Consider the following 230686-nt stretch of genomic DNA (forward strand, 5'->3'; position numbering starts at 1 on the left):
CCTCGGGTGCAAACTCGAACTCGGTCGGTGGCACGGCCAGCGGTAACAACGCGAACACCGTGAACGGTACGGCCTCGGGCGCGAACTCGAACTCGATCGATGGTACGGCGAGCGGTAACAACGCGAGGACCACGAACGGTACGGCGTCGGGTGCGAACTCGAACTCGATCGATGGCACCGCGAGCGGCAACAACGCGAAGACGACGGACGGTACGGCCTCGGGTGCAAACTCGAACTCGGTCGGTGGCACGGCCAGCGGTAACAACGCGAACACCGTGAACGGTACGGCCTCGGGCGCGAACTCGAACTCGATCGATGGTACGGCGAGCGGTAACAACGCGAAGACCACGAACGGTACGGCGTCGGGCGCAAACTCGAATTCGATCGATGGTACGGCGAGCGGTAACAACGCGAAGACCACGAACGGCACGGCGTCGGGTGCAAACTCGAACTCGGTCGGTGGCACGGCCAGCGGTAACAACGCGAACACCGTGAACGGCACGGCGTCGGGCGCAAACACGAACTCGGTCGGTGGCACCGCGAGCGGTGACAACGCGAGGACCACGAACGGTACGGCGTCGGGTGCGAACTCGAACTCGATCGATGGCACCGCGAGCGGCAACAACGCGAAGACGACGGACGGTACGGCCTCGGGTGCAAACTCGAACTCGGTCGGTGGCACGGCCAGCGGTAACAACGCGAACACCGTGAACGGTACGGCCTCGGGCGCGAACTCGCATTCGATCGACGGCACCGCCAGCGGCAACCAGTCGTCCACCGTCAACGGTTCTGCCACAGGCAGCCACGCGAAATCTGTCGATGGCGGCGCGGAAGGCAACAATGCGTCGACCAACAATGGTTTTGCTGGCGGCGCCAATGCAAAGTCGGTGGACGGTGCTGCATCAGGCAAAGGTGCGACAACGGTCGACGGCGGTGCAAGCGGTGCGAATTCGAGGTCGATCTTCGGTTATGCCGGCGGTACAAATTCGCTTACACAAAACGGTGCGGCGATCGGCTTCAACGCCCAGTCCGTCGATGGCGGTGCAGCGGGCAACGGTGCGGTGACTCGCAACGGCGGCGCGAGCGGAGCAGGCGCGAGATCGACGGATGGTTTCGCGGGCGGTCACCTGTCGTCGACGCAGACCGGAGGAGCGGTCGGGGATCACGCAAGTTCGACCACCGGTTTTGCAGGCGGCGACCACGCGGCTACGCGTGACGGCGTTGCGGTCGGCGACCATGCGAGCGCGCTGCCCAGGAACTCGACCGCTGTGGGTAAGAACTCGAGGGCAGAGGCGGAAGATTCGGTCGCACTGGGGGCAAATTCTGTGGCGACTGAGTCGCACACCGTTTCGCTCGGCACGCCGGGTCACGAGCAGAGAATCACCAATCTTGCCCCTGGTATCGCGGGTACGGATGCGGTGAACGTCAATCAGCTCAACTCCGTTCGGCGCGATGCTGAGAGCGCGGCGGCAGCGGCTATTGCCGTCGCCGGGCTTCCGCAGGCGTACGTACCGGGACGAAGCATGCTGGCCGCGGCCGGTGGTACGTATCAAGGAGAGACGGCGGTGGCGCTTGGCCTGTCGACTATCTCCGAGAACGGACATTGGATCTACAAGGGCGCTTTCACCACGAACAATCGCGGCAAGTACGGCGCGACGCTGGGTGTCGGCTACCAATGGTGATGCATTAGTTCCTCCGGCTACCTCAGCCGCGGTCACGTAGCGCTCTCGCGGGCTACGTGACTCGACCTTTTAACCTCTTGCCGTCAAGTCCCGGGCGCTGTATCTATTCTTCGATCGCGCACCGGGAAGGGCGGCCAAATTACCGGAACCTGGCGGGGCGAGCGCCATATCAATGGGCACCGGGCGAGAGCATTCCAATGAATGATCGGCATACTGAACCCATGCAAATGGGCGCTGGCCTGCAAACCTATCTTGAAGAGCGGGCTCAGAACACCTACCCTGGCAGTCGCCTGGCGGACCTTGGTCGTCATGTTGCACAGATGCCGCGCAAGGAGCAGATCCTTGTGTGGATTCTGCGTGATCTGATGCGCGGGCGCGACATCGACTCGCTGGACGCACTATCGAAGGATATCGTAGCCGAGGGCTTGCCCGACGACCCGGATCTGCTTTTCGTACTGGCGCGAGCCTACGAACAGCTTGAGCGCTTCGAGGATGGGTTGGTCTGCCTCGACAAGGCCATTGCCGCGCGTCCCGACGATGCGACATATCACAACAACGCCGGCGTGTTTTACGACAGATTGTTCCGGCCGTCCGAAGCGAAAACAGCCTTTGCACACGCGATGAAGCTCGATCCGGAGTGCACCGTCTATGCGATCAACTACGGCAACATCTGCGCGAATGCATTCGATGACATGAAGGAGGCTCAGCGCGCCTATCACCTCGCGTTTGCCATCAACCCCGAACAACCGGAACCGCTGATGCGATCGTCTCTCGCGCTGCTTCGTTCAGGAGAGCGGGACAAGGCAATCGACAAGCTCAAGCTTCTCCTCCGTGTTCATCCGGAAAACGTGGAGGCGATCTTCGCCAAGCCTGTGTTCACGCTTTCCGATTCGTACGAATCGACGGATGCGATGCTGCGTCAACGGGAATCGCTGGTACGCGAACTCGATACCGTTCATGAAGAAGTATCGAAGGTGATTGCCAATCCGCAATACCCGGAGCAGGGAAGGCCGGACGACGGTTGGCGCACGCTGTTCCTGCTCGCGTATCAAGGCCAGAACGACAAGGCCATCATGCAGCGTTACAGCCACGAAATGTCTCGTGTGTTACAGATCTTCTTCAGCAAGGAGATCGGTCGGAGCCCTGTCGACGTTGCTCGTCCGACGGCCGGACGCAAGATCCGTATCGGATTCTGCACGGCATTCTTCTACCATCATTCTGTCTGGAAGATTCCGTTGCATGGAATCTATACGCATATCGACAGAAGCCGCTTCGAGGTCCACTCGTTTCACATGGGCGGCACCGTCGACAGTCGGACGGAGGAGATCAAGGAATTGTCGGATTCCTACGTGCGATGCACGACGCTCTCGTCGATGGTCGAGCGCCTCAACAACGCCGAGCTGGATGTTCTCATTTTCCCCGAGCTTGGCATGGACAATGAAACGTTCCTGCTCTCCCAGATGCGCTTCTGTGCGGTTCAGTGCCAGATGCTCGGGCATCCCACCACGTCGGGGTCGCGAAACGTCGATTTTGTCCTGTCGTCGGATCTGATGGAGCCGCAGGACGGGCAGGAGCACTACACGGAAAAGCTCGTGAGACTGCCGGGCCTCGGTGTGACGTATACCTACTCATATGAAAAGGTCACGGCCAGCAAAAGTGAGTTCGGTCTCGCAGAAGACGACGTCGTGTTTTTCTCGCCTCAATCCGTGTTCAAGTACCTTCCGGAGAACGATGACCTGTTCGCCAGAATCGCGCTGAAGGTCGACAAGGCGAAATTTGTTTTCATTTCATCGAATGACAAAGGTAGTACGCCGCACAGGATCTTCAGGAAGCGACTCGTAGACTCGTTTGCGCAGCACGGACTCGACGCCGACGATCATCTGGTCTTTCTCGGCCCGCAGAACAAGGACGGATTCATGAAGGCCAGCAACATGGCCGATCTGTTCATCGACAACCCATCCTGGTCCGGCCACAACACGACTCTCGATGCCCTGCACAGTCATACCCGGGTCGTGACGTTGCGCGGCGACATGATGCGCAAGAATCACAGCGCGGCCATTCTGGATCATCTGGGGTTGACCGGATACATCGCGGAATCGAAAGACGCATTCATCGAGAAATGCATTCAGGTTGTGGGTGACCGTGAAGACAAGGCCCGCTTCGAAAGCGTGATCGAAGAAAGATTGGCGCGATTTAGCGATGTCTCTCCGGTGCGGGCGATGGAAGAATGCCTAGTCGATCTCACGGCGTCATAAAACACGAGCATTGTCACGCCAGACAGGTATGGCGTGGCGACATCTCACCCGGGGCTGGCTCCGATGCAACTCCCAACGCTAGCCCGACACCCTTTCGATCAACGCCATCGCCGCAGCCGGATTGCTCGCCTTGTAGCCGCTGATCACATACAGGCAGACGTCGCGCGCGGTTTCCTTCGCGGGCGTCTTGCCGAACGTTTCGAGGCCATCCGGCGTCCCGCCCGCGGCCCACGTGCGTGCGCGCCCGGCCCAGCGGTCGAGTGCGGCTTCGTCATAGCCCAGCGGCTGCATTTCCTCGATGGTGCCCATGATCCGCGCATAGACGAACGGCGCGGTGACATCGGCGATCTGCGGATATTTCGAGTCGCCGGCCGTCACGATCGCGATGCCGTACTTGCGCGCGAGCACAACGAACGCGTCGCATTGAAAGCTCTCGTGCCGCACTTCCACTGCGTGACGCAGCGTCAGTCCGTCGGCGTGTTTCGGTAGCAGGTCCAGAAAAGCTTCGAAGTCTTCCTCATCGAACTGCTTGGTCGGTGCGAACTGCCAGTTCACCGCGCCGAGCCGGTCGCGCAGTTCGAGCACGCCGCTCGAAAAGAAACGCTCGACCGATTCGCCCGCTTCGGCGAGCACCCGCCGATGCGTCGCGAAGCGCGGCGCTTTCAGCGAGAACACGAAGCCGTCCGGCGTTTCGTCGCGCCATTTCGCGAACGTCTCCGGTTTCTGCGAGCCGTAGAACGTGCCGTTGATCTCGATCGACGTGAGCTTGCGGCTCGCGTATTCGAGTTCGCGTTTCTGCACGAGCCCTTCCGGGTAGAACGTGCCGCCGCGCCACGGCTCGAACGTCCAGCCGCCGATGCCCGTCAGGATCCGGGCCTTTTTCGTTGCCATGAATGCCGCCTCCTTGTCCTCGATGCCGGACAAGTGTAGCGAATGCGGCGCGTGCCAGGGCGGTCGCGTCGCGTAGCCGCTATTCCGCCTGACCCCGTTCGCGCAGCAGATCGGCAAGGCTACGCGGTGCCGGCACCAGCGGCGAACGATGTCGTGTCCAGCCCATCTGCCGCGATGGCGTAAGCCCGCGCAGCCGCGTCGCGGCCCAGCGGAACAGCCGGTACACGCGCGGATGCGCAAACGCGCCGCTCCAGAAACGCCAGACGATGTGTTCGCGCCGACTGAAGTTCGCGCCCTGGCCGCGCAGCGGATGAGCGACCGTTTCGTCGGGCGAGCGGTTCGCTTCGGTGCGCAGCCGGATCAGCAGTTGCGGAATCGGAATGCGCACCGGACACACCTCACCGCACGCGCCGCACAGGCTCGATGCGGTTGGCAGATCGGCGGTCGCGTCGAGGCCGAGCAGATGCGGTGAAATAATCTTGCCGATCGGGCCGGGGTAGGTCGTGCCGTACGCGTGGCCGCCGATCCGCGTGTAGACCGGGCAGTGATTCATGCAGGCGCCGCAGCGGATGCATTGCAGCGTCGCGCGCAACTGTTCGTCCGCGTAGGCCTGCGTGCGGCCGTTGTCGAGCAGCACGACGTGCATCTCGCGCGGACCGTCGAGTTCGCCTGGGCGGCGCGGTCCCGAGATCAGGTTGAAGTACGTGGTGATCGCCTGGCCGGTCGCCGAGCGCGTGAGCAGGCTCGACAACGGCACGATGTGTTCGAGCTTCGCGACCACTTTCTCCATGCCCATGATCGCGATGTGCACGTCGGGCACGGTGGTCGACAGGCGACCGTTGCCTTCGTTCTCGACGAGCCATAGCGTGCCGGTGTCGGCGGCTGCGAAGTTCACACCGGACAGCCCGATGTCCGCATCGACGAACGCATGGCGCAGCGCGCGCCGGCCGGTCTGGATCAGCTCGTCGACATCCTCCGTGTACGGCGTGTCGGGGATGTGCTGTTCGAACAGCGTCGCGATGTCGCCGCGCGTTTTGTGGATCGCGGGCATCACGATGTGCGACGGCTTTTCGCCGGCCAGCTGCACGATGTACTCGCCCATGTCCGACTCGACGCAGTCGATGCCGCGTTCGCCGAGGTAATGATTGAGCTCGATCTCCTCGCTCGCCATCGACTTGCCCTTGATCACGCGTCGCGCGCCACGTTCCTGCGCGATCCGGTGGATGATCGCGTTCGCGTCGTCGGCGGTTTCAGCCCAGTGGATGTGCGCGCCGGCTGCGGTCAGCGACGCCTCGAGCTGCACGAGCAGATCGGGCAACCGCGCGAGCGCGTGCTGGCGAATGGCTTCGCCGAGATCGCGAAGCGCGTCGAGTTCGGCATCGTCGGGAAACTGGACGGCACGCTTCTGTTGAAGGAAGTCCATCGCGCCGCGAAAGCTGTTGCGCAGTTTGGGATCGTCGAGCGCGGCGCGGGCACGTTCCCTGAAGTCCGCCTGTGGGACGAAGTGCAGCGGTTGGGCGCTCATCGGGCGGCTCCTTCATTCGTCGTTTTGTCTGCATCCGGGTCGGCATCCGCGGCGCCGGTCACGATCACGACCCACACTTTGCGCGGACCGTGCGCGCCGTACGCGAGCGTCTGCTGGATATCGGAGGTCTTCGACGGTCCGGAGACCAGCACGAGATTGGTCGGCATGCCGTCGCGCCAGCGTTCCGCGCGCGCGGCTGCATGCAGGTCCGCGTGCAGCGTGTGCGCGTGCACGAGCGCGACGTGCAACGGCGGCGCGAGCGACACGGTGCGCGGCGTGCCCGCATCGGGCGCGAGGATCAGCGTGCCCGTCGACGCGATGCCCGAGCGCGCGACCGTGAAGCCGGCGTCGATCGTGTCGAAGAGTTCAGCTTTCCAGCGTTCGATCGGCTGCGCGTACGTGCGCGCATCGACGTCGGGCGGCAGCGCGGCGGCGAGCGCGGCGCCTTCGGGCGTCGCGGTATCGAGCAGCAGACGACGCACGCCGTCCGCCGCGAGACGCGCGGCCAGTTGCGCGGGCCACGACGCAATGTCGGCGCACCATACATCCGCATGCGCGGCAGTCAGCGCGGTTTGCAGCGCTTCGATTCGCTGTTGCATCGATTGTGGTTGCATGGCGTAGTGGCCGGCGTAATGCGCGTCGATGCGGCGGTCGAGTTCGTCGATCGATACGTCGGCGGCCGAGGGCGCGGCGGAACGTAGGCGTCCGAGTATCCGTTCGCGTGCGTTCATGCGGCTTCTCCTGATTCACTAACAGCACCGCCCGTGCGCCGCCACAGAAACGTCGCGAGATGCTCGACAGGCAACGGCGCGTGCCCATGCGCGGCCGCGTGTCCGATGTTCAGCAGACAGCCGCAGTCCGCGGACACGAGCCGGTTGCAGCCCGTCGCGCACGCGGATGCGATCTTGTCCTGCACCATCGCGCCGGAAATGTCCGGATGCTTCAGCGAGAACGTGCCGCCGAAGCCGCAGCACTCGGACTCGCGCACGTGCTCGACGCGCGTGACACCCGGCAGCGCATCGACGATCTCGACGCCGTGCACGCGCGTACCCATCTCGCGTCGCGCGGCGCACGACGTGTGCAGCACGACGGTCTCTGGAGCCAGCGCGGTATCGGTGGGAGTATCGAAGCGCAGGTTCAGCACGCGCAGCAGGAATTCGCCGAGTTCGTACACGCGCGCGGCGAGTGCCTCGGCTTTTGGCAGCGCGTCGGCGTCGTTTTCGAAGAGCATTGGCCAGTGGTGACGCATCATCCCGGCGCACGAACCGGACGGCACGACGATTGGCCACGGCTCGCGAAACAGATCGAACTGAGCGCGGGCGACCGCGCGTGCCTGCTCGGGGTTGCCGCTGCTGTATGCGGGCTGTCCGCAGCAGCTTTGCGCGCGCGGAAAATGCACGGTCAGCCCTTCGCGTTCGAGCAGCTTCACTGCATCGAGGCCGGCCTGCGGCACGAACATGTCGACGAGACAGGTCGCGAACAGATAGACGTGACGCGGCCGCGTCGCCGGATAGGACCGTTCGTGCATGACGTGTCTCCGTGGCTGGCCGGTACGCTTCGAGGCGCGTCCGGCGTTGGACCTCGAGGCGAGGTCGATGGCGCATAATTCCCGCTTCCCGCGCGCGGTTCAAATTGGTTGGACCAGTGGCGATCGGACCTTTGTTGAGACCAGCGGAAAATTCAGTGATGGAGACGAAGCGATGAAAGACGACGGCACGTCCGTGCGCGGCCGGGTCGAAGCGGTGATGCGCCAGCTCGAGACCGCGCTGCTCGACGGCACGTGGCGTGCGGGCACCCGTCTGCCCGCGGAGCGCGTGCTTGCCGCGGAATACGGCGTCGCGCGCAACACGGTGCGCGAGGCGATCCAGCGGCTCGCGGCGCGCGGGCTGTTGCAGAGTCGGCGTGGTGCGGGTGTGTTCGTCACCGACCAGTTGCGCACCGGCATCGCGTCGCCGTGGGGGCAACTGGTCGCGGATCATCCGGCGCTGCGCGACGACATCCTCGAATTTCGCCGCGTGCTCGAAGGAGCGACCGCCTACTTCGCGGCGCAGCGCGCCGATGCGGCGGATCTGCGGCGGATCGGCGCGGAGATGCGCGAACTGGAGCGTGCGCGTCGTCGCGACGACAAGGCTGCCGAAGCCACCGCCGATGCGCGGCTGCACGAGGCGATCGCGCAGGCGTCGCACAACACGATGTTCCTGCATCTGCATACGAGCGTGATCGGCATGCTGCGCGAACACATCGGGACCACCGGCACGGGACTGCGCGAGCGCGACGACGACGCGTCCGCGCTGCTGCTGATGCAGCACCGCACGCTGTGCGACGCGATTCGCACGCGGCGTCCGGAAGAAGCGCGCACCGCGATGCAGACGCACATCGACTACGTGCGCAGCCGGGCCGGCGACGACGACTGAAGTGAGTGCGTCGACCTAAGCCTTCAGCGTAGCCGCCGCCGCATTCTCACTCGACTGCAACTGCAGCACCGCATCGCGCTTGTCCAGCAGATGCTGGCGCAGGATCGTCGCGAGCCGCTTGCCGTCGCGCGCTTCGAGCGCCTTCAGCATCTCGTCGTGATCGTGGATCGCGCGGTCCCACTTTGGCACCTGGAAGTTCGAACGAAAGCGCAGCGCCTGCAGCCGCCGGTTCACCGCGATGTAGGTTTGCCGCAGCGCGCCGTTGCGCGCCGCTTCGTTGATCTTTTCGTGGATCGCCTGGTTGCGGCTGTAGTAGCCGGGCAGATCGTTCTGCGCGCGGCACGCGAGCATCGCGTAGTGCAGCGCCTTGATCTCCGCGAGTTCGGCGGCGGTGATCCGTTCGCACGCGAGTTCGCCGGAAAACGCTTCGAGGCCGCTCATCAGCTCGAAGGTTTCGCGCAGCTCCGCTTCCGACATCTTCGATACCGACGCACCGCGGTTCGGCTCGATCTCGATCAGCCCTTCGGCGGCCAGCACTTTCAACGCTTCGCGCAGCGGCGTGCGCGAAATGCCGAGCGTTTCGCACAGCTCGCGCTCGTTCAGCTTCTTGCCCGACTCCAGCACGCCCTCGACGATGAAGCGCCGGATATGTTCGACGACCGTGTCGTGCAGCCGCTGGCGTTCCACCTTGGGCAGCAGCGGAGCGGACGGGAAATCCGTGTCGAGGTCTGAATTTTGCATACAAAAATTCCCAAAACTGGTTTACGGCCATTTTATCGAAAGATGAAGGCCCCGCAAGGGTGGGCGTATACCCTGGCCATTCTGACCTTGGGTTAGCGGCGGTTCATTTGTTATAGTTTTTTGCATGCAAAATTCAATTCATGGAGATCGCATGCTGAAACTGGACTTCCATCCTGCCGGCCGTCACTTCCTGCAGATTCCGGGGCCGAGCCCGGTGCCCGACCGCATTCTGCGGGCGATGAGCTACCCGACCATCGATCATCGCGGACCGGAGTTCGGCGAGCTGGGGTTGAAGGTGCTCGACGGCATCAAACAGATTTTCAAGACGAAGCAGCCGGTCGTGATCTACCCGGCGTCCGGCACCGGCGCGTGGGAGGCGGCGCTGGCGAACACGCTGAGCCCCGGCGACACCGTGCTGATGTTCGAGACCGGCCACTTCGCGACGCTGTGGAAGAAGATGGCGGAGAGCCTCGGACTCAAGCCCGAATTCCTCGGACTGCCGGGCATCGAAGGCTGGCGACGCGGCGTGCAGCCGCAGATGATCGAAGCGCGTTTGCGCGAAGACACCGGCCACGCGATCAAGGCCGTCTGCGTCGTGCACAACGAAACGTCGACGGGCGTCACGTCGGACATCGCGGCTGTCCGTCGCGCGATCGATGCGGCGGGCCACCCGGCGCTGCTGCTGGTCGACACGATCTCGGGCCTCGCGTGTGCCGACTACCGGCACGACGAATGGGGCGTCGACGTCACGGTATCGGGCTCGCAGAAGGGGTTGATGCTGCCGCCCGGCATCAGCTTCAACGCGATCTCGCCGAAGGCACTCGAGGCGAGCCGGCACGCGAAGCTGCCGCGCAGCTTCTGGGACTGGACCGAGATCGTCGAGATGAACAAGAGCGGCTACTGGCCGTACACGCCGAACACGAATCTGCTGTATGGGCTTTCCGAAGCGCTCGACATGATCCTCGATGAAGGGCTCGACAACGTGTTCGCGCGTCATGCGCGGCTCGCCGAAGCGTGCCGTCGCGCGGTGCGCGCGTGGGGGCTCGAGATCCAGTGCGCGGACCCGGACGTGTACAGCCCCGTGCTGACCGGCGTGATGATGCCCGACGGCATCGATGCGGACGCCGTACGCAAGCTGATCTACGAACGCTTCGACATGTCGCTTGGTACGGGGCTCGGCAAGATGAAAGGCCGCATGTTCCGTATCGGCCATCTCGGCGACTGCAACGACCTCACGCTGCTCGCGACGCTCGCCGGTTGCGAGATGGGGCTGCAACTGGCTGGCGTGCCGCTCGCCACGAGCGGTCTGCCCGCAGCGATGGCCTGGTTGAGGGAGCAGTCGCACGCGACGCGCCTGAAGGCGGCCGCATGACGACGCGCAAGCCGGCTACTGGCGCTGGCTTCCCCCAGGGGTTCGTTCATTGAAAAGCGACTGAAAAAAACAGGGCGAGCGCGTGTTTCGTCACGCGCCCGCCTCTCTCGAACCGCGCCGGTAGAGCGCGGCGATCCGCGACATGCGATGCGTTTAACCGCGTCCCTGAAAGCGCGGCGATTCTTGATATGCAGGGGTTCGACCGCCCTCGAGTGCGCGGCGGACAGCGGCGAAGCACGCCATTCCGGCGCGCCGCCGACCAGCAACGGAGACTGACGATGAAGCGGTTTCGTGTGAACAGTGCGACCAGTATCGTTCTAGTGATGCTCTGCATCATGTACTTCATCACCTACCTCGACCGCGTGAACGTCAGCACCGCGGCGGCCGGGTTCGGCAAGGAATTCAGTCTCTCCCATACCGAAGTCGGGCTCGTGTTTTCCGCATTCGCGTATCCGTATCTCGTTTTCCAGATCATCGGCGGATGGGTGAGCGATCGCTTCGGCGCGAAGCGCACGCTGATTGCGTGCGGTGCGATCTGGGCACTGGCGACGTTGCTGACCGGCTTCGCCGGCGGTCTCGTGTCGCTGCTCGCGGCGCGTCTGCTGCTCGGTTTCGGCGAAGGCGCGACGTTTCCGGCGGCGACCGCCGCAATGTCGCGCTGGGTCGCGAAAGAGCGGCGCGGCTTTGCGCAGGGCATCACGCATGCAGCCGCGCGGATCGGCAACGCGATCGCGCCGGGCGCGATCGTGCTCGTCATGGCGACGTGGGGCTGGCGCGAATCGTTCTATATCTGCGGTGCGGTGAGCCTGCTGTGGGTGATCGTGTGGGCGGTCACGTTCACCGAATATCCGAAGGACCATCCGCGCATCACCACCGAGGAACTCGACGTGCTGCCCGCGCCGAAGCCGAAAGCCGCCGACGTGCCGTGGCGCCGTCTGTTCCGCCGGATGGCGCCGGTGACCGTCGTCTACTTCTGCTACGGCTGGACGCTGTGGCTCTTTCTCAGCTGGATTCCGCAGTACTTCCTGCACAGCTATCACCTCGATCTGAAGAAGTCGGCGGTGTTCGCGTCCGCGGTGTTCTTCGCGGGCGTGCTCGGCGATACGCTCGGCGGCATCGTCACCGATCGCATCTTCGAACGCACCCGCAACCTGCGGCGCGCGCGCAGCTGGATGGTGGCCATCTGCATGCTGCTCACGCTCGCATCGCTCGTGCCGCTGATGTTCGCGCACAACCTGTACGTATCGATGGTGTGTCTGTCGGCTGGCTTTTTCTTCGCCGAGATGACGATCGGCCCGATGTGGGCGATCCCGATGGACATCGCACCCGAGTATTCGGGCACCGCGAGCGGCATGATGAACACCGGCTCGGCGCTCGCCGCGATTATCTCGCCGGTGTTCTCGGGCTTCCTGATCGACAGGTTCGGCAGCTGGGAATTGCCGTTCGCGGGCAGCATGCTGCTGATGGCGGTCGGCGTCGTGCTCGCGTTCCGCATGCAGCCCGACAGCCGCTTTGAAACGGGCGAGGCACCGGGCGCCCATCCGGCCGGAGCATGAACGCGATGGCACATCCATTGACCCTGGCGCTCGCCGATGCGCGCCGCACGCACACCCGCATTGCCGTGCTCGCACCAAACGAAATTCCCGCGGATGCGCAGACCGCCTACGCGATCCAGCACGAACTGCTGCAACTCACCGATGCGCGGATCGGCGGCTGGAAGATCGGCGCGAAGTCGGAGAGTGGACCGGTGCAGGGCGCACCGTTGCTTGCTGGCGGCCTATATGCGAGCGGTGCGCGCGTCGCTCGCGATACGTCGCTGCCGTGCGGCATCGAACTGGAAATCGCGTTCCGCTTCGGGCGTACGTTCGAGCCGCGCGCGGAAGCGTACGACGAAGCCGACGTGCTGGCCGGTATCGGCGAGATGACGGCTGCGGTCGAGATCGTCGCGAGCCGTTTCGCGGGCTGGCCCGACGTCGACCGCTTCGCGCAGCTCGCGGATCTGCAGAATCACGGTGCGCTGATTGTCGGCGAGGCCGCGCCGTATCGCGCGGATTTTCCGTTCGCTGCGCCGTCGGCGCATCTGCGCTTCGATGGCCGCGACGTTTTTGACGGCACGCCCGCGAACCCGGCAGGAGATCCGCGCCGGTTGCTCACGTGGCTCGTCAATCACTGCACGCAGCAACGTGGCCTTGCGGTGACGCCCGACTGGATCGTCACGACCGGTTCGTACACCGGCATGTTCTTCGCGCCGGCTGGCGGCGTGGTGACCGCGCAGATCGATGGCCTCGCGCCGCTGCAACTGACGCTTGCGTAAGCGCGCGCCGCGCTACTTCTTTCGAAGGCCACGCCATGACGCATTCCACTTCTTCGCTGCTCGTCAAGCCGATCCATCTCGTTCCGGCGGGCTCGCGTGCGCCGACGCCGCTCGCGAGCCGTCTGCGCAGCGCACTGCGCGGCGACGTGCTGTTCGATGCGGCGAGTCGCGGCCGTTATGCAACCGACGCGTCGATCTATCAGATCACGCCGATCGGCGTCGTTGTGCCGCGCGACCAGAACGACCTGCGCATCGCGCTCGACGTCGCGCGCAGCGAGAAGGCGGCGGTGCTCGCGCGCGGCGCGGGCACGAGCCAGTGCGGGCAGACGGTCGGCGAAGCGCTCGTGATCGACACGAGCAAATGGCTGAACAACATCGTCGCGTTCGATGCGGAGGCGCTCACCGTCACCGTCGAACCCGGCGTCGTGCTCGATCATCTGAACGCGTGGCTGAAGCCGCACGGTCTGTGGTTTCCGGTCGATGTATCGACGGCCGCGCAATGCACGATCGGCGGGATGGCGGGCAACAACTCGTGCGGCTCGCGCTCGATCGAATACGGCAACATGGTGCACAACGTCGATGCGATCGACGCAGTGCTCGCCGACGGCACCGAAGCCCGTTTCGGGTCGCTGCACACGAGACCCGACTATGCGCGGATGCGGCAGATTGTCGATGGGGTAAAGCGCATTGCGCTGCGCGAACGCGATGAGATCGTCGAGCGCATACCGAAAGTGCTGCGCCGCGTGGGTGGCTACAACATCGACCTGTTCGACTGCCAGAATCCGCGGGCCTATACCGATGACGGCAGCGCGAATCTCGCGCATCTGCTGGTCGGTTCGGAAGGGACGCTCGCGTTCAGCCGGCAACTGACGTTGAAGCTCGTGCCGCTGCCCGCGCACAAGGCACTCGGTGTCGTGAATTTTCCGACCTTCCGGCAGGCGATGGAACTCACACAGCACATCGTCACGCTGCATCCGGTCGCGGTCGAGCTGGTCGACCGCACGATGATCGATCTCGCGATGAGCAACCCGGCGTTTCGTCCGGTGATCGAGCAGGCGCTGGTCGGCGAGCCTGAGGCGATCCTGCTCGTCGAATTTGCCGGCGACACGCTCGACCCACAACTGGCGGCGCTCGGGCGGCTCGCGGAACTGATGGGCGATCTGGGCTTGCCGGGCTCGGTCGTGCGGATGCCCGACGCGAATGCGCAGAAGGCGCTGTGGGAAGTGCGCAAGGCCGGCCTGAATATCATGATGAGCATGAAGGGCGACGGCAAGCCGGTGTCGTTCATCGAAGACTGCGCCGTGCCGCTCGACCATCTCGCCGACTACACGAGCCGCCTGACCGAGGTGTTCCACCGCCACGGCACCGAAGGCACGTGGTATGCGCACGCGAGCGTCGGCACGCTGCACGTGCGGCCGATTCTCGACATGCGTCGCGACGGCGCGAAGAAAATGCGAGCGATCGCCGACGAGGCGGCTGCGCTCGTGCGCGAGTACAAGGGCGCGTATTCGGGCGAGCACGGCGACGGGCTGTGCCGCGGCGAGTGGATCGCGTGGCAGTACGGGCCTCGACTGAACCGCGCGTTCGGCGAGATCAAGCAACTGCTCGATCCGGAGAATCGCTTCAATCCGGACAAGATCGTGCGGCCGCCCGCGATGGACGATGCGCGTAATTTTCGCTTCGCGCCCGGCTATCGCGAACGACCGTTGACGCCTGCGCTCGACTGGTCCGCGTGGAATGTCGAGCGCGATCCGTTGACGGGTGCGCAGACCGCGCCCGGCACCGGTGGCGACCTGACCGGCGGTCTCGCGAAGGCCGTCGAGATGTGCAACAACAACGGTCATTGCCGCAAGTTCGACGCGGGCACGATGTGCCCGAGCTATCGCGTGACGAAGGACGAGCAGCACGTCACACGCGGTCGTGCGAACACGCTGCGGCTCGCGCTGTCGGGGCAACTCGGCGACGCGGGACAAGGGGGGCTCGCGAGCGTCGAGGTGAAGAACGCGCTCGATCTGTGCGTATCGTGCAAGGGCTGCAAGCGCGATTGTCCGACCGGCGTCGACATGGCGAAGCTCAAGATCGAAGCGCGCGCGGCGTGGGCATCGCGGCATGGTGTCGGGTTGCGCGAGAAGCTGGTCGCTTATCTGCCGCGCTATGCGCCGTTCGCGAGCAGGATGCCTGGGCTCGTTGCGTTCGCGAACAACGTGCCGCTCGTGTCCGCATGGGCGAGGCGCGCGCTCGGCTTCGCGCCGCAGCGCACGCTGCCGCGCTTCACGTCGTCGTTTCTCGCGACGGCTGTACCGCAAGTTGCTACACCGCGTGCCGACGACACGGTCGCACAGAAGGAAGTGCTGCTATTCGTCGATACGTTCAACGATCACTTCGAGCCCGCCAACGCGCGCGCTGCGCAGCGTGTGCTCGAAGCGGCGGGCTACACGGTGCATTTCAATACGACACCGGGCGACCGGCCGTTATGCTGTGGCCGCACGTTTCTCGCGGCAGGTCTTGTTAAAGAAGCGAAGCATGAGGCGCGTCGTTTGCTCGATACGCTCGAGCCGTTTATCGCGCGCGGCGTGCCCGTGGTCGGACTCGAACCGTCGTGCCTGCTGTCACTACGCGACGAGTTCCTGCACTACGGCTTCGGTGAACGCGCGGCCCGGTTGTCGAAGCACGCGTTCCTGTTCGAGGAATTTCTCGTGCGCGAACATGACGCGGGACGTCTGCGTCTCGATCTGCAGCCGCTCGTGGACACTACGCAGGCGCTCGTGCATGGCCATTGCCATCAGAAGGCGTTTGCCGCGTTCACGCCGGTGCAGACGGTGCTCGGGTGGATTCCGCAACTGAAGGTATCGACGATCGAATCGTCGTGCTGCGGGATGGCCGGCAGCTTCGGCTACGAGGCGGAGCATTACGCAGCGTCGCAGGCGATGGCGGAGCTGTCGCTGCTGCCGGCGGTACGCAACGCCGATGCCGGCACACTGACAGTCGCGGACGGCACGAGCTGTCGTCATCAGATCCAGGACGGCGCGGGCGTCGCCGCGCTGCACGTCGCTCAGGTGCTGGAGCGGGCGCTCCGATAGCGGTTCGCCGCACGCACTGATCAGAAAAATCAATTGCCGTGCGCTTGACCAAGTGAGTATGCACAGATATCGTTCGTTCCAGTGTCGGCGGTGTGCCGATCGCCTTCGTGAGTGAGTATGCACTCTGAGAGCCGATTCGCACCGTCTTTCCGACTTCGACGAAGTCCATCGAACGGGCTGGGCGTGCATCGCGACGATACGTACCGGCCTGTGATTCTGGAGAAACAACATGCAGATCAAAGGTAGAACCGCGCTCGTCACGGGTGCCAATCGCGGGCTCGGCCTGCATTTCGCGAAAGCACTGCTCGAAGCGGGCGCGGCCAAGGTGTATGCGGCCGCTCGCAATCCGGCGAGCGTCGATATTCCCGGCGTCGTGCCGATCCAGCTCGACGTTACCGATCCGGCCAGTATTGCAGCCGCTGCGGCGCGTGCGTCGGATGTCGATCTGCTGATCAATAACGCCGGTGCGGCGGACCGCGGTCTGCTGCTCGATCCGCAAGCGGTCGACCGCCTGCGCGGCCTGATCGAGACAAACGGCATCAGCCTCCTGACCGTCACGCAGGCATTCGCGCCGGTGCTCAAGCGCAACGGCGGCGGCGCGGTGGTCAACGTGCTGTCGGTGCTGAGCTGGTTCACGGCGCCGGGTCTCGCGACGTACAGCGGTTCGAAGGCGCTGGGCTGGCAGCTGACCAACGGCCTGCGCCAGGAACTGCACGGCCAGCAGACACGCGTGATCGCCGTGCATCCGGCCTATATCGACACCGACATGACGAAGGGCGTCACCGGACCGAAGAGCCGTCCCGAAGATGTCGTGCGGATCGTACTGGAAGGCGTCGAACAGAACCTCGAGGAAATTCTCGTCGACGAGATAGGTCGTCAGGTGAAGCAGTCGCTGTCGTCGGCGACGCCTGCGTATCTGGCGACTTCGGTCTGAATGCAGGGAGCGTCTCGCCGGCTTCTTTAGCCGGCGTTCAACACACTCGCCGCGACGTCCGGGTCCTTCACCGCGGATCGATTCGGTGACGACGCTTGTCGCGCGTCACCGTGTCAGCGCGCCGCGGGGAAGGTCGCAAGAGATGCGGCCAGAAACTCCGACGTCCGCGCGAGCCCCGCTTCGAGCACCTCACGGCTGTTCGTGTAGCCGATGCGCACGTAGCCTTCCATGTCGAGCGCGCTGCCCGGCGTGAACATCACGCCGGTCTTTTCGAGCAGCGCGACGCAGAAGTCGCGCGACGACACCGGCAGATCGACGCGTACCAGCGCGGTCGTGCCGGACTTCGGCTTGACGTACGACAGCAGCGGTTCTTTCGCGATCCATGCGTCGAGCAACGCGAGGTTCGTGCGCAGGATGCCGTGATTGCGCCCGAGCAGCGCGGCGCGGTTTTCGAGCGCGATCGATGCGAACAGATCGTTGAGCATGCCGACGCTGATCGTGTTGTAGTCGCGATGAATCTGCACGCGATGGATCAGCTCGACCGGCGCGACGATCCAGCCAACCCGCAGCCCCGCGAGCGACCACGTCTTCGACATGCTGCCGGTGCCGATGCCTTTTTCGTAGAGGTCGGCGATCGACGCGGTGAAACCGTCGCCGTGCTGATCGGTGCCGCGATAGACCTCGTCGCACAGGATCCAGGCGCCGCAGCTGCGCGCGATCTCGACGAGCGCTTCGAGAAACGGCTGCTCCATCAGCGAGCCGGTGGGATTGTTCGGATTGTTGATCGAGATCATCCGCGTGTGCGGCTTGATCATCCGGCGCAGCGCGTCGAGGTCGGGCAGGAAGCCGTCGTCGGGGCGCAGATGCAGGATCTCCACCTGCGCGCCGTAGCTCTCCGGAATCGAATAGTGCTGCTGGTAGGTGGGCAGTACGGAGATCACGTGATCGCCAGGCTCGACGAGCGTTTCGTAGACCAGCGCGTTCGCGCCGATCGCGCCGTGCGTGATCAGCACGTTCGGCACGGCCTGTCTGTCGTACAGCGACGCGACGTTCGAGCGCAGGCGTTCGGTGCCGTCGATCGCGCCGTAGGTCAGCTTCATCGGCAGGATGTCGGCGAGGATCGCGTCCTTCTTGCCGGCGAGATCGAGCAGTTCTTCCACCGTCAGCGACTCGACGCAGGTCTCGGCGAGATTCAGCTCGCAGTGGTTTTCGTACTGGTCCATCCAGCGCTCGACGCCGAATTCCCTGATCTTCATGAGCTCTGTCTCTCTGGTTGGGTACGCGCTTACCTGGGGCGTGCCAGGATGGGTATAGACTAAAAGTCTCGAATGGACGAGTTGTGGTAAATCGTGACGAAGTGGTGGACGGCAGTCTGGCCAGAGGAATCAGGGCCGCTCGACGCGGCTCGTCGTTCGAAGTCCGTTGTCGAGCGACTCACTCGGGGTGTCAAGTTCCGAACTCCGGGCACGCTCCTGCTCGTCGTCGCGGATTCAGTACAAACACGCTTTTGGTAAGATCGATGCCGATCAAGACAATGTCCACAGAACTCCCTTTACACACCGCGCACATGTCTTTGCCAACCCCAACACTGCATACCGCTCGCCTGCTATTGCGCGCTTTCACGAAAGCCGATACGGACGCCGTCTTTGCGCTGCAGAGCAACCCGCGCGTGTTGCGCTACTGGGACGCATCACCCTGGAAGACGCGGGCGCAAGCAGAGCGCTTTATCGAGAGTTGCAGGCAGATTGAACAGGAAGGCAGCGGCGCGCGGCTAGCCATCGAGCGTGCCGCCGACGGTGTGTTCATCGGTTGGTGCAGTTTGGGCCGGTGGGATTCGAACTATCGTAGCGCGAAAATGGGCTACTGCCTGGATGAAGTGGCATGGCACCAAGGCTTCGCTACTGAAGCCGCAGGCGCTGTGTTGCAGTGGGCCTTCGACACGCTGGACCTGAATCGTGTTCAGGCCGAGACGGACACGCGCAACACGGGATCGAGCCGCGTGCTGGAGAAACTCGGGTTTGTCCGCGAAGGTACGCTTCGAGAAGATTGCATCGTGGATGGCGAGATATCGGATTCCTGGGTATACGGGCTTCTCAGGCGGGAATGGAAGCCGTTGCAGTCAGGATCGGCAGTAGACTGAACCGGGTGCACCTCAGCGACCGCTCCGGGTTGCGGATTCAACCGGACGACATTACCGTGTAGATCGTCGACAATCTGTGCTTGGTAGACTCTCGAAAATAATCCCCTTCGCGCCTGACACAATGACTACCTCTTCCGATATCGCCTCTCTTGTGGTTCAGGAGTTTTGGCGTCTTATGGCCACAAACAATTTTCAAGCGGTCGCGGCGGTCCTGGCACAAGACTTTGTCCTTGAGTGGCCTCAATCGAACGAGCGCATTCGGGGTGCCGCCAATTTCACGCAGCTCAATACGGAATATCCAGCGCAAGGTCCCTGGGTTTTCACGATCAATCGTATCGTCGGGAATGGAGAGGCGGCTGTGTCGGATGTGTCCGTCACCGATGGCGTTCAGCGTGCAAGAGCGATTTCGTTTTTTACGGTCGAAGACGGCAAAATCTCTAGCATGGTCGAATTCTGGCCAGAGCCGTATGAGGCTCCGTTTGATCGCACAAAATTTGTCGAGCGAATTGAGTGAGCGAGGGACGGCTATTGGAGCAGGCAAGCGGCTGAATCGGGAATCCATATGCACATTTTGAGCGACGCGCATGCCTTCAATGAGAAATTGGATCGATTGCTCGAGCGTGAAGGGAGGGTTGACCGCGATACGTGGGCCTCATTCATCGACGCATACGGATACGATGCAGCGACGACCATCAGTTGGCTGCAAGCGAAGCTCAATATTCTCAAACGACGGCTGGAAGATGGGGGATCAATCTATCTGTGGGATGCAGCGAATAGCAGACAGATCGATTGCGTTACGGTCCAGCAGTTCAATGATTGGGTGAGCGTGCATTTTCCCTCGATCAGCCTGTAGACAAGCGAACTGAATCAGAGAAGATGGGCCCCAGGCATCGTGACTGGAGTGTTTCAGTCCAGTGCGTTGCACCTCAAGCCGCCTCAATCTCCCGCACAGCCTGACGAAATCCCGCCGGCGCCGCCCCAAACGCCTCCCGAAACCGATGACTGAAATGGCTAGCGTTCGCATAGCCGCATTGCACGGCGACTTGAGCGAGCGGCAGCCCGGTAGTGCGTAACAACATACGCGCACGGTCGAGCCGTTGCCGTGCGATCCACGCATGCGGCGGCGCGCCGAACGACACGCGAAACATCCGCGCGAGATGGTATTCCGACAGGCACGCGACGTCAGCGAGATCGCCGAGCGTGATCGACTGTGTCAGATGACTGTCGATGTAGTCGTGCAACCGGCGGCGCGTCGCCGACGACAAACCGCCTTTCAGCGGAGCCCCTGCACGACTCACGCCCTGGGCCTGCAACAGCAGACTCAATACTTCATGCGCGGTCTCGTTCGTCCGCAGACGTCCATCCGGATCGTCCCAACGCTCGAACATCAGCGACTGGCACAGGTTCGCAATCCGCTGATCCTCGAAATACGTGCGGTCCGCGAGCGTCAGTTCGCGCGGTTCGCGATCCAGTTCCTGCACCGCGCGCCGCGTGAAGTGCTCGGGCAGGAAATACAGATGCATGAAGTGCATCTCGCCTCGCACCCACCAGCGCGATTCGTGATCGCCGGGCAGCGCGCATAGCCGGCTCGGCGCGCCGAAACGGCCCGGCAGCTTCTGACGCTCGGTGCGGTAGCCACCGTTCAGATAGCACGACAGCGTGTGGTGACCCGGCTGCTCGTAGACCGTTTCCGCCTCGTCGGTGATGCGGGTCCATTCGGCGATCGCGAGATGGTCGCCGAGCCACGCGAAGCGTTCGAGCGTCGCGTTAGCATCGCTCAGCGTATGGCAAACCGATTGCAGGCCGAACGGGGTGTCGGCGGCATCGGGTTGCGGAACGGGCGCGGGATCGGCTGGGCGGCGGGACATGATGTTTCGCAGTATACGGTGTGATAACCGGAGCCGGACGCCCCCGCGAAAATCTGCGCAATCCTGGACAAGGCGCTGGCCTGCACGGCGCGCATAGTCGGTCCCCTTAGCCGTTTCCGGTTTTCGTCTTACCGCACGCATCCCATCATGAACCTGTCGCTCTACGCGCTCACCGTCCTCATCTGGGGCACCACCTGGATTGCCATCAAGTGGCAGCTCGGCGTCGTTGCGCCGCCCGTGTCGATCGCGTGGCGCTTCTGGATCGCCGCGGCTGTGCTGTTCGCGCTGCTGCGTATCATGCGCCGCCCGATGCGGCCGCCGCGCGCCGCGTGGCGCTTTCTCGTCGCGCAGGGGCTCGCACTGTTCTGCGTGAATTTTCTGTGCTTCTACTACGCTGAGCAGGTCGTGCCGAGCGGTCTCGTGGCTGTGGTGTTCTCCACCGCGCCGCTGCTGAACTCGATCAACGGCCGGCTGTTCATGGGGCGTCCGCTGCAACCGGCCGCGATTTTCGGTGCGCTGCTGGGGCTCGTCGGTATCGTGTGCCTGTTCGTGCAGCAGATGGCCGGCCACGTCGGCGATCACGCGACGTGGCTTGGTCTCGGCATCGCGTTCCTCGGCACGCTGTGCTTTTCGGCGGGCAATCTGCTGTCGAGCCGGATGCAGTCGATGGGTCTGCATCCGCTCGTCACCAACAGCTGGGCAATGCTGATCGGCGCGACGGTGCTGACGGTCGGCAGCGCGCTCGCCGGCCTGTCGTTCACCATCGAGCCGACCGTGCGCTACGTCGGCGCGCTCGCGTACCTCGCGGTGCCGGGTTCGGTGATTGGCTTCACCGCGTATCTGATGCTCGTCGGCCGGATCGGCCCGGAGCGCGCCGCGTATTGCACGGTGCTGTTCCCGATCGTCGCGCTGGCGGTATCGACGGTGTTCGAAGGCTACCAATGGTCCGCGCTCGCAGTGATCGGACTCGTGCTCGTCGTGGCCGGCAACCTGGTCGCGTTCGATCTGACGCGGCGATTGTTCGTGCGACCGGCGGTGTCGCGCTAGTGTCGCGTTGAGCGTCCCTAGACCATAGGTGAGAGTTTTCGGGAGCCGCACGCAGACGGTTCAAGCGGCTTCGATCACAACCACCCGTTGCCCCGCACGCACCGGCGAACCGGGCGCGACGTGCACCTCACCGATCGTGCCGGCGCACGGCGCGATCACCGAAATTTCCATCTTCATCGACTCGATCACGAGCAGCACGTCGCCGGCTGCGACCGTCTCACCGGGATTCACGCGCACCTGCCACAGGTTGCCGGCGATCTCGCTGTCGACGGCGACCTGACCGTCGCGCAGCGGCGCATCACCCATCGGTGCAGCCAGCGACGCAACCGCCTCAGGCGCGTCGCCGCTCGTGTCCGCTTCATGCCAGCGCTGCCGTTCGGCTTCGAACGCGGCCCGCTGCCGCGAGCGAAAGCGGTCGATGCCATCAGCCTCGCGCGCAATGAACGCGGTGTAGTCGGCAAGCGATAGTTCGGTTTCCTCGATCTTCAGCGGATAGCGGCCGAGCGGAAAGTCCGCGCGGATGCGCAGCAGTTCGTCGGCGGAGACCTCATGGAACCGGATCTGGTCGAAAAAGCGCAGCAGGTAAGGGCGCCCCGCGAAGTCCGCGATCTCGCGATAGCGATTCCACATCTGCAGCGTGCGGCCGACGAACTGATAGCCGCCAGGTCCCTCCATCCCGTACACGCACAGATACGCACCGCCGATCCCCACCGAGTTCTCCGCGGTCCACGTCCGGGCCGGGTTGTACTTGGTCGTGACGAGACGATGCCGTGGATCGAGCGGCGTCGCGACCGGCGCGCCGAGGTACACGTCGCCGAGCCCCATCACCAGATAGCTCGCGTCGAAGACAATCTGCTTCACCGCGTCGATCGAATCGAGATCGTTGATGCGGCGGATGAACTCGAGATTGCTCGGACACCACGGCGCGTCGGGTCGCACCGTCGTCATGTACTTGTCGATCGCGAGACGGCACGCGGGGTCGTCCCACGACAGCGGCAGATGCACGATCCGCGACGGCACGCGCAGATCGTCGTGCAGCAGCACGTCGCGCCAGAGGGCTTCGACGGCGGTGAGCAGCGTCGCGAGCGGCAGTTGCTCGGGCCGGTAGTGAATCTGCAGCGAGCGGATGCCGGGCGTCAGGTCGATCACGCCGGGCAGCGCGCTCGCTTCGAGCGCCTGCATCAGCGCGTGGCCACGAAAGCGCAGCGCGAGATCGAGTTCGGCCGGGCCGATTTCGAGCAGCAGATGCGTGTCGCCCGACAGGCGCGCGACGAGTCGTTCGTCTGCGTGGCCGATGTCGAGCACGATGGGCGACGTGAGCGTAAGCGGTGCCGATGCCGCGACCTCGGAATCGAGCGGTGCCGCACACGGGTCCGCTGCAAGGCTCGCGATTTCCGCTTCACGACCCAGCGCCGCCGCGCGCGCAGTCGCGACATCGACCGGCACGAAGCGCACTTTGTCTCCCGCCTTCAACTGACCGATCTGCCACAGGTCCGCTTCGATAATCGTCACCGGACACACGAAGCCACCGAGACTCGGACCATCAGGGCCGAGAATCACCGGCATGTCGCCGGTGAAATCGATCGCGCCGACCGCATACGGATTGTCGTGAATGTTCGACGGATGCAGCCCCGCTTCGCCACCATCCGCGCGCGTCCAATCGGGCTTCGGTCCGATCAGCCGGACGCCGGTGCGGCTCGAATTGAAGTGGATCTCCCATTCGGTGTCGAGAAACCGTTCGATATACGGTGCGCTGAAGTACTCGGGTGCGCCGTGCGGTCCGTAGATCACGCGCAGTACGCGCACGTCATCGAGCATCGGTGTGAGCGTGGCGGGCAACGCGGTGCCCACCGTACGATCGGCGAGCGATGAGAGCGGCAGGAGATGCAGCACATCGCCAGTCCGCAGCGCGCGGCCGCCATGCCCGCCGAACTGCCCAAGCGTAAACGTGCTGCGGCTGCCCAGATAACGCGCGACATCCAGGCCGCCGCACACGCACAGGTACGCCCGCGCGCCCGCGCCGCGGATCGCTCCCAGCGAAATCGTCGAGCCGGCCGCGACGAGCAGCACCGTGTGCATCGGCTGGGCGATGTTGTCGACCATCACGTCGAGCGTCGCGCCGGTGACGGCCACGACCGCGTCGGTGTTGAAACGCAGCGTCGGTCCGCTCATCGTGATTTCGAGCGCGGCGGCGTCGGCGTCGTTGCCGAGCAGCCGGTTGCCGAGCCGCAGCGACCGGTCGTCCATCGGACCCGACGGCGGGATGCCGACTGCCCAGTAGCCGAGCCGGCCCGGGTAGTCCTGCACCGTCGTCTGCGTGCCGCCGCCTAACACTTCGACGGTCGTCGCGCGATAGCGCAGTCCTTCGAGACAGCGGGTCCACGGCGCGCCGCTCGCAAACGGCGTGTCGGCGAGAATCTGCCGCAGATAGTCGCGATTCGTTTCGACGCCATAGAGCCGCGTCGCGGCCAGCGCTGCGTCAATCGACCTGCGCGCCGCTTCGCGCGAAGGCGCCCACGCGATCACCTTCGCGAGCATCGGATCGAACCACGGTGGCACTTCGCAGCCCGCTTCGATCCAGGTGTCGATCCGCAGCGCGCGACCATCGGCGGCGGGAAACGACACGTCGGTCAAAAGACCAGGGCACGGCTTGAAATCGCGGCCCGGATCTTCCGCGTACAACCGCGCCTGGATCGCATGGCCCGACGGATGCAACGACTGTGCGAGTACGTCGAGCGGCGCGAGCGTACCCGCGGCGAGTTCGATCATCCAGCGCACGAGATCGACGCCCCACACCTGTTCGGTGACGCCGTGCTCGACCTGCAGACGCGTGTTCACTTCGAGAAAATAGAAGCGCGCGGCGTCGCTGTCGTAGACGAATTCGACGGTGCCCGCCGAGCGGTAATCGACTGCCTGCGCGAGCCGGATCGCCGCGTCGCACAGCGCGTCGGCGACACCGTCGGGCAGGTTCGGCGCGGGCGTTTCCTCGAGCACTTTCTGGTTGCGCCGCTGCACCGAGCAGTCACGCACGCCGAGCGCGAGCGCCGCGCCGCGGCCATCGCCGAAGATCTGCACTTCGAGGTGACGCGCCTTCGCGATGTACTTCTCGATGAAGACGCCGGCATCGCTGAAGTTGTTCTGGCCGAGCCGCTTCACGACGTCGAACTGCGTGGCGAGTTCTTCCGCCGAGCGGCACACGCGCATGCCGATGCCGCCGCCGCCGGCCGTGCTTTTCAGCATCACCGGGTAGCCGATGCGCGCGCCGGCTTCGAGCGCGGCGTCGACGTCGTCGAGCAGGCCGGTGCCTTCGAGCAACGGAAGCTGCTGTTCGGCGGCGATCGCGCGCGCGGTGTGCTTCAAACCGAACGCGCGCAACTGGTCGGGCGTCGGTCCGACGAACGCGATGCCGGCCGCTTCGCAGGCTTCGGCGAACGCGGCGTTCTCGGACAGAAAGCCGTAGCCTGGATGGATCGCCTGCACGTGTTCGGCGCGTGCGATCTGCAGAAGCCGTTCGACGTCGAGATAGGTGACGGCGGCCGCGCCGTCGCCGAGACTGTGCGCGGCATCGGCGAGGCTCACGTGACGGCTCGCGCGATCGGCTTCGCTATAGACGGCGACGCCCTTGACGTCGAGTTCGCGCAGCGTGCGCAGGATCCGGCACGCGATGGCGCCACGGTTGGCGATGAGAACGGAATCGAACATGAGTGGACATTCAATGCGTGGGCGGGTCGTCCCGCCACGTGAGCATGCGTGCCGCGGTCGTCCGCGGCCGGGTGCTAAACGTGCGCGGCAGCGCCGCGCACGTCGGTGAGCATCAACGCAGCGGACGTTGCCCGTCGCGTGCGTGCCGGCTATGCGTCGTTGCGCGTCGCGTGCCGTGCAGCGGATGCGCAGCCGCATCGCGGCGTGTCGGCGCATAGCGTTCTGCGCGCACGCGCAGCATGTCGAACAGCCAGTCGCGCAAGGTCTTCAGTTCCATATGAGTAGCTCCGCGGGGGTGGGGTTGTACGCGTTGCACGGGTTGTTCAGCTGCGGGCAGTTCGAGATCAGCACGATCACGTCCTGCTCCGCGCGCAGTTCGACGTACTTGCCGGGCGCCGACACACCGTCTTCGAACGTGAGGCCGCCGGCCGCGGTGACCGGCACGTTCATGAAGAAGTTGATGTTCGCCGCGAGGTCCTGCTTCGCGAGGCGGCCGTCGTGTGCGCACGCGCGCAGGTAGTTGTCGCGGCAGCTGTGCATGTAGCGCTTTTCGAGCGCGTAGCGCACGGTGTTGCTCTCCTGCGCGCAGGCGCCGCCGAGCGTGTCGTGGCGTCCGCAGGTGTCCGCGACGATCGTCAGCAGCGGGTTGCCGAGATTCGAATAGAGCACGGTGCCGGTCGTCAGATAGAGGCTGCGCTGGCGGCGTAGCGTGCGCTGCGCGTCGTAGCGCTCGCGCGGATCGGTGGCGCTGTAGAACAGCGTATCGACCGCCTGGTTGCCTTCGAGATCGTGAATGCGCAGCGTCTGGCCCGCCTTCAGTTCTTTCAGCCAGGGCTCGCCGGCGGCGAGGACTTCGCGGGACACGGCATCGGCGGGATCGCGCGGGCTTGGGGTGAAGGAAAGAGATGTCGTCATCGCGTGTCCCGCTCAGAGAAAGAACCGTTCGGTATTGAGAAAGCCGCGGACGTTTTCGTCGCACGACGTGCGGCAGATGTCCGCGACCTGCGGGTCCGCCGCGGACAGCGTGAGCTTCACGGGCTTCGGCGCGTACTCGGGATGCGGATCGAGCGGGTGCTGGATCGCGGTCAGCACGACGAGCGTGTTCATCGGCGCATACAGGTCGACGGTGTCGCCGGCCTGCGAGTTGCCGGGCACGAAATCGAGCGCACCGGCCTCGGTGACGTCGACGCGGCTGAACAGGTTAACGGTCATCAGCAGGTCCGCGAGGCCGAGGCCCCACTTGCCGAGTTCGACGAGCAGGTTGTCTGTGCCGTTGCGATAGAACGCGTTGCGCAGTTCCTGATAGCGGCCCGCGCCGTAGTGCTCGCGCACCTCCTCGGCATTCGAGACGCCGCCGATCGCATCGTGCCAGCCGCAGGTATCGGCGACGATCGCCGCGAGCACGCGGCCCATGTCCGAATACAGGCAGTGGCCCTTCGTGAGTTTCGCGGTGTGCTGGCACTTGAGCGTGTCGGGCAGGTTCAGCCGTTCGCTCTTTTCGGCGGCGTTGAACAGCAGCAGCGCGACGTTGGCGCCGCCGCGCAGATCGGCGATGCGCAGCAACTGCCCGCGCTTGACGATCAGCGATGCATGGCCGCCGCCGGGCACGGTTTCTTCAAACAAAACGGGAGAGCTCATAACGTTCATACCGGATTCCAGAAACGGGGCATCAGAGCGCAAGGGCATGCGGCGTCGCGGCGTGCTGCACATCGCCGTTGCGTTCGAGCGGAATGTTGTAGGTGATGCGCGCGCCATAGGCGCCGGGCGCCTGCGGATCGACGCGCACCTTGTCGAAGACGAGCATCCGGCTGCCGAGCGTGAAGCCTTCTTTCAGGTCGTGTGTGACCATGAAGATCGTCAGGCCGGTTTCGCGCCACAGGCCGAGCAGCAGCTCGTGCATGTCGCGACGGATGCCGGGATCGAGCGCACCGAACGGCTCGTCGAGCAGCAGCACGCGCGGCTTCATCACCAGCGCCTGCGCGAGCGCGAGCCGCTGCTGCATGCCGCCCGACAACTGATGCGGATACTTGTCGAGCGCATCGGTGAGACCGACGCGTCCGAGCATCGCGACGGCTTCGTCGCGTGCGGCGAGCCGGCGCGAACCGAACAGTCGTCCGGTGAGACGCGCGCGCGGTAGTTCGAGGCCGAGCAGCACGTTGTGCAGTGCGCTCAGATGCGGGAACACTGAGTAGCGCTGGAACACGACGCCGCGATGCGCGTCGGGCTCGGCGGGCAGCGGTGCGCCGTCGAGCAGGATTTCGCCGCGCGTTGGACGCTCCTGGCCGAGCAGCAGTCGCAGGAACGTCGACTTGCCGCAACCCGATGCGCCGACCATCGAGCAGAACTCGCCGTCCTCGATACGCAGGTTCACGCGTTCGAGCACGACCTGATCGTCGTACTGCTTCCAGACGTTGCGTACTTCGATCATGAGCGGCCCCCGCCATACCAGGGGAACGCCCATTGCGTGAGACGTCGCAGCGCTTCGTCGATCAGCCACGCGAGCAACGTGATCCACGCGACGTAAGGCAGGATCACGTCCATCGCGAGATAGCGGCGCACGAGGAAGATGCGGTAGCCGAGGCCGTCGGTGGACGCGATCGCTTCGGCGGCGATCAGGAACAGCCACGCCGAACAGAGCGCGAGCCGCAACGCGACGAGCAACCGCGGCAGCAACTGCGGCACGATCACGCGCAGGATCAGCGTCCAGCTGGTCGCGCCGAGCGTCTGCGCCTTCACCCACAGTTCCTCGGGAATATCGCGCGTGCGCTGTTGAAGATCGCGGATCATCATCGGCGTGATACCGACGACGATCAGCACGACCTTCGACAGTTCATCGAGACCAAACACGATGAACAGAATCGGCAGCACCGCGAGCGGCGGAATCATCGACACGACGGTGACGAACGGCGACAGCGTCGCACCCACGAGCGGCAGGCTGCCGGTCGCGATGCCGAACAGAAGCGCAAGCGCCGCGCTGACCGCGAGGCCAATCGCGAGCCGCCTGATGCTCGACACGGTGTCCTGCCACAACAGATGCTCGCCGGTGCGTTTGTCTTCGGTGAACGCGAACTGATGGATCGCGTCGCCCATCTGGGTGGCACTCGGCAGCAGCTTGTCGTCGGGGTTCGCGTGCAGCCGGATCGACGAGCCGGTGAAGTACACCGCGATCAGCAGCACGAACGGCAACAGCAGCAGCATCAGTGCGCCGGTACGGCCAGGATGTCGGTTGATGAGCCGCATGGGACTCTCCTTGAAGCGGATCGGCCGGCGGTCAGAGCTTGCCTTCGGCGGCCATGCGGACGTACGTCGGATCGAAACGCAGCTTCACGTTACCCTTGCTGCCGATCACGACGCCCTTGTCGAACGCCATGCCGACCGCGCCGGCGTCCGGTGCGCCCTGGCCGAGCAGACCGTGATCGAACGAGAACTGCGCGACGCGCGTCATGATCTTCGGCAGGTTCGGGCTGGTCGCGAATTCGAGCGCCTGTTGCGGCGTGTAGAACAGCGCGGTGGTCGAGAGCTGTGCCTTGTAGCCGGCGAGATCGGTGCCCGATGCTTTCGCCATCGACGTCAACGCTGCGCGGCTGTCGGCGCTGTCGCCGTGCATCAGCTGCATCATCTCGAACCAGGCGCCGGTCAACGCCTTGCCGAGTGCGGGGTTGTCCTGCAGCGTCTTCGTGTTGACGGCCATCATGTCCATGATCTCGCCGGGAACGCGGCTCGAATCGAACACTTCGGTGACGTTCGGGCCGGCCTTCAACTGCGCGAGCATTGGGTTCCACGTCACGGCGTTGTGCACCGATGGCGTCGCGAACGCGGCGGAGATATCCGCATCGGACGTATTGACGACCTTGATGTCGCGTTCGCTCATCCCGACCGTTTCGAGGCCGCGCGCAAGCAGATAGTGCGACACCGACAGCTCGACGAGATTGATCGACTGGCCTTTCAGATCGGTGAGCTTCTTGCCGTTGCCCTTGATGAGCACGCCATCGTTGCCGTTCGAATAGTCGCTGACGATCAGCGCGGTCGTGTCGACGCCGCCGGTGGCCGGGATGGTCAGCGCGTCCATGTTGGTCATCGCACAGCCGTCGAACTTGCCGGCGGTGTACTGGTTGATCGATTCGATGTAGTCGTTCAGCTGCACGACGTCGATGGAGATGCCGTACTTCTTCGCCCACTTCGACACGATGCCCTGGGTCTTCGCGTAGCCCCATGGCATCCAGCCGGCGTAGATGGTCCAGCAGACCTTGAAGTCCTTGCGCCCGGCGGCGAACGAGGGAGTGGAAACGGACAGCGACAGAACGGAGAGAACGACGGCAGCGGCGAACAGGCGGAGCTTGCGCATGAGGTTGACCTCGCAGGGGCGGTTATCGACGGCAGGAGCGGCGCGACGCATCGCGTTCTCTCCCGGGCTTTTATCCCGCCGTGTAACCTCGCCTGAGGTCGACAACTCTCGGACCAGCACCCACGCTGCACGATCGCGATGATCGCTGCGCGGGCCGGAACCCTAGTCATCCATTGCCAGATTGTGACTACTCAAACCGGATGCTGCTACCGGCTCCTGGGGGTTCCTTAAGCGATAAGCGTGCCACTCGGGCGTGAGCCTTGTGGCCAGGTCGTCGTGCTGTAGTCGCGGTGCTTGCGATGCACGCGGATGAGGCGCGTGCCGCGTTCGCATGGCGCGCGCGTGCACGCCAGGAGTGCATCGCGGTGTGGCTTCAGTGCGCGGTGTGTGTGGTGTCGCCGCGCCTAGTCACCCCAGTCACCGCATACGCGGCCACCGCTGTCGCGATCGCATAGGTCGCGAAGCCGACCGCACCGACCACCCACAACGCGTTCGACAGATGCGGCGCGAGGATCGTCGCCGCGCCCGCGATCGCGACGCCGAACAGACTGCCGGACTGGCGCAGCGCGTTCAGCAGCCCCGACGCGACGCCAGCGAGTTCGCCGGGCACCTGCTCGAGCACGGTCGAGATCATGGGCGCGACGGACACCGACGTGCCGGCGCCGAACGCGGCCATCGCCGCATAGACGAAGAGCCAGGGCGCGCGCAGTTGGAGCAGCGCGGCGATCGCGGGGACGGCCAGTGCGGCGACGCCGAGGCCGGTCGTGATCAGTTGGGTCGGGGTGAAGCGGCCGTGCAGTTTGCCCGACAGCACATTGCCGAGCGACAGGCTGACCGCGAGCGGCAGCAGTGCGAGGCCAGTCTGCCGCGCGTCGAGCCCGATCTCGCCATGCAGATAAAGACTCAGCACGAACAGCAACCCAAAGTAGCCGATGTAGACGAGCGTGCCCGTCAGGTTCATCGCGACGAACACGCGGTTGCGGAACCAGTGGACCGGCACCATCGGATCGTGTGCACGTCGTTCGAAGGCGACGAGCGCGAACGTCGCGAGCGCGGCGACGAGTGCGGCCACCCACACTTCGTGTGCCGCGAAGCCGCGGGTCGGCAGTTCGATTGCCGCGTAGCACAGCGCGCCGAGCGCGACTGCGCTCGCGATCTGACCGCCCCAGTCGAAGCGTCGTGCGCGGCTGCGTGTGCTGTGGCGCACGACGAGCCACGCGCCCGCGAGCGCCGCGATGCCAGTCGGCACGTTGACGAGAAACGCGCTGCGCCAGCCGAAGCCGTCCACCAGCATGCCGCCCAGCACCGGCCCGATCGCCGCCGCGACCGATGCGATCCCTGCCCACACGGAGATCGCGCGGGCGCGTTCGGCGGGGTCGTCGAACGTGCTGCGGACGATCGCGAGCGACGCCGGCAGGAACAGCGCCGCGCCCATGCCCTGCACGAAGCGCGCAACCACCAGCATGCCGACCGACGGCGCGAGTCCACAGGCAGCCGATGCGCCGACGAACAGCGCGAGCCCCGACAGATAGACCGCCTTCGCACCGAAGCGGTCGGACACGACACCGCCCGCGAGGATCAGCGCGGCGAAGCTCAGCGTGTACGCATCGACGATCCACGCGAGTCCCGCAACCGTCGCGTGCAGACTCGTGCGCAATGCGGGCAGCGCGACGTTAACGATGGTCGTATCGAGCACCGCCATGAACATCCCGCTCGCGACCAGGCCGAGCGTGAGTCGGCGACGGGCGGCGAGGCGACGCGCGTCGGGATCGTTGGGTGCGAGCGTGGGGGAGGCGTCGAGCGTGCAGTCGGTCATGGTGGATTCCTCGTTCATGGTCGACAGTCTATAAACTTGAGGTGCTGCAATAAAGCAGCGATTTCGCATCAAGCTGATGCAGATCTGCATCAGCCGGTTCGCGCGAGAATGGCGGCGAGCGGGTAGGCATAGACGAAGCACGGAGAACAGCGCAATGAAATCGCCGATGAGTTCGATGCTCAACTGGGACAACGCCCGCTACTTTCTCGCGGTCGCGCGCGCGGGCACGCTGCGCGGGGCGGCTACGCGCCTGAAAGTCGATCAGGCGACGGTCGGCCGGCGCATCGCGGCGCTCGAAGCGGCGCTCGCGGCGCGGCTTTTCCTGCGCACGCCGGCGCTCTTCGTGCTGACGCCGGCCGGCGAGGCGCTGCTCGGACCGGCCGAGGCGATGGAGCAGGCGGCGCTACAGATCGAGCGCAGCGTCGCGGGTCTCGACGAGCAACTGAGCGGCACGATTCGCGTCGCGACTACCGATTCGCTTGCGAAGCGCTTCGTGATCCCCGCGATCGCGCGTGTACGGCTCGCGCATCCGGGCATCGATATCGTCTGCGTGACGTCGCCGCAGATCGCCAACTTGACGCGGCGCGAGGCGGATCTCGCGGTTCGCACACTGCGGCCCGATTCGCCCGATCTCATCGCGCGCCGCCTCGCGCCGCTGGAGGCGGGCATCTACGCGTCGCGCGCGTACGTGGCGGCGCGCGGCGAACCGCGCGAGGGCGACGCGTTCGAGGGCCACGACCTTGTGATGTATCAGCAGCCGGTCGTGCCGTCGATGTGGGACTCGCTGTGCGGCGAGCGGACGACGCGCGGGCGCGTGGTCTTCCAGACGGCATCGACGATGATCCTGTTCGAAGCCGCGCTCGCGGGTATCGGGTTGGCGGAACTGCCGTGCTTTCGTGCCGATCTCGAACCGGAACTGGTGCGGGTGATGCCGCAGCGCGTCGAACGCTTCGATGCGTGGCTCGTTGCGCACGCGGATTTGTACAAGACCGCGCGGATGCAGGCGCTGATCGCGGCGATCGCCGACGAGTTTGCTGTGCTTGCGCATTGAGGGCGGGGCATTGGAGACAGATCCCCCGCTTCCAGAAACCGATTGTCCGAACCTGCCGGACGCACGTTCTGGACGCGCCCTCAACTCGTCCCCGGCGTGACGCCTGCCCCACGTCCGTCACCCCGATCCCATGGGGGCGCCCCGCCGAACGCATCGACCAGGAAATCGACCATCACGCGTACTCGGGCACTCAGGTGTCGACGGCTCGGGTACATCGCGAGTATGTCGATCTCGGGCAGACGATACTCGGGCAACACGTGAACGAGCGTGCCGGCGCGGAGATCGTTGCCGACCAGGAACGTGGGTTGCCAGATCACACCTTGCCCGGCCAGCGCCGCTGCGCGCGCCGTATCGCCGTTATTGGTATGCATGTGACAGTTGGCCCGCACAGTGTGAGTCTTGCCACGACCGTCGACCAGTTGCCAGTCGTCGCCAGTGGCTGCATAGGTGTACCCGATGCAGCGATGCTCGATCAGGTTCGCCGGCGCGGTCGGAAGTCCGAAACGAGCCAGATAGGCCGGCGACGCACACAGAATGTTTTGCGATGTCGCGAGCTTGCGGGCCGCGTGGCTAGTCGAGCCGGCGCGTGAGATGCGAATGGCGAGATCGTAGCCTTCATCGACGATATCGACGACGCGGTCGATCAGTCCAACGTCGAGTTCGATGCCAGGATATTTCCGCATGAACTCGGGCCATAGCGGCGCCAGATACAGAATGCCAAAGCTCACGGGCGCATTGACGCGCAGTCGTCCGCGTGGTTCGACCGACGCGGACGACACCAGTCCCTCTGTCTCAGCGACATCGTCGAGGATGGACTTGCAGCGGGCGTAAAGTGTCTCGCCGCCCTCGGTAAGAGAGAGTGTGCGTGACGTGCGATTCAGCAGGCGCGTGCCCAGGTGTGCTTCCAGCTCATTGACATAGCGGGTGACGTTGGCGGGCGACGTGCCGAGCACATCCGCCGCACGTGCAAAGCCACCACGGCTCACCACCGTCACGAAAACCTCGAAGGCGCGCAGGCGGTCCATGGATGCTTCCTATCATTCACAAAGACTGAATGATAGGACCATGTTTTATGCCTTTCTGCAATCAGAGCTGAAGCCTATATTGCTCTCCAAGGATCAGGGCATAGGGCACTGGTCGACGAATTGGATCAGGAGATTGAACATGCAACGCTTGACAGGAAAAGTCGCCATCGTGACCGGTGCCAGTGCAGGAATTGGCCGTGCTACGGCAAAGCTGTTCGCGAAGGAAGGCGCCAGGGTGGTCGTTGCGGCGCGCCGCGCGACGGAACTTGAAACGCTCGTCGCGGAGATCGTCAGCGAGGGCGGCGAAGCCGCCTATCTGGCGGGCGACGTGCAATCGGAGGATTTCGCGAAGGCGCTGGTCGCGCTCGCGGTGAGCCGCTTCGGCCATCTGGACATCGCCTACAACAACGCCGGTACGCTGGGCGAAATGGGCCCGACCACCGGTATTTCCGAAACAGGCTGGAACGCCGCGCTGGCGACCAATCTGACCAGTGCCTTCCTGAGCGCGAAGCACCAGATTCCCGAGATGCTGAAGCGGGGCGGTGGATCGATCATCTTCACGTCGACGTTCGTCGGTTACTCGTTCGCTTTTCCCGGCACCGCGGCCTACGCGGCGAGCAAGGCCGGACTGATCGGACTGACGCAGGCACTCGCCGCCGAGTACGGCGCGCAAGGCGTGCGCGTCAACGCGGTGTTGCCGGGCGCCGTGGACACGGAGATGTATCGCGGCATGAACGACACCGACGAATCGCAGGCGTTCGTGACGGGGCTGCATGCGCTCAAGCGCGTTGCGAAGCCGGAAGAACTTGCGCGTTCGGTGCTATACCTGGCGTCAGACGATTCGTCCTTCGTGACCGGTACCGCTTCACTGGTCGACGGCGGCGCATCGATTACACGGACGTGAACCTCCTGGCGGCATCCGGTGTTCAAGACCTGATGCCGCCATCTCTATTTTGGCCATTAAAAGGAAGTCATCCATGGATCTGAATCTGACAGGCAAACTCGCCCTGGTGAGCGGCAGCACAGCCGGCATCGGCCTCGCTATTGCCAGCACGTTGGCGCAGGAGGGCGCGCGGGTGATCGTCAACGGCCGCTCCCAGTCATCGGTGGATGACGTGGTCGCGCAACTGAAAACGCAGACGGGCGGCGATGTGGCTGGATTTGCCGGCGATCTCAGTACGGCGGCTTCGGCCGACGAACTCGCGCGACGCTATCCGGACGTGGAAATTCTGGTCAACAACCTGGGCATCTTCGAGCCCAAGCCTTTCGAAGAGATCCCCGACGCGGACTGGCTGCGTTTCTTCGACGTCAACGTCCTGAGTGGTGTACGACTCGCGCGCCTGTTTCTGCCTGCGATGAGGCGTGCCAACTGGGGGCGTATTATTTTTATTTCGAGCGAAAGCGGAGTGCAGATTCCAGTCGAAATGATCCACTACGGGATGACGAAAACCGCGCAGCTTGCAGTCTCGCGTGGGCTCGCCGAAGCGGTTGCCGGCACCGGAATCACCGTCAATAGCGTGCTGCCCGGGCCGACGAAATCGCGTGGAGTGGGCGAATTCGTGGAGACGCTCGCAAAGGCAGACGGTAAATCGTTTGAAGCGTTCGAAAAGGAGTTCTTCGAGAACGTCCGTCCCACATCGCTCATCAAGCGATTTAGTTCGCCGCAGGAAATTGCGTCCCTCGTGGCGTATATCGCCAGTCCGCTTTCGTCGGCAACGACGGGCGCTGCATTGCGAGCCGATGGGGGCGTTATAAAGAGTGCCTTTTAGATGATCGATGCCGGCATTGGGCCGGCTTCTTGTCGCAGGCTGATCAACGCCCGCTGCTTCGAGAAGCTCATCGCCTGAGCTAGCGGAATCTTCGTGTCGTTATGAACGTCCTGGCGCCGTTCGCACAACCGCGGCGGCGCTTGCCGTCGCGTTAAGGTTCCGCACGAACAGGCCGCAAACGCCGCACGCTTCCCACGCCCGATCTGCACGCGCCGCATCGCCGGCCCGTGATCGCACGACCGCGACGACATCAACTTCGATTTCACCCGCATGACATGAAACTTACCGAAACTTTCGGAGATTTTCCGCGAGCGCATCGACGCTCTGCCCAAAACAATCCAAAGGAGAACTCCGTGTTGAAATCCAGACAGCTTGCGCTGACCGTGATCGCATCGCTCTTTGCGATGTCGAACGTCCACGCCACCGTCGATCTGATCGCGAAAGGCCAGATCAGCGGCACGATTTCCGACCTGTCCCGCGAAACGGCGGCGCCGCTCGAAAACGGCGCGCCGGGGAATCTGCTCGGCGGTCTCGGCTCGGGAATGAGTTTCGCGGGCTGCAACACGTTCGTCGCCTTGCCTGATCGCGGCCCTAACGCGATCCCGTTCAACGCCGCAATCGACGACACGGTGTCGTACATCAACCGCTTCCAGACTTTCCATCTGTCGCTGTCGGCCGCGCCGGCAGGTTCGGACTTGCCCTACACCCTCACACCGAAGCTGGTCGACACGACGCTGCTGCACACCTCCGACCGGCTGGTCTACGGCAATGGCGCCGCGGCTGGTGTGCCGAACGGCGCGCCGGCACTGAACCGTCAAAACCACACGAACTACTTCACCGGGCGCTCGGATAACTTCGACCCGACGCATCTGTCGACGAATCCGCTCGATGCGCGTCTCGATCCCGAAAGCATTCGCGTGAGCAACGATGGACAGAGCGTGTTCATCTCCGATGAGTACGGCCCGTACATCTATCGCTTCGACCGCCGCTCGGGACGTCGTATCGATGTGATCAAGGTACCCGATTCGTTCGCCGTATCGACGCTCAGTCCCATGGGCAATACGGAGATCAGTGCCAACACGTCCGGCCGCGTCGCCAACAAGGGCATGGAAGGGCTGGCCATTTCACCCGACGGCAGAACGCTGTTCGGCGCGATGCAGAGTCCGTTGCTGCAGGACGGCGGGACCAATGGCGGCTTTACCCGGATCCTCCGCGTCGATCTGCGCACGGGCAAGAGCCAGCAGTTTGCGTATCCGTTGACCAATATCGGCACTGCGTCGAAGCCGAACTATCCGACCATCAGCGACGTCGTCGCGGTCAACGATCACGTGCTCCTGATGGATGAACGCGACGGTAAGGGACTCGGCGACGATTCGACCGCCAAGTTCAAGCAAGTGTTTCGTGTCGACCTGGACGGTGCGCAGGACGTCAGCCAGGCCAGCGGCCAGTCGGGCCTCGGGCCCTTTGCGCTGCCGAAGTCGCTCTTTCTCGACGTGGTCGCTGTGCTGACCTCGCACGGCTTCAGTGCGAAGGACATTCCCGCGAAGCTCGAAAGCCTGACGTTCGGTCCTGACATCACGATGAACGGCGTGCGCAAGCACACCTTCCTCATCGCGAACGATAACGACTTTCTCGGCACGATCACCGATTCCAATCATCCGGCGGGCATTGCCAATCCGAACCAGTTCTTTGTCTTCGCGATGGACAAGGACGATCTGCCGGATTACGTGCCGCAGCAGTTTTTCGGCGTGCCGGGACTGTTCGGCCACGCCAATGAATGCAGCTTCGTGAAAGACGGACACGACGGCCCCGGCCATTCCGGACATCATCCGTTTGGGTTCTGATCGGGTTCTGATGGAAGCGTAATCCGGCACGCTGCAGGGACGACTCGCGTCGCTAGAGTGCTGCGAGTCGCTTATTGCTGCGATTGCTGTTGTTGCGCTTGCTGTGCTTGCCGTGTGACGTGGCGGTGCTGCGCGGCGAGCACATCGTCCGCGCTACGCCCCACCAGTTCGCAATACACCGACGGCGCGGTCGCGCCTTCGGTGTTGATCAGCAGCACGCGTGAGCTTGCGTCGAGTGCCACGCGTTCGCGCGATGCGGTGTCGGTGTCGCGTGCGAGCGCAAGCAGACCCGCCAGACCCGCCACGCCCGATTCACCACCGACAATCGGCACGTCCCGCGCGCTGCCGTCCGCCACGACGCGCATCGCGTGCACGGCTTCGTCGTCGGTGACCGTCATGAACGCGTCCACCGACTCCGCGAGAAAGCGCCACGCGAGCGGCGACGCCGCGCCGCAGGCAAGCCCCGCCATCACCGAATCGACCGAACCCGTCGCGTGCGCCGCGCGCTGCGCGAGCGCGCTTTGCAGCAGGCAGTCGGCCTGTTGCGGTTCGACGACGATGAACGTCGGCCGCCGCGCGCCCCAGATTTCCGTGAAGTAACTGACGATGCCTGCCGCAAGACCGCCGACGCCACCTTGCAGCAACACGTGCGTGAACGGGCACGTGCCGTCGGCGGGTTTTTGTTCTGCGGTGGATTGTTCGAGCGCTTCGGCGGCGATCGTACCGTAGCCTTGCATCACGTCGCGGGGAATCTCTTCATAGCCGTCCCACGACGTGTCCGACACGACATGCCAGCCGTTTTGCGCCGCGAGCCGCGCAGCTTCTTCGACCGATGCATCGTAGTTGCCTTCGATGCGCACGACCTGCGCACCGAGCGCCGCAATCGATGCTTCTCGCTCCTCGCTCACGTGGCGGTGAATCACGATCGTGCAGCGGCAGCCGATCGACTGCGCGGCGGCGGCGAGCGCGCGCCCATGATTGCCGTCTGTCGCGCTGATGACCGTGAAGCCATCGAGCGCCTGCGCGTGTCGACCGGCGAACAGATCGGCGGCATGCCACGCTTGCGCGACCGGCAGCCGGAGAATCAGCCGCGCGAGCGCGATCGGTGCGCCAAGCGCCTTGAAGCTGCCAAGCGATGCACGCTTCGATTCGTCCTTTATCGCGAGCTGCGCGATGCCGATGCGCGCGGCGAGATCGGGCAGATGCCATAGCGGCGTCGGTTCGCGCGACAGCACTGGCCATTGCGCGAGCCAGCGTCGGCTTTCGTCGGCGCGTGCCACGCTTATGATGAGCTGGAGCGCGTCGCTATAGGGTGCGCGGATGGCTTGTGGGTTAGCAAAGAACGTTGTCGTCATGAGGGTTTCCGTCATGCGTATGAGGAGTCAAGCCGTAACGCGCGGCAAACGCAACCGCACGATCTCCGCGAAGTAGCGCGCGCCCGTGACGAGCACGTCGTCGTTGAAGTCGTAGTGCGCGTTGTGCAGCGGCGTGCTGCCGCGACCGTCTCCATCGCCGTTGCCGATGAAGACGAATGCGCCCGGCACGACGCGCAGGAATGCGCCGAAATCTTCGGAGATCATCATCGGCTGCACGTTCGCGTCGACGTTCTGCGCACCGACGACGCGGGTCGCCGCTTCGATCGCGGTCGGCACGCACGATTCCCAGTTCACGGTCGGCGCGAACTCGTGCGTGTACGTGAATTCGCATTGCGCACCGTGCAGCGCGCACAACCCTTCGGCGATCTCGCGCATGCGACGTTCGAGCAGCGCCTGCACGTCGGGTGTATAGCTGCGCGTGTCGCCCTTGATGATTACGTTGCTGGGGATCGCGTTGCGGATGCCGTCGGTGAACAGCTCGGTGCACGAGATCACCGCGGGCACGCTCGGGTCGAGTGTGCGCGACACGACCGTCTGCAACGCGAGCACGATCTGCGCGGCGATCACGATCGGATCGACGCCCATGTGCGGCCGTGCTGCATGCGTGCCGCGTCCCTTAACGTGGATCGTGAAGTTGTCTTCGCTTGCCATGATGCCGCCCACACGCGTCGCGATATGACCGGCGGGCATGCCGGGCATGTTGTGCGCGCCGTAGATTTCGTCGACCGGAAAGCGGCCGAACAGGCCATCGTCGATCATCGCTTTCGCGCCGCGTCCATGTTCTTCGGCCGGCTGGAAAACGATGCGCACCGTGCCGTCGAAGTCGCGGCGTTCGCACAGCAGTTGCGCGGCGCCGAGAATCATCGTCATGTGGCCGTCGTGGCCGCACGCGTGCGACTTGCCCGCGATCTGCGAGACGTAGGGACGATCCGCTGCATCTTCGGCGATGTTCAGCGCGTCCATCTCCGCGCGCAGACCGATCACGCCGCGACCGTGGCCGACCGTGAGACTCGCGACGAGCCCTGTGCCGCCGATGCCTCGCTGCACATCCATGCCGAGATCGGCGAGCACCTGCGCGACGAAGTCCGACGTATGCGCTTCCTCGAAGCCGGTTTCCGGATGACGGTGCAACTGGTGGCGCCATTGCGTCAGTTGCCGTTCGAACGAGGGGGCGGTGCTCATCGACGAATCTCCGGAATAGATGCACTGTGGTGCAACGAATATCAACGAGTATAGGACCCGTCGACGAGACGTTTTCCCGGTGCGTGACCGCAATGCGGGAAAACTTTGCATGCGGCCGTGCGACGATGGAAAATCCGCTCAGTCGGACTGACCCGGAGAGTCGCAATGGCGCGCTCGACGAACCGCAAGCACGCGGCGAAACGTGACCGTGTGCCGCATCGTGTCGGATAGACGGCCGCACGCGATCGGTATATAACAGGATGAACAATCCGTTCAATGCCGCCTGGAAGGAGAGCCGTTTCTCATGACCCGCGAAGTCCCAGACAAGCCGCGCACCGGCGAAGCCCCCGATCTCGAACAGCTCGATGCGGCGGTGAGCCACGTCGACGAACTCGTGTCGTCCGGCAGCATCGCGACGAGCGCCGCAAGAGGCATCCTGTACAGCCTGATCGAAACGCTCGGCACGCTGGTCGGCGACCCGGACCTGCCGGAGCATGCGCGCTCCGGCTACGAAGGGCTGCTCGAATCCGCACGTGAGCTGCGTGTGAAGATCGATCGTTGATGTACGCGCGGCTTTATTGCACCGGCACGCATCCGTGATGAAACAGCGGACCGTTTCAGTCCGCTGACCCTCGCATGCTTTTCATTTCCGACGTGGCGCTTCTCGCTGCCGCTCGCGTGGACCGCGTTTCGCTTAGTGTGAATGTGAACGTGAGCGTCAGTCGCTGTCCGCGTCGGCGAGCAGGGCGGCTTTCAACTGCGCCGGCGCCGACGTGATCTGCAACTCCGGCGTGCCGTGCCATTGCGCGCAGCGCTGCAGCGCGCGCCGCAGATCGGCGATCAGACGACCGCTCATCCGCACGCCGTCTTCGAGATGCACTGCCTTCAGCTCGAACACGCCGGTCGCGCGATGCGCCTTCGCATCGACGCGGCCGACGAGTTTGCCGCGGCTCAGCAACGGCAGCACGAAGTACCCGTACCTGCGTTTCGCGGCCGGCGTATAGCATTCGATCACGTAGTCGAAATCGAACAGTGCCGCCGCGCGCTTGCGATCCCACACGACGGGGTCGAACGGCGACAGCACCGTCGTCACGCTCGACGCGATGCGGCCGTTCGCGGCATCGTCGACGAGCGACTCGAACGCGCGATGCACGAACGTGTCGTGCTTCCATCCTTCGATGCGCACCGGCAGCAACTCGCCTGCATCGGCGAGCGCATGCAGCGCGTCGGTGTAGGGGCGGCGCGGCAGGCGGTAGTAGTCGGCGGCCCAGTCGGCGCGCACGATGCCGAGCGCGCGGCAACTGCGTTCGAGCAGCGTGCGGGTGACGGTGTCGGCGGGAGGCAGATCGCGTTTGTCGTTCCAGCTGGGCAATACGCGCTCGGTCAGGTCGTAGACGCGCTGGAAATTGCGCCGCTCGGCGACCATCAGCTTGCCGATCGCGAACAGCACTTCAAGATGCCGCTTCTCCGGTTTCCAGTCCCACCAGCCGCTGCTCGTGCCCGCTTCTCGCGCGAAATCGGCGGAACGCACGGGACCGGTCACGCGGATGTGTTCGAGTAGCGCCGCGATTTCGTCGCGGTACTGGCCGTGCCATTCGGCTGCATATTTCCAGCCCATGTCCGACGGATCGAGCATCCGGTGACGCAGCAGGCCGTAGTCCTCGATCGGCACGAAGCACGCCTCGTGCGACCAGTATTCGAACAGGCGGCCTTCCGCGAGATGCTCGTCGAGCCACTGCGGCAGGTACGCGCCAATGCGGCTGAACAGAACGAGGTAAGGGCTGCGCGCGACGACGTGGATCGTGTCGATCTGCAGTTGCGCCATCTGCCGGATCGCGGCGAGTACATCGGCCTTGGTGGCCTTGCGGCGCGGCGGATTCAACAGGCCCTGAGCGGCCAGGTGCAGCGTGCGTGCTGCGGAGAGCGGGAGAGTGTTCACGCAGTCAGTTAGCGGTTAGAGGCGGCTCCGGCACAGGCCGGGTGCCGCACGGAACCGCTACTGTAACGTGAACCAGTGGACTGCGAGTGCCGTCGCGCGAGTCCTGCGGGAAGGACGAGCGAACGTCAGTGGCGGCCGCGATGCGAGTCCCCACCGCGACCCCCGCCATGACCCCGACCGTGATCCCAGCCACGGTGCCCGCCGCGATCGTGCCAGCGGCGTTCGCGCCAGTCGCCGCGGTATCCGCCACCATATCCGCCGCCGTAGTAGCCCTGCGGTCCGGGCGCGTAGATGACGGGCGGCGGCTGGTAGATGACCGGCGGCGGGACGGCGTAGACCGGTCCAGGTGCACCCAGATAGACGCCCACATTGACGTGCGCGGATGCGGAGGCCGAAGCGCAGGCGGCCGCGATGCCGAGCGCTGCGAATAACAGTACGCGTTGAATCATGTCCATCCTCTGGTTCCATCCAACAGGGTTGCTGTTCGTCACGCCGTCAGGCGCTATCAAATTGCTGACGGTATATTACGATACAGAAAGCTTGATGGGTGCAAGCAGAGTCTGGGATGTGTAACGGGTGGTAAATGGAGTGGTAAGCGGGATGGTGAGCGCGGGCAGACAACCGGCCGGTTGCCTGCCCGTATGGCTCAAGCGCCGAGTGCGACGGCCTCGGCTGCGTCGACGGCTAGCATCTGATGGATCTGCGAGACGACCGCTGCGCCTTCACCGACCGCGGCTGCGACGCGCTTCGTCGAGCCGGCGCGCGCGTCGCCGATCGCAAACACGCCGTCGACGCTGGTAGAGAGCGCGCAGGCAGCGTTGTCGCCGTCGACACCGGTCAGCACGAAGCCCTTCGGGTCGAGCCGCACGCCACAGGTGCGCAGCCAGTCGGTGTTCGGATCGGCGCCGGTGAAGAGGAACAGATGGCGAGAGTCGAACTGCCGGGTGCCGTCGGGTAGCGGGTTTTTCAGTCCGACCGACGTGAGCCCGCTGTCGTCGCCGTCGAGTCGCCCGATTTCCGAATGCGGATGAACGGTGACGTTCGGCAGCGATGCGATGCGGTCGATCAGATAGCGCGACATCGTCGCTGAGAAGTCGCTACGGCGGATCAGCACGTGCACGCGCTTCGCTTGGGTGGCGAGGTAGACGATGGCTTGCCCCGCCGAATTGCCGCCGCCGACCAGCACGATCTCCTCGTGCTTGCACAGCTTCGCCTCGACCGGCGATGCCCAGTAGTACACGCCGCGGCCGTCGAAGCGCTCGAGGCCGTCGATCGCCGGCCGCCGGTACACCGCACCGCTCGCGATCACGATGGCCTGCGCGGACACGCTGCCGCCGCATTTCAGTTCGAGGCGGTGCGGCTGCTCGTCGCAATGCAGCGCCTTCACCTTCACCGGAATCGCGACGTGCGCGCCGAATTTCTGCGCCTGCACGAACGCCCGACCGGCGAGCGCCTGCCCGGTAATACCGGTCGGGAAGCCGAGATAGTTTTCGATCCGCGAGCTGGCGCCCGCCTGGCCGCCGGGCGCGCGCGCATCGAGCACGATCACCGACAGCCCTTCCGACGCCGCATACACCGCAGTAGCCAGCCCGGCCGGACCGGCGCCGACGATCGCGACGTCGTACACGCGCGAATTGTCGAGATCCGGCAGCAGGCCGAGACAGGTAGCGAGTTCGGGGTCGCTTGGATGACGTAGCACCGAACCGTCCGGACAGATCACGAGCGGCAGATCTTCGGGGCGTGCGGCGAACTGTTCGATGAGGCCGAGTGCATCCTCGTCGCGTTCGTCGATCACCGAATGCGGATGGCCATTGCGCGAAAGAAAGCCCTGCAGCGCGACGAGCCGCGAATCATTGCGCTTGCCGATCAGAATCGGGCCGCCCGCGCCTTTTTCGATCAGCGATACGCGGCGCAGGATCAGCGCGCGCATGATGCGCTCGCCGAGATCGGCTTCCGCAACGATCAACGCGCGCAGCCTTTCCGGCACGATCAGCAGGCACTCGGTGGGTTCGAGCGCGACGCCGTTCACGAGCGCGGGGCGGCCGGACAGCTGACCGACCTCGGCCATGAAATCGCCGCGCTGATGTTCGGTCACCACGTGCTCGCGCCCGAGGCCGTCGCGCTGATAGACCTTCACGACCCCCGTCAGCATGACGAACATGCCGGGACCGGGCAGGCCGGTCTCGAACAGCATCTCGCCGGGCTGCCAGCGATGGACTTCGCCGAAACGGCGCATGCGCTCGATTTCTTCGGCGGTGAGCTTCGGGAACATCTGGTGACGCCGGGTGGACAGATTCGAGAACGGTGCGTCGGCGACGACGTCCGGCTGAACCACTACATCCTGAGCTGCTCCCATCGAATCACTCCTTCTTCTCTTGACGCGCGCCGCGATGGGGTTGGGCGCGGCGATTGCACGGCATGGGCGTTTATACCGGCTTACACGGCCTTCGGTGCGATATGCACGTCGATGGACCGGTCGGATTCCTCGACGAGCGCCTCGAGCTCGCAGCCCGCGTCGCGCCATGCGTCGAGGCCGCCGAGCAGCGGCACGACGTCGCTGAAACCGGCGTCGGTGAGCTTTTTCGCCATCCATGCTGCTGAAATTTCGTTCGGACACGAACAATAAATCACGATCTTGTGGTCGTGCGGGTACTTCGCGACGATCTGGTCGAGCTCGCGCTCGTCCGCGAAGATCGAGCCCGGAATCACGAACGGGTCGAGCGTGCGCTTTTCGCGCGAGCGGATATCGAACAGCACGATCGGCGGCGCTTTCTCGAGCATCAGCTGATACAGCTGGTCGACGCTGATCCGCGCGGAGGCGAGCTTCTTGATGAGCTGCCGGCGCCGGTACCAGCGGTACGCGGCATAGAGCAGCAACAGCGCGACTACGACGACGGCTGTCAGTTTGCCGAGGCGGCTCGCGCCGGCAAACAGCATGTCGATCTGCGGCGCGAACACGGCACCGAGCACGAGTCCGACCGTGGCCCACAGTGCCGCGCCGATCGCGTCATAGCTGAGGAACGCGCGGTAGGTCGTGCCCATCGCGCCGGCCATCGGAATCGACACGATCGACAGGCCCGGCACGAACTTCGCCACCGCGAGCACGCGCACGCCCCAGCGGCCGAAGAAGCGCTCGGTCTTCTTGACGCAGGTATCGCGTGACAGCGACAGTCTGCACAGCGTTTTCAGTGTGTTGCCGCCGTACAGGCGGCCGGCCATGAACCACACGCTGTCGCCGATCAGCGTCGCGAAGACGGCGAGGACGAGTACCGGCAGCAACTGCGTGCCGATGGAAGTGGGATGCATGGCCGCCATCGCGCCGAACAGGACGAGTGTCGGCATCGCGGGCACGGGCAGCCCGAGCGAAGCGGCGAGAACATTGGCAAAAACCAGCGCAGGCCCGTACTGCTCGACGAGGTCATGTAGCATCGACTTACCTGGCGGCCTGGCGGGCCGCGATCTGACGGGAACCCAACGATTATGGACGCATTTTCGAGACGTGCAAGAGTTCCCGGATGCGGTCGGTGAAGCGGGTGCGATACAGCAGTGGCGGTGGATCCGCAGCCGGTCGGTCCGGTCCACCGCGCGAGCGCATTAGAACCGTCGGACAGAAGCCGCGGGAAGCAACCGGAAGATGGGGTGAACGGAGGAAATTGCAACGGCGGCGCCCGGAAAACCGGTCGCCGCGCAGGGTTTTATTGACGGTGGTTGTGCTGTTCGCCGGGCAGTTCGGCGCCGTGCGCGCGGATCGCGGCGATCAGTTCGGCGGGTGTGATTTCGTAACGCACTTCACGATGAATGCCGGGCTTGCGCTCGTCGACCTCGACCAGAAGAATGCCTTTACCGTCTTCTGTCGATTCGAGACGCAGCGAACGTAGTTCGCGCGCCGTCGCGTCGTCATATTCGGTGAGCAGGGCCATGGACCCGGAAGACCCGGTAGTGCGCATCGACTGTCCTCGTTTCATTGTTGGTTCGAACCATTGTACGGGCTGGTGTGCGCGCCGTCTGTCGTGCAGCGCTCACACTGGCGCGCTTTGCCGGGCGTGGGCGCTGCGGCGCGCCTGACCTGCCGCAGAGTGATCGGAGCCAGTTTAACGCGACTCGCGATTTCGCCGTTTGCCTTTTTACATGCCCCGGAGCGGTGCGCCGCATGGATGCCGTGTTGTGCTTCGATGTCATGCCTGTGTAGCACCGGCATACTAGGCTGCGGCGCGACGGCGGCGCACTTAATGGCCTGTATATGGTTCGATCTTCAGCGCGGCGAGTTCGCGGTCGCGCGCGGGCGTATCGGCGATCAGAAAATATTCATCGAGTTGCGGCGGCGCGATCGCGGTGCCGGACAGCATCGCGTGCGCCTGGCCGCGATGATGAATCTGATGAATGAACAGATGCGGCAACACGACGCCGACCGTCTCGCGATGGATGCCGATGCGGGGCCCCCGGTCGATACGGACTTCGCGATCGAGTGCGGTCGCGTCGAGCGCATCGCAAAACGCGATCAATTCGCGGTCGGTATGCGACTGCGCGGCCCACAGATCGGTGGCACGCGGCCATGGCTCCTCGTCGTCGAAGATCGTGAGTCCTTCGCCGCCGTCGACGAGCGCATCCAGATAGTAGCGATCCACCAGCAGCACGTGATTCAACGTGAGCCGCAGAGACGGGAAGAAACTCGTCCGCGGCGCGGCGAACGCGTCGTCGTCGAGCGCGACGCACGCGTTGAACAGGCGCGCGTTCGACCACGCGTTGTTGCGCGCCATCGCCGCATAGTGAGCGACCAGCGGCGCGGCAGGCGATGTCGGTTGCTTTGAGGGGAGTGCGGTCATGTCTTCCTCCGTCGATGGATACTTACCATGGCGTACCGTGGGTTCGTGAGCGTAGCATCGAAACCCGCCGGACCCGCCCGCCTCCACTTCACACTCATGTCCGATTCCGGCCAGAGTTCGCGGGCCGCCCAGGCTACAGTACCGCCATGGACCTCGATCGCAATACCTGCTACTCGGCCGTGCTGGCCCGCGACCGGCGCTTCGACGGCTGGTTTTTCGTCGCCGTGACGTCGACCGGTATTTACTGCCGCACGGTGTGCCCGGTGCGTGCGCCGAAGCTCGACAATTGCCGCTTCTATCCGAATGCGGCCGCTGCGGAACGGGCCGGCTTCCGGCCGTGCCTGCGCTGCCGTCCCGAACTTGCGCCGGGGCATGGTCTGCTCGATGTATCGCGACGGCTCGCGCAGGCGGCGGCCGCGCTGATCGGCGCGGGCTTTCTGAACGAAGGCAACCTGACGGCGCTCGCGGGCCGGGTCGGTGTCAGCACGCGTCATCTGCGGCGTATCTTCGAAGCAGAGTTCGGTGTGTCGCCGATCGAGTATGCGCAGACGCAGCGTCTGCTGCTCGCGAAGCGGCTGCTTGCCGAAACCGCGTTGCCGGCCGCGCAGGTCGCGTTGACGTCGGGCTTCGGCAGCGTGCGGCGCTTCAACGATCTGTTCAGTCGACGCTACGGATTCAGTCCCGCGCGTCTGCGCAAACGCGCAGTGACCGCGACCGCCGACGCCGATACGCTCACGCTCGAATTGCCGTACCGGCCGCCGTTCGCGTGGGACGCGCTCCTGTATATCCTCACCGGTCAGGCGATCGGCGGTGTCGAACGCGTGACGCACGACAGCTACGTGCGTGCACTCGAGGTGCCGCACGACGGCGCGCATCTGACCGGCTGGCTGCGTGCGACGCACCTGCCGCAGCGTCAGGCGTTGCGGATCGCGGTGTCCTCATCGTTGACGCTCGCGGTGCCGTCGCTGCTCGCGCAGGTTCGTCGCTTTTTCGATCTCGACTGCCGGCCCGATCTGATCGACGCGCAGCTCGGCAAGCTGGCCGCGTCGACGCCGGGCCTGCGTGTGCCCGGTGCGTTCGACGGTTTCGAAACCGCGCTGAGAGCGATCGCGCTGCGTCAATGGTCGCCTGCTGAAGCGCACGGGTGGTTGCAACGTATCGCGGACACGTTCGGCACGCCGGTTGCGTACGCGCCCGAAGGGTTGCGTCGCGCGTTTCCCCGCGCAGAGGCGTTCGTCGAAGTATCTGCACATGCGCTCTGTGCAACCGGTTTGCCGGCGTATGCCGCTGCGTGCGTGTTGACGCTCGCCGTCGAGGTCGCGCAGCAACGCGTGTTTCTCGAGCCGTTCACGCCGCTCGACGAAACGCTTGCACATCTGCGCCATGTCGTCGGCCTCGACGAATGGTCGGTGCAATACATCGCGATGCATGCGCTCGGCTGGCCGAATGCGTATCCAGCGGACGAACACGTAGACGAGGGCGAATGCTGGGCGCCATGGCGTGCGTATGCGGTCCAGCACGTCGCGTATGCGGCCGCGCAACAGGCGAGGGCGGCATGACCACGATCTGCATGTTCGTGCCGAGTCCGCTTGGCGACATCCTGCTGCGCGCGGAAGACGATGCGTTGACCGGCCTCTTTTTCGTCGGACAGAAGTATTTTCCTTCGATGGATTCCGCGTCCGTTACGCTGCGTTGCGCGTCGCCGCAGGATGTTCCGCGTACGTTGCCGCGCGTCCTGCACGACGCGCAGGTGCAACTCGCCGAATACTTCGCAGGTGAACGGCAAGACTTCGCGCTGCCTTTAAGACCACGCGGCACTGCCTTTCAACGCAGCGTCTGGGATCAGCTCGTGAGGATTCCGTACGGCGAGATCGAGAGCTACGGACGCATCGCGCGGCGTCTCGGTCTCGCGGCCGGTAGCGCGCGTGCGGTGGGCGCGGCGAACGGGCGCAATCCGGTGTCGATCGTCGTGCCGTGTCATCGCGTCGTGTCGAGCGCGGGCGATCTCACCGGTTACGCGGGCGGCCTGCACAGGAAGCAGGCGCTGCTCTCGCTCGAACGTCCTGCGGTTGTGCAGCAACAGCAGATAGCATTGCTCTGACTGCACACGATAAAAAAAGCCCGTCCAAAGGGGACGGGCCGCCTAAACGCCGTTGTTACTCGAGTCAGCCTGATCGCACGATCGAACTTCTGCTGACGCCGCCATCGTGAGCCGTCGACAGAGGCTTGTCGAGGTGGGGCTAACGCCGATCTATCAGACCAATCCAGCGGTTTCGTCGCGCGATCGTATGTGCGAGCGCAACCGGTTCGACCCGAGACCGGAGTAGTCTCGCGGAACCGGAAACGGTAAACAGATACATGGCTTCGTCGAGCATTCTGCGGTGGCCGCCGCCTGCCCGACGAGTGTGACGAGTTTGACGGCGAGGAGACTGATATGACGGTATCGCGTTTGCGCAATATTCCCGGCATCGGTGTCGACAAGATGGGCGACGCGGCCGACGCATCGAACGATCGCGACATCTTGCGGCTCGAGAATCTGGACACCGATCTGCGGCCGCCAGCCGACGCGATTCGCCGCACGCACGAAGCGATCGACGACGACGATGCGAACAGCTATCTGCCGTTCACGGGTCAGCGTGCGTTGCGCGAGGCCGCGGCCGCGCGGGTCGCGAAAAGTGCGGGCACCGCTTACGACGCCGGACGCGAATGCGTGATTTCTGCGGGCGGTCTCGCCGGCATTCTCAACGTGCTGCTGTCGATCCTCGAGCCGGGCGACGAGGTTGTGCTGACCGATCCGACCTACGCGGGGCTCATCAATCGTGTGAGACTCGCGGGCGGCGAACCGAAGTTCGCGCGACTGATTCCGGGTGCCGACGGCTGGCGGCTCGATCTCGACAGCCTCGCGGCCGCGATCGGTCCACGCACGCGTGCGCTGCTCGTGATGTCGCCTTCGATGCCGAGCGGTTTCGTCGCGACGCGTGACGAATGGGATGCGATTGCCGCGCATTGCCGGCGCGCCGATGCGTGGCTCGTCTACGACGCGGCGATGGAGCGCATCGTGTTCGACGGCCGCGAGATCTTGCATCCTGCGTCGTTGCCCGAGATGCGCACGCGGACCATCACGGTCGGGTCGGTATCGAAGGAATACCGGATGATCGGCTGGCGCGTGGGCTGGATCGTCGGACCGGAAGCGATCATGGGAGACGTGCGACTGACCAGTCTGTCCAATGTGGTGTGCCAGGTCGGTATCGGCATGCCCGGCGCAGCGGCCGCGCTCACGGCCAGGAACGATGGCGTCGCGGAAGCGGTCGCGCAGTGGCAGGCGCGTCGCGATCTGCTGCTGCACGAACTGCGCGATCTACCGCTCGTGCGTCCCGACGGTGGATGGTCGTTGTTGATCGATACCGCGCAACTGGGTCTCGCTTCGACCGACGCATCGCGCCTGCTGTTCGAAAAGGGCGACGTGGCGGCGACGCCGATGACCGGCTGGGGCCCGCAGGCCGAACGCTATCTGCGCTTTGTGTTCGCGAACGAGCCGCTTGAACGGCTCGCCGATATTCGCGAACGCGTGCGTCGCGCATGGAACGTTTAGGTCCGGAGGGGTTTTAGTGGACCGGCGTGGAAGGTTCCAGTCAGGTGTCCTTCGATGCTTTAACTGAATATGCAGCCTGTCTCGTTACCGCAAAATCTGAAATGCGGCATGCCGCCAGGTATCGGCCGATGCATAGATCTCCCGGTAAGTAATCGAATGCCAGGCCGTGCGATCCGGCAGTACGAAACAGGCTTTGGCCACGGCGTCGAACACGGCAACCTTGCGATCGTATTGCGCCGGTATTCATGCACCGGGTCCGTCCAAAGGCGTCGATTTCAGAAGTGTCGCTGTTGAAATACGCCGTAACCGAACCGCTAAAATGTAGCGTCGCCTTTACCATTCGTGGCATAGTGGCCCCACGTTACTTAACGGGAGGCTCGAATGGCCACGCTAGAACAGATTCAAACACGTATGAAAAAGCTGCAGGTGCAGGCGGAAAAGATCATCGCCAGGCGTGCGCAAGCCGCCCTGGACCAGATCCGTTCGTTGATGATCAAGCACGGTTTGACCACCGAAGATATCGAATCGCGCGCTAAAGCACGCAGGGAACGCGCACGAGGCGAGGCAAATGGTGCGGCGAAATCCGCTAAAACTGCTAAAGGCGCGCCCAAGGGCAAGCTGCCGCCGAAGTATCTGAACCCCAAGACCGGCGAAACGTGGAGCGGCCATGCGCGCCCGCCGGCATGGATCAAGGACGTCAAGGATCGCTCGAAATTTCTGATTGCCGGTGCTGCACACGGTGCCGCGACTGTATCTAAAGCGGCGGCGAAGAGCGGTAAGGTTGCGAAGAAGGTCACTGCAAAGAAAGTAGCCGGGAAGAAGTCGGCGGCTAAAAAAGCGAAGGCGGTGGGCGCAAAGAAAGCGGCCGTGAAGAAAACGGCGAAGAAAACAGGCCGGGCTAAAGCAGCGCCGGTGAAAAAGGCCGCAGCTAAAAAGGTATCGGCAAAGAAGGCGTCGGCGGCACCCGCAACGGCACCGGTCGCCGCATCAGCGGCAGCATGAGCATGTGAAAAGGGCGCATGATGCGCCCGATTGTTTCAACGAGCCCGCCCACTCTGCGGCGGGCGTCGGTTCTCCTGCCCAGACAGCAACGCCGGCCTCTCTTTGCAGAAGGCCGGACATTGCTGCGCTCTCCAATGTTTAGACGAGGCCCGTCGCGTAATACAGCGCGATAACGAAGAACACGGCCAGCGTCTTGATGATCGTCACCGCGAAGATGTCCCGATACGATTCGCGGTGCGTGAGGCCGGTCACGGCCAGCAACGTGATGACGGCGCCGTTGTGCGGCAGCGTATCCATGCCGCCGCTCGCCATCGCGACGACACGGTGCAGGACTTCCAGCGGGATATGCGCGGCTTCCGCGCCTTTGATAAACGTATCGGACATCGCCGCGAGCGCAATGCTCATGCCGCCCGATGCCGAACCGGTAATCCCCGCCAGCGAACTCACTGAAACGGCCGCATTGACGAGCGGATTCGGAATGCTCTTCAACGCATCGCTAACCACGATAAAACCGGGCAATGCGGCGATTACACCGCCGAAGCCATATTCGGAGGCCGTATTTAACGACGCCAGCAGCGCACCCGCGACCGCGGCCTTGGTGCCCGTCGCAAAGCGCTCGCGCACGCGACCGAACGCGGTGATGACGACGAGCACGATGCCGAGCAGCAGCGCACCTTCCACTGCCCAGATCGCGACGACGCTCTTGATCGATGTCGTGATCGGCGCATGGACACCGGGCAGCACATCCGGGGTGACCGTGTAGGACGCACCGTACCAGTCGGGGATCATGTGCGTCAGCACGAAGTTCGCAACGCCGACCAGCACGAGCGGCGCGACCGCCAGCAGCGGATGCGGCAGATGCGACGCCTCGACGCGTTCCGGCTCGTTGACGAGCGATGTGCCGTAGCCTTCGCCTGTCTTCATCGCGGCACGGCGGCGCCACTCGAGAAACGTCAGACCGACGACGATGATGAAGAGCGATCCCGCGATGCCGAGCACCGGCGCGGCCCACGCGGTGGTCTTGAAGAACGTCGTGGGGATGATGTTCTGGATCTGCGGGGTGCCCGGTAGCGAATCCATCGTGAACGAAAACGCGCCGAGCGCGATCGCACCCGGCATCAGGCGCTTCGGGATGTTGCTTTGCCGATAGAGTTCGGCGGCGAACGGATAGACCGCGAACACGACGACGAAGAGCGACACGCCGCCATACGTGAGCAGCGCGCAGACCGCGACGATGACCGCGTTGGCGCGCGAACGTCCGATATAGCGGATGGCCGCGGCGACGATCGATTCCGAAAAGCCCGATAGCTCGATGACCTTGCCGAATACCGCGCCGAGCAGAAACACCGGGAAATAGAGCTTCACGAAGCCGACCATCTTGTCCATGAAGATGCCCGAGAACACCGGTGCGACCGCGGACGGATCCGTTAGCAGGACGGCGCCGAGGGCCGCGACCGGCGCGACGAGAATCACGCTATAGCCGCGATACGCGGCGAACATCAGGAACAGCAGAGCGGCAAGGACGATCACAAAGGACATGGAGTCTCCAGACAAGGTGCATTCGGCAAGCGGACGTTCGATCGTGTCGCCCGGCTAGCCGTTTATATCGCGCGATTATTTCCGTTATTTTTCGAAAGGTCATGTAAAGAGCGGGCGGGCAAAACGGGTCGCGTCCGCGATGCCGCCGGTAATCATAGCGTCGTTGGCGGGAATGCTGTGCGCGATGCCGCCATCTCACAAAGTTTCTCGACGCGACGATCGGCTATCCGCACGAAGGCAACGGCATCTATGCGGCGATCCATCACGGCAAGGCAGGCGCCTTAAGCGATCGAGGTCAACCCTTTCTGCCACCGTTTTTATTCGACACGCTAAAACCGGTTAATCTCCGTTTGCCGGAGGAAGACGGCGCGCTATAGCGATCCGCATGCGTCGTCGCTGCGCAAGACGCTGGCCGCACCCGACTGACCCGCATGCGAGTGACGATTTGCAAGGTACGCGTGGCACAATCGTGCCGTCGAAAAACAAGAAGCCGATCGGGGTTCTTCATGGAACACAATCGTCGTTTATTCTGGGCGGGTGTGATGCTCGCCGTCACCGGGTGCGCCGCCCTTGTGGGCTGCGGCAGCAGCGCGCCGTTGTTTCTGTCGGATGGCCGGCCGACGACGCAGGTGCAATGTCCCGACGGTCAGGACTCGTGCGAGCAGCAGGCGCGCGCGGCCTGCGGCGGTGCGTTCGACACCGTGCGCCAGTCCACGGACAACGGCCAGCGCACGCTGCTGTACGCGTGCAAGGCGAAGTAATCGCCCGTCAGGCGACCGCGCCTGGCAGATGCAGCAACCGCCGGATCAGGTCCGGCTGGCGGTTCGTCGAGGTCTTTTGATCGATCGATTGCAGTTTCGGCCGCAAACCGAATGCCGCCGACACCTCCCCCGGCACGATCAGGTTGTAGACACGGAGAGCGCGGTCTTGTCGCTTTCATCGCCTGCGCCCGCGTCACCCCTGTCGTCCGCGACGCGCAGTGCCCGATAGCGGGCGGCCGCGGTTCGCGCCGATGCGTCGGGTGTGCGGCTGGATTGCGGCGGTGTCATAAATACGATGGACAACGCGCTCATATTGTCCTTCGTCGGGATTCACCGCGGTCTCGGTTATGTCGGAATGTCGGCGTCCCCGATTTGCCATTCCGGGCTGGCTGTTCCGCAAACGGTGAATATACAGTCCGACTGGCTGACGTTAATCTTCCGTTTCTTACGCCGATTATCTTCAGACGAAGCGTCCGTTTCGGTGCGGCGCCTAACGGAGTTCCGCAAACCGCGGTTTTACATTTGATTTGTGCGGCTATCCGATACCCGGATACCCGCTGTAATTTTTTCCAAACAGCCCAAAGAAGGCAGTCAAAACGGCATTTGCTTATGCTTTTTCGGTTATTGCACGAGGCATGATTAATGCTTGATATTGAAAATTGAATAGGTATTCCGGGGAAACACAATGAACCACCTGCAACTCGAAAAAGATATCGAACACCTTGAACACGTGATGGCGCGCATATCGTCCGCGGACCGCATTCCGTTGTCGTACTGGCGCAACCGGATCGAATCGGTCTCGGTCGCGGTGATCGTGCCGTCGCAAGCCCATCGTGTGAGACGGCTCAACGAAGCGCTGCGCGTGCTCGAAGCGCGGGAGAATGACGCACGCGACGCGCAGGCGTACCCTCAGGTTTGAAGATTTTTCGCCACGACATCGCGGAACGGGAACATGGAAACACAGCGAACCGGCACGTGGGCCCGGTCTTGAAGAACAACCAGGTTGCAGGATCGACGATGGGGACAGCAGGGTTTTCACCGGCGCGGCTCGCGCGGATAACCGAGACGATGCGGGCATACGTCGAGCGCGGTGAGGTGGCCGGCGTGGTGACGCTCGCGTGGCGGCGCGGTGAAATCGCGCAGTGCGACGCGCTGGGTTCACGCGACGTGCATGATGAAACTGACGCATTGCCGATGGAGCGCGACACGCTGTTCCGGATCGCCTCGATGACCAAACCCGTCACGAGCGTAGCCGCGCTGATGCTGATCGAAGAAGAACGACTATCGTTCGATGCACCGATCGACCGCTGGCTGCCCGAACTCGCGGACCGGCGCGTACTGCGCGATCCGGCCGGGTCGCTCGATGCGACCGACGCCGCACGCACGCCGCTCACTGTTCTCGATCTGCTCACGCATCGCGCGGGCTTTGCATACGGCTTCACGTCGACCGGGCCGCTCTCCGACGCCTATGCGACGGTGTTCAACGGCCTCGACGGACACGCGAACGTTGACCGCTGGCTTGCGCGCATCGCGACGCTGCCGCTGATGTTCCAGCCGGGTGCGCGCTGGCACTACGGCATCGCAACCGACGTGCTCGGCGTACTGATTCAGCGCGTGAGCGGTATGTCGCTCGGCGAATTTTTCCGCAGCCGTATTTTCGAGCCGCTCGGCATGCGCGATACGACGTTCTGCGTCGCGCCGTCGCAGATCGACCGACTCGCGACGGCATGGCGCGTGGACCCCGACAGCCGTCGGCGTGTCGTCGAGGAGCGGGCCGCCGATAGCCGCTGGACGAACCCGGCGCGCTTCGAGAGTGGCGGTGGGGGGCTCGTGTCGACTGCGCACGATTACCTGCAGTTCGCCCGGCTGCTGCTCGGGCGTGGACGGGTCGACGGCACGCGGCTGCTGTCGCATCGCTCGGTCGACTTGATGCGCAGTAACTTCCTCACGCGCGACCAGCGGCGCATGCCGGCGATCGGACACATGAGCTGGGCGGGCCAGGGCTTCGGGCTCGGTCTTTCGGTAGTCGACGATCCCGCACAGCAACTGCCGCTCGGCTATCGCTCCGTCGGTTCGTTCGGCTGGCCCGGCGCGTTCGGCACGAGCTGGTTCGCCGATCCGGTCGAGGACATGATCGGCATCCTGCTGATCCAGCTGCGCACGGTCGAGCCGTTTCCGATGGCGCTCGACTACGAGCGACGGCTGTACGAAGCGTTAGACGATTAAACGTTTCATCCGCGCGCGAGGCAAGCCCGGCAAGCCTGAGGCGAAATACGTCTATCCGGCACCTTTTCGATCTGGTAGGGTCACAGTCCGTTGATAAACCGATTGGAGACACCCTTCATGGCCACCTACAAGCAACTGACAGCACAGCTCGAAAAGCTTCATAGGGACGTGGCCGTCGCGCGCGAGAAGGAGGTGGCGCAGGCGATCGCCGACATCAAGCAGCAGATTGTCGAGTACGGCATCACCGCGGAGGAGCTTGGCTTCTCGACGAAGCGTCCGGTCACCGCGCGCAAGCCGCCGCTGCCGCCGCGCTACCGCAACCCGAAGACCGGTGAAACCTGGAGCGGCCGTGGCCGCACGCCTGGCTGGCTGGTCGGCAAGAACCGCGAACGCTTCCTGATCGAGAACTGACGGACGCCCGCTGCGACACGCGACACCCTTTCGACGGCCGATGCATTCACGCGATGCATCGGCCGTTGGCATTCAAGGGTGACGACAAAAGCGATCGCGTGCGCACCGTTGCGCAAGTCCCGAAAACGCTCACCTTTGGACGGTATTGGGTGAGTAGTGCGATGCCTGGCGATGTACCCGCAGATCGATGAGGTCGAGGGCCTTCGCGCAGATGGGTTGTCCAGCGTTCTCGCTGTAAGTGAGTCGTTCGAGCGCCGTGCAAAGGCGATAACGCAACCCGCAAAGCCTTGATGGTTAAGGCTCTGCGGGTTTCGCCACAAAGCCGGGAGGGCATGCGGACACTCACTTTGAACCGGCACGCCGCACATCGCGACGCACGTTTTCGCTCACGCCGAAGCACGCGGCACGATCGCGTATCGATCACGCTTCACGAGCCTTCGCGCGCTGGTCCCGAAAACTCTCACCTGTCGCCCGGCGATCCGGCGCAGCGGAAATTTTCCGCACGATCGAGACTGCCGTAGCCGACGTAGCGCGGAAACCCGGGGAACCGGCACAGCGGACGCGACCGCCCGTAGGTCGCCGATGCGAGATCGGTCGCGACGAGCGTCTGCGGCGCGACGCCATGCGTGACCCAGTTGTCGAGCGCACCGAGCATGTCGATCGACGGGATGAAGACGCCGTTGCCGTGCTGGAATCCCGGGACCATATAGAGCCGCATGAACCCGTCCACCTGTGCAGCGCCATAGCGCGCGATGAGCGCGCGATAGTAGGCGATGGTCTGGTTGGGGCTGATCACTTCATCGGCGAGTCCTTGCAGCGTGATCAGCTTGCCCCCGCGCGCGATGAAGCGCGACATGTCCGGATTCATCGCGCCGATCGTTCCCGACAGATCGACGAGACGTGGCAGATACGCGTCCGGACGCTGCACGTCGAACTGCAGCGAATCGACGCTGCCGTCGCGCGTGACGAAGTAGCGGATGTACGCGTCACCCTGCGCAAACAGATAACCGTTCGGGAGGAACGCCGGGTCGGGTAGTCGCTCGGCCGTATGCGCGAGGCCGAGCATGCCGGTGAAGCGCGTTCCCTGGAAGACGTTGTAGCCGCGATACCGGTTGACCTGCCACGCGAGCTTATAGGGCAGCGTGAGCCCGTCGCGCAACACGGACAGTGTCTTGACCTGTGCGGGGTTCAGGCAGGTCTCGTCGTCGCTGTCGGCATGTGGTCCGCAGCGCAGCGACTTGATCAGTTGCGGTTCGAGCGCGCGACATGCTTCCACGTTGCTGATGATGCCGTCGGCGGCACCGTCGAGCATGTCGCAGGTTTCGATCGTGCGGCGATAGACGAGATCTAGCAGCGCCGGCGGAATGAAGCCGCCGATGTTGCGGTATTCGGCCTGTCCGAGCTTCACGCCGAGCAGGCGCACGCCGGAAAAATTCAGCGCGGGTGAGTTCGCGATCACGCCGTCGTAGTCGTCGGGAAAGCGCTGGATGGCCGTATAGCCTTCGCGGCCGCCGGTCGAACCGCCCGCGAAATACGTGCGGTCGGGCAGCCGGCCGTAGCCGCGCGCGATCAGTGTGAGCGCGACGTCATGCGTTTTCTTCAGATGCGCGTAGCCGAAGTTGATCACCGCTTCGTCGACGAGCCCAAACGCCGCGACGGCCGGATTGCCGACGTGGCCGGAGTCGTCGCCGAACGTCGCATAGCCGCGCGCGAGCGGCGGCTTGTCCGGCGAGAACGGCACCGTGCCCGTTCCGCTCACGACGATTCCGCTATAGCCGCCGCCGCCGAATTGCAGCGCTCGGCCGTTCCAGCGACGCGGCAGATTCAGTTCAAAGTGGATGTCGGGCGCGCCGATCCTGATCGATTTGATGCTGCCGGTGATCCGGCAGTATTCGCCGTCCACATTGCCCGGCGCGCTCGCGGGAATCACCGTCGCGTAGTCGACCTGCGCGCCGCGCGTTGGCAGACCGATTGCCGCGGCGGGCAACACGAGCCCGGCGAATTCCGTGCAGCGCGGCGGAACAAGTGGTGCGTGATAGGCGGCGGCGGGACGCGCGGCGGTCGCGAGTCCGATGAAGAGCAGCGTCGCGAGGACGCGCGCAGGATCCGGTCCGCTTGCCGGCATCGCCACATGTGCGAGCGATGCGAGAGGCGGCGCGGTGCGCGCGATCCCCGCCGTCATCCGGCTCGTGCACCTTGCACGGCTGCACGCGTGTGCGGGCCGCGCCAGTTGCGCCAGGTCTTCGCGAGCGCGAGCATGACGGCGATCGCCGCGAAGTCGCCCGCGAGCGCGGCGAGGAAGCCGGCGAGACCGTGCCAGCCGTGCGGCGTCGCCGTATCGACGACTAGCGAAATCAGCGTGCCGCCGACGAAGCACACGAGCCCCGTGCGTCCCACCGTGACGACGGCCGGCAGACGCTGCGCGAGCCGCGCCACGGAGCCGCGCGCGACGAACTGCGCGACGACCCACGCGATCGCGACGAAATTGACGACTCTCACGAAAGACAGATGCTGCTTCATGGCACCGGGCAACGGTTGAACGAGAATGAACAGCTTGACGACAGCGAAGCCGATCACCGCGGCGAGCGCGATGCGCGACAACCAGCGTCCGGCCGGCGACGCGAGGTACGCGGGCGTCGGCGGATGCAGCCGACCGATCATACCGAGCACGAACACCAACTGCCACGCGAACGGATTGAACGCCCAGCCGGCGACGTCGGCGATGCTCAGCATCGTGGCGATCAGCGGCGCGAACCACCAGATGCCGAGGCTGCACGCGAGCGCCGCGGCCGGCGAACGGCGTACGAGCGGTACTACGAGCGGCACGAACAGCGCAAATATGACATACATCGGCAGCACGCTCGACAGATAGGGCTGCTGCCGCAGCAGAACGATGTCGAACGTGGTGCGCATCGGATGGTTTGCGAACGGCTGCCAGCCGGTCAGATCGACCATCGGATGGTTCAGGTGCAGCAGCGCCAGCAACGCGCCCGACAGCAGCGTGAGTAGCGCGGTCAGCAGATACGCGCGGTAGATTTCTCCGCAACGCCGGAAAAAGCGTGCGCGCGCCGCGGGCGCACCGTCGCGTGCGAGTACGGCCATGTAAGCGGCTGCCGATGCATAGCCGCCGAGAAACACGAATACCTCGGCCGAATCGCACAGCGCATACGCATGCAGCATCAAGTGCGACAGCACGCTGCCCGGCATGTGATCGAGCACGATGACGATCAGCACGACACCACGAAAGAAATCCACTTCGACTGAACGTCCCTGGCGTGATTCCATTGGATTCTCAGCTGGCTGACAGGTGATGAGAGGGCGCACCCACGGGCGCGATGCCCTGAGCGCTTTCCGGTACGAACCGTGCACGCGCGCAATGTTCCCGGCTGCGAAATCATTCTGCACCTCCCTCGTATTTTGCTGCAGCGAGCCGGGCATGCGGACAGCTTTGCGTAAGGCACGACAAGGCGGATCGACAGGCACGCGGGTATAGCACCCCCGCCGTTTAGGGACGCTGCCGCCCGCGACGTGTATCATTCGTCCCGGCGCTGTTCTGTGCTGGCGTTTCCAGCATTCCCCGCCGCTCGTGTTATTCCCGCCGCGACCGCTGCAACCATTTCGCACGGGGTCGCGCACGATGCGGCCCGGACCCTTCCGCAGCCATCGCCGCCGCGTTCGCCGCTGTGCGTGCGTCCGGCCAGATCCGATTCGCCAGCCGATCCCTAGTTAAGTCCGTTCCATGCCAGTCTCTGAACTCAACCGTCGCCGCACGTTCGCGGTTATTTCCCACCCGGATGCGGGTAAAACCACGCTCACCGAAAAGCTGCTGCTGTTCTCGGGCGCGATCCAGATCGCGGGTACCGTGAAGGGCAGGAAGAGCAGCCGCTACGCGACGTCGGACTGGATGGAAATCGAAAAGCAGCGTGGCATTTCGGTGGCGAGCTCGGTGATGCAGTTCGAGTACGGCGACGCCGTGATCAATCTGCTCGACACCCCGGGCCACGAGGACTTCTCCGAAGACACGTACCGCGTACTGACCGCCGTCGATGCGGCGGTGATGGTGATCGACGGCGCGAACGGCGTTGAGGCGCAGACGCTGAAGCTGCTCGAGGTCTGCCGCAGCCGCAAGACGCCGATCGTCACGTTCATCAACAAGCTCGACCGCGAAGTGCGCGAGCCGCTCGATCTGCTCGACGAAATCGAACAGCATCTGGGCGTGGCCGCCGTGCCGTTCACGTGGCCGATCGGGATGGGCAAGCAGTTCCAGGGCGTCTATGACATCCAGCGCGACCAGGTGCGCGTGTTCCGCGCCGGGCAGGACACGGCGGGCGGCGCGGTCGAAACGCTGCAGGCCTTGAGCGACGAAGCGGGTGAAGCGCGCTTTGGCCAGCCGTGGACAAAAGCCAAGGAAGAGATCGAGCTGATCACTGGGGCGACGCCGACGTTCGACCGCGACGCGTTTCTCGCGGGCCAGCAGTCGCCGGTGCTGTTCGGCTCGGCGATCAACAACTTCGGCGTGAAGGAAATTCTCGACGCGCTCGTCGACCTCGCGCCGCCGCCGTCTGCGCGGATGACCGTGCAGCGTGCGGTCGAACCGGACGAGCCGAAGTTCACCGGCGTCGTGTTCAAGGTGCAGGCCAACATGGATCTCGCGCACCGCGACCGGGTCGCGTTCATCCGCGTGTGCTCGGGACACTTCGAGCGCGGCATGGCGTTGAAGGTCACGCGCTCGGGCAAGACGTTCCGCGCGAACAACGTCGTGAGCTTCCTGTCGCAACGTCGCGAGACGGTGGCCGAGGCGTACCCCGGCGACATCATCGGTATCCCGAATCACGGCACGCTGAGTCTCGGCGATACGCTGACCGAAGGCGAAGATCTGCAGTTCGTCGGACTGCCGTTCTTTGCGCCGGAAATTTTCCAGACCATCGAAGTCGTCGATCCGATGCGCGCGAAACAGCTCGGCGAAGCGCTCAAGCAGCTCGGCGAAGAAGGCGCGATCCAGGTGTTCCGACCGGTAGTGGGCGGCGCGATGATTCTCGGCGCGGTCGGTCAGCTGCAGTTCGAAGTCGTGTCGCACCGGCTGTCGAACGAGTACAAGGTCGACGTGCGGATCATGCCCGCGCGTTACCGGATGTCACGCTGGGTCACCTGCGACGATGCCGGCGAACTGCGGCGCTTCACCGATTCCTACGCGGCGCGGATCGCGCTCGATGCATCGAATGCACCGACGTACCTCGCGTCGCATGTGTCGGAAATCGAGGTCGCGCAGAAGGCGTGGCCGAAGATCGTGTTCAACGAACTGCGCGAGCATTCGGGGGCGCCGTTCAAGAAGGCGCTGTAAGGTTTGTCGTTCGCAGAATAACGGCTGTGCCGGCAAGACAGGGGTGTGCCCTTGTCTTACCGGCCCGCATGCCGTCACCCCACCCAGTCCCTCCGGGCGTCGTTTGACGTCATCCCTCTCGCATTGGGCATCGCTCGCCGAGCAGAGCTCGCGCGCATATTGCCACTTGTACGTTCCATCCTGCGGCATTCCTGTTGCGAAATGCACCCGCGCCATAAAGTTCTGCCCGCTTCTGCCGTAGACATTAAACGGGCGCGGAAAAAAGAACGATTCCACCAGCAAAGTTGTCCTTCGCATGCCCGAACGTTGCATAAAACCGTGGGGAGTGCGCGCACCGGCGTCGCGCTTGCCCACTGGAGGGACACAAAAAATGCTGAGCAAGTTATCCATTCGCACGAGCCTGAGCCTGATCGTCGCCTTCTTCGGCGTCGTGCTGGTGGTTGGTGCCGCCGTCGGGCTGCTGTCGATTCGCGCAGACAATGCATCGCTGCAGCAGATGTACACGGTCAATACGCCGGCCGTTGCCGATCTCGAAGGGAGTGCGGGCCAGTTGCTGCGTCTGCGGCTCGCGCTTGCGACCTATGCGTCGCTCGCCGACCTGAACGACACGGACGGCGCGAAAGCGGTACTCGGCCGTTTCGACCAGTATCTGAAGATATCGACCGATCGTCTGAACCACTACCTGTCGATCGCCGGTGGGGACGACGAGGACCGCCGTCTCATCCAGGAGATGCAGGACAGGCGCAATACGTTTCTGCATCAGGGCGTCGACCTCGCGCTTGCCGCGCTGAAGTCAGGCGACAGGAACGGCTTCGAGGAACTGCAGGCGCACAAATTACCGTCGCTCTACAACGGCTATGAGAAGGCGATGCTCGCGCTGGAGAAGCGGCAGATCGATCACGGCGCGCAGCAGTACCAGGCTGCGCAGGACCGGTTCGCCGCGGTCAGTATCGCGGTCGTCGTGGGCATGGCGCTCGCGCTGCTGGGTGGATGGCTCGCGCGCGCCGGGTTGATGCGCGCGATCGTTCATCCGGTCGATGCGGCCATCATGCAGTTCCAGCGTATCGCGGGGGGCGACCTGACCGAACGCGTCGTCGTCAAAAGCAACAACGAAATGGGCAAGCTCTCGGCGGCGCTGCAGAAGATGCAGACCGCGCTGATCACGACTGTTAGCGCGGTTCGCGACGGCACCGAGTCGATTGATACCGGCGTGAGCGAGATTGCGTCGGGCAACGCAGACCTGTCGCAACGCACCGAGGAGCAGGCCGCGTCGCTCGAAGAAACCGCGGCCAGCATCGAGCAGCTGACTTCAACGGTCAAGCAGACCGCGGAAAATGCGCTGCAGGCCAGCTCGCTCGCGCACGACGCATCGGGTCTTGCGGCGCGGGGTGGCGAGTTGACACGCGAAGTGGTCGGGACGATGCAGCACATCGTCGACGATTCGAAGCAGATTGCCGACATCGTCGGCGTGATCGAGGGCATCGCGTTCCAGACCAACATCCTCGCGCTGAATGCGGCAGTCGAAGCCGCGCGCGCAGGCGAACAGGGTCGAGGCTTTGCGGTGGTCGCGAGCGAAGTGCGCACGCTCGCTCAGCGCAGCGCGACGGCAGCGAAGGAGATCAAGGAGCTCATCGACACGTCGACGACGCGTGTCGAGACCGGCGCAAACCTGGTCGAGCGTTCAGGCTCGACGATGCAGGAGATCGTCGGCGCGATCACGCGGGTGAGTTCGATTATGGGCGAGATTGCGTCGGCCGCGGCGGAACAGAGCAGCGGTATCGACCAGGTCAATCTCGCAGTCGCGCAAATGGATCAGGTGACGCAGCAAAATGCCGCGCTCGTCGAGCAAGCGACTGCTGCGGCCGCATCGCTTGAGGACCAGGCGCACACGCTGCGTGCTGCGATTGCGGTGTTCAGGACTTGACGTGGTTCGCGCCGCCTGACTGGAAGGGCTACGCCTCGGGTTGGTGGCAAACCACTTCGATGTTGTGCCCGTCCGGATCAATGACGAAGGCTGCATAGTAGTTCGCGTGGTAGCGCGGGCGCAGACCAGGCGCACCATTGTCTTTGCCGCCCGCCTCCATAGCCGCGCGATAGAAAGCGTCGACTTGCTGGCGATTCTCGGCCACGAACGCCAGGTGAAGATGCGCCGGCTTCTCCTCGGTCGGGAACAGGCACAATGAAGTCTTGCCGTCTGAGCTGAGCTCGATTCCGAGCGGCCCCTCCAGGACAACAGCTATGCCGAGCGGTTCGAGTGCCTTGAGGAAGAACGCTTTGCTCGCTGCATAGTCGCTGACTCCGAATACGACGTGGTCAAACATGGGTTTTCCTTGAGTGCGGTGCTTGTCGCTGGCCGGCGGTGCCGGCTGACGGAAAGACTGCGGTGAAAAAGATCAACCGTCAAGCCTATGGGAATCCCGATGCGGCGCAGTGTCGCCGTGCTGGATGACGCGTACGTGTTGGTATCACCGCGTACCCCGGAACGTCCCCAACTTCGCCTATCCTGTTGACGTGCGCGCTTGCCAACCATCCCGGCGCGTGCCTACCCCGATACCGAGGCCCCCCGTGACCATCCGCAATCTCGACGCCCTGTTCCGCCCGCAGTCCGTCGCCGTGATCGGTGCTTCGCAACGGCCCGGCAGCGTTGGCGCGATGGTCTGGGCCCGTCTGCTGCAAGGCGGTTTTCCCGGGCCCCTGTGGCCGGTCAATCCGAAGCTCGACATGCTCGACGGCCGTCCGGTCGCAGCCGATGCCAGCGATCTGCCCGAAGCCCCGTCCGTCGCGCTGCTCTGCACGCCGCCCGCGACGTGGCCCGGCATCGTGCACGGGCTGGGCCGGCTTGGCACGCGCGCGGCGATCATCGTCGGCGAGGCGCGTAGCGACTCGGATCGTCAGGCCGTGCAGGACGCGCTCGCGGCCGCGCGGCCGCATCTGCTGCGGATCGTCGGGCCGGGTAGTCTCGGTGTGATCACGCCCGCGCTGCGCGCGCATCTCGGCGCGCCGTCGTGCACGGTCGCGGCGGGCGGTGTCGCGTGGGTGTCGCAGTCGAATGCGCTGACGAATGCTGTGCTCGGCTGGGCGCATGCGCGCGGGCTCGGTTTCTCGCATGCGGTTGCGCTCGGCGGCGAGGCGGACGTCGACGCAGGCGATGTGCTCGACTATCTCGCGAGCGATCCCGGCACCCGCGCGATCCTGCTCGAACTCGACGCGGTGCGCGCGGCCCGCAAGTTCATGTCGGCGGCGCGCGCGGCCGCACGCAACAAGCCGGTGCTCGCGCTGCGTTCAGGGCGCTCCGATCCCGATGACGCGTTGTACACCGCCGCGTTTCGCCGGGCCGGCATGGTGCGCGTCGACGCGCTCGACGATCTGCTCGACGAAATCGAAACGCTCGGCGTAGGCCGCGTCGCGGCGAGCGACAGCGCGACGCTGATCGCGAGCGACCGCGGCGTCGCGACACTCGCGTGCGATGCGTTCGCCGCCGCAGGCGACACGCTCGCGCACTGGCCGCCGTCGACCGCCGATGCGCTCGCGCAAGCGTTGCCGCACGTGGCGCCCGGCAATCCACTGGTGCTCGGCGACGTCGCGCGGCCCGAGCACTTCGGCGCAGCACTGCGTGCGCTCGCCGATCATCGCGCGAGCGGCACCGCGTTCGTCGTGCACGCATCGACGCACAGCGCGCCAGCCGTGGACGTCGCGCGCGTGCTGATCGAGCATCAGCGCTACGCGTACCGCGGACTGCTCGCGTGTTTTTTTGGCGGCGTCGATGCGTCGACGCGCGATGCGCTGCACGCGCAGGGCATTCCGGTGCACACGACGCCGCAGCGTCTCGCGCGCGCGTTCGCACGGCTCGTCGATTACCGGCTCGGCCGCGAACTGCTGATGCAGACGCCCGAAAGCGCGCCAGCCGAGGCGCCCGCGTCGATCGATGCCGCGCAGGCCGAAGCGCGCGAGGCGCTCGCGCAGGGTGTGCACGAACTGCGCGGCGACGCGGCCGCCCGGCTCTTCGCGCACTTCGGACTGACGGTTGCCGATTCGGCTGAAACGAAGGACGAAACAAACAGCGCGACCGTCGTCGACGTCGCGATCGAACTGCGCGACGACGAGAACTTCGGCCCCGTGTTCCGCTTCACGACACCTTCGCCGGACGGGGTCGCAGCGCCGATGCAGGTCTACGGGCTGCCGCCGCTGAACCCGCTGCTCGCGCGCGACATCGCGACGAACTCGCCGTACGCGCGCGAGGTCGCGCCGGAGCCGACGCTCGCCGCGCTGACGGCGCTGTCGCAGACCGTGTGCGAGATTCGCGAGATCGTCGGCCTCACGCTGACGCTGCGTGTTTTGAAAGACCGCGTGCGGCTCGTCGAGCCGCTCGTGCGTCTTGCCGCGACGCGCAGCCGGCTCGCGATCATGCCGTACCCGCGCCGCTTCGAAGAGACACTCGACTGGCACGGCCAGCGCATGACCGTGCGGCCGATCCGGCCGGAAGACGAGGCGGCGCATCGCGAGTTCGTTGGATCGATGACGCGGGACGATCTGCGGTTGCGTTTCTTCGGCGCCGTCGGCGCGTTCGATCATTCGCAGCTCGCGCGGATGACGCAGATCGACTACGACCGCGAGATGGCGTTCATCGCGACCGTCGCCGGCGAGGACGGTGCGCTGCGCACGCTCGGCGTCGTGCGCGCGATCGCCGACCCGGACAACGACACCGCCGAGTTCGCGCTCGCGGTGCGTTCCGACCTGAAGGGCAAGGGGCTTGGGCGGCTGTTGATGGAGCGGATCATCGCGTACGCGCGCTCGCGCGGCACACGCTGGCTCGTCGGCGAGGTGCTGCGCGAGAACGCCGCGATGATCGCGCTCGCGAATCGTTGCGGCCTCAAGATGACGACGACCGAAGATCCGGGCGTCGTCGGCTTCAGGATGGCGCTCGATTCACCTGCTACCCCTGCCAGGCGCTGAAGTGCGTAGCCGCCAGGTCAGGCCGCGAGCTTCGTGGCGGCGTCGTCGACCTGGCCGCGCGATACCGCGAGTTCGTCGAGCCACGCATCCGCGTACACGGCGCCCGTTTCGCGCTCGAGCCGCGCGATCGTCGCGGCGCAGCGCGCCGCGTCCTTCGGCGTCGCGATGAAGCCCTTCACCGATTGTCCCGCCTTGAACGCATCGAAGAGTGGGTCGCGCACTTCGTCGGGCAGGTTGCGGGTCCATTGATACGGCTTGCCGTTGAACGTGATCGACGGCGGCAGCACGCGCTCTTTCTTCGTCGCGGGAATCAGGCCGTAGGTGCGCGCGGCATCGCCGATCTGTTCGGGCGAGAAAAGCTCGTCGGGCGTGATGTCGAATTGCGCGATGTGGGTTTCGATGGTCTGCATCGCGGTGGCGCGATCGTCGCGCTTCTGCTGCGCACGTGCGACGATGTCGCGCAGTTCGTCGGCTTCTTCGGCGCTGATCGTGAAGCTTGCCTGCTTCTGCTGAAGGTCGGAAAAACGCTGGAATTCGGTATCGGTCAGAAGTTTCGCCATGACGGTGTCGTGGTGTCGCGGTGTTGTGAAGGGAGCGGAAGGAAATGCGCACGGGCTGCGTGTGCGTGTTTCAGAGGGGCCGCTATTCTAACGCCATGTGCGCGCCGATTCCAGGGTTGTGTGCGATGCGGGTGTGTGGACGGGCTGCCCGGTTCGCACACACACGCGCCGCGCATCGACGACAATGTGAGGCCGTTCTCTTTCGAGTGCGTGCAGTGAGCACCCGTTGCGCGCACTTACATCGAGCCACTTATTGCCCTCCTTTCTCGCGGAATCTCCATGACTGCCTCGCACACTTCATCTTCTTCCACACGCGCGATCGTCACTGGACACACGCGCGGTCTCGGCGCAGCCCTCGCCGCGCAACTGCTCGAACGCGGCATCGCGGTGCTCGGCGTGGCCCGTCGCGGCAACGCGGCGCTGGCGGAACGCCACGCCAGTCTGTACGACGAGGTCGCGCTCGATCTTGCCGATCCCGTTGCGACCGCGCAGTGGCTCGCGGGCGATGCGTTGAAGCGTTTCGTCGGCGGCGCGCAGCAGGTCGTGCTGTTCAACAACGCGGGCGTCGTCGAACCCGTCGGACCGATCGAAAGCCAGGACGTCGCGGCGATCGCGCGCGCAGTGAGCCTGAACGTCGCCGCGCCGCTGATGCTCTCAAGCGCGTTCACCGCCGCGAGCGTCGATGCGACCGACCGGCGCATCGTGCACATCTCGAGCGGGGCTGCGCGTAACGCTTTTGCCGGCTGGAGCATTTACTGCGCGACGAAGGCCGCGCTCGATCATCACGCACGCGCCACGGCACTCGACGCGAATCGCGCGCTGCGCATCTGCAGCGTGGCGCCGGGCGTCGTCGATACCGACATGCAGGCGGTGATCCGCGGCACCGACACCGCGCATTTCCCGCTGCGCGAGCGCTTCGACGAAATGAAGCGCAGCGGCAAGCTCGCGACGCCGGACGACGCAGCGCGCCAGCTGATCGACTATGCATTGAGCGAGGCGTTCGGCAGCGTGCCAACCGCGGACGTGCGGGAATTGCCGCCGCATTGAGCGGCACGACAGAAACGATCGCTTTGCTTAAGGGTGCCGCTTACGCGTCGAGCGTTTTCGTCATGAACACGCGGCGCGTGCCGGGCGGTTCGCACGGGATCTCGCCGAACGTGAGCCAGCCATGCCGGGCATAGAACGCGGGCGCCTGGAAGCTGATCGTGTAGAGCACGCCGGTGCGGCAGCCGCGCCGACGGCCTTCCTGTTCGGCCTGCGCGAGCATCGCGCTGCCGAGTCCCGAGCCGCGCAGTTCCGGCGGCAGATAGAAGAGATCGATGAACAGCACGCCGAGCGACGTGCGTCCCGCGATGCCGCCGAGCACGCGGCCCGTGGCGGGGTCCGTCACGGGCACCGCGAGTGGCGTTTCGTCGTCGGTGCCGGTTGCGTCGATGTTGAAGCGGTCAAGCCCTGCGGAAAGCAGCGCGACGAATCCGTCGTCGCAGGTATCGGCGACGGTTACGACAGGGGCGGTCATTTCGGGCATTGGCGGTTGAGCGATCGAATGGGAGAGCGAAAAGGACGGCGCGCTACGCGCCCTGCTCGCGGAACATCGATAGCCCCTCGACCACGTCGCGCAGCAGCACGGTCGCGGCTTCGATTGTCGGCGCGACGTACTCGTCGATCCGTCGCAGATAGGGGCACGTGAGCACCGCGATCGCCTGGCCCGACGGTCCGAGAATCGGAAACGTCAGGTCGGTCACGCCGAAGGTCTGCTGACTGTCTTTGCGCAGGAAACCCGCCGCGCGGATTTCTGTGCACGCGGTGTCGAGCGCGTCGCGATCGACCGTCACTTCGCCCTTTACCTTCGTATGCTCGGCGAGCATGTGCTCGCGCTGCTCTTCGGTCTGGAACGCGAGCATCACGCGTCCCGAGCCCGTGTCGATCAACCCGACGCGCGAGCCGAGCCGCACCGACATCCCCCATGTGCCCGGTCCATCGACCTGCGCAATGACGAGCAGATTGCCGCGGTCGTAGAGGACCAGATGACACGACTGCTCGGCTGCGTCGGCAAAGCGTTGCATGGGCGGCAGCGCTTCGGAGATCAGCCGGTTGGTCGGCGGATGACGATGCGCGAGCGCGTACAGTTTGAGACTCAGCGAATAGCGGTCGCCACCCGCCGAACGCACGACGTACTGCCGCGCGACGAGCCGCTCGAGCATCCGGTAGATCTCGCTCGCATTGCGGTTCAGCAGCTTCGTGATTTCGGCGCGCGTCAGCCCATCCTTTTGCTGCGCGAGCAGTTCGAGAATATCGAGACCCTTATCGAGCGCGGGCGCGCGGTAACGGTCGGCGTCGTCTTTTTCTTCCGCTTCCATCGTGAGCCGGGGTTCCCTTGCAGTTTTCATGGACATGGCGCGAGAGTGTAGAGCGTCGCGCGCCGCAGAGGGTCGATACCCCTGTCGTCCGTCGGCCAGGGAAAACACGGACGGTTCTGCAGCGCACTTTGCTTGACATCAAAAAGTCCGCATATGAATAATACGTTCATTGGTGAATCGTCGCTCACCAATATATAAGAAAGCGCAGGACGATGTGCCGGGGGCGTCTTCGCGACCGGTTCAGGTAGTTCAAACAATGCAGATGAGATCGCGGTAAGAGCCGAAGCTTCAACCGCGATCGACATAGGAGACAAACATGACATTCCCCACAGGGCCGCGCGCGGTCCGCCGCTCGATACTCCGCACCGCCATCCCGGCCGTGCTTACCGCCGCATGCGTCGCGAGTCTCGCGATGGGTAGCGCGGCGCAAGCCGCCGACATCGGCAAGGTCGGCCTCGGCCTGCCGCTGCTTACCTCGCCGTTCTGGGAGTCGTACAACAACTATCTGCCGAAGTACGCGAAGCAGATGGGCATCGACATCCTCGCACCGGTCAACTCGAACAACGATCCCGCGCAGCAGATCACCGACATGAACAATATGGTGAATCTCGGTGCGAAGGGGATCGTCGTCGGACCGATCGATTCGGCCGCGATCAGCCGCGCGCTCGACAACGCCGCCGCGAAAGACGTGAAGGTCGTCGCTGTCGACGTTGCGCCGACCCAGGGCAAGGTCGCGATGGTCGTGCGCGCGGACAATCACGCGTACGGCGAGAAGGCGTGCAAGTACATCGGCGAGCACGTGAAGTCGGGCAAGGTCGTGCAGATCATGGGCGACCTCGCATCGGTGAACGGCCGCGACCGCTCGGAAGCGTTCCGCGGGTGCCTGAGGAAGTATCCTGGCCTGTCGCTGCTCGAAATCCCGGCCGCATGGAAAGGCGACGTCGCCGCGACCGCGCTCGACAGTCTGCTCACCGCGAACCCGGACGTGAAGGCGATCTACATGCAGGCGGGCGGCGTGTACCTGTCGCCGACGCTGCAGACGCTGCGTCGCAAGCAGATGCTGTTTCCGGTCGGCAATGCGAAGCACATCGTGATCGTCAGTAACGACGGCATCCCGCAGGAATACGAGGCGATCCGCCGCGGCGAAATCGACGCGACCATTTCGCAGCCTGCCGATCTGTACGCGAAGTACGGTCTCTATTACATCAAGGCCGCGCTCGAAGGGAAGACCTTCAAGCCGGGTCCGACCGATCACGACAGCACGATCGTCCAGTTGTCGCCGGGTGTGCTCGAAGACCAGTTGCCGGCGCCGCTCGTCACCAAGGCGAACGTCGACGACAAGAACCTGTGGGGCAATACGGTCAAATGAACGAGTCTGTCCGCGAACCGGTCGCGGTGGTCGAAGCGCTTGGCGTGACGAAGCGCTTCGGCTCGACGGCCGCGCTGAACGACGTGAGCATCCGCGTGATGCCTGGCGAGTCGCATGCGCTCGTCGGGCGCAACGGCGCGGGCAAGTCGACGCTCGTGTCGATTCTCACCGGCCTGCGCAAGCCCGACGACGGCGAGGTGCGCTTCGCCGGCGCCGCCGCGCCCGCGATCGCGGACCGCGACGCGTGGCGCGAGCGGGTCGCGTGCGTCTATCAGCATTCGACGATCATCCGCGACCTCACAGTCGCGGAGAATCTGTTCATCAACCGTCAACCGAGCCGGCACGGGATGATCGACTGGCACGCGATGCGTCGCGATGCGCGCACGCTGCTCGATCACTGGAAGATCGACGTGCGCGAGGACGCGCGCGCCGGCGACCTGACCGTCGAGGCACGTCAGCTGGTCGAGATTGCGCGGGCGCTGTCGTATGGCGCGCGCTTCATCATCCTCGACGAACCGACCGCGCAGCTCGACGGCGACGAGATCAAGCGACTGTTTCAACGCATCGTCGAACTGCAGCGCGAAGGTGTCACGTTCCTGTTCATCTCGCACCACCTTCAGGAGGTCTACGAGATCTGTCAGGCGGTGACCGTGCTGCGCGACGCGCGGCATATCGTCAGTGCGCCGGTGTCTGCGTTGCCGCGCGAACAGCTGATCGAGGCGATGACCGGCGAACGCGGCGGTCTCTCGGTGGCCGATGCGGCCGACCGCGATGCGCTGCCCGCGGATACACCGGTTGCGCTCGAACTGGCGTCGCTCGGTGGCAGCGATTACGAAGACGTGTCGTTCACGTTGAAGCGCGGCGAAGTGGTCGGGCTCACGGGGGCGACGAGCAGCGGCCGCACGAGTGTCGCCGAGGCGATCGCCGGCCTGCGCAAACCGCAGCGCGGCGCGATCCGCGTCGGCGGTGCGACGTTGCCCCCGGGCGACGTGCCCGCAGCGCTCGCGCACGGCATCGGCTGCGTACCGAAGGATCGCCATCACGAAGGGCTCGTGCTTACGCAGTCGGTCGCGGAAAACGCATCGATGACGATTGCGCGGATGCTCGGCCGCTTCGGCATCGCGCCGCCCGCGAAGAAGAACGCGTTCGGCCGGAAGATGATCGACGCGCTCGGCATCGTCGCGCCTGGGCCCGAGCACGTCGTGTCGGGACTGTCGGGCGGCAATCAGCAAAAGGTCGTGATGGCCCGCGCGCTTGCGACCGATCCCGATGTACTCGTGCTGATCGACCCGACCGCGGGCGTCGACGTGAAGTCGAAAGAGGCGTTGCTTGCCGTCGTGCATCGCGTGCGCGAGGAAGGCAAGGCGGTGCTCGTCGTGTCCGGCGAGCTCGACGACCTGCGCACCTGCGACCGCGTGCTCGTGATGTTCCGTGGCCGCGTCTCGGCCGAATTCCCTGCAGGCTGGCAAGACCACGACCTGATTGCATCCGTTGAAGGAGTCAGTCTCCATGAAGAATAGTGCGCCCAGTCCCGCGTTCGCGGCCGGGCAAGGACAAGTCGGGCAGGCTGCGCGTGGTGCGCGTCGGCACATCGAATTCGCGCGGCTGCGCGACCTCGCGCTGGTGCCCGCGCTGATCCTGCTGCTCGTGATCGGCGCGTTCGTGAATCCGAATTTCCTGACCCGTGCGAACCTGATCAGCGTGCTCGGCGCGTCGGCGGCGCTCGCGCTCGTCGTGCTCGCCGAATCGCTGATCGTGCTGACCGGCAAGTTCGACCTGTCGCTCGAATCGACGGTCGGTATCGCGCCCGCGGTCGGCGCAATGCTCGTGATGCCCGTCGCGTCCGCCGGCTTCGGCACGCAGTGGCCTGCGGCTGTCGGCTTGCTCGCTATCGTCGCGGTCGGTGCGCTGATTGGGTTTATCAACGGCTTTCTGGTCGTGCGGCTGCGGCTCAACGCGTTCATCGTGACGCTTGCAATGCTGATCGTGCTGCGCGGGATGCTGGTCGGCGCGACGAAGGGCGGCACGCTGTTCGACATGCCGCCGTCGTTCTTCGAACTCGCGACCACCATCGTGCTCGGCCTGCCGCTGTCGGTATGGCTCGCGGCCGCCGCGTTCGCGATTGCCGCGTTCATGCTGCGTTATCACCGGCTTGGCCGAGCGCTGTACGCGATCGGCGGCAATCCGGAAGCGGCGCGTGCGGCGGGGATCCGCGTCGAGCGGATCACGTGGGGCGTGTTCGTGCTCGGCAGCATGCTTGCGTCGCTCGGCGGCCTCGTCGTGACCGGCTACGTCGGCGCGATCAACGCGAACCAGGGCAACGGGATGATCTTCACGGTGTTCGCGGCCGCGGTGATCGGCGGGATTTCGCTCGACGGCGGCAAAGGCACGATGCTCGGCGCGCTGACCGGCGTGCTGCTGCTCGGTGTCGTACAGAATCTGCTGACGCTTGCGCAGGTGCCGTCGTTCTGGATCCAGGCGATCTACGGCGCGATCATTCTCGGCTCGCTGATGGTGGCGCGGCTCGCGAGCGGTGAAGGCCAGAACTGAAGACAGAATTGAACCCGGAGGACCCTTTGAGTAGTCAATCGAATACCGACCCGCGCCTGATCCTGCTGACCCCGCTGGACAACTGCCTGATCGCAGGGGCACGGCTCGAAGCGGGCAGCGTGCTCGACATCGAAGGCGAGCGCGTGACGCTCGCGAAGACCATCGAGCTCGGCCACAAGGTCGCGCGTGGCGCGCTCGAGAAAGACGACAAGGTGCTGCGCTACGGTGCGGTGATCGGCCACGTAACGGGCCCGGTCGCACGCGGCGAGCATCTGCACACGCACAATCTCGAGAGCGACTACCTGCCCACTTATACGCACGACGCGGGCCACGAATTCGTGCATCACTGAACGTGCATCACTGAAGCGGCTACGCGCCGTGCTGGAACGATCATGACCGACTCAACCGTAGCATCATCTTCCGCCGCCGAACCCGTGCTGCAGGGCTGGCTGCGCAGCGATGGCCGCAAGGGCATCCGCAACGTCGTCGCGGTGGCTTACCTCGTCGAGTGCGCGCATCACGTCGCGCGCGAAATCGTCGCGCAGTTCCGCGAACCGCTCGATGCGTTCGACGATCCCGCGGCCGAGCGCGAGCCGGCCGTGCATCTGATCGGCTTTCCCGGCTGCTATCCGAACAGCTACGCGGAAAAGATGATGCAGCAGCTCGCGACACATCCGAACGTCGGCGCGGTGCTGTTCGTGTCGCTCGGCTGCGAGAGCATGAACAAGCATTTCCTCGTCGATGCCGTGCGCGCGAGCGGCCGGCCCGTCGAGGTGCTGACGATCCAGGAGAAGGGCGGCACGCGCAGCACGATCCAGTACGGCCTCGACTGGGTGCGCGACGCGCGGCGGCAACTCGCGGCGCAGCCGAGAGTACCGATGGCGCTCGGCGAACTGGTGATCGGTACGATCTGCGGTGGCTCGGACGGCACCAGCGGAATCACGGCAAATCCGGCGGTCGGCCGTGCGTTCGATCATCTGATCGATGCGGGCGCGACCTGCATCTTCGAGGAAACCGGCGAACTCGTTGGCTGCGAATTCCATATGAAGACGCGTGCGGCGCGGCCCGAACTCGGCGACGAGATCGTCGCGTGCGTCGAGAAGGCGGCGCGCTACTACTCGATCCTCGGCCACGGCAGCTTCGCGGTCGGCAACGCGGACGGCGGGCTCACGACGCAGGAAGAGAAATCGCTCGGTGCGTATGCGAAGAGCGGCGCATCGCCGATCGTCGGCATCGTGAAGCCCGGCGACGTCCCGCCGACCGGTGGCCTCTATCTGCTCGACGTCGTGCCCGATGGCGAACCGCGTTTCGGCTTTCCGAACATCAGCGACAACGCGGAGATCGGCGAGCTGATCGCGTGCGGCGCACACGTGATCCTGTTCACGACCGGGCGCGGCTCGGTGGTCGGCTCGGCGATCTCGCCGGTGATCAAGGTGTGCGCGAATCCGGCCACCTATCGCAATCTCGCCGGCGACATGGACGTGGACGCGGGGCGGATTCTCGAAGGCCGTGGCACGCTCGACGAAGTGGGTCGCGAAGTGTTCGACCAGACCGTCGCGGTCGCGCAGGGTGCGGCGTCGAAATCGGAGTCGCTCGGCCACCAGGAGTTTATCCTCACGTACAAGACGTTCGAGCCGGTCGGGCCTGCGTGTCTGCCGTCGAGCGCGGCGTCGCTCGGCGGGCGGCGTGTCGTCGAGATCGCACCGCATTGATTGCAGCGTACGCCGCACTGATGGAGACACGGGCATGACAGAAGGAGTTCGACCGGCGGGCTCGCCGCGCGTCGCGCAACGACGCGCGATCGGTACACGCGGGTTGCAGGTGACGGGGCTCGGGCTCGGCACGGCGCCGCTCGGCGGGCTGTATCGCGACTTGTCCGACGACGAGGCACAGGCGGCCGTCGACGCCGCATGGGATGCCGGCGTCCGCTATTTCGACACGGCGCCGCACTACGGCCACACGAAAGCCGAGCACCGTCTCGGCCACGCGCTGCGTCGCTATCCGCGCAGCGAATATGTATTGTCGACGAAGGCCGGACGCCGCTTCGTGCCGCGCACGACGCCGTACGACGGCAGCGAAGGCTGGCAGAATCCGCTGCCGTTCGAGGCGCACTACGACTACACGCACGACGGCATCCTGCGTTCGTTCGAGGACAGCCAGCAGCGGCTCGGCATGGTCGATATCGACATCCTGCTGATTCACGACATTGGTCGCGTGACGCACGGCGACCGCAATCCGCACTTCTGGAACCAGCTGACCGCGGGCGGCGGCTTTCGCGCGCTCGACATGCTGCGCTCGGCGGGCGCGGTGAAGGCGGTCGGGCTCGGCGTCAATGAAGGCGCCGTGATTCTCGATGCGCTGGCCGAATTCGACATCGACTGCGCGTTGCTCGCGGGTCGCTACACGCTGCTCGAACAGGCGACGCTCGACGATCTGCTGCCCGCGTGCAGCGCGCGCAACGTCAGCATCCTGCTCGGCGGCGCGTTCAATTCGGGCATCCTCGCGCGCGGCGTGCAGGGCGATCTGAAGTTTAACTATGGCGCGGCGCCGCCCGAGATCGTCGAGCGCGTCGCACGGCTCGAAGCGGTGTGCAGCGCGCACGACGTGCCGCTTGCTGCCGCCGCGCTGCAGTTTCCGTATGCGCATCCGGCGGTCGCGACCGTGCTGACCGGCGCACGCAATGCCGCCGAGCTGGATGAGAACGTCGCGTCGTTCGAACGCGCGATTCCCGCCGCGCTGTGGCGCGCACTGCGTGACGAAGGGCTGATCGATCCGCGCGCGCCGCTGCCGGAGGTCTGATCGTGGCGATGCAAATCGATGCGCACCAGCACTTCTGGGACCCCGCACGCGGCGATTACGGCTGGCTCACGCCGTCGCTTCCGTCGCTCTACCGCACGTTCGGTCCCGTCGATCTCGCGCCGTTGCGCGAACGCTCGGGCGTCGCGCGCTCGGTCGTCGTGCAGGCCGCGCCGACCGTCGACGAAACCCGCTATCTGCTCGAACTCGCACGCGACAATGCGACGGTGGCGGGGGTGGTCGGCTGGGTGCCGATGCTGCTGCCCGACACACCCGCGCTGATCGACGAACTGGCCGCGCATCCGAAGTTCAAGGGCGTCCGGCCGATGCTGCAGGACATCCCCGACGACGACTGGATCGCGAATCCCGAACTCGCGCCCGCCATCGATGCACTGCTCGCACACGACCTCGCTTTCGATGCGCTGATCTTCGCGCGCCACGTCGCGCCGTTCGAAACGTTCGCCACGCGTTTTCCGGCGTTGCGGATCGTCGTCGATCATGGCGCGAAGCCGCCGATACGCGACGGCAAGGCCGGCTGGCAGCCGTGGGCCGACGGCATCGCGCGGCTCGCGCGGTTGCCGAACCTGCACTGCAAGCTGTCGGGGCTCGTGACCGAAGCGTCGGCGGACTGGACCGTCGAAACGCTGCAGCCGTATGTCGACCATCTGCTCGCGTGCTTCGGCGCGGAGCGGCTGATGTGGGGTAGCGACTGGCCGGTACTGAACCTGAACGGTGACTACGCGCAGTGGCACGCCGCGACCGAACGACTGCTGCGTGCGCTACCCGCTGCGCAGCGCGACGCGATTTTCGGCACGAACGCCGCGGCGTTCTATCGTCTGTAATTTCACGTGTGCGCGTTTTGCGGCACGCGCCGCGCACTTGTGGGAAGCTTGCGCGATTCCGTCCGCATCACGCGACCGCGGACAGCAACGCCTTCCTTTCAGACCGGTGACGACGCGCGTATGACGCGCGCGCTGCAATACCGGGTATGACGCACATACCATTTCAACTGGAGCCGTAGATGATACAAAGACTGGCCGGGAAGACGGCCCTCATCACCGCCGCGGGGCAGGGCATCGGTCTTGCGACGGCGGAACTGTTCGCGCGGGAAGGCGCGCGCGTGATCGCCACCGACATCCGCATCGATGCGCTCGCCGGCAAGCCGGTCGAAGCGCGCAAACTCGACGTGCGCGACGGCGCGGCGATTACCGCGCTGGCCGCGGAGCTGGGCCCGATCGATGTGCTGTTCAACTGCGCGGGCTATGTGCACGCGGGCTCGATTCTCGAAGCGAGCGAAGAAGACTGGGACTTCGCGTTCGACCTGAACGCGAAGGCGATGTACCGCACCATCCGAGCGTTCCTGCCGGGCATGCTGGAGAAGGGTGGCGGCTCGATCATCAACATGTCGTCGGCGGCATCGAGCGTGAAGGGCGTGCCGAACCGCTTCGTGTACGGCGCGTCGAAGGCCGCGGTGATCGGACTGACGAAGGCCGTTGCGGCGGACTTCGTCGCGCGTGGTGTACGCTGTAACGCGATTTGCCCGGGCACCGTGTCGTCGCCGTCGCTCGAACAGCGGATCGTCGCGCAGGCCGCCGCGCAGAACGCGTCGGTCGACGCCGTGCAGGCCGCGTTCGTCGCACGCCAGCCGATGGGCCGCGTCGGCAAGCCGGAAGAGATCGCGGCGCTCGCGCTATATCTAGCGTCCGACGAATCGGCGTTCACGACGGGCCACGCGCACGTGATCGACGGCGGCTGGTCGAACTAGCCCGCAACGGATTGTTTTCTTGTTCGAAGGTCATTGGATAAAGAGGAAGTGCCACGATGAAGCTGCTTCGTTATGGACCGAAAGGTCAGGAAAAGCCGGGCCTGCTCGATGCGCAGGGCAGAATCCGCGATCTGTCGAAGGTGGTGGGCGATATCGAAGGCGACGTGCTGACCGATGCCGGTCTCGCGAAGCTGCGCGCGCTCGACCCGGCATCGCTGCCGGTGGTGGAAGGTAATCCGCGTCTTGGGCCGTGCGTCGCAAAGATCGGCAAGTTCGTCTGCATCGGTCTGAACTATGCGGACCACGCGGCCGAGTCGAACCTGCCGGTGCCGCCCGAACCCGTCGTGTTCAACAAGTGGACGAGCGCGATCACCGGTCCGAACGACGGCGTCGAAATTCCGCGCGGCTCGAAGAAGACCGACTGGGAAGTCGAACTGGGCGTGGTGATCGGCAAGCCGGCGAAGTACGTCGACGAAGCGGATGCGCTCGACTACGTCGCGGGCTACTGCGTGATCAACGACGTGTCCGAACGCGAATGGCAGATCGAGCGCGCGGGCCAGTGGGACAAAGGCAAGGGCTTCGACACGTTCGGCCCGATCGGCCCGTGGGTCGTCACGCGCGACGAGGTAGCCGATCCGCAGAACCTGAGCCTGTGGCTCGAAGTGGACGGCCATCGTTACCAGAACGGCAGCACGAAGACGATGGTGTTCGGTGTCGCGAAGCTCGTGTCGTACCTGTCGCAGTGCATGAGCCTGCAACCCGGCGACGTGATCTCGACCGGCACGCCGCCCGGCGTCGGCATGGGCGTGAAGCCCGAGGCCGTTTATCTGAAGCCGGGTCAGACGATTCGTCTTGGGATTGAAGGGCTGGGGGAACAGCAACAGAGGACGTACGCGGCGGAATAATCCGCGCGTTGCATTCTGCACATGGCGGGCCGCTTGCGAGCGGCCCGTTTCTTTTTGCCTGCTACGACTCCCCACCCTTGGTCGGCGCCCAGCCCGGCGCGCTCGTTTCGGTGCCGTCGCCGATCCGGTTGATCGTCCCCTGCGCGACCGCGATGAGCCGTTCGTCGCGTTCGTCCAGTACGAACAGGTCGCATTGACAGGTCGCCTGGTGACGGCCCGCGTAGACCACGCGCGCCCGCGCGAGCAGCATGCCGCGCACGGCGGGCCGCAGATAGTTGATCTTGTATTCACCGGTCACGACCCGCGGCCCCAGCGCGAGCGCCCCTGCGAAGGTCAGCGCGTTGTCCGCGAGATAGCTGAGCACGCCGCCGTGGACGAAACCGTGCTGCTGCTTCAGTTCGTCGCGGATCGGCAGGCAGAGCGTCAGTTCGTCGGTCCCGACGTGCATCAGTTCGGCACCGAGCAGCACGCTGAACGGCTGTGCGTGCAGCGCGCCGCGCGCCCGATCGAGGAGATCTGTCATCGCCGGTTCCTTCGGGCCGTGCCCGCACTGGTTCTACCCACTCTAGGAAGCCGTGGCGCGCCGCGTCAAGGTGATTCGAAAAAATCCTCTGATGATTGTTGCGGAAAACGGAGGGAATGAGTGCGGACGGATGGAGGTGCCGGCGGCGGCTGAAGAAAGAAAAACCGCCATGCGGACCCGCTGTGCCGATGTGGCATCAAGCGGGCAACCGCATGGCGGTGCCGGTTCTGTCTGCTGCGATCTGTTTCGATTCGCTGCGATTACGTCGTCGACGTGTCGGCGTCGGGAGTGGCCGTGTTGTCGTCTGCCGTGTCTTCCTTCTTCTTTTCGACGAGGCCTTCGACTGCTTCGGCGCCCTTGAAGCCAGCTACCGCTGCAATGCCCTTCGTCAGCAGACCTGCGTCCGGATCGACTTTTTCCGCGGCCTCGACAGCCGCCACCGCGCCGGCGATTTCACCTACCGTGTTCAGGATGCCCATGGTCATCTCCATCGAAGTTGAATGTGAGCGGGCATGCTCTCACGAACCAAAACGCACGGCTACCTCTATAACAATCGTTAACGCTGATTACATCGACATGCAATCGAACGTTACAGAAACCCTGCAAAACAAGGCATAAACGCATCGACGGCATCGGCGTAAACCCCCGGCTACGAGGCACGAACGCACGCAAGTCTGCGTGTCGATGTTACGATAAATTTCACGCCCCACGCGTTATTTCCATCGGACCCCTACACGAGGACTGCCATGAAAATATCGATCGCGATGGCTGCCTACAAAGGCGAACGCTTCATCCGCGAACAGCTGGACAGCATTGGCCGGCAAACGCTTCTCCCCTTCGAACTCGTTATTACCGACGATAGCCCCGATAGCGGCACGCACGACATCGTCGCCGAATTTGCGCGCGGCGTAGCGTTTCCGGTGCGCATCGTGCGTAACGAACAGCGCCTCGGTTTTCATGAGAATTTCTTTAAGGCGATCTCACTGTGCAGCGGCGATTTCATCGCGTTCTGCGATCAGGACGACGTGTGGGCGGACAACAAGCTCGAGCGCGTCGCGAAGGAATTCGAGGACCCCGACGTGATGCTGGTCGTGCACGGCGTGAATGTGGTCGATGGCGATCTGAACGTGCGTGCCGACAATACGGCAGACCACTGGTCATATCGCGGTCTCCATGAACCGCTGACGACGAACCCGTGGTACGTGCTGTTCGGTATGTCGACGGTGGTGCGCCGGTCGATCTACGACTACATCGACTGGCGCGATCGGCCCGAGCATCCGGTCGATCCGGGCTTTCCGATGTCGCACGACACGTGGGCGTGGTTCGTCGCGACGTCGCTGGGCAAGATCGCGGCGATCGACGATCCGCTCGTGCTGTATCGCCAGCACGGCGACAACAGCTGCGGCGTCTCTCCCGATCGCGATCTCGGCGACAAGGTGAAGATGGCGCGCTCGGCCGGCGAAACGCATTACCACCGGATGGCGACCTCCGCGCTCGCGCGCGCGGACAAGCTGCGCAACGTGTCGTCCGGCGCACCGTCGTCGATCCGGCAGCGCGCGGCCGTGGCCGCGGATTACTATCGGCGGCTCGGCGAATGGTTGCAGCGACGCGCGGGACTGTACAACGCGGCGGCGACGCGTATCGGTCGCGCGGATACCGTGCTGCGTCTCTTTGCCGGCGGCGCGTATGGACCGATCGACAGCGGCGGCCTCGGCCGTCGCGCGTTGCTGAAGGACGTGCACGCGACGGTTTTTCACGTCAACGCCGAATGACCTGTGGCGGCATGTGACGATCCATGTTCCACGTATGTGCGGCGCATTGCGGACCGGTGACCTGCCGATCGCGGGATCGACGATGAACGACCGGTTCGCCGCGCGCCGCCAGATCGCGCGCGCCGCCGTCACTGCAGATCGCGCGGATCGATGGCGCCGTCGAGACGCAGACGCCGCAGCAGATCGCGGCCGCGCGTCGTCAGTTCGAGCTTCGAGCCGCGCGGGTCGCGCCCGCGCACCTCGACGAGTTCATAACGGCACAGCGCAAGCATGTCGGGGTCGAATTCCTCGAAACGCAGGTTTGCATCGCGTAACAGCAGCAGGGTGGCGAGTTCGTGATGGCTCAGCATGCGATACCTCGTGACGGCACAGGCGATATCGACATGCTAGCGACGTTGCGCGAAGGTTTGGCTACAGCCTTCTTTCGAACCATTACGGCAGCAAGATTGCGCCGCTTGCTACCGCCATCAAGGGTTCGCGGCGACGAACTTGCGATGCATTTCGCTCGTCAGTATCTCGATGCGTTCACTTAATTGCCGGGTGAGCTCGGTGAGCTTCGTGTTCTGTTCGAGTAGCGTGGCGAGTTTCTCGGTCTGCACGGCCATCTCCACCTGGCGCTGTTCCGCGGCATGCGCGAGTTCCTCACGATGCTGGGCGTCCGCATCGGCGTGCGCCTTGTCGCGATCGGCCTGACGTGTCTGCGCAAGCAGGATCAGCGGTGCGGCGTAGGCCGATTGCAGGCTGAATGCGAGGTTCAGCAGAATGAACGGATAGATGTCGAACTTCGTCATGCCGCTGACGTTCGCGATCACCCACAGCATCACGATAAACGTCTGCGCGATGAGGAACGTCGGCGTGCCGAAGAAGCGCGCGAACGCCTCGGCCTTCAGTGCGAACCAGTCGTCGCCAAAGGGAGACGACAGATGCGCGTAAGGCAGATGAAACCGCAGATGGCGGCCGTGCCCGTGAGGCTCTTGGGCTTCGGCGGGAGACTGGGTCGGCTCGGTCATGGCGTAATCCTTTCGAAGGAAGAACGATGAGACAGTGAGGGTTATAGCGCACGCAATCGTAGCGCACCGTGCCGCGAAATTCATCGCAAAACGTGCGTGGCGTGCTTTTGGCCCGGGTCGGGCGGCAGGGGTAAAATCGACTGCACGGGTCCGTGCTGCACTCCGCGCCGCGCCGCGCATCCGTCATCTTCTACCGATACTGCGATGAAAACGCCTCCTGCCAAAGAACGGACTCGCCGCCGTCCGTCCAACGTGACGCTGAACGTGCTGACCGCGCTCGTCGGCATCGCGACGCTGGCGGCCGGCATTGGCTGGCTCGTGTACAGCTGGGTCGTCGACCTCGAAGTGCCTTACTTCGCGATTCCGCTCGTCGTCTGCGTGCCGGTGGTTGCCGCGGTCGCGTTTCGTAACTGCTGGGATTGACGCTCGCTGATTGATCAGACCGTGAACAACGGACGCAGACTCGCGACGTTGTCGATCGTTTCCAGCCGCGTGATCGCGTCGATCAGCTTGTGGGTTTTCTCGTTGCCGAGCACCGGCGCCATCAGATCGCCGACCTTCGCAGCAACGCCGTCGGTCGACAGCGGATTCTCCTTCGTGCCCGGCGGAAACCGCGTGTGATGGCTGACCGTGCGGCCGTCGGTCAGCGTGACGTCGACGATCGCGCCGCGCGGTGCGGCCGGGTCCATCAGCGCCGCGTCCGGCGTCACCGATACTTTCGCGCGTTGCGCGAGGATCGCCGGATCGTGCATCAACGCGACATCGTGACTGTCCGCGAACGACACGCGACCCTTCACCAGCGCGACGGCCACCATGTGCGCGCAATTGACGTCGGGCATCGCGCTGTCGCCGACTATCCCTTCCGCGTCGGTCGGCACGCGCACGCGAATGCTCCGCACGTTGTCGGGCGTCAGACCGTACTGTCGGTATAGCGTCAGGAATGCATCGAGCGGCGACTGGATCGGATAGCCGACCGAGTACGTCTTGATGGCCGTCCCGGTCACATAGAAGCGGCTGCCGAGGCCATCGAGCATTGCTTCCGGATGCGGTTGTGTCGACAGGGCGATGAACAGATTGTGCGTGCCGTCGAGCACATCGGCGACGCCGGTCATGCCCGATTGCACCATCGTCACCGCCTGCACGCCGTTGCGCGCGCCCATGCCCGCGAAATCGAATGCTTTCTCGATGTGGTCCCTGTCCTTGACCCAGCTCCACAACCCCGACACCTGCTGCGCTGCGTACGAAATCGCAAAGCACGTTTGCTGCTCGTCGAGTCGCGCGAGCGAAGCGGCCGCGCCCAGCGAGCCGAAGGTCGACGACGTGCCTTCCGCGCTGCGATGGGTCTGCCGCACGAGGTCCGGTCCCAGCGCCATCAGCAGACGGCAAGCCATGTCGTAGCCCAGCGCGACCGCGCGGATCATCGCCGTGCCGCTTGCGCCTGCCTGCTCGGCCATCGCGAGTGCGGCCGGCACGGTCGAGCTGCCCGGATGCGCTTTGGTGACCGGTTCGAAATCGTCGGTCTCGTCGGAGTGTGCGCACATCGCGTTCGCGAGCGCGGCATTGATCGTCGTCGTGCGGAAGTCCGCGCCGATCACCGAGGCCTGAGGCGTACCGCCCAGCGACCGGACGTAGCGCACGGCCATCTCGCCGGGCCGCATCCGCGCACCTGACACCATCGCGCCGAACGTGTCGAGAATATGGTTCTTGCAGGCGGTCACGACGTCGGGCGGCAGCGGCCGGTCGCGCGATGCGACCATGTATTGCGCGAGCCGCTGGGTGATGTTGCCCTGGCCGTTTGCGGCCGCGCTTGCATTGCCATTACTGTCCGCGCCGAAAGCGACGCGTGCCGGCAGCAGCGCGCCGGCCGACAGCGCAGCACCGGCTTGCAACAGAAGGCGTCTCGACGAGGTAAATGATCGGGTCATGCGTCTGTCTCCACGAGTGGGATGACGGTGTGTCGTTCACGCGGCATGTGATGCGGCACGTGATCGGCAGCGGCGGCGAATCGGGTCATGATACTGGAGGTACCGCGGAATTCGCCGCGGGTTGCGCATGCGGCGCACAGCGCACACGTCGTGCGTTATCGTGTTGTTTTCGATGAACGAGACTTGCGATGACGCCCGAGATCGAAGCTTTCCACGACCCCGTCACGTCGACGATCAGCTACGTTGTGCATGCGGGCCGCGGCTCCGCGTGTGCGGTCGTCGATTCGGTGCTCGACTACGACGCGCCTGCGGGACGCACATCGACCCACGGCGCGGACCGCATCGTGCGATTCGTTCGCGACATGGCGCTCGACGTACAGTGGCTGCTCGAAACGCATGCGCATGCGGATCATCTGTCGGCGGCGCCGTATCTGCGCGAGCAGCTGGGCGGCGCGATCGCGATTGGCGAGCACATCCGCCACGTGCAGGCTATTTTCGCGCCGATCTTCAATTTCGAGTCCACGTTCGCGCCCGACGGCTCGCAGTTCGACCGGCTGTTCCGTGCGGATGAAACCTTTAGCGTCGGCGCGCTCGAGGCAACCGTGCTGCACGTGCCGGGCCATACGCCCGCCGACGTCGCGTACGTGTTCGGCGATGCGGTATTCGTCGGCGATACGCTGTTCATGCCGGACGTCGGCACCGCGCGCTGCGATTTTCCGGGCGGCGACGCGCATCTGATGCATGCGTCGATCCGCCGGTTGCTTGCGCTGCCCGACGACATGCGTCTGTTCATGTGCCACGACTATCCGCCCGACGGACGCGGTCCTTGCTGGCAGACGACGGTGGCCGAGCAGCGGCGCGCAAACATCCACGTGAACGACACGGTAAGTGCGGACGATTTCGTCGCGATGCGCACCACGCGCGATACGACGCTCGGCATGCCGACGCTGCTGATTCCGTCGATCCAGTTGAATATCCGTGCGGGCGTCGCGCCGCCGCCGGAGGCGAACGGCATCCGTTATCTGAAGACGCCGCTTAACGTGCTGTGAGTCTCGCAGTGAACGCGTGACGCACGTGTCGCCGTCAGACCGGCAGTGCCGCATACGCGGTGGCGAGATGGTACGGCGTGGTGGACGGCAAGTCCGCGCGCGCGACGGCGCCGTCCGGCATCTTGCATTCGAACCAGCCGTGCGGCTGCAGAAAGCGCTCGCGAAAGCGTGCGATCTGCTGCGGCAACGCGGCTTGAATCGCGGCATCGTCGTGCGTCGCGAGCGCGCGCAGATATTCGCTCTGTGCCCAGATGCGCTGCGTCGCGTCCTTCACGTGTCCGTTCTCGTCGAGTGCCGCGTGCACGGCGCCGGTCGTGGCATCGATGCCGTGCTGCTGCGCGAACGCGAATGCGCGCGTCAAGGCGGCATCGAGACCGGTGCGTTCGAAGAGTGCGCCCGCGCGACGCACGAGCCAGAACCATTCGAACTGGTGACCGGGTTCGAGCCGATTGTCCGGCTGACCGAGCGGCAGCTCGGCGATGCAACCGGTCGGCGCATGCACGAAGGTCCGTTCGACGGCTGCGCCGAGTTGCGCGAGCGCATCGTCGAATGCGACGTCGCCGGTTGCGTCGCGTGCGGCGAGCCAGGCTTCGGTCAGATGCATCAGCGGGTTTTGCAGCGGCGTGCCGACGACCGTCGTGAAGGCCGCGTCGAGCGCCGCGTTCAAGAGACCTTCGCGCGCGGCGAAGCGTTCGGCGATCAGCGCGGACGTGCGCTGGACGATATCGAGCGCGTCGCGGTTGCCGGTGCGTGCGCCGTACCCGGCGCACGCGAATACGACGAACGCGTGCGTGTACAGGTCTTTGGTCGTGTCGAGCGGTGCACCTTTTTCGTCGACACTGTAAAACCATCCGCCGCGCGCGCTGTCATGAAAGTAGCGGCGCAACGCGTCGAACAGCGCATCGGCATGCGCGGTGTCGCCTGCCTGCGAAAATACGAACAGCTGGCGAGCGCAGGCCATCGCGCGGTAGCGTACGACAGGCATCGGCGCGCGGCCGTCGCCTTGCATCGCCTCGAACGGCAGGCCGAGCGCGGCGTTGAAGCCGGGGCCGCGCCAGAGGGGCAGCACGACGCGCGTGAAGTGCTCGCGCAATGGCGCGGCGGCGGAAGCGGATGCGGACGGTGCGGCGGATAGGCTCATACGGCGGTTCGGGTATTGATGTGACTCAGGGACTCGGAGATTCGGGGATGCGTGCGACGCGCGGCGGCCTGGTGGCCTCGCGCGTCGAGCCCAAGGATAAAACAAATGCGCGGCCGTCGCGAGCGGGCTGGAACACAGCCGGATCCTGATCGTTCTCGTGGGCATCAAGCCGATCGAGCGGCGTTTCATCACGGTCGAGCGGCGGCGTCAGCTAGTACTGCTGGTCGAGCGCGGCTCGATGACGTTCCATTCGCTGCACGATGCGCCCGGCGTCGCGAGTCCGTGGGTCAAGCAGTTCGTGATGCAGCAGAGTGACGACGCGCCCGATCTCGACGAGGTGGTGATCACCGCTGCACCGCGTGTCGGCAACCGAATACGCGGCAATCTCGCAGTAACTGCGGCAACTGCCCTGCGTGAAGGAATTCCGCGAGGAAGGCCCGATGCCCTGCGGCGCGCGCGTGCGGCCGTGCGACAATGCGGCCTTGAAAAAACACCGGCGGCCTCGCGTCGGCGACCGGCGCCCGATGTCTGGCGACGACCGCTCGCGAAACCGTCATTTCTTCGTACACGTATGGCCAATCCCGCAGATTCCTCAGCATCCCCGACTTCCCCTCAACGCCGCGCCGGCGCGACGAAGGCGCGCCCATCGACGGTCTCGAGCGACACCGAAGACAAGCTGGCTCGCGCCGCACGTTCTGCGCAGCGCCTCGCCCAACTGAGCGACGTCCCCGCCGACGACAGCACGCTCGACCTGTTCCCCGACGACCCCACGCGCGCGACGCTGCAAGCGATGAACATCGACGTTCGTCAGGGCACGCTGTCGGGCTTCGAATTGCCGGGCGCGGTGCGGGTGGCGATCGGCGCGACCGACGATGCGACGGCCACCGCGGAGACTAAGACCGTACGCCGTGCTTCACGTCCTGCTCGAACGGAAGACGATGTGCCCGCTCCTGACATGTGGAGTGGCGAACCTGCGTCGGCATCGGTCGCGGTCGATGCCGATGCCGATGCGACAGCACTACCTGTCGCGGCTCGCGATGCGGCGGGAGAAGAAGCCGACGGCGCAGCGTCGTCGTCGATGGCGGCGGCGAGCGTCGTGCGCAGCGTCGCCGCGTTGCGTCAGATCAGCGATGAGTCCTCCGCGCCCACTACGCCCACCACGCCAGCGAACGGCAAACCCCCAGCACCGCCGCAGCGTTTCGCCGCGACGTTTGCGAAGGCCGCCTCGGCGTCGCGTGAAGCGGGAGCGTCGGCTGGTTCGCAGCACGATGCACCACCAGTCGCAGACGTGCCCCCAGCCCCGACGGCGTTTCGTCCACCACCGCCCTCGACATCGCACGACACCATACGCGATACCCCGGAACTCGACCGCGCACGCGCGACCGCGTTCGCCGATACCGTCGATGCGCTGTACGGCGTGATCGCAGACCAGCGTCGCGCCGCGCTCGACCATTCGCGGCGGATGAAGTGGATGCTGTCGATCGTCGTGGGCGCGCTGCTCGTCACCGTCGTGGTCGGCATCGCGCAGACGCTGCTGTTGATGCGCCTCGCGCGCAACACCACGTTCCAGCAGCAGCGCATCGAGCAGATGATGCTGAACCAGCAGGCCACGCTCGCGACGCTGCTCGACACCGACTCGGCGACCGTGTCGGCACCAGCCGTCACACCGCCTACGCCCGCGGCTGCTGCGCCGTCGCGTCCGGCTGCCGCGGCCAGGCATCCGGCTAGAACGCAGCACGCCCATAAGCCGAAGCCGGCGAACTCGCACTGACCGTGCGTGTTTTGCTACGGGCGCCTGTCGCTCGAAAAGCATCGAACGCGCCGGATCGGATGCGAAACCGGCCAAAAACTGCCATGCGCCCTAAAAACGGGTCCGGATAAAGATGTTGTGTTGATGCAACGCATCAACGGCTGCCCGGCTGTGCGACAAGCTGCCACATAAAGAAATGTTGCGTCGCACTAGACATTGTCTAGGGAAAACCCTATGATGCGTCTTAAGGGAAAACCCTAGCCTTTATCAACCGGGAGTCGCCATGAGCTTTATCCTCGCACTGTTTCAAAAGGTCAGCGGCCTCTTCGCGTCGCCGCATTTGCCGCTGGACTCGGATTACTCGTACGAAGCGCGCGCACGTGAAGCGCAACGCGTGCGTCAGTCGCAGTCCACGCTGTTCGGCGTTCGTCTGATCGACTGAACATCGTTTGCCCGGCATGGGCAGCACGGTTCGTGCTGAGCTCGACGCCACGCCTGAAGCAACATCGAAACGCGGCGCATCCACCAGGATGCGCCGCGTTTTTGCTTTTCCACACCGGTTCCTGTCTTACCCGATATTTCGAACGCGAAATGGATGTAACGGACGCTGACCAGCGAGCCGTCGATGTCCCTCCGGCAACCGCATCCGAAGCCCACGGAAAATGCGGCCTTGCCTCGTCGCGTGGCGTTTTCGACGCCAGGCCGCCGTGAAATCTGCTCTTACAAGTCCTCACGTATTCACCGTGCATGCGTCGTTAAAGTGGATTTCAAGCGCGGGGCCAACGCAGCCGACCACGTCGGACTAACTGGCTGCCTCGCGACAAACCTGAAAAAACGGGAGGTGTTCAATGAAGACACGCAACAGGATTTCGCAGACGATCATCGCGGCCGCGGTCGCAGGCAGCGCACTACTGGCAGCCGGCAGCGCATTCGCACAGGCCGGCCCGCCGCCGGTGGTGTACGGGCAGCCGCAGATGATTCCGGTGGGTGTGCAGGTCAACATCGGCTGGCATGGCGACCGCTACTGGGACGGCCATCGCTACTGGGCGCACGACGAGTGGATGCACCGTCATCCGCACGATCAGGATCCGCGGCACCACGACGATCGTCGCCCGCCGCCGCGCTATTGATGCGGCAGGCTAACGAGAGCAGTGAAGAGTAGTGAACCCGACGCGGCGTGGGGCGGTGTCGGGTAGCAGGACCAGCAGGGCCGGCGTCCGCGAGGATCGCCGGCCCTGCTGCTTTCGGCGTTCGGAAAAGGCACGTTGCGCTATGCTTTGAGGCCTTCATCGAAGCGGCGGGAGAGTGGCTTGAACAACGTGAACGATTCGTCCCAACACGAACGTGCGCACGAACGTGATTCGGGCGCCCCCGCGCCGACGACCGTCGTCGGTGTGGTGGGCAGCGGACTGATGGGCGTCGGCATCGCGACGCAAAGCGCGCTGCACGGCTATCGAACGCTGGTGTACGACGTCGACGCCGAACGTCTTGCGAGCGTTGTGCCGAAAGCCGAAGCGGTACTCGACGAACTGGTCGACGCCGGGCGCATCGACCGTGCGGCGAAAACAGCCGCGCTGTCGCACATCGAAACGCACGCGCAACTCGACACGATGGCCAACGCCGCCTTCGTGATCGAAGCCGTCCCCGAAGTGTTCGAACTGAAGCAGCGTCTATACGCGTCCCTCAACAAACTGCTCGCCGGTGACGCAATTCTCGCGAGCAATACCAGCGGCTTTCCGCCCGATCGTCTCGCGGCCGCGTTACATGCTCCCGAACGCTTTCTGATCGCGCATTTCTGGAACCCGCCGCACATGATTCCGCTCGTCGAGGTCGTGCCCGGCACGGCGACGTCGATCGACGTCACGCAGCGCACGGTCGCGCTGATGGAGGCGATCGGCATGGAAGCGGTCGTGCTCGCGAAAGCGATTCCAGGTTTCATCGGCAACCGTCTGCAGTTCGCGGTGCTGCGCGAGGCGCTCAACATCGTGCGGTCGGGTGTCGCGACGCCGGAGATCGTCGATCGCGTGATGAAGGCGTCGCTGGGGCGGCGCTGGAGTATCGTCGGGCCGCTCGAAAGCGCGGATCTCGGGGGGCTCGACACGCTGTTCAACGTCGGCACGCATCTGTTGCCCGAACTCGCGAAAGACGAAGATGTGCTCGAGCTGCTGCGCGAGCGGGTCGACGCGGGGGATGTCGGCGTGCGCAGCGGTCGCGGTTTTTATGATTGGGACGACGCGCGCATCGCGCGCGTGAAAGCGCTGCGCAGGCGCGTGATCGGGGGAGGCTAACGGCATGTCGCATCATTTCTACGACCCGGCCCAAGGGCACGGGCTGCCGCACGATCCGTTCAAGGCGATCGTCGCGCCGCGGACGATCGGCTGGATTTCGACGCGTGACACCGAGGGTCGTTTGAACCTCGCACCGTACAGTTTCTTCGGCGCGTTCGCGACGTTCCCGCCGATCATCGGATTTTCCAGCGAAGGCTACAAGGACAGCATCCGCAACATCGAGGCGACCGGCGAGTTCGTCTGGAATCTCGTGACGAAGCCGCTCGCCGAGCAGATGAACCGGACCTCGGCGCCGGTCGCGCCTGGCATCGACGAATTCGCACTGGCCGGTCTCACGCCCATGCCCGGCCGCAACGTGAACGTGCCGCACGTCGGCGAGACGCCGGCCGCACTCGAATGCCGGCTGCTGCAGGTGATTCGCCTGAACACGCTTGACGGCACGCCGATGGACAACTTCCTCGCGCTCGGCCAGGTGGTCGGCGTGCATATCGACAACGCGTATCTGAAGGATGGTCTGTTCGATACGCACGCCGCGCAGCCGGTGATGCGCGCGGGCTACCGCGCGGACTACGCGGAGATCGGCGCTATGTTCCAGATGATTCGCCCGACCGCGTGACCGCCCGACCGCGTGACGCTCCGCGCCGTGCGAACCGGCGGTATCGGTGGAACGGATGATGCTTGAATGCGCTCGCGGTATCCATTCATAACCGGTCGTCATTCAGGGAGCGCGATCATGTCCACCGAAACCGCCACGCAGTTTTCGCATGTCCATCCGCAAGACACGTCCTATGAAGACCAGGGACTGCGAGACTTTTTTCTCTACCGCGATCTCGGCATTGCGCAGGCGACCGGCGGCAAAGTGATCGCGCAACTCGTCAAGGCGAACACTGCACCGGAACAAGGCACCGGATGGCACCGTCATGAGGCCGATTTCCACATCGTGATCATGCTGAAGGGCTGGGCGCGCTTCATGTACGGCGACAAGGAAACGCTCGTCGCGACCGGCGACTGCGTGCATCAGGCGCCCGGCATCGTTCATTACCTGTTCGACTACTCGCCCGACATGGAGTATCTCGAAATTGTGTCGCCGGCGGACTTCACGACGATCGGTGTCGAAGGGCCCTGTGAAGTACCGGCGATCACGCCATGGTCCAGCGTTGCCGCGTGATTCACGCGCCGCCGGCCCGACGCACGCGGGCGGATGGCGATGCGGTTGCAACCTTAGCCGCAGTAGCAACCGCAGCCGTAGCAGGCTGAACAGACGGCGTCATCATCCTGATCGACTGCACGCGCGCCCCTGCACCCGCAGGCAACGCGCGCGGCTCGTTGTCGTGGATCATCGCGCGCACACGCGGATAGATGTGCCGCTCCCAGCGCCGTCCGTTGAACACGCCATAGTGGCCGACGCCGGTCTGCACGTGATGCGTCTTTAGGTACGGCCGCAGCCGGTCGCACAGATCCTGCGCGGCCAGCGTCTGACCAACCGCGCAGATATCGTCCTTCTCGCCCTCGACGGTCAGGAGCGCGGTGCGGCGGATCTTCGACGGCTCGACACGCCGTCCCCGTACGTCGAGTTCGTGCAACGGCAGTGCATGACGCTGGAACACGGTATCGACGGTTTCGAGATAGAAGTCGGCGGTCAGGTCCATCGTCGCGAAGTATTCGTCGTAGAACACGCGGATCGCTTCGGCTTTGGCCGGGTCGCCCTTCGCGCGCTCGTAGTGCATCGTCTCGAACGATTCCACGTGTCGCGGGAGATTCATCGACATGAACGCGCCCAGTTGCACGAAGCCCGGATACACGCGTCGATGCGCGCCCGCGAATCCCGGCGGCACCGCACCGATCAGCGTGCGCTCGAACCACTCGATCGGTTTGCTCTTCGCCAGCTCGTTGACGCGCGTCGGGTTGATGCGCGTGTCGATCGGACCGGCCATCAGCGTCATGCTCGCGGGCTGCGCGGGATGATCGTCGGCGGCCATCAGCGCGACCGCCGCAAGCGCTGCGACGGTCGGCTGGCATACCGCGAGCAGATGCGCGCCTGGTCCGATGTGTTCCGTGAAATCGATGATGTGCCCGACGAATTCGTCGAAACCGAAACGGCCATCGCTCAGTGGAATGTCGCGCGGGTTATGCCAGTCGGTGATGTACACGTCGTGTTCGGCGAGCATCGTGCGCACGGTGCCGCGCAGCAGCGTCGCGAAGTGGCCGGACATCGGCGCTATCACGAGCACGCGCGGCTGCGGCGGCGAAGACGCGACGGCCTTGCGAAAATGCAGCAGCGAGCAGAACGGCGTGGCCGCCGCCACTTCCTCGACGATCGCGACGCGCTTTCCGTCCATCTCGACTTCATCGATTGCGAACGGCGGACGCCGATGCGTGAGGCCCGCGAGCGTCAGCACGTCGGCGGCTGCACGCCAGGCGCGCGCATGCGGCGAGCTGTCGAACGCAGGCCATGCGTCGAGCGCGCGGTTGACGAGCGCTGCGCCGTGCCGCAACGGCAGCATCAGGTTCGCAAGCGACTGATAAGCGGGATACGCGAAGAGATTCATCGCCTGGCGCCGCGCCGAAAGGAAGATGCACGGACAGAGGCAATAGATGTGCCATCGGTGGGCCGCGCATGCCGGAGGGGCGCGCACGCTGGCATGTCATTTGCGCCGCTTCGCCTGCGGCACTGGATTTGCCGTCATTTGGTGCGTGCACGCACCATGCCGCCGCCGCGCGTTCAGGAGGAGAGATGGCGAACACCACGCTTACGATCAGCAGTCGCAATTACTCTTCGTGGTCGCTGCGCGGCTGGCTGCTGACGAAATTCAGCGGTCTGCCGTTCGACGAAGTGGTCGTGTCGGTCGACGATCCCGCCGCGCGTGCCGAACTATTGCTGCTGTCGCCGTCGATCCTCGTGCCATGCCTGTCGCACGACGGCATCAAGGTATGGGACACGCTCGCGATCGCCGAGTATCTGCACGAGATCCGTCCGAAGGCAGGGCTGTTACCCGCCGATCGTCGGGCGCGTGCGCATTGCCGCGCGATCTGCGGCGAGATGCATTCGGGTTTTTCGTCGCTGCGCTCCGCGTTGCCGATGAACCTGAAGGCGCACTTTCCGGGCTTCAAGGTGTGGGCGCGCGCGCAGTCCGACATCGAGCGCGTGATCGCGATCTGGCGCGAGTGTCTCGCGCAGTACGGCGGTCCGTTCCTGTTCGGCGAACGCAGCGCGGCCGATGCGATGTACGCGCCGGTCGTCACGCGCTTCGTGACTTACGACGTGCAACTCGAAGATGACATCGTCGGCTATGGGCAGCGGGTGCTGGCGCTGCCCGAGATGCAGCAATGGATCGCGGAGGCGCAGCAGGAAGTCGATGAAATCGACGAGCTCGACGTCGAGTTCTAGCCCGCGCCTCTCATCGCACGCCGCGCCAGCCGCGCAGCAACAACGCATTCGCAACGACGCTCACGCTCGAGAACGCCATCGCCGCGCCGGCCAGCATCGGATCGAGCAACCCGAACGCCGCGAGCGGAATGCCGATCAGGTTGTAGACGAACGCCCAGAACAGGTTCTGGCGAATCTTGCGCCACGTGCGCCGCGAAATGTCGATTGCGTCAGCGACCAGCGTCGGGTCGCCGCGCATCAGAGTGATGCCGGCCGCCTGCATCGCGACGTCGGTGCCGGTCGCCATTGCGATGCCGAGATCGGCGGCGGCGAGCGCGGGCGCGTCGTTGATGCCGTCGCCGACCATCGCGACGATGCCCGCGGTACGGATCTTCAGATCGCGGATCACGCGCGCCTTGTCGTCGGGCAGCACCTGTGCGTGGTATTCGTCGATGCCGAGCGCGGCCGCGACGGTCGCCGCGCTGCCCGCGTTGTCACCGGTCACGAGCACGCTTTTCACGCCCATCCGCGCGAGCCGCGCGACCGCTTCGCGCGCGCCGGGTTTCAGCGTATCGCCGAATGCGATCAATGCGAGCACGGACGCTGACACTTGTGCGCCGTCCACGCCGAAATCGATCAGCCACGACACTGTGTTGCCCGCCTGCTCGAGTGCATGCGCGCGAACAGCGAGTTCCGCCGGCGGCGCGACTTGCAACTCAGCGAGCCAGCCGCTGCTGCCGACGCCGACACGGCGTCCGTCGACCTGCGCTTCGACACCGCGTCCCGGCACTGCACGGGCCTCGGTTGCCGTATGGCGCAGGGTGTTGTCGCTATCGTCGTGCGCTTTCACGACCGCCTTCGCGAGCGGGTGATCGCTATGCCGCTGCACCGCAGCCGCGAGCGCAAGTGCGTCGTCGCGTTCGATGCCGTTCGTTTCGAACGCGGTGACCGACGGCCGGCCGACGGTCAGCGTGCCGGTCTTGTCGAACGCGACGATGTTCACCTGATGCGCGATCTCCAGCGCTTCCGCATCCTTGATCAGCACGCCGCGGCGCGCGGCCGCGCCGGTGCCGGCCATGATCGCGGCGGGCGTCGCGAGCCCGAGCGCACACGGGCACGCGATCACCAGCACCGCGACCGCATTGAGGATCGCGGTTTCCGCCGATGCGCCGGCCAGCAGCCAGCCGGCGAGCGTGATGGCTGCGATCACGAGGATCGCGGGCACGAAGATCGCGCTGACGCGGTCGACGAGTCGCTGGATCGGCGCCTTTTCCGCCTGCGCGGTTTCGACGAGCCGGATGATCCGCGCGAGCGTCGTTTCCGCACCGGTCGCAGTCGTCGAAATCGAGATCGCGCCTTCGCCGTTGATCGAGCCGGCGGTCACCGGATCGTCAGGCTGCTTCGGCACGGGCAGACTTTCACCGGTGATCAGCGACTCGTCGATATGCGTGCGTCCCTGCAGCACCTTGCCGTCCACCGGCACGCGCTCGCCGGGCCGCAGCGCGACGATCATGCCGACGCGCACCTGCGCGAGCGGCACGTCGTGCTCGCGTTCGCCGACGACGATGCGCGCCCGCTCCGGACGCAGCGCGTTGAGCGCGCGGATCGCATCGGTCGTGCGGCGTTTCGCGCGGGCCTCGAGCCACTTGCCGAAGCGCACGAGCGTGATCACGACCGCGGACGCCTCGAAGTACAGATGCATCGTGTCGCCGGGATGCGCGAGCAGCACGTACACGCTGACCCCGTAGGCCGCCGACGTACCTAGCGCGACCAGCAGATCCATGTTGCCCGCGCCCGCGCGGACCGCGCGCCACGCAGCGCGATAGAAGCGCGCGCCGAAACCGAACTGCACGACGGTCGCGAGCGCGAGCTGCAGCCAGCCGGGCAGCGCGACCGCGAAACCGAGCCCGGCGCCGGCCATCGGCGCGACGAGCGGCAGTGTCAGCAGCGCCGACACGACGACCGCGACGAGTTCGCGCCGGGCGGCGACGGCGGCGAGGGCCGCGCGATCCAGCGTCGCAGCGGGTGCAGGCGTTTCGACGAGTGGCGTCGCTTCGTAGCCTGCCTTCGTCACCGCGGCGACGAGGGCGTCGAGCGGTACGGCGTCGTGCAGATCGACAGTGGCCTTTTCGGTCGCGAGATTCACCGACACTTGCGCGACGCCTGGCACTTTCGCGAGCGCCTTCTCGACCCGCATCGCGCATGACGCGCAGGTCATCCCGCCGATCGCGAGTTCGGCGGTTTGGGTGGCGGTGTCCGCCGCGGCGGATTCACGCTCGACCGGTGTCGCGTCGTAGCCGGCCTTGCGAACGGCGTTCACGAGCGCGTCGGCGGCAATGGACGGGTCGGTGTCGACGGTGGCTCTTTCGGTCGCGAGATTCACCGAAGCGCGCACGACGCCCGGTACTTTCGCGAGCGCTTTCTCGACCCGCGTCGCGCATGCGGCGCAGGTCATTCCGCTGATGTCGAATTCCGCCTGCAGGGAGATCGTGTCAGGGGCGGGGCGTTCGGGTGTGGCAAGGTCGGTGGTCATGGCATGGGTCGGTCGGCTGGCGGCATGACGCCGCACGATGAACCCAGTATTGACCTTCCCATGATGGGAAGGTCAAGGACACTTCGCTAAATTAATGCAGCAAGGCGCCCGGCCGCGCTAGAACGCCGGCGGCGCGTCCCGCATCGCCTGGCCGACGGCCTGCTGCGCGTCGCTGTCGCGGGCGGCGAGGGTATTGGCGGCGCCGCGCCGGTCGGCGGCCTCCTTGTTCTGGCTCAGCTTCCATTTGCCGACGAGCCGCGTCACCTCGATCTCGATCCCGACGATCGCGCCCAGCATCTGCGAAATGAAGTCGGGCGGCGCGTCGCCCATCTTCCACGGCTTCGCTTCGCCGGCTTCGTGTGTTCGCGTGAGCCGCGCGACCAGCCCGCGCAAGAACGACTCGTCGTCGTGCACGACGATCCGCCCATGCGCATGGACGACCATGTAGTTGTAAGTCGGCACCTGGCGGTGCGTCTCGTGCTTGCTCGGATACCAGGTCGGCGACACGTACGCGGCCGGTCCCTGGAAGATCACGAGCGCGTCGGGCGCGGCGGCCGCTTCCTGCCACACCGGGTTGGCCCGCGCGACATGCGCGCGCAGCGTGCCGTGCGGCCCGCGCGTCGGGTCGAACTCGAACGGCACATGGTTCGCGTCGAGCCCCTGCGGGCCGACCGTGACGAGCGCGCCGAGCGGCTGGCCGGCCATCAGCGCGTGCAGGACTTCGGGACGATTCTCTTCGAAGTGGGCGGGGACATACATAAGGCGCTCCGGGGACGGACGGATTATTGTGAAAAGTAACAGTGAAAGACCATGAAAGACGTCGAACTTTTGCGCGGCACGTGCGTTCGAAAAGACCGCGCAAAAGCTCGACCGTACAGCAAAAACCCACGACAGAAAGATGACAACGCCGTGTCCCCACGATCGTACTTGCTTAGCCGCCACGGATACGATAAAACCCGTTGTCGGAGTCGGAAGCATGGCTGTTCGCCAATGAGCGGGGGCTCAGCGGGCATGGTCGCTCCGGTCCGCATCATTTCACCGAACGCCGTGTCGCCCATCGAATGATAAAAAATCGCCGAGATTCACTTTCGCTTCACCGGACCTGCGCATCGCTCGTGGGCCTTGCGTTCCTCGCCGGCTGCGCCGCCACACCCGGAAGCAGCCCGAAGTCTACCGCCGGCTGGATCAAGGACGAGGTCGCCGACTCCTACGTTTTCGGCTATCCGCTCGTGCTGATGAGCGTCGCGCGCGACGCCGCGGTCGGCGACGGCATTGGCCAGGCGCCTGTCAACACGTTGCGCCATGCGCAGGCGCTGCCGCCCGTCGGAGCGTCGAACCCGACCACACCGAGCCTCGACACGCTCGACTCCACCGGCTGGCTCGATCTCAGCAAGGAGCCGGTGCTGCTGTCGTTGCCCGACACGCACGGCCGCTACGTCGACGCCCGCGCGCTCGACATGTGGACCAACGTCGTCTGGTCGACAGGCGCGCAGACCGTCGCACGACCGGCGGGCCTGAAGGCGCAAACGATTGCGCTCGTCGGTCCGGGCTGGCAGGGCGACCTGCCGAAGGGCGTGAAGCGCTTCGACGTGCCGACCCATAACCTGTGGCTGACGGTGCGCATCCAGTACGCCGGCGCGCGCGATCTCGCGGCCGTCCGCAAGTTGCAGCGCCTGGTCCGCGTCGCGCCGTTGAGCGCTTACGCCGCGAGCGACGCACGTGCGGTGTCGACTGCGGCTGCATCCGTGCCCCGCAGCGGCAATCCGGCCGATGCCGCGCTGCCGGCGATGCCCGGCACGCAGGTCGCCGCGTTGGACGCGAACACGTTCTTCAACCGGCTCGCCGACGCGATGGCGGACAACCCGCCGTCGCCCGCCGATCCGCACGCGTTGAAGACGCTGTCCGATCTCGGCGTGACGCCCGGTGCGCCGGCGGCGCTGCCGACCGGCGCGAGCGATGCGATCGCCACCGGTCTCGCCGACGGCCACGACCGCGTCGCGACCCCGCCGACGAATCTGCTGAACGCGAACGGCTGGAGCTGGTTCGGCGACGGCGTCGGCAACTACGGACCCGACTATGGCCTGCGCGCGTATGCGGCGTTCGCGCAGCCGGGCATCGGCACGAAGGACGACGAAGTGCGCGCGACCGTCGCGCTCGACAGCGACGGCCACGCGCTGAACGGCGCGAACCGCTACTTGATCCATTTCGCGCCGAACCAGCTGCCGCCGGTGCGCGGTTTCTGGTCGGTCACCGCGTATACGAAGGACGGCGCGCTCGGCGAGAGCGCACCGGCGCATATCGCGGTCGGCGATCGCAACGGCGTGCGGCGCAATCGTGATGGGTCGGTCGACGTGACCGTGTCGGCGGTGCGCGCGAAAGCCACGAACTGGCTGCCGGCGCCGCGCGCCGACTTCCAGCTGGTGATGCGGCTGTACGCGCCGAAGCCGCAGGCCACCGACGGGTCGTGGTCGCCGCCGGCCGTCATGCGTCAGTAGTGAGTCGGGTAGTAAGCCGATAGCACCCCGGTAGGCGCGTCGTGTTCGGCGAGCGCCCCGAGCGCTGGCGCGCCGATGCGCACCGCATCGCGCTGCCACTGTGGATATGCGATTTCTTGCAGTTTGTCCGTCACGAAATTTCCAGGACGTATACTTCCGCAGTCTGGACTTCCGTATCGCGGCGGCGCCGCTGCCGCATCACCGGCGAACGAACAAGCATGGCAAGCCTCGACAAAGCAAAGCTCGCTTCATCCCTCCAGGCCGTGCGCGCTGTCGCGCACGCCCGCCGCACCCGGCGCATCCTGATCGGCCTGCTGATCTTCCTCGTGCTGTTCGGGCTGTTCGGCTTCTTCGCGGCGCCGCCGCTGATCCGCCATATCGCCGAGCAGCAACTGAGCCAGCAACTCGACCGGCCGGCCACCATCGGCCGCATCGCGCTCAATCCGTACACGCTCAATTTCGAAGCGGACAGCATCCATATCGGCGAGCGCGGCGGTACCGGCGATTTCGTCGACATCGCGCGGCTGATCGTGCGGCCGTCGTGGGCGTCGCTGTTCCGCGCGGCGCCGATCGTCGATGAAGTGCAGCTCGATTCGCCGCGCTTTCACATCGTTCGCTACGACGCGCAGCGCTTCAATTTCACCGACCTGATCGAGAAATTCTCGAAGGCACCGTCCACGCCGTCGAGCAAGCCGACGCTGTTCTCGGTGTCGAACATCCGCGTCGAAAATGGCCGTATCGATTTCGACGACAAGTTGCTCGGCCAGCAGCACGTCATCGATCAATGGAAGCTCGGCATTCCGTTCATCGCGACGCTGCCGTCGAAGACCGACATCTTCGTGCAGCCGCTGTTGCGCGCGCGGATCGACGGCAGCCCGCTCGCGATCGACGGCAAGACGAAGCCGTTCGCGGCGTCGCGCGAATCGGAAGTGGCGTTGCGCTTCGACGGTATCGACGTGCCGCAACTGCTGTCGTACGTGCCGACGAAACTGCCGGTGAGCGTGCGCACCGGCAAGCTGTCGAGCGATCTGAAGCTGAACTTCGTGATGTCCGGCGACGCGCCGACGCTGCGCATCTCCGGCACCGTCGATCTCGCCGACGTCGATGCGCGCGACGCGCAGAATGCGCCGTTCGTGTCGCTGCATCAGCTGCACGTTGCTGCGGCAACGCTCGAGCCGTTGAAGAACATCTACCGTTTCGACGACATTCGCATCGATTCGCCGACCGTCGCGCTCGCTCGCGACAAAGCCGGCGTGCTGAGCGTGCAGAAGATGTTCGCACCGGCGCCGGCCACGGCTGCTGCGCCGGCATCTGCGTCGGCACCCGCGAAAGCGACGGCGAGCGCATCCGAAGCCGCATCGGGCGCCGCGCCCGCGCAGGCCGACAAAGCAGCGGACAAACCCCCCGCGCCGCTCGACCTGTCGATCAAGCATTTCGAGCTGACCGGCGGCACGGTGAATTTCCGCGACGACACGCCCGCGCCGCCGGTCGCGTTGAACGTCACGCAGGTGTCGGCGACGCTCGCCGACTTCGCAATGCTCGCGAAAACGCCCGCGCACTACGCGTTCTCCGCGTCGCTGAAGGACGGCGGTTCGGTCGCGGCGTCCGGCTCGTTCACGCTCGCCGCGCAGACTGCGGATGCGAAGCTCGACGTGAAGTCGCTGCCGCTGCCGCTCGCGCAGCCGTACCTCGCGTCGGCGACGACCGCGCGGATCGCCGACGGCACACTGTCCGTCGCAGCGAACCTGAACACGGACTGGGGCAAGTCGCCGGTCGACGTGAAGGTCGGCGACAGCACGGTAACGCTGCAATCGCTGAAGGTGAACGCGGCCGGTTCGAAAGAGCCCGCGATCGCGCTCGCGCAGGCCGACGCGAAGATCGGCCAGGTCGACGTGGCGGCGCGTAAAGCGACGGTGTCGAGCGTCGATGTGACGGGGCTCGTCGTGAACGCGCAGCGGTTGAAGGACGGCCGTATCGATCTCGTGGAACTCGCGAACCCGCCACATGGGGCCGCGGCGCAGCGTGAGGCCCGGCCCGTTGCACCGGCGAAGACCGCAGCCTCGTCGAAAGAGCCCGCGTGGCATTACACGATCGGCGAGCTGAACCTGAAGGATGGGACCGCGAACTTCACCGACGAAACGACGCCGCGCCCGGTGAAGCTCGCCGTGACGCCGATTCAACTGAAGGTGCAGCAGATCAGCGACGACCTGAGCCATCCACTGCCGATCGACCTGCACGCGACGCTCAATCGCAAGGGCACGCTCGGCGTGACCGGCAACGTGACCGCGAGTCCGCTGAAACTCGCGCTGAAGATCGACGCGAACCGGCTCGACGCGGCGGCGTTCGAACCGTACTTCGGCGGCAAGCTGAACGCGACCATCGCCAGCGCGCTGCTGAACGCGAACGGCGACGTCGCGATGTCGCAGGCGAAGGCGTTGCAGGTTACGTATCGCGGCGACGTGGCGCTCGTCGACGTGCGCATGCTCGACAAGGCGACGTCCGACCCGTTCGCTGGCTGGCGTTCGCTCGCGCTGGCGAACCTGAAGGCGCGTTACGACGAGCACGGCACCGACGTCGACGCGGGCCGCGTTACGTTCTCGAATTTCTACGGGCGCGTGCTGCTCGACGCGCAGGGCAAGCTGAATCTGAGCGACGTCGTCGCGCACGAAACTGGCGAGGCGAAGTCGCTCACGCGCGACAAGAACGCGAAGGGCGAGCCGATACCGCTGACGCCGCAGGCCGCGTCCGAGGCGGCGGCCGCGTCGGCGCCCCGTCCCGCATCGAGTCCCGCGCCGACGGTGACCGCGGCGACGCCGCCGCAAAGTCCGGTGAAGTTGCACTTCGGTCAGCTGCTGCTGCAGGACGGTCGCGTCACGTACACCGACAACTTCATCAAGCCGAACTACACCGCGAACCTTGTCAGCATCACGGGCAAGATCGGCGCATTCGGCACGCAGTCCACGACACCCGCGCCCGTCGACGTCGCTGCGAAGCTCGCGGCGAATGGACCGCTGTCGATCCGCGGCACCGTCAATCCGTTGATCGCGAAGCCCGCGCTCGATCTGACCGCGAGCGCGCACGACATCGAGTTGACCAACCTCACGCCGTATTCGGCGAAGTACGCGGGCTATCCGATCACGAAGGGCAAGCTCAACGTCGACCTGCACTACAAGCTCGACAACGATCAGCTGACCGCGAACAACCACATCTTCATCGACCAGCTGACGTTCGGCGACCACGTCGACAACGACACCGCGACGAAGCTGCCGGTGCGTCTCGCGATCTCGCTCCTGAAGAACTCGCGCGGCGAGATCGACTTGAACATTCCGGTGTCGGGCTCGCTGTCGAACCCCGAGTTCAGCATCGGCGGGCTGATCTGGCATGCGGTGCTGAACCTGCTGCAGAAGGCGGTCGCCGCGCCGTTCTCGCTGCTCGCGAACGCGTTCGGCGGAGGCGGCGAAGAGCTCGGCTATGTCGAATTCGACGCGGGCTCGGCAACGCTGTCGGATGCGGCGACGAAGAAGCTCGACACGATCGCGAAGGTGCTCGCCGACAAGCCGTCGATCCGCATCGACCTGATCGGCCGGGTCGATCCCGCCGCCGACGAACCCGCGCTGCGTAACGCGTACGTCGACCGTCTTGTCAAGCAGCAGAAGATCAAGGACACGGTAGGCAACGGCGAAAGCGTCGACACGTCGTCGGTCACAGTCGATCCGGGCGAGTACGACAAGTACCTCTCGAAGGCCTATAAATCAGCGGACTTCAAGAAGCCGCGCAACTTCGTCGGTCTGACGAAGACGCTGCCCGCCGACGAGATGAAGGCCGCGATCGCCGAGCACGCGCCGATCAACGACGCGTCGCTACGCGACCTCGCACAACGACGCGCGCAAAGCGTGCAGCAGTACTTCGACGGCAAGATCGATAGCAGCCGGATCTTCATCGTTGCGCCGAAGCTCAACGCCGAGGGCATCAAGGACAAGGGCGCGGCGACACGGGTGGACTTCGGGCTCAAGTGACGGCGGCTCGCGCGTGAAGAGGCGTCGATAGCAGCGAGACCCGCGGGACCGGAGAGAACGGGAGGAAGCGGTATGCGGGCCATCGCCGCACGCGACGTCGTCGCCTGGGCCGTTTTCGTCGCACGCGGCGTGCGGCTCGCGATCGTGTGCGCATGTGTGGCGCTTGCGGGCTGCAGTAAGCCGGCGTCGCCGCTGCCGAACGACGCGTACGTGTGGCAGCGCGTGTGGACCGATGGCGTCGTCGCGGCAATGCGCGCAAGCGGCGGTCTCGTCGGTACCTGGCACATACTCGCCGCTGAACTCGATGCGCGCGGCCGCTGGAGCGATGTCGCACCTGACTGGAGCGTACTCGCGTCCGAACATGCGCCGGTGGTCGCGGTCGTGCGGATCGACGGCGCGCTCAATCGACTCGACGATTCAACGTTGATCGCCCATGTCACCCGGTTGCTCGATGCGTGGAAGCACCGCGGCGTGAACGTCGCAGGCCTCGAGATCGATCACGATTGCGCGACCGCGCGGCTCGCCGGCTACCAGCGTTTTCTCGCCGCGTTGCGCGCGCGGCTCGACCCATCCATGCGGCTCTCCATCACCGCGCTGCCGACCTGGCTCGACAGTCCCGCGGCGCTCGACGGCGTGCTCGCGCAAACCGATGAAGCGGTGCTGCAGGTGCATGCGGTGATGAATCCCGTGCAGGGCCTGTTCGACGACACGCGGGCGCTCGCGTGGATGCGCGCGTTCGCGCGGCACAATCGCCATCCGTGGCGCGTTGCATTGCCGACGTACGGCACGCGCGTGACGTGGAGCCGCGACGGTCGCGTGACCGGCATCGAAAGCGAGCAGCCCGCGCTGCAGTCGGACGATCTCGCGCACGAACTCGTCGCGCAGCCCAATGAGATTTCCGCGTTCGCCGCGCGCATCGCGAAGGAGCGGCCCGATGGGCTCGCGGGCATCGTCTGGTTCCGCCTGCCCACTGATGACGACACCCGCGCATGGAGCCTCGCGACATGGCGTGCGGTGCTCGCGCACACGCCGCTGCAACCCGCGCTGACGGTGCGCACGCGTGAAGCGGCCGGGTCGGCGGCGCGCGATCTCGTGCTCGTGAACGCGGGCAACGCGGACGCGCCGCTGCCCGCGCGCATCCGGGTCGATGCGCGCTGCGATGCCGCCGACGGCATCAATGGCTACGTGATCGATCGCGATACCCAAAGCCTGTTTCTCCGACGCGCGCAGGACGGGCTTCTGCGCGCGGGTCGCCAGCGCACGGTCGGCTGGATTCGCTGCACTCAAGGAACGCTCGCTCCCCGTGTCGAACCATAAAAAACATACTGACCTCGCGATCGCCGCCGCGGTGACTGCCCTGGCCGCGGCGGCGGTCGCCGTGATGGCGTGCGGTCCGGAATTTCCACTGCAATTGCTGGACGATCGCGCGGGCACGCTGAAGAGCACGCCGTCGAATACGTTCGCGTACGAAGCGGCACATCTCGTCGCGCCCAGCGACAGCCTGAAAGCGTACGAGGCGACACCGGCCGCGCTGTCCACGAAGGTCCCCGATCACTCGTCGGACGTGCCGGGCAATGGGACACTGAACGCGAGTCAGCTCGCGACGATCGGCGCGATGCGTGGTCTTGTCGACGGCGACGCGGCGTATGCGCGTGGCGATGGTTTGCCGGAGTCGGTGCGGCAGTATTTCGCCGGTGTCGTCGATGAAGCGCAGGCCGACGCGCCGTTGCCGGATTGCGATGCGACGGGGGCGAGTGCTGCGAAGATTGCTGTTGCGGCGAGCGCCGCAACCACCACCCACGCCGCAACCGCCACTTCTTCACCCAGCAAGCCGCCCAAACCCACCGCCGCCACAAAAGCCGCCTGTCGCGCCGACCTCAAACGCGCGCAGGCCGCCGCCGACGCCGCCGACCTCCGCGCCCAACGACGTTTCCAGGCCGCGCTCGATCTGCCGGTCGCGACCGCCGGTCCAGGCGCCGTGTGGGTCGCATACGCATTGGGCGAAATGCATGCGCGCGCGTCGTCCGAAGCGGACTACGACGCCGTCGAAGAACGCCGTGCCGCCGCGCGCGCGTTCGCGGTCGCGCGCGAGCGGGCCCGTGCGGGCGGACCCGATCCGTCGGGGCTGGCCGTCTTCAGCTACGGCGAGGAGGCACTGCTTTTCCTGCACTCCGCCACGGCGCAGTGCGACGACACCGACCTGACTGGACGCACCGCATGCGCCGACGGCATCGATCCCGCGGACATGAATCGCGCGGTCGCGCTATACGCCGGGCAGGATGCGCGTGGCTCCATCGTCGGGTTTCAGTCGCTGGTGCTGATCGCGTCGTGGGCGCTCAGCAGTCCGGCGCGTGCGACGCGTCTGATCGGCGATCCGCTGACGCAGCGTCTGCTCGTCGCGTACGGGCTCGCGCGTCTCGGCGACGTGGTGAACGACGATCCGCAGAGTACGACCGACTACTACGCGATGCTCGACATCACCGGCTATCCGGGCTACGCGGACGTCGCGCGCGGGACGCCGCACGTGAAGCCGAATCCGGTGCTGCAAACGCTCGTCGATGCGATCCGTCAGCAGGGCATCGCGCAGCCCGTCGGCGCGGACCGGCTCGCGGCGCTCGCGTATCGCACCGGACGCTACGATCTCGCACGGACGTTGATCGCGCACGACAGCAGCGCGCTCTCGAACTGGGTGCGCGCGAAGCTCGCGCTGCGCGACGGCGATGTGGCGGGCGCGGCGCGCGCGTATGCGGATGCGTCGAAGGCATTCCCGACGCTCGACGGGAGTCTCGATACCGGCAGCGTCGCGCTCGTGAAGGGCGAGCAGGGCGTGCTCGCGCTTGCGCGCGGCCAGTATCTCGATGCACTCGATCAGCTGTACGCGGCGACGCAGCGCGCACGCGTGGACGCCGGCGCGTTCGCGGGCACGCCCTATTTCGATGCGGACAACAGTGATCTCGGCTATGAGCAGGACATGGCGTACGTCGCCGAGCGTGTGCTGACCAGCGACGAACTGAAGACCTGGGTCGATGCGCACGCGCCGGCCACCGCACCCGTGCCGCTGCCGGCCGGTTTCGCGACCTTCACGACAGATCAGTACTACGCGTGGCGAGGCCAGCATCCACGCACGCTCGCCGACAGCCTGCGCCTGCTCCTCGCCCGCCGGCTCGTGCGCGACGGTCGCGTGGACGACGCATTGCCGTATTTCCCGGCCGACGGCGATGCGCGTTTCGTCGACGTCGACTATGTCGGCAACGGCTTCAAGGTCACCGCGTGGAAGGTCCGCGAGTGGGCCGCCGCGTACGGCGCGGCGCTGCATGACGCGCAGCACGCGTGGGGGCGCACGGCACGGGCGCGCGGCTGGTTCGACGCGGCGACGCTCGCGCGCGAGCACGGCATGGAAATCATGGGCTACGAGCAGGCCCCGGATTTCGCGACCTTCGGCGGCATGTACACGTATGGCGTCGGGCGCCAGGGGGTGATGCAGACGGCTTACGCGACAGGCGCCGCGGGCGCATCGGCGCCGCAGCTGCCGCGCAACACGCCCGCGCAGCGCGCCGCCGCCGATCTGCCGGGCCCGTTCGTGACCGACGACGAGCGGCACCGCTACGCATCGAGCGAAGCGAAGCCCAACGAACGCTTCCACTACCGCGCGATCGCCGTGACCGAAGCCAGTTCTGCCGCGGACCTGCTGCCGCCACGCTCGCAGGCGTTCGCGGCCGTGCTGTGCCACGCGGCGGGCTTCTCGTCCGCCGACCCCGACCGGAACGACGCGCTGTATCAGCGCTACGTGAAGGAAGGGGCGGCCGTGCCATTCGCCGCGCATTTCGGCCGCGACTGTCCGGCGCCGGATTTCGACGCGGCCAGGCGCTTTCCGTACGTGCATGCATGGCGGGTCACGCGCTACTGGTTGCATCACCACTTATATGTGCCGGTAACGGCGCTGCTCGTCGGTCTTGCTGGCATTGGCGGATGGTTCTACCGGCGTCGCCGGGCGGGTTGAATGGCGGCGCGGTTCGTGGCTCCAAAGCGGTCAGTCAAGCGGCCCGTTGCGCGGCCCGGCCGGCCTGCGTCCGTGGTCCCGGCGGGCGGCCCGTCGTGCCCTCGCACAACGAACCCTGAATGAACCCGATTCCAGAGGTTTTTCCCCGTATTGACCACCGCCCGCGCGGTGTATCCTCCGCACTGGCGCCCTGAATCAGCGGGTTTACCGGATCGAAACATTCGGCCCGAGCGTTGCGGACGCCACCGTTTTCCCCTTCGTCCCGATCTGAGAGTTCTTCGAAACATGGCCAGCACGTCGTCCACTGGAAGCAACAAGAACCTGCCCGTTATGCTGGGCGGCGGCCGGCTGTCGCTGGGCAGCCGCATCATGCTGAGCTTCGGCGCGCTGTTCCTGCTGATGCTCGTGATGGCAGCGGTTTCGTACGATCGCCTGCACATGATCGACGACGAAGCGAACAGCATCCGCCGGGATTCGGTGCCCGGGCTGTTTCTGTCGACGACGCTGCGCGCGGCGTCGAACGAAAGCTACACGATGCTCGAGCGCGCCGCGTTCGTCGATCGGGACCCGGCGAAGATCAAGGCGGACCTGGACGGGATTCCCGAGTCGCTGCGCAAGTTCGAGCAGCTCTCGTCCGATTACGAGGCGACCATCTTCGACGACAAGGACCGCGAGCGTTTTCGCGCATTCCGTACCGCGTACGAGCGCTACCTGCCGATGCTGAACGATGCGGTCCATCAGATGGACACATCGAAGGAAGCCACGCAGGCATCGTTCGCGCAACTGACGCCGGTCTGGAACGAAGTGATCCGCACGGCCAACGTGCTCGTGACCGAGAACCGCGCGAGCGCGAAGCAATCGACCGATGTGATCCGTGCATCGGTGAGCGGCGCCGAAGTGACGCTCGCCACTGCGCTCGGCATCGTGCTGCTGGTTGCGCTCGGCACCGGCTATATGCTGTACAAGGCGGTCACCGTGCCGATGGCGCAACTGGTCAAGGTGCACGACACGATGCGCACCGGCAATCTGACGCAACGCCTCGATCTGCGCCGCAACGACGAGTTCGGGCGGCTCGAGGATGGCTTCAACCGCATGTCCGACGAACTCGCGAGCCTCGTCGCGCAGGCGCAGAAATCGTCGCTGCAGGTGACGACGTCGGTGGCGGAGATCGCGGCGACGTCGAAGGAACAGCAGGCCACCGCGAGCGAAACCGCGGCCACGACGACCGAGATCGGCGCGACGTCGCGCGAGATCTTCGCGACGTCGCGCGATCTGCTGCGCACGATGAACGAAGTCTCCGGCGTCGCCGAGCAGTCCGCGACGCTCGCAGGCGAGGGCCACACGGGCCTGTCGCGGATGGAAGAGACGATGCGCAGCGTGATGGAAGCGGCCGGCTCGGTCAACGCGAAGCTCGCGATCCTCAACGAGAAGGCGATCAACATCAACCAGGTGGTCGCGACGATCACGAAGGTCGCGGACCAGACCAACCTGCTGTCGCTGAACGCGGCGATCGAAGCTGAAAAGGCCGGCGAATATGGTCGCGGTTTTGCGGTCGTCGCGACCGAGATCCGTCGGCTTGCCGATCAGACCGCAGTCGCGACGTACGACATCGAGCAGACGGTGAAGGACATCCAGTCGGCGGTGTCGGCCGGCGTGATGGGGATGGATAAATTCTCGGAGGAGGTGCGGCGCGGGATGCGCGACGTTCACCAGGTCGGCGGCCAGTTGTCGCAGATCATCAACGAAGTGCAGACGCTCGCGCCGCGCTTCCAGATGGTCAACGAAGGGATGCAGACCCAGGCGAGCGGCGCCGAGCAGATCACGCAGGCGTTGTCGCAGCTGTCGGAGGCCGCGCAGCAGACCGCGGAATCGCTGCGCCAGTCGTCGCAGGCAATCGACGACCTGACGCTGGTCGCGAACCAGCTGCGTACCGGCGTCTCGCGTTTCAAGATCGAGGCCTGAACGTCGGGCCGGATGGCGCAGGCAACAACGATGCTTTTCCTTCAGTTCGAACTCGACGGCGACCGTTACGCACTCGACGCAACCTGCATCGCGCAGGTGCTCGCGTACGCGCCGGCGCGGCCGATTCCCGGCACGCCTGCGTGGATCGCCGGTGTGATCGAGCACGACGGCGAACCGGTGCCGGTCGTCGACGTGTCGCAGCTCGCGCTCGGCCGGCCCGCGCGCGCACTGCGTTCGACGCGGCTCGTGCTGGTGTGCTATCCGGTCGGACCGGTTGCGGACATTGGAGACAACAATAACGAAACCACGCGCCTGCTTGGCCTGATCGTCGAGCGCGCGACGCGCACATATCGCATCGAGCGCGACGCGTTCGCGGACAGCGGCGTCGCGACGCCGCACGCGCGCTGGCTCGGTCCGGTGGCAAACGATGCCGAAGGGCTCGTGCAATGGGTCGATGCCGCGCAGATGCTCGACGACGATATGAAGGCGCTGCTGTTTCCCTCGACGCCGTCCACGCTCGCCGCCCAACCGTGATGCCCCGCCCACCCGCGATCCCGATGATTTTCGTCGATGCCCGCTTCGAAACCTGGCTATCGTCCGAGACCGGTATCGACGCGTCGTCGCTCGGCATCAACACGCTGACGCGCGCCGTGAACGACCGGATTCGCGAGACCCAGGACGTGCTGCAAGGCGATGCGCTCGACGTGTACTGGCATCTGCTGAACCATTCGGCGGACGAGCGTCAGGCGCTCGTTGAAGCGCTGGTCGTGCCGGAGACCTGGTTCTTCCGCGACCGCGAGGCATTCGCCGCGCTGACGAAGCTCGCGACGGTGTGCCTCGCGAGCGCGCCGGCACGCGTGCTGCGCGTACTGAGCGTGCCGTGTTCGAGCGGCGAGGAACCGTACTCGGCCGCGATGGCGCTGCTCGACGCGGGCTTCGATCCGTCGCGCTTCGTCATCGATGCAATCGATATCAGCGGTCAGGCAATCGAGCGTGCGCAGCAGGCGTCGTACGGGCGCAATTCGTTTCGCGGTCACGCGCTCGAATTCCGCGCGCGCCACTTCACCGAAATCGCCGACGGCTGGCAGTTGCACGAGCGTGTGCGGCAGTCCGTGCGGTTCGCGCGGGGCAACCTGTTCGAGCCGCTGCAGCAGACCGATACGCGCTACGACTTTGTTTTCTGCCGCAACGTGCTGATCTATTTTCATCGCGATGCGCAGGATCGCGCGATCCGTCTGCTCGACGCGCAGCTCGCGGACGGCGGCACGATCTTCGTCGGTCCGGCCGAAACCGGTCTGATGATGCGCCACGCGATGACGTCGGCGCGCATTCCACTCGCGTTCGCGTTTTATCGCACGCCGCCCGACGAAGCGGAAAACGGCGGCGGTGTCGCTCGCTGGAATGCTGCCGCGCCTGGGTGGACGAAGCCGGGGCACAAACCCGCCGCCATGCCCGACCTGCACGACCCGCTCGCCGAACTCACGATGCCAGCCGCGTTGCGCGACGCGTATGCGGCGGCCGCATCGGCGGCGGCTTTGCTGGCGGGCAAACCGGCGGCGATCTCGATGGCACCGGCGCTGCCTGTCGCGCCCGTTGCCGCTGCGGTATCCTCGGCGGGACGGCCCGCCTTGCCGTTTGCCGCCGCGCATCCGGCGCCCATGGTGGCGTCCGCCGCCCAGGTGCTTGCGCCGCAGCAAACAGATCTGGCTGACCTGGCTGACGCACAACGTCTCGCCGATGCCGGGCGTTTCGACGACGCCGAGCGCATCGTGCGCGAGTTCACCCGCGGCCACGAGCCGGATGCGGACGCGTTCTATCTGCTCGGTCTGATTGCCGATGCGCGCGGCCGCGGCAACGAAGCCGCCGATTTCTATCGCAAGGCGCTGTACCTTGCCCCGGCCCATTACGAGACGTTGACGCATCTGGCCGCCTTGCTCGATGTGAGCGGCGACGCGGCGGGCGCGCAGCAGATGACGCTGCGTGCGCAGCGCGCGATCGCGCGCCAGGCGGCGGCCGATCCCGGCCGCGTGAAGTCTTCATGAGGAGCGCATGACCCCCATCGCTGACCCCACGGGTGCAGCCGCATTCGTCGACGATTGCTGGAACCGCATCGGCTCGCGGGGAGGGGACAACTCGTGCCCGCGTCTCGCGCAGTACACGCGTTGCCTGAACTGTCCGGTATTCGAGCGCGGCGCGGCGCTGCTGCTCGACCGGCCACTCGACGACACAGGCGCACTGCTCGACACGCCGCGCATGCCCGACCTCGCGCGCACCGCGGCGGGCGCCGCATACGCGGCGCTGCGCGAGCGCGCGGCCCGCGCGTCGACCGAAGCCGCGCTCTCCGATGAAGACCGTGCGACGATCCAGTCCGCGCTCGTGTTCCGTATCGCCGACGAATGGCTCGCGCTGCCGTCGGTCGCGCTGCGGCAGGTCGAGGAACCGCGGCCGGTCCATTCGCTGCCGCACCGGCGCAATCGCGTGGTGCTGGGTCTCGTGAACATCCGCGGCACGCTGACGGTTGCGGCGTCGCTCGGCGAACTGCTGAACCTGGACCGCAGCGGCACGACACGCCACGCGGGCCGCAACGCGTACGCGCGGATGCTGGTGGCCACGCACCGCAACGAGCCCGTGGTGTTTCCGGTCGACGAAGTGGAGGGCGTGGTGCGGTTTGCGTCGTCGGCGCTGATGCCGGTGCCGCCGACGCTCGCGCAGGCCACCGCGATGCACGCGCGCGGTGTGCTCGCGTGGCGCGACACCACGATCGGTCTGCTCGACACCGCGCGCGTGTTCGACTCGCTTGCCCGGAGCCTGCGATGAGCCCCGCCGACGATCCGGCCCGCCTGTCGCTGCTCGAACTGTTCCGCGAGGAAGCGCGCGCGCAGACGCGCGTGCTGTCCGACGGGCTGCTGCTGCTCGAACACGCGCCCGCCGATGCGGCCGCGCTCGAAGCCTGCATGCGTGCCGCGCATTCGCTGAAGGGGGCGGCGCGCATCGTCGATGTGCCCGATGGCGTCGACGTCGCGCACGCGATGGAAGAATGCTTCGTCGCCGCGCAGCACCGCGAGCTGCTGCTCACCGCGCAACATATCGACGAGCTCCTGCACGGCGCCGACCTGCTGCTGCGCATCGGCGAAGCTAATCCGGAGACGTCCGTCGCACGCGACGAGGTCGATACGTGGACCGCTGGGCTCGCGGCGTTGTCGGGTACGCGGGTGTTGCCCGCGGCCGGCACCGGCAACCTGTTCGCGGAAGCGTCCAATGCCGACGACGACGCGACGCTGCGTACCGCGATCGCGCTGCTCAATGCCCAGGCCGACGCACTGCCCGGAGGCGTGGCCCGCGAGACCACGGTATCCAGCGAACCCTTGCCTGTCCCGGAGCCCGCACTGCTCCCGCAAGCCACCCACATCACGCAGGACGCGCTGGCCACTGAACGGGCCGAACGCACCGCACCGTTTCGCGTCGACGCGCCGCGCGACCCGGACCGGATGCTGCGCGTGCGCGCGGACAATCTCGACCGGTTGCTGAGCCTGTCGGGCGAATCGCTGGTCGAGGCACGCTGGCTGAAGCCGTTCGCAGAATCGATGCTGCGCGTGAAGCGCACGCAACGCGACGCGGCGCGCGCGCTCGACACGTTCTACGAAAATCTCGCGGAGTCGCTCGACGCCGACGCGCTCACCGCGCTGAACGGCGTGCGCGAAACGCTCGGCAACATGCAGCAATTGCTCGGCGCGCGCATCGATGAACTAGACCGGTTCGATCGCCGCAGCGCGCACCTCGCGCAGCAGTTGTACGACGAAGCGCTGCAATGCCGGATGCGGCCGTTCGGCGACGCGGCGCGCACGTATCCGCGGATCGTGCGCGATCTCGCGCGCTCGCTCGGCAAGCGCGTGCACTTTTCGGTGGTCGGCGAATCGACGCAGGTCGATCGCGACATTCTCGACATGCTCGATGCGCCGCTCGGCCATCTGCTGCGCAACTCGCTCGATCACGGCGTCGAATCGCCCGAGCAGCGCGTCGCGTGCGGCAAGCCGGCCGAAGCGACGGTGACGCTCGAGGCGCGGCACAGCGCGGGCAAGCTGCTGATCTCCGTCAGCGACGACGGCGCGGGCATCGATCTCGATGGCGTGCGCGCGGCGGTCGTCCGCCGCCGGCTCGCCGACGAAGATACTGCCGCGCGCCTGACCGATCACGAGCTACTCGAATTCCTGCTGCTGCCCGGCTTCTCGATGCGTGACCGCGTGACCGACGTATCGGGCCGCGGCGTCGGGCTCGACGCGGTGCACGAGATGGTCAAGGCGGTACGCGGCACCGTGCGCATTTTCAACGAGCCGGGGCAGGGCGTGCGTTTCGTGCTGCAACTGCCGCTGACGCTGTCGGTGATCCGCAGCCTGCTCGTCGAGGTGGGCGGCGAGGCGTACGCGTTCCCGCTCGCACACGTGCGGCGCACGCTCGAACTCTCGCGCGACCAGATCGACATGCTCGAAGGGCAGCAGCATTTCGGCTTCGAGGGCCGGCCGATCGGGCTGGTCACCGCGCATCAGCTGCTCGGTACGCCGGTGTCGGCGGATAGCCGCAGCGGCGTCGCGGTGGTCGTGATCGGTGACGACCGCGATCTGTGCGGGATCGCGGTCGACCGCTTTCTCGGTGAACGGATGCTGGTCGTGCAACCGCTCGACAGCCGGCTCGGCAAGGTCAAGGACATCGCCGCCGGCGCGCTGATGGAAAACGGCGAGGCGGTGCTGATCGTCGACGTCGAAGATCTGCTGCGTTCGGTGGACAAGCTCGTGCGCGGCGGCCAGCTCGACAAGGTGCGGCGCGCGCAGGGCACGACGGTCGAAGCGCGCCGGCACGTGCTGGTGGTGGACGATTCGCTGACGGTGCGCGAGCTCGAACGCAAGCTGCTGGAAAAGCGCGGCTACGCGGTGACCGTCGCGGTGGACGGGATGGACGGCTGGAACGCGTTGCGCAACGGCTCGTTCGATCTGGTGGTGACGGACATCGACATGCCGCGTATCGACGGCATCGAACTCGTCACGCTGATCCGGCGCGACGCCGTACTGAAATCGATACCCGTGATGATCGTTTCGTATAAAGACCGTGAGGAAGACCGTCGCCGTGGGCTCGATGCCGGCGCGGACTACTATCTCGCGAAAGGCAGTTTTCACGACGAGGCGCTGCTCGATGCAGTGCGCGATCTGATCGGAGAGGCCCGTTCATGAACATCGGGATCGTCAACGACATGCCGCTCGCGGTCGAGGCGATGCGTCGCGCGATCGCGCTGCGACCCGAGCACCGCGTGCTGTGGGTGGCGACCGATGGCGCGCGCGCGGTCGATTTCTGCGCCGCGCAGCCACCCGACGTCGTGCTGATGGACCTCGTGATGCCGATGTTCGACGGCGTCGAGGCCACCCGGCGCATCATGGCGTCGAAAACGCCGTGCGCGATCCTGATCGTGACGACCAGCGTCGGCGCGAACGCATGGCGCGTGTACGAGGCGATGGGCGCCGGTGCGCTCGACGCGGTCGATACCCCGACGCTCGCCGACGACACACTCGCCGATGCATCGCAGCCGCTGCTCGCGAAAATCGACCAGATCGGCCAGTTGCTGGAACGCCCAGGCGTGCGCCGAACGCCGGCACGGCACGGGCAGACCACTGATGCGGGCAACGCGTCGACGCTGGTGGCGATCGGCGCGTCGGCGGGAGGGCCGACCGCGCTGACCGCGATCCTCGGCAGCCTGCCGGCGGATTTCGGCGGCGGGGTCGTGATCGTGCAGCACGTCGACAAGGCGTTCGCCGACGGCATGGCGCAATGGCTCGACGGCCAGACGCCGCTGAAGGTGCGCATCGCGCAGAGCGGCGACCGGCCGCGGCGCGGCGAAGTGCTGCTCGCCGCGACCAACGATCATCTGCGGCTGACCGCGGCCGGCACACTCGACTACACGCGCGATCCGGCCGACACGCCGTACCGGCCGTCGGTGGATGTGTTCTTTCACAGCGTCGTGCAGCACTGGCGCACCGACGCGATCGGCGTGCTGCTGACCGGCATGGGCCGAGACGGCGCGATCGGGTTGAAGGCGATGCGCGCGAAGGGCTATCACACGATTGCGCAGGACGAAGCGACGAGCGCCGTGTTCGGCATGCCGAAAGCGGCGGCGGCGGTGGGGGCCGCAAAGTCGATTCTGCCGTTGCCGCAGATTGCAAACGAGCTGCTGTCGCGCGTCAAAAGAACACAATGAAAACGGGTTCAGTATCTGAGAGAGTGACGAGGGGTAAATATGGACAATGAACGCAGCGGAGCGCCCGACCAGGGCGCACGCATCGTGCCGGAGGGTGCCCAACCGAAGGGTGCCGCACCAGAGGGCGCCTATCCGGCGTTCGACGCCGCGCACGTTGCCCTGCATACGCTGCCGGCCAACGACGTGCCGGCGATGGTGCTGCTCGTCGACGACCAGGCGATCGTCGCCGAAGCCGTGCGGCGCGCGCTCGCCGACCAGGACGGCATTGACTTCCACTACTGCGCGCACTCGGACGAAGCGATGCACGCGGCGGTGCAGACGCGGCCCACCGTCATCCTGCAGGATCTCGTGATGCCCGGCACCGACGGGCTGACGCTCGTCAAGGCGTACCGTGCGAATCCGGCGCTGCGCGACGTGCCGATCATCGTGCTCTCCACCAAGGAAGAGCCGGTGATCAAGAGCGCCGCGTTCGCGAGCGGTGCGAACGACTACCTCGTGAAGCTGCCGGACCGCATCGAGCTGGTCGCGCGCATTCGCTATCACTCGCGCTCGTATGTGAACCTGCTGCAGCGGGACGAGGCGTACCGCGCGCTGCGGCAGTCGCAGCAGCAACTGCTTGAGGCGAATCTCGAACTGCGGCGCCTCACGCATTCGGATGGTTTGACGGGGCTGTCGAACCGCCGCTATCTCGACGAATATCTGAGCGCCGAATGGCGGCGCGCGACGCGCGACCAGGCGGAGCTGTCGCTGCTGATGATCGATGTCGACAACTTCAAGCTGTATAACGACACGTACGGGCACGTCGCGGGCGACGAAGTGCTGAAGCAGATCGCATCGACGGTTGAAGGCTGCCTCGGGCGCGCGGGCGATCTGGCCGCGCGCTTCGGCGGCGAGGAATTCGCGGTGGTGTTGCCGGGCACGTCGATGGGCGGCGTGCGGCTGCTCGCCGAGAAGATCCGCGCGGGCATCGAGTCGCTGCGGCTGCCGCATCGCCATGCGGCGAGCGGGGAGTACGTGACGATCTGCATCGGCGGCGCGACGGTTGTGCCGGAGGTCGATTCTGCGATGACGTCGCTGATCGAGGCCGCGGATGTCGCGCTGTATCAGGCGAAGCGGGATGGGAAGAATCGGGTGGTGGTGAATGCGGATCCGCATGCGGTGCGGGATTGAGGGGCGGGGCGTTCACATAGACTGGCTAGCCCGCGTGGCTGACGCGAGCGCTTCTCCACTACCAGATCGTCTTAACATGCGCATACGCGCGAATCTTCTCGTCCTTCGTGACGAGCGGTACCGCGAGCTTGCGGGCAGTTGCAACGATGATGCGATCCGCCGGGTCTTTATGAAACTCTCCCGGCAACTCGACAGACTTCACGGAGATCTCGTTGTCCACCGGCATGAACCGCACAGCGTCAATTTCACCGACCGTCGCGAGCCAACTTCCCACGTCCATCGACAACACGAGCTTTTCGCGCTCAACCAGCATCGCGATTTCCCAGGCGCTTATGGCGGAAACGACAATCTGCCCACCGTCCAACTCACGCGTGATCGCCGCTTTCGCCTTCTTGCTCAACGTGTCGTCACCGTGGACCCACCACACAAGGGTATGAGTGTCCAGGACGATCACTGAGCCGACTCCCACTCAACATCGACTGGGGCGGTTGGGTCCTCATAACGCACCACGGAGCCGCGCAGAATGTCCAGCGGGTTACGGTCAGTGTTCCGATACGGCCTGACCTCCAATGCGGGCTTGCCGTGATCCGTCACCACCACGCTTTCGCCTGATGCCTCAACCTGCCGGAAAAACTCGAGTGCCTTCGCCTTGAATTCGGACTTGGAAACATGATTGTTTTCCACTTTAAGCTCCATGGTCATTTGCCTATGGTCATAATCATAGGCCACGATGACTATATGAACAAGTCATTTTTGGTCGCGAGGCGACTCCACCTGACCGGAGACAACGGCCTCGCACGCCATTTTCTTTAGTCGTCGCCTTCACTGAGCTCAGTTTCGCGGTAAACCAAAAAAGCCCGGCTCGTATACAACCGAGCCGGGCTTTTTCGCATAAACGCCCCGCGAAGGGCGCCGTCCGCAACAAGCAGTGCACTTACGCAGCGAGCAGCGACCGCAGCACGAACGGCAGAATCCCACTGTGCTTGTAGTAATCGACTTTGATCGGCGTATCGATACGCAGTAGAACCGGCACACGCTTCGTGCTGCCGTCCTTTTCCCCCTGTCTGCTTTCCGTTCCGAAGTTAACCGACGTGACCGCCACCATCAGACGAGCAGTCGGACGAAGACGTGTGATGCCCACCGGACGCCACCGAATGCGAGTGGCAACTACCGTGTGACTGTGTGTCGGTGTTTGTCGAAATGGGAACGATGGGCAGGTAAGAAGCCTGCGATGATCCCCTCCGATTCCTTATGCTTTTCAGTAAGCGCCGCAAGAGTTTGAGCATCGTTCGTCCTTTCTCTCTGTCCAGTCCTTTCGAACTTCAATACGACGTCACGCTCGACGTTCGCTTTTCCCCGGGTTACTGACGCGGAAGCCTCTTCGTGCTGCCGCCGACGCGCATCAGGATATCCAGCGTCGCTTCCAGGCGAATCACACGCTCCGTCAGCCCCTCGATTTTGGTCTGCTGCTCCTTGACGGTGCCGGCCAGCGAAACCACCTTGTCATTCATCTTGATGACCGTGGTGAGTGCATCCCAAACCTTGTCTGTTACGCCCATTACTTCTTTCTCCCGGCCATCGCTGCAATCCGCTTGTTCGACTCGGCGACGAACGACAGCGCATCATCCAGCGCGTCGTTGGCTTCCTTCGTGGATGCATTCACGCGATCAACGAGCGCGAGAATTTCCTGCTCATCCTCGGATGGAGTGAAACCTTGCGCAGACTGACGCATGAGTTCACTGACGTTCAATCCGAGCCGCTTGGCCGTGCCTGCAATCGCTTTCTTTTGAGCCGCCGTTACCTGCACCACAATGCGCTCCGTTGCTGCCGCCATTTTCTGCCTCTATGTACATGCACATGACATGTACATTATAGGCCGATTGCTGGCTCGATCAAATCTGCCTTCCCCGGCAATCCGCGATAAACCCAAAAAAAGCCCGGCTCGTATAACAACCGAGCCGGGCTTTTTCGCGCAAGCGCCCCGCGAAGGGCGCCGTACGCAACGGGTAGTAATGCGCTTACGCCGCGAGCAACGACCGCAGCACGAACGGCAGAATCCCGCCGTGCTTGTAGTAATCGACTTCGATCGGCGTATCAATGCGCAGCAGAACCGGCACGCGCTTCGTGCTGCCGTCCTTGCTGTGGATCACCAGCGTGACTTCCTGCTGAGGCTTGAAGTCGTCGCCGAGACCTTCGACGTCATAGGTTTCCTCGCCGGTGATGCCGAGCGACTGCACGCTGTCCGAGCCCTTGAACTGCAGCGGCAGCACGCCCATGCCGACCAGGTTCGAGCGGTGGATCCGCTCGAAGCTGCGTGCGACCACGGCCTTCACGCCGAGCAGCTGCGTGCCCTTCGCCGCCCAGTCGCGCGACGAACCCGTGCCGTACTCTTCGCCGGCGAATACGACGGTCGGCGTGCCTGCGTCGATGTACTTCATCGCCGCATCGTAGATCGACAGCTGTTCGCCGTCCGGCTGATGGATCGTCAGGCCGCCTTCGACGCGCGTGCCGTCCGCCTTCAGCGGGATCATCAGGTTCTTGATCCGGACGTTCGCGAACGTGCCGCGCATCATCACGTCATGGTTGCCGCGGCGCGAGCCGTAGCTGTTGAAGTCGGCCTTCTGCACGCCGTTCGCCTTCAGCCACTTGCCGGCCGGCGAGTCTTCCTTGATCGAGCCTGCCGGGCTGATGTGGTCGGTCGTCACCGAGTCGCCGAAGATGCCAAGCGCGCGTGCGCCCTTCACCGCGGCGATGCTGGCGGCCGGCTGCATCGAGAAGTCGTCGCCGAAGAACGGCGGCTCGGCGATGTAGGTCGACTTCGGCCAGTCGTAGACCTGGCCTTCCTCGCCTTCGATCTTGCTCCACAGATCGCCCTTCTTCGTCAGATGCGCGTAGTTCTTGCGGAACGCGTCGGCGTCCATCGCGAACTTGAGCAGCGCGTTGACTTCGTCGCTCGTCGGCCAGATGTCGCCGAGGTAGATGTCCTTGCCGCCCTTGCCCTTGCCGACCGGTTCGGTCATCAGGTCGCGCGTGATGTTGCCGGCGATCGCGTAAGCGACGACGAGCGGCGGCGACGCGAGGAAGTTCGCGCGGATGTTCGGGTGGATACGCGCTTCGAAGTTGCGGTTGCCGGACAGCACGGCGGCCGCGACGATGTCGTTCTTCGTGATCGCTTCGTTCAGCTCGGGCGTGAGGTCGCCCGCGTTGCCGATACAGGTCGTGCAGCCGTACGCGGCCAGTTCGAAACCGAGCTTTGACAGGAAAGGCAACAGGCCCGTCTTGGTCAGATATTCGGTGACGATGCGCGAGCCCGGAGCCAGCGATGTCTTGATGTGCGGCGCGATCGTCAGACCGGCTTCGACGGCTTTCTTCGCGAGCAGGCCGGCCGCGAGCAGCACGCTCGGGTTCGACGTGTTCGTGCACGACGTGATCGCGGCGATCAGGATGTCGCCGTTCTTCACGTTGACGCCGTTGGTCGTCGTGTATTGCGTGTCGAGATCGGCGGCCTTCTTCGCAAAGCCGTTCTCGCCGACCGGCTTCGAGAACAGGTCGCTGAAGGTCGACTTCACGTGACCGATTTCGATCCGGTCCTGCGGACGCTTCGGACCGGCCAGCGACGGTGCCACCGTGCCGAGGTCGAGCGTGACGACCTTCGTGTAGTCGATCTCGCCGTCCTTCGGAATGCCGAACAGGCCCTGCGCCTTGAAGTACTTTTCGAACGCGGAAATTTCGGCGTCGGTACGGCCCGTGCCCTCGAAGTAGTCGATCGTCTTTTCGTCGACCGGGAAGAAGCCCATCGTCGCGCCGTATTCCGGTGCCATGTTGCCGATCGTCGCGCGGTCCGGCAGCGACAGCGACTTCGTACCAGCACCAAAGAACTCGACGAACTTGCCGACAACCTTCTCCTTACGCAGCAGTTCGGTGACGGTCAGCACGAGGTCGGTCGCCGTGACGCCTTCGCGCAGCTTGCCCTTCAGATGCACACCGACGACGTCCGGCGTCAGGAAGTACACCGGCTGGCCGAGCATGCCCGCTTCCGCTTCGATGCCGCCCACGCCCCAGCCGACCACGCCGATGCCGTTGATCATCGTGGTGTGGCTGTCGGTGCCGACCAGCGTGTCCGGGTAGTACACGGTGTCGCCGCCGTCGGCCTTCTTGTGCACGCCGCGAGCCAGATATTCGAGGTTCACCTGGTGGACGATGCCGACGCCCGGCGGCACGACCTTGAACGTGTCGAACGCTTGCATGCCCCACTTCATGAACTGGTAGCGCTCGTTATTGCGCTGGAATTCCAGCTTCATGTTCAGGTCGAGCGCGTCCTTCTGGCGGAAGTAATCGATCTGCACCGAGTGATCGACGACGAGATCGACCGGGACCAGCGGTTCGATGGCCTTCGGGTTCTTGCCGGCGCGCTTCGCGACGCCACGCATCGCGGCGATGTCGGCGAGCAGCGGCACGCCGGTGAAATCCTGCAGCACGACGCGCGACACGACGAACGGAATTTCGTCGACGCGCGAGGCCGTCGGCTTCCAGTTCGCGAGCTGTTCGATGTGCTCCTCTGCGATCTTCTTGCCGTCGTAGTTACGCAGCACCGATTCCAGCACGATGCGGATCGAAACCGGCAGCCGGTCGATCTTGACGTTCAATGCCTTGCCAAGTTGCGGCAGCGAGTAGAACTTGCCTTTGCCGGAACCGCTGTCGAATTCCTTGAGGGTTTTGTGGAGATTGTGGGCCATGGTGTTTTTCCCTGGTTGAATCGCGGGTCGTGGAGATGACGGTGCTACGTTTTCGAACTAGATCACATACAGATCGACATATTCGTGAACAGGCATGGCTTCGAGCCGAGCCTGATCGAGCGAGACGTCGAGAATGGCGTGCTGCTGTTTCGCCGGAAAGCGTCGCGCGAGGTTGGTGCGGAATTTCTCCACCAGCAGCGGGATGCCGTCGGCGCGCCGGCGCCGGTGGCCGATCGGGTATTCGACGGCGACCTCGCCGAGCGTCGTGCCGTCGGTGAACTCGACGGTCAGCGCGTTGGCGATCGAACGCTTGTCCGGGTCGTGGTAGTCCTGCGTGTACTGCGGGTCTTCAACGCAGGTCATCTTTGCGCGCAGCGTATCGATGCGTGCGTCCTGCGCGATGGAGTCTTCATAGTCGGCCGCGGTGAGCCGCCCGTAGATCAGCGGCACCGCGATCATGTACTGGATGCAGTGGTCGCGGTCAGCCGGATTGGCGAGCGGACCCTGCTTGTCGATGATGCGGATCGCTGCCTCGTGCGTACGGATCGTGATCTTCGCGATGTCCTCGACCGTTTTCCCTTTCGCCTTCAGCTGGCTGTGCAGCGTCATCGCCGCTTCGACCGCGGTCTGCGAGTGGAACTCGGCGGGAAACGAGATCTTGAACAGCACGTTCTCCATCACGTAGCTGCCGTACGGGCGCTGGAATTTGAACGCGTTCCCCTTGAACAGCACGTCGTAGAAGCCCCAGGTCTTCGCGGTGAGCACCGACGGATAACCCATTTCTCCGGTTTTCGCGATCAGCGCGAGGCGCACCGCGCGCGAGGTCGCATCGCCGGCGGCCCACGACTTGCGCGAGCCGGTGTTCGGCGCGTGACGGTAGGTACGCAGCGACTGGCCATCGACCAGCGCCAGCGACACCGCATTGATCAGTTCGTCGCGCGTGAGGCCGAGCAGCTGCCCGACCACCGCGGTCGACGCCAGCTTCACGAGCAGCACGTGGTCGAGGCCGACCTTGTTGAACGAGTTTTCGAGTGCAATGCAGCCCTGGATCTCGTGGGCCTTGACCATTGCGACGAGCACGTCCTTCATCGTGAGCGGTTTCTTGCCTGTAGCGACCGCGTTGCGCGACAGCCAGTCGGCGGTGGCGAGGATGCCGCCCAGGTTGTCCGACGGGTGACCCCATTCGGCGGCGAGCCACGTGTCGTTGAAATCAAGCCAGCGGATCATCGTGCCGATGTTGAAGGCGGCCTGTACCGGATCCAGCTGGAACTGCGTGCCGGGCACCTTGGCACCGTGGGGGACGACCGTGCCGGGCACGATCGGGCCCATCAGCTTGGTGCAGGCGGGGTAGGAGAGCGCTTCGAGTCCGCAGCCGAGCGTGTCGATCAGGCAGTTGCACGCGGTTTCGAGCGCAAGCGTGCTGTCGATTGCGTAGCCGAGCACGTAATCGACGATATCGACGAGTACTTGGTCCGGCTCGGGCCGGACGTTGGAAATCGGTGCGGACATCGGAGGTTCCTGGTGAGGACGATTAGTTGTTCGGGTTCTTGATCAGCTCGTTCGACTGCGTCGGAGCCGGCGCACCCTGGATCATCGCGGCGGTCTTGCATTCGTCGGCGAGACGCGAGCTATCTTTGTCCGAGAACAGCATCGCCTTCGTCGGGATCACGACGAGGTCCATGCCCGAAGCGGCGTCGTGGAAGCGGTCGGCGCCCGTCGTCGTGGCTTCGCGCGGCAGGTTGTAGTTCTTGCTGCCCCAGTGCACGGTCACGATCTGGTCACGCTTCATGTCGCCCTTCAGGTCGAACGACAGGCCTTCGTTGCACGACCATTTTTCGGCGCCGTCCGGTACCGGATCGACCTTCGCTTCCTTCGCCGGGTTCGCCTTGCGCTTGATCAGGCGGTGCTTCGGCGCCGGTGCCTTCGGCTTGGCTTTGGCCTTGGACGTGGTGGTGGTCGTCGTCGTCGTGCCTTGAGCGAGCGCTTCGGGCGCGGCGGCGAGCATCGCGGTGGACAGCACGCCGGCAGCGGCGGCGATCAGCAGTTTATTCATGGGAGAAAGCCTTTATCGATATGTTGAATGTTTGAATAGCTCGTGGTGTGACCCCCTCGGGTCGGTTTCCACGCGCCGCGAAGCGAACAGCGGACGCTATTTTCTCCTATTTAGCGGCACGAACTTCAAATTCTCGGGACCGGTGTAATTCGCACTCGGCCGGATGATCTTGTTGTCGATGCGCTGCTCGATAATGTGCGCACTCCAGCCTGCCGTGCGCGCGATCACGAACAGCGGCGTGAACATCGCCGTCGGCACGCCCATCTGGTGGTATGACACGGCGCTGAACCAGTCCAGGTTCGGGAACATCTTCTTCGCGTCCCACATCACCTTCTCGAGCCGCTCGGCGATATCGAACAGCTTCGTGTCCGACGCTTCCTTCGACAGCTTGCGCGCGATTTCCTTGATCACCTTGTTGCGCGGATCGGAGATCGTGTACACCGGATGCCCGAAGCCGATCACCACTTCCTTGTTTTCCACACGCCGGCGGATGTCGGCTTCCGCTTCATCGGGGCTCGCATAGCGCGACTGGATCTCGAACGCGACTTCATTTGCGCCGCCGTGCTTCGGCCCGCGCAGTGCGCCGATTGCGCCGGTAATCGCCGAGTACAGGTCCGAGCCCGTGCCGGCGATCACGCGGCCGGTAAAGGTCGACGCGTTGAATTCGTGCTCCGCGTACAGGTTTAGCGACACCTGCATCGCATCGACCCACGACTTCGACGGCGCGCGTCCATGCAGCAGATGCAGGAAATGCCCGCCGATTGATTCGTCGTCGGTTTCGACCTCGATGCGCCGGCCGTTGTGCGAGTAGTGGTACCAGTACAGCAGCATCGAACCGAGCGAGGCCATCAGGCGATCGGCGATGTCGCGTGCGCCCGGCAGGTTGTGGTCGTCCTTCTCGGGCAGCACGGTGCCGAGCACGGAGACGCCGGTGCGCATCACGTCCATCGGATGCGCGGAGGCGGGCAGCCATTCGAGCGCGGCCTTCAGGTTCGCGGGCAGGCCGCGCAGTGCGTGCAGCTTCGTCTTGTACGCGGCGAGTTCGGCGGCATTGGGCAGCTTGTCGTGCACGAGCAGGTAGGCGATCTCCTCGAATTCGCACGCGCTGGCGATGTCGAGGATGTCGTAGCCGCGGTAGTGCAGGTCGTTGCCCGTGCGGCCGACCGTGCACAGCGCGGTGTTACCCGCCGTTACGCCCGACAGCGCGACGGATTTTTTCGGTTTGAAGCCGGCCCCGCCCGGTTGGGCGGCGGGTTGCGCGGCGTTTTCCTTCGTCTCGCTCATCTCCTGCAATCTCCTGTGGGCCTGCTCACTTCTTCTGGTTGAACAGCGCGTCGAGCTTCTGCTCGTACGCGTGGTAGCCGATGCTTTCGTACAGTTCGGCACGCGTCTGCATCGTGTCGACGACGGCCTGCTGCGTGCCGTCGCGGCGGATCGCGTGGTAAACGTTTTCAGCGGCGCGGTTCATCGCGCGGAACGCGGACAGCGGATAGAGCACGAGCGACACATCGGCACCGCGCAGTTCGTCGACCGTGAAGAGCGGCGTCGAGCCGAACTCTGTGATGTTTGCGAGCACCGGCACCTTCACGGCCTGCACGAACTGCCGGTACATGCCGAGTTCGGTCATCGCTTCGGGAAAGATCATGTCGGCGCCGGCTTCGACGCACGCGGCCGCGCGATCGATCGCGGCCTGCAGGCCTTCGACCGCGAGCGCATCGGTGCGGGCCATCACGACGAACTCGGGATCGGTGCGCGCGTCGACGGCGGCCTTGATCCGGTCGACCATCTCGTCCTGCGACACGATCGCCTTGCCTGGCCGGTGTCCGCAGCGCTTCGCGCCGACCTGGTCCTCGATGTGCATCGCGCCCGCGCCGGCCCTGGTCAGCGCCTTCACGGTCCGCGCGATGTTGAATGCCGACGGACCGAAGCCGGTATCGACGTCGACGAGCAGCGGCAGGTCGCAGACGTCGGTGATGCGACGTACGTCGGTGAGGACGTCGTCGAGCGTCGAGATGCCGAGATCGGGCAACCCGAGCGAGCCGGCCGCGACACCGCCGCCGGACACGTAGATCGCCTTGAAGCCCGCGCGCTGGGCGAGCAGCGCGTGGTTCGCGTTGATTGCGCCGACGATCTGTAACGGCTTTTCGGCGGCCACCGCCGCGCGGAATGCCGCGCCGGCGGACGGATTCGTGCGAGTCGTCATACCGATGCTCCTGTAACGGACCTAACGGACGAAGGGGATGCGAACAGCGGAGTGGTTTCGGCGGGCACGTTGCGGCCCGTCGAGCGTGCGCGGCGCAGCACCGACCAGTAGTAGCGATAGCTCGCGCGATCGTGCAGCGTGTCGCCGTGGCGCGTCGGGCCCCACTGCGCGTGCTGCGCGGCGAGCAGGATCTCGGCGGCGGTGGCGATTTCGTCGTCGCGTGGCGCGAATGCCGCGACGATCACGGGCACCTGCGCAGGATGGATGCTCCACATCCGCGTATAGCCGAACTCGTTGCGCGCGCGTGCCGCGTCGTTCGCGACGACCGTCATGTCGCGCACTTCGGTCGAGACGTTGTGCGACGGCACCTTGCCGTGCGCGTGGCCTGCTGCGGCAATTTCGAGCTTTGCACGGCGCACGAGCGGATGATCGAACTGGCCGGGCGAGCGCATCGCGCTGTCGGGAATCGCGCCGTCGTGCGCAGAGACGAAATCCATCAGGCCAAAGCTCAGTGCCTCGACGCCGGGGAGTGCCGCGAGATCGAACACCTTGGCGAGCGCGCCGTGCGTTTCGACCAGCAGTTGAACCGGGATTGCCTGCGCGATACCGAGTTCGCGGCGCGTTGCTTCGATGAACGCGCACATCTCGGCGGCATCGGGGACGTTGCGGATTTTCGGTAGCGCGATGTAGGCGGGCGCGCGTTGCGCCGCGCGCAGGATGAGGCGCACGTCGTCGCGCCAGTGCGGATGGGCGAAGTCGTGGATGCGGACGCCGACGCGGCCGAAGCGGTCGTGCTCGCCGCCGATGAACGACGCGACGAGTTCCGCGTGTTCCGCTTCGCGGCCCACTTGCGCGCCGTCTTCGCAGTCGAGTGTGATGTCGAACACAGGGCCTAGCTGCTGCTGCAGCGCGAGCGACTTCAGCATCAGCTTTTCGCTGCCGGCGTAGTGATCGCAGGCAGGCAGAACGGCAGGGGGCGCTTCGCCGTCAAACAGCACTTCGGCGGGTGTGAGTGCGCGCATCTTCGACGTGAGGAGCGTGGGCTTGTCGTGGGAAAAACCGATTCGGGCGCGTTCTGGGCGGCGTAGCAACACGGTCTGGCAGCGCGGCGGACAAAACGCATCCGGATCGGACGCGAACCTCATGTGCGGCGCTTGAAGCATGTGCCGCACACGGATTCGCACGTCAGGGCCGGGCGTGAAAAAACCGGAACCCGCCGCCGCAGTACCTCAGTACGGCAGGCCCGGTTCGATCGCGCGGATCAGCCGAGCAGATGCTGAACGCCGTCGCGTTCCTCGAGCAGTTCGTTCAGCGTGTGGTCCATCTTTTCGCGCGCGAACGCGTCGATGGCCAGGCCTTCCACGCGCTTGTACTCGCCGTTTTCGCAGGTGACCGGCACGCCGTAGACGATGTCTTCGGGGATGCCGTACGAGCCGTCCGACGGCACGCCCATCGTCACCCACTTGCCGTTGGTGCCGAGCACCCAGTCATGCACGTGATCGATTGCCGCATTGGCTGCCGATGCCGCCGACGACAGGCCACGCGCTTCGATGATCGCTGCGCCGCGCTTGCCGACCGTCGGAATGAACGTGTTGCGGTTCCATTCGTCGTCGTTGATCAGCTTCGTGAGGTCCTGGCCGTCGACGGTTGCGACGCGGAAGTCCGGGTACATCGTGGGCGAGTGGTTGCCCCACACGGCGAGCTTCTCGATCGATGCGACCGGCTTGCCCGACTTTGCCGCGAGTTGCGACAGCGCGCGGTTGTGGTCGAGGCGCAGCATTGCAGTGAAGTTCTTCTTGGGCAGATCCGGTGCGGACTTCATCGCGATGTACGCGTTCGTGTTGGCCGGGTTGCCGACCACCAGCACCTTGATGTCGCGGCTCGCGACTTCGTTCAGCGCCTTGCCCTGCACCGTGAAGATTTCGGCGTTTGCCGACAGCAGGTCCTTGCGCTCCATGCCCTTCGAACGTGGGCGGGCGCCGACCAGCAGCGCGACATCGGCGTCCTTGAACGCGACTTTCGGATCGTCGGTGACCACGACGCCCGCGAGCAGCGGGAACGCGCAGTCTTCGAGCTCCATCACGACGCCTTTCACGGCTGCCTGTGCCTGCGGCAGGTCGAGCAGCTGCAGGATCACCGGCTGGTCCTTGCCGAGCATGTCGCCGTTCGCGATGCGGAACAGCAGCGAGTAACCAATTTGACCTGCGGCGCCGGTGACGGCAACACGCTTTGCGGGCTTAGCCATTGAGAAATCTCCAGGACGATGCGTTAGACGCTAGGGGAAAACGCCATTTTATATGCGCGCCACCAGAAGCGTCGGTGAAACACGGCGGAATTCGCTGCGCGCGGGGGGCTTCTGCGTAACGGACGGAAGCCGGAGGACGCTGCGGCGCGGTCGCCGTGCCGGATAACCTGTGCGACCGAGCGGATTGCGGAACGCTTGGGACACCGCGGTGGCCGCTGCGTGCCGGCTCCTGCTACAGCGCGTTTCGGTGAGCGTCGGACGGACCGGCGAGCCAGGCGAAAGCTGGACTGCGTGAGGGGTAACAGCATGTGCAGGGCGGCTTTTTCGGTGTGCGGCGGCCATGTGGACAACGACCGCCCAACTTCCCGCAAACCCTTGCTCGCGAAGGAGTGTAGGAGTCGGCAGACGCAAAGTCAACATTATCTTATGTCTTATATAAGACATAAGTGTTGCCGGGAAAAGGCTGGACGCCGGACGCGCCTTTATGATGAAATGGAAACATGACTTCGAACCAGGCGAGCGCTGCGCATTCCACTGGCCAGGCGGGCTCGGGCGACAGTTTGCCCGGTGCTGCGCCGGCCGGCCCGTCCGCCGGTTCTGCAAACGTTTCCGCGCCTGCTGCGTCTGCCGCGCCTGCCATTACGGCCAGCATCGTACCCACGTCCCCCACGTTCAGCCCACTGTACCAGCAGATCAAGGCGCTCATTACGCAGGGCCTCGAATCGGGCGAATGGAAGCCGGGCGAAATCATTCCCAGCGAAGTCGAACTGGCCGCCCGCTACAAGGTGAGCCAGGGCACGGTGCGCAAGGCGATCGACGAACTCGCTGCCGACAACCTGCTGGTCCGCCGGCAGGGCAAGGGCACGTTCGTTGCCACGCACAATGAAGACCGCGCGCAGTTCCGCTTCCTCCGCCTGCTCGCCGACGACGGCGTCGAACATCCACATGTGAGCCGGCTGCTCGAATGCCGGCGCCTGCGCGCGACGGCCGAGATCGCACGGCAGCTCGAACTGAAACCCGCCGATCCCGTCGTGCTGATCAGACGGCTGCTGCAGTTCGACGGCGAGACGACGGTGCTCGACGAAATCTGGTTGCCCGGCGGCGTGTTTCGCGGCCTCACGCTCGAACGGCTGTCCGACTACAAGGGTCCGCTGTATGCGATGTTCGAAACCGAGTTCGGTACGCGCATGATCCGCGCATCGGAAAAGATCCGCGCGGTCGCCGCCGATCCCACGGTGGCGGAACTGCTGCATGTGCCGTCCGGTTTTCCGTTGCTGTCGGTGGAGCGCGTGTCGTATACCTATGGCGATCGCCCGGTCGAAGTGCGTCGTGGATGGTATGTCACAACCGGGTATTACTATCAGAACGACTTGAGTTGAAGGACGGTGCGGCGGCGCGCGCGAATCGCGCGGAAGGCCGCCGGAGCGCGCTTTTGTTGCGCCTGATATCAAGGTCCAGCGTGGGTTTTCGCTGCAGCGCGATATAAAAAGGCGCTAAAATCGCGGATTAGTGTGACTACATAGTAGGGGTCTAGCATGGCTGAAGCCGTAAAAAAACCGAGGCCGGAATTCCGGAACATCGGTATCGGGCAGATCTTGACGGCATACCGTCTCCCGCTAGCGGGGCGCGTGTCGATCCTGCACCGCGCGAGTGGTGCGCTGCTCTTCCTCTTCCTTCCGTTCCTGCTTTACCTCTTCTCGCAGAGCCTCACCTCCGAACTCAGCTTCGAAGTCTTCAAGGCCATTCTCTCCAACGTCATCGTCAAGCTCATCACGCTGGTTCTCGCGTGGTCGTTCCTGTTCCACTTCTGCGCCGGCATCCGTCACCTCTTGATGGATACGCACCGCGGCCTGACGAAGGAAGGCGGCAAACAGAGCTCGATCATCGTTCTCGTCGTGTCCTCGCTTCTCACGCTCGCGTTTGCGGCAAAACTCTTCGGAGTCTTCTAAAAAATGTCAGCCCACAATCGAATTGGCCCGAAGCGTCTTGTTGTCGGCGCGCACTACGGCCTGCGCGACTGGCTTGCGCAACGCATTACCGCCGTCGTGATGGCGGTCTACACCGTGATCCTGCTGGTCCTGTTCTTCGGTGCGCAGGACTTCTCCTATGACGGCTGGGCGTCGATCTTCGCCATGCAATGGATGAAGCTCGCCACGTTCGTCGCGCTGCTCTCGCTGTTCTATCACGCATGGGTCGGCATTCGCGACATCTGGATGGACTATGTGAAGCCGGTCGGCACGCGGCTGTTCCTTCAAGCGTTGACGATCGTCTGGCTGCTCGCATGTGCGGGCTACGCTGCGCAGATTCTCTGGAGAGTGTAAAGAATGGCTGCAATCATGAAAGGTCTGCCGCGTCGCCGTTTTGACGTGGTCATCGTCGGCGCGGGCGGCTCGGGGATGCGCGCGTCGCTGCAACTCGCGCGCGCGGGCCTGTCGGTCTGCGTGCTGTCGAAGGTGTTCCCGACGCGTTCGCACACGGTCGCTGCACAAGGCGGCATCGGCGCATCGCTCGGCAACATGAGCGAAGACAATTGGGAATGGCACTTCTACGACACGATCAAGGGTTCCGACTGGCTCGGCGACCAGGACGCGATCGAGTTCATGTGCCGCGAAGCACCGAACGCCGTCTATGAACTGGAACACATGGGCATGCCGTTCGACCGCAATGCGGACGGCACGATCTATCAGCGTCCGTTCGGCGGCCACACCGCGAACCACGGCGAGAAGCCGGTACAGCGCGCGTGCGCGGCAGCCGACCGTACCGGTCACGCGCTGCTGCACACGCTGTACCAGCAGAACGTCGCGGCGAAGACGCAGTTCTTCGTCGAATGGATGGCGCTCGATCTGATCCGCGACGCCGACGGCGACGTGCTCGGCGTCACCGCGCTCGAAATGGAAACGGGCGACGTCTATATCCTCGAAGGCAAGACCACGCTGTTCGCCACGGGCGGTGCGGGCCGGATCTTCGCGGCATCGACCAACGCGTTCATCAACACTGGCGACGGCCTCGGCATGGCGGCCCGTTCGGGCATCGCGCTGCAGGACATGGAGTTCTGGCAGTTCCACCCCACCGGCGTCGCGGGTGCGGGCGTGCTGATTACGGAAGGCGTGCGCGGCGAAGGCGGCATTCTGCGCAACTCGGACGGCGAGCGCTTCATGGAGCGCTACGCGCCGACGCTGAAGGATCTGGCGCCGCGCGACTTCGTATCGCGTTCGATGGACCAGGAAATCAAGGAAGGGCGCGGTGTCGGTCCGAACAAGGACCACGTGCTGCTCGACTTGTCGCACATCGGCGCCGAGACGATCATGAAGCGTCTGCCGTCGATCCGCGAAATCGCGCTGAAGTTCGCGAATGTCGACTGCATCAAGGAACCGATCCCGGTCGTGCCGACCATCCATTACCAGATGGGCGGTATTCCGACGAACATGCACGGCCAGGTCGTGGGCACGGCGAGGGGTCATGAGGAGCCGGTCAACGGTTTCTACGCGGTCGGCGAATGCTCGTGCGTGTCGGTGCATGGCGCGAACCGCCTCGGCACGAACTCGCTGCTCGACCTCGTGGTGTTCGGCCGCGCGGCCGGCAACCATATCGTCAAGCACGTGAAGGACATCAAGGACCACAAGCCGCTGCCGGCCGATGCCGCCGACTTCGCGCTCGCGCGTCTCGACAAGCTCGAAAAATCGTCGTCGGGCGAATACACGCAGGCCATTGCGGGCGACATCCGCGCGTCGATGCAGGCGCACGCCGGCGTGTTCCGCACGTCGAAGCTGCTGGCCGAAGGCGTCGAGAAGGTGAAGGAACTGGCCGAGCGCGTGAACAACGTGCATCTGAAGGACAAGTCGAAGGTGTTCAACACCGCGCGCATCGAAGCGCTCGAACTGGCGAACCTGATCGAAGTGGCGCGTGCCACGATGGTCTCCGCCGAAGCGCGCAAGGAAAGCCGCGGCGCGCACGCGCAGAGCGACTTCGAACATCGCGACGACGAAAACTGGCTGCGTCACACGCTGTGGTTCAGCGAAGGCGATCGCCTCGACTACAAGCCGGTGCACATGCAGCCGCTGACAGTCGAATCGGTGCCGCCGAAAGCGCGGACGTTCTAAGCCCGAGCCGAATCAAAGGAACCCGAAATGGCCAAGCGAATTTTTGAAATCTACCGCTACGATCCGGACAAGGACGCAGCGCCGCGCATGCAAACCTACGAGATCGACATCGACTCGCATGAACGCATGCTGCTCGACGCGCTCATCAAGCTGAAGGCGGTCGACGAAACCTTGTCGTTCCGCCGGTCGTGCCGCGAAGGCGTGTGCGGTTCGGACGCAATGAACATCAACGGCAAGAACGGTCTGGCCTGCTTGCAGAACATGAACGATCTGCCGCAGAAGATCGTGCTGCGTCCGCTGCCGGGCCTGCCCGTCGTGCGCGACCTGATCTGCGACTTCACGCAGTTCTTCAACCAGTATCACTCGATCAAGCCGTACCTGATCAACGATACGCCGCCGCCGGAAAAGGAGCGTCTGCAGTCGCCTGAAGAACGCGACGAGCTCGACGGCCTGTACGAATGCATCCTGTGCGCCAGCTGCTCGACGTCATGCCCGAGCTTCTGGTGGAACCCGGACAAGTTCGTCGGCCCGGCCGGCCTGCTGCAAGCCTACCGTTTCATCGCGGACAGCCGCGACGAAGCGACCGGCGAGCGTCTGGACAATCTGGAAGATCCGTACCGTCTGTTCCGTTGCCATACGATCATGAACTGCGTCGAGGTGTGCCCGAAGGGCTTGAACCCGACGAAGGCGATCGGCAAGATCAAGGAATTGATGGTTCGCCGTGCTGTCTGAGATGCAAGAGACATCGCATCAGTCCGACCCGCTTCGCCGCGCGCGCCTTCGCTGGCGCGCGCGGCGCGGCTTGCTGGAAAACGATCTGATTTTCGAGCGTTTTTTCGGCAAATACGAGCATGACCTCAGCGATGCCGACGTCGGCGCACTCACGCGCCTGCTCGAGCTGAGCGATAACGACCTGATGGACTTGCTGCTCGTGCGCAAGGAACCTGAGGGCGACCTTGCCGACCCGGATGTCATACGGGTGCTGCAGCTGCTGCGTACCGCGTGAGCGTCGCGGGACCACGCATGCAGCGCAAGTAGCGCAGGCGCGCACCGTCGTCGGTGCCGCCGGGCGCGCAGATTATCGAAACCCTGTTTCCATTCTTCGATTGAGGATGTGCCATGACCCCGTCTGATGTAAAAGCCACGCTATCGTTCAGCGACAATTCGCCGAGCGTTGAAATGCCGATCTACAAGGGCACCCTCGGCCCGGACGTGATCGACATCCGCAAACTGTACGGCCAGACCGGTAAGTTCACGTACGACCCGGGCTTCATGTCGACGGCGTCGTGCAACTCGGCCATCACGTACATCGACGGCGACAAGGGCGAACTGCTGTATCGCGGCTATCCGATCGACAACCTCGCGCAGAACGCCGACTTCCTTGAAACCTGCTACCTGCTGCTGAACGGCGAACTACCGAACGCACAGCAGCACGCCGAGTTCGTCGAGACCGTCACGAAGCACACGATGGTCCACGAGCAGATGCAGTTTTTCTTCCGCGGCTTCCGCCGCGATGCGCACCCGATGGCGATTCTCGTCGCCGCGGTGGGTGCGCTGTCCGCGTTCTATCACGATTCGCTCGACATCAATAACCCGCAGCATCGCGACGTATCGGCGATCCGGATGATCGCGAAGCTGCCCACGCTGGTCGCGATGGCGTACAAGTACAGCATCGGCCAGCCGTTCGTGTACCCGCGCAACGAGCTGTCGTACAGCGCGAATTTCATGCGCATGATGTTCTCGAATCCGTGCGAGGAATATAAGGTCAACGACGTGCTGGTGCGCGCGCTCGACCGCATCCTGATCCTGCACGCGGACCACGAGCAGAACGCGTCGACGTCGACGGTGCGTCTCGCGGGTTCGTCGGGTGCGAATCCGTTTGCATGTATCGCAGCGGGTATCGCGTGTCTGTGGGGCCCGGCACATGGCGGCGCGAACGAAGCGGCGCTGAACATGCTGGAAGAAATCGGCTCGGTCGACAAGATCCCCGAGTTCATCAAACAGGTGAAGGACAAGAACTCGGGCGTGAAGCTGATGGGCTTCGGTCACCGCGTGTACAAGAACTACGACCCGCGTGCGAAGCTGATGCGCGAGACGTGTTACGAAGTGCTCGAAGAACTGGGCCTGCACGACGATCCGCTGTTCAAGCTCGCGATGGAACTCGAAAAGATTGCGCTGGAAGACGAATACTTCGTGTCGCGCAAGCTGTACCCGAACGTCGACTTTTATTCGGGCATCGTGCAGCGCGCATTGGGTATCCCGACGTCGATGTTCACGTGCATCTTCTCGATGGCACGCACGGTGGGCTGGATCGCGCAATGGAACGAAATGATCGCCGATCCGGAACAGAAGATTGGTCGTCCGCGTCAGCTGTTCGTTGGCGAAACGCCGCGCGAGGCAAAGCCGCTCGCGCAACGTTAAAGCGCTGCGCATTCGCGCACGACGCATCGTAAAACGCCCCGACGGGTTTGCCTGTCGGGGCGTTTTACTTTGTGTGTCCGGTCAGCGGGCATCCGCCGGTGCGCCAAAGTGCCGGGTAACACCGATACAGGTATCGGCACTACCAGCCAACCCCATGTTTTTTATCGGTTTTCCGCTTTTTCGGTCAGCAAAACGCGTGAGCTGCGTGGCATAATCGACCGACACGGACCGCTTGTAGTCCGCGCTTCCGTCATTACTACCCGCATACCATGGCACAGACTCTCTACGACAAATTGTGGAACACGCACGTGGTCCACACGGAAGAAGACGGCACGACGATTCTCTACATCGACCGCCATCTGCTGCACGAAGTCACGAGCCCGCAGGCGTTCGAAGGGCTGAAGCTGGCCGAGCGCCCCGTGTGGCGCATCAGCGCGAACCTGGCCGTGTCCGATCACAACGTGCCGACCACCGACCGCTCGCACGGCATCGCCGATCCCGTCTCGAAGCTGCAGGTCGACACGCTCGATTCGAACTGCGACGCGTACGGCATCACGCAGTTCAAGATGAACGACCTGCGTCAGGGCATCGTGCACATCATCGGGCCGGAGCAGGGCGCGACGCTGCCGGGCATGACGATCGTGTGCGGCGATTCGCACACATCGACGCACGGTGCGTTCGGCGCGCTCGCGCACGGCATCGGTACGTCGGAAGTCGAGCACGTGCTCGCGACGCAAACGCTGCTGCAAAAGAAGAGCAAGAACATGCTCGTCAAGGTGGAAGGCCCGCTGCCGCGCGGCTGCACCGCGAAAGACATCGTGCTCGCGATCATCGGCAAGATCGGTACTGCGGGTGGCACCGGCTACGCCATCGAATTCGGCGGCTCGACGATCCGCGCGCTGTCGATGGAAGGCCGCATGACCGTCTGCAACATGGCGATCGAAGCAGGCGCGCGTGCAGGCATGGTCGCCGTCGACGACACCACGGTCGAATATCTGAAGGGACGTCCGTTCTCGCCGCAGGGCGTCGAATGGAATCAGGCCGTCGAATACTGGAAGCAGTTCACGTCCGATCCGGACGCACATTTCGACCGCGTGGTTGAACTGAACGCGGCGGAAATCGTGCCGCAAGTAACATGGGGCACGTCGCCGGAAATGGTCACGTCGATCGATGGTCGCGTGCCCGATCCCGAGCGCGAAAAAGATCCGGTGAAGCGCGGTGCGATCGAGCGCGCGCTGCAGTACATGGCGCTCGAACCGAACCTGCCGATCGAGTCGATCAAACCAGACAAGGTCTTCATCGGCTCCTGCACGAACGCGCGCATCGAAGACCTGCGCGCGGCCGCGTACGTCGTGAAGAAGCTCGGCCGTCGCGTCGCGCCGAACATCCGGCTCGCGATGGTGGTGCCGGGTTCCGGTCTCGTGAAGGCGCAGGCCGAGCGCGAAGGGCTCGACAAGGTGTTCACCGACGCCGGTTTCGAATGGCGCGCGCCGGGCTGCTCGATGTGTCTCGCGATGAACGCCGACCGGCTCGAACCGGGCGAGCGCTGCGCGTCGACGTCGAACCGCAATTTCGAAGGACGTCAGGGTGCGGGCGGTCGTACCCATCTGGTCAGTCCGGCGATGGCGGCGGCTGCGGCCATCGAAGGGCATTTCGTCGATATTCGCAAGCTGGGGTGAGGCAATGAAAACCTCGACATTCTGGCGCCGTGCCGCGCTACTGATGCTGACCGGCATGCTGGTGGGGCTGGCCGGCTGCAATACGGTTTCGGGTTTCGGTCAGGACATGAGCGATGCCGGCCACGCGCTGAAGAAGGCGGCGGACTGACGCTGCATTGCCGCGTTGCTTCACGACGTATTTTGATTTCACCGGCCGCGCCATCCTGCGTTGCGCGTGCCGGTTTCAACTCTGGTGGGTGATGGACCATGGATAAATTCATCGTACATACGGGCCTCGTGGCGCCGCTCGATCGCGAGAACGTCGACACCGACGCGATCATTCCGAAGCAGTTCCTGAAGTCGATCAAGCGCACGGGCTTCGGGCCGAATGCATTCGACGAATGGCGTTACCTCGATCACGGCGAACCGGGCCAGGACAATTCGAAGCGTCCGCTGAATCCCGACTTCGTGCTGAACCAGCCGCGTTATCAAGGCGCATCCGTGCTGATCGCGCGCAAGAACTTCGGTTGCGGCAGCTCGCGCGAGCATGCGCCGTGGGCGCTGCAGCAGTACGGCTTTCGCGCGCTGATCGCGCCGAGCTTCGCGGACATCTTCTACAACAACTGCTTCAAGAACGGCGTGCTGCCGATCGTGCTGACCGAGCAGCAGGTCGATCACCTGTTCAACGAGACCTACGCGTTCAACGGCTTCCAGCTGACGGTCGATCTCGACGCGCAGGTCGTGCGCACGGCCGACGGCGGCGCCGAATATCCGTTCGAGGTCGCGGGTTTCCGCAAGTACTGCCTGCTGAACGGCTTCGACGATATCGCTCTCACGCTGCGTCACGCGGACCTGATTCGCCAGTTCGAGGCGGAGCGTCTCACGAAGCAGCCGTGGCTGAATCACCGCATCGTCGGTTGATACGATCGTCTTCCTGAATTCAAGAGCAACCAGCAAGGAATTCCGCATGAAAATCGCAGTATTGCCGGGCGACGGCATTGGTCCCGAGATCGTTGTCGAGGCTGTGAAGGTTCTGAACGCACTCGGCGAACGGTTCGAGCTCGAAGAGGCGCCGGTGGGCGGCGCGGGTTACGAGGCGAAGGGCCATCCGCTGCCCGACTCCACGCTCGCGCTCGCGAAGGAAGCCGACGCGATCCTGTTCGGCGCGGTCGGCGACTGGAAATACGATTCGCTTGAACGCGCGCTGCGTCCGGAGCAGGCCATTCTCGGTTTGCGCAAGCATCTGCAGCTGTTCGCGAATTTCCGTCCCGCGATCTGCTATCCGCAGCTCACGGGCGCGTCGTCGCTGAAGGAAGAGATCGTCTCGGGTCTCGACATCCTGATCGTGCGCGAGCTGAACGGCGACATCTATTTCGGCACGCCGCGCGGCGTGCGCGAAGCGCCGGACGGTTCGTTTGCCGGGGCGAAGGAAGGCTTCGACACGATGCGTTACGCGGAACCCGAAGTGCGCCGTATCGCGCACGTCGCATTCCAGGCGGCGCAAAAGCGCGGCCGCAAGCTGACGTCGGTCGACAAGGCGAATGTGCTTGAAACGTCGCAATTCTGGAGAGACGTGATGATCGACGTCTCGAAGGAGTACGCGGACGTCGAGTTGTCGCACATGTACGTCGACAACGCGGCGATGCAGCTCGTGAAGGCGCCGAAGTCGTTCGACGTGATCGTGACCGGCAACATGTTCGGCGACATCCTGTCGGACGAAGCGGCAATGCTGACCGGCTCGATCGGTATGCTGCCTTCGGCATCGCTCGACAAGAACAACAAGGGGCTGTACGAACCGTCGCACGGCTCGGCACCGGACATCGCGGGCAAGGGCGTCGCGAATCCGCTCGCCACGATCCTGTCGGCCGCGATGATGCTGCGCTACTCGCTGAACAAGGCGGAGCAGGCCGATCGTATCGAGCGCGCGGTGCAGAAGGTGCTGGAGCAGGGTTATCGCACCGGCGACATCCTGACGCCGGGTTGCAAACAGGTTGGCACCGCCGCGATGGGCGACGCGGTGCTGGCTGCGCTCTGATCCGGGTTCTGGTTGTGTAGTGCGCAATGGACCGCGAAAAGCAGTCCATTGCGCGAGAAACAGGCGAGAAGCGGCATAGTTGGGCGGCATATGCCGCTGTTTTCGGGTTTCGTGTAGACTCTGCGCATGGCGAAGATGACTCAAATCTCCTCGATTTTTAACCTCCACGGCAAAACGGCCCGTGCGGTTGAGTTCGCCATCGTCGTCAAGACGTCGATCAAAACGATTACCCCGAAAACGATCACGAAGCGCTGATCGTCCGTCGTGCCCGCCCGTCTTCCCCGCGCGGTCACGCCGGGCAAGGTGGTAGCGGGGAAGTTTCCATTCGAAGGGTAAGTCATGAACGTAGGTCTCGTAGGTTGGCGCGGCATGGTCGGCAGCGTCCTGATGCAACGTATGCAGCAGGAAGGCGATTTCGACCTCATCGAACCGGTGTTTTTCAGCACCAGCAACGCGGGCGGCAACGCGCCGTCGTTCGCCAAAAACGAGACAAAGCTCAAGGATGCGGCCAGCATCGACGACCTGAAGAAGTGCGACATCGTCATCACATGCCAGGGCGGCGACTACACGAACGAAGTCTTCCCGAAGCTGCGCGCGGCCGGCTGGAACGGCTACTGGATCGACGCAGCGTCGTCGCTGCGGATGAAGGACGATGCGGTCATCATCCTCGATCCGGTCAACCTCGACGTGATCAAGAACGCGCTCGTCAAGGGCACGAAGAATTTCATCGGCGGTAACTGCACGGTCAGCCTGATGTTGATGGCGCTCGGCGGCCTGTTCCGCGAAAACCTGATCGACTGGATGACGGCGATGACGTACCAGGCCGCATCGGGCGCGGGCGCGCAGAACATGCGCGAACTGCTGCAGCAGATGGGCACGCTGCACGGCGCCGCGAAGGAAGACCTCGCGAATCCTTCGTCCGCGATTCTCGATATCGACCGCCGCGTGCTCGCCGCGATGAACGGCGACAGCATGCCGACCGAACATTTCGGCGTGCCGCTCGCGGGCTCGCTGATCCCGTGGATCGACAAGGATCTCGGCAACGGCATGTCGAAGGAAGAGTGGAAGGGCGGCGCCGAAACCAACAAGATTCTCGGCAAGCCGGCAATGGGCACGCCGGGTTCGATTCCGGTCGACGGCCTCTGCGTGCGGATCGGCGCGATGCGCTGCCACTCGCAGGCACTGACCATCAAGCTGAAGAAGGACGTTCCGCTCGACGAAGTCGACGGCATCCTCGCGTCGGCGAACGACTGGGTGAAAGTCGTGCCGAATGAGCGCGAAGCATCGATGCGCGATCTGTCGCCCGCGGTGGTAACAGGTACGCTGACGGTGCCGGTCGGCCGGCTGCGCAAGCTCGCGATGGGCGGCGAATATCTGTCGGCGTTTACGGTCGGCGATCAGTTGCTGTGGGGCGCCGCCGAACCGCTGCGCCGCATGCTGCGCATTCTGCTCGACAAGTAAAGTAAACTACGCGCTCACGACGCGTAGTTAATCTGCAAGCGTCGCGTATCCCGCGGCGCTTTTTTCATTGTGTGCTCCGAATCCCGTTCTCCATCCATCGACAAGGCTGCGCGACGACGCGCCAGGAGTTCCGATGACCGTTCGACAACCCGGTCCTTTGCGACCTGCGTTGCGTAGTCGCCTCTATCGCTGGCCGGTGGCCGCGACGGCGGCGCTCTTTATTACCGGCACGTGTGTTGCACAGGACGCGCCGGCGTCGGCTGCGAGCGCCTCGAGTGCTGTGAGCCCTGTTGACGCATCCGAGCCTGTCTCGGCGATCGGCCTGCCGGCCGCACAGTACACCGTGCGCGTCGGGCAGTCGCTGAACGACATCGCACTCGCCATCACGCAGTCGCACGACCGCGCGACATTGGCCCGCGCGTCGCGCGCGCTGTTCGACGCGAATCCCGCCGCGTTCATGGGTCACGACCCGAGCCGGATGAAAATCGGCGCGGTGCTGAATGTGCCGGCGCTCGATGCGTCGGGGACGCCCGTGGGGGCGTCGGGCGCGGCGGCGGCCAGCAGTGCTTCGGCCAGCGTGTCGACGGCTGCCTCAACTGCGGCTGCCGCGAGTGCGGCTAAACCGACGGGGTTCACGGCAGCTGCTCTGGCTGCATTAGCCGCCATGTCCGCCTCTTCTGCGACTGCGCCGGCTTCTGCGGTCGACGCTGCGCAGGCCGCGTCGCAGCCGTCCGCCGCGCCGCAGGATGCGCACGCGAGCGGTGCGCACGTGTGGACCGGCGCGATCCAGCAGTCCGCGAGCGCGCCGGACGCGGCATCGGCCGAGGCGGCATCGCAGCCGCGGGCGCAGGTGTCGAGTCTCCAGCAGTTGCTCGCGCTGAAGAATCGCGTGCTGATGGAACTGCAGAAGCACGGCATTGGGTCGACGGGGCAGCCGAAGACGGGTACCGATGGCGCGTCGGCGGTCGCCGTTGCGCCAGCCGCGTCGGGGAGCAGTGCGCTAACGGTTCCTGCGGTTCCGGTTGCTTCGGCTGGAAGCCGGTCATTGTCGGATGGCGGTCAGTTCGGGTTCACGCAGACCCAGTTGGGCATTGCCGCGGTGATTGGGGCCGCGCTCGTCGTGCTGCTGACCGGTCTGTCGATGCGCAAGCGTCGTCCGGCGAAGCCGGCGGCCGATGCCGCGAAGCAGAGTGACGTCCCGGCGCGTCCGGCGACGCTGCTCGAGAAAGACGCGGCCGCCTATGCCGCGCGGCTCCAGGCGCAGCATCCGGCAGCCGATGGCGCGACGCAGGACGAATCCCCATCTGCTGCCACGACGTCGACGGCCGAACATCCGTCGCTCGATGGGGCGACGACCGCCGCGAGCCTCGCAGCCGCGGCTGAGCCTGGCGCTGAAGCACTGCCGGTGCAGACGATCCAGCCTGTCGAAGGCAATCTGCCGCATGCGGTCGATGAACCCCAAGCCACCGCGCTGCCATCTGTCGACGGCGAGAAACAGAACGAATCCCCGTCGCTGGATGAGGCGACGACTGCCGCGAGCCTCTCAGCCGCAGCCGAGCCTGGCGCCGATGCGCCGCCTGTGGAGACGATCCAGCCAACCGCGAGCGACCCGCACGCCGCTCCTTCTTCGATCGAAGCTGAAGAGGCGCACGCGGCTCCGCCAGCCGTCGAACCGACGCTTCCGCAGGCGTCGTTCCCGCGCGACGCGATAGCCGCGCTCGACAGTCTCGATCTGTCGTTGCCGCCCCGCAGCGGCCCGGTGGCTGATGTGTCCCAGCAAGCCACGGACCTGCCGCCCGAACCGGCGCCGCATGAACCCGTTCCGTTTGCCGACACAGAGGCTCCTTCGCCGATCGAACAGCCGGCAGCCGAATCACCTGCGCCCGCAGCAACCCCACACGAGCCGACCCACGCCACAGAAACTCCCACAGCCATCGCCGGCCTCGGCGCAGCTCGTTTCGGCGCGCTGAACCTCGACTTCGATCTCGAACTGCCGCCAAGCCCCGCGCAGCCGATCCCCGCGTTCACGCCCGAAGAGCTCGCCCGTATCGCGCGCAACAAGCTCGATCTCGCGTCGGAATACATCGAACTGGGCGATTTGAACGGTGCCCGTACGCTGATCAACGAAGTGATCGCCGCGAACGACATCGGCACCCGCGACGAAGCGCGCGCGTTGCTGTCGACGCTCGCGCCGCTGTCGTGATGCGCGTCGCACTGGGCGTCCAGTACGACGGCGCGGCGTTCTGCGGCTGGCAGTCGCAACGGCACGGCAAGACCGTTCAGGACACGCTCGAACGCGCGCTGCGCGAGTTCGCGCAGACGCCTCTGCAAACGGTCGTCGCGGGACGGACCGATACCGGCGTGCACGGCCTCGGCCAGGTGGCGCATTTCGACACCGATCTGCAACGCGACGATTTTTCGTGGGTGCGCGGCACCAACGCGTTCTTGCCTGAGAGCGTTGCCGTGCAGTGGGCGAAGCCGATGCCGGACACGTTTCACGCGCGCTTTTCCGCGTTCGAGCGGACTTACTACTACGCGCTCTATGTGCATCCGGTGCGTTCGCCGATGCTCGTGGGCCGCGCCGGCTGGGTGCATACGCCGCTCGACGTCGACGCCATGCGCGCCGCCGCGGCGTGCCTGATCGGCGAGCACGATTTTTCCGCGTTCCGGTCGTCGGAATGCCAGTCGAAGACGCCCATCAAGCATCTGCGCCAGATCGACGTGCGCCCGCAAGGCGACTTCATTCACTTCCGCTTCCGCGCGAATGCCTTCCTGCATCACATGGTGCGCAACCTGATGGGTTGCCTCGTCGCGGTCGGCCGTGGCCGCTATCCGGCCGGGTGGCTCGCGGAAGTGCTGGCGGGCCGCGATCGGTCGCGCGCGGCGCCGACCTTCATGCCAGACGGGTTATACCTCGCTCACGTCGGCTATCCTGACATATTCGCGGTACCGCCGCCCCAGTCCGGGAGCGTACCGTGGAGCACCTTATGGATCGATTGATTTCCACCATGAACCCAGACCAGACCGCGCCGGCCGACGTCGCCCCGCAGACGCGACCCGCCGCCGTGCCGCACCGCACGCGGATCAAGCTGTGCGGCCTCGGGACGCCCGCCGACGTCGAGCAGGCCATCGAACTGGGCGCCGACGCAATCGGCCTCGTGTTCTATCCGCCGAGCCCGCGTTCAGTCGGCGTCGTGCAGGCGCTCGAAATGACACGCGACATCCCGCCGTTCCTGTCGGTGGTAGGTCTGTTCGTCAACGCTTCGCCGGAATGGATGCAGGAGGTCACGTCCAACGTTTCGCTGACCCTGCTGCAGTTTCACGGCGACGAAACGCCAGCGCAATGCAACTCGCTCGCCAGCATTGCGGGTTTGCCTTGGTTGCGCGCATTGCGCGTCGCGGCGGATACTCAGCGAGCCGATTTGGTAGAATCGGCGCTTAACTATTCAGCCGCCAGTGGTCTTCTGCTCGACACGCATGTCGAGGGCTACGGCGGCGGCGGGAAGGTCTTCGATTGGTCACTTATTCCAGCAGAGCTCGCGCGTCGGGCCGTTTTGAGTGGTGGGTTGAACGCGCAAAACGTCAGTGACGCGATCCATCGCGTGCGCCCGTACGCGGTCGATGTCTCCAGCGGCATCGAGGTAGCGGGCGCAAAGGGCGTGAAGGATCACGCCCGGATGGCGGCGTTCGTACGCGCGGTGCGCGAAGCGGACGCCGGATGATTCCGGTGGCGCCGGCGTCCCAGAGACGTGGCACCACTCACTGAGAAGAGTGACGCAATGTACAACTTGCCTGACGAAAGAGGCCATTTCGGCCAGTATGGCGGCGTGTTCGTCGCCGAAACCCTGGTCCATGCGCTCGACGAGCTGCGTGCGGCCTATGCCCGATACCAGCAGGATCCCGACTTCGTCGCCGAATACGAGCGCGAACTGAAGCACTTCGTCGGCCGTCCGTCCCCGATCTATCACGCACAGCGCTGGAGCGAGATGCTCGGCGGCGCGCAGGTGTACCTCAAGCGCGAGGACCTGAACCACACCGGCGCGCACAAGATTAACAACGTGATTGGCCAGGCGCTGCTCGCGAAGCGCATGGGCAAGCCGCGCGTGATCGCGGAAACCGGCGCCGGCCAGCACGGCGTCGCAACCGCGACGATCGCGGCGCGCTTCGGGATGGAATGCGTCGTCTACATGGGCTCCGAGGACGTGCGCCGTCAGGAGGCCAACGTTTACCGGATGAAGCTGCTCGGCGCGACCGTCGTGCCGGTCGAATCGGGTTCGAAGACGCTGAAGGACGCGCTCAACGAGGCGATGCGCGACTGGGTCACGAACGTCGAAAACACGTTCTACATCATCGGCACGGTGGCCGGGCCGCATCCCTATCCGATGATGGTGCGCGACTTCCAGCGCGTGATCGGCGACGAATGCAAGGTGCAGATGCCCGAGATGACCGGTCGCCAGCCGGATGCGGTGATCGCATGCGTGGGCGGCGGATCGAATGCGATGGGGATCTTTTACCCGTATATCGACGATAGTTCGGTGCAGTTGATCGGTGTCGAACCTGCCGGCGACGGTCTTGAGACCGGCCGCCATGCGGCCTCGCTGACGTGCGGTAGCCCGGGCGTGCTGCACGGCAACCGCACCTACCTGCTGCAGGACGAAAACGGCCAGATCATCGAGGCACATTCGGTGTCGGCCGGACTCGACTATCCCGGAGTCGGTCCCGAGCATGCATGGCTGAAGGACAGTGGCCGCGCGCAATACGTCTGCATCACGGACGAGGAAGCGCTGCAGGCGTTCCATGACTGCTGCCGGATCGAGGGCATCATTCCCGCGCTCGAATCGAGTCATGCGCTCGCGTATGCGGCGAAGCTCGCGCCGACGTTGCCTAAGGACAAGCTCCTGCTGGTCAACTTGTCGGGCCGCGGCGACAAGGACATGCATACGGTCGCCGAGCGATCGGGCATCACGTTCTGAGCGCCGCGACGATGCGTGACGAGTTCGACGAGCCGCAGCCGGTAGACGCCTCCGAAACGGCGCTTGCCGGTCCGGCCGAAGTGACGCAGGAGCGGTCGGATGCGCCGGTCGGTGGGCGCTCCGCCGCATCGGCGTCGCTGCCGCCCGGCATCGAACTGCACAACCGCGATTTTCTGACCGATGTGGCCAGCCTTCCGGACGGGTCGATCGACCTGATCCTTGCCGATCCGCCGTACGGGCTCGGCAAGGACTACGGCAACGATTCGGACATGCGCTCGGGTGAAGCCTTTCTCGCGTGGACGCGGGACTGGCTCGACCTGGCGATTCCGAAGCTCAAGCCGACCGGCTCGCTGTACGTGTTTTGCACCTGGCAGTACGCGCCGGAGATCTTCAGCTTTCTGAAGACCCGCCTCACGATGGTCAACGAGATCATCTGGGACCGGCGCGTGCCCAGCATGGGCGGCACGACCCGCCGCTTTACGTCCGTGCACGACAACATCGGCTTTTTCGCGGTATCGAAGGAGTATTACTTCGATCTCGACCCCGTCCGCATCCCGTACGATGCCATCACGAAGAAGGCGCGTTCGCGTAAGTTGTTCGCTGGCAGCAAGTGGCTGGAGATCGGCTACAACCCGAAGGACGTCTGGTCGGTCTCCCGCCTGCATCGGCAGCACGCCGAGCGGGTCGATCACCCGACCCAGAAGCCTCTGGAAATCGTCGAGCGGATGGTGCTCGCGAGTTGTCCGCCGGGCGGCCGTGTGCTCGACCCATTTATGGGGAGCGGCACAACGGCCGTGGCCTGTGCCCGCCAGCGACGCGAATTCGTCGGCTATGAAATCAACGAGAGTTACTGCGCGATAGCGCGCGAACGCGTAATCGCGATCGCGGCGCAGCCCCCGGCCGAGCCGGCCGCGACCGGCATCGCTGCCGGTCCGGTCGCCGCGACGACTTGAGTCACCCGAGCGGCCTGAGCGCAGTTTTCAGCAGAGATAAATCCATGTCCCGTATCGAAAACACTTTCGCGGCGCTGGCCGCGCAACACAGAAAAGGGCTGATCCCGTTCATGACCGCGGGCGATCCCGATCCGGAGCGCACCGTCGAATTCATGCATGCGCTCGCCGCCGGCGGCGCCGACGTGATCGAACTCGGCGTGCCGTTCTCGGACCCGATGGCCGACGGTCCGGTGATCCAGCGATCGTCGGAACGCGCGCTCGCACGCGGCATCTCGCTGCGGCACGTGCTCGCCGACGTGAAGCGGTTCCGGGAACGCGACACGAAGACGCCGGTCGTGCTGATGGGCTACGCAAATCCGATCGAGCGGATGGGCGCCGACGCGTTCGCCGCCGCCGCGCAGGAAGCGGGCGTCGACGGCGTGCTGGTGGTCGACTATCCGCCGGAAGAATCGATCGATTTCGCGCAGAAAATGCGCGCAGCCGGGATCGATCCGATCTTTCTGCTCGCGCCGACGTCGACCGACGAACGCATCGCCGAGGTGGGCAAGGTGGCGAGCGGATACGTCTACTATGTGTCGCTAAAAGGGGTGACCGGCTCCGCAAATCTGGACGTTTCCAGCATCGCGGGTAAAATCCCGGCCATCAAGTCGCGTGTGCCGCTGCCGGTCGGTGTCGGTTTCGGCATCCGCGATGCGCAGACCGCGCGTGCGGTGGCCGAAGTGTCGGATGCCGTCGTGATCGGTAGCCGTATCGTGCAGTTGCTCGAAACGGCCCCGCCCGATACCGCTGCCGACACGCTGACGCGCTTCATCGCCGAAGTGCGCGCTGCGATGGACAGCATCGGCGCGGCGCCCCGATAACCATCATCGTTTTATACCGTCGTTCAGGCCGGCAGCGGAGCAGATCCCGCCGCCGGCCCGAATGACCGAAGAAGGAATCATCATGAGCTGGCTCGACAAACTGCTGCCGCCGAAAATCAAGCAAACCGACCCGAAGAACCGCAAGGGGATTCCGGAAGGGCTGTGGATCAAATGCCCGTCGTGCGAGGCGGTGCTGTATCGCAACGACGTCGAGGCCAATCTGCACGTGTGCCCGAAATGCGATCACCACATGCGGATCGGCGCGCGCGAACGGCTCGACGGGCTGCTCGATGCGGAAGGACGCTATGAGATCGGCCAGGAAATCCTGCCGGTCGACGCGCTGAAGTTCAAGGACAGCCGTAAGTACCCGGACCGCCTGAAAGAGGCGATGGACGAAACCGACGAAACCGATGCGATGGTCGTCATGGGCGGCGCGATCCATACGCTGCCAGTCGTCGTGGCGTGCTTCGAGTTCTCGTTCATGGGCGGCTCGATGGGCTCGGTGGTCGGCGAGCGCTTCGCGCGCGGCGCGCAGAACGCAATTGAACAGCAAGTGCCGTTCATCTGCTTCACGTCGTCGGGCGGCGCGCGGATGCAGGAGAGCCTGCTGTCGCTGATGCAGATGGCGAAAACCACCGCGATGCTCACGAAGCTGGCGGAAGCGAAGCTGCCGTTTATTTCCGTGCTGACCGATCCGACGATGGGCGGTGTGTCGGCGAGCTTCGCATTCCTCGGCGACGTCGTGATCGCCGAACCGAAGGCGCTGATCGGTTTTGCGGGCCCGCGCGTGATCGAACAGACGGTCCGCGAGAAACTGCCGGAAGGATTCCAGCGCGCCGAATTCCTGATGCAGAAGGGTGCGATCGACATGATCGTCGACCGTCGCAAGCTGCGCGAAGAGATCGCGCGGCTGATGGCGCTGCTGACGCGCCAGCCGGCCGACGCGGTCGCCTGAGCGGTCGCTCCGCGGCTGTTCCGCAGAGCCCCTGTTCCGTATTGCCAGCGAGGCGGCCTCCGGGTCGCCTCGTGCTTTTTTCGCGAGCCTTCATGAGACGACCTCGTGCCGTTTTCGCGGTTGCCAGCGCCGTCTCCACGCGTTTCTACGATAATGCGGTGCCGCTGTTCCGCTTCACTTCGTTTTGAGCGATCTGTCCGATGAGCACTACCTTCTCCAGCCTCGACGCGTGGCTCACGCATCTCGAATCCGCGCATCCGGTCGGCATCGACATGGGCCTCGAGCGCATCGGCAAGGTGCGCGACGCGCTGCAACTGCAATTCGCCTGTCCGATCATCACGGTGGGTGGCACGAATGGCAAAGGCTCGACGTGCGCGATTCTCGAATCGATCCTGCTGCGCGCCGGCTACACCGTCGGTTGCCATACGTCGCCGCATCTGCTCGAGTTCAACGAGCGCGCGCGGATTAACGGCGCGATCGCGACGGATGCCGAACTGCTGCTGCATTTCGAGGCCGTGGAAGCCGCGCGCCACCGCTTCGCCGAGCCGATTTCGCTGACTTACTTCGAGTTCACGACGCTCGCGATCATGCATCTGTTCGCGGCACGCGGGTTCGATGCGGTGATTCTCGAAGTGGGCCTCGGCGGTCGGCTGGACGCGGTCAATATCCTCGATACCGATTGCGCGATCATCACGAGCATCGACATCGATCACACCGAGTACCTTGGCGATACGCGCGAGAAAATCGCATTCGAGAAAGCGGGCATCTTCCGCGCCGGCAAGCCCGCGATATGCGCGGACCCGCTGCCGCCGCAAACGCTGATCGATCACGCGGAGCGGATCGGCGCCAATCTGTGGCTGTTCGGCCGCGATTTCCGCTACGAAGGGCAGGCCGGCAGCGAGCGCCAGCAATGGAGCTACGTCGGCCCGACGCTGCGGCGCTCCGCGCTCGCGTACCCGGCGCTGCGCGGTGCGAACCAGCTGATCAATACTTCCGCGGCACTTGCTGGCCTGGAGGCGCTGCGCGACCGCCTGCCGGTGTCCGCGCAGGACATCCGCCTGGGGCTCGCGAACGTCGAGCTGCCGGGCCGCTTCCAGGTGCTGCCGGGCAAGCCGGCGATCGTGCTCGACGTTGGCCACAATCCGCATGCGGCGGCTGTGCTCGCGCAGAATCTTGGCAACATGGGCTTCTTTCCGTACACGTACGCGGTGTTTGGCTCGATGCGCGACAAGGACATCGCCGGCGTGCTGCAGCATCTGAAGGGCGAAATCGATCACTGGTGCGTGACCGATATGCCGACGCCGCGCGCGGCCTCGGCTGAGGATCTCGAAACGGCACTGCGCGAGGTCGGCGTGGTCGACGGGCCCGATGGCAGCGTGACACGCCATGCGTCGCCAGCGGAAGCGTTCCAGGACGCACTAAAACGCGCGTCCGACAATGATAGAATCGTGGTTTTCGGAAGTTTCTATACGGTAGCGGGTGTGATGGCCTATCGTAAATCGCAGCACCACTGAACGCGCGGAAGCCTCGACCAAGCCATTCATGGGAATTTTCTCGTTCGGCAAGAAAGACGATGCGCCCACCCGGCGCAGCGCACAATCCAGTTCCAGCCGGAACACCCGCGGCGAGTCCGCGCGGGGAACCGAGCGGCGCACCCGCCGCACGGAGCGGTCCGGCGACGCCGACGCGATGCTGCTCGATCCGACCTTGCCCGAAAAGCAGCGCGCCCGCCGGCGCCTCGTCGGCGCGATTGCGCTGGTCGTCGCAGCGGTCGTGATCCTGCCGATGGTGCTCGACTCGCATCCAAAGCCCGTCACCGACGACATCTCCATCGATATCCCGAATCGCCCGGTGCCGAAGGCCAGCACCGCGCCCGACGATACGCAGGCAGGCGTCGCACCGGATAACCCGGCAACCGACGCCGGCCTCGCGGCATCCGGCCTTGCCTCAGCAGGCAGCACGTCGCAAAGCGCGACCGGTACAGCGCCTGCCGCACCTGCTGCACCCGCCGCACCGGTACGATCGCAAACCCATGCGGCCGCGAGCGCAAAGCCGGAAGCCACGAACAGTACGCAGACCCAAACACACCCGAAGCCCGTCCAGCAGACCGCCGACAACGCGCCGGCTGCCGGCGCGGACGCCGATTCGGGAACGCCCGCATCGCCGCCCGGCAGCCGCTTCGCGGTGCAGCTCGGCTCGTTCCCGGACGACACGAGCGCAAAGAGCTGGGCCACGAAATTGAAAGCGGCGGGGGTGCCCGCATATACCGAACGTCGCAAGCAGGCTGACGGCACGACCCGGACGCTGCTGCGCGCGGGTCCGTTTGCGGACCGCGCGGCCGCGTCGGCGGCGATCGCGAAAGTGCGCGACGCCGGCCTGACGTCGGGCGCGAACGGCGGCGCACAGTAATCCGGCGATGTTGACCGCATTCGACTACGCTGTAATGGCGGTGATCGGGTTGTCGGCGCTGCGAGGCACGTGGCGCGGCTTCCTGTCCGAGATTTTCGGGCTGATCGGCTGGGTGGCGGCGTTTCTGATCGCGTGCCGCTTCGTCGGTTATGTCGTGCCGTGGATTCCGGCCACGTGGCCGGGCGGCGCGTTGACCCAGTGGCTGATCGCGTTTGCCGCGATCGTCGTCGGGGTCGTGCTGGTGGCCGGTGTGTTGAATGCGCTGCTGAGCCGCCTTGTACAGGCGAGCGGCCTGAGCGGTGTGGACCGCTCGCTCGGCCTGTTGTTCGGCCTCGTACGCGGGGTCGTGCTGGTGCTGCTGCTGGTCGCCCTCTCGGGCTTGACCGAGCTGCCCCAGCAGGAATTCTGGCGCAATGCGCTGTTGCGGCCTTATGCCGAGCAGGGCGTGCGCGAACTGAGACCACTGCTTCCGGCGCCGCTCGCCGCCTACGTCCGCGTCTGACCTGCCAGCCAGGCGAACGCAACCGAGGCGGCCCGCCGGGCAGACACGCAGAACCCCGGCGCGACCCGGATGCCGCCCGGCACCGGCCGCCGTTACGGATTTCGTACCTTTGAAGGACATGCCATGTGCGGCATCGTAGGCGTAGTTTCCCGCTCCCCCGTCAACCAGCTGATCTATGACAGCCTGCTGCTCCTGCAGCATCGCGGCCAGGACGCAGCCGGTATCGCGACGGCGAACGGCAGCAATTTCCACATGCACAAGGCCAACGGCATGGTGCGCGACGTGTTCCGCACGCGCAACATGCGCAGCCTGCCGGGCACCACCGGCATCGGCCAGGTGCGCTACCCGACGGCGGGTTCCGCTTCGAGCGAAGAAGAAGCCCAGCCGTTCTACGTGAACGCGCCGTTCGGCATCATCCTTGCGCACAACGGCAACCTGACCAACTGGCCGCAGCTGAAAGACGAGATGTTCCGCATCGACCGGCGGCACATCAACACCAATTCCGACACCGAGGTGCTGCTCAACGTGCTCGCGCACGAACTGCAGCTGTCGAGCTCGGGCCTGCAGCTCGATCCGGATGCGGTCTTCAAGGCCGTGGCCGGCGTGCACAAGCGCGTGAAGGGGTCGTACGCGATCGTGTCGCTGATCGCGGGCTACGGGCTCCTCGCGTTCCGCGATCCGTTCGGGATCCGGCCGCTGTGCCTCGGCAAGCTCGAGACGGCGGAAGGCGTCGAATGGATCGTGGCGTCGGAGTCGGTGGCGATCGAAGGCATCGGCTTCGAATTCGTGCGCGACGTCGCGCCGGGCGAGGCGATTTTCATCGATCTCGAAGGCAACCTGTACTCGCAGCAGTGCGCGACGAACCCGAGCCTGAACCCCTGCATCTTCGAACTCGTGTATCTCGCGCGACCCGACTCGGTGCTCGACGGCGTGCCGGTCTACAACGCGCGCCTGCGCATGGGCGACTACCTCGCGGAAAAGATCAAACGCGTGCTGCCGGACGTGAAGATCGACGTCGTGATGCCGATCCCCGATTCGTCGCGGCCCGCAGCGATGCAGGTCGCGGAGAAGCTCGGCGTCGAGTATCGCGAGGGCTTCTTCAAGAACCGCTACGTCGGTCGCACGTTCATCATGCCGGGCCAGGCGGTGCGCAAGAAGTCGGTGCGCCAGAAGCTGAACGCGATGGGCATCGAGTTCAAAGGCAAGAACGTGCTGATCGTCGACGATTCGATCGTGCGCGGCACCACGTCGCATGAAATCGTGCAGATGGCGCGCAATGCCGGCGCGAACAAGGTGATCTTCGCATCGGCGGCGCCGCCGGTGAAATTCCCGAACGTCTACGGCATCGACATGCCGACGCGCGGCGAACTCGTCGCGCACGGCCACACGGATGAAGAAGTCGCCCGGATGATCGGTGCCGATCACCTCGTGTATCAGGATGTCGATGCGTTGAAGCAGGCGATCCGCGATATCAACCCGGCGCTGAAGGAGTTCGATGCGTCGTGCTTCGACGGCAACTACGTCACCGGTGACATCACGACCGAGTACCTCGACCGCGTCGAACTGGCGCGTCTTACGCCGGATGCGCTGTCGGACCGCGATGCGGCGAGCGAAGCGATCGACGGCGGCGGCGCTGCGCGTTCGCAACTGCATCTGCAACTGTCGGTGGAGTGACGCACTTCGCGGCAAGCGGCACGATGCGTGCTGCCTGCCGTGCCTGTGCTAGCATCGGGGCTTGCGTCGATTTGAACTCAGCTTGCGGACGCGGGGCAACCCAAAACAGCTAAAGCGAATGGCGAGCAAAGTCATGTCGCCACGCTCCAGCTTCCCCGCACACGAAGCCCGCTTATGCCGACGCAAAGCGGGCTTTTTTGTTGCCGGCGCGATCAGGAATTCAGAAATGCAGGAATGGCCCGCGCCGGTCGTATAACGGAACCGAACGAACATGGACGACTCCCTCAACTTCGACACCCTTTCGGTACGCGCCGGTACGCTGCGCAGCGAGTTCAACGAGCATTCGGAAGCGATCTTCCTCACGTCGAGCTTCTGTTTTTCGAGCGCGGCCGAAGCGGCCGACCGCTTCAAGCACTCCGAGGACTATTACACGTACTCGCGCTTTACCAACCCCACGGTCACGATGTTCCAGGACCGCCTCGCAGCGCTCGAAGGCGGAGAAGCCTGCATGGCGACCGCGTCGGGGATGAGCGCGATCATGTCGGTGGTGATGTCGGCGTTGCAGTCGGGCGATCATCTGGTCAGCTCGCGGAGCCTGTTCGGTTCGACGCTCGGGATGTTCTCGCAGATCTTCAGCAAGTTCGGTATCACGACCACCTTCGTCGATCCGACCGATCTCGACGCATGGAAAAACGCCGTGCGCCCCGAGACGAAAATGTTCTTCCTCGAAACGCCGTCGAATCCGCTGACCGAAATCGCCGACATCGAAGCGATCGGCAAGATCGCGAAGGCCGTGAACGCGCTGTTCGTCGTCGACAACTGTTTCTGCAGCCCGGCGTTGCAGCAGCCGCTGAAGCTCGGCGCCGACGTCGTGATGCATTCGGCGACGAAGTTCCTCGACGGCCAGGGTCGCGTGCTCGGCGGTGCGCTCGTCGGGTCGCGCCAGTTCATCATGGAGAAGGTGTTTCCGTTCGTGCGCAGCGCCGGCCCGACGCTGTCCGCGTTCAATGCGTGGGTGCTGCTGAAGGGCATGGAGACGCTGTCGCTGCGGGTCGAGAAGCAGTCGGCGAACGCGCTCGAAATCGCCAGCTGGCTCGACACGCATCCGGCCGTGAAGCGCGTGTTCTATCCGGGGCTCGAATCGCATCCGCAGTACGCGATCGCGAAGCGTCAGCAGAAGGCGGGTGGCGCGGTCGTGTCGTTCGAGCTGAAGGGCGACACGCCCGAAGCGCAGCGCGAGAACGCGTGGCGCGTTATCGACGGCGCGAAGGTCTGCTCGATTACCGCCAATCTCGGCGACACGCGCACGACGATCACCCATCCCGCGACGACGACGCACAGCCGCATCACGCCCGAAGCGCGCGCGGCGGCGGGCATTACCGAGGGGTTGCTGCGGCTGGCGGTCGGTCTGGAGAATGCGGGCGATATCCGTAACGATCTCGCGCACGGGTTGGGTCAGGGCTGAGGGGTGGCCGCGCGACTGAAAAGCGCGGCTGAAAAACGCTACTGCCGCACCGCGCGCCACTGCCCGGGCGCGAGCCCGAAGCGCCGCGTGAACGCGTGCGTGAAAGCGCTTTGATCGCCGAAACCGACGTCGAGCGCGACGTCGGTCAGCGAGCGGCGCGGATCGGCGAGCAGCGTCACCGACGTATCGAGCCGCAGCCGCTGCAGATAGCGGTGCGGCGTCTCGCCGAACGCCTCGATAAACAGCTGATGAAAACGCCGCATCCCGAAGCCGCAATGCGCGGCGAGATCTGCGACGCGTAGCGGTTCCGCGAGCCGGGCCCGCAGCCACCGATCGATCCGCACGAAGTCGAGCCCCGCGCCGGGCAGATCGTCGCCGCTACGCGCGATGCCCGTGTGCGCGAGGATCGCCGCACACAGCTGCGCGGCCGCGTCCCAGTTGAAGCGCCGCGCGTGCGGCGTGAGTGTTGGTTGATCGGCGGGATCGCCGACAGTCGCGCCGGTAGCGAGCCGGCGCACGAGCTGGGTCGTCGACACATCGATGCTGACCGCTCGCGCCCGGTCGAACAGCCGCTCCGGCACCGCGAGCGATGCCGCGGGCAGATCGAGCACTAGCTGACGGTTCTCGCCGAGCCCTGCGTAGTCGTGCCGCGCACCGGCTGGCACGAGCCACGCATGACCGCTCCCGATCCGCTGCCCGACGCCGTCCACCGCCATCGTCATCGAGCCGTCGAGACCCAGCACGACTTGATGGAACGCATGCACGTCCGACGCCTCGACCGCGCCGAAGCGGCGCAGCGAGACGCTGGGGGAGAACACGGCGGCGCTCATGAGCGCGTTTAAAGAGAAAGAACCGGGCTCAAACGTCGAGCAGTTCGACTTCGAACACGAGCGTCGCATTCGGCGGAATCACGCCGCCCGCGCCGCGTACGCCGTAGCCGAGGAGTGGCGGAATGGTCAGACGGCGCACGCCGCCCACTTTCATGCCCTGCACGCCTTCGTCCCAGCCCTTGATGACCATCCCGCCGCCCAGCACGAAGGCGAACGGGTCGTTGCGGTCCTTGCTCGAATCGAACTTCTGACCATCGGTCAGCCAGCCCGTGTAATGCACGCTGACGGTTTTGCCTGCAAGCGCTTCGGCGCCGCTGCCTTCGGTCAGATCTTCGTACTTGAGGCCCGACTCGGTGGTGACGGTGGACATGGAAAACTCCTTCGGACAAATCGATTGAAAGCGGTATTGTAGGCGCGTTTGACCGGTCGCCTGGAGGCGAACCCGGCGATTGGCACTGACGCCAATCCGGCCGTTGCTGCAACGACGGCCCGCCCCGCGGTGCATTCGCCTCGTTCGACATAACTTCGCACGCACCGAGGCGGACCGGGCGCGCTACGTGCTACACCATGCGATGGACCATTCGTCGCACAGGGCGACGAACTGGCCTGCCTATAATGATGTCTCGACGAACATCCCTGTACGAGAGGGCATCGAAGTGAGTACGTCTCCTGCGGGCGCGGGTGCTGCCCAGCCCGGCCATCGCGATTCCGCTGCCTATGAACGGACCGCGCGCCGCCGCGCCGAAGTGGCGCTGTTCATGCGCGACCATGTGCTGTCGCTCGTCTCGCACGATCTGCGCGGTCCGTTGAACGCCATCCACAGTTGGGCCTACGTCCTCGAGCGCAAGTTCGACGCGGCCGATGCGGCCGCGCAGCGCGCGCTCGGCGGCATCCGTACCGGTGTCGAGCAACAGGTGAAGCTGCTCGAAGATATCGTCGATACGACGCGTGCCGACACCCGCATGCTCGCGCTCGAGCGCACATCGTTCGCGTTGTGGCCGCTCATCGACGAAACGCTCGGCGAAGTGCGCAGCGCGCTGGCCATGTCGCGCGACGTGCCGCTCGACGTCGATACCGCGCTCGCGACCGAGCAACTCACCGGCGATCGCGATCGTCTCGCGGCGGCGGTGTGGCTGATGCTCGCGTTCGCGGTCGAATCGAGCGCGCCGGGTTCGCCGGTCACGCTCGCGACGTCCGCCGATACGACCGCGTGGCACGTCACCGTGCGCTTTAACGTGACGCCCGCGCTGCGCGAGGACGTCGACGTACCGCATCTGCTCGAAGCGTTCGCGTTGCGGCAGGCACAGGCGCCGCGCGAAGCGGGGCGTATCGCGTGGGTGCTGGCGTTGAGCAAGCGCGTCGCGGAAGCGCATGGCGGTGCGTTCGAGCAGCACGATGCAACGGATGGGAATGACACCGCGTCACTCGTACTTCGTGTGCCGCTCGTGTCGGCCTGACGTTTCAGTAAGAGAACACGCGCCGGGCGGGATGAGCCCACGCCGCATCGCCGTTTAGCACGCATCGAGCTTTCACCGCGCTTTCACCCTCTATACTGACAACTTTTGCCTCCGGAGTTTTCTCTCTTGATCCAGGTTGTCGCCCTCATCGGTGCGTTGCTGCTCGTCGCGCTCAACGGCTTCTTCGTCGCGGCCGAATTCGGTCTCGTCAAATTGCGGCAGACCCGCGTGCAGGCGCTCGCGAAAAAATTCGGCCTCCGCGGCCGGTTGCTCGCGAAGGTGCATGGTCAGCTCGACGCCTATCTGTCCGCGTGTCAGCTCGGCATCACGCTCGCGTCGCTGGGGCTCGGCTGGATCGGCGAGCCCGCATTCGCCAGCCTGCTGTCGCCGCTGTTCGAGCTGTTCGGCATTCATTCGCTGCCGGTCGCGCATGCGATCTCGCTGTTCTTCGCATTCACCTGCATCTCGTTCCTGCACATCGTCGTGGGCGAACTTGCGCCGAAGTCGCTCGCAATCCGCCAGGCCGAGCGCATTTCGCTGTGGACCGCGATGCCGCTGTACGGCTTCTACTGGGCCATGTATCCAGCCATCTGGCTGTTGAACAACAGCGCGAACGCGGTGCTGCGGATCGCGGGCCTGGCGTCCGGTCACAGTACCGACGCGCATTACTCCACCGACGAACTGAAGCTGATCCTGCGCGGCCGTCGTGCGGGCGTCCAGCATCGGAAGGAGGCGCAGGAAAGTGGTGCGTCCGAAAGTAGTGTGCCGGCGCAACCTGCGCTCGGTGACGACGCGTACAACCAGGACGAGTGGAACACGATCGCGCATTCGCTCGACTTCTCGCGGATGACCGTCTCCGACCTGATGCGCCCCGCGCACGAGATGGTCGGGCTGCGTCGCGACCTGCCGTTGCGCGAGAACATGCAGGTGGTCGCGCGGCATCGGTTCAGCCGCTATCCGCTGTTCGACGATGCATCGGGCGAGCGCGTCGACGGGATGATCCACCTGAAGGACCTGCTGCTCGCGCGCCATGCGGGCAGCACGCTTGAAGACCTCGCGAAATACGCGCGGCCTGTGCAGTACGTGAAGCCGACGATGCCCGCGCTCGAACTGTTCCGCCGGTTTCGCAAGGGCGCGCCGCATCTTGCGCTGGTTGGCGAGAAGAACGCGCAGCCGATCGGTTTTCTCACGCTCGATAATCTGCTCGGCGCACTGGTCGGCCAGATTCACGACGAGTTCCGTCAGGGCGATGCCGACTGGACCCGGATGGATGACGGCACGCTGATGGGCAAGGGCAGCTTGCCGGTCGTGTCGCTCGAACGCGCGCTTGGTATCGACATTGATGAAGGCCGCGCGGAATCGGTCGGCGGCCTTGTGATCCAGGCGCTCAGCGATCTGCCGGAAGAAGGGCAGCGGGTGTCGTTCGATCGGTTCGATGTGGTTGTGAAGAAGATGCGGGGCCCGCGGATCGTGCTGGTGCGGGTGTATCCGAAGGACTTTGAGGATGAAGGGGGGTAGGCGCTTCGTCGCACCACCTGCGAGCCTTTATCGACGCGTCGCCTGGATGGCCCGTCAAGCCCGCGGCACCCCATCCTCGACAAGCATCGCAACCGGCAGCGCCGCGAGCACCTCGCGCAGATAGAGCCTGCCGTTCTCATCGACCTTCGGCGCAGCCGGACTCAACCAGTCGAACAAAGCACGCGACGCGAGATCGTTCGGCAAGACAACCGCGGCATCACCCCACGCGGCCGCATCGACGCACGGCACGCCGTCGTGCGCGCCGTGCTCATCGAGCAGCGGCATAGCAAGCCGCGTCGCAACGATCACCGCCCACGCATTGCCATACCGCCGCGCGAACGCGATCGCGTGCGCGGCATGCTCGCCCTCGACATCGAGCGGCAGATACGCGCCTTCGCCAAGCAGCGCCGGCAGATGCGAACGCAACGCGAGGCCGCGTTGCACGACCGCGAGCTTCACGCGTCCGCTGCGCCAGTCGTCGAGATACGTCGACGGCGGGGCTCCGGCGGATTCAACGAGCCACGCATGCCGCTGCGCAAAATCGACTGGCCTCCGGTTGTCCGGATCGACCAGACTGAAGTCCCACAACTCGGTGCCCTGGTACAGATCGGGCACGCCCGGCGACGCGAGCCGCAGCATCGTTTGCTGCAGACCGTTGATCGCACCCGCACGCGCGATCCGCTCGACGAACGCCGACAGTTCGCGCAGGAAGCCGTCGCGTCGCTGCGGCGCGACGATATCGAACAGGAAATCACGGCACGCCTGCTCGTACGCTTCATCGGGGGCGAGCCACGACGTGCGCAGTTTCGCTTCGCGCAACGCCTTCAGTTGCCATTGCGCGACGCGCTCCGCGAGCGCTTTCACGCCGGTTTCATCGTCGGGCGCAAGATCGAGCGGCCAGCAGCCGACGAGCGTCTGATACAGCATCGCCTCCGCAGCGGCCCCCGGCGCCCAGTCGTCACCCGTGGTCACCGCGCGCCGGTGCGGCGTGTTCAGCGTCGACCAGCTGCGCAGCAGCGCGCTCCAGTCGTCCGCGATTTCGCTCAGCACCGCGAGCCGCGCGCGCACGTCTTCGCCGCGCTTGTGATCGTGCGTCGCGGTGGTGATCAGCGCACGTGGAAAGCGGCGCGCACGTTCGAGATTCGTCGCATGGAATTGCCCGACGCTCAACGCGAACTCACCCGGATCCGCGCCGACCTCGTTGCGCGACAGCAGTCGTCCATAGCGATAGCAGGCCGTGTCCTCGATCGCCTTCGCGGCCACCGGCGCGGTGAGGTGCGAGAACGCCGTTTGCGCGGTGCGTCGCGATACGCCCGCATGAGGATTCGGCTGCGCGAGCGGGGCGCTGTCCACCGCATCGGGCCCACTTCGCCCGAGCCACGCGTCTACCCGCTCGAGCACCGCATGATCCGACAGCGGTAGCGCGCGCTTCGTCGCTTCGAGCGCGGCGTCGAAGTACACGTTGTCGTCGTCGCTGCGCAGACCGTTCAGCGGATACACGCGATAAACCGGGAAATGCACGACCAGTTCCGCGAGCACGCGGCGGATCGCGGTGTACGTGAAGTCGCGCGTCTCCGTCGTTTCGCGCGCGATCCGATGCAGCGCGCGCGCGCTGCGGTCCAGTTCCGCTGACAGGTTCTCCGCGAGCATCTTGCGTCGCGCGGCGAGCGCTTCGTCGGCGAACGCGGCGCTGCGGCCGCTCAGGTCGGCCCATGCCGCGGCGAGCGGTTCCGCGCCGGCCGGATCGTGCAGCAGCGCGCCCACGTCGTTCATGAAGTCGTAACCGGTCGTCCCGTCGACGGGCCAGTCGTCGCGCAGCGCCTCGCCGCGGGCGAGAATCTTTTCGACCACCAGATACGGCACGCCTTCGCGCAACTCGGTCAACCGCTGGCGCAGACGCTGGCAATATTCGCGCGGCTCCGCGAGCCCGTCGACGTGATCGATGCGCAGGCCGTCGATCGTTCTTTCCGCATACAGCCGGAACATCAGCGCGTGTACCGCTTCGAACACGTCAGGCCGTTCGACGCGCACGCCAGCAAGCGCACCGATGTCGAAGAAGCGCCGCCAGTTCACCTCGTCAGACGCGGTGCGCCACCACGCGAGGCGAAAATGCTGGCGCTCGAGCAGCCGGTGCAGACGGTCGTGCGTATCAGGTGCATCTGGCGAATATGCAGCGAGCACGACATCGAACGCACTCGCGCCGTTCTGCGCGGCGAACTCACGCAGCGTATCGCGTGCGGCGGCGGCACGCGGATGATCGGCGGGTTGCGTCGTCAGGCTTGAGAACGGTGCGGCGAGCGCGTTCAGGTCCGCGCGGTCCGCGGCCTGCAGGATCGTCGCGTAATCGACCGGGCACACCGGGCATACGTGCTCGCCATACACGATCTCGAAGCGTCCGCTATCTGCCGCGAAGCGCAGTGCAATCCGGCCGGCGTTCAACTCGTCGCCGTACGGCGCACCGAGAAACGGCACCAGCACCTTGCCGCGCAGCGCCGGGTCTGGCGAATGCCAGTCCACGTCGAAATGCCGCGCGTACGCGCTGTGCCGCCCCCATTCGAGGATATCGAGCCACCACGCGTTATGTGCGCCGCCGACGCCCATATGGTTCGGCACCACGTCGACGACGAGTCCCATCCCGCGCGCATGCAGTGCGTCCGCAAGCCGCTTGAGCGCCGCCTCGCCGCCTCGCCGCCGCACTCGACGCTGACCGTCGCGTAGTCGACGGTGTCGTAGCCGTGCATCGAGCCGGGTTGCGCAGTCGTGACGGGCGACGCGTACAGATGGCTCACGCCGAGCGCGGCGAAATAGTCGAACTGCGCAAGCGCATCATCGAACGTGAAGTTCCGATGGAACTGCAATCTGTACGTGGAGCGGGGGCCGTTCATGGCGTGTCGGTGGAAGAAGCGCCGCGCGCGCGGTCGACCGCCAGCAACCGGTCGCGGAACGCCGGGTCCTCGAACAGCGCATCGACTGGAAGTGCGAGACGGCGGCGCCAGTTCGGATGCTCGTCGATCGAGCCCGGCAGGTTCGGCTGGTCGGCGAGCGCGAGCAGGTCCTCGAGCGGATACGCGACGAGTGGCGCGGGCGTCGCGGCGACGAACGCGAGCGCTTCGTCGACCGGCGCCTCGTGCTGTGGCGGCGGGGGCACATCTCGCGCGGCGACACCGGCGTGCTGGAACGCGGCCCACAACGTGTCGCGCTGCGCCGCGCGCTCGGCGAGCGCAAGCTGCACCGGGTCGCGGCCATCGGCGCGCGGCAGCGTCTGGCCGATCCGGTTGCGCCATTCGATATCTTCGCCGCGCCACCAGCCGGTGACGGTCGGCAGATCGTGCGTGGTGGTCGTCGCGAGCGCGTTTGCATCCCAGTCGCGCGGCGCCTTGAAACCGTAACCGTATTCGCCGTTCTCGAACCACAGCACGCGGATGCCGGCGAGCCCGTGCTCGGTCAGCCGTTCGCGAAAACCCGACGGCACCGTGCCGAGGTCTTCACCGATCACGATCGCGCGATGCCGCCACGATTCGAGCGCGATCAGCCGCAGCAGATCGTCGAGTGGGTAACGCAGATACGCGCCGTCCTTCGCTTGTGCACCTTCAGGCACGAGCCACAGACGCCGCAGCCCGAGAATGTGATCGATGCGGATGCCGCCGGCGTGCGCGAACGCGGCGCGCAGCATGTCGATGAACGCGGCGAAGCCCTGGTTGCGCATCGCGCGCGGCGAGAACGTCGTGAGTCCCCACGCCTGGCCCGCCTGATTGAACAGGTCCGGCGGCGCGCCCACCGATACCCCTTGCAGCATCTCGTCGCAATACGACCATGCATGGCTGCCGCCGCTGTCGCAGCCCACCGCGAGATCCGCGATCAGGCCAATCGACATGCCGGCGTCGCGCGCCGCGTGCTGCGCATGCGACAGGCCCTTCGCCGCGAGCCATTGCAGGAACAGATGGAACGTGATCTCGTCGCGATGCGAGTCGGCGAACGCATCCACCTCGGCGCTGCGAGGATCGCGTAACGCATCGGACCAGTTACGCCAATGACCTTCGCCATGCTGCGCGATTTGCTCCGCGTGCAGCGCCTCGAAACGCGCGTGGTCTTCGAGCGCACGGCCGCCGCGTTCGCAGAAACCGTGAAATTCGAGCGCGCGCGGCGTCTGCTGCGCGATGTCATGTGTACGAAACCGCTCGAACAGTACGCGCAGCACCGCGAGCTTCATCGGCACCGCGTGCGGCCAGTCGATCAGCGGCAGTTGCTCCAGTTGCTGCCACGTATCGGCGACGCCGGCCGTGTCGATCGCCGCGCGGGCCGCGTCGCTGCCGAACACGGCGGCCGGATCGATGTGCGCGATGTTCAGCCACAACCGCGACGACGGCGAATACGGGCTGAACGTGTTCGGCGCCGCACTGAACATCGCGTGCGTCGGACTCACGGCGAGCGCGTGCGCACCGTGCTTCGCGCTGTCGATGGCGAGTGCCGCGAGCGCCGAATAGTCGCCGATGCCGCCGTCCCCAGTACGCCGCAGCCCATACAACTGCGCACCGATGCCCCACAGCGGCGGCGGTTGCGTACCGGTGCCGTGCAGCGTTTGCCACGCATCCGCGACCGTGTAGCAGCGCGGCGGCGCGACCGCGAGCGTCACGCGCTGCTCGTTGATCACGAGCGTGTGATAGCCCGCTTCGCCGATCGGCGACAGCAATGCGGGTTCGCCCTTCGGCGCGGTGAAGCGACCGTCGATCAGCGCGCCGCTCTCCAGCTCGATCCGGTAGCGGCTGCCCGATCGGATCGATGACGCGGGCAGCGCGATCGCGCGTTCGTATTCGGCGGTTATCAGCGGCGGCAGGCGACGGCCGGACAACTCGCCGTCGATCGCCGCGGCGCTCTGGCGGATCTGCGTCGCGTTGCCGCACGGCAACCCCATGCGTTCGAGCAGCACGGCGAGCGTCGCGTCGGGCACGCGCTGCGTCGCGCCATGCGCGTCGAACCATTCGACCTCGAAGCCGGCGCGCGAAGCGAGGCTGTCGATCGTATCGCTGGAGCGTCGCGTCGAGTTCATGTGCGCTGCCCCGGATGCGTGACGATGCGGGCGTCGTGATGCAGCGCGTAATCGCTGACGTCGCCAGTCAGCCACGCGATGCACGCATACGCGGGCAACTCGTGCGCGTCGGCGCGATCGCGTGCGCGCGGCGGCGTTTCGAACACGATCTTGCCGTCGGGCACGACGGGCAACGGCACCGCGTCGCGCGAGAGATTCAGCGCGATCGACAGCGTCTGCCCATCGCCGAGCCGCCAGCGCGCGACGAGCGCGTCCGCGTCTTCTCCAGTGGTCGTGGCGAGCACGCTTGCGCCGAGTGCCTTCGCGTGCGCGAGCCGCGGCGCGATCAGCTTCGCGCGCACGGTCAGCGCCGACTGGTAGAAGTGGAGCCATTCGCGGCGGTCGGCTTCGTCGGGCGCTTTGGAAGCGTCAGACGGAGGCGACGACGCCGCAAACGTCCGTGGATCGTTCGGATCGGGAATCTGCGCGCGCCGGCTTTCATCACTGAACGCGGAGAAGCGCGCGAATTCGCGGCGCCGTCCTTCGCGCACCGCGTCGGCGAGATCGCCGGTGTAGTCGGTGAAGAACAGGAACGGCTGCTGGGAGCCGTGCTCTTCGTCCATGAACAGCAGCGGAATCTGTGGCGACAGCAGCAGCAACGCGGTCGCCGCGCGCAGCGCGTCATCCGGGCAAAGCGTCCGCAACCGCTCGCCGAGCGCACGGTTGCCGATCTGATCGTGGTTCTGCAGAAACATCACGAACGACGTCGGCGGCAACTGCGCGCTCGCTTCGCCGCGCGGCTCGCCGTCGTGAATCGGCGACGCTTCGCCCTGATACGCAAACCCTTCACCGAGCACCCGCGCGAGCTTCTGGATCGGCTGCTCCGCGAACGCGCGATAGTAGCCCTCGTGTTCGCCGGTCAGCAGCACGTGCAGCGTGTTGTGCGCATCGTCGTTCCACTGCGCGTCGAAGTGCTCGTCGAGCAGGCTTGCGGTGTTGCGCTCATTCTCGAGCACCAGATACACGTGCCGGCCGTGCTGCATCTTCGCGCGGATCGTGTCGGCCAGTTCGCGCAGCCAGCCGTCGTTCGCGATTGCATGCACGGCGTCGATGCGCAGCCCGTCGAAACGATATTCGTCGAGCCAGTAGATCGCGTTGTCGATGAAGAATTCACGCACTTCGGTGCGCTCGAAATCGATCGCGGGTCCCCACGGCGTGTGCGAGCCTTCGCGGAAGAACGCCTTCGCGTATTGATGCAGATAGTTGCCGTCCGGTCCGAAGTGGTTGTACACGACGTCGAGCAGCACCGCGAGTCCGAGGCCGTGCGCGGTGTCGATCAGCGCCTTGAGATCGTCGGGACGGCCGTAGGCGGAGTCGGGCGCGTACGGCAGCACGCCGTCGTAGCCCCAGTTGCGCGCGCCGGGAAAATCGTTGAGCGGCATCAGCTCGATTGCGGTGACGCCGAGCGCGGCCAGCGCAGGCAACCGCTTCGCGACGCCGTCATACCCGCCGAGCGCGCCCACGTGTACCTCGTAGAGCACCGTTTCCTCCCACGGCCGACCGTGCCAGCGCGTGTGCTGCCACGTGTACGCGCGCGGATCGATCACTTCGCTCGGGCCGTGCACGTCCTGAGGTTGAAAACGCGACGCGGGATCGGGCACGGTGAGTCCGCTGTCCAGCCGGAATCGATACAACGTCCCGACGCCGCACGGCACTTCGGCTTCGAACCAGCCACCGCCCGTCGACGTCATGTCGAGCGCATCCGCCTGCCCGCCGCTTTCGATCCGCACCTGCACCGCATCGCACGACGGCGCCCAGAAGCGGAAGCGCGTGCGCGGCTTCGCACACGACGCGCCGATCAGCTGCGCGCCGAACGGCAGGCAATGCGCATGATGATGCGCATGCGGATCGATCGGATGTTCGGACATGATTCATCACCATTCGGTTGGGTGCATTGCACGTCACTCATGTACGTCACTCGTGCGCCGCGCCGTCGTCCAGGTCTTCGTCGGGGCCCGCATCGACAGCGCCGGGACCGCGCTCGGGTCTGGCTTCCGGCGGCCCCATATCGTCCATCGCGAGCGGCGACGGCGAGCTCAGCACCCGCTCGTGCGCGCGCCAGCCCGCGTGCCAGTCGGCTGCACCGGACGGCTGCGCCGCCAGCAGCACGAAACCGTGCGCGGCCACTTCCACCTGGGCGCCAGCAAGCGCATACGGTGCCTCATCGGGCTGTGCCGTATCGAGCAGCACGTGCCATTCCAGCTGCTGCGATTGCGGTGGTGGCGTGAACGTTAGCGCCCCGCCCGACGCGTTCAGCATCATCAACAATACTTCGGTTTCGCCATCCGGGCCCGGACCCGCGCGCCGCAGCGTCAGTGCGCGGCCTTCGGAGTCCTGCCATGCATCGGTGGACAGCGGTTCGCCGCGTTCGTCGAACCAGCCGACGTCGGGTACACCGGGCAGCGCCTCGCGATCGCCGAACAGAAAGCGCGTTTCGCGCAGCAGCGGATGCCGCCTGCGCAGCGCGATCAACTGCGCGACGAACGCGGTCATCCTGCGGCCGTCTTCACTCGCCGCGCGTACCCAGTCGATCCACGAAATCTCGTTGTCCTGGCAATACGCGTTGTTGTTGCCGCGCTGCGTGCGGCCGCCTTCGTCGCCGGCAAGCAGCATCGGCGTGCCGAGCGCGACGAACAGCGTCGCGAGCAGCGAACGCGCGACCCGTTCGCGCGTCGCGAGGATCGCGGGGTCGTCGGTCGGTCCTTCGACGCCCCAGTTCGAACTGCAGTTTTCGTTGTGGCCGTCGTTGTTGTTCTCGCCGTTGATCTCGTTGTGCTTCTGCTCGTACGCGACGAGATCGGCGAGCGTGTAGCCGTCGTGCGACGCGACGAAGTTCACCGACGCCCACGGCCGCCGATGCCGCCGGTTGAACAGATCGGCCGAGCCGGTGAGGCGTGCGGCGAGATCCGGCCGAAGACCCGCGTCGCCGCGCCAGAAGCGGCGCACCGTGTCGCGGAAGCGGTCGTTCCATTCGCCGAAACCCGGCGGATGATTGCCGAGCTGATAGCCACCCGGCCCAATGTCCCACGGCTCGGAGATCAGCTTGCGCTGCGAGAGCACCGGGTCCTGGCGCAACGCGTCGAAGAAACCGGAGCCCGGATCGAAGCCGCCTTGCTCGCGGCCGAGCGTCACGCCGAGATCGAAACGGAAACCATCGATGTTGAACGCCGTCGACCAGTAGCGCAGCGAATCGGTGACCATCTGCAGCACGCGCGGATGCGTGAGGTTCAGCGTGTTGCCGCAGCCGGTGTCGTTGATGTGATGACGCTCGTCGCCGGGAATCAGCCGGTAGTAGCTTGCGTTGTCGAGGCCGCGCCACGACACGGTCGGCCCCATCTCGTTGCCTTCGCAGGTGTGGTTGTACACGACGTCGAGAATCACTTCGATGCCCGCCGCGTGCAGCTGGCGTACCGCGATGCGCATTTCGTCGAGCCGGTGCGCGGACAGGTACGACGGATCGGGCGCGAAGAACGCGGCGGTGTTGTAGCCCCAGTAGTTGCGCAGATCGCGCTCGACGAGAAAGCGGTCGTTCAGGAACGCATGCACCGGCAGCAGTTCGACGGCGGTCACGCCGAGCGTACACAGATGGTCGATGAATTCCGGCGAAGCGAGCGCCGAAAACGTGCCGCGTTCGTGCGCACGCAGGTCGCGCCGCAGCATCGACGCGCCGCGTACGTGCGTCTCGTAGATCACCGTCTCGCCCCACGGCACGTTTGGCCGCGAGTCGTGGGACCAGTCGAACGCTTCGTCGACGACGACGCATTTCGGCATCGCCGGCGCGGAGTCGCGCCGGTCGATCGACAGGTCGACGCGGTTCGAATGCACGCGATAACTGAACAGCGCATCGGACCAGCGGAATTGCCCGACCAGTTTGCGCGCGTACGGATCGAGCAGCAGCTTGTGCGGATTGAAGCGATGACCGTGCTGCGGCTGATACGGCCCATGCGCGCGAAAGCCGTAGACGGTGCCCGGATGCGCGTACGGCAGGTAGCCGTGCCAGATTTCGTCGGTACATTCAGGCAGTGGCAGACGCGCGAGTTCCTTGCGGCCGGTCGGATCGAACAGGCACAGTTCGATCTTCTGTGCGTTTGCCGAAAACACTGCGAAGTTCACGCCGAGTCCGTCCCAGCTTGCACCGAGCGGATAGGGCGAGCCCGGCGCGAGACGGTCGGGCAGTACGTGCGACATGAATCCCGTTCCTGTTTTTCTCATGGGTGCGATGTCCGCCCTGTCGTGTTGCACGCGCCTTGCGGTGCGCGTTGTTTCGCCGTCATGCGGCTGAACCTGCCGCGTTCTTCATTGAGCCAGCCCGCGAGCCAGCTGCATCAATCCGCGCGCAGCACGATCGTCGCGAGCGGCGGCAGGATCAGTGCAGCGGACTGCGGCTTGCCGTGGCTCGCGATGTCGTCGGTATGGATCAACCCGCTGTTGCCGACATTCGATCCGCCATAGAGACTTGCGTCCGTGTTCAGCACTTCGACCCAGCGCCCCGCGCGCGGCATGCCGAGCCGGTAGCCGTGGCGTGGCACCGGCGTGAAGTTGCAGACCGCGACCACTTCGCGGCCCTGGCCGTCGAGACGCCGGTACGCGAACACGCTGTTGTCGGCGTCGTCGCCGATCAGCCATTCGAAGCCGCCCGGCTCGCTGTCGAGTGCGTGGAGCGCCGGCTCTTCCGCATACAGCCGGTTCAGGTCGCGCACCAGGTGCTGCACGCCGTGATGCAGCGGATCGTCGAGCAGATGCCAGTGCGGCGAGCCGTCGTGATCGAATTCCGCCATCTGACCGAATTCGCCGCCCATGAACAGCAGCTTCTTGCCGGGGTGCGTCCACATGAAGCCGAAGTACGCGCGCAGATTCGCGAAGCGTTGCCAGCGGTCGCCGGGCATCTTGCCGAGCAGCGACCCCTTGCCATGCACGACCTCGTCGTGCGACAGCGGCAGCACGAAGCGCTCGGAGTACGCATAGACCATCCCGAACGTCATGGTGTGATGGTGGTAGCGGCGATGGATCGGGTCTTCGTGCATGTAGTGCAGCGTGTCGTGCATCCAGCCCATGTTCCACTTGAAGTGGAAGCCGAGCCCGCCGTCCTCGATGCGCGCGGTGACGCCGGGCCACGCAGTCGATTCCTCCGCGATCATCAGCGCGCCGCGCGCGTTTGGCACATACGCGACCTCGTGATTCAGGCGTTTCAGGAATGCGATCGATTCGAGATTTTCGCGACCGCCGTAGATATTCGGCACCCACTCGCCGGCCGCGCGCGAATAGTCGCGGTACAGCATCGACGCAACCGCGTCGACGCGTAGCCCGTCGACGTGATAGCGCATCAGCCACGCGAGCGCCGACGCGATCAGGAACGCGCCGACCTCGTTGCGGCCGAGGTTGTAGATCATCGTGTTCCAGTCCTGGTGATAGCCTTCGCGCGGGTCCGCATGCTCGTAGAGCGGCGTGCCGTCGAATTCGATCAGCCCGTGCGCGTCGTTCGGAAAATGCGCGGGCACCCAGTCGAGAATCACACCGAGCCCCACCGCGTGCGCGCGGTCGACGAACGCGGCGAACTGCTGTGGCGCGCCGAAACGCGCGGACGGCGCGAACTGCGCGAGCGGCTGATAGCCCCACGAGCCGCCGAACGGATGCTCGGCGATCGGCAGAAATTCGACGTGCGTGAAGCCCATTTCCTTCGCGTACGGAATCAGCCGCTCGGCGAGTTCGTCCCAGTTCAGATTGCGGCGACCTTCCTCGTCGACGCGCAGCCACGATTCGGGGTGGACCTCGTAGATCGAGAGCGGCTGGCGTTCGGTGTGCCGGTCGTCGCGCGAACCCATCCATTCGGCGTCGCTCCACGCGAAGCGCTCGATTGCGTCGACGTCCGCGACGACCGATGCGGTCGCGGGTGGCCGCTCGGTCTGCATCGCGCACGGGTCTGCCTTTAGCGGCAGCGTGTGGCCGTCGTGCGCGACGATCTCGTACTTGTAGCGTGTGCCTGCTGTGAGGCGCGGCACGAACAGTTCCCATACGCCGGCGTCGTGGCGGATGCGCATCGGATGCCGCCGGCCGTCCCACGCATTGAAGTCGCCGACCACCGACACGCGCCGCGCGTTCGGTGCCCATACCGCGAAGCGCACGCCAGCCACACCCTCGACAGTCGTCGGCCGCGAGCCGAGGCATTCGAGCACCGCGTATGGATCGCCATGCGCGACGCGAGACAGCGGCTCGTCGGGCAGCACCGGCGGAAACGCGTAGGCGTCTTCGACTTCCTGCGGGGTGCCGTGCCAGTCGATCTGCAGCCGGTATGGCACGTCGTCGGCGATCGGGCCCGCGAACAGGCCGGCGGGATGAATCAGTGGCAGGTCGCCGAGCGGCTTGCCGTCCGCGCGAGCGACGACCGCGACGTGCGCCGCATTCGGCAGCATCACACGCACGACCGGGCCAGCGTCCGTACGATGCGGCCCGAGCAGCGAGAACGGATCGGGATGACGCGCCTCGACGAGCGCGTCGATCTCGAGCGGATGCAAACCGGTGGTGGCAGCAGAGAGATCCGCGCGCTCAGTCATGGTCGTTCTCCACGCCAGCCACATCGGAAGACGCGGGCGGCGTGCCTGTATCGCCGAGCAGCCGGCTCGTGAGCGCAGCGAGACCGCGCACCGGCAGGCCGATCCACGTCGGCCGGTTGGCCGCTTCATAGCGGATTTCATACGCGGCCTTCTCGATCAGGAACAGATCGAGCAGCGGCTGTTCGCTGGTCGCGGCAACGAGTGGCTGCGGCGCGGCCACGGTCGCGCTGCGGTACTGGCCGAGAAAGCGTTCGGCCGCACCGGCGCGGAAGCGCTCGAACAGCGCGCGCTTGCGATCGGCGGTCTGCTGCGGTGCGTTCTCCGTGGTGGACTGTGCGGCCGCGCTTGCATAAGACAACGAGCGCAGCAGCCCCGCGACGTCGCGCAATGGACTCGACTTCAACCGCCGTTCTTCGAGCGGCCGCGCGGGCTCGCCTTCGAAGTCGATCAGGAACGCGTCGCCCTGCGCGACGAGCACCTGGCCCAGATGGAAGTCCCCATGAATGCGGGTACGCAGCGCAACTGCATCGGGCGCGACCAGGTGCGCGACGGTATCGGTCAGTCGCGCGCGCCGGTCGAGCAGACTGCGCGCGAGATCGAGCGTGTCGCCGGTGAGTTGATCGAGTTGCCGTGCAAGCACGTCGAGCGCGGCGGCGAGCATCGTCTGCGTGCCGTCGATCCATGCGCGGATCTGCTTCGCGTCCGCAGGTTCGGGCGCGAACGCGGGGTCGTCGGACGGCGATGCGAGCGCGACGTGCAGTTCGCCGAGCCGTTTGCCGATCACGCCCGCGAGCGTCGCATAGCCTTCGATCGCTTCTTCTTCATTTGCGCGCGCGCGTTCGCGTTCGTCATCGGTCGATTCGACTGCAAGCGCGAGTTCGTCGATCGAGCGGCGCAGATTGTCGAGTGCCCAGTTCCACGCGTCGCCCTGATTGTCGATGAAGCCCTGCAGAATCGCGAGCGTGTGCGGTATGCCTGCCGGATCGACGCGCACCACTTCGCCATACAGCGGCGCGGTGTTCGCGTAGCCGAGCTGGGTCAGATAGCGGCTCATTTCCGCTTCCGGATGGATGCCGTCGAGCAGACGCCGCACGAGCTTCAGCACCGCGACGTCGGCGATCACGAGCGAGCTGTTGCTCTGCTCGGCCGCGAGCCAGCGGATCTCCGGGCGTTCACCAAGGTCGAGTTCGTCGAAGCGGCCGGTCGGCACGAAATGGATCTCGCTCTTCTGCACGGTCGGCACCACCGCGCGTTCGCGCAGCTTGCGCAGCACGCCGTGCGCGAACAGCGGCAGCGAGAATGCATCCGTCAGATGGCCGACGGTGCGGTTGCGGCGCACGCGCGCGAGCGCGAGCTGCATGAACAGCGGCGTGGTCGTGTCGGCGCCCCAGGTGATCGCGATCGGCACGACGTAGCGCTCGGTGTGATCGCCGGCGTCGGCTTCGATCTCGGTGAACGCGAAGCCGCCGTTCGGGATCGTTGTCAGCGCGGCGAGGCGCACCGCGTTGAGCTTCTGGTCCTTCGACGCGAACCAGCGACGTCGTTTCAACCACGACGGCAGCACCTCGGATTCGAGCAGCCGGACGTTTTCCGGCGTCGGTCCGACCTGGCCTTCGCGGATCACGATCGTGACGAACTCGGGCAACGGCTCGGACACCGGCTGGCTCCATGTGGGCCGCGCACCGCCTTCGCAGAGCAGGAACCACAGGAAGCCATACGGCGGGAAGGTCAGCAGATAGGTGAGCTGGCCGATCGGTGGGAACACGGAATCGGCGGTCATCTCGATCGGCACCGCGCCGGCGAATTCGGACAGATCGAGTTCGACGGCCTGCGGTGCACGCGACAGATTCGCGACGCAAAGAATCGGCGCTTCGCCAGGCATTTCGCGCAGGTACGCGAGAATCTTGCGATTGTCCGGCCGCAGGAAGCGGATGCTGCCGCGTCCGAATGCGTGCTTCGCGCGGCGGGTCGCGAGCATGCGACGGGTCCAGTTCAGCAGCGAATGCGGATCGCGGCTCTGCGCTTCGACGTTCACCGCATCGAAGCCATATAGCGAACCCATCACCGGCGGCAGCACGAGTTGTTCTGGATCGGCACGAGAGAAACCCCCGTTGCGGTCCGACGACCATTGCATCGGCGTGCGCACGCCGTCGCGGTCACCGAGGTGGATGTTGTCGCCCATACCGAGTTCGTCGCCGTAGTAGATCACCGGCGTGCCGGGCATCGACAGCAGCAGCGAATTGATCAGCTCGATACGGCGACGGTCGCGTTCCATCAGCGGCGCGAGACGACGGCGGATGCCGAGATTCAGCCGCGCGCGACGGTCGCTTGCATAGGTGTTCCACAGATAGTCGCGCTCGGAATCGGTGACCATCTCGAGCGTCAGTTCGTCGTGGTTGCGCAGGAAGATCGCCCATTGGCAAGTCGGCAGCAGGTCCGGCGTCTGCTTCATGATGTCGATGATCGGAAAGCGGTCCTCGCTCGCGATCGCCATGTAGATCCGCGGCATCAGCGGGAAGTGGAACGCCATGTGGCATTCGTCTTCGTTGCCGAAGTATTCCTGCACGTCTTCCGGCCACTGGTTCGCTTCGGCGAGCAGCATCCGGTTCGGATACTCGGCGTCGATCGTCGCGCGGATTTTCTTCAGCACCGCGTGCGTCTCCGGCAGGTTCTCGTTGTTCGTCCCTTCACGCTCGACGAGGTAGGGCACCGCGTCGAGTCGCAGCCCGTCGATACCCATGTCGAGCCAGAAGCGCATCACCTGCAGCACTTCGCGCAGCACCGACGGGTTGTCGAAGTTCAAGTCCGGCTGGTGCGAATAGAAGCGGTGCCAGTAGTACGCGCCCGCGACCGGGTCGTGGGTCCAGTTCGACGGCTCGGTGTCGATGAAGATGATGCGCGTCTCCAGGTACTTCTTGTCCGTGTCGGACCACACGTAGTAATTGCGGTGATTCGAACCGGGCTTCGCGCGGCGCGCGCGCTGGAACCACGGGTGCTGATCCGACGTGTGATTGATCACAAGCTCGGTGATCACGCGGATGCCACGCGCGTGCGCTTCCTGGATGAAGTGACGCACGTCGGCGAGCTGGCCGTAGTCCGAATGCACGCCGCGATAATCGGCGATGTCGTAGCCGTCGTCGCGGCGCGGCGACGGATAGAACGGCAGCAGCCAGACCACGTTGACGCCGAGTTCCGCGATGTAGTCGAGCTTCGCAAGCAGACCGGGGAAATCGCCGACACCGTCGTTGTTCGCGTCGAAGAACGACTTCACGTGCACCTGATAGATGATCGCGTCCTTGTACCAGAGCGGGTCGTCGCCGAGCAGCGATGGTTTGCCGCGGCGGCCGGTGCGGGGTTTCGTGCCATCTGCGTGTGCGTGCTGCGACGACGTCGATGCGTGCGTCTCGCGTTCGTCGACGTCGTCGGCTCGCGCTTCGTTCGCATCATGGGTTTCGTGTGCCTCGTGTGCCATTTACTCACCCTCGTTCGGATGGTCGAAGGGCGCCGCATCGGCGCGCGCGTCGTCGTCTTCGGTGGTCGGTTCGCTGCGCGGCAGGCCGCCGACCGGCGCGATGCGCCAGATCGAAAACGGCCGCGTGCCGGGATCGAGCCGCACGTGCTGCCAGCGGCCGTGCCACTCGAAGCGCGCGCCGCTCATTTCGTCGGTGACTTCGAGCGCACCGTGATCGTGTAGATGCCAGCGGTCGAACGTGGCCTGCGACAACTCGACGTCCGCGCCCTGTTCGTTGAACGGATCGAGATTGATCGCGACGACGATCACGTTGTCCCGCGCGTCGGTGGCCTTCTCGAAAAACAGGATGTGGTCGTTGTGCGCGGGCAGGAACGTCACGCCGAGATGCGAATGCAGCGCGGGATTCGCGCGGCGAATGCGGTTCAGCGCCGCGATCTCCGCGACGATGTTGCCGGGCCGGTTCCAGTCCCACGCGCGCAGCTGATACTTCTCGGAGTCGAGATATTCCTCGCTGTTCGGCAACGCGCTCGCTTCGCACAGTTCGAAGCCGCTATACACGCCCCACAGTCCCGACAGCGTCGACGCGAGCGCCGCGCGGATCAGGAAACCCGCACGTCCCGACGACTGCAGATGACGCGGGTTGATGTCCGGCGTATTGACGAAGAAGTTCGGCCGGAAGAACTCGCGCACCGGCGTCTGCGTGAGTTCGGTCAGATAATCGGTGAAATCGCGCTTCGATTCGCGCCACGTGAAGTACGTGTACGACTGCGAGTAGCCGAGCTTCGCGAGCCGGTACATCAAGCGCGGTCGCGTGAACGCTTCGGACAGAAAGATCGTGTCCGGATGACGCGCGCGGATGTCGGCGATCATCCATTCCCAGAACGGCAGCGGCTTCGTGTGCGGATTGTCGACCCGGAAAATGTGCACACCCGCGTCGATCCAGAACAGGATCACGTCGCGCAGCGCGAGCCACAACGCGGGCTTCGCGTCGTGCGCATAGAAGTCGGGATTGACGATGTCCTGATACTTCTTCGGCGGATTCTCCGCGTAGCGCAGCGTGCCGTCGGGGCGCCACGCGAACCACGTCGGATGTTCCTTCAGCCACGGATGATCGGGCGAGCACTGGATCGCGAAGTCGAGCGCGATCTCGAGACCGTGTTCGTGCGCGGCGGCGAGCATCGCGCGGAAATCGTCGAGCGTGCCGAGCTGCGGATGCACGGCCGTATGGCCACCCTCGACACCGCCGATCGCATACGGACTGCCGACTTCGCCCGGCTGCGCATTCAGTGCGTTGTTGCGGCCCTTGCGGTTCGCGACGCCGATCGGATGGATCGGCGGGAAGTACAGCACGTCGAAACCCATGTCGCGGATCCGCGGCAGTTTCGCGATCACGTCGTCGAACGAGCCGTGACGGCTTTCATCGTCGCTCATCGAGCGCGGGAAGATCTCGTACCAGCTTGCGAACCGTGCGGCCGCGCGTTCGGCGTCGATCTTGTAGATGGCCGGGTCGCGCGACAGGAACGGGCGGTGTCGCGCGGCCGCGACCGCATGCGCAGTGGACGGCGCGAGCACGAGGTCGAGCCGCGTCGCGGCGTCGGCCTTCGCGAAGCGCTTCACGATGTCCGCGAGCGGCGCGGCATGCGAGCCTTCGACGGTCTCGACTTCGGCGAGGATCAGTGCGAACAGATGGCTCGCTTCGTCGAGTTCGAGTTCGACCGTCTGGCCGGCGTTGAGCTTCTTCTGCAGGTGATCGACGAGCGACGCGAAGTCGTCGCGCCACGCGATCACGGTGAACTCGTGCCGCCCGAGGCGTTCGAGCGGAATGCTGGCCTGCCACAGGTCGGTGCCCGCGGGCTGCACGGGGACCATCGGTGTTTCGTGCCACGCGGTTTCATCGGCGGCGCGCCAGATCACCGCGGCCGCGATCTTGTCGTGACCTTCGGCGAAGATCGCGGCACGGACGTCGACCCGCGCGCCGACGATCCGCTTCACCGGGAAGCGTCCGCCGTCCACCGCGGGCGACACGTCCTCGATCGCGACACGCGGCGCCGCGACTGCGTCGACCACGGTCTTGCGGCCGCTCTCCTTGCCGTGCCCCGTGTCGACGGGTGGCGCGAGCTGCACGACCGGCTCGGCCACCGCTCCGAACAGCCTGCATGCGCCGGGTGCGAGTGTGAACGCGGGCAGCGCGCGGGGCACGTCGCGAGAGGAAGCATCGAGTGCCGTAAAGCGCGTGAAGTTGCCCGGCACGCCGTCGAGGAAACGCGCGGGATCGACGCGCACAGGCGCATGCAGATCGGGATTGACGACGATCAGCACCGCTTCATCCGAGGTGCGCAGGTCGCGCGCCACGCCGCGCAGCAGCGCCGCGACCGGTGCGCCCGGGGCGCTCAGCGCGCGCAGTTCGCCGATCGTGTTGAGCGCCCAGGTGTCGCGTTGCACGGCATTGGCCGCGGCGATCGCGTCGGACAGATCGAAGCGCGCTTGCGCGGCCAATTGCGCGGCATGGTTTGCGGAAGCGGTCGCGGTCAGCGAGACCGGTTCGGCGGCGCCGTATTCGAAACCCATCGGCATCAACCAGCCGGTGCCGGTCGATGTTGCGACCGCCAGCGCGCGGCGATACGCACGCTCGACGAGCGCGACGTCATGCGCACCGGCGAACTCGGCGGCGAGCCGCACGCCGTACGGGGCTTCGGGAAACGCCACCGGTGCGCCGATGCGCGCGAGCACCGCGTGTTCTTCCGTCATCCATGCAGCGCGGAAGTCCCACCAGCGCACCGACGAGAACACTGCGTCGAAGCCTGCGCCTTCGAGTGCGGCGAGGTCCGCGCGCGCGAGTCCCGGCGTCGCGGCGAGAAAGCGCACCGACGGATGCCGCGCTCGCACCGCCGCGCACAGCGACCGCCACGCGGCGGCCGGCACGCGATGCGGCGAGTCGAGGCGAAAGCCACCGAGACCCGCATCGGCGAGCGCAAACAGCGTGTGCGTCCACCAGTCGACGAGCGGTGCGGCGTCGCCTGCGAAATTGAGATAGGCAACGTGATCGTCGCGATGCGCATGGCGCGGGTCGAGCCGGGCCGTTTCGGATTCGAATGGATGGAACCAGTCGGGATGCGCGTCGAACAATGCACCGTCGGCGGCGACGCGATCGACTGCGAGATCGGCGAGCAGCGTCAGGCCGTGTTCGCGGGCTTGCGTGGCGAGTGTGCGTAGCGTGTCGGTGCTGCCGGCGCCGAGCGCGGGATGCAGCCGCGCGTGATCGCCGACGACGAGCGCATGGTCGGCCCGTCCCGGCTGGAACAGCCCGCCGATCAGCAGATGATCGAAGCCGAGTGCCGCCGCATGGGCGAACTGCGCGGGCCAGGCATCGAGCGGCCCGACAAGAGGAGCGTGGACAAAATAGATCCGCGGCGCATACGCGTGGGGAGCTTCCATCGGTCGTTTCCAGTTCGTCCTGCTGCGGCGTGGATGCACTCGAGTGCGATCACAGCCGCCCATTGGGCTACCTGAGCCGGATGATGCGCGGCGCGCGTCGAGCGCGAGCGCCTATGGTCAATGTAGTGCAAACAGCGTGACGCTGCGCTGCGCGTGTGCGTTCTGCCGCAATGTTTTATCGGGACGGTCGTGTGGGCGGGCGAGGGCGCGCCTCTCGCGCTGTCACGGCCGAGCCGTGAATGCAGTGCAGCAAGCGTTGTGCCAGCGAGGTGGTCGTCGTGGTGCAGGCCGAGGCTTGCCGTGGCTGTGACGGGTCGTGCGGGTCAGGGTGCGCCGCGTCGTTCGATGCGTGTCGCCGGTAAAACGCGCTACCCCGGCGCGCGTTTTACCGGAGCGTGCATGATATTGAAGAACGGCGGAAGCGCGTGATGTCAGCGCGCGTTCATGCGACGGTCATCGGGGCGTCATGACGAATGGGCGTCGTTTAGTCAGGGAGTGCATGCAGCGCCGCCGCGACCGATTATTGAGACACGTCGCGGGTGTCTTACGAGCCGAGCAAACCCGCCGCGATGTTCACGCACAGGCCAAGCACCGCGACGTTGAAGTAGAACGACAGCACCGACTGCGCGAGCGTCGCGCGGCGGATCTCGCGCGAACGCAGCACGACGTCCGACGTCTGCGACGCGACCGCGATCGTGAACGAGTAGTACATGAAGTCCCAGTAGTTCGGGTCGAGCTTGCTATCCGGAAATTGCAGCGCCGTTTCTTTGCCGGAGGCGAAGTAGATCCGCGCATAGTGCAGCGTGAAGATGGTCGGGATCAGGAACCACGCGCCCATCAGCGTGACGCCGGTCAGCAGCGAATGCAGCACGCTCGACGTGCCGCCGCCTTTCGCCGACGCGAGTTCCATCACGATCGCCACGAGACTCGCGATCGTCGCGATGCAGATCACGACGAGCACGACACCCGCGTTCTCGTCGTCGCGGATCGCGAACTCGCGCACCTGGTCGTGATGCGCGGCGGCCATGTGGAACCACATGAGGACGAGATACGCCCATACTGCGACGTCCCACGCGATCAGCACGCGCACGGTCGGCCGCAGCGACCACGGAACGAGCAGCGCCGCGACGATGCCGAGCGCGAGCCCGATCATCATGCGAGGCCGGTTGCGGAGCACTAGTGGGTAGAGAGTCATGGCATGTGGTAGAAAAGGCGGCCGAAAGTAGACGAACCCGCGGACGAATCCGCTGCGGCGATTCTACCCGCCGGTCCGGCGCGATTTGTCGAATCGTCGCGCGGAGGCTATAGTTTTCGCACGCCGCCTTGCGTACGGCTTTCGGTGGGATGCCGGAGGCTTGCGGTCGACCGGCCGGGCGGCGGTAAACAACACAGGCAGCACATGCAGCAACCAGGCGCACAAGACACCGCTTGAAGCGGTGCGTTAGACCAGGGTTTTGGGGCGGACTGCCGGCGCGGCGTCCGCGGCATCGAGCCGCGACTGCAGCGCTGGTCGACACAATACATATCATCTGGAGCCCCCATGACAGATGCAACTGAGAACGATGCGCACCACTCCGCGGTGACGCATTCCGCAGGCCGCAGGACGTGGATGCTCGGCGCATGCGCGTCGGCTGCCGCACTCGCTTTCGCGGCCGCCGGACGGCTCGGCATGCCCGCCGGTCTGTTCGGTATTTCGTCGGCGTTCGCTGACGCACCGTCAGGCGGCGGCCTCGATGCATTCGTCGCGTTGTCGCAGCGCCTCACCGGCCATCCGGCCTTCGACCCGGTGCTCGGCAAGCGCATCTACGACGCGCTGTCGAAAGCCGACAGCCAGTTCACCCAGAACGTCGCCGCCCTCAACACCTGGCTGCAGGGCCACGGCGGCGTGCCCTCCGATACCGTCACGCAGGCACTGCAGGCCGATCAGCCGGCGCTCGCGAAAACGGTCGGCTCGATCATGCGCGCGTGGTACCTCGGGCTCGTCGGCGATATGCCGCACGTGCAGGTCGTCGCCTACGAGCGCGCGCTGATGTTCGAGCCGGTGAAAGATGTCCTGACGATTCCCTCGTATTGCCGCGACGTGCCGTTCTACTGGACGCAGAAGCCCGCCAGTGTGTGACGGGCCGGCCGTGCCTACGCGCGCGTCTCGTCTTATGCCGTTCGTGCGAAAGCCGTGTAGCAAATAATCGAGCAAGCAGAAATAAGCCAGCAAGAGAGGGCAATAATGGCAAATTCGAATTCCGCCGATGTCGTCGTGGTCGGCTCGGGCGTGGCGGGCGGTCTCGTCGCGCATCAGATGGCGCTCGCGGGCGCATCGGTGATCCTGCTCGAAGCAGGGCCGCGCATTCCGCGCTGGCAGATCGTCGAGAACTTCCGCAACTCGCCCGCCAAAGGCGACTTCGCGACACCATATCCGTCGACGGCGTATGCGCCGCATCCCGAGTATTCGCCGGAGAACAACTACCTGATCCAGAAGGGCGAGTATCCGTACAACTCGCAATACGTGCGGCTCGTCGGCGGCACGACGTGGCACTGGGCCGCGGCGACGTGGCGTTTGCTGCCGTCCGACTTCCAGCTGAAGAAGCTGTACGGCGTGGGCCGCGACTGGCCGTATCCGTATGAAACGCTCGAGCCGTGGTACTACGCGGCCGAAGTGCAATTGGGCGTGTCCGGGCCTGATGCAGCGGTGGATCTCGGTTCGCCGCGCTCGAAGCCGTATCCGATGAACGGGCTGCCGCTGTCGTACATGGACCAGCGTTTCATGGACGTGCTGAACCCGCAGGGCTTCAAGGTCGTGCCCGAACCGGTCGCGCGCAACAGCCGGCCGTACGATGCGCGTCCGACCTGCTGCGGCAACAACAACTGCATGCCGATCTGTCCGATCGCCGCGATGTACAACGGCGTCGTGCATGCGGAGAAAGCGGAGCAGGCCGGCGCAAAACTGATTCCGCAGGCGGTCGTCTACAAGGTCGAGGCCGACAATAAAGGGCTCATTACCGCGGTCCACTACAAGGATCCGAACGGCAACAGCACGCGCGTGACCGGCAAGCTGTTCGTGCTCGCCGCGAACGGCATCGAAACGCCGAAGCTGATGCTGATGTCGACCTCCGACAAATTCCCGCACGGCATCGGCAACAGCTCCGACCAGGTCGGCCGCAATCTGATGGACCATCCGGGCACGGGGGTGACCTTCCTCGCGAACGAGCCGCTGTGGCCTGGACGCGGGCCGATGGAGATGACGTCGATCGTCAATTTCCGCGACGGCGCGTTCCGCTCCGACTACGCGGCGAAGAAGTTGCACCTGTCGAACGGCGTACCGACGATGAGCGTCACCGCCGCGCTGCTGAAGAACGGCGTGACGGGCAGCGAACTCGACCGGCAGATCCGCGACCGCGCCGCGCGCACGCTGAACATCAACAGCTTCCACGAGCATCTGGCCGAACCGCAGAACCGCATCGTGCCGTCGTCGGATCACAAGGACGCGCTCGGTATTCCGCAGCCCGAGATCTACTACTCGATCAACGACTACGTGAAGAAGAGCGCCGCGAACACGCACGAGCTGTACGCGCAGATCGCGGGGCTGTTCGGCGGCACCGAGGTGTCGTTCGACGATACGTTCGCGCCGAACAATCACATCATGGGCACGACGATCATGGGCGCCGACGCGGCCGATTCGGTCGTCGATACGGATTGCCGCACGCACGATCACTCGAACCTGTTCATCGCGAGCAGCAGCGTGATGCCGACCGCGGCTTCGGTGAACTGCACGCTGACGATCGGCGCGCTGGCGCTGAAGCTGGCCGACAAGCTGAAGCGCGAAATCTGACCGGACCGACGGAGAGCCATCATGACGAAATTCACGTCTCGCGCCCGGTCGGTGGGTCACGCCGCGGTACCTGCGCCCGCACAGGGCAAGCGCCGCATGCGTGTCGCAACGTTCGCGGCGATCTTCGCGCTGTTCGCGCTGTATCTCGCGTGGCATGCGTGGCACGACCCGCAGGCCCTGCATCCCGACGAGTCGCCGATCGGCCAGGCGCTCGCGCAGGATGCGTCGCCGGGTCAGCCGGTCGCGGCCGCAGGCCCCGACCTCGTGAAGCGCGGCGAGTATCTCGCGCGCGCAGGCGATTGCATCGCGTGCCATACCGCCGACAAGAGCCGCCCGTTTGCCGGCGGCCTGCCGATCAACACGCCGTTCGGCACGATCTATACGCCGAACATCACGCCGGATCCGGACACCGGTATAGGCCAGTGGAGCGACGCCGAATTCCTGCGCGCGATGCACGAAGGGATCGGCAAGAGCGGCGAGCGGCTGTATCCGGCGTTTCCGTATCCGGAGTACACGCGGGTCACCGATCAGGACGTGCTCGCGATCCGCGCGTATCTGAACACGATCGTGCCGGTGCACTACACGCCGCCGCGCAACAGTCTCAAGTTCCCGTTCAACCAGCGCTGGGCGATGGTGTTCTGGAATCTGTTCAACTTCGACGAAGGGCGCTTCGTGCCCGATCCGAAGCAGAGCGCCGAATGGAATCGCGGTGCGTATCTGGTCGAAGGGCTCGCGCACTGCGAGGAATGCCACACGCCGCGCAACTTCATGCAGGGGTTGAAATCGAGTGACCGTTTCTCCGGCGCGACGCAGGCGGGCTGGCACGCGTTCAACATCACGCCGGACAAGAACGCCGGGATCGGTAACTGGAGCGACGACGAACTGGCGAGCTATCTGTCGACCGGTGTCGCGACGGGTCGCGCGAACGCGGCGGGGCCGATGGCCGAAGTCGTCGCCGACAGCACGCAGTACCTGAGCAACGACGACCTGCACGCGATCGGGACGTATCTGCGCAGCGTGCCGCCGGTGAGCGGCGGCGTCACGCGGTCGCGCGACGACTGGGGCAAGCCCGCCGACGACGTCACCGCGCTGCGCGGCCAGACCGTCACGTCGGTGAACGGTGCGCAGCTATTCATCGCGAACTGCGCGACCTGCCATAACTGGACCGGGCAGGGCGTCGGCGCAAGCGCGCCGGGCGCGTACCCCTCGCTGATTCACAACAGCGTGGTGGGCGCCGGCGACGCGAGCAATCTCGCGATGGTGATCCTGCACGGCGTGAGCCGTACGACGAAGCAGGCCGACGTGCTGATGCCGTCGTTCGGCGACCAGCTCACTGACGATCAGGTCTCAGCGATCACCAACTACGTAACGAAGCAGTTCGGCAATCCGCAGTCGACCGTGACCGTCGATCAGATCGCGAAGCTGCGCGCGCAGCAACAATGACCGTGCCGACGGCGCGTTTCCGGTAGCGATTGCCGGGCGCGCCGTTTTCCATTGCGCATGTCGTTCGTGTGTCTCGCCGGCCACAGAAAAGCGAGGCAGCGCGCATACGCACAACGCGTAGCGGACTATGATGGGTGCCATGCAAGCCAGTTCCGCCATTCCCGTCGTCCAGCATCATCCCGTCAACACGGGCGGTCGCGACTTCGTCGTCGGCGATCTGCATGGTTGCGTGGATGCGCTGCGTTATCTGCTGCGCGAAATCGCCTTCGATCCCGCACGCGACCGGCTGTTCTCGGTCGGCGATCTGGTCGACCGCGGCACCCAGTCGGAAGAAGCGCTCGCGTTGCTCGACAAGCCGTGGTTCTACGCGGTGCTCGGCAATCACGAGGACGCGATGTGCGCAGTCGCTGAAGGGCGGTTGAAGCGTCAGTGGTGGTATGGGATCGGCGGTGCGTGGGCCGCGGTACTGCCTGACGAACGGCTGCAGCAGTACGCGCGCAGGCTGCGCACGTTGCCGCTCGTGAGGGTGATCGGCGACGGCAGCGCGCGCTACAACGTGCTGCATGCGGAGTTCTTCGGCTCCGATACGCAGCTCGATGCGGCCGACTTCTCCGACGACGAACGGCAGCAACTGTTATGGGGTCGTCAGCTCGCGATGGGCAACAGCGATCCGTACCGGCAGTCGGGGCTCTCGCTCACGTATTGCGGTCATACGCCGATGCGCGAACTGCAGCAGATCGGTGCGCAGGTTTTTATCGATACCGGCGCATTCGGGCCGGGCGGCAAACTGACGATCGTCGAGGCGCGCAAGGCGCATCGGTGGTCGGTGAGTGTTGCGGCTGCGCAGGCGGAGGGGGCGGGGGCGTTGGCATTGCCTTAATCGCACTGCAGGTACCCTGTTAAAGCATCACTCCAACCTTTAGTCGAATCGAAATCGGACCGAAGCCCGCCATCCTCCGTCGTCTGCCCTGACATAGCCGCCTGCATCGCGCCCAGTCCATGGTTAACCATATATGCAGGGTAGTACGCGGGGGCACCAAAGTCGTGCGCTGCGATACAGAGTTTCGCTTTCTCACCTGCACTTCTCATGATCGTTTTCAGGCGTTCCTCAAATATCTCCCGTTTGTCAGCAGGCATGCTTTGCATAGCGTTCATTCGTACAATCTTGACCACAGGCTGGTAGCCGTACTATCGGCGACACGCAGGGCGTCATATCTGCCAAACACGCCACCCAGTGCGATGTGACCTCGGAGTCATCCTCCTCCCACCCCTCCGTGTCTGAAAATGGCATCTAACTCGCCGGGGTGGCGGGCCATGTATTTTGGAAACAGGAGCGAACTGCCCGCAGCACTCAAATGGTGGTAATCGTCGTACCGATAGATCGGCAGGCCGTCGAAGTTGAGCGTACATGTTGCTGCCGTACATGGCACGTCGTAGGTGTGCATGATGTCGATCTGCGGAAACCTGGCCTGTAGCCGTGTCAGCATCGCCAGGGTCGGTGCATGTTGCTCGCGCGCAATGTTTGCGTCGAACTGACATGCCTGTCGGCGAACTGGAAGCAGAAGATCGTTATTAAAGTTGCAGTTGATCAGATTCATTGGAATCATCGGCACGTCGTCCATCAGCACAACGTGCTTGCCAGCGGCAGTCAGCTTGCCGATGGTATCTGCCAGTTCGTTTTCAAGCTGGTCCGGCCGGAAACCATGCCCGCTCGGGCCGGCATTCGGGTCCGTCGACAGGTTCTGATAGTTCTGCCATGCCGAAGCCATGAAAACTGTCTGAATATCGGGTTGCGACATCACATACGACATCACTGCCTTGTCGTGTGCGACGCAATGAAGATGGTCTTCGAGATAAGACATGTCCCCCGGCCTCGCTGGCTCGTTTTCGATTGGGGGGCACAGGGTAAATGCGACGTCGTGAATCGCCATCTGCTTTGCTTTGCCCAGCCGGTCGAAGAAATAGATCAGGTGGTATGCGTGCGAGTCACCCCAAAGTACTGCCCTGTTCTTCGAGCTGGGGTTCCCCAGTGCGCACGTTGCCTCATCCGTTACCGCGATCTGTGACCAGCACTTCTTGCCACGCGGCATATCAAACAGCGAGTCGCCTGCCCACCGTACGTCATTGCGGATCCTTGCCGGATAGGCAAAAAGGAAGCCGTTCGAGAGTTTGCCGGTGCCCGCCAAAGCACCAGATATCACCAAAGGTATGGCGAGGAACCACAGTAGCGCGCCCCGCGCTGGCATCGTCGAACGACGGGCAGCGCCTTCGATGTACAGGTATGTGAGCGCGGACAGGACAAGCGTCACTGCGATTGCAATCGCATAGCCTATCGGCGTTGCCAGACCCAGTTTGCGAAGCGCAAAAAACAACGGCCAATGCCACAGATACATCGGGTATGAAATCCGGCCAATGAAGACAGTAGGCGAATTCGACAGGATCCGAGCAAGTGCCACTGATCGGCGGCCGGCGAAGATGATGAGCAGCGCTCCTCCGCAAGGCACGATCGCGCCCAGGCCGGGAAACTGCGCAGTAACGCTGAAACCGAACACTCCGATCAGGACGACGACGATGCCTGCGACCAACAGTGCGTCGAACCTGCGCGAACGTACCGGCTTGCGCCTGAATTCGAACATTGCCAACAGCGTGCCAACGAGGAATTCGAAAGCCCGATACTGCGCGAAATAGTAAGTGCCCGTAGTGCCTCGATGTGCTGCAACGACGGCTGAGATGAAAGACACGGCGGCAAGGCCACAGAACACGGGCGACAACCACCTCTTTGCTTTCCGATGCAGCCAGTACAGCAGCAACGGCAGAACGACATAGAACTGCTCCTCGACGGATAGCGACCATGTGTGCAGCAGCGGTTGATCAGCGGCAGCGGCATCGAAGTAGCCAGTCTGCTTCGCCAGGAAGATGTTCGATGTCATCGTGGCCACCGCAAGAATGTTCCTGGCCAGATGGAAGCTGTCGTCAGGAAAGGAAAACAGAATGCTGAAAGCGAACGTCGCGGCCAGCACCAGGTAGAGCGCCGGCGCAAGACGTTTTGCGCGTCGCGCGTAGAAGCCTTTGAACGAGAACTCGCTACGCGCAAGGTCTCCCAATATTGAAGTCGTGACGACGAAACCTGAGATCGTAAAAAATACGTCGACGCCTGTGAAGCCGCCTGCGAAAGTAGCGTATCCCGCGTGGCACAGCATCACGGCTATCACGGCGACGGCACGGAGGCCGTCAATGTCCGGGCGGTAATTCGGAGAATGATGAGCGGTAGTATTTTTATTCGGCTGCATGAGATCAGATCCTTCTGACGAGGATCGTGGATGGAACCAATGGAAAAGATCGGGCGATGGCACGAAGCCCTGCGGACCAGCGGTAAAGAGGACAGCCGAATTCACCGGGTAGCCGCAAGCGTTCGCGCCTATCCCACCTGATTCACTTCGAACACCATGTCGACGGCGCTGCCGTTCCAGTTGTACTCGAGATGCGCGGCGTGATGGCAGTCGCGCAGCAACGTCGTGCGGAACGCAGCAAGACATTCGCCGCCCGGATCGCGCACCGACGGGTACGCGATTCCCGGCGCCCCTCCTTCGCGTATCGCGCGGCCCAGCATCTGGCCGGGCACGTAGTCGGTCGGCGACATCACGCCGGGATCGAGTGAAGGGTCGTCGCGCAGATCGACCACATCGCCGTGCGCGATTACCGTATAGAGCCGCATCTGCTGCCGCAGCGCCTGCTGCCGGGTCGCGGCGAGAAACTGGCCGGTATGGAAACGCGTTTCCGCGATCGCGGTGTCGCGTGAACGCGCGCAATAGAACACGCCGTACGTGCCATCTGAAAAGCGGCTACCGCCCGGATTCAGATGCGTGAGCGCGGCCATGATCGGCCCCCAGCCCATGCCGAAACGGCGCTCGTCGCGCGGCACCAGATCGAGATCGCCGACCTCGGTGCGCAGGCGGTCGTTGGTGAGCGCCTCGAGTGCGTAGAGCGCGGCGAAGTCTTCGGGTGATGCGACTCGGTCGAACAGGTTGACCGCAGGGAAGCGCGTCGGAATCACGCGGTATGCGGGCGACCAGGCGAGCGGCGACGAGCGCCAGCGGTCCTGCCAGTGCGGTTCCGTCACGCCCAGCCGCCTCTCATTGCGTCGAGGTACTGGCGCACCGCGATCAGATCGCTGATGTTGCCGGCCAGCATGCGGTCGAGCGCGCGGCGGCCGCCGAACGGCGGCGCGGTGTTGGGCTGTTTGACCCAGGAGTCGGCAGCGGTCGGCAGCGGCAGCAAAATCTGCAGCGCCTTGTAGATGCCGAGCACGAGCGACAGCCGTTCGAGCGTGTCATGGCCGAGCCGCGCCGTGTGCGGCGTGGCTTTCCATTTGAAGAACGTCGAGCGGCCGGGCGAGCCGAGCAGCACGATCTGCTCGTCGGCGCTCAGATCCCAGTCGCGGGCGATGTTGAAGAACGCGCGCAGGCCCGCCGACGACATTTCGGCGGCGGTGGGTTCCCCGGCTGGCCGGCGATGCGGCTCCTGGGAAGCGGAAGCACGTGCGGCAGATGGCATGATGATTTAGTCCTAAATTGAACTCTTAACTGATATTAGTCCATTTGTGGATTAATGCAAGCGAAGTATACTGGCTGCGCACGAAAAACGGCGTAGCGGGGACGGGAAGCAGTGACGGAACGGGTGTCAGACGGCGTGTGCGGCCGGCGCTCCGACGCGCGCCTGGCGCTCCAGCACCTGGCCGACGCACAGCGAGATCAGCGCCGCGTCCAGGCGGTCGAGCGCCGCGGCGGCGTCGCGCAAGACGGTCTGATCGGCAGCTGGCGACTGGAAGATCACGTCGCGGAGCCCCTCGGCCAGCGCGGCGCGTTCGATGAACGCATTCAGTTCCGGCAGACGTGGAAAGCCTGCCTGTTCCGCGTGGCTTTGCAGCGACGACAGCAGCGTCGCGAACGGCTGCGGTGCCGCTGCGGCGAGAGAGAGGGGCAAGCCGCGGCTGCGCGCGAGCGTTTCCACGAAGCGCGACACGCTGCCGTGCAGACGCATGAACGCGTCGACCACGTCGCGGATCGAATCGGCGCGGCGACGGTCAGCCGGCGGCCGCAACGGCGTGATCTTTCCCGCCAGTCCGGCCGGATGGCGGCCCTTGTCGATGGACATTCTTTTCCTCAGCACGACGGCAACCGGTGGTTCGCCGCATCGAGCGTAGCGTAATATACGTGCGAATATAACGCAGGCCCATGTGCGCCGGCAAACGGCTGCGCTGTCCGGGCGTCGGCATGTCGGCCGAACCCGCGAATCTCCGGAGCATTCATGTTCATCCGTCAGCTCGACTACCTGGTGACGCTCGCGCGCGAGCAGCATTTCGCGCGCGCCGCCGAGCTGTGCCATGTGTCGCAGCCTGCGTTGTCGTCGGCGATCCGCAATCTCGAGGAGGAGCTGGGACTCGTGATCGTGCGGCGCGGCCGGCGTTTTCTCGGCTTCACCGAAGAGGGCGAGCGCGTGCTCGGCTGGGCGCGACAGACGCTCGCCGCGCTCGACCGGATGCGTCAGGACGCATCGGCCGCGCAGGTCCGTCTGACCGGGACGCTGCGCATCGGCGCGATTCCGACCACGATGCCGGTCGTGAGCCTGCTGCTCGCCGCCTGTCGCGAAGCGCATCCGGCGATCCGCTATTCGCTGCGCTCGCTCAGCTCCGACGTGATCCTGCGCGAACTCGACGACTACGAACTCGACATCGGCTTCACCTATCTCGACGAACGCGTGCAGGCCGGCTTCGAAGTGCTGCCGCTGTATCGCGAGCGCTATGTGCTGCTGTCGCCGTCGATATCTGGCGAGGGCGAAGGCGCGTGCGCCGGCGTGACGCGCTGGGATGCGGTGGGCGCGCTGTCGTTCTGTCTGCTCGGCAATGCGATGCAGAACCGTCAGGTGATCAACGCGGCGTTTCGCCGCGGCGGCGTGCAGCCCGACGTCGTGCTCGAAGCGGACTCGCTGCTCGCGCTGTACTCGCACGTGCAGCGCGCGTCGCTGCACAGCGTGCTGCCGCACAGTCTGCTAAGCGCGCTCGAAGCGAAGAACGGCGTGACCGCCGCGCTGCTGCTGCCCGAACTCACGCGCGAGATCGGCCTCATCGCGCGCAACCAGCCGTCGATGTCCGCGCTCGTGTCCGCGATGTGGCGCGCGGCCAGCCAGCTCGATCTGCAGCGCGAATTCGACGCGCTGTTGCCCGCCGCCTGATCGCTCGCCTCTTCGCGCGTTGATAAGACGCGCTTATCGAAGCATCTGTCCAAACGATTGGACCGCTCATGTCGCGCTCACCGACACTTTGTCTGCCGGTCGTCTCCGCAGTCGCGCGACCGGTCGGCAGCAGTGTGCCGACACGCGACTGCGTCAGAGCGGAGTGAGACAGATGGCCAAGGTTCTTTGTGTTCTATACGACGATCCCGTCAACGGCATGCCGAAGAAATATGCGCGTGACGACATCCCGAAGATCGACCGCTATCACGACGGCCAGACCGCACCGACGCCCAAGGCGATCGACTTCACGCCTGGCGAACTGCTCGGCAGCGTATCCGGCGAACTGGGCCTGCGCGCATATCTCGAATCGCAGGGCCACACGCTGGTCGTGACGTCGGACAAGGACGGTCCGAATTCAGTGTTCGAGCGCGAACTCGCCGATGCCGAGATCGTGATTTCGCAGCCGTTCTGGCCGGCGTATCTGACCGCCGAGCGCATGGCGAAGGCTCCGAAGCTCAAGCTCGCGCTGACCGCGGGCATCGGTTCCGATCACGTCGATCTGCAGGCCGCGATCGAACGCAAGATCACCGTCGCGGAAGTCACGTACTGCAACAGCATCAGCGTCGCCGAGCACGTCGTGATGATGATCCTGTCGCTGGTGCGGAACTATCTGCCGTCGCACGAATGGGTGCGCAAGGGCGGCTGGAACATCGCGGACTGCGTCGAGCGCGCGTACGACCTCGAAGGCATGCACGTGGGCACGGTGGCCGCCGGACGCATCGGCGCCGCGGTGCTGCGTCGGCTCAAGCCGTTCGGCGTGAAGCTGCATTACACGGATCGCCATCGTTTGCCGGAGCAGGTCGAACGCGAACTCGGCGCGACGTGGCATCCGGATGCGGAGTCGATGGCGAAGGTGTGCGACGTGGTGACGATCAACTGTCCGCTGCACCCGGAGACGGAGCATCTGTTCGACGAGCGGATGATCTCGAAGATGAAGCGCGGCGCCTATATCGTAAACACGGCGCGCGGCAAGATCTGCGATCGCGATGCGATTGCGCGTGCGCTCGAAAGCGGGCAGCTCGCCGGCTACGCGGGCGACGTGTGGTTCCCGCAGCCCGCGCCGCGCGACCATCCGTGGCGCACGATGCCGCACCAGGGCATGACGCCGCACACGTCGGGCACGACGCTGTCCGCGCAGGCGCGCTATGCGGCGGGCACGCGCGAGATTCTCGAATGCTGGTTCGGCAAGCAGCCGATCCGCGACGAGTATCTGGTCGTCGACGGCGGTCAGCTGGCGGGCGTCGGCGCGCATTCGTACTCGGCCGGCAACGCGACGTCGGGCTCCGAAGAGGCGGCGCGCTTCAAGGCTGCCTGAACGGCATGACACATGTGGAGCAGGCGCTCGCCTGCTCTTTCTTTTTCTTCTTTCTCATTTCATGAAACCATCTTCCGGACTCGTGGAGCGCCCGGTGCGCTCCACGTCGCGCACGCTCGTCGTGCAGACGCTGTGCGGTTTCGCGGGCGGCGCGCTGGCGATCGGGCTCACCGGCCTGCTCGGCAGGCTGCTCGACGCGCCGCTGCTGATCGCGCCGTTCGGCGCGTCGAGCGTGTTGCTGTTCGCGGCACCCGACAGCCCGTTCGCGCAACCGCGCAATCTGGTGTGGGGCCATCTGATCGCATCGACGGTCGGTCTCGCGATTTTCTGGCTGGCCGGCAGCGGCCTGTGGCAGATGGCGCTCGCGGTCGGCGCGGCGATCGCATTGATGCAGCTCACGCGTACCGTGCATCCGCCTGCCGGTGCCGATCCACTCGTCATCATGTTGAGCGGCGGAGCTTCGTTTGGGTTCCTGCTGTTTCCGATTCTGGTCGGCGTGCTGTCGCTGCTGCTGATCGCGGTCGTGTTCAACTCGGCGGTGCGAGGTGAGCGATGGCCGCGCAAGGCTTAGCGCATGTCTGCAGCGAAACCCACCATTCTTGACGTTCGTGCGTGGGCCGCCTGGTTATAATCGCGGCCCGCTAACCGAGCGACATGAGGAGTGGCAGCAGATGGGAGCACGAGCAGCAGCAGTGGCGGCGATCGTCGCGACATGTATGTCATGCGGAGCGATGGCGGCGCAGCAACAGTACGTCGAGGTATGGAATCCACCGGAGGCTGGTGCGGCGAAACGTACCGCTTCCCATGCCCCGAAGCGGACGACGAAGGTGGTCACGCGGCATGCTGCGTCACCGGCAGAGCATGCTTCGCACGTTAAGCTCATTAAGCCCGTTAAACACGCGGCACACCTCGCACGGACACCGCCGAAGACAAAAATCGCAGCGGCAAACAAGAGCGGCGGCAAGACGCGTCCGGTGTCCACGACGTTACACGTGGCTACATCGCAGATTGCGAACCAGGCTGCGCCCACGCCGCATCGTCAGCCGATGGCGAATGCCTCGCATCGCGCGGCGACCGAACCGCCGATCCTGTAACGCGCTATCCCGTGCGCCTGTGCGTGCGGGCACCAGTCGGCCCCACATGTGTCCCCAGCGCGGTCCGACCCAGCTCGACGATCCGCGCCGACAGCTTCTCGAGTCTCGGCGACTGCACCTTCCACGCATGCCAGTACAACTCGACGTCGGTCGGCTGACGCGGCGCGAGATCGACGAGCTCGCCACGCTCCACCGCGGCGCCGAATTCCAGCTCCGGCACCATCCCATACGCGAGGCCGCGCTGGATCGCCATGTAGCGCGGCACCGGCGCGGGCACGTAGTGGCACGGGTACGCGTCCGGCGGTAGCCCGAAGCGGGTCTCGAGAAAGCGCGCCTGCAGCGCGTCCTTGCGCGACGACAGGATCACCGGTGCGCGCCGCGCGGCATCGCGCGTGAAGCCGGCCGCGAACCAGCGCTCGACGAATGCCGCTGACGCGACGAGCCGATAACGCATCGCGCCAAGCCGTTCGGCGAAACAGCCGCGCATCGGAGCGGGTTCGGTCGTGATGCAGCCGATCGCGAGTCCGGACGCGAGCAGCGCGTGTGTGTGATCCTGGTCGTCGACGGTGAGGTCGAGTAGCACGTTCTCTTTCAGCAGCACGTCGGCGAGCGCGGGGAAGAACCACGTCGACAACGTATCGGCGTTGACAGCCGCGGCGACGTTCAGCAGCGCCTCGTTCGCGCCGGCGAGATCGCTGGCGAAATCGTCTTCGAGCAACGCGGTGCGCCGCAGATACTGCAGCAGTCGCTGGCCCATCGGTGTCGCACGGCAGGGGCGCGTGCGCACGATGAGCGGCGTACCGAGCCGCGTTTCGAGCGCGCGCACGCGCTGCGAAATCGCCGATGGCGTGAGATTGAGGCGCGCACCGGCCTGCTCGAAGCTGCCGGTTTCGATGACGGCGCGAACGGCCGCGGTCTGACGGGGATCGAGGTCCACGGAATGCCTTGCGTTGAAATCGTCCTGGGTGGTCGCCTATTATGGAGGACCCGTCCGACCGGGCGGGTTTTGCTGTTTCGATGCCCTGGAGAATGCCGTGCCCTTTACCCGTATCGCATTGCGTGCCGGCAAGCCGGCCCCCTATCGTCAAGCGCTGATGCAGGGCGTCCAGCGCGCACTGGTCGCAACCTTCAACGTGCCCGAAGCCGACAGGTTCATGATCGTGTCCGAGCACGACGAAGCGAGCTTCGCGTTCGACCCCAGCTATCCCGGCATTTCACGCAGTGACGATTTCGTGCTGATCCAGATCACCGTCAGCAACACGCGCACGGTCGAGCAGAAAAAGGCGCTGTATCGACGCATCGCCGACGAACTGGCGGAAAACCCGGGCGTGCGCAAAGAGGATGTGTTCATCAACCTCGTCGAAGTGCTGATAGAGAACTGGTCGTTCGGTAACGGTATCGCGCAGTACGCGACCTAGGCTGTCGATCGCTCGAAAGCCCCGATCGGTGCGGTTCGTGTACGATAAAAACGTGTCCCGCGGATGAGCGGCTCGCGGCGTTTGCGCCGGGCCGTCCGCCGCTCACGGAGCGTTCATGACCCGCGTTTTTGAACTCGTGCTCGATATCCCCGCGGCTGCGGCGCATGACTGGGCCGCAGCCCGCATCCATCGCCGTCGCGACGAACTGGCCGCGCAACCCGACGCATCGATTGTTGCGGCGCTCACCGCGTTGCCCGCCATGAAGCGCCGGCGCCGTAGCGAAGCGCGGCTCGCGGTGTACGGCTTCGATTCGAAGGGCACGCTCGGCGCGGCGGGGTGGCGGCTCGCGATCGAAGTGTCGGAGGCGAGGCAACGCGTCATCGCCGTGCACGGCAAGCCGCATGCGCCTGCTATGACGATTCGCGACGCGGCGTTCCAGGCGCCGCTCGATAGTATTGCTGGCGATGCGTTCGATACATTGCCCCTCGCCGTATTCGGTTCCGCTCCTCCCGTGCTCGCGTCGATACTCGACGAAGCGGGTGCATACGAACGCACCATGTCGTTCGCATGCACCCGCACGCGATGGTCGCTGCCGACGCAATACGGCGTGCCGATCGACGTCGTCTTCGAACGCATCGATGGGCTGGATCAAGACGATCCCACTCCGGTCCGCGAAATTCATCTGACCACGCCGGTTCCCAGCGATCTGCAGGACGTACACAGTACGCACGCGCAACTGGCGCTCTTCGCCGCCGCCCGCGATATCGCCGCCGCGTTGCCCGCGTTCGCGGTGCTCGACGGCGCCGTCGAACGCCTGAGCCGCGGCGAACCTGTGCGCGAACATGAGCCGGTGCACGCAGCGCCGGTCGATCTCGATGGCGACGCGACGCAGCGCGACGCGTTGCTCGCGATCGGCTGGAATCTCGCGCGGCACTGGCTCGGCAATGAAGCGGGGGTGCGCGAGGCGGCGAGCGTCGAGTTCGTGCATCAGATGCGTGTCGCGCAGCGCCGGTTGAAGACCGCGATGCGTCTGTTCCGTCACTGGCAGGACGACGCGTGGACGACGCAGATCGCGCCCGGGCTGAAGTGGCTCGGCGATCTGCTCGGCGATGCGCGCGACTGGGACGTGTTCGCCGATTCGACGCTACCCGCGCTCGCCGCCGCTGACACCTACGCCGATGCGGCACGCTGGGACGCGACGCGCGAAGCGGCGAATGCACACCGACTCACGCTGCGCGCGCGCGTGCAGCAGGCGTTGGCGTCGCCGGGTTATGCGGTGCTCGTGCTGGCATGGCTCGAGTGGCAAGGCGCATTGGCGGACGACGCACGCGCATTGCCAGAAGCCGCCGGACGCACGCTGCGCAAGCACGCGAAGAAGAGCGTGAGCAAGGCGTACGAGAAGCTCGCCGCGGCGCCGAAGCTCACGACGCTCGACGATGCGTCGCGCCATCGCGAACGCATCCGCGCGAAGCGGCTGCGCTACACGCTCGAATTCCTCGCTCCGCTTGCGACGAAGAAAACGCGCGTCGACGTCTCGAAGACGTTGTCGCGGATGCAGGGCGTGCTCGGGGACGGTAACGATGCGGCGGTCGCGCTGGGCTTTCTCGAACAGCTCGACGTGGATCCGTATCAACTGGGTTTTGCGCGCGGCTGGTGCGAAGCGGCGAAGCGCTACACCGCGCGGGAAGGCGAACGGCTGCTGCGTCAGTTGGGCAAGCCCAGGCTCGACGGCTGAATCAGGCCTTCGACGGAGCCGGTGGCGACAGCGTGTTGTGGGTTTGCGAAACCGGCGCGCCGGCCGGTCGCGCATCGTGCCCCGCCTTCCAGCGCGCGCGGACGAACGGACGGTCGTGTCCGGACACCTTGAGCGCGAGATGCGTGACCCACCGATGCGTCGGCACCTGCACGTTATGCAGCGCGAACGCGAGGATCGCGAGACTGATCGTGACCGCCGCCGTGGACAGCCGGCCCGGCGCTGCATGCCACGACCCGCGGATGAACACGAGCGCGGTCAGCGCGCCGACCAGACAGCCGGTGATTGCTTCGGACGGCGAATGCGCGTCGAGTACGACGCGCGAGAACGCAACCGCGATGCCCACGCCGAGGCCACACAGCACGCCGGCGACCCGGATGGCCGGCCGGGCCGGCAGTAGCACGAGGAAAAAGGCGACCGGATAAACGGCCGTCGACAGCATCGCGTGGCCGCTCAAGCCTGTGAAGTCCCATACCCGCACGCCGACGCCCCAGCCGAGGAACGCCAGCTTCGTCACCGTAACGAGCACGACCGCGACGCCGAGCAGCAGCAGCCAGCCGGCGGCCATCCGCCACGTATAGCCGAACGCGAGCCAGAGGGCGATCGCGATGGCGAGCGGCAGCGTCAGGCCGGCGCCGCCGAAGCTCGTGATCGAGTACCACAGATGAGGGGGCAAATCGGGCATGGGTGCAATGCGACAGGGGCCGCGTAAAATCAGTCGTAATCAGTCGGATACAGGATTAACGCGCGAGCCCGCAGTCGGGCAGACAACGCGTCAAATATCTGCGGCAAGTATAAACGGCATAAACGGCACGACGCGTCCGGCGATGCGGCCACTGTGCGTCTACCCGCCAAAGCCGACATAAACCGTTACTTCAAACCGCCGGCATCGCACGGAAAATGATGCTATTGTGCATTGCACAAACACGTCGATGTTCCGGAGCGAACCCCTTGGGTCTCGATCCCTTTTTGCGAGGTGCACGATGGCAAAAAGTCTGACGAAGCTCTGGCTGGGTGGGCTGAAACGCCTGCTGGCGGTGCAGACCGAGTATGCCGAAGCCGTGACGAAAAAGCGCAAACCCATGCGCCCGGCCCGGCCGAAGGCGGTCGCCAAGCCGTCGGCAAAAGTGCGGGCGCCGTCTGCGGCCGCCAAGGCGCCGCCGGCCGCACGCGAATCGCGGGTCCGTCCGCGAGCGGCCGCGTGGGCGAGCGGCGCGTGGACCCGGTCGTTCCATTCGGCGCCGGCCGCGGCCGGCCGGCTGATCAATCATCTGCAATACGGGCTCTACATTCCCGCCGGCCATGCGCTTGCGCACATGCCGCTCGTGGTGATGCTGCACGGCTGCGAGCAGTCGATCGACGGATTCGCCGAAGGCACGCGGATGAACCTGCTTGCCGACCGGTTCGGCTTCGCGGTCGTCTATCCCGAGCAATCGAAGCATGCGCACGCGCATCGCTGCTGGCACTGGTACGACGCCAGCGATCACGCGGGCGGCGCGGAGATGCGCGCGGTCGTGTCGCTGGTGGATGCGCTGGTCGCCGAACACGAGTTCGACGGCGAGCGGGTCTATGTGGCGGGGCTGTCGGCGGGCGCGGGGCTCGCGTCGCTGCTGGCGGTCCGTTATCCGCAGCGCTTTGCGGCGGTCGCGCTGCATTCCGGGCCGGCTTTCGGCGAGGCGCATTCCGGCATTGCCGGGATGGACGTGATGCGGCGCGGGACCCACCAGGATCCGGTCGAGCTGATCGACCAGGCCGTCGACGTCGCCGCCTATCCCGGCATGCCGGCGATCATCTTTCAGGGCGACGCCGACCGCGTCGTCGCGCCGGTCAACGGGGATCAGCTGGCGCTGCAGTTTGCGCGGCTGAACGGCCTCGTCGATGCGCAGGGCCGTCCGCAAGCCGGTGAAGTGCGCGAAGACCACAAGGCCGGCGTCCTGACGAGGGATTACCTGCGCAGCGGCCGCCGCGTGATCCGGTTGTGCCATGTGGCGGGTCTGTCGCACGCGTGGAGCGGCGGCGATGACGCAGTGCCGTTCCATTCGTCGAAGGGGCCGGATGCTACCGCGCTGATCTGGGAGTTCTTCAAGCACCAGCGCCGGGTGGGCGCGGCTGCAGAGTTCGATGGCGCCGGGGCTTTGCCGTCCGTCGCACGCGGGTAGCCTGATTACCGGTAGACGACACGCTCGAAGAAGGGGCTGGCAAGAAACTAGGGTTTTCCCTATAATCAGGGTTATTGCCTAGGTGTTAACACCTAAATTCCCCTGAGAGCCAACCATGTACCTGCTGAGCCGCCTGTTCCTGTTCCTCACGAAGTCGTCCGATATCATCGCCAAAGAGCATAACGACGCTTATCTGGCCGAAGCCACCGATCTCTACGACCTCGAATTCCGTATGCGCAAGCTGGATCGCGAAGCCGCGACCCGTCATCCGTCCTGGATGAACCAGTTCTAAGTTCTGGCTGTTCCCGTCGTTACCTGCCGAAGCTCGCGATCGGCGCCTATGCCGACGGCGCGGTGGGCAGATCCGGCGCGTCCGCTGCCGGGACGCCGAAGCAGCCGCGATACGTCGCGTAGAACGAGCAGTAGATCATCGTCATCACGATGATCGACGCAGGCAGCAGCACGGCCGGTGCGAATCCGAGCACACCCAGCGCCTGCATCAGGAAAGACAGTCCGAGCGATACCGTGATCGTGACCGCGAACCACAGCGCGCCATACACGATGAACGCGCCGCGATTGCGCCAGCAGCTGACGACGCTGAAAAACATCGCCTTCACCGGTGGCACGTCGTGCCACGCGCACAGGATCGGCGAGAACCAGAACAGCATCGCGACCGGCACGTAGATCGCGAACGCCGTCAGCACGGCGACCGACAGGTTGCTGTTCATGATCGCCTTCTCGTCGAGATCGCCGGTGCCGAGCATCAGGTGCAGCAGCACACCATCGTCGGCGAAGGTCGACGCGGTCAGCACGGTGGTCATCGCGACGATATACAACACACCGAGCAGGAGCAGCCGCCTCGCGGCGATGCTGCCGTACGACCGGAAGCCGTCGATGAGTATGGTCGGGAACACCGGCTTGCCGGCGATCGTGTCGCGGCACGCGGCCATGAAGCCGACCGCGACGCCGGGCACGAACACGAGCGGCAGCACGGCGCCGATCTTCGGCACCTGCGCGATCAGCGTCATCGCGAGCAGATACGAGAAGAACAGCGTCAGGAACGCGAGCGGGTTTTTGCGAAACAGCCAGATGCCCTGGCGGAACCACACATACCCGGTCTTCGCGGGGACTTCGATCAATTGCATGAGTGACGGATGCCTGGAAGCGCGGCGCCGGGCAGGCGCTCGCGCAGAATGCGTTCGAAATGACCGGGGTCGTGCGGCTTCAGCAGCTCGGCCGCGCGAGGCAAATGGAAATCGTACAGACGCGATATCCAGAAACGATACGCGCCTGCCCGCAGCATGTCGCCCCAGTGGCGGATTTCTTCCGGGGTGAATGGTCGCACGGTCTGGTACGCGCGCAGCAATTTGTCCGCGCGGTCCTCGTCGAGTTTGCCGGTGGCCAGATCGACACACCAGTCGTTCACGGTCACCGCAACGTCGAACAGCCACTTGTCGCAGCCGGCGAAATAAAAATCGAAGAAGCCGCCGAGCCGCACCGTGTGGCCGCTGTCCGGCGCGGCGTGCGCGAACAGCACGTTGTCGCGGAACAGGTCGCAGTGGCACGGTCCTGCAGGCAACGCCGCGTAGTCGTCCGACGCGAAGAACGCTTGCTGATGCGCAAGCTCCGATGTCAGCAGATCGCGCTGCGCCTGGTCGATGAACGGCAGGATCGCCGGCACCGCGTCTTCCCACCATGCGAGGCTGCGCAGGTTCGGCTGATCCGACGCGAAGCCGCGGCCGGCGAGATGCATGCGCGCGAGCATCTGACCGACCTCGATGCAGTGTTCGTCGCGCGGCGCGAGTTCCGGCGCGCCTTCGAGTTTGCTGACGATCGCGGCGGGTTTGCCGTGCAGCAGACCGAACAGCTTGCCATCTTCGAGCGGCACGGGGTCGGGCACCGGCACGCCGTGCCCGGCCAGATGGCGCATCAGGTGCAGATAGAACGGCAGTTGCTGCGCGGTCAGTTTCTCGAAGATCGTCAGGACGTATTCGCCGCGCGTCGTCGTCAGAAAGAAATTGCTGTTCTCGATACCGGATGGAATGCCGCGAAACGCGACGACGTCGCCGAGGTCGTAGTGGCGCATCCATTGCGCGAGTTGGGAGTCGGTAACAGCGGTGAAGACAGCCATGCGGGAAACGTCGGATGGGGTTGGTCGGGGCGGCTCATAGCGGCCGGTACGTCAAGCGGGGCGAACGTCGCCCGGTACTGAAGGTGGGTCCGGTGGTTCTTGCGGCACACGACGCGGGCACGCGCGGCGGCGGGTGTCGTCCAGCGATCCCGCAGTCCCGCGCGAACCTTCAGTGTTACTGCGGATCAGTAGTGCAGGTTGATCGACGGCAGGCGCGTACTGGCCCGGCCGTTGTCGCGCACCGTCGGCGACGTGTCGAGCGGCGCGCTCATCTGATATCGCGTACCGAAGTTCGAGCGCACGTCGATTTCGACGGGCTTGCCCTTGTCGCGGTACTCGGTAATTTCGGTGCCGTTGGGGCTGCGCTCGTAGAAGCTCGGCGTGCGCGGCACGTCGATCTCGACTTTCGAGCTGACTTCGGCAGCCGGGCGGTTGATCGCCTTCAGGTCCGGCAGACCGGCACGCTCGTTGGCGGATTGCGCTTCGGCGGCGGCCTGGGCGTCGTCGGCGGGCTGGGCGGCCAAAGCGACGCCGCCGAAGGCGAGCATCACCGCAACGGCGACGGGAAGGAGCGGCTTCATGGTGATTCTCCGATTAGGTGGCCAGATTCTAGCAAATCCGTGCTGGCGGCACGGCCGATGCCCCTTATTTTGCGCCGCTTTCGCGAGGTCTGCGTGTGGCGGCCGCGTAGTTCTCCGGTCGCTTGAGTACCCGTTTGAATACCATTTATCACGGCATCGTTGCGGTTCGTGCAAGGTCGCTCGCGGAGGTGGCCGCGAACACCGCGCGACGTGATCGTTCGACGTCGCCGGCAGGCGTCGCTGACACCGGTTCATGGTAATGTCGTCGCATCAACCGAGGCGAAAAAAATGAACAGCGAACTCAACCGACGCGCGGTGCAGACACCCGCCAGCAATTTTCCGACCGAGGCGTTCGCCGACGCCGCCGACGCTGTCACGCGGCTCTCCGCGATCTACGAAGCGAACACGTCGTACCTGCGCGACGCGTTCGCGCGCTACCGGCGTAACGAGCCGTTCGAGCGCCGCGTGCGCGCGTGCTATCCGTTCGTCCGCGTGCGCACCGAGGTCAACACGCATATCGATTCGCGCCGCTCGTACGGCTTCGTCGCCGGACCGGGCGTATTCGAAACGACCGTCACGCGGCCCGATCTGTTCGGCAACTACTATCGCGAGCAGTTGCGGCTGCTCGCGAAGAACCATCACGTGTCGATCGAAGTTGGTGTGTCGGAGCAGCCGGTGCCGATCCACTTCGCGTTCGCCGAAGGCATCCATCTGGAAGGCGATCTCGATCGCGAGCGTCTGTTTGCGATGCGCGACATCTTCGATACGCCGGATCTCGCGCTGCTCGACGACCGCATCGTCAACGGCACGTACGAACCGCCGCCGGGCGAGCCGCATCCGCTCGCGCTTTTCACGGCGGCGCGGGTCGATTTCTCGCTGCATCGGCTGCGGCATTACACCGCGACGTCGCCGACGCATTTCCAGAACTACGTGCTGTACACGAACTACCAGTTCTACATCGACGAATTCGTGAAGCTCGGCCGCACGATGATGGCCCATACCGACGACGAGGAACTGCGCGCGTACCGCAGCGAGTACACGTCGTTCGTCGAGCCGGGCGACGTGATCACGTACAACGCGAATCTCGGCGAACAGGCCGACGAGGGCACACCGGCGCCGCGTCTGCCGCAGATGCCCGCGTATCACCTGAAGCGTGCGGACGGCAGCGGTATCACGATGGTCAACATCGGCGTCGGGCCGTCGAACGCGAAGACGATCACCGATCACATCGCAGTGCTGCGTCCGCACGCGTGGATCATGCTTGGCCACTGCGCGGGGTTGCGCAACACACAGCGTCTCGGTGACTACGTGCTCGCGCATGGCTATGTGCGTGAGGACCACGTACTCGACGACGATCTACCGCTGTGGGTGCCGATCCCGGCGCTCGCCGAAGTGCAGGTCGCGCTCGAGCGCGCGGTCGCGCAGGTGACGCAGCTCGATGGCGCCGAACTGAAGCGCGTGATGCGCACCGGGACGGTGGCAAGCGTCGACAACCGCAACTGGGAACTGCGCGACCATCGCGAGCCAGTGCAGCGGCTATCGCAAAGCCGCGCGGTCGCGCTCGACATGGAGAGCGCGACGATTGCCGCGAACGGTTTTCGCTTCCGGGTGCCTTACGGGACTTTGCTATGCGTGTCCGATAAGCCGCTGCACGGCGAACTGAAGTTGCCGGGCATGGCCGATCAGTTCTATCGCGCGCAGGTCGATCAGCATCTGCAGATCGGTGTTAAGGCGATGGAGATTTTGCGTACCAACGGCTTGCATCGGCTGCATAGCCGCAAGTTGCGTAGCTTTGCGGAAGTGGCGTTTCAGTAGAGAGCCTTGTCCGGCGGTCCTCAGAAGGCGCCGCTGGACTGTTGAGTGTCTAGCTTAACTGCCTGCGTCTAACTTGGGCGAGTTTCCAGGACGCCGGATTCACGATCAGATCCGGTTATGCCGGGATCGCTGTGATTTCGAGGTGCATACCAAGGGCGGCGAGCGCTGCCGCGATCGTATCGATTTTCGTCGCATGCCCGAGGTCGATAACGCGATTGATTTCCTGGCGTCGCGTGTTCAACCGGCGGGCCAGCTCGGCGGGCGTGACCTGCTTCGCAAGCATCGCATTCAACAGCAGCACTTTCGCCGCGATGCTCGCGGGCAACTCGATCAACACGTCGCCGCGCTTTGGTTCGCTCGGCGTGGGTACAGGGCGCTTGTCGTCGAAATAAAAGTCCATTGCCGTCACGAGTGCGTCGGCGGCCATGTCGATCGCTTCCTCACGGCTCGCGCCGCAAGTGATCGCTTCGGGGATATCCCGGAACTTGACGGCAAAGCCTGGTCCATCAGGGATCAGGCGGGCAGGGTATTTAAACATGATGGGTTCCTGTGTTCTCGCAGGGTGCAAGCCCCTTGCGGGGTTTGCGTTCATTTGATGCGTAGTTGCTTGAGTATCAGTTTTCGGGTCACTTCGCCCATTTCAGCGCCGGGGTGTCTTGGCATTACCGACTGGCGTTCATTCAGGAAAATCTTTGTGTGCCGCGATCCTTCTGTGAACGTTGCACCTTGCCGGGCCAACCATCGTTTGAATTCGCCTTGTTTCACCGTCTCCCCGCTGCGTCGAACATGATTCAAGCGTAACCAAAAAAGTTTACGACGGCAAGGAGTGTAAACAAAAAAGATTCGCGCAGACGAAAGCGGCCGCGCAGAAGCGCTGCCGGGCAGGGCAGCCTTACTTGCCCGGTTTGCGAAAGTGCGTTCTATGTCGGTCGCTCGTCGGGTCGTCGCGTGTTTCCAGTTCGAGGGCGGTCGTGTATCCGCTGTCGGCGAGTGCATGCCTGACTTTCTTCGCAAGCCACGACTCGCTATCGATTTCGGGTTTGTTGGACCTGGAAAGATAGACCGGGACTTCGGGGTACAGATCGGCACGGCTGAGCGCGGAATTTGCACCAGCAAGCTACGCAGCTTTGCGGAAGTGGCGTTTCAGTAAGTTACTTCGCGCGCCGGAACTGCGCGTCAAATCTGACCGAGTCCCGTCAGCCCAATCAGACTACCGGCCGCCAGCAACCACAGCGGATGGACACGCGTCCTCCACGCAAGCGCCGCGCACGCGGCGGTGATCGCCCACGCGATCGCTGTCGTGTCCGACGCTTCCGCGATCAACGATGCGCTTGCCGCGACCAGCCCGGCCGTGACCGGCACCAGTCCCTTCTGCGCGATGCCTCGCCATGGTCGGTCCTTGAAACGGTCCCACGCTTGCAGCACGAGGATCGTCACGATCGACGACGGCCCGAACTTCGCGACCGACGTCACCAGCATTCCCGCCCAACCGGCCACGTGCCATCCAACCAGCGTGACGACCATCAGATTCGGGCCCGGTGCGGCCTGCGCGAGCGCGAACAGCGCGCTGAATTCGCTGGCCGGCATCCAGTGATGCACCTCGACGACTTGCCTCTGCATCTCCGGCAGGATCGTATTGCCGCCGCCGAATGCAAGCAGCGACAGCTGGCTGAAAATGATCGCGAGCGAAACCAGGGTGTCGTTCATCGTGCGGCCTTTTCCTTTCCGGCATCGGCGAGTTTGTGAGCGCGGGCGGCGACGAGGATGCTGAGCGGTGTCAGCACCAGCATCGTCGGCAGCAGCGGGACGCGCAGGATCGCGATCGCGATGAAGCCGAGCGCGGCGATCGTCGCCGCACCCGGGTCACGGCGCAGCGGCGCGAGGATCTTGATCGCCATCGAGATCAGCAGACCGGCCGCGGAAGCCGCGAGGCCGGCGAACAGATGCTTGATGTGCGGATCGTTCTGCGTGTGCTCGTACAGCACGCCGAGACCGATCACGACGAGCGACGGCCCCGCGATCAATCCGAGCAGACACGCGAGCGCACCGGACAGGCCGCGAAAGCGCATGCCGATCGCCACCGACAGATTGATCACGTTGCCGCCCGGAAGAAACTGGCACAGGCCGAGCAGATCGGTGAATTCAGCGGACGTGAGCCAGCGGCGCCGCTCGACGATCGCGCGTCGTGCGAGCGGCAATGCGCCGCCGAACGAGATCAGGCCAAGGCCGAGAAAGCCACTGAACAGCGCGCGCAGCGTGGGTGGTGCGGCGGGGGTATTGGCTGCAGGAGAGGAGGCGGGGGAAGGTGTTGTTGTGATCATGTCGTCGAACGTCCGGTATTTGCCGCCGAGGGTAACGCCGATGCGCGGCCGGGCAAAACGATTTTTCGGACGTCCCCTTGTGACTTACAATCACAAGCATGGCCCGCAATCTCCCTCCTTTTTCGGCGCTGCGCGCGTTCGAAGCCGCCGCGCGACGCGACAGCTTCACCGCGGCCGCCGACGAGCTGCATGTGACTCACGGTGCAATCAGCCGCCAGGTGGCGGCGTTCGAGGCATGGGTCGGCGTGCAGGTGTTCCACCGGATCGGTAAGCGCGTGCGGCTCACCGACGACGGCCGCCGCTATCTCGCGACGGTGCAGGTCGCATTCGACAGCATCGCGGTCGCGACCGATCAACTACGCGACACGGCGGTCGTGCACGTGCTGCGCGTGAATGCGCTATCCACATTTGCAATGAAGTGGCTGTTGCCGCGGCTCTCGCAGTTTCAGCGCATCGCGCCGAACGTCGAGTTGCGGCTGTCGACATCGAACGCACCGGTGGAAACACTCGATGGTTTCGACGTCGCGGTGCGACGCGGTCCCGCGCACTGGCCGCATTGTGTGAGCGGCCATTTTCTCGACGAGCACGAGGTGCCGGTATGCAGCCCGACGCTATTGCAGCGCGCGCCGATCGTCGTGGCCGACGATCTCGCGCGGCACACGCTGCTGTATTCCGACACGCGGCCCGACGCATGGCGCAACTGGCTCACGGCAGCGGGCGTGAAGGCGAAGTGCCGCAAGAAGCAATCGTTCGATCACTTCTATCTGGCGTTGCAGGCAGCCGTGGATGGCCTGGGCGTTGCGCTGGGTCCGTTGCCCATGATCGCGGACGAACTCGCGTCCGGGCGTCTCGTGACACCGTTGCCCGGTCCGCATCTGGATGCGCGCGGCTACTGGTGGGTCGCGCGGCGCGAGGTGGCCGATACGCCGCTCGTCGCGCAGTTTTGCCGCTGGCTCGAAGCGCAGGCCGATGCCACGTGAGCATCGACCCCGGCGAAACGAGAGAAACGACAAACTACAGATAGAACATCCGGTCTTCGTCCGACTTCGCCGGATGCGGTTCGCCTTCTTCGCGATCCTCGTAGAACGCGAGCACCGCTTCGAGCACCTGGTCCGGATCGTCGATGACCTGCATCAGGTCCATGTCGTTCGGATTGATGAGACCCATCGGCAGGAGCTGATCCTTGAACCAGCCGAGCAGGCCATGCCAGAATTCGCCGCCCACCAGAATGATCGGCACGTGACGCGATTTCTTGGTCTGGATCAGCGTGAGCACTTCGGCGAGTTCGTCGAGCGTGCCGAAGCCGCCGGGCATCACGATCACCGCGTCCGAGTTCTTCACGAAGGTGACCTTGCGCGTGAAGAAATGCCGGAAGCGCAGCGAGATGTCCTGCCACTGGTTGCCCGATTGCTCGTGCGGCAGTTCGATGTTCAGACCGACCGACGGCGCCTTGCCCGCATGCGCACCCTTGTTCGCGGCTTCCATGATGCCGGGGCCACCGCCGGAGATCACGGCGAAGCCCGCGTCGGACAGTTTGCGTGCGATCTGCGTGGCGAGTTTGTAGTACGGCGAGTTCGGTTTGAGCCGTGCCGAACCGTAGATGCTGACAGCGGGGCGGATCTCCGAGAGGTACTCGGTCGCCTCGATAAACTCTGCCATAATCGTAAACATCTGCCACGATGCGCGGGCTTTCTTGGCCGTCGCGCGCTCTTGATCTGCGAGTGATCGCAGACTCGGAATCACTTTTCTCTTAGTCATAATGCCTGAAGAACAGTACCTGGAAGCGAAGCTGGAAGGGAAGACTCTGCTATTGGTCGACGGTTCGAGTTACCTGTACCGGGCCTACCACGCGCTGCCCGATCTGCGCGGTCCCGACGGCGGACCGACCGGCGCGCTGTATGGCATCGTCAACATGCTGCGGCGCATGCGCAAGGAAGTCACCGCAGAGTATAGCGCGTGCGTGTTCGATGCCAAGGGCAAGACGTTTCGCGACGACTGGTACCCGGAATACAAGGCGAACCGTGCGTCGATGCCCGAAGATCTCGCACGGCAGATCGAGCCGATTCACGTCGCGGTGCGCTCGCTCGGCTGGCCGCTTTTGATGATCGACGGCGTCGAAGCCGACGACGTGATCGGCACGCTTGCCACGCAGGCGGAAAAGCGCGGCATGAAGGTGATCGTGTCGACCGGCGACAAGGATCTCGCGCAACTCGTCAGCGATCACGTCACGCTGATCAATACGATGACGAACGAGACGCTCGACCGCGCCGGCGTGCTCGCAAAATTCGGCGTGCCGCCCGAGCGGATCGTCGATTACCTGTCGTTGATCGGCGATACCGTCGACAACGTGCCGGGCGTCGACAAGTGCGGCCCGAAAACCGCGCTCAAGTGGCTCGCGCAGTACGAATCGCTCGACGGCATCGTCGCGCATGCGGACGAGATCAAGGGTGCGGTCGGCGACAACCTGCGCCGCGCGCTCGACTTCCTGCCGATGGCGAAGAAGCTCGTCACGGTCGACACCGCGTGCGACATGACAGAGCATGTCGCGTCGATCGAGGCGTCGCTCGCGAGCCGTCCCGAATCACGCGAGGAGTTGCGCGACATCTTCGCGCGTCACGGCTTCAAGACGTGGCTGCGCGAAGTCGAAACTGCCGAGGTGGTCGAGGGTCCGCAGACCGACGTGCCGCCGGCGCAAACCGTCGACGTCGAGCGTCATTACGACACCGTGCAGACATGGGAGCAGTTCGACGCGTGGCTCGCGAAGATCGACGCCGCGCCGCTCACCGCGTTCGATACCGAAACCACGTCGCTCGATCCGATGACCGCGCAGCTGGTCGGTCTGTCGCTCTCGGTCGAGGCCGGGTACGCCGCGTATGTCCCGGTCGCGCATCGCGGTCCCGACATGCCGGTGCAACTGCCGCGCGACGAAGTGCTCGCGAAGCTGAAGCCGTGGCTCGAAAATCCGGCGAAGAAAAAGGTCGGCCAGCATCTGAAGTACGACGAGCAGGTGCTCGCCAACTACGGCATCGAGATGGACGGCATCGAGCACGACACACTGCTCGAATCGTACGTGGTCGAATCGCACCGCACGCACGACATGGACAGCCTCGCGCTGCGCCATCTCGGCATCAAGACGATCAAGTACGAGGACGTTGCGGGCAAGGGCGCGCAGCAGATCGGCTTCGACGAAGTCGCGCTCGAGCAGGCCGCCGAATACGCGGCGGAAGACGCGGACATCACGCTGCGCCTGCACGAGGCGCTCTATCCGCAGGTCGCCGCGGATGCCGGTCTCGAACACGTGTACCGGCAGATCGAGCTTCCCACGTCACGCGTGCTGCGCAAGATGGAACGCGCGGGCGTGCTGATCGACGCGGAGAAACTGCGGCGCCAGAGCAGCGAGATCGCGACGCGTCTCGTGCAGCTCGAAAGCGAAGCGTATGAACTCGCAGGCGGCGAATTCAATCTCGGCTCGCCGAAGCAGATCGGCCAGATCTTTTTCGAGAAGCTGCAACTGCCGGTCGTGAAGAAGACGCCGAGCGGCGCGCCGTCCACCGACGAAGAAGTGCTGCAGAAGCTCGCGGAAGACTACCCGCTGCCGAAGGTTCTGCTCGAACATCGCGGGCTGTCGAAGCTGAAGTCCACCTACACCGACAAGCTGCCGCGCATGGTCAATGTGCAGACCGGCCGCGTGCACACGAATTACGCGCAAGCCGTCGCGGTCACGGGGCGGCTCGCGTCGAACGATCCGAATCTGCAGAACATTCCGGTGCGTACGGCGGAAGGCCGGCGCATCCGCGAGGCGTTCATCGCGTCGCCGGGACACAAGCTCGTGTCGGCCGACTATTCGCAGATCGAGCTGCGCATCATGGCGCATATCTCCGGCGACGAATCGCTGCTGCGCGCATTTGCCGAGGGCGAAGACGTGCACCGCGCGACGGCCTCCGAGGTGTTCGGTGTTACGCCGCTCGAAGTGAATTCCGATCAGCGACGCATCGCGAAGGTGATCAACTTCGGTCTGATCTACGGGATGAGTTCGTTCGGGCTCGCGTCGAATCTCGGCATCACGCGCGATGCGGCGAAGCTCTATATCGACCGCTATTTCGCCCGCTATCCGGGCGTCGCGCGCTACATGGACGACACGCGCGCGAGTGCGAAGGAGAAGGGCTACGTCGAGACCGTGTTCGGCCGGCGCCTGTGGCTGCCGGAGATCAACGGCGGCAATGGGCCGCGTCGTCAGGCGGCGGAGCGCGCGGCAATCAACGCGCCGATGCAGGGCACCGCGGCCGATCTGATCAAGATGTCGATGATCGCAGTGCAGAAGTGGCTCGACGATTCGCGCGTGGGCATCGGTACACGGATGATCATGCAGGTCCACGATGAACTGATCCTCGAAGTGCCGGACAGCGAGCTCGCCGACGTCCGCAAGCGGCTGCCCGAATTGATGTGCGGCGTCGCGACGCTGAAGGTGCCGCTGGTTGCCGAAGTCGGCGCGGGCGATAACTGGGAAGAGGCGCATTGATCGCGTGAGCCGTGTACCCGCGACGGTCCGCTTAAGCGTGCGCTGAACGCGCGTCTGCGCAACCCCGCGTGCGCATATCGTCGTGTGCATGTCACACATGTTGACCGGCGGCTTGTGAGAAGCCGCATGCGTCGCCGACAATCGATGACGACGGCATGCCCACGCATGCCGTCTCGACCCACAACCCATCGACACACGGAGAATCGCGATGCATCGTTTTATCGTCGTTGGCGGGGGAGCGGGGGGACTGGAACTGGCGACGCGTCTCGGCGACCGCTACGCTCCACACAAGAACAAGGGCGGCGCAAGCGCCCAGGTCACGCTGGTCGACCGCTATCCGACGCATATCTGGAAGCCGCTGCTGCATGAGGTCGCTGCGGGCAGCATGGATCCGTTCACGCAGGAACTCGAATACGCGGCGCAGGCGCGCTGGCACGGCTTCGAATTCCAGCAGGGCGACCTTCTCGCGCTCGACCGCGCGGCGCGACGCATCACGCTCTCCGCGGTCGCCGATGACGACGGCGCCGAACTGATGCCACAGCGGGAGCTGGAATACGACACGCTCGTCATCGCGATCGGCAGCACGACGCACTTCTTCGGCGTGCAGGGTGCGTCCGATTATTCGCTTGCACTCGATACCGTCGGCCAGGCCGAACGCTTTCGCAAGCGTCTGATTGCCGCGTGCATCCGCGCCGAACATCAGGCGCATGAGCGCGTCGAGTCGGAGTCGGGCGAGCCGCGCGTCCAGGTGGCGATCGTCGGCGGTGGTGCGACGGGTGTCGAACTGTCGGCCGAACTGCGCAATACCGCGCAGGTGCTGTCCGCGTACGGTCTGCACAAGCTCGATCCGCGGCACGACGTCGGCATCGTGCTGATCGAGTCGGGGGCCCGCATTCTGCCGGCACTGCCCGAGCGTGTGTCCACGGCGACGTCCGAACTGCTCGTGAAGCTCGGCGTCAAGCTGATGACCGGCGAGACGGTCGCGGAGGTCGCGCCCGGTCTCGTGCGGACCGCGAGCGGCAAGACCGTGCGCGCGGATCTGACCGTCTGGGCCGCGGGCATCAAGGCGCCGGCCGTGCTGGGCAAACTCGACGGGCTGACGGTGAACCGCCTCGGCCAGCTGCTCGTGCGCAACACGCTGCAGACCGAGCTCGACGACAACATCTTCGCGCTCGGCGACTGTGCCGCGTGCCCATGGCCCGGCACCGACCGCAACGTGCCGCCGCGTGCGCAGGCCGCACATCAGCAGGCGAGCTTCCTGTTTAAGGCGCTCGCCGCGCGGCTCGACAACGGGCCGTTGCCGGTCTTCACGTATCGCGATTTCGGATCGCTGGTGTCGCTCGGGCATTTCAGCGCGGTCGGCAATCTGATGGGCGGCGTGATCGGTGGAAACATGCTGATCGAAGGGCTGTTTGCGCGCTTCATGTACATGTCGCTGTACCGGCTGCATATCGCCGCGCTGCACGGCTATGCCCGGATGGTGCTCGACACGTTTGCGCACTGGCTGCGCCGGACCACGCTGCCGCGCGTGAAGCTGCACTAGGCGAGCGGGGCGAAGGGGCGGCGGCGTTGACGTCACGGCTGGCCGGCAAGAGGTATGCTGTTGCCTCGTTGCCGTCCATCCGAGGAGCGCCGTATGCTAAAACCCGAAGTCGACAGTCTGGTTCCGCACGTTCCGTTCGATCGTCGAACGTTCATCAAGGCCGCGATCGGCAGCGGGTTTGCCGCCGCCGTGCTGCCGGTCTCCGCACAAACCATCCATACCGATAGCGAAGGGCTCGAAGCCGGCGAGGTTGCCGTGAGATCGGGCGGCACTATCGTGCCCGCGTATCGCGCGCAACCGTTGGGCAAGACGCACCTGCCGGTGATCATCGTCGTGCATGAGATCTTCGGCGTGCACGAGCATATCGCCGACGTGTGCCGACGCTTCGCGAAGGTCGGCTATCTGGCGATCGCGCCGAACCTGTACATACGCGAAGGCGACGCGTCGATCTATCCGACGATCCAGCAGCTCAACGAGCAGCTGGTCAGCAAGGTGCCCGACAGCCAGGTGCTGGGCGATCTCGACGCGACCGTCGCGTGGGCCGGCGAACACGGCGGCGACCTGCGGCGCGTCGGGGTAAATGGGTTCTGCTGGGGCGGGCGGATCACGTGGCTCTACGCGGAACACAATCCGCATGTGAAGGCGGCGGTCGCGTGGTATGGGCGCGTCGCCGGCGATCATACGGCGAATACGCCGGCCAATCCGCTCGATCTTGCCAGCAGCCTGCATGTGCCGGTGCTGGGCCTTTATGGTCGGCAGGACCCGAGCATTCCGCAGGACACGCTCGAGCAGATGAAGCAGGCCATCGCGGAAGGACCGCGCGAAGCACGCGGGTCGCAGTTCGTCGTGTACGACGATGCGGGTCACGCGTTCTTCGCCGACTACCGGCCGAGCTATCGCAAGGTCGATGCCGAAGACGGCTGGCGGCGCGCGCTGGCCTGGTTCAGGCAGCACGGCGTCGCGTAGGTGACTGAGGGCGGGCGGGTCACCGCCCGCCGTCGCTCAGGGCGTCGCGCCGGTCGCTACCGGGTGCGACGAATTCGCGCTCCACTCGCTCCACGATCCCGGATACAGCACGGCCCCGTGCAGGCCCGCGACTTCCATCGCGAGCGCGTTGTGGCATGCGGTCACGCCGGAGCCGCATTGCAGTACGACCTTCTCCGGCGCAACGCCGGGCAGCAGCGCGCCGAATTCCTCACGCAACGTATGGGCGGATTTGAAGCGGCCGTCCGCGGTGAGGTTGTCCTTGAAGAAGCGGTTCAGCGCGCCGGGGATATGGCCGCCCACCGGATCGAGCGTTTCGTTTTCTCCGCGATAGCGATCGGCCGCGCGCGCATCGACGAGCGTGCGCTCGAGTGTCGCGAGGTTGCGCTCGACACCCTGCGCATCGATCGTCGCCGTCAGCGGCTTGCCCGCCTTGAAGTCGCCGCGCACGTGAGGCGACGCGTCCTGGGTCAGTGGCTGGCCGGCAGCCTGCCAGGCCTGCAGACCGCCGTCGAGCAGCGCGACCGCATCGTGACCGAGCCAGCGCAGCAGCCACCACAGCCGCGCCGCGTACATGCCGCCCTGCGCGTCGTACGCGACGACCTGCTGGCCTTGCCTGAGTCCGAGCGCCGCGAGCGTATCGACGAGCTGCACGCGGTCCGGCAGCGGATGACGTCCGTTGGTGCCGGTCTTCGGACCGGACAGGTCGCGGTCGAGATGCAGATAGTGCGCGTGAGGCAGATGGCCCGCCGCATACGCGGCTTCACCCGCCGTGGGGGCGGCGAGATCGAAGCGGCAATCGGCGATGAATACGCTGTCGGGGGCGGCGGTCAGCCGTTCCGCGAGGTTCGTGGGGGAGATCAGCGTGGTGTAGTGGGTGTGGGGCATGGCGGCTCCTGACGGAGGATTCGGCTGCGCCGAACGATGTCTGTAGTCTAAACAAAAAAGACGGGCCGAAGCCCGTCTTTCCTGGTGCGCTGCGGCCTGGGCCGCGCAATGCCTGCTGGTCTGCTGGTTCAGAGCGTGCCGAGTTCGCGCCGCAGGAATTCGTGGAAGTGCTGCATGCCGTCTTCCATCGGACTCTGGTACGGCCCGACCTGCGACTCGCCGCGCTCCATCAGCGCGCGGCGGCCCGCATCCATGCGCTCGGCGATCTCGTCGTCCTCGCGCGCGGTTTCCATATAGGCGCCGCGCTCGGCCTCGACGAACTCACGCTCGAACAGCGCGATTTCCTCAGGGTAATAGAACTCGACGACGTTGGTCGTCTTTTGCGGTCCGCGCGGAATCAGCCACGACACGACGAGCACGTGCGGGTACCACTCGATCATGATGCCCGGGTAGTACACCATCCAGATCGCGCCGAACTCGGGCGGACTGCCGTCGCGGAACCGCAGCACCGCGTCATGCCATTTGCGGTACGTCGGGCTGCCCGGCTGCTCCAGATCCTTGTGCACGCCGACCGTCTGCACGCTGTACCAGTCGCCGAATTCCCACGTCAGGTCGTCGCAATTGACGAAGCTGCCGAGGCCTGGATGGAACGGCGCGACGTGGTAGTCCTCCAGATAGACCTCGATGAAGGACTTCCAGTTGTAGTTGCACTCGTGGACTTCGACGTGGTCGAACATGAAGTTCGAGAAGTCGAAATGCTGCTTCGTGCCGAGACGCGACAGATCTTTCGCGACGTCGCGACCCTGCGCTTCGAACAGCAGGCCCTGCCAGTTCTGCAGCGACGTGGCGCCGAGATTCAGGCAGGGGTTGTCCGCGAAATGCGGTGCACCGAGGAGCTGGCCGTTCAGATCGTACGTCCAGCGATGCATGGGACAGACGATGTTCTCCGTCTGGCCGCGGCCGTTGAGCATGATCGCCTGGCGATGGCGGCACACGTTCGACAGCAGTTCGACCTGCGACTGCTGGTTGCGCACGAGTACCCGGCCCTCTTTTTCGCTGGGCAGGGCAAAATAATCCCCCGCGTCCGGCACCATGAGTTCGTGCCCGACGTAGCGAGGACCTTTTTTGAAAAGGGTGTCGATTTCGCGCTTGAGAAGCGCTTCGTCAAAGTAAGCCGTGACTGGCAGTTGGCTGTGGACAGAAGACCGCAACTGCAATGCATTGCTCAGATTGGACATTCCCACTCCCGTAAAGACGTGAAAGCAGTGAACAACCCAACCATCGAAGATTCGATTGATTTAGGGAGCCCGCGATTATACCTGTTTCCCCCTCCTTGGGGACACTTAAGTCCCTGATTTGGGTCAAAATTGTCGGAGAAGTTCGCGGGATTTTCGGGGTCGCGAGAATATTGTTCTGCCGGTGTCCGGCGGCTCAGGGAATCCCGTGTAACGGCCGCAGGCGCTCCACAAGATCGGAATTGTCGCTTTTGCCGTAGAATGTCCGACTTGTTTTAAATTTGCGACGATTCATGGCGAAGACCGCAACAAAAGACGCTGCCGGCGGGCCTGTGCAAGGCGTCGACGGTGTGCCGCTCCCCGAGAGCTACGAAGCGGCGCTCGCAGAACTGGAAGGGCTGGTCGCACGGATGGAAGGCGGCAGCCTGAGCCTCGAGGAATCGCTCGCCGCGTACCGGCGCGGCGCAGCCCTCGTCGCGTTTTGCCAGCAACAGCTGGAAAAGGTGGAGCAGCAAGTGCGCGTCCTCGATGGAGAGACGCTGAAGCCGCTGCCCACGAACCCTGCAGGTACAACCGCCGCTGAGAGCGGAGACGATTTATGACTTTCGACGAATGGATGCGTTCCGTCCTCGAGCGTGTCGAGACGGCGCTGGATCACTATTTGCCGGCCACGACTGTCGAGCCCGCCCAGTTGCACGAGGCGATGCGCTACGCGGTGATGGGCGGCGGCAAGCGGGTGCGCCCGCTGCTGTGTCACGCCGCCGGCGAATTGACCGGTGCGCGGGCCGCGTGTGTCGAGGCGGCTTCGGCGGCGCTCGAAATGATTCACGTATATTCGCTCGTGCACGACGACATGCCGTGCATGGACGACGACGAGCTGCGCCGCGGCAAACCGACGGTACACGTCAAATATGACGAAGCGACGGCACTGCTCGTCGGCGATGCGCTGCAGTCGCAGGCGTTCGTCGCGCTGACGGCCGACGTGCTCGCGCCGCTTCAGCAGGCGGCGCTGGTGCGCGAACTGGCGCTTGCCAGCGGCTCGGTCGGGATGGCGGGCGGTCAGGCAATCGACCTCGCGAGCGTCGGCCATACGCTCACGCGGCCGCAGCTGGAAACGATGCACCGGATGAAGACGGGCGCGCTGCTGCGTGCCGCGGTCCGGATGGGCGCCCTCGCGGGCGAGACGCCCGACGCGGCCGCGATGCGTTCGCTCGATGCTTATGCGGCAGCGGTCGGTCTCGCGTTTCAGGTCGTCGACGATATTCTCGACGTCACGACCGATTCCGCGACGCTCGGCAAGACGGCCGGCAAGGATGCGAAGGACGGCAAGCCGACTTATGTATCGATTATCGGACTCGACGCTTCGCGCTCGCTCGCCGCGCAATTGCGGGCGGACGCCCATGCTGCACTGGTACCGTTCGGCGCCCGCGCGCAGCGCCTCGCCGAACTGGCCGATCTGGTCGTGAACCGGGTGAGCTGAAACAGTATCAACGCGGAAGCCTGCCGCCTCGCACACGACGCTACCGTGTGCGTGAACGAAGCGCCGGCACGCAGGTTTTCCTACAATGGAACGACGATGTACGACTTGCTGAAAACCATTGACGACCCGGCTGCCCTGCGCCGCCTCGATCGCCGCCAGTTGCAACCGCTCGCAGACGAGTTGCGCGCCTTCGTGCTCGACAGCGTCTCGCAGACGGGTGGTCACCTGTCGTCCAATCTCGGTACGGTTGAACTGACGATCGCGCTGCATTACGTGTTCGAGACGCCGCGCGACCGGATCGTCTGGGACGTGGGTCATCAAACGTATCCGCACAAGATCCTCACGGGTCGTCGCGACCAGATGCACACGCTGCGTCAGCTCGGCGGCATCTCGGGTTTTCCGCGCCGCAGCGAGTCGGAATACGACACGTTCGGCACCGCGCATTCGAGCACGTCGATCTCGGCCGCGCTCGGCATGGCGATCGCGTCGAAGCTGCAGAACGAGGGGCGCTATTCGATCGCCGTGATCGGCGACGGCGCGATGACCGCGGGCATGGCTTTCGAGGCGATGAATAACGCAGGTGTCGCCGACGATGTCCCGCTGCTCGTGATCCTCAACGACAACGACATGTCGATCTCGCCGCCGGTCGGCGCGCTGAACCGCCACCTTGCCCGTCTGATGTCCGGTCGTTTCTACGCGGCCGCGCGCGCGGGCGTCGAGCGCGTGCTGCGCGTCGCGCCGCCGATGCTCGACCTCGCGCGCAAGCTCGAGGAGCACGCGAAGGGCATGATCGTGCCGGCTACCTTGTTCGAGGAGTTCGGCTTCAACTACATCGGACCGATCGACGGTCACGATCTCGATTCGCTGATCCCGACGCTGCAGAACATCAAGGAACTGCGCGGTCCGCAGTTCCTGCACGTCGTGACGAAGAAAGGCCAGGGCTACAAGCTCGCCGAAGCCGACCCGGTGCTGTATCACGGTCCCGGCAAGTTCAATCCGGCCGAAGGTATCAAGCCGTCGACGGCGCCCAGCAAGAAGGCCTACATGCACGTGTTCGGCGAATGGCTATGTGACATGGCCGAGCTGGATGCGCGCGTGGTCGGTATTACGCCCGCGATGCGTGAGGGCTCGGGCATGGTCGAGTTCGCGAAGCGCTTCCCGGACCGCTATTTCGACGTCGGCATCGCCGAGCAGCATGCGGTGACGTTTGCAGGCGGCCTCGCTGCCGACGGCATGAAGCCGGTCGTCGCGATCTATTCGACGTTCCTGCAGCGTGCGTACGATCAGTTGATCCACGACGTCGCGTTGCAGAACCTGCCGGTGGTGTTCGCGATCGATCGCGCGGGTCTCGTCGGTGCGGACGGTGCGACGCATGCAGGTTCGTACGATCTCGCGTTCCTGCGCTGCATTCCGAACATGACGGTCATGGCCGCGTCGGACGAAAACGAATGCCGTCAGATGCTCTACACGGCGTTGCAGCAGCCGAACCCGAGCGCTGTGCGCTATCCGCGCGGTGCGGGGACAGGTGTTGCGACCGTCAAGCAGATGGTGGCGATTCCGCTCGGTAAGGGCGAAGTGCGTCGTGAGACGTCGCAGCCGGCCGGCAAACGCATCGCGATTCTCGCGTTCGGCACGATGGTCGCGCCGGCGCTTGCCGCAGCGGAGCAACTGGACGCGACCGTCGCGAACATGCGCTTCGTGAAGCCGGTCGATGCCCAACTGGTCCGCGAACTCGCGGAAACCCACGACGCAATCGTCACGGTCGAAGAAGGCTGCGTGATGGGCGGCGCGGGTTCGGCCTGCGTCGAAGCCCTGCTGGAGAGTGGGGTTATGCGCCCCATACTACAATTGGGTCTGCCCGACCGGTTCATCGATCATGGCGATCCCGCGAAGCTGCTCGCGGAATGCGGCCTCGATGGTGCCGGCATCGCGAAGTCGATTCGCGAGCGCTTCGTGGATCATGCGGCCGGCAAGTCGGTGAAGCGCGTCGCCTGATTGCGCTCGCTGGCCCGGTCGTAACCCACGGTCATAAAACAATCCCCCGCTTGAGTCGACGGGCCTGATGGCCCGTCATGCACCGCCGGCTTGCGCCGGCGTTTGCCTTTGCCCGCGTGATGGAATAGATCGCCGCGTGCAGCGTTATATTCACATCGCCGCGCGGCCAGTGAGGACAAGAAGATGAACCAGATGAATCCCGCCTTCGTGATGCCCGACGTGCAGAGCACGCTCGACACACGCCAGATCCCGATCCAGCGGGTCGGCGTCAAGGCGGTGCGACATCCCGTGACGGTGCGCACGCAATCCGGCGACGTGCAGCACACGGTCGGGTTGTGGAACCTCGACGTCCATCTGCCCGCCGACCAGAAGGGCACGCACATGTCGCGCTTCGTCGCGCTGCTCGAAGACAACCGGACGCCGCTCGACGTCGCTTCGTTCCGCACGATGCTCGCGTCGATGCTCGAGAAGCTCGAAGCTGAAGCGGGTCGTATCGAAGTGTCGTTTCCGTATTTCGTCAGCAAGGTGGCGCCGGTATCGGGCGTACAGAGCCTGCTCGACTACGAAGTCACGCTGACCGGTGAGACCCGCAACGGGTCGACGCGCGTGTTTCTCAAAGTGCTGGTGCCGGTGACGAGCCTGTGCCCATGCTCGAAGAAGATCTCGCAGTACGGCGCGCACAACCAGCGTTCGCACGTGACGATCGATGCCGAACTGGCCGGCGACGTCCCGGTGGAAGGATTGATCCGGATCGCGGAAGAAGAGGCATCGTGCGAACTATGGGGATTGCTGAAGCGTCCCGACGAAAAGTTCGTCACGGAGCGTGCGTATGAAAACCCGAAGTTCGTCGAGGATCTGGTGCGCGATGTCGCGCAACGGCTCAATGCGGACGAGCGGATCGTCGCATACGTACTCGAGGCCGAGAACTTCGAATCGATCCACAACCACAGCGCCTATGCGCTGATCGAGCACGACAAGCGCGTGCGTTGAGTCATGCGCGTACGCGATGCGTCGCAATGAAGAATGGCCGCTTGCGCGGCCATTTTTTTGTGAGTAACGAAGAGCGTTGACCGTGCCGCGACTAGCGCGCGAGCGATGCCAGATCCCAGCGTGGTTTCACCGTGAACGCATAGTCGCTGGTCGCTTGCGCGGGCCAGCGCTGCAGCCGCAGCGCGCCGGCCAGCGCGATCATCGCGCCGTTGTCGGTGCACAGCGACAGGTCCGGGTAATGCACGTCGAACCCGCGCTTCTTCGCCGCTGTCGATAGCGCTTCGCGCAACTGCCGGTTCGCCCCGACGCCGCCCGCCACGACCAGCCGCTTCAGTTGCGTGCGCTTGAGCGCCGCCAGCGATTTCGCCGCGAGCACGTCGACCGCCGCATCGACGAAGCCGCGCGCGATATCGGCCTTGTCCTGCTCGCAGACGTTCGTGCCGCGCTTCTTCACCTGGGTCAGCACCGCCGTCTTGAGGCCGCTGAAGCTGAAATCGAGGTCGCCCGAATGCAGCATCGGACGCGGCAGCACGATGGCGCCCGGCGTGCCGAATTCCGCAAGACGCGAGACCTCCGGACCACCCGGATAACCCAGGCCGAGCAGCTTCGCAGTTTTATCGAAGGCTTCGCCGGCGGCGTCGTCGAGCGTTTCGCCGAGCGTTTCGTAGAGGCCGACGTCGGTGACGCGCATCAGCTGCGTATGCCCGCCGGACACCAGCAGCGCGACGAATGGAAACGGCGGCGGCTCGTCGACCAGGAGAGGCGACAGCAAATGCCCTTCGAGGTGGTGAATGCCGATCGTGGGCTTGTTCCATGCCATCGCGAGTGCGTTGGCGATGCTTGCGCCGACAAGCAGCGCGCCGGCGAGCCCTGGTCCCTGCGTGAACGCGATTGCGTCGATGGCTTCACGGGCGCAGCCCGAGCGCGCGAGCACGTCTTCGAGCAGCGGCAGCGCGCGGCGAATGTGATCGCGCGACGCGAGTTCAGGTACGACGCCGCCATACTCCCGGTGCATCGCGATCTGCGAATGCAGTGCGTGCGCGAGCAGGCCCTGCTCTGTGTCGTAGAGCGCGAGGCCGGTTTCGTCGCAGGAGCTTTCGATACCGAGAACGAGCATGATTCGTGGGCGGTGCGGCCGTGAGGCCGCGGGAAAAGGCGCCGCAAGGTCTGAAGGAAGCCTGAAAGTATAGCAGTGAGGGGGAGGGGCCGCAGGTACAATGCGCGCCATGGAATCTTTCGATATTGCCGTGATCGGCGCGGGCGCGGCCGGCATGATGTGCGCGGCGGTGGCCGGTCAGCTTGGGCGGCGCGTCGTGTTGATCGATCATTCACCGCGGCTCGCGGAGAAAATCCGTATCTCCGGTGGCGGCCGCTGCAACTTCACGAATCTGCACGCCGGCCCCGCGAACTATCTGTCGACCAATCCGCACTTTTGCCGTTCCGCACTGGCCCGCTACACACCGCGCGATTTCATGGCGCTGCTCAAGCGCCACCGCGTAACGTGGCACGAGAAGCACAAGGGCCAACTGTTCTGCGACCAGTCGAGCGACGCGGTGATCGACGTACTCAAAAGCGAATGCGACTCGGGCGGCATCGCGTGGCGCCGTCCGCTGACCGTCGAGCAGGTGCGACAGCACACGGACGGCGGTTTCGCGCTCGATACCGCCGCGGGCCCGATCGACGCCCGCGCGCTGGTCGTGGCGACGGGCGGCCTGTCGATTCCGAAGATTGGCGCGACCGATTTTGCCTATCGTCTGGCGAAACAGTTCGGGCACAAGCTGGTCGATACGCGCCCGGCGCTGGTTCCGCTGACCTTCGCCGCAGCCGACTGGGCGCCGTTTTCGGCGTTGTCGGGGGTATCGCTCGAGGTGCGGGTCAGCACCGGCGCGAAGAAGACGGGCGGTGAGTTTGTCGAAGATCTGCTGCTCACCCATCGCGGCCTCTCAGGCCCCGGCGTATTGCAGATCTCGAGCTTCTGGCAGCCCGGCGAGCCGATTCACGTGAATCTGCTGCCCGAGCGGGATGCCGCCGCGTCGTTGCTGGAGGCGAAGGCCGGTTCGAAGCGCCAGATTGCCAATCTGCTCGCCGAATGGGTGCCCGCGCGGCTCGCGCAGGTCTGGCTGGAAACGCACCGGACCGCCGCCGACGCGCGCGTCGCGGATCTGCCCGACCGGACGCTGCGCGGCATCGGCGACGCACTGTCGCGCTGGACGCTGACTCCGAACGGCACCGAAGGCTACCGGAAGGCGGAAGTAACGAAGGGCGGCGTCGATACGCGGGAGCTGTCGTCCGCCACGATGATGAGCGCGCGGGTGCCCGGGCTGTACTTCATCGGCGAGGCCGTGGACGTCACCGGCTGGCTGGGCGGGTACAATTTTCAGTGGGCGTGGGCGTCCGGTGTGGCTGCTGGACAGGCCGCCGCGGACTATGCGCGGGGGGCTTGACTCGACCGTGTCTTTGTGCAGAACGTCTGCTATAATCGTCAATCTTTGCCAAGTTCCGTTATTGAAAAATGACGACTATCCGCGTAAAAGAAAACGAGCCTTTCGAAGTCGCCATGCGCCGGTTCAAGCGCACGATCGAGAAAAATGGCTTGTTGACTGACCTCCGTGCGCGAGAGTTTTACGAGAAGCCGACGGCCGAACGTAAGCGCAAGAAGGCCGCCGCGGTGAAGCGTCATTTCAAGCGGCTGCGCAGCCAGATGCTGCCAAAGAAGTTTTACTGATTCTGGCGTCGTCGCGGCTTTGGCCACCGGCGACGTATCCACAAACCGGCAACCGGCGGTGCCCACGGCGCCGCAAGCGGAACAGCCAGGCCTGTGAGGCCGTCATGGTAAGGCCGCATCCACTACGCGCAATCGCGCCGACCCGCTTGGAGATGTTCTCAAGCGGGTTTTTGTGTTGATGCGCCAGGCGTTTCGCGGTTTCTGCAACCTTCCAACGCATCAGGTGACCAATGAGCCTCAAGGATCAGATCAGCGACGACATGAAAACCGCGATGCGGGCGCGCGAGACCGAACGTCTCGGCACGATCCGCCTGCTGCTCGCGGCGATCAAGCAGCGTGAAGTCGACGATCGTGTGACGCTCGACGACGCGGCGATCACCGGCGTGATCGACAAGATGATCAAGCAGCGCAAGGACTCGATCAGCCAGTTCGAAGCGGCCGGCCGGGACGACCTGGTCAGCAAGGAGCAGGGCGAACTGGTGGTGCTGGCCGCGTACATGCCGGCGCAGCTGTCCGACGCGGAAGTCGCCGCCGAAATCGACGCCGCCGTCGCACAGACCGGTGCCGCCGGTCCGCAGGACATGGGCAAGTTGATGGGCGTGCTGAAGCCGAAGCTCGCGGGCCGCGCCGACATGACGGCCGTCTCCGCCAAGGTCAAGGCAGCACTCAGCAAATAAACTCTTTGAGGCCGCGCGGCTCGTTGGAGCCGCGCGGCCCGCGTATTTCGGGACATCGTCGTACACCGTGATTCCGCACTCGTTTCTGCAGGACCTGCTCACCCGCGTCGATATCGTCGACGTGGTCGGACGGTATGTGCAGCTGAAAAAGGGTGGTGCGAATTTCATGGGGCTGTGCCCGTTTCACAACGAGAAGAGCCCTTCGTTCACCGTTAGTCCGACTAAGCAGTTCTATCACTGCTTCGGGTGCGGGGCGCACGGTACCGCGATCGGTTTCCTGATGGAGCATGCCGGGCTAACGTTTCCGGAGGCGGTGAACGAGCTCGCGCAGTCGGTCGGACTGACGGTGCCACGCGACCCTTCGCCGATGCGCGGCGGTGCGGGCGGCGACGGTTATGCGCCGCCGTCGAAAGCGGTGACGACGGCGTTGTCGGATCTGATGCAGGTGTCGTGCGACTTCTATCGCAAGCAGTTGCGCGGTGCACCGAATGCGATCGAATACCTGAAAAAGCGGGGTTTGACCGGCGAAATCGCGCTGCGCTTCGGGCTCGGCTACGCGCCGGACGGCTGGCAGAATCTCGAGGTCGCGTTCCCCAACTATCGGGACGACGCGCTGGTCGAAGCCGGGCTCGTGATCGTCAGCGAAAAGGCGGATGCGCAGGGGCAGGCACGACGCTACGACCGCTTCCGCGAGCGGATCATGTTCCCGATCCGCAACGTGAAGGGACAGGTCATCGGCTTCGGCGGTCGGGTGCTGGACGGCGGCGAACCCAAGTATTTGAATTCGCCCGAAACGCCTCTATTTAACAAGGGCAGCGAACTGTACGGGCTGTTCGAGGCCCGGCTGGCGATTCGCGAACAGCAGTACGTGCTGGTGGTCGAAGGGTACATGGACGTGGTCGCGCTGGCGCAACTGGGGTTCCAGAACGCGGTGGCGACGCTCGGCACCGCCTGTACGCCGATTCACGTGCAGAAGCTGATGCGTCAGACCGATACGGTGATCTTCAGCTTCGACGGCGATTCGGCCGGGCGTCGCGCGGCGCGGCGTGCTTTGGATGCGTGTCTGCCGCACGCGGCCGACAACCGGACGATCCGTTTCCTGTTTCTGCCGTCCGAGCACGATCCGGACAGCTACGTACGCGAATTCGGCACGGAAGGGTTTGCGGAGCAGGTCAGGCGCGCGATGCCGCTGTCGCAGTTCCTGCTGAACGAAGTGCTGGCCGGCAAGGAGCTCGATCAGCCCGAAGGACGCGCCCGCGCGCTGTTCGACGCGAAGCCGCTGCTGCAGGCGCTGCCCGCCAATGCATTGCGGGCGCAGATCATGCATATGTTCGCGGACCGGCTCGACGTGCCGTTCGATGAAGTCGCGGCGCTGTGCGAGGTCGATGCGCGGATCGCGGCTGCGGCGCGTGCGGCGCCGGCGCGCAAGGATCGCCGCAGCGTCACGGGTATCGAGCAGCGGGCACTGCGCAATCTGGTTATGCATCCGCGTATCGTGGTGGCGCTGGACGACGACTCGGAGCACGCACTGGTTAGCATTACGCGTCACGGAGAACTGTTCGAGGAGGTCGCAACGCATGCCCGCGCACTCGGTGAAGCAGCCGAGTTCCAGCTGCTGTCGGACCTGTTGCGGAACGGGGTAAATGCCCCCACCTTCGAGGAAATCTTTCGCGAAATTCTGGACTATGATGAAAACGTCCGGGATTTGTTACTGAAGAATCCGGAAGACGCCGCCGTCATCGAGGAGCGCCGCGAACACGAACGGCTGGCGGGTGAGGAACTGAAGGCGGCGATCCTGAAGATGCGCTACGACACGTGCTGCGACCGGCTCGAACAGCTCTCGCGGCAGTCGAAACATACCCCCGAGGAATTCGCGGAACTGACGGAATTGAATCAGAGACGGGCCGACATGAAACGTCAGCTCGGGCTGTAAGCAGGGAGGGGCTGAAACCGAGGTGCTATAATTAAAGGTTTTCAGCGGTTTGTTTTCCAAGGCAAAAGGCGAATTGCAATGGCAAAGACTACAGGCGGAAAGAATGCGACAGGCAAGGGCTCCGAGGAGCCGACCACAAAGGTCACACAGGCCAGATCCGCTACTTCCGTGAAAAAAGCGTCGGCCGCAAGTACACCGCCTGCTGCACGGAAGAAACCCTCGACCGCATCCGCCGCGCGAGCGGCACCGGAAAGCGTGGCAAAACCCGTGGCCAAGGCCTCGGCGAAAGCTGTGCAACCGGTTGCGAAACGGCCGAGTTCCAGAAGCGCAAGGGAAGCGGCTGCCGCGCAGGACGATGCGGCAGCGCGCGAGACTCCAGTATCCACGGTTCAACCGGCTGTTGTCCAGCAGCCGCGAGTCGAGACTACAGCCAGTACGGCGAACTCCATGACGAAAAAGCTGAACGAAGTACCCGTCGAAGACGAAGCAACCCAGACCCAGACCGAAGAACCCGCTGCCGTTCCGGGCAAGGGCGAAAAGGCCAAGGCGCGTGACCGTCGAGCGAAGGAAAAGGCGTTGTTGAAGGACGCTTTCGCGTCCACGCAGCCGGGCACGGCCGAAGAACTGGAAGAGCGCCGTGCGAAGCTGCGCGCGCTGATCAAGCTCGGCAAGGAGCGCGGCTTCCTCACGTACGCCGAAATCAACGATCACCTGCCCGACAATTTTGCCGAGACCGAGGCGATCGAAGGCATCATCAGCACGTTCAACGACATGGGCGTCGCGGTGTACGAGCAGGCGCCCGATGCCGAGACGCTGCTGCTGAACGACAACGCGCCGGCCGCATCGTCGGACGACGAAGTCGAAGAGGAAGCGGAAGTCGCGCTGTCCACCGTCGATTCCGAATTCGGCCGCACGACCGACCCCGTCCGCATGTACATGCGTGAAATGGGCACGGTCGAGCTGCTGACGCGCGAAGGCGAAATCGAAATCGCGAAGCGCATCGAAGACGGCCTCAAGCACATGGTGATGGCGATCTCCGCGTGCCCGACGACGATCGCGGAGATCCTTGCGAATGCCGAGCGTGTCGCGAACGAAGAGATTCGCATCGACGAACTCGTCGATGGTCTGATCGACGTCGACGCGGCAGATGCGGACGGTTTCTCCGCGCAGGAAGCGGAAGAGATCGAGAACGAGACCGAAGAAGCGGAAGCCGACGAAGAGGAAGAAGAAGACGACGACGGCACCGCGCAGGCCACGGCCAACGCGGCGCAGCTCGAAGCCCTCAAGCGCGCATCACTCGAAAAATTCGCGTCGATCAGCGAATGGTTCGACAAGATGCGTCGCGCGTTCGAGAAGGAAGGCTACAAGTCGAAGTCGTATCTGAAGGCACAGGAAACGATCCAGAACGAGCTGATGACTATCCGCTTCACCGCGCGTACCGTCGAGCGTCTGTGCGACACGCTGCGTGCGCAGGTGGACGAAGTGCGTCAGGTCGAGCGGCAGATCCTGCATACGGTCGTCGACAAGTGCGGCATGCCGCGCGCGGAATTCATCGCGCGTTTCCCGGGCAGCGAAACGGATCTCGAATGGTCCGAGAAGATCGTCGCCGAGGGGCATGCGTACAGCGCGATTCTCACGCGTAACATCCCGGCGATCCGCGAACAGCAGCAGCGTCTGCTGGATCTGCAGGCGCGCGTCGTGCTGCCGCTGAAGGACCTGAAGGAAACCAACCGGCAGATGGCGGCGGGTGAACTGAAGGCGCGTCAGGCGAAGCGCGAGATGACCGAAGCGAACCTGCGTCTCGTGATCTCGATCGCGAAGAAGTACACGAATCGCGGCCTGCAGTTCCTGGATCTGATCCAGGAAGGCAACATCGGTCTGATGAAGGCGGTGGACAAGTTCGAATACCGGCGCGGCTACAAGTTCTCGACGTACGCGACGTGGTGGATCCGTCAGGCCATCACGCGTTCGATCGCGGACCAGGCGCGCACGATCCGGATTCCGGTTCACATGATCGAAACGATCAACAAGATGAACCGCATCTCGCGGCAGATCCTGCAGGAAACCGGTCTCGAGCCGGATCCGGCAACGCTCGCCGAGAAGATGGAGATGCCGGAAGACAAGATCCGCAAGATCATGAAGATCGCGAAGGAACCGATCTCGATGGAAACGCCGATCGGCGACGACGACGATTCGCATCTCGGTGATTTCATCGAGGATACGAACACGGTCGCACCGGCCGACGCAGCGTTGCATGCCAGCATGCGCGACGTCGTGAAGGACGTGCTCGATTCGTTGACGCCGCGCGAAGCGAAGGTACTGCGGATGCGTTTCGGTATCGAGATGAGCACCGATCACACGCTCGAAGAAGTGGGCAAGCAGTTCGACGTGACGCGTGAACGGATCCGTCAGATCGAGGCGAAGGCGCTGCGCAAGCTGCGTCACCCCAGCCGTTCGGACAAGCTGAAATCGTTCCTCGAAGGCAATTGATCGCACGCTGCGACTGACGTCGCGGCATAGGGGCCTCCCGGTCGTTTCGCGCAAGCGAGGCGGTCCACGGAGGCCCTTTTTTCGTGTACCATGGCGCCCAGTCTATGAACGCAGACCCGGACTTCGCCGGGTCTTTTCGTTTCGGGCCGGACGCCGTGCTGGTTGCAGGCAGCGGACTCATAATCCGCCTCCGAAAGGACATCGTGGGTTCGACTCCCACCCGGCCCACCATCCGTCATTCCAGCATCTTCCAGGACGTTCTGCGTGGATCTCCAAAGTCCTCGTTGGGCGAGTACTTCCGGCTAATAGCCATGCTCCGGAAGCTCGCCTGGTTCCGTTGACTTCCGTCGTTCTGCGGGGGTAACTTTGGGCGTAACTCGAGGCGTCAAAGAGGAGTTACCCCATGCCCCTTCGGACGCTGCAATTCGCAACGCAAAGTCTGGCTCCAGGCCGACGAAGTTATCGGATGGCGGCGGACTATTTCTATTGCTCAACCCGGATCCGCATTCGCTCTACTTGAGCGACATCATGAAGCGCGCCACGTCCTCGACATCCTTTGCGTCGACGGGGTTCGGATAGAGTCTTGGCATGATGCCGGACGGCTCCCGGATGCGCGATTCGACATCATCGAGTGTTAGCCGTCCCGCAATGCCGACGAGCGACGGACCGACGCCGCCTTCCCCGTTCTGTCCATGACAGCCCGCGCAGTTTGTCGCGTAGATCGACGCGCCGTGATTCGTCACGCCGCCCGCCATGGTCACCTGGGATTCGACGGACGTAGTCGGTGCGCCCGCCGGTTTCATTGCGACAGGATCGTTTAGTAATGCAATGCTATTGGCGGCCGGATTCGAGGGGATCGAATCGAGGTACGCGTGAATCCGTGCGATCTCGTCGTTCGACAGGATTTTCTCGCTGAATGGCGGCATCTGACCTTTCGGATGGTGCACATACGCCTGCATCGCGGCGAGCGGAACCGGGTACGGCGCGAGCGCCGGCCCGGTGCTGACGCTGCCCTGACCGAATATGCCATGACACTCGTAGCAGCCCTTCTGCATGAACAGTGCGCGGCCGGCCGGCACGTCGGCGTCGGCGTCGGCAGACGATGCGAGCGCACACGTGCACTTCAGCACGACAGCGGCAACCAGCGCAACGCGGATGCGCGCGAGAATCGGGAGATTCATCGGTGGGGCCGTTAGCGGGGTTGAGTCAGCACGTCGACGAGAGCAGGTTTCCCGCTCTTGACGACAGCCATTGCGCGCGAGAGCGCGGGGCCGAGATCCGCGGGATCCGCGATGGGGCCTTCTGCCCACACGCCCATGCTTCTCGCCATCGCCGCATAGTCGATCGGCGGGTCCTGCAGCACCGTGCCGATCGTGCCGCGCTCCGGATGCCGGTCGCGACGGCTCGACATGCGCTGGATGTGCATCGTTTCCTGATGCCACGCGCGGTTGTTGTGCATCACCGATAGCAGCGGCAGGCTGTGATGTGCCGCGGTCCATAGAACACCCGGCAGCACCATCAGGTCGCCGTCGGTCTGGACACTGACCGCGATGCGTCCCGCGTCGCGATGGGCAAGCGCTGCGCCGACTGCCGCGGGCGCGGCATAACCGACCCCGTAGCCGCCGCCGGCACCGATGAACTGATACGTCCTGGTGAAATCCCACAGGCGTTGTGGCCACTGGCTGATCGCACCGGTCGGCGACACCAGCGCCCAGTCTTCATGGCGGATCACGTTCCATATTTCGGCGCAAAGCCGCGCTGTACTGACCGGCGTACCGTCCCATGCCAGCGTCGCGGCCTCGCGCGCGTTTGCGCGGATACGGTCGAAGGTCTGCTGCATCGGTTGCCTGCGTGCCGCGGCCGCGCTGCGCTGCGCGGGCGTAAGCGTGGTCTGCACCGCATGCAGCAGCGCGGGCAACGACGCGTCGGCATCGACGCCGACCGGTAACGTGGGGGTGTAGAAGCGCTCGGCGTCCTGCATGTTCGACTTGCCATACAGATACGCGGCAGAGAGGCTGATCACCTTCACGTCGGGTCGCGCGCGCTCCTTCGAGGGCCGCTCGATCGTGTCGGGCACGGTGCCCGTCAGTGCCCATACGTCTCCGACTTCGAGCGCGAGGATTACATCCGCCTGCGCGAGCAGACGGCCCTGTATCGACGAATGGTTCAGGTAGTGACCGGTCGGAAAGTTCATCCGTGCGAGCAGATCGACGACCGGCGCATTGAGTGTTTCGGCGAGCCGGACCAGCGTCTCCATCGACGCCTGACTGCGCACCGCACGATCCGCGACGATCACCGGTGCCTTAGCGTTGCACAGCATCGAGGCCGCCGCGGCGAGCGCATCCTGGCTCGCGACCGGCGGCGATACGTTACGCAGCGGCGGCACGCGGATCTCGTGTGGATTGGCGATCGGCTGCTCCTGCAATTCCGCGTCCGCGACGATCAGGACCGGCTCCATCGGCGGCGTGACCGACATCGTGTACGCGCGCATGAACGACTCGGCGTAGTGCTGCAGCGACACCGGGTAGTCGTCGTATTTCGTGTAGTCGCGCACGAGCGCCCCGAGATCCTGTGCGGTGTGATACCACTCGACACCCGGACGTCGCTTGACAGCGTCGGCGATATTGCCAGCCAGCACCATCACCGGCACACGGTCGCACCACGCGTTGTAGATCGCCATCGAGGCATGCTGCAGACCCACCGTGCTGTGCACGAGACAGGCCATCGGCTTGCCGGCCACTTTCGCATAGCCATGCGCGATCGCGGCCGACGCCTCCTCGTGCGTGCAGACGATAAGTTGCGGATGACGGTCGCCTGCGTAATTGACGATCGACTCATGGATGCCGCGAAACGTCGAACCGGGCATCGCGGCCACATAGTCGATGCTCGCGATCTTCAGCAGATCGACCATGAAATCGGAACCCGGATTGCCGATGTGCGCGGCGTCGGCGGCGGGTGGCTCGTCTAGCGAAGGCGTCCCGGTTTCGGCCGCGACGAGCGCCGCGTTCGGCCGGCCGACCGTCGGTTCCTGCTTTGCGGCGGGGGCTTCCTGTGCGAAGCCGGGCACCGATTTCGTCAGCATCGCGGCTGTCCCCGTGGCGAGCGCCTCTTTCAGGAACGTACGTCGTTCTGTCATTACTGCGGTCTCCTCGTTGTTGTTATCGGAGTGCGAACACACGGGCGGGTGTTCATCTGCGGATCGATGGTTGTCGCGCGATGTCGGGTGAGCGAGGCGTGGTGCCGGCTCTGCATATCGACGCATGTCATCGCATCGCGCATTCAGGATGCGCGACGTGTTCTGCGGGAACAGTGAGTTGGGCAAGTTCGATGCAGAGTGTGGGTATTCGCGTATCGACTTGTGGTTGCCGTGAGGGCGTTTTGGCGAGCCCCTGACACAATCCGTTTGACCAGATGATCTGGTAGGGCGGGTTACCCGTCTATTGAAAAAAAGCGTGGTCGAGTTAACCGGACGGTAGTGGTACGCCGTCATGTCCTGGCGACCGCTCCCCCGGCGGCCGTATTGAGAACGTTTTTGCAAGCCATCTATTTCTTTGCGGGTCGGACAGTCGGCGCCGGCGCCGGCGCTAGCGTTCGCGTCAGCTCGTGAAGCCGTATAAGCGCGCGGGGTTGTCGACCAGCATTTTTTGTAATGCCCTGGCATCGCCGCACAGCGGGAGAACATCGATCAAGTCTGCCTCGTCGTGCACAGGATGACGTGGATTCGGATGCGGATAATCGGTGCCCCACAACAGGCGATCGGGTGACGAATCGAGCAGCACGCGAATGAATGGCGCGACGTCGTTAAACGGCTGACCGGCCGAGGACAGACGATCGATTGCGGAGACCTTGATCCAGCAATGATCACGCTTCGACCATTCGATGAGCCGGGCAAAACCGTGCTGTTGCATGCCGTGTGCGGTATCGATCCGCCCCATGTGATCGATAACAAACGGAACGGGCAGCGTGTCGAGCATCGGCTGCAGTTCGTCGAGAGTGCCTGCATCAACGTGTAGCAATACATGCCAACCTAGCGGCGCAATGCGTGTCATCAATCGGCGAAACTGCGCAGGATCGGGCGACTTCCACAGATGACGGATAAAGCCGAAGCGCACCGCTCGAATTCCTCCGTCGTGCAGCGTTTGCAACTGGGCATCGGAGATGCCGGTATCGATCAGCGCGACACCGCGTCGGACGTCAGGCCGATCCGCAATCGCATCGAGCACGATGCGGTTGTCGGTGCCATATACGGTCGCCTGCACGATCACGGTTCGATCGACACCAAGCCGGTCATGAAGTGCGGTCAATACGGTCTTATCCGATTCTTCCGGCGTGTAGGCCCGCGAATCGGCATAAGGGAATCGGTCGACCGGACCAAGAATATGACAATGCGTATCGCATCCTCCGGCAGGGAGCACAAATTTCGGCAGACGCAGTGCCGATGACGTCGTTGCAGGTTGATTCAATGGCCACTCTCCTTGTCGATCAGACATCCAGCATAGTGTCTTTGCCCGCGCGGTGTTCTTCGCCCCCGACACCGACGGCAGAGCACGTGTGGCCCGGCATCCATCGCGTCGTATTCCACAGCGCGATTGCGATCAGCAGCAAGGCGCTACCGACGATGAAGAGCGCGATCGCAAAGTTCAGGCCGATCGAAGGCGCAAGCCGCGCGATCGCATAGGGTGCGATCGAACTCGCTGCGGTCATCGCGTAGCTGATACCCACGCCAGTCGCGCGTCCCCTGACAGAAAAGCGGGACGATTGATAGAGCGGCAGAATACCGAACAGTCCGCTCGCGAATAGCCCCATCAAACAGGCGCCGATTGCGAGCAGCCAGACATTCGAGACGAGCGTGTAGAGCACGGTCAACGGAATCGCCATGCAGAGAAAAAGCACAATGGTGCGGCGTTCGCCAAGTCTGCTCGCGACAAAACCGCAGGTCGGCTTGCCGCTGATCGAACCAATCGAATACGCAACCAGAAACGGGTAGGTGTCGCTCGCGCTGATGTGCCGCACCGAGATCAGGAAGGTCGGATAAAGCACTTGAACCGACCACAGCATGAAGTTGATTACGCCTGAAAAGAGCCACGCTTGTAGTGCCGCAGGGTTGAACTCGAACGTGTCGCGCACGCTGCGCTTCGAATGACGTTGCTGGTCGCCAATCCAGTCTGGTGATTCGGCAATGTTCCTGCGGATGAAGATCGTTAGCAGGGCGGGCACGACACTGATCACGAACATCCAGCGCCAGCCGGCCAGACCGAACAGCAGGTGGAAGGCCGCCACCGCAAGCATGTAGCCGATCTCGTAGCCTGCCACCATCACGCCCGATGCATACGGCCGGACGGAGTCGGGCACCGATTCCATCAGCAGGGAGACTGACACGGTCCATTCGCCGCCAAACCCGATGCCGAACAGAATCCGTATCGCCATGAACGATGCGTAGCTCCATGCGAGGCCGCTGAGTCCGGCCGCGCACGAGAACCATAAAACCGCCGCCATGAACGCGACTTTGCGGCCGTAGCGGTCGGCGGCGATACCCCAGCCGATTGTGCCGAACACCTTTGCGAGCCCTGTTGCCGTGATGATCAGTGTCATGGCGGGCAGGCTGGCGTTGAAGACCTTGCCGAGATGCGGTAGCAAAAACAGCAGCATGGCGAAGTCGAACGAATCGAGCGCCCAGCCTGCGGTTGCAGCGGCAATGACGTGCCAGTGCGGGCGCAGCATTTGCCACTTTCCAGAGCGGTTTTTGTCCGCTTCCAAACCTTGTTCGTCAGTCTGCAAATCATGCACGCGATGTTTCTCCGGGGTATCGATCGGAACGAGTATCGCTAACCGCTAGCGGCATCAGAAAAGATGATTGATGCCGACTGAGACTGCCAACTGGCGCGACGCGTGAGCTGCGTTAAGCGTCGTGCTGGTGATGTAGCTGCCATGAAAAGTCGTGTAGTCGCTTTCAGCGTACAGGCGCGTGCGCTTCGACAGCAGATAGGCCAGACTCAGAATGCCGAGGTTCCTGCGACCGTGGCTGGTCGGCAGATTCGTTATGTAGTAGCCCGCACCCAGGGCCATGTCGTAACTCGCGTTCCAGGTAGCGCCGCCCCAGTAATTTTCGGTGCGCGACGCTGCCGCCGGAGCGGGATTGTCGACGGTCTCGCTCATATAGCCACCGGAAAATCGCAGTGTGCCGAACTTCAGTTCGCTGCCGAGTGCCACATAGTCGTCAGGCTGATACGCTGTGCCGATGAGTACCGTGCGGTGAATATAGGTTCCGCCGATATTGAAGAAGCCGACCTTGTAGTTGAGGCCGACCCCGTGTGCGGAGCCTGCATCGAAGTCGCCCGCAATGCCGCCCGGCGCTTCTTCCACGCCGAGACGAAAGGGGCCCCACACGCCGGTGTATTTGATATCGTTGCTGAAATGCGTGCCGTCTACCGCGGGCGTGAGTGGAACGATTCCGGGGTAGCCGAACTGGAACGGATCGTAATCGTGCAGAACGTCGTGCGCGAGCGTGTACTGCCGTCCAAGATCCAGCGAACCATACGGGCTTCCGATACCGACAAATGACATACGGTTGAAGAGCAGGTTTGCCGTGTTGTCTAGCGCTCCGGTGGCCGTAATGAAGCCGGATTCGAGCTGGAAGTGGGCATTCCAGTCGTTGCCGAGATCTTCCGACCCGAGGAGGTCGAGACGATTCGCGCTATAGATGCCGTAGGAATTCATCGTCACGACGCTACCCTTGCCGTTACTGATGTACCTGGCGCCTCCATCGATAACACCCGCCAGCGTGACCGAAGACTGTGCATGTGCAGTACATGCGATTGTCGCGAATGCCAGTGCGCACACTCGCCAACGATTATTTTTCATCGGGGTGTTGCCTTTGTATTGGTTCCCCGCACCCGAATGGCCGGGCGACCGGCAATCCAGGCAGCGAGAAAATTGTCTCCTTGATGCGGCTTTTTCGTGATGTACGGCAACCGTCAATACTACGAAAAGTACCGGTTCTAAAAGGTGCCGGCGCCGCGCGCGAGCATTCTGGGCAATGGTCGTGCGGAGCAGCGAAAATCATGGGTTTATCCGCGATTGCTGTCCATTGAATAAGCGCATGGTCGCGTTAACCATCCCGTAAATGGCCGGTTTGTGGTGCCGTTCAAATTACGTGAACAACCCCTATTCAATCCGTGCTGATCCGGCGGGCGGACCACCGTAAATTCCGATGTCGTGTTACCGCCGCTTACGGTTGCATGGCCTTGCTGGATAGCGGTTTGCCGTCGCCTTGTCATGGCCGGTACCGTTGAAGTATTACGGCATTTTGCGAGGAGAAGTCAAAAGAAGACCATCGGATCTCCTCATACTTTAGCATCTCGACTATTGGCATCACATCATGCGAATTCTCGGCGGCATGTGTGAAGCATATGACATTGCCAGGTTGAGTTTACTTATGCAAAAGACAGCATCGGCGACATCCCCGATATTCATTCATTCGCTATTTAGATCGGGCAGCACGTATGTTTTCAATAAATTGCG

198 protein-coding genes, 1 tRNA gene, 3 pseudogenes and 1 riboswitch (1 of these 203 cut by a window edge) are annotated in these 230686 nt (G+C 64.8%); of the genes and pseudogenes, 115 read left to right on the plus strand and 87 right to left on the minus strand.

Annotated features, from left to right (window positions below; all coding sequences use genetic code 11):
* Nucleotides 1–796 (minus strand): hypothetical protein (locus tag ACREXZ_RS10370; RefSeq protein WP_431763976.1); only part of this gene is annotated, 796 nt, incomplete at its 3' end.
* Nucleotides 797–887: 91 nt separating this feature from the next.
* Between ACREXZ_RS10370 and ACREXZ_RS10375 the strand changes: the two genes are divergently transcribed.
* Entirely contained in the window at nt 888–1682 is a 795-nt protein-coding gene (locus tag ACREXZ_RS10375; RefSeq protein ID WP_431763977.1) for a YadA family autotransporter adhesin, read from the plus strand.
* A gap of 197 nt (nt 1683–1879) precedes the next feature.
* Nucleotides 1880–3937 carry a hypothetical protein gene (locus ACREXZ_RS10380; RefSeq protein WP_431763978.1) on the plus strand — a complete coding sequence of 686 codons (2058 nt, stop codon included), beginning with the start codon at nt 1880–1882 and terminating at the stop codon, nt 3935–3937.
* 78 nt (nt 3938–4015) lie between these two features.
* Here the strand turns inward: ACREXZ_RS10380 and ACREXZ_RS10385 are convergent, their stop codons facing one another.
* From ACREXZ_RS10385 to ACREXZ_RS10400, 4 genes are all read right to left on the minus strand, one after another.
* A complete protein-coding gene (locus ACREXZ_RS10385; protein WP_431763979.1) occupies nt 4016–4828 on the minus strand; it encodes a DUF72 domain-containing protein in 813 nt (270 codons plus the stop codon).
* 79 nt (nt 4829–4907) lie between these two features.
* A complete protein-coding gene (locus ACREXZ_RS10390) occupies nt 4908–6353 on the minus strand; it encodes a LutB/LldF family L-lactate oxidation iron-sulfur protein (RefSeq protein WP_431763980.1) in 1446 nt (481 codons plus the stop codon).
* Nucleotides 6350–7084 carry a LutC/YkgG family protein gene (locus ACREXZ_RS10395; protein WP_431763981.1) on the minus strand — a complete coding sequence of 245 codons (735 nt, stop codon included), beginning with the start codon at nt 7082–7084 and terminating at the stop codon, nt 6350–6352. Before ACREXZ_RS10395 ends, ACREXZ_RS10390 begins: the two co-directional genes overlap by 4 nt.
* Nucleotides 7081–7881, minus strand: coding sequence for a (Fe-S)-binding protein (locus ACREXZ_RS10400; RefSeq protein ID WP_431763982.1), 801 nt, complete (start codon nt 7879–7881; stop codon nt 7081–7083). Before ACREXZ_RS10400 ends, ACREXZ_RS10395 begins: the two co-directional genes overlap by 4 nt.
* 172 nt (nt 7882–8053) lie before the next feature.
* Here ACREXZ_RS10400 and ACREXZ_RS10405 point away from each other — a divergent pair, with 172 nt between their 5' ends.
* A complete protein-coding gene (locus ACREXZ_RS10405; protein ID WP_431763983.1) occupies nt 8054–8767 on the plus strand; it encodes a FadR/GntR family transcriptional regulator in 714 nt (237 codons plus the stop codon).
* A 15-nt stretch (nt 8768–8782) separates the two neighbouring features.
* Here the strand turns inward: ACREXZ_RS10405 and ACREXZ_RS10410 are convergent, their stop codons facing one another.
* The gene (locus ACREXZ_RS10410; protein ID WP_431763984.1) at nt 8783–9508 is read right to left on the minus strand and encodes a GntR family transcriptional regulator; all 726 of its coding nucleotides are present in this window, start codon (nt 9506–9508) and stop codon (nt 8783–8785) included.
* Nucleotides 9509–9659: 151 nt separating this feature from the next.
* On the opposite strand from ACREXZ_RS10410, the gene ACREXZ_RS10415 reads away from it, so the two are divergent.
* The 5 genes from ACREXZ_RS10415 (at nt 9660) to ACREXZ_RS10435 (ending at nt 17208) form a co-directional block, all read left to right on the plus strand.
* Complete coding sequence (locus ACREXZ_RS10415; RefSeq protein WP_431763985.1) at nt 9660–10880, plus strand: pyridoxal-phosphate-dependent aminotransferase family protein; 1221 nt, start codon at nt 9660–9662, stop codon at nt 10878–10880.
* A 278-nt stretch (nt 10881–11158) separates the two neighbouring features.
* Nucleotides 11159–12436 carry an MFS transporter gene (locus ACREXZ_RS10420; RefSeq protein ID WP_431763986.1) on the plus strand — a complete coding sequence of 426 codons (1278 nt, stop codon included), beginning with the start codon at nt 11159–11161 and terminating at the stop codon, nt 12434–12436.
* A gap of 5 nt (nt 12437–12441) precedes the next feature.
* Nucleotides 12442–13194 (plus strand): 2-keto-4-pentenoate hydratase, encoded by a 753-nt coding sequence (locus tag ACREXZ_RS10425; protein WP_431763987.1) that lies wholly within the window; start codon nt 12442–12444, stop codon nt 13192–13194.
* A 35-nt stretch (nt 13195–13229) separates the two neighbouring features.
* Nucleotides 13230–16274, plus strand: a complete 3045-nt coding sequence (locus ACREXZ_RS10430; protein ID WP_431763988.1) for an FAD-binding and (Fe-S)-binding domain-containing protein — start codon at nt 13230–13232, stop codon at nt 16272–16274.
* Between the two features lie 229 nt (nt 16275–16503).
* Entirely contained in the window at nt 16504–17208 is a 705-nt protein-coding gene (locus ACREXZ_RS10435) for an SDR family oxidoreductase (RefSeq protein ID WP_431763989.1), read from the plus strand.
* A 113-nt stretch (nt 17209–17321) separates the two neighbouring features.
* Here the strand turns inward: ACREXZ_RS10435 and ACREXZ_RS10440 are convergent, their stop codons facing one another.
* Entirely contained in the window at nt 17322–18464 is a 1143-nt protein-coding gene (locus ACREXZ_RS10440) for an aminotransferase (RefSeq protein ID WP_431763990.1), read from the minus strand.
* Between the two features lie 263 nt (nt 18465–18727).
* Here ACREXZ_RS10440 and ACREXZ_RS10445 point away from each other — a divergent pair, with 263 nt between their 5' ends.
* The 3 genes from ACREXZ_RS10445 (at nt 18728) to ACREXZ_RS10455 (ending at nt 20201) form a co-directional block, all read left to right on the plus strand.
* Complete coding sequence (locus ACREXZ_RS10445) at nt 18728–19348, plus strand: GNAT family N-acetyltransferase (protein WP_431763991.1); 621 nt, start codon at nt 18728–18730, stop codon at nt 19346–19348.
* Nucleotides 19349–19469: 121 nt separating this feature from the next.
* Nucleotides 19470–19862: a nuclear transport factor 2 family protein gene (locus tag ACREXZ_RS10450; protein WP_431763992.1), complete on the plus strand. Its 393-nt coding sequence runs from the start codon at nt 19470–19472 to the stop codon at nt 19860–19862.
* Between the two features lie 48 nt (nt 19863–19910).
* A complete protein-coding gene (locus tag ACREXZ_RS10455; protein WP_431763993.1) occupies nt 19911–20201 on the plus strand; it encodes a hypothetical protein in 291 nt (96 codons plus the stop codon).
* Between the two features lie 73 nt (nt 20202–20274).
* On the opposite strand, the gene ACREXZ_RS10460 is transcribed toward ACREXZ_RS10455, so the two are convergent.
* Complete coding sequence (locus ACREXZ_RS10460) at nt 20275–21216, minus strand: helix-turn-helix domain-containing protein (protein ID WP_431763994.1); 942 nt, start codon at nt 21214–21216, stop codon at nt 20275–20277.
* A gap of 147 nt (nt 21217–21363) precedes the next feature.
* On the opposite strand from ACREXZ_RS10460, the gene ACREXZ_RS10465 reads away from it, so the two are divergent.
* A complete protein-coding gene (locus ACREXZ_RS10465) occupies nt 21364–22263 on the plus strand; it encodes a DMT family transporter (protein WP_431763995.1) in 900 nt (299 codons plus the stop codon).
* A gap of 60 nt (nt 22264–22323) precedes the next feature.
* Here ACREXZ_RS10465 and uca read toward each other — a convergent pair whose 3' ends face one another.
* The 8 genes from uca to ACREXZ_RS10505 all read right to left on the minus strand — a co-directional run bounded on the left by uca (nt 22324) and on the right by ACREXZ_RS10505 (nt 32126).
* The gene (gene uca, locus ACREXZ_RS10470) at nt 22324–25965 is read right to left on the minus strand and encodes an urea carboxylase (RefSeq protein WP_431763996.1); all 3642 of its coding nucleotides are present in this window, start codon (nt 25963–25965) and stop codon (nt 22324–22326) included.
* Nucleotides 25966–26077: 112 nt separating this feature from the next.
* A complete protein-coding gene (locus ACREXZ_RS10475) occupies nt 26078–26242 on the minus strand; it encodes a hypothetical protein (RefSeq protein ID WP_431763997.1) in 165 nt (54 codons plus the stop codon).
* Nucleotides 26233–26880: an urea amidolyase associated protein UAAP2 gene (locus ACREXZ_RS10480; RefSeq protein ID WP_431763998.1), complete on the minus strand. Its 648-nt coding sequence runs from the start codon at nt 26878–26880 to the stop codon at nt 26233–26235. Before ACREXZ_RS10480 ends, ACREXZ_RS10475 begins: the two co-directional genes overlap by 10 nt.
* Before the next feature lie 12 nt (nt 26881–26892).
* On the minus strand, nt 26893–27603 hold the full coding sequence (locus ACREXZ_RS10485; RefSeq protein ID WP_431763999.1) for an urea amidolyase associated protein UAAP1: 711 nt from the start codon (nt 27601–27603) through the stop codon (nt 26893–26895).
* Nucleotides 27604–27634: 31 nt separating this feature from the next.
* Nucleotides 27635–28393 carry an ABC transporter ATP-binding protein gene (locus tag ACREXZ_RS10490; RefSeq protein ID WP_431764000.1) on the minus strand — a complete coding sequence of 253 codons (759 nt, stop codon included), beginning with the start codon at nt 28391–28393 and terminating at the stop codon, nt 27635–27637.
* Nucleotides 28390–29205 (minus strand): ABC transporter permease, encoded by an 816-nt coding sequence (locus ACREXZ_RS10495; protein WP_431764001.1) that lies wholly within the window; start codon nt 29203–29205, stop codon nt 28390–28392. The genes ACREXZ_RS10490 and ACREXZ_RS10495 overlap by 4 nt, the downstream gene beginning before the upstream one ends.
* 31 nt (nt 29206–29236) lie before the next feature.
* Nucleotides 29237–30310 (minus strand): putative urea ABC transporter substrate-binding protein, encoded by a 1074-nt coding sequence (locus ACREXZ_RS10500; RefSeq protein WP_431764002.1) that lies wholly within the window; start codon nt 30308–30310, stop codon nt 29237–29239.
* A 57-nt stretch (nt 30311–30367) separates the two neighbouring features.
* Nucleotides 30368–30487: riboswitch (guanidine-I (ykkC/yxkD leader) on the minus strand.
* A gap of 196 nt (nt 30488–30683) precedes the next feature.
* Complete coding sequence (locus ACREXZ_RS10505) at nt 30684–32126, minus strand: MFS transporter (RefSeq protein WP_431764003.1); 1443 nt, start codon at nt 32124–32126, stop codon at nt 30684–30686.
* 154 nt (nt 32127–32280) lie between these two features.
* Between ACREXZ_RS10505 and ACREXZ_RS10510 the strand changes: the two genes are divergently transcribed.
* Entirely contained in the window at nt 32281–33177 is an 897-nt protein-coding gene (locus ACREXZ_RS10510) for a LysR family transcriptional regulator (RefSeq protein WP_431764004.1), read from the plus strand.
* 80 nt (nt 33178–33257) lie between these two features.
* On the opposite strand, the gene ACREXZ_RS10515 is transcribed toward ACREXZ_RS10510, so the two are convergent.
* Entirely contained in the window at nt 33258–34202 is a 945-nt protein-coding gene (locus tag ACREXZ_RS10515; RefSeq protein ID WP_431764005.1) for a LysR family transcriptional regulator, read from the minus strand.
* A gap of 139 nt (nt 34203–34341) precedes the next feature.
* Here ACREXZ_RS10515 and ACREXZ_RS10520 point away from each other — a divergent pair, with 139 nt between their 5' ends.
* The 3 genes from ACREXZ_RS10520 to ACREXZ_RS10530 all read left to right on the plus strand — a co-directional run bounded on the left by ACREXZ_RS10520 (nt 34342) and on the right by ACREXZ_RS10530 (nt 37815).
* Entirely contained in the window at nt 34342–35106 is a 765-nt protein-coding gene (locus tag ACREXZ_RS10520; RefSeq protein WP_431764232.1) for an SDR family oxidoreductase, read from the plus strand.
* A gap of 73 nt (nt 35107–35179) precedes the next feature.
* Entirely contained in the window at nt 35180–35971 is a 792-nt protein-coding gene (locus ACREXZ_RS10525) for an SDR family NAD(P)-dependent oxidoreductase (protein ID WP_431764006.1), read from the plus strand.
* Between the two features lie 404 nt (nt 35972–36375).
* The gene (locus tag ACREXZ_RS10530; RefSeq protein WP_431764233.1) at nt 36376–37815 is read left to right on the plus strand and encodes an esterase-like activity of phytase family protein; all 1440 of its coding nucleotides are present in this window, start codon (nt 36376–36378) and stop codon (nt 37813–37815) included.
* A 71-nt stretch (nt 37816–37886) separates the two neighbouring features.
* Here ACREXZ_RS10530 and ACREXZ_RS10535 read toward each other — a convergent pair whose 3' ends face one another.
* Nucleotides 37887–39170, minus strand: a complete 1284-nt coding sequence (locus tag ACREXZ_RS10535) for a diaminopropionate ammonia-lyase (protein ID WP_431764007.1) — start codon at nt 39168–39170, stop codon at nt 37887–37889.
* Between the two features lie 27 nt (nt 39171–39197).
* A complete protein-coding gene (locus tag ACREXZ_RS10540) occupies nt 39198–40373 on the minus strand; it encodes a M20 aminoacylase family protein (protein ID WP_431764008.1) in 1176 nt (391 codons plus the stop codon).
* Between the two features lie 304 nt (nt 40374–40677).
* On the opposite strand from ACREXZ_RS10540, the gene ACREXZ_RS10545 reads away from it, so the two are divergent.
* On the plus strand, nt 40678–40935 hold the full coding sequence (locus tag ACREXZ_RS10545; protein WP_431764009.1) for a hypothetical protein: 258 nt from the start codon (nt 40678–40680) through the stop codon (nt 40933–40935).
* A gap of 156 nt (nt 40936–41091) precedes the next feature.
* Here the strand turns inward: ACREXZ_RS10545 and ACREXZ_RS10550 are convergent, their stop codons facing one another.
* From ACREXZ_RS10550 to ACREXZ_RS10575, 6 genes are all read right to left on the minus strand, one after another.
* Nucleotides 41092–42312 carry a winged helix-turn-helix domain-containing protein gene (locus tag ACREXZ_RS10550; protein ID WP_431764010.1) on the minus strand — a complete coding sequence of 407 codons (1221 nt, stop codon included), beginning with the start codon at nt 42310–42312 and terminating at the stop codon, nt 41092–41094.
* A gap of 125 nt (nt 42313–42437) precedes the next feature.
* Nucleotides 42438–42761, minus strand: coding sequence for a hypothetical protein (locus tag ACREXZ_RS10555; protein WP_431764011.1), 324 nt, complete (start codon nt 42759–42761; stop codon nt 42438–42440).
* A gap of 197 nt (nt 42762–42958) precedes the next feature.
* Nucleotides 42959–44668, minus strand: coding sequence for an FAD-dependent oxidoreductase (locus ACREXZ_RS10560; protein ID WP_431764012.1), 1710 nt, complete (start codon nt 44666–44668; stop codon nt 42959–42961).
* 80 nt (nt 44669–44748) lie between these two features.
* Nucleotides 44749–45741, minus strand: a complete 993-nt coding sequence (locus ACREXZ_RS10565) for a DedA family protein/thiosulfate sulfurtransferase GlpE (protein ID WP_431764013.1) — start codon at nt 45739–45741, stop codon at nt 44749–44751.
* Between the two features lie 266 nt (nt 45742–46007).
* Nucleotides 46008–46259, minus strand: a complete 252-nt coding sequence (locus tag ACREXZ_RS10570; RefSeq protein ID WP_035560791.1) for a hypothetical protein — start codon at nt 46257–46259, stop codon at nt 46008–46010.
* Nucleotides 46260–46538: 279 nt separating this feature from the next.
* Entirely contained in the window at nt 46539–47135 is a 597-nt protein-coding gene (locus tag ACREXZ_RS10575) for a DinB family protein (protein ID WP_431764014.1), read from the minus strand.
* Nucleotides 47136–47281: 146 nt separating this feature from the next.
* Here ACREXZ_RS10575 and ACREXZ_RS10580 point away from each other — a divergent pair, with 146 nt between their 5' ends.
* The 4 genes from ACREXZ_RS10580 to ACREXZ_RS10595 all read left to right on the plus strand — a co-directional run bounded on the left by ACREXZ_RS10580 (nt 47282) and on the right by ACREXZ_RS10595 (nt 51729).
* The gene (locus ACREXZ_RS10580; RefSeq protein WP_431764015.1) at nt 47282–48694 is read left to right on the plus strand and encodes an AlkA N-terminal domain-containing protein; all 1413 of its coding nucleotides are present in this window, start codon (nt 47282–47284) and stop codon (nt 48692–48694) included.
* Nucleotides 48691–49236, plus strand: coding sequence for a methylated-DNA--[protein]-cysteine S-methyltransferase (locus ACREXZ_RS10585; RefSeq protein ID WP_431764016.1), 546 nt, complete (start codon nt 48691–48693; stop codon nt 49234–49236). Before ACREXZ_RS10580 ends, ACREXZ_RS10585 begins: the two co-directional genes overlap by 4 nt.
* Before the next feature lie 333 nt (nt 49237–49569).
* Nucleotides 49570–50727: a pyridoxal phosphate-dependent aminotransferase gene (locus ACREXZ_RS10590; RefSeq protein WP_431764017.1), complete on the plus strand. Its 1158-nt coding sequence runs from the start codon at nt 49570–49572 to the stop codon at nt 50725–50727.
* A gap of 381 nt (nt 50728–51108) precedes the next feature.
* Nucleotides 51109–51729, plus strand: coding sequence for an H-NS family nucleoid-associated regulatory protein (locus tag ACREXZ_RS10595; protein WP_431764018.1), 621 nt, complete (start codon nt 51109–51111; stop codon nt 51727–51729).
* 138 nt (nt 51730–51867) lie between these two features.
* Here ACREXZ_RS10595 and ACREXZ_RS10600 read toward each other — a convergent pair whose 3' ends face one another.
* Nucleotides 51868–53268: a GntP family permease gene (locus tag ACREXZ_RS10600; RefSeq protein ID WP_431764019.1), complete on the minus strand. Its 1401-nt coding sequence runs from the start codon at nt 53266–53268 to the stop codon at nt 51868–51870.
* A 506-nt stretch (nt 53269–53774) separates the two neighbouring features.
* On the opposite strand from ACREXZ_RS10600, the gene ACREXZ_RS10605 reads away from it, so the two are divergent.
* The 4 genes from ACREXZ_RS10605 (at nt 53775) to ACREXZ_RS10620 (ending at nt 56666) form a co-directional block, all read left to right on the plus strand.
* Complete coding sequence (locus tag ACREXZ_RS10605; protein WP_431764020.1) at nt 53775–54029, plus strand: hypothetical protein; 255 nt, start codon at nt 53775–53777, stop codon at nt 54027–54029.
* 685 nt (nt 54030–54714) lie between these two features.
* Nucleotides 54715–54948: a hypothetical protein gene (locus tag ACREXZ_RS10610; RefSeq protein ID WP_431764021.1), complete on the plus strand. Its 234-nt coding sequence runs from the start codon at nt 54715–54717 to the stop codon at nt 54946–54948.
* Between the two features lie 98 nt (nt 54949–55046).
* Nucleotides 55047–56255 carry a serine hydrolase domain-containing protein gene (locus tag ACREXZ_RS10615; protein WP_431764022.1) on the plus strand — a complete coding sequence of 403 codons (1209 nt, stop codon included), beginning with the start codon at nt 55047–55049 and terminating at the stop codon, nt 56253–56255.
* Nucleotides 56256–56372: 117 nt separating this feature from the next.
* The gene (locus tag ACREXZ_RS10620) at nt 56373–56666 is read left to right on the plus strand and encodes an H-NS family nucleoid-associated regulatory protein (RefSeq protein ID WP_431764023.1); all 294 of its coding nucleotides are present in this window, start codon (nt 56373–56375) and stop codon (nt 56664–56666) included.
* Nucleotides 56667–57126: 460 nt separating this feature from the next.
* Here the strand turns inward: ACREXZ_RS10620 and ACREXZ_RS10625 are convergent, their stop codons facing one another.
* Together ACREXZ_RS10625 and ACREXZ_RS10630 are read right to left on the minus strand one after the other, a co-directional pair.
* A complete protein-coding gene (locus ACREXZ_RS10625; protein WP_431764234.1) occupies nt 57127–58791 on the minus strand; it encodes a tannase/feruloyl esterase family alpha/beta hydrolase in 1665 nt (554 codons plus the stop codon).
* A 53-nt stretch (nt 58792–58844) separates the two neighbouring features.
* Complete coding sequence (locus ACREXZ_RS10630) at nt 58845–59951, minus strand: OpgC domain-containing protein (RefSeq protein ID WP_431764024.1); 1107 nt, start codon at nt 59949–59951, stop codon at nt 58845–58847.
* A 454-nt stretch (nt 59952–60405) separates the two neighbouring features.
* Between ACREXZ_RS10630 and ACREXZ_RS10635 the strand changes: the two genes are divergently transcribed.
* Nucleotides 60406–62007: a peptide chain release factor 3 gene (locus tag ACREXZ_RS10635; RefSeq protein WP_431764025.1), complete on the plus strand. Its 1602-nt coding sequence runs from the start codon at nt 60406–60408 to the stop codon at nt 62005–62007.
* Between the two features lie 370 nt (nt 62008–62377).
* The gene (locus ACREXZ_RS10640; RefSeq protein WP_431764026.1) at nt 62378–63931 is read left to right on the plus strand and encodes a methyl-accepting chemotaxis protein; all 1554 of its coding nucleotides are present in this window, start codon (nt 62378–62380) and stop codon (nt 63929–63931) included.
* 28 nt (nt 63932–63959) lie between these two features.
* Here the strand turns inward: ACREXZ_RS10640 and ACREXZ_RS10645 are convergent, their stop codons facing one another.
* Complete coding sequence (locus ACREXZ_RS10645) at nt 63960–64328, minus strand: VOC family protein (RefSeq protein ID WP_431764027.1); 369 nt, start codon at nt 64326–64328, stop codon at nt 63960–63962.
* 244 nt (nt 64329–64572) lie between these two features.
* On the opposite strand from ACREXZ_RS10645, the gene ACREXZ_RS10650 reads away from it, so the two are divergent.
* The gene (locus tag ACREXZ_RS10650; protein ID WP_431764028.1) at nt 64573–66960 is read left to right on the plus strand and encodes a GNAT family N-acetyltransferase; all 2388 of its coding nucleotides are present in this window, start codon (nt 64573–64575) and stop codon (nt 66958–66960) included.
* Between the two features lie 17 nt (nt 66961–66977).
* Here the strand turns inward: ACREXZ_RS10650 and ACREXZ_RS10655 are convergent, their stop codons facing one another.
* The gene (locus ACREXZ_RS10655; RefSeq protein ID WP_431764029.1) at nt 66978–67520 is read right to left on the minus strand and encodes a hypothetical protein; all 543 of its coding nucleotides are present in this window, start codon (nt 67518–67520) and stop codon (nt 66978–66980) included.
* A gap of 279 nt (nt 67521–67799) precedes the next feature.
* Here ACREXZ_RS10655 and ACREXZ_RS10660 point away from each other — a divergent pair, with 279 nt between their 5' ends.
* On the plus strand, nt 67800–68567 hold the full coding sequence (locus ACREXZ_RS10660; RefSeq protein ID WP_431764030.1) for an SDR family oxidoreductase: 768 nt from the start codon (nt 67800–67802) through the stop codon (nt 68565–68567).
* Nucleotides 68568–68607: 40 nt separating this feature from the next.
* Here the strand turns inward: ACREXZ_RS10660 and ACREXZ_RS10665 are convergent, their stop codons facing one another.
* Together ACREXZ_RS10665 and ACREXZ_RS10670 are read right to left on the minus strand one after the other, a co-directional pair.
* Nucleotides 68608–69039, minus strand: a complete 432-nt coding sequence (locus ACREXZ_RS10665; protein WP_431764031.1) for a GNAT family N-acetyltransferase — start codon at nt 69037–69039, stop codon at nt 68608–68610.
* Nucleotides 69040–69091: 52 nt separating this feature from the next.
* Nucleotides 69092–69880, minus strand: a complete 789-nt coding sequence (locus ACREXZ_RS10670; protein ID WP_431764235.1) for an IclR family transcriptional regulator — start codon at nt 69878–69880, stop codon at nt 69092–69094.
* 412 nt (nt 69881–70292) lie between these two features.
* Between ACREXZ_RS10670 and ACREXZ_RS10675 the strand changes: the two genes are divergently transcribed.
* The 9 genes from ACREXZ_RS10675 (at nt 70293) to ACREXZ_RS10715 (ending at nt 79265) form a co-directional block, all read left to right on the plus strand.
* Nucleotides 70293–71249, plus strand: coding sequence for a sugar ABC transporter substrate-binding protein (locus ACREXZ_RS10675; RefSeq protein ID WP_431764236.1), 957 nt, complete (start codon nt 70293–70295; stop codon nt 71247–71249).
* Nucleotides 71246–72769: a sugar ABC transporter ATP-binding protein gene (locus ACREXZ_RS10680; protein ID WP_431764032.1), complete on the plus strand. Its 1524-nt coding sequence runs from the start codon at nt 71246–71248 to the stop codon at nt 72767–72769. The genes ACREXZ_RS10675 and ACREXZ_RS10680 overlap by 4 nt, the downstream gene beginning before the upstream one ends.
* A complete protein-coding gene (locus ACREXZ_RS10685; RefSeq protein ID WP_431764033.1) occupies nt 72759–73799 on the plus strand; it encodes an ABC transporter permease in 1041 nt (346 codons plus the stop codon). Before ACREXZ_RS10680 ends, ACREXZ_RS10685 begins: the two co-directional genes overlap by 11 nt.
* A 26-nt stretch (nt 73800–73825) precedes the next feature.
* Complete coding sequence (locus ACREXZ_RS10690; RefSeq protein ID WP_431764034.1) at nt 73826–74149, plus strand: UxaA family hydrolase; 324 nt, start codon at nt 73826–73828, stop codon at nt 74147–74149.
* A 42-nt stretch (nt 74150–74191) separates the two neighbouring features.
* The gene (locus tag ACREXZ_RS10695; protein WP_431764035.1) at nt 74192–75511 is read left to right on the plus strand and encodes a UxaA family hydrolase; all 1320 of its coding nucleotides are present in this window, start codon (nt 74192–74194) and stop codon (nt 75509–75511) included.
* Between the two features lie 34 nt (nt 75512–75545).
* Nucleotides 75546–76598, plus strand: a complete 1053-nt coding sequence (locus ACREXZ_RS10700; protein WP_431764036.1) for an aldo/keto reductase — start codon at nt 75546–75548, stop codon at nt 76596–76598.
* Nucleotides 76599–76606: 8 nt separating this feature from the next.
* A complete protein-coding gene (locus ACREXZ_RS10705; RefSeq protein ID WP_431764237.1) occupies nt 76607–77437 on the plus strand; it encodes an amidohydrolase family protein in 831 nt (276 codons plus the stop codon).
* A gap of 179 nt (nt 77438–77616) precedes the next feature.
* Nucleotides 77617–78360: an SDR family oxidoreductase gene (locus tag ACREXZ_RS10710; protein ID WP_431764037.1), complete on the plus strand. Its 744-nt coding sequence runs from the start codon at nt 77617–77619 to the stop codon at nt 78358–78360.
* Between the two features lie 56 nt (nt 78361–78416).
* Nucleotides 78417–79265, plus strand: a complete 849-nt coding sequence (locus ACREXZ_RS10715; protein WP_431764038.1) for an ureidoglycolate lyase — start codon at nt 78417–78419, stop codon at nt 79263–79265.
* 61 nt (nt 79266–79326) lie between these two features.
* Here ACREXZ_RS10715 and ACREXZ_RS10720 read toward each other — a convergent pair whose 3' ends face one another.
* Nucleotides 79327–79788: a PaaI family thioesterase gene (locus ACREXZ_RS10720; RefSeq protein ID WP_431764039.1), complete on the minus strand. Its 462-nt coding sequence runs from the start codon at nt 79786–79788 to the stop codon at nt 79327–79329.
* Between the two features lie 260 nt (nt 79789–80048).
* Nucleotides 80049–80267, minus strand: coding sequence for a hypothetical protein (locus ACREXZ_RS10725; protein WP_431764040.1), 219 nt, complete (start codon nt 80265–80267; stop codon nt 80049–80051).
* 267 nt (nt 80268–80534) lie between these two features.
* On the opposite strand from ACREXZ_RS10725, the gene ACREXZ_RS10730 reads away from it, so the two are divergent.
* Nucleotides 80535–81560 carry a glycosyltransferase family 2 protein gene (locus ACREXZ_RS10730; RefSeq protein WP_431764041.1) on the plus strand — a complete coding sequence of 342 codons (1026 nt, stop codon included), beginning with the start codon at nt 80535–80537 and terminating at the stop codon, nt 81558–81560.
* A 128-nt stretch (nt 81561–81688) separates the two neighbouring features.
* Here ACREXZ_RS10730 and ACREXZ_RS10735 read toward each other — a convergent pair whose 3' ends face one another.
* Together ACREXZ_RS10735 and ACREXZ_RS10740 are read right to left on the minus strand one after the other, a co-directional pair.
* Entirely contained in the window at nt 81689–81910 is a 222-nt protein-coding gene (locus ACREXZ_RS10735) for a hypothetical protein (protein WP_431764042.1), read from the minus strand.
* A gap of 117 nt (nt 81911–82027) precedes the next feature.
* A complete protein-coding gene (locus ACREXZ_RS10740) occupies nt 82028–82570 on the minus strand; it encodes a DUF1003 domain-containing protein (protein ID WP_431764043.1) in 543 nt (180 codons plus the stop codon).
* Between the two features lie 204 nt (nt 82571–82774).
* Between ACREXZ_RS10740 and ACREXZ_RS10745 the strand changes: the two genes are divergently transcribed.
* Nucleotides 82775–82993 carry a hypothetical protein gene (locus ACREXZ_RS10745; protein ID WP_431764044.1) on the plus strand — a complete coding sequence of 73 codons (219 nt, stop codon included), beginning with the start codon at nt 82775–82777 and terminating at the stop codon, nt 82991–82993.
* Nucleotides 82994–83007: 14 nt separating this feature from the next.
* On the opposite strand, the gene ACREXZ_RS10750 is transcribed toward ACREXZ_RS10745, so the two are convergent.
* Nucleotides 83008–84495, minus strand: coding sequence for an MmgE/PrpD family protein (locus tag ACREXZ_RS10750; protein WP_431764045.1), 1488 nt, complete (start codon nt 84493–84495; stop codon nt 83008–83010).
* A 188-nt stretch (nt 84496–84683) separates the two neighbouring features.
* Between ACREXZ_RS10750 and ACREXZ_RS10755 the strand changes: the two genes are divergently transcribed.
* Nucleotides 84684–85544: an MBL fold metallo-hydrolase gene (locus ACREXZ_RS10755; protein WP_431764046.1), complete on the plus strand. Its 861-nt coding sequence runs from the start codon at nt 84684–84686 to the stop codon at nt 85542–85544.
* Between the two features lie 34 nt (nt 85545–85578).
* Here the strand turns inward: ACREXZ_RS10755 and ACREXZ_RS10760 are convergent, their stop codons facing one another.
* The gene (locus ACREXZ_RS10760) at nt 85579–86685 is read right to left on the minus strand and encodes an AGE family epimerase/isomerase (protein WP_431764047.1); all 1107 of its coding nucleotides are present in this window, start codon (nt 86683–86685) and stop codon (nt 85579–85581) included.
* A gap of 142 nt (nt 86686–86827) precedes the next feature.
* Here ACREXZ_RS10760 and ACREXZ_RS10765 point away from each other — a divergent pair.
* The 7 genes and pseudogenes from ACREXZ_RS10765 to ACREXZ_RS10795 all read left to right on the plus strand — a co-directional run.
* Nucleotides 86828–87080 (plus strand): annotated as a pseudogene (locus ACREXZ_RS10765) (MgtC/SapB family protein); the annotation flags it as partial.
* 71 nt (nt 87081–87151) lie between these two features.
* Entirely contained in the window at nt 87152–88456 is a 1305-nt protein-coding gene (locus tag ACREXZ_RS10770; protein ID WP_431764048.1) for a hypothetical protein, read from the plus strand.
* A 262-nt stretch (nt 88457–88718) separates the two neighbouring features.
* A complete protein-coding gene (locus tag ACREXZ_RS10775) occupies nt 88719–88877 on the plus strand; it encodes a hypothetical protein (protein WP_431764049.1) in 159 nt (52 codons plus the stop codon).
* 406 nt (nt 88878–89283) lie between these two features.
* Nucleotides 89284–89565, plus strand: coding sequence for a hypothetical protein (locus tag ACREXZ_RS10780; protein ID WP_431764050.1), 282 nt, complete (start codon nt 89284–89286; stop codon nt 89563–89565).
* Between the two features lie 264 nt (nt 89566–89829).
* Complete coding sequence (locus ACREXZ_RS10785; protein ID WP_431764238.1) at nt 89830–90723, plus strand: 3-hydroxyacyl-CoA dehydrogenase family protein; 894 nt, start codon at nt 89830–89832, stop codon at nt 90721–90723.
* 4 nt (nt 90724–90727) lie between these two features.
* Nucleotides 90728–91339: a flavin reductase family protein gene (locus tag ACREXZ_RS10790; protein ID WP_431764051.1), complete on the plus strand. Its 612-nt coding sequence runs from the start codon at nt 90728–90730 to the stop codon at nt 91337–91339.
* Between the two features lie 117 nt (nt 91340–91456).
* Nucleotides 91457–91891 carry a cupin domain-containing protein gene (locus ACREXZ_RS10795; RefSeq protein WP_431764052.1) on the plus strand — a complete coding sequence of 145 codons (435 nt, stop codon included), beginning with the start codon at nt 91457–91459 and terminating at the stop codon, nt 91889–91891.
* 1 nt (nt 91892) lies between these two features.
* Here the strand turns inward: ACREXZ_RS10795 and ACREXZ_RS10800 are convergent, their stop codons facing one another.
* Nucleotides 91893–93272 (minus strand): polyhydroxyalkanoate depolymerase, encoded by a 1380-nt coding sequence (locus ACREXZ_RS10800; RefSeq protein WP_431764053.1) that lies wholly within the window; start codon nt 93270–93272, stop codon nt 91893–91895.
* Nucleotides 93273–93457: 185 nt separating this feature from the next.
* Here ACREXZ_RS10800 and ACREXZ_RS10805 point away from each other — a divergent pair, with 185 nt between their 5' ends.
* Nucleotides 93458–94111: a glutathione S-transferase family protein gene (locus tag ACREXZ_RS10805; protein WP_431764054.1), complete on the plus strand. Its 654-nt coding sequence runs from the start codon at nt 93458–93460 to the stop codon at nt 94109–94111.
* Between the two features lie 10 nt (nt 94112–94121).
* On the opposite strand, the gene ACREXZ_RS10810 is transcribed toward ACREXZ_RS10805, so the two are convergent.
* Together ACREXZ_RS10810 and ACREXZ_RS10815 are read right to left on the minus strand one after the other, a co-directional pair.
* Nucleotides 94122–96623 carry a heavy metal translocating P-type ATPase gene (locus ACREXZ_RS10810; protein ID WP_431764055.1) on the minus strand — a complete coding sequence of 834 codons (2502 nt, stop codon included), beginning with the start codon at nt 96621–96623 and terminating at the stop codon, nt 94122–94124.
* Between the two features lie 117 nt (nt 96624–96740).
* Nucleotides 96741–97382: an FMN-binding negative transcriptional regulator gene (locus ACREXZ_RS10815; RefSeq protein WP_431764056.1), complete on the minus strand. Its 642-nt coding sequence runs from the start codon at nt 97380–97382 to the stop codon at nt 96741–96743.
* Nucleotides 97383–97684: 302 nt separating this feature from the next.
* Between ACREXZ_RS10815 and ACREXZ_RS10820 the strand changes: the two genes are divergently transcribed.
* Nucleotides 97685–99118 (plus strand): DUF1254 domain-containing protein, encoded by a 1434-nt coding sequence (locus tag ACREXZ_RS10820; protein ID WP_431764057.1) that lies wholly within the window; start codon nt 97685–97687, stop codon nt 99116–99118.
* Here the strand turns inward: ACREXZ_RS10820 and ACREXZ_RS10825 are convergent.
* Nucleotides 99112–99252 (minus strand): hypothetical protein, encoded by a 141-nt coding sequence (locus ACREXZ_RS10825; RefSeq protein WP_431764058.1) that lies wholly within the window; start codon nt 99250–99252, stop codon nt 99112–99114. The two genes, ACREXZ_RS10820 and ACREXZ_RS10825, sit on opposite strands and share 7 nt — an antisense overlap.
* Before the next feature lie 84 nt (nt 99253–99336).
* Here ACREXZ_RS10825 and ACREXZ_RS10830 point away from each other — a divergent pair, with 84 nt between their 5' ends.
* The 10 genes from ACREXZ_RS10830 to ACREXZ_RS10875 all read left to right on the plus strand — a co-directional run bounded on the left by ACREXZ_RS10830 (nt 99337) and on the right by ACREXZ_RS10875 (nt 116507).
* Complete coding sequence (locus tag ACREXZ_RS10830) at nt 99337–103134, plus strand: DUF748 domain-containing protein (RefSeq protein WP_431764059.1); 3798 nt, start codon at nt 99337–99339, stop codon at nt 103132–103134.
* A 72-nt stretch (nt 103135–103206) separates the two neighbouring features.
* On the plus strand, nt 103207–104451 hold the full coding sequence (locus tag ACREXZ_RS10835) for a DUF3142 domain-containing protein (protein ID WP_431764060.1): 1245 nt from the start codon (nt 103207–103209) through the stop codon (nt 104449–104451).
* The gene (locus ACREXZ_RS10840) at nt 104438–107134 is read left to right on the plus strand and encodes a hypothetical protein (protein ID WP_431764061.1); all 2697 of its coding nucleotides are present in this window, start codon (nt 104438–104440) and stop codon (nt 107132–107134) included. The genes ACREXZ_RS10835 and ACREXZ_RS10840 overlap by 14 nt, the downstream gene beginning before the upstream one ends.
* A gap of 285 nt (nt 107135–107419) precedes the next feature.
* The gene (locus tag ACREXZ_RS10845; RefSeq protein WP_431764062.1) at nt 107420–109096 is read left to right on the plus strand and encodes a methyl-accepting chemotaxis protein; all 1677 of its coding nucleotides are present in this window, start codon (nt 107420–107422) and stop codon (nt 109094–109096) included.
* Between the two features lie 30 nt (nt 109097–109126).
* The gene (locus tag ACREXZ_RS10850; protein WP_431764063.1) at nt 109127–109630 is read left to right on the plus strand and encodes a chemotaxis protein CheW; all 504 of its coding nucleotides are present in this window, start codon (nt 109127–109129) and stop codon (nt 109628–109630) included.
* A 23-nt stretch (nt 109631–109653) separates the two neighbouring features.
* Nucleotides 109654–111138, plus strand: coding sequence for a CheR family methyltransferase (locus ACREXZ_RS10855; protein ID WP_431764064.1), 1485 nt, complete (start codon nt 109654–109656; stop codon nt 111136–111138).
* Between the two features lie 7 nt (nt 111139–111145).
* Complete coding sequence (locus ACREXZ_RS10860) at nt 111146–111913, plus strand: chemotaxis protein CheW (protein ID WP_431764065.1); 768 nt, start codon at nt 111146–111148, stop codon at nt 111911–111913.
* Entirely contained in the window at nt 111910–114318 is a 2409-nt protein-coding gene (locus ACREXZ_RS10865) for a hybrid sensor histidine kinase/response regulator (protein ID WP_431764066.1), read from the plus strand. The genes ACREXZ_RS10860 and ACREXZ_RS10865 overlap by 4 nt, the downstream gene beginning before the upstream one ends.
* On the plus strand, nt 114315–115337 hold the full coding sequence (locus ACREXZ_RS10870) for a chemotaxis response regulator protein-glutamate methylesterase (protein WP_431764067.1): 1023 nt from the start codon (nt 114315–114317) through the stop codon (nt 115335–115337). Before ACREXZ_RS10865 ends, ACREXZ_RS10870 begins: the two co-directional genes overlap by 4 nt.
* A gap of 39 nt (nt 115338–115376) precedes the next feature.
* Nucleotides 115377–116507: a diguanylate cyclase gene (locus ACREXZ_RS10875; RefSeq protein WP_431764068.1), complete on the plus strand. Its 1131-nt coding sequence runs from the start codon at nt 115377–115379 to the stop codon at nt 116505–116507.
* 58 nt (nt 116508–116565) lie between these two features.
* Here ACREXZ_RS10875 and ACREXZ_RS10880 read toward each other — a convergent pair whose 3' ends face one another.
* The 12 genes from ACREXZ_RS10880 to ACREXZ_RS10935 form a co-directional block, all read right to left on the minus strand.
* Nucleotides 116566–116961: a type II toxin-antitoxin system VapC family toxin gene (locus ACREXZ_RS10880; protein WP_431764069.1), complete on the minus strand. Its 396-nt coding sequence runs from the start codon at nt 116959–116961 to the stop codon at nt 116566–116568.
* The gene (locus ACREXZ_RS10885; RefSeq protein WP_431764070.1) at nt 116958–117209 is read right to left on the minus strand and encodes a type II toxin-antitoxin system Phd/YefM family antitoxin; all 252 of its coding nucleotides are present in this window, start codon (nt 117207–117209) and stop codon (nt 116958–116960) included. The genes ACREXZ_RS10880 and ACREXZ_RS10885 overlap by 4 nt, the downstream gene beginning before the upstream one ends.
* A 232-nt stretch (nt 117210–117441) precedes the next feature.
* Nucleotides 117442–117648, minus strand: coding sequence for a hypothetical protein (locus ACREXZ_RS10890; RefSeq protein WP_431764249.1), 207 nt, complete (start codon nt 117646–117648; stop codon nt 117442–117444).
* Between the two features lie 220 nt (nt 117649–117868).
* Entirely contained in the window at nt 117869–118066 is a 198-nt protein-coding gene (locus ACREXZ_RS10895; RefSeq protein ID WP_431764071.1) for a hypothetical protein, read from the minus strand.
* Entirely contained in the window at nt 118066–118341 is a 276-nt protein-coding gene (locus tag ACREXZ_RS10900; protein ID WP_431764072.1) for a plasmid mobilization protein, read from the minus strand. Before ACREXZ_RS10900 ends, ACREXZ_RS10895 begins: the two co-directional genes overlap by 1 nt.
* A gap of 184 nt (nt 118342–118525) precedes the next feature.
* Nucleotides 118526–121243 carry an aconitate hydratase AcnA gene (gene acnA / locus ACREXZ_RS10905; protein WP_431764073.1) on the minus strand — a complete coding sequence of 906 codons (2718 nt, stop codon included), beginning with the start codon at nt 121241–121243 and terminating at the stop codon, nt 118526–118528.
* Between the two features lie 57 nt (nt 121244–121300).
* The gene (locus tag ACREXZ_RS10910) at nt 121301–122752 is read right to left on the minus strand and encodes a bifunctional 2-methylcitrate dehydratase/aconitate hydratase (RefSeq protein ID WP_431764074.1); all 1452 of its coding nucleotides are present in this window, start codon (nt 122750–122752) and stop codon (nt 121301–121303) included.
* Nucleotides 122753–122774: 22 nt separating this feature from the next.
* Nucleotides 122775–123296, minus strand: coding sequence for a hypothetical protein (locus ACREXZ_RS10915; protein WP_431764075.1), 522 nt, complete (start codon nt 123294–123296; stop codon nt 122775–122777).
* 96 nt (nt 123297–123392) lie between these two features.
* Nucleotides 123393–124580, minus strand: a complete 1188-nt coding sequence (gene prpC / locus ACREXZ_RS10920; RefSeq protein ID WP_431764076.1) for a bifunctional 2-methylcitrate synthase/citrate synthase — start codon at nt 124578–124580, stop codon at nt 123393–123395.
* A gap of 25 nt (nt 124581–124605) precedes the next feature.
* Complete coding sequence (gene prpB, locus ACREXZ_RS10925; protein ID WP_431764077.1) at nt 124606–125499, minus strand: methylisocitrate lyase; 894 nt, start codon at nt 125497–125499, stop codon at nt 124606–124608.
* Nucleotides 125496–126521 carry an HpcH/HpaI aldolase/citrate lyase family protein gene (locus tag ACREXZ_RS10930; RefSeq protein WP_431764078.1) on the minus strand — a complete coding sequence of 342 codons (1026 nt, stop codon included), beginning with the start codon at nt 126519–126521 and terminating at the stop codon, nt 125496–125498. Before ACREXZ_RS10930 ends, prpB begins: the two co-directional genes overlap by 4 nt.
* Before the next feature lie 239 nt (nt 126522–126760).
* On the minus strand, nt 126761–127744 hold the full coding sequence (locus ACREXZ_RS10935) for a malate dehydrogenase (protein WP_431764079.1): 984 nt from the start codon (nt 127742–127744) through the stop codon (nt 126761–126763).
* A 500-nt stretch (nt 127745–128244) separates the two neighbouring features.
* Here ACREXZ_RS10935 and ACREXZ_RS10940 point away from each other — a divergent pair, with 500 nt between their 5' ends.
* The 25 genes from ACREXZ_RS10940 to ACREXZ_RS11060 all read left to right on the plus strand — a co-directional run bounded on the left by ACREXZ_RS10940 (nt 128245) and on the right by ACREXZ_RS11060 (nt 153210).
* Entirely contained in the window at nt 128245–129123 is an 879-nt protein-coding gene (locus ACREXZ_RS10940) for a GntR family transcriptional regulator (protein WP_431764080.1), read from the plus strand.
* Nucleotides 129124–129279: 156 nt separating this feature from the next.
* The gene (gene sdhC / locus ACREXZ_RS10945; protein ID WP_431764081.1) at nt 129280–129693 is read left to right on the plus strand and encodes a succinate dehydrogenase, cytochrome b556 subunit; all 414 of its coding nucleotides are present in this window, start codon (nt 129280–129282) and stop codon (nt 129691–129693) included.
* Between the two features lie 3 nt (nt 129694–129696).
* Nucleotides 129697–130065, plus strand: coding sequence for a succinate dehydrogenase, hydrophobic membrane anchor protein (sdhD, locus tag ACREXZ_RS10950; RefSeq protein WP_431764082.1), 369 nt, complete (start codon nt 129697–129699; stop codon nt 130063–130065).
* A 3-nt stretch (nt 130066–130068) separates the two neighbouring features.
* Nucleotides 130069–131844, plus strand: a complete 1776-nt coding sequence (gene sdhA / locus ACREXZ_RS10955) for a succinate dehydrogenase flavoprotein subunit (RefSeq protein WP_431764083.1) — start codon at nt 130069–130071, stop codon at nt 131842–131844.
* Between the two features lie 27 nt (nt 131845–131871).
* Nucleotides 131872–132576 carry a succinate dehydrogenase iron-sulfur subunit gene (locus ACREXZ_RS10960; protein ID WP_431764084.1) on the plus strand — a complete coding sequence of 235 codons (705 nt, stop codon included), beginning with the start codon at nt 131872–131874 and terminating at the stop codon, nt 132574–132576.
* Between the two features lies 1 nt (nt 132577).
* Entirely contained in the window at nt 132578–132850 is a 273-nt protein-coding gene (locus tag ACREXZ_RS10965) for a succinate dehydrogenase assembly factor 2 (RefSeq protein WP_431764239.1), read from the plus strand.
* Between the two features lie 113 nt (nt 132851–132963).
* Nucleotides 132964–134265 (plus strand): citrate synthase, encoded by a 1302-nt coding sequence (gene gltA, locus ACREXZ_RS10970; protein WP_431764085.1) that lies wholly within the window; start codon nt 132964–132966, stop codon nt 134263–134265.
* Between the two features lie 269 nt (nt 134266–134534).
* Nucleotides 134535–135944, plus strand: a complete 1410-nt coding sequence (leuC, locus tag ACREXZ_RS10975) for a 3-isopropylmalate dehydratase large subunit (protein WP_431764086.1) — start codon at nt 134535–134537, stop codon at nt 135942–135944.
* A gap of 4 nt (nt 135945–135948) precedes the next feature.
* The gene (locus ACREXZ_RS10980; RefSeq protein WP_431764087.1) at nt 135949–136092 is read left to right on the plus strand and encodes an entericidin A/B family lipoprotein; all 144 of its coding nucleotides are present in this window, start codon (nt 135949–135951) and stop codon (nt 136090–136092) included.
* A 98-nt stretch (nt 136093–136190) separates the two neighbouring features.
* The gene (gene leuD, locus ACREXZ_RS10985) at nt 136191–136844 is read left to right on the plus strand and encodes a 3-isopropylmalate dehydratase small subunit (protein WP_431764088.1); all 654 of its coding nucleotides are present in this window, start codon (nt 136191–136193) and stop codon (nt 136842–136844) included.
* A 46-nt stretch (nt 136845–136890) separates the two neighbouring features.
* Nucleotides 136891–137958 (plus strand): 3-isopropylmalate dehydrogenase, encoded by a 1068-nt coding sequence (gene leuB, locus ACREXZ_RS10990; RefSeq protein ID WP_431764089.1) that lies wholly within the window; start codon nt 136891–136893, stop codon nt 137956–137958.
* Between the two features lie 126 nt (nt 137959–138084).
* Nucleotides 138085–138213: a hypothetical protein gene (locus ACREXZ_RS10995; protein WP_431764090.1), complete on the plus strand. Its 129-nt coding sequence runs from the start codon at nt 138085–138087 to the stop codon at nt 138211–138213.
* Between the two features lie 84 nt (nt 138214–138297).
* Nucleotides 138298–139419 carry an aspartate-semialdehyde dehydrogenase gene (asd, locus tag ACREXZ_RS11000; RefSeq protein WP_431764091.1) on the plus strand — a complete coding sequence of 374 codons (1122 nt, stop codon included), beginning with the start codon at nt 138298–138300 and terminating at the stop codon, nt 139417–139419.
* Nucleotides 139420–139552: 133 nt separating this feature from the next.
* Nucleotides 139553–141622: a FimV/HubP family polar landmark protein gene (locus ACREXZ_RS11005; RefSeq protein WP_431764092.1), complete on the plus strand. Its 2070-nt coding sequence runs from the start codon at nt 139553–139555 to the stop codon at nt 141620–141622.
* On the plus strand, nt 141622–142419 hold the full coding sequence (gene truA, locus ACREXZ_RS11010; RefSeq protein ID WP_431764240.1) for a tRNA pseudouridine(38-40) synthase TruA: 798 nt from the start codon (nt 141622–141624) through the stop codon (nt 142417–142419). The genes ACREXZ_RS11005 and truA overlap by 1 nt, the downstream gene beginning before the upstream one ends.
* Nucleotides 142420–142427: 8 nt before the next feature.
* Nucleotides 142428–143141, plus strand: a complete 714-nt coding sequence (locus tag ACREXZ_RS11015; RefSeq protein WP_431764241.1) for a phosphoribosylanthranilate isomerase — start codon at nt 142428–142430, stop codon at nt 143139–143141.
* A gap of 57 nt (nt 143142–143198) precedes the next feature.
* Nucleotides 143199–144392: a tryptophan synthase subunit beta gene (trpB, locus tag ACREXZ_RS11020; RefSeq protein WP_431764093.1), complete on the plus strand. Its 1194-nt coding sequence runs from the start codon at nt 143199–143201 to the stop codon at nt 144390–144392.
* A gap of 11 nt (nt 144393–144403) precedes the next feature.
* The gene (locus ACREXZ_RS11025; protein ID WP_431764094.1) at nt 144404–145345 is read left to right on the plus strand and encodes a DNA-methyltransferase; all 942 of its coding nucleotides are present in this window, start codon (nt 144404–144406) and stop codon (nt 145343–145345) included.
* 44 nt (nt 145346–145389) lie between these two features.
* Nucleotides 145390–146205: a tryptophan synthase subunit alpha gene (gene trpA / locus ACREXZ_RS11030; protein WP_431764095.1), complete on the plus strand. Its 816-nt coding sequence runs from the start codon at nt 145390–145392 to the stop codon at nt 146203–146205.
* 82 nt (nt 146206–146287) lie between these two features.
* On the plus strand, nt 146288–147160 hold the full coding sequence (gene accD / locus ACREXZ_RS11035; protein ID WP_431764096.1) for an acetyl-CoA carboxylase, carboxyltransferase subunit beta: 873 nt from the start codon (nt 146288–146290) through the stop codon (nt 147158–147160).
* Between the two features lie 200 nt (nt 147161–147360).
* Complete coding sequence (gene folC / locus ACREXZ_RS11040) at nt 147361–148674, plus strand: bifunctional tetrahydrofolate synthase/dihydrofolate synthase (protein WP_431764097.1); 1314 nt, start codon at nt 147361–147363, stop codon at nt 148672–148674.
* A gap of 28 nt (nt 148675–148702) precedes the next feature.
* Nucleotides 148703–149569, plus strand: a complete 867-nt coding sequence (locus ACREXZ_RS11045) for an SPOR domain-containing protein (RefSeq protein ID WP_431764098.1) — start codon at nt 148703–148705, stop codon at nt 149567–149569.
* 7 nt (nt 149570–149576) lie between these two features.
* Nucleotides 149577–150071 carry a CvpA family protein gene (locus ACREXZ_RS11050; protein ID WP_431764099.1) on the plus strand — a complete coding sequence of 165 codons (495 nt, stop codon included), beginning with the start codon at nt 149577–149579 and terminating at the stop codon, nt 150069–150071.
* 123 nt (nt 150072–150194) lie between these two features.
* Nucleotides 150195–151745 (plus strand): amidophosphoribosyltransferase, encoded by a 1551-nt coding sequence (gene purF / locus ACREXZ_RS11055; protein WP_431764100.1) that lies wholly within the window; start codon nt 150195–150197, stop codon nt 151743–151745.
* 271 nt (nt 151746–152016) lie between these two features.
* On the plus strand, nt 152017–153210 hold the full coding sequence (locus tag ACREXZ_RS11060) for an O-succinylhomoserine sulfhydrylase (protein ID WP_431764101.1): 1194 nt from the start codon (nt 152017–152019) through the stop codon (nt 153208–153210).
* A gap of 38 nt (nt 153211–153248) precedes the next feature.
* Here the strand turns inward: ACREXZ_RS11060 and ACREXZ_RS11065 are convergent, their stop codons facing one another.
* Entirely contained in the window at nt 153249–154040 is a 792-nt protein-coding gene (locus ACREXZ_RS11065) for a helix-turn-helix domain-containing protein (RefSeq protein ID WP_431764102.1), read from the minus strand.
* 28 nt (nt 154041–154068) lie between these two features.
* On the minus strand, nt 154069–154410 hold the full coding sequence (locus tag ACREXZ_RS11070; RefSeq protein WP_431764103.1) for an FKBP-type peptidyl-prolyl cis-trans isomerase: 342 nt from the start codon (nt 154408–154410) through the stop codon (nt 154069–154071).
* 286 nt (nt 154411–154696) lie between these two features.
* Between ACREXZ_RS11070 and ACREXZ_RS11075 the strand changes: the two genes are divergently transcribed.
* Both ACREXZ_RS11075 and ACREXZ_RS11080 read left to right on the plus strand, forming a co-directional pair.
* A complete protein-coding gene (locus ACREXZ_RS11075) occupies nt 154697–155497 on the plus strand; it encodes a sensor histidine kinase (RefSeq protein ID WP_431764104.1) in 801 nt (266 codons plus the stop codon).
* A 126-nt stretch (nt 155498–155623) separates the two neighbouring features.
* The gene (locus tag ACREXZ_RS11080; protein ID WP_431764105.1) at nt 155624–157015 is read left to right on the plus strand and encodes a hemolysin family protein; all 1392 of its coding nucleotides are present in this window, start codon (nt 155624–155626) and stop codon (nt 157013–157015) included.
* Nucleotides 157016–157069: 54 nt separating this feature from the next.
* Here ACREXZ_RS11080 and treY read toward each other — a convergent pair.
* The 8 genes and pseudogenes from treY to ACREXZ_RS11120 all read right to left on the minus strand — a co-directional run bounded on the left by treY (nt 157070) and on the right by ACREXZ_RS11120 (nt 176754).
* Nucleotides 157070–159900 (minus strand): annotated as a pseudogene (gene treY, locus ACREXZ_RS11085) (malto-oligosyltrehalose synthase).
* On the minus strand, nt 159897–162062 hold the full coding sequence (malQ, locus tag ACREXZ_RS11090; protein WP_431764106.1) for a 4-alpha-glucanotransferase: 2166 nt from the start codon (nt 162060–162062) through the stop codon (nt 159897–159899). The pseudogene treY and the gene malQ overlap by 4 nt, the downstream one beginning before the upstream one ends.
* Complete coding sequence (gene treZ, locus ACREXZ_RS11095; protein WP_431764107.1) at nt 162059–163969, minus strand: malto-oligosyltrehalose trehalohydrolase; 1911 nt, start codon at nt 163967–163969, stop codon at nt 162059–162061. Before treZ ends, malQ begins: the two co-directional genes overlap by 4 nt.
* A gap of 46 nt (nt 163970–164015) precedes the next feature.
* Nucleotides 164016–166289, minus strand: a complete 2274-nt coding sequence (gene glgX / locus ACREXZ_RS11100; RefSeq protein WP_431764108.1) for a glycogen debranching protein GlgX — start codon at nt 166287–166289, stop codon at nt 164016–164018.
* A 137-nt stretch (nt 166290–166426) separates the two neighbouring features.
* Nucleotides 166427–168652 (minus strand): 1,4-alpha-glucan branching protein GlgB, encoded by a 2226-nt coding sequence (gene glgB, locus ACREXZ_RS11105; RefSeq protein ID WP_431764109.1) that lies wholly within the window; start codon nt 168650–168652, stop codon nt 166427–166429.
* A complete protein-coding gene (gene treS, locus ACREXZ_RS11110) occupies nt 168645–172124 on the minus strand; it encodes a maltose alpha-D-glucosyltransferase (RefSeq protein WP_431764110.1) in 3480 nt (1159 codons plus the stop codon). The genes glgB and treS overlap by 8 nt, the downstream gene beginning before the upstream one ends.
* Nucleotides 172125–175559 (minus strand): maltotransferase domain-containing protein, encoded by a 3435-nt coding sequence (locus ACREXZ_RS11115; protein ID WP_431764111.1) that lies wholly within the window; start codon nt 175557–175559, stop codon nt 172125–172127.
* Between the two features lie 544 nt (nt 175560–176103).
* On the minus strand, nt 176104–176754 hold the full coding sequence (locus ACREXZ_RS11120) for a DUF1345 domain-containing protein (RefSeq protein WP_431764112.1): 651 nt from the start codon (nt 176752–176754) through the stop codon (nt 176104–176106).
* Between the two features lie 345 nt (nt 176755–177099).
* Here ACREXZ_RS11120 and ACREXZ_RS11125 point away from each other — a divergent pair, with 345 nt between their 5' ends.
* From ACREXZ_RS11125 to ACREXZ_RS11140, 4 genes are all read left to right on the plus strand, one after another.
* Complete coding sequence (locus ACREXZ_RS11125; protein WP_431764113.1) at nt 177100–177678, plus strand: sugar dehydrogenase complex small subunit; 579 nt, start codon at nt 177100–177102, stop codon at nt 177676–177678.
* A 105-nt stretch (nt 177679–177783) separates the two neighbouring features.
* The gene (locus ACREXZ_RS11130; RefSeq protein ID WP_431764114.1) at nt 177784–179385 is read left to right on the plus strand and encodes a GMC family oxidoreductase; all 1602 of its coding nucleotides are present in this window, start codon (nt 177784–177786) and stop codon (nt 179383–179385) included.
* A 21-nt stretch (nt 179386–179406) separates the two neighbouring features.
* Nucleotides 179407–180828 (plus strand): c-type cytochrome, encoded by a 1422-nt coding sequence (locus tag ACREXZ_RS11135; protein ID WP_431764115.1) that lies wholly within the window; start codon nt 179407–179409, stop codon nt 180826–180828.
* 139 nt (nt 180829–180967) lie between these two features.
* Nucleotides 180968–181708 carry a metallophosphoesterase gene (locus tag ACREXZ_RS11140; protein WP_431764116.1) on the plus strand — a complete coding sequence of 247 codons (741 nt, stop codon included), beginning with the start codon at nt 180968–180970 and terminating at the stop codon, nt 181706–181708.
* Here ACREXZ_RS11140 and ACREXZ_RS11145 read toward each other — a convergent pair.
* From ACREXZ_RS11145 to ACREXZ_RS11165, 5 genes are all read right to left on the minus strand, one after another.
* Nucleotides 181705–181983 (minus strand): hypothetical protein, encoded by a 279-nt coding sequence (locus ACREXZ_RS11145; RefSeq protein WP_431764117.1) that lies wholly within the window; start codon nt 181981–181983, stop codon nt 181705–181707. The genes ACREXZ_RS11140 and ACREXZ_RS11145 overlap by 4 nt on opposite strands.
* A 98-nt stretch (nt 181984–182081) precedes the next feature.
* Nucleotides 182082–184118 (minus strand): acyltransferase family protein, encoded by a 2037-nt coding sequence (locus ACREXZ_RS11150; RefSeq protein WP_431764118.1) that lies wholly within the window; start codon nt 184116–184118, stop codon nt 182082–182084.
* A gap of 128 nt (nt 184119–184246) precedes the next feature.
* On the minus strand, nt 184247–184948 hold the full coding sequence (locus tag ACREXZ_RS11155; RefSeq protein ID WP_431764119.1) for an RES family NAD+ phosphorylase: 702 nt from the start codon (nt 184946–184948) through the stop codon (nt 184247–184249).
* A complete protein-coding gene (locus tag ACREXZ_RS11160; protein WP_431764120.1) occupies nt 184945–185382 on the minus strand; it encodes an MbcA/ParS/Xre antitoxin family protein in 438 nt (145 codons plus the stop codon). Before ACREXZ_RS11160 ends, ACREXZ_RS11155 begins: the two co-directional genes overlap by 4 nt.
* A 126-nt stretch (nt 185383–185508) precedes the next feature.
* Entirely contained in the window at nt 185509–185982 is a 474-nt protein-coding gene (locus tag ACREXZ_RS11165; RefSeq protein ID WP_431764121.1) for a hypothetical protein, read from the minus strand.
* Nucleotides 185983–186135: 153 nt separating this feature from the next.
* Between ACREXZ_RS11165 and ACREXZ_RS11170 the strand changes: the two genes are divergently transcribed.
* From ACREXZ_RS11170 to ACREXZ_RS11185, 4 genes are all read left to right on the plus strand, one after another.
* Nucleotides 186136–187059, plus strand: a complete 924-nt coding sequence (locus ACREXZ_RS11170; RefSeq protein ID WP_431764122.1) for a LysR family transcriptional regulator — start codon at nt 186136–186138, stop codon at nt 187057–187059.
* Nucleotides 187060–187231: 172 nt separating this feature from the next.
* Nucleotides 187232–188434 (plus strand): NAD-dependent formate dehydrogenase, encoded by a 1203-nt coding sequence (locus tag ACREXZ_RS11175; protein ID WP_431764123.1) that lies wholly within the window; start codon nt 187232–187234, stop codon nt 188432–188434.
* Nucleotides 188435–188528: 94 nt separating this feature from the next.
* Nucleotides 188529–189005: an HPP family protein gene (locus tag ACREXZ_RS11180; RefSeq protein ID WP_431764124.1), complete on the plus strand. Its 477-nt coding sequence runs from the start codon at nt 188529–188531 to the stop codon at nt 189003–189005.
* Nucleotides 189006–189126: 121 nt separating this feature from the next.
* Nucleotides 189127–189528 carry a hypothetical protein gene (locus tag ACREXZ_RS11185; RefSeq protein WP_431764125.1) on the plus strand — a complete coding sequence of 134 codons (402 nt, stop codon included), beginning with the start codon at nt 189127–189129 and terminating at the stop codon, nt 189526–189528.
* A 4-nt stretch (nt 189529–189532) separates the two neighbouring features.
* On the opposite strand, the gene ACREXZ_RS11190 is transcribed toward ACREXZ_RS11185, so the two are convergent.
* Nucleotides 189533–190465 (minus strand): HTH-type transcriptional regulator ArgP, encoded by a 933-nt coding sequence (locus tag ACREXZ_RS11190; RefSeq protein WP_431764126.1) that lies wholly within the window; start codon nt 190463–190465, stop codon nt 189533–189535.
* 97 nt (nt 190466–190562) lie between these two features.
* Between ACREXZ_RS11190 and ACREXZ_RS11195 the strand changes: the two genes are divergently transcribed.
* Together ACREXZ_RS11195 and ACREXZ_RS11200 are read left to right on the plus strand one after the other, a co-directional pair.
* Complete coding sequence (locus tag ACREXZ_RS11195; RefSeq protein ID WP_431764242.1) at nt 190563–190946, plus strand: tautomerase family protein; 384 nt, start codon at nt 190563–190565, stop codon at nt 190944–190946.
* A 115-nt stretch (nt 190947–191061) separates the two neighbouring features.
* On the plus strand, nt 191062–192681 hold the full coding sequence (locus tag ACREXZ_RS11200) for a CHAD domain-containing protein (protein ID WP_431764127.1): 1620 nt from the start codon (nt 191062–191064) through the stop codon (nt 192679–192681).
* Nucleotide 192682: 1 nt separating this feature from the next.
* Here ACREXZ_RS11200 and ACREXZ_RS11205 read toward each other — a convergent pair whose 3' ends face one another.
* Nucleotides 192683–193384 carry a phosphatase PAP2 family protein gene (locus ACREXZ_RS11205; protein ID WP_431764128.1) on the minus strand — a complete coding sequence of 234 codons (702 nt, stop codon included), beginning with the start codon at nt 193382–193384 and terminating at the stop codon, nt 192683–192685.
* A 298-nt stretch (nt 193385–193682) separates the two neighbouring features.
* Between ACREXZ_RS11205 and ACREXZ_RS11210 the strand changes: the two genes are divergently transcribed.
* The gene (locus tag ACREXZ_RS11210; RefSeq protein ID WP_431764129.1) at nt 193683–194858 is read left to right on the plus strand and encodes an extracellular catalytic domain type 1 short-chain-length polyhydroxyalkanoate depolymerase; all 1176 of its coding nucleotides are present in this window, start codon (nt 193683–193685) and stop codon (nt 194856–194858) included.
* A 115-nt stretch (nt 194859–194973) separates the two neighbouring features.
* Nucleotides 194974–195150: a DUF3563 family protein gene (locus ACREXZ_RS11215; RefSeq protein WP_431764130.1), complete on the plus strand. Its 177-nt coding sequence runs from the start codon at nt 194974–194976 to the stop codon at nt 195148–195150.
* Between the two features lie 46 nt (nt 195151–195196).
* Here the strand turns inward: ACREXZ_RS11215 and ACREXZ_RS11220 are convergent, their stop codons facing one another.
* The 3 genes from ACREXZ_RS11220 to ACREXZ_RS11230 all read right to left on the minus strand — a co-directional run bounded on the left by ACREXZ_RS11220 (nt 195197) and on the right by ACREXZ_RS11230 (nt 197570).
* Nucleotides 195197–196003 (minus strand): BPSS1780 family membrane protein, encoded by an 807-nt coding sequence (locus ACREXZ_RS11220; protein ID WP_431764131.1) that lies wholly within the window; start codon nt 196001–196003, stop codon nt 195197–195199.
* Nucleotides 195994–196989: a homoserine kinase gene (locus ACREXZ_RS11225; protein WP_431764132.1), complete on the minus strand. Its 996-nt coding sequence runs from the start codon at nt 196987–196989 to the stop codon at nt 195994–195996. The genes ACREXZ_RS11220 and ACREXZ_RS11225 overlap by 10 nt, the downstream gene beginning before the upstream one ends.
* Before the next feature lie 185 nt (nt 196990–197174).
* Complete coding sequence (locus ACREXZ_RS11230; protein ID WP_431764133.1) at nt 197175–197570, minus strand: hypothetical protein; 396 nt, start codon at nt 197568–197570, stop codon at nt 197175–197177.
* A gap of 288 nt (nt 197571–197858) precedes the next feature.
* Here ACREXZ_RS11230 and ACREXZ_RS11235 point away from each other — a divergent pair, with 288 nt between their 5' ends.
* Nucleotides 197859–199385 (plus strand): AMP nucleosidase, encoded by a 1527-nt coding sequence (locus tag ACREXZ_RS11235; protein ID WP_431764134.1) that lies wholly within the window; start codon nt 197859–197861, stop codon nt 199383–199385.
* Between the two features lie 115 nt (nt 199386–199500).
* Here the strand turns inward: ACREXZ_RS11235 and ACREXZ_RS11240 are convergent, their stop codons facing one another.
* The 4 genes and pseudogenes from ACREXZ_RS11240 to ACREXZ_RS11255 all read right to left on the minus strand — a co-directional run bounded on the left by ACREXZ_RS11240 (nt 199501) and on the right by ACREXZ_RS11255 (nt 201706).
* Nucleotides 199501–199923 (minus strand): type II toxin-antitoxin system HicB family antitoxin, encoded by a 423-nt coding sequence (locus ACREXZ_RS11240; protein WP_431764243.1) that lies wholly within the window; start codon nt 199921–199923, stop codon nt 199501–199503.
* Nucleotides 199924–200277: 354 nt separating this feature from the next.
* Nucleotides 200278–200484, minus strand: a pseudogene (locus tag ACREXZ_RS11245) (phage late control D family protein); the annotation flags it as partial.
* A 77-nt stretch (nt 200485–200561) separates the two neighbouring features.
* Nucleotides 200562–201092 carry a chromate transporter gene (locus ACREXZ_RS11250; protein ID WP_431764135.1) on the minus strand — a complete coding sequence of 177 codons (531 nt, stop codon included), beginning with the start codon at nt 201090–201092 and terminating at the stop codon, nt 200562–200564.
* The gene (locus tag ACREXZ_RS11255) at nt 201089–201706 is read right to left on the minus strand and encodes a chromate transporter (protein WP_431764136.1); all 618 of its coding nucleotides are present in this window, start codon (nt 201704–201706) and stop codon (nt 201089–201091) included. Before ACREXZ_RS11255 ends, ACREXZ_RS11250 begins: the two co-directional genes overlap by 4 nt.
* A gap of 98 nt (nt 201707–201804) precedes the next feature.
* On the opposite strand from ACREXZ_RS11255, the gene ACREXZ_RS11260 reads away from it, so the two are divergent.
* The gene (locus ACREXZ_RS11260) at nt 201805–202686 is read left to right on the plus strand and encodes a transcriptional regulator GcvA (RefSeq protein WP_431764137.1); all 882 of its coding nucleotides are present in this window, start codon (nt 201805–201807) and stop codon (nt 202684–202686) included.
* A 34-nt stretch (nt 202687–202720) separates the two neighbouring features.
* On the opposite strand, the gene ACREXZ_RS11265 is transcribed toward ACREXZ_RS11260, so the two are convergent.
* Entirely contained in the window at nt 202721–203464 is a 744-nt protein-coding gene (locus ACREXZ_RS11265; RefSeq protein ID WP_431764138.1) for a TIGR00730 family Rossman fold protein, read from the minus strand.
* A 1-nt stretch (nt 203465) separates the two neighbouring features.
* Between ACREXZ_RS11265 and polA the strand changes: the two genes are divergently transcribed.
* The 3 genes from polA (at nt 203466) to ACREXZ_RS11280 (ending at nt 208734) form a co-directional block, all read left to right on the plus strand.
* Nucleotides 203466–206225, plus strand: a complete 2760-nt coding sequence (gene polA / locus ACREXZ_RS11270) for a DNA polymerase I (RefSeq protein ID WP_431764139.1) — start codon at nt 203466–203468, stop codon at nt 206223–206225.
* A gap of 208 nt (nt 206226–206433) precedes the next feature.
* Nucleotides 206434–207768: an NAD(P)/FAD-dependent oxidoreductase gene (locus ACREXZ_RS11275; protein WP_431764140.1), complete on the plus strand. Its 1335-nt coding sequence runs from the start codon at nt 206434–206436 to the stop codon at nt 207766–207768.
* Nucleotides 207769–207861: 93 nt separating this feature from the next.
* Nucleotides 207862–208734, plus strand: a complete 873-nt coding sequence (locus ACREXZ_RS11280; protein ID WP_431764141.1) for a dienelactone hydrolase family protein — start codon at nt 207862–207864, stop codon at nt 208732–208734.
* Between the two features lie 36 nt (nt 208735–208770).
* Here ACREXZ_RS11280 and ACREXZ_RS11285 read toward each other — a convergent pair whose 3' ends face one another.
* Nucleotides 208771–209640 carry a sulfurtransferase gene (locus ACREXZ_RS11285; protein ID WP_431764142.1) on the minus strand — a complete coding sequence of 290 codons (870 nt, stop codon included), beginning with the start codon at nt 209638–209640 and terminating at the stop codon, nt 208771–208773.
* 128 nt (nt 209641–209768) lie between these two features.
* Nucleotides 209769–210878 carry an aromatic ring-hydroxylating oxygenase subunit alpha gene (locus tag ACREXZ_RS11290; protein ID WP_431764143.1) on the minus strand — a complete coding sequence of 370 codons (1110 nt, stop codon included), beginning with the start codon at nt 210876–210878 and terminating at the stop codon, nt 209769–209771.
* 290 nt (nt 210879–211168) lie between these two features.
* Between ACREXZ_RS11290 and ACREXZ_RS11295 the strand changes: the two genes are divergently transcribed.
* The 4 genes from ACREXZ_RS11295 to folE2 all read left to right on the plus strand — a co-directional run bounded on the left by ACREXZ_RS11295 (nt 211169) and on the right by folE2 (nt 215340).
* Nucleotides 211169–211477, plus strand: coding sequence for an exodeoxyribonuclease VII small subunit (locus ACREXZ_RS11295; protein WP_431764144.1), 309 nt, complete (start codon nt 211169–211171; stop codon nt 211475–211477).
* A complete protein-coding gene (locus ACREXZ_RS11300) occupies nt 211474–212355 on the plus strand; it encodes a polyprenyl synthetase family protein (protein ID WP_431764145.1) in 882 nt (293 codons plus the stop codon). Before ACREXZ_RS11295 ends, ACREXZ_RS11300 begins: the two co-directional genes overlap by 4 nt.
* A gap of 96 nt (nt 212356–212451) precedes the next feature.
* On the plus strand, nt 212452–214350 hold the full coding sequence (gene dxs, locus ACREXZ_RS11305) for a 1-deoxy-D-xylulose-5-phosphate synthase (protein WP_431764146.1): 1899 nt from the start codon (nt 212452–212454) through the stop codon (nt 214348–214350).
* Between the two features lie 183 nt (nt 214351–214533).
* Nucleotides 214534–215340 (plus strand): GTP cyclohydrolase FolE2, encoded by an 807-nt coding sequence (gene folE2, locus ACREXZ_RS11310; protein WP_431764147.1) that lies wholly within the window; start codon nt 214534–214536, stop codon nt 215338–215340.
* 91 nt (nt 215341–215431) lie between these two features.
* Here the strand turns inward: folE2 and tsaD are convergent, their stop codons facing one another.
* A complete protein-coding gene (gene tsaD, locus ACREXZ_RS11315) occupies nt 215432–216457 on the minus strand; it encodes a tRNA (adenosine(37)-N6)-threonylcarbamoyltransferase complex transferase subunit TsaD (RefSeq protein ID WP_431764148.1) in 1026 nt (341 codons plus the stop codon).
* 109 nt (nt 216458–216566) lie between these two features.
* On the opposite strand from tsaD, the gene ACREXZ_RS11320 reads away from it, so the two are divergent.
* From ACREXZ_RS11320 to ACREXZ_RS11345, 6 genes are all read left to right on the plus strand, one after another.
* Nucleotides 216567–217784 (plus strand): NAD(P)/FAD-dependent oxidoreductase, encoded by a 1218-nt coding sequence (locus ACREXZ_RS11320; protein WP_431764149.1) that lies wholly within the window; start codon nt 216567–216569, stop codon nt 217782–217784.
* A gap of 68 nt (nt 217785–217852) precedes the next feature.
* Nucleotides 217853–218065: a 30S ribosomal protein S21 gene (rpsU, locus tag ACREXZ_RS11325; protein WP_431764150.1), complete on the plus strand. Its 213-nt coding sequence runs from the start codon at nt 217853–217855 to the stop codon at nt 218063–218065.
* A gap of 230 nt (nt 218066–218295) precedes the next feature.
* Entirely contained in the window at nt 218296–218742 is a 447-nt protein-coding gene (locus ACREXZ_RS11330; RefSeq protein WP_431764151.1) for a GatB/YqeY domain-containing protein, read from the plus strand.
* A gap of 67 nt (nt 218743–218809) precedes the next feature.
* Nucleotides 218810–220675 carry a DNA primase gene (gene dnaG / locus ACREXZ_RS11335; RefSeq protein ID WP_431764152.1) on the plus strand — a complete coding sequence of 622 codons (1866 nt, stop codon included), beginning with the start codon at nt 218810–218812 and terminating at the stop codon, nt 220673–220675.
* A gap of 78 nt (nt 220676–220753) precedes the next feature.
* On the plus strand, nt 220754–223165 hold the full coding sequence (rpoD, locus tag ACREXZ_RS11340) for an RNA polymerase sigma factor RpoD (RefSeq protein ID WP_431764153.1): 2412 nt from the start codon (nt 220754–220756) through the stop codon (nt 223163–223165).
* A 143-nt stretch (nt 223166–223308) separates the two neighbouring features.
* Nucleotides 223309–223396 (plus strand) — tRNA-Ile (locus ACREXZ_RS11345).
* Nucleotides 223397–223677: 281 nt separating this feature from the next.
* Here ACREXZ_RS11345 and ACREXZ_RS11350 read toward each other — a convergent pair.
* The 5 genes from ACREXZ_RS11350 to ACREXZ_RS11370 all read right to left on the minus strand — a co-directional run bounded on the left by ACREXZ_RS11350 (nt 223678) and on the right by ACREXZ_RS11370 (nt 230026).
* The gene (locus ACREXZ_RS11350; RefSeq protein ID WP_431764154.1) at nt 223678–224346 is read right to left on the minus strand and encodes a c-type cytochrome; all 669 of its coding nucleotides are present in this window, start codon (nt 224344–224346) and stop codon (nt 223678–223680) included.
* A gap of 11 nt (nt 224347–224357) precedes the next feature.
* Nucleotides 224358–226301, minus strand: a complete 1944-nt coding sequence (locus ACREXZ_RS11355) for a thiamine pyrophosphate-binding protein (protein WP_431764155.1) — start codon at nt 226299–226301, stop codon at nt 224358–224360.
* 460 nt (nt 226302–226761) lie between these two features.
* Nucleotides 226762–227628, minus strand: a complete 867-nt coding sequence (locus tag ACREXZ_RS11360) for an amidohydrolase family protein (protein WP_431764156.1) — start codon at nt 227626–227628, stop codon at nt 226762–226764.
* A gap of 19 nt (nt 227629–227647) precedes the next feature.
* Nucleotides 227648–228952, minus strand: coding sequence for an MFS transporter (locus ACREXZ_RS11365; protein ID WP_431764157.1), 1305 nt, complete (start codon nt 228950–228952; stop codon nt 227648–227650).
* 54 nt (nt 228953–229006) lie between these two features.
* Entirely contained in the window at nt 229007–230026 is a 1020-nt protein-coding gene (locus ACREXZ_RS11370) for a porin (protein ID WP_431764158.1), read from the minus strand.
* 517 nt (nt 230027–230543) lie between these two features.
* On the opposite strand from ACREXZ_RS11370, the gene ACREXZ_RS11375 reads away from it, so the two are divergent.
* Nucleotides 230544–230686: the beginning of a hypothetical protein gene (locus ACREXZ_RS11375; RefSeq protein WP_431764159.1), read on the plus strand. The gene runs 1048 nt beyond the window's last position; 143 of the gene's 1191 nt are visible here — the first part of the coding sequence; the start codon lies at nt 230544–230546; its stop codon lies beyond the right edge, outside the window.

This window comes from Paraburkholderia sp., assembly GCF_050742655.1.
Classification (GTDB): domain Bacteria; phylum Pseudomonadota; class Gammaproteobacteria; order Burkholderiales; family Burkholderiaceae; genus Paraburkholderia.

Coding starts and splice junctions, on each gene's coding strand:
- ACREXZ_RS10380 (WP_431763978.1), top strand. CDS start 1,880: ATGAATGATCGGCATACTGAACCCATGCAAATGGGCGCTGGCCTGCAA.
- ACREXZ_RS10385 (WP_431763979.1), bottom strand. CDS start 4,828: ATGGCAACGAAAAAGGCCCGGATCCTGACGGGCATCGGCGGCTGGACG.
- ACREXZ_RS10390 (WP_431763980.1), bottom strand. CDS start 6,353: ATGAGCGCCCAACCGCTGCACTTCGTCCCACAGGCGGACTTCAGGGAA.
- ACREXZ_RS10395 (WP_431763981.1), bottom strand. CDS start 7,084: ATGAACGCACGCGAACGGATACTCGGACGCCTACGTTCCGCCGCGCCC.
- ACREXZ_RS10400 (WP_431763982.1), bottom strand. CDS start 7,881: ATGCACGAACGGTCCTATCCGGCGACGCGGCCGCGTCACGTCTATCTG.
- ACREXZ_RS10405 (WP_431763983.1), top strand. CDS start 8,054: ATGAAAGACGACGGCACGTCCGTGCGCGGCCGGGTCGAAGCGGTGATG.
- ACREXZ_RS10410 (WP_431763984.1), bottom strand. CDS start 9,508: ATGCAAAATTCAGACCTCGACACGGATTTCCCGTCCGCTCCGCTGCTG.
- ACREXZ_RS10415 (WP_431763985.1), top strand. CDS start 9,660: ATGCTGAAACTGGACTTCCATCCTGCCGGCCGTCACTTCCTGCAGATT.
- ACREXZ_RS10420 (WP_431763986.1), top strand. CDS start 11,159: ATGAAGCGGTTTCGTGTGAACAGTGCGACCAGTATCGTTCTAGTGATG.
- ACREXZ_RS10425 (WP_431763987.1), top strand. CDS start 12,442: ATGGCACATCCATTGACCCTGGCGCTCGCCGATGCGCGCCGCACGCAC.
- ACREXZ_RS10430 (WP_431763988.1), top strand. CDS start 13,230: ATGACGCATTCCACTTCTTCGCTGCTCGTCAAGCCGATCCATCTCGTT.
- ACREXZ_RS10435 (WP_431763989.1), top strand. CDS start 16,504: ATGCAGATCAAAGGTAGAACCGCGCTCGTCACGGGTGCCAATCGCGGG.
- ACREXZ_RS10440 (WP_431763990.1), bottom strand. CDS start 18,464: ATGAAGATCAGGGAATTCGGCGTCGAGCGCTGGATGGACCAGTACGAA.
- ACREXZ_RS10445 (WP_431763991.1), top strand. CDS start 18,728: ATGCCGATCAAGACAATGTCCACAGAACTCCCTTTACACACCGCGCAC.
- ACREXZ_RS10450 (WP_431763992.1), top strand. CDS start 19,470: ATGACTACCTCTTCCGATATCGCCTCTCTTGTGGTTCAGGAGTTTTGG.
- ACREXZ_RS10455 (WP_431763993.1), top strand. CDS start 19,911: ATGCACATTTTGAGCGACGCGCATGCCTTCAATGAGAAATTGGATCGA.
- ACREXZ_RS10460 (WP_431763994.1), bottom strand. CDS start 21,216: ATGTCCCGCCGCCCAGCCGATCCCGCGCCCGTTCCGCAACCCGATGCC.
- ACREXZ_RS10465 (WP_431763995.1), top strand. CDS start 21,364: ATGAACCTGTCGCTCTACGCGCTCACCGTCCTCATCTGGGGCACCACC.
- uca (WP_431763996.1), bottom strand. CDS start 25,965: ATGTTCGATTCCGTTCTCATCGCCAACCGTGGCGCCATCGCGTGCCGG.
- ACREXZ_RS10475 (WP_431763997.1), bottom strand. CDS start 26,242: ATGGAACTGAAGACCTTGCGCGACTGGCTGTTCGACATGCTGCGCGTG.
- ACREXZ_RS10480 (WP_431763998.1), bottom strand. CDS start 26,880: ATGACGACATCTCTTTCCTTCACCCCAAGCCCGCGCGATCCCGCCGAT.
- ACREXZ_RS10485 (WP_431763999.1), bottom strand. CDS start 27,603: ATGAGCTCTCCCGTTTTGTTTGAAGAAACCGTGCCCGGCGGCGGCCAT.
- ACREXZ_RS10490 (WP_431764000.1), bottom strand. CDS start 28,393: ATGATCGAAGTACGCAACGTCTGGAAGCAGTACGACGATCAGGTCGTG.
- ACREXZ_RS10495 (WP_431764001.1), bottom strand. CDS start 29,205: ATGCGGCTCATCAACCGACATCCTGGCCGTACCGGCGCACTGATGCTG.
- ACREXZ_RS10500 (WP_431764002.1), bottom strand. CDS start 30,310: ATGCGCAAGCTCCGCCTGTTCGCCGCTGCCGTCGTTCTCTCCGTTCTG.
- ACREXZ_RS10505 (WP_431764003.1), bottom strand. CDS start 32,126: ATGACCGACTGCACGCTCGACGCCTCCCCCACGCTCGCACCCAACGAT.
- ACREXZ_RS10510 (WP_431764004.1), top strand. CDS start 32,281: ATGAAATCGCCGATGAGTTCGATGCTCAACTGGGACAACGCCCGCTAC.
- ACREXZ_RS10515 (WP_431764005.1), bottom strand. CDS start 34,202: ATGGACCGCCTGCGCGCCTTCGAGGTTTTCGTGACGGTGGTGAGCCGT.
- ACREXZ_RS10520 (WP_431764232.1), top strand. CDS start 34,342: ATGCAACGCTTGACAGGAAAAGTCGCCATCGTGACCGGTGCCAGTGCA.
- ACREXZ_RS10525 (WP_431764006.1), top strand. CDS start 35,180: ATGGATCTGAATCTGACAGGCAAACTCGCCCTGGTGAGCGGCAGCACA.
- ACREXZ_RS10530 (WP_431764233.1), top strand. CDS start 36,376: ATGTCGAACGTCCACGCCACCGTCGATCTGATCGCGAAAGGCCAGATC.
- ACREXZ_RS10535 (WP_431764007.1), bottom strand. CDS start 39,170: ATGACGACAACGTTCTTTGCTAACCCACAAGCCATCCGCGCACCCTAT.
- ACREXZ_RS10540 (WP_431764008.1), bottom strand. CDS start 40,373: ATGAGCACCGCCCCCTCGTTCGAACGGCAACTGACGCAATGGCGCCAC.
- ACREXZ_RS10545 (WP_431764009.1), top strand. CDS start 40,678: ATGACCCGCGAAGTCCCAGACAAGCCGCGCACCGGCGAAGCCCCCGAT.
- ACREXZ_RS10555 (WP_431764011.1), bottom strand. CDS start 42,761: ATGATTCAACGCGTACTGTTATTCGCAGCGCTCGGCATCGCGGCCGCC.
- ACREXZ_RS10560 (WP_431764012.1), bottom strand. CDS start 44,668: ATGGGAGCAGCTCAGGATGTAGTGGTTCAGCCGGACGTCGTCGCCGAC.
- ACREXZ_RS10565 (WP_431764013.1), bottom strand. CDS start 45,741: ATGCTACATGACCTCGTCGAGCAGTACGGGCCTGCGCTGGTTTTTGCC.
- ACREXZ_RS10570 (WP_035560791.1), bottom strand. CDS start 46,259: ATGCGCACTACCGGGTCTTCCGGGTCCATGGCCCTGCTCACCGAATAT.
- ACREXZ_RS10575 (WP_431764014.1), bottom strand. CDS start 47,135: ATGACCGCACTCCCCTCAAAGCAACCGACATCGCCTGCCGCGCCGCTG.
- ACREXZ_RS10580 (WP_431764015.1), top strand. CDS start 47,282: ATGGACCTCGATCGCAATACCTGCTACTCGGCCGTGCTGGCCCGCGAC.
- ACREXZ_RS10585 (WP_431764016.1), top strand. CDS start 48,691: ATGACCACGATCTGCATGTTCGTGCCGAGTCCGCTTGGCGACATCCTG.
- ACREXZ_RS10590 (WP_431764017.1), top strand. CDS start 49,570: ATGACGGTATCGCGTTTGCGCAATATTCCCGGCATCGGTGTCGACAAG.
- ACREXZ_RS10595 (WP_431764018.1), top strand. CDS start 51,109: ATGGCCACGCTAGAACAGATTCAAACACGTATGAAAAAGCTGCAGGTG.
- ACREXZ_RS10600 (WP_431764019.1), bottom strand. CDS start 53,268: ATGTCCTTTGTGATCGTCCTTGCCGCTCTGCTGTTCCTGATGTTCGCC.
- ACREXZ_RS10605 (WP_431764020.1), top strand. CDS start 53,775: ATGGAACACAATCGTCGTTTATTCTGGGCGGGTGTGATGCTCGCCGTC.
- ACREXZ_RS10610 (WP_431764021.1), top strand. CDS start 54,715: ATGAACCACCTGCAACTCGAAAAAGATATCGAACACCTTGAACACGTG.
- ACREXZ_RS10615 (WP_431764022.1), top strand. CDS start 55,047: ATGGGGACAGCAGGGTTTTCACCGGCGCGGCTCGCGCGGATAACCGAG.
- ACREXZ_RS10620 (WP_431764023.1), top strand. CDS start 56,373: ATGGCCACCTACAAGCAACTGACAGCACAGCTCGAAAAGCTTCATAGG.
- ACREXZ_RS10625 (WP_431764234.1), bottom strand. CDS start 58,791: ATGCCGGCAAGCGGACCGGATCCTGCGCGCGTCCTCGCGACGCTGCTC.
- ACREXZ_RS10630 (WP_431764024.1), bottom strand. CDS start 59,951: ATGGAATCACGCCAGGGACGTTCAGTCGAAGTGGATTTCTTTCGTGGT.
- ACREXZ_RS10635 (WP_431764025.1), top strand. CDS start 60,406: ATGCCAGTCTCTGAACTCAACCGTCGCCGCACGTTCGCGGTTATTTCC.
- ACREXZ_RS10640 (WP_431764026.1), top strand. CDS start 62,378: ATGCTGAGCAAGTTATCCATTCGCACGAGCCTGAGCCTGATCGTCGCC.
- ACREXZ_RS10645 (WP_431764027.1), bottom strand. CDS start 64,328: ATGTTTGACCACGTCGTATTCGGAGTCAGCGACTATGCAGCGAGCAAA.
- ACREXZ_RS10655 (WP_431764029.1), bottom strand. CDS start 67,520: ATGGCGAAACTTCTGACCGATACCGAATTCCAGCGTTTTTCCGACCTT.
- ACREXZ_RS10660 (WP_431764030.1), top strand. CDS start 67,800: ATGACTGCCTCGCACACTTCATCTTCTTCCACACGCGCGATCGTCACT.
- ACREXZ_RS10665 (WP_431764031.1), bottom strand. CDS start 69,039: ATGACCGCCCCTGTCGTAACCGTCGCCGATACCTGCGACGACGGATTC.
- ACREXZ_RS10670 (WP_431764235.1), bottom strand. CDS start 69,880: ATGGAAGCGGAAGAAAAAGACGACGCCGACCGTTACCGCGCGCCCGCG.
- ACREXZ_RS10675 (WP_431764236.1), top strand. CDS start 70,293: ATGGGTAGCGCGGCGCAAGCCGCCGACATCGGCAAGGTCGGCCTCGGC.
- ACREXZ_RS10680 (WP_431764032.1), top strand. CDS start 71,246: ATGAACGAGTCTGTCCGCGAACCGGTCGCGGTGGTCGAAGCGCTTGGC.
- ACREXZ_RS10685 (WP_431764033.1), top strand. CDS start 72,759: ATGAAGAATAGTGCGCCCAGTCCCGCGTTCGCGGCCGGGCAAGGACAA.
- ACREXZ_RS10695 (WP_431764035.1), top strand. CDS start 74,192: ATGACCGACTCAACCGTAGCATCATCTTCCGCCGCCGAACCCGTGCTG.
- ACREXZ_RS10700 (WP_431764036.1), top strand. CDS start 75,546: ATGACAGAAGGAGTTCGACCGGCGGGCTCGCCGCGCGTCGCGCAACGA.
- ACREXZ_RS10705 (WP_431764237.1), top strand. CDS start 76,607: ATGCAAATCGATGCGCACCAGCACTTCTGGGACCCCGCACGCGGCGAT.
- ACREXZ_RS10710 (WP_431764037.1), top strand. CDS start 77,617: ATGATACAAAGACTGGCCGGGAAGACGGCCCTCATCACCGCCGCGGGG.
- ACREXZ_RS10715 (WP_431764038.1), top strand. CDS start 78,417: ATGAAGCTGCTTCGTTATGGACCGAAAGGTCAGGAAAAGCCGGGCCTG.
- ACREXZ_RS10720 (WP_431764039.1), bottom strand. CDS start 79,788: ATGACAGATCTCCTCGATCGGGCGCGCGGCGCGCTGCACGCACAGCCG.
- ACREXZ_RS10725 (WP_431764040.1), bottom strand. CDS start 80,267: ATGGGCATCCTGAACACGGTAGGTGAAATCGCCGGCGCGGTGGCGGCT.
- ACREXZ_RS10730 (WP_431764041.1), top strand. CDS start 80,535: ATGAAAATATCGATCGCGATGGCTGCCTACAAAGGCGAACGCTTCATC.
- ACREXZ_RS10735 (WP_431764042.1), bottom strand. CDS start 81,910: ATGCTGAGCCATCACGAACTCGCCACCCTGCTGCTGTTACGCGATGCA.
- ACREXZ_RS10740 (WP_431764043.1), bottom strand. CDS start 82,570: ATGACCGAGCCGACCCAGTCTCCCGCCGAAGCCCAAGAGCCTCACGGG.
- ACREXZ_RS10745 (WP_431764044.1), top strand. CDS start 82,775: ATGAAAACGCCTCCTGCCAAAGAACGGACTCGCCGCCGTCCGTCCAAC.
- ACREXZ_RS10750 (WP_431764045.1), bottom strand. CDS start 84,495: ATGACCCGATCATTTACCTCGTCGAGACGCCTTCTGTTGCAAGCCGGT.
- ACREXZ_RS10755 (WP_431764046.1), top strand. CDS start 84,684: ATGACGCCCGAGATCGAAGCTTTCCACGACCCCGTCACGTCGACGATC.
- ACREXZ_RS10760 (WP_431764047.1), bottom strand. CDS start 86,685: ATGAGCCTATCCGCCGCACCGTCCGCATCCGCTTCCGCCGCCGCGCCA.
- ACREXZ_RS10775 (WP_431764049.1), top strand. CDS start 88,719: ATGAGCTTTATCCTCGCACTGTTTCAAAAGGTCAGCGGCCTCTTCGCG.
- ACREXZ_RS10780 (WP_431764050.1), top strand. CDS start 89,284: ATGAAGACACGCAACAGGATTTCGCAGACGATCATCGCGGCCGCGGTC.
- ACREXZ_RS10790 (WP_431764051.1), top strand. CDS start 90,728: ATGTCGCATCATTTCTACGACCCGGCCCAAGGGCACGGGCTGCCGCAC.
- ACREXZ_RS10795 (WP_431764052.1), top strand. CDS start 91,457: ATGTCCACCGAAACCGCCACGCAGTTTTCGCATGTCCATCCGCAAGAC.
- ACREXZ_RS10800 (WP_431764053.1), bottom strand. CDS start 93,272: ATGAATCTCTTCGCGTATCCCGCTTATCAGTCGCTTGCGAACCTGATG.
- ACREXZ_RS10805 (WP_431764054.1), top strand. CDS start 93,458: ATGGCGAACACCACGCTTACGATCAGCAGTCGCAATTACTCTTCGTGG.
- ACREXZ_RS10810 (WP_431764055.1), bottom strand. CDS start 96,623: ATGACCACCGACCTTGCCACACCCGAACGCCCCGCCCCTGACACGATC.
- ACREXZ_RS10815 (WP_431764056.1), bottom strand. CDS start 97,382: ATGTATGTCCCCGCCCACTTCGAAGAGAATCGTCCCGAAGTCCTGCAC.
- ACREXZ_RS10820 (WP_431764057.1), top strand. CDS start 97,685: ATGATAAAAAATCGCCGAGATTCACTTTCGCTTCACCGGACCTGCGCA.
- ACREXZ_RS10830 (WP_431764059.1), top strand. CDS start 99,337: ATGGCAAGCCTCGACAAAGCAAAGCTCGCTTCATCCCTCCAGGCCGTG.
- ACREXZ_RS10835 (WP_431764060.1), top strand. CDS start 103,207: ATGCGGGCCATCGCCGCACGCGACGTCGTCGCCTGGGCCGTTTTCGTC.
- ACREXZ_RS10845 (WP_431764062.1), top strand. CDS start 107,420: ATGGCCAGCACGTCGTCCACTGGAAGCAACAAGAACCTGCCCGTTATG.
- ACREXZ_RS10850 (WP_431764063.1), top strand. CDS start 109,127: ATGCTTTTCCTTCAGTTCGAACTCGACGGCGACCGTTACGCACTCGAC.
- ACREXZ_RS10855 (WP_431764064.1), top strand. CDS start 109,654: ATGATTTTCGTCGATGCCCGCTTCGAAACCTGGCTATCGTCCGAGACC.
- ACREXZ_RS10860 (WP_431764065.1), top strand. CDS start 111,146: ATGACCCCCATCGCTGACCCCACGGGTGCAGCCGCATTCGTCGACGAT.
- ACREXZ_RS10865 (WP_431764066.1), top strand. CDS start 111,910: ATGAGCCCCGCCGACGATCCGGCCCGCCTGTCGCTGCTCGAACTGTTC.
- ACREXZ_RS10870 (WP_431764067.1), top strand. CDS start 114,315: ATGAACATCGGGATCGTCAACGACATGCCGCTCGCGGTCGAGGCGATG.
- ACREXZ_RS10875 (WP_431764068.1), top strand. CDS start 115,377: ATGGACAATGAACGCAGCGGAGCGCCCGACCAGGGCGCACGCATCGTG.
- ACREXZ_RS10885 (WP_431764070.1), bottom strand. CDS start 117,209: ATGACCATGGAGCTTAAAGTGGAAAACAATCATGTTTCCAAGTCCGAA.
- ACREXZ_RS10895 (WP_431764071.1), bottom strand. CDS start 118,066: ATGGGCGTAACAGACAAGGTTTGGGATGCACTCACCACGGTCATCAAG.
- ACREXZ_RS10900 (WP_431764072.1), bottom strand. CDS start 118,341: ATGGCGGCAGCAACGGAGCGCATTGTGGTGCAGGTAACGGCGGCTCAA.
- acnA (WP_431764073.1), bottom strand. CDS start 121,243: ATGGCCCACAATCTCCACAAAACCCTCAAGGAATTCGACAGCGGTTCC.
- ACREXZ_RS10910 (WP_431764074.1), bottom strand. CDS start 122,752: ATGTCCGCACCGATTTCCAACGTCCGGCCCGAGCCGGACCAAGTACTC.
- ACREXZ_RS10915 (WP_431764075.1), bottom strand. CDS start 123,296: ATGAATAAACTGCTGATCGCCGCCGCTGCCGGCGTGCTGTCCACCGCG.
- prpC (WP_431764076.1), bottom strand. CDS start 124,580: ATGAGCGAGACGAAGGAAAACGCCGCGCAACCCGCCGCCCAACCGGGC.
- prpB (WP_431764077.1), bottom strand. CDS start 125,499: ATGACGACTCGCACGAATCCGTCCGCCGGCGCGGCATTCCGCGCGGCG.
- ACREXZ_RS10930 (WP_431764078.1), bottom strand. CDS start 126,521: ATGCGCGCACTCACACCCGCCGAAGTGCTGTTTGACGGCGAAGCGCCC.
- ACREXZ_RS10935 (WP_431764079.1), bottom strand. CDS start 127,744: ATGGCTAAGCCCGCAAAGCGTGTTGCCGTCACCGGCGCCGCAGGTCAA.
- ACREXZ_RS10940 (WP_431764080.1), top strand. CDS start 128,245: ATGACTTCGAACCAGGCGAGCGCTGCGCATTCCACTGGCCAGGCGGGC.
- sdhC (WP_431764081.1), top strand. CDS start 129,280: ATGGCTGAAGCCGTAAAAAAACCGAGGCCGGAATTCCGGAACATCGGT.
- sdhD (WP_431764082.1), top strand. CDS start 129,697: ATGTCAGCCCACAATCGAATTGGCCCGAAGCGTCTTGTTGTCGGCGCG.
- sdhA (WP_431764083.1), top strand. CDS start 130,069: ATGGCTGCAATCATGAAAGGTCTGCCGCGTCGCCGTTTTGACGTGGTC.
- ACREXZ_RS10960 (WP_431764084.1), top strand. CDS start 131,872: ATGGCCAAGCGAATTTTTGAAATCTACCGCTACGATCCGGACAAGGAC.
- ACREXZ_RS10965 (WP_431764239.1), top strand. CDS start 132,578: ATGCAAGAGACATCGCATCAGTCCGACCCGCTTCGCCGCGCGCGCCTT.
- gltA (WP_431764085.1), top strand. CDS start 132,964: ATGACCCCGTCTGATGTAAAAGCCACGCTATCGTTCAGCGACAATTCG.
- leuC (WP_431764086.1), top strand. CDS start 134,535: ATGGCACAGACTCTCTACGACAAATTGTGGAACACGCACGTGGTCCAC.
- ACREXZ_RS10980 (WP_431764087.1), top strand. CDS start 135,949: ATGAAAACCTCGACATTCTGGCGCCGTGCCGCGCTACTGATGCTGACC.
- leuD (WP_431764088.1), top strand. CDS start 136,191: ATGGATAAATTCATCGTACATACGGGCCTCGTGGCGCCGCTCGATCGC.
- leuB (WP_431764089.1), top strand. CDS start 136,891: ATGAAAATCGCAGTATTGCCGGGCGACGGCATTGGTCCCGAGATCGTT.
- ACREXZ_RS10995 (WP_431764090.1), top strand. CDS start 138,085: ATGGCGAAGATGACTCAAATCTCCTCGATTTTTAACCTCCACGGCAAA.
- asd (WP_431764091.1), top strand. CDS start 138,298: ATGAACGTAGGTCTCGTAGGTTGGCGCGGCATGGTCGGCAGCGTCCTG.
- ACREXZ_RS11005 (WP_431764092.1), top strand. CDS start 139,553: ATGACCGTTCGACAACCCGGTCCTTTGCGACCTGCGTTGCGTAGTCGC.
- truA (WP_431764240.1), top strand. CDS start 141,622: ATGCGCGTCGCACTGGGCGTCCAGTACGACGGCGCGGCGTTCTGCGGC.
- ACREXZ_RS11015 (WP_431764241.1), top strand. CDS start 142,428: ATGAACCCAGACCAGACCGCGCCGGCCGACGTCGCCCCGCAGACGCGA.
- trpB (WP_431764093.1), top strand. CDS start 143,199: ATGTACAACTTGCCTGACGAAAGAGGCCATTTCGGCCAGTATGGCGGC.
- ACREXZ_RS11025 (WP_431764094.1), top strand. CDS start 144,404: ATGCGTGACGAGTTCGACGAGCCGCAGCCGGTAGACGCCTCCGAAACG.
- trpA (WP_431764095.1), top strand. CDS start 145,390: ATGTCCCGTATCGAAAACACTTTCGCGGCGCTGGCCGCGCAACACAGA.
- accD (WP_431764096.1), top strand. CDS start 146,288: ATGAGCTGGCTCGACAAACTGCTGCCGCCGAAAATCAAGCAAACCGAC.
- folC (WP_431764097.1), top strand. CDS start 147,361: ATGAGCACTACCTTCTCCAGCCTCGACGCGTGGCTCACGCATCTCGAA.
- ACREXZ_RS11045 (WP_431764098.1), top strand. CDS start 148,703: ATGGGAATTTTCTCGTTCGGCAAGAAAGACGATGCGCCCACCCGGCGC.
- ACREXZ_RS11050 (WP_431764099.1), top strand. CDS start 149,577: ATGTTGACCGCATTCGACTACGCTGTAATGGCGGTGATCGGGTTGTCG.
- purF (WP_431764100.1), top strand. CDS start 150,195: ATGTGCGGCATCGTAGGCGTAGTTTCCCGCTCCCCCGTCAACCAGCTG.
- ACREXZ_RS11060 (WP_431764101.1), top strand. CDS start 152,017: ATGGACGACTCCCTCAACTTCGACACCCTTTCGGTACGCGCCGGTACG.
- ACREXZ_RS11065 (WP_431764102.1), bottom strand. CDS start 154,040: ATGAGCGCCGCCGTGTTCTCCCCCAGCGTCTCGCTGCGCCGCTTCGGC.
- ACREXZ_RS11070 (WP_431764103.1), bottom strand. CDS start 154,410: ATGTCCACCGTCACCACCGAGTCGGGCCTCAAGTACGAAGATCTGACC.
- malQ (WP_431764106.1), bottom strand. CDS start 162,062: ATGAACTCGACGCGACGCTCCAGCGATACGATCGACAGCCTCGCTTCG.
- treZ (WP_431764107.1), bottom strand. CDS start 163,969: ATGTCCGAACATCCGATCGATCCGCATGCGCATCATCATGCGCATTGC.
- glgX (WP_431764108.1), bottom strand. CDS start 166,289: ATGTCGCACGTACTGCCCGACCGTCTCGCGCCGGGCTCGCCCTATCCG.
- glgB (WP_431764109.1), bottom strand. CDS start 168,652: ATGACTGAGCGCGCGGATCTCTCTGCTGCCACCACCGGTTTGCATCCG.
- treS (WP_431764110.1), bottom strand. CDS start 172,124: ATGGCACACGAGGCACACGAAACCCATGATGCGAACGAAGCGCGAGCC.
- ACREXZ_RS11115 (WP_431764111.1), bottom strand. CDS start 175,559: ATGGAAGCTCCCCACGCGTATGCGCCGCGGATCTATTTTGTCCACGCT.
- ACREXZ_RS11120 (WP_431764112.1), bottom strand. CDS start 176,754: ATGACTCTCTACCCACTAGTGCTCCGCAACCGGCCTCGCATGATGATC.
- ACREXZ_RS11125 (WP_431764113.1), top strand. CDS start 177,100: ATGACAGATGCAACTGAGAACGATGCGCACCACTCCGCGGTGACGCAT.
- ACREXZ_RS11130 (WP_431764114.1), top strand. CDS start 177,784: ATGGCAAATTCGAATTCCGCCGATGTCGTCGTGGTCGGCTCGGGCGTG.
- ACREXZ_RS11135 (WP_431764115.1), top strand. CDS start 179,407: ATGACGAAATTCACGTCTCGCGCCCGGTCGGTGGGTCACGCCGCGGTA.
- ACREXZ_RS11140 (WP_431764116.1), top strand. CDS start 180,968: ATGCAAGCCAGTTCCGCCATTCCCGTCGTCCAGCATCATCCCGTCAAC.
- ACREXZ_RS11145 (WP_431764117.1), bottom strand. CDS start 181,983: ATGAACGCTATGCAAAGCATGCCTGCTGACAAACGGGAGATATTTGAG.
- ACREXZ_RS11150 (WP_431764118.1), bottom strand. CDS start 184,118: ATGCAGCCGAATAAAAATACTACCGCTCATCATTCTCCGAATTACCGC.
- ACREXZ_RS11160 (WP_431764120.1), bottom strand. CDS start 185,382: ATGCCATCTGCCGCACGTGCTTCCGCTTCCCAGGAGCCGCATCGCCGG.
- ACREXZ_RS11165 (WP_431764121.1), bottom strand. CDS start 185,982: ATGTCCATCGACAAGGGCCGCCATCCGGCCGGACTGGCGGGAAAGATC.
- ACREXZ_RS11170 (WP_431764122.1), top strand. CDS start 186,136: ATGTTCATCCGTCAGCTCGACTACCTGGTGACGCTCGCGCGCGAGCAG.
- ACREXZ_RS11175 (WP_431764123.1), top strand. CDS start 187,232: ATGGCCAAGGTTCTTTGTGTTCTATACGACGATCCCGTCAACGGCATG.
- ACREXZ_RS11200 (WP_431764127.1), top strand. CDS start 191,062: ATGACCCGCGTTTTTGAACTCGTGCTCGATATCCCCGCGGCTGCGGCG.
- ACREXZ_RS11205 (WP_431764128.1), bottom strand. CDS start 193,384: ATGCCCGATTTGCCCCCTCATCTGTGGTACTCGATCACGAGCTTCGGC.
- ACREXZ_RS11210 (WP_431764129.1), top strand. CDS start 193,683: ATGGCAAAAAGTCTGACGAAGCTCTGGCTGGGTGGGCTGAAACGCCTG.
- ACREXZ_RS11215 (WP_431764130.1), top strand. CDS start 194,974: ATGTACCTGCTGAGCCGCCTGTTCCTGTTCCTCACGAAGTCGTCCGAT.
- ACREXZ_RS11220 (WP_431764131.1), bottom strand. CDS start 196,003: ATGCAATTGATCGAAGTCCCCGCGAAGACCGGGTATGTGTGGTTCCGC.
- ACREXZ_RS11225 (WP_431764132.1), bottom strand. CDS start 196,989: ATGGCTGTCTTCACCGCTGTTACCGACTCCCAACTCGCGCAATGGATG.
- ACREXZ_RS11230 (WP_431764133.1), bottom strand. CDS start 197,570: ATGAAGCCGCTCCTTCCCGTCGCCGTTGCGGTGATGCTCGCCTTCGGC.
- ACREXZ_RS11235 (WP_431764134.1), top strand. CDS start 197,859: ATGAACAGCGAACTCAACCGACGCGCGGTGCAGACACCCGCCAGCAAT.
- ACREXZ_RS11240 (WP_431764243.1), bottom strand. CDS start 199,923: ATGTTTAAATACCCTGCCCGCCTGATCCCTGATGGACCAGGCTTTGCC.
- ACREXZ_RS11250 (WP_431764135.1), bottom strand. CDS start 201,092: ATGAACGACACCCTGGTTTCGCTCGCGATCATTTTCAGCCAGCTGTCG.
- ACREXZ_RS11255 (WP_431764136.1), bottom strand. CDS start 201,706: ATGATCACAACAACACCTTCCCCCGCCTCCTCTCCTGCAGCCAATACC.
- ACREXZ_RS11260 (WP_431764137.1), top strand. CDS start 201,805: ATGGCCCGCAATCTCCCTCCTTTTTCGGCGCTGCGCGCGTTCGAAGCC.
- ACREXZ_RS11265 (WP_431764138.1), bottom strand. CDS start 203,464: ATGACTAAGAGAAAAGTGATTCCGAGTCTGCGATCACTCGCAGATCAA.
- polA (WP_431764139.1), top strand. CDS start 203,466: ATGCCTGAAGAACAGTACCTGGAAGCGAAGCTGGAAGGGAAGACTCTG.
- ACREXZ_RS11275 (WP_431764140.1), top strand. CDS start 206,434: ATGCATCGTTTTATCGTCGTTGGCGGGGGAGCGGGGGGACTGGAACTG.
- ACREXZ_RS11280 (WP_431764141.1), top strand. CDS start 207,862: ATGCTAAAACCCGAAGTCGACAGTCTGGTTCCGCACGTTCCGTTCGAT.
- ACREXZ_RS11285 (WP_431764142.1), bottom strand. CDS start 209,640: ATGCCCCACACCCACTACACCACGCTGATCTCCCCCACGAACCTCGCG.
- ACREXZ_RS11290 (WP_431764143.1), bottom strand. CDS start 210,878: ATGTCCAATCTGAGCAATGCATTGCAGTTGCGGTCTTCTGTCCACAGC.
- ACREXZ_RS11295 (WP_431764144.1), top strand. CDS start 211,169: ATGGCGAAGACCGCAACAAAAGACGCTGCCGGCGGGCCTGTGCAAGGC.
- ACREXZ_RS11300 (WP_431764145.1), top strand. CDS start 211,474: ATGACTTTCGACGAATGGATGCGTTCCGTCCTCGAGCGTGTCGAGACG.
- dxs (WP_431764146.1), top strand. CDS start 212,452: ATGTACGACTTGCTGAAAACCATTGACGACCCGGCTGCCCTGCGCCGC.
- folE2 (WP_431764147.1), top strand. CDS start 214,534: ATGAACCAGATGAATCCCGCCTTCGTGATGCCCGACGTGCAGAGCACG.
- tsaD (WP_431764148.1), bottom strand. CDS start 216,457: ATGCTCGTTCTCGGTATCGAAAGCTCCTGCGACGAAACCGGCCTCGCG.
- ACREXZ_RS11320 (WP_431764149.1), top strand. CDS start 216,567: ATGGAATCTTTCGATATTGCCGTGATCGGCGCGGGCGCGGCCGGCATG.
- rpsU (WP_431764150.1), top strand. CDS start 217,853: ATGACGACTATCCGCGTAAAAGAAAACGAGCCTTTCGAAGTCGCCATG.
- ACREXZ_RS11330 (WP_431764151.1), top strand. CDS start 218,296: ATGAGCCTCAAGGATCAGATCAGCGACGACATGAAAACCGCGATGCGG.
- rpoD (WP_431764153.1), top strand. CDS start 220,754: ATGGCAAAGACTACAGGCGGAAAGAATGCGACAGGCAAGGGCTCCGAG.
- ACREXZ_RS11350 (WP_431764154.1), bottom strand. CDS start 224,346: ATGAATCTCCCGATTCTCGCGCGCATCCGCGTTGCGCTGGTTGCCGCT.
- ACREXZ_RS11355 (WP_431764155.1), bottom strand. CDS start 226,301: ATGACAGAACGACGTACGTTCCTGAAAGAGGCGCTCGCCACGGGGACA.
- ACREXZ_RS11370 (WP_431764158.1), bottom strand. CDS start 230,026: ATGAAAAATAATCGTTGGCGAGTGTGCGCACTGGCATTCGCGACAATC.